Raw genomic sequence first — 229,965 nt, forward strand, 5'->3', positions numbered from 1 at the left:
GGTCGCTAGTCGAGAGAGTAGCGACAACGGAGTTAATCGCTAAACTCTCTTCAAATATTAGATTAGAAATATCAATATTATTAGGCGCCTGTTGCTCAAAGCCGGTTGTAATTCGCGAAAGGAATATATCCTCTGAATCAGTATCATCAGGGCCTCCGCTAGAGGCACTGGTTCGAGCGCTGAGATACATCTGTCCATCAGCGACGAAAAGGCTCTTATTAAAGTCAAGAGGGTCAGAGAGATCAAAGGTTAGCTCACGGCTGATCGAACCATCTTTTTCAATCTCAAATAATGTGGTTTTCTTTGGCGTAGCTGATAATTGTATGCCATTGTCTAAATCGTCATAATCTGCCCCAATTGCATAGGCACTGCCTCCATAGGAGACAATGTCTTCTATTCTTTGATCATCAGAATCTCCCCAGTGCTTGTCCCATAATATGTCTCCAGTCTCTAGATCCCGACTGACAAGTCGATAAGAATAATTGCTTCCCCATTTATCTAATGCTGTCGTTCCAGCCGTTAAAAGTTGATCTTCAAAGATCGTTGAACGCATATCGGCACTCCAATTCCCTACCGTTTGTGTGCTAAACCACTCCTCGTTGCCATCTAAATCGACCTTTACAACATGTGCTCCTCTTCCGGCTGCTTTGCCTTTTCCGTGTGACGACGTTCCAAGATAAAGACTTGAACCATCGCTTTCAACATCAACAAAACTACTTAAAGGTGTGTTGTAATCTTTCTGCCAATTGATCTCGCCAGTTTCCGTTTTCAGAGATTTATAGATTGCTTTGCTACTTCCATCTTGAGTACCACCAACAGCATAAAGCTGATCATCAACAACTTTTAGGTCGTAAATAGCATGGTCTTGAGTGAGCGCCTGAGCCCATTGTATTTCACCATCTGTGTTTAGCTTGTTGATCTTAGAATCACCATTAGTTTCACTCCAAGAAATATAGATATTGCCGTCCACATCAGTGGTTGTAGTTGTATTTAAGCCTGCATTGCTACTAACAGGACGAATCCACTTGGTGGATCCATCGAGATCAGTTTTAAGTACTTGAAGTTCATTTGTTTCTTTTTTAACAAGTGGTATGAATAGATCTTCTTGGCTAGAACTTGCTTCGCGTAAAGAAGAATTAGAAAACTGTTCAGTAAATGATTTTATTTTACTATGTTTAAGATGTTTACTCATCACCCAAGCATCTGCCAAGGTTCGATTGCCATCAATAAAGGATAGGTCTTCAATATCAATGAGCATATCTGTACCGTCTGGGGACTCATTGCGTGTATCTATAATTTCAATAGTGTCGTCTACTAAATAGTATTGATAATCAGATTTCTTACCCGTAAAGCGTGCCTTATCTCGACCCAAACCTCCATTAATTCTATCCCTACCAGCTCCACCATGAAAGACTTCGTTTTCTTCACTGCCCTGAAAATGATCTTCACCTGCAAGGCCGAAGATATGAGTCACTCCAGCTCTGCCTATTAAAAGATCATCGCCTTGTGTTGCATTGAGGTCTTGCGTGATATTAATACTGATTGGGATGTCAGTATTGTGATAAAGATTGGAACTATCTGTCGCCCTAAAACTAATTGAATGAAAGCCAAGATCATCTTCATCAATAGGACGACCACTTAGGTTGCCTTGACTATCCAAATGTAGCCAACTTGGGCCCTGAAGATGTGAATACGAAATTGAATCTCTATTAGGATCGACATAACTATCAGCTATCGAGAAGGAATAATCCTTACCTACAGGAACATTACCAATGATCCATTCTTCAGTTTCATCTAAATTTTCTTCCTGCATCTCTAGCAAGTTAATATCTTTTTCTCCAGGGTTGTCAAACAGTGGAGCGCGTTGCCATTGATTATTCCAACTGGTTATAGGAGCAAGGCTAACGACTCGAAAACCAATTTCATCAGATTCAACATCGGCATTATTGCGATGTCCTTCAAAGTTCCATGTGATACGTGAATCTGAGCTAAAGCCTGGATCTTGATCGCGAAAATCTCCGCCTACCCGATAACCACGATTTTCAGTCCATTCATGAACATTACCAGTTTGGTCATAAGTACCATAATGGCTTGGCAAGGCATAGGAGCCAACCGCTTTTGCTTCTCCATTAATATCGCCAAAATTGGCATCATCAGTGGTGATTGTATTGCTTTGCGTCGCATAAGCGAAATAGCCTGATTCTCCATCCTTGCCGCCATTTGGATCACCTGAATAATAAGCAGCTTTATGCCATTCACTTTGATCAGCAATGGCAACAGCTCCACTGCCCCAGAGATTGACATTGTGCCAACGATCTTGATATGAATTATTACTATTTATATTTCCATAGGTGCCAATATCAATGGACCCAGATGTCATCCAATTACTGAACCTTGCTGCATCTTCCCAGCTAACATTGGTAACTGGGTGGCGCTCCATGTCGGCAACACTTTTATAAACCCAATTCCCTTCTTCTCCCTCTCGAGTAATATTTCTTGAAGCCATATTTTGGCTCCATAATCCGTATTCGTCGTTGTAACGCGCTGCATTATTCAGGAAAGTTGCATACTCGTCATTCGTGACTTCATATTTGCCAATGTAATAACCATAGCTAACACTTCCGACGTCGTTTTTGCCGCCAACTGTTTTTTTACCATTTGGGTTATTGATATCACCTACATATACAGATTCGATTTCTAGTGAATCAAAGCTTTTGTCAACTGTAAATTGCCATGTATCACCTAGAACCACAGTGTCATCAGCAATTGAATTTATATCTTCGCCCTGATTAGTTACCGTATCAATTCGCCAGTAATAGGTTTCGCCAGGAGCAAGTACTGATGGTGTAAATATATTATGAAATTTAAGTTGTGAAGCTTGGAATGCTAATTCAGACGGGTCTGTACCTAAATAAATGTTATTAGCAACAGCCTCTCGTCCTTCCAACCACATCAGATCTGCATCAGCCTTAACGGTTAATGATCCATCTGGAGCGATAGGCATCCGCGCTTGATCCGTTTGATGGCCTGGAATCCAATAGGTTGTATCACCAAATTCATAAGGTCCGATATCAGGAGATTGTCCTAGCGTTCCAGCGCTAACTCCTTCAACAGGATCGGTAAACCCTGGTATTGATTTACCAGCATCAATCAGTACCGAGTCATTGCGAAGCCTGAAATCAAGATTGCCTGGATCACGGAGCTCTTGATGGAGAAGTTTTGGTTCTCCTCCATGACCACGGTCAAACGCTGATGAGTTATTTGTTTTGTCCTCGGGGTTCAGAACAGGAAGCCATGGGATCGAATTAGCAGAATTATTGTGAACAACAGAAAGGTGATTGCCCTTTTGGGGTAATGAGGTGTCTCTGCTTATTATCCGATCATGCTTCGTAATTCCATCGCCGTTATAGCCGTAGAATTTTACAGATGGAATACCCAGATCCACTGTATTATTAAAAGCTAGGTTGTTATGTATTTGGTGTTGATCTCCTTTGAGGTAAAAACCACGTCCATTTTGGAAGCTGACGTTATGGTCAACAATTCGGTCAACTCCCCCAGGGTGTCCATCAAGACGAATGCCATTGCGTGGTATGTCATGAACCCAGTTACGTCGAATGACAAGATTGTCAACTGATTGGTTGGCTGTAATACCACCAGTATCAGATGACCACTTTGTGTCATAAATATGATTAAGTTCTAAGTGGTTGTTGTGACCGGGTCTTCCCAGACCACCCCAGCCCATATCATGCACGCTATTACGAATTGCAGTTACATCGCTCTGGCTCATCACAACAGGGCCACCATTGGAACCCCAAAGCATGATATTTGAATTATGAAAATGATTATTTTCAAGGTGAATGTCTGATGCTGAATTTCTGCCACCATCAAATAAAAGTCCATAACTATATGCGAACTCATTATTCTTAAGGGTTAAATCTGAGGCGTGATTTCTTACACCTTTGAATACATTTCCTCCTGGGAAATGATTCTTTCCAAGCATCAGCCCGTTATGGGATGGATAGAGAAGACTGCTATTTGCGTAAGCAATATGATTAGAGTTGACAATAGAGAATGCTCCTGAGAAAAGGTTTACTCCGTCAAACTTTAGATAATTGCTGTTATTGACTTGAAAAATGTAGTTAGCGCCATAATTACCTTTTCCATGAGTTCTGGCCTCTATAATTGCGTCGTTTGGGTTTTGATCATTTTCTAGCCAGGCAAAGAGGTCTCCCGTATTTCTGTCGTAATACCACTCCCGTGGACTATCAAGAAGATCAATATCACCCTCGATAAAATAATCCCCACCACCTAATTTTCCAGTGCTTGTTATATTGTTAGCCTGAGGATTAGACAAGAACTGGCTTTCCCCTGCATCATGCGACGTGATGACAGCAGCACCTTTGCCTTTGATATAAGCAGTAGCACCTTCAACACTGACACCAAGCTCTTCTAGACCGCCATTATCCTCGTAAGAGCCATCAGCAATCTTTTTGGCTGAAGACCAGGTGTGCCAGAAATCAGCATCTGGCTGGTCATAGTCTTTATTGATATTGGGCCAGCGGGCCCCCGTAAGCATCTTGTCATCGATGAATAGCTGAGAGACATCAAACTGAACATCTTCATTCCATACGTTTGTTTTCCAGATGTTCCCTTCGTGAATTGCCCATGGGCTTTTGATTTGCTTGGCTCCAGAGAGCAGAACATCTTCATTGTTGTAATTCTGGAAAGTAATCCAACCATCTTCTGTGCCATGAACACCATCGAGAGTCAAAGCCTCTCGATAGATCCCGCCTCGAATATTAACAACATCGCCTGCCCCAACTTGATTGATCGCATGTTGGATCGTTTCAAATGGTGCATCAATTGTGCCTAAGTTGGCATCATCTCCATCATTAGAAACGTAATACTCAAAAGAGGTATTAGTAGTGCTTGATGCTGTCTCACCCTCACCCTCAGCCTCAGTATTTGTAGTTGGTGCAGACACCTTTTCTGCTAGCTGAAGGCTGGGAATTGGATTGGCGACGCTATCACTGTTGGCGCTGTCATCACTAATAAGGTTTTCGCCAATACCAAGTTGCTCACCAGCACCAGCTTGGCCTGCATTGATGCTGGCCTGATCGTCTTGTTCGTTGCTGTGATCGAGGCTGCTCATCGCCGCAAGCCTCGCCAGCGGCTTAGAACTTGCCCATGCTCATGCCCATCGCCATGTTCATCCGTTTGGCCTTGGCCATGCTCATCCCCTTGACCTGCTTCCACTCGCGCCAACGCTGGCAGCTTGAACTGCATGCAGGCTGATCGATCAAGGAGCCCGCTCAGCTCCCTGGCCAAAAGATCAGTGTTGGCGTGGGGTAGCACCTTACAAGCGGTTGTTCGGCACAACTTCAACCCTATTTCTAGGGGAAAACGCTTATCTCAGGCAATCAGCTGCCAGAAGACTTATCGCTTCACTGCCGTGATGTCGTTGAGTATGAGTTAGCAGAAGAGCTGGCTCAAAGGCTTGCAATAGCTTGCTTTTTAGCCATTTAGCCTTTTATCGTTTTCCTTTTGGCTTGTGAGTCTTGCTTCTGCTTGGCAGGCTTGTCTTTGGCTTTGAGGCCGTTAACCGCTGAGCGGATCTTGGAAATAGTCGCCAGCAATGTCGTTATCGCTGCTGTCGCTATTGCCATCTGCGCCGATCACACCCACAGCTGTTGGTGATTCGAGTGATTCAACGAAATCATTACCCGCTTCTAGGGCATTTTGATCTTTGAAAGCTTGGTTATCCCAAGCCGCATCGCCTGTTGTTCCCTGACTATCCAATTGATCCCAGCTGATCTGATCAGAACCGGTAAAGCTTGATTCTGTGCTAATGGCTCCTGCGTTTGCAGCTTGATGCAGGCTTTGGCCCCAATCGGCATCCAAGACAGCTAAATCTTCCATCGAAATCTGGCCATCAAAGTTGGCATCAACGCCTCGCGCCACACTGGCATCAACAAAGCCATCATTATTGGCATCCACTGCATCGAGATCCTCACTGGCTTGTTGTTGTCTTGCTGCACCAGCATTGAGATAAGCCAGATCTTTCATCGATACCCGGCCGTCGTAGTTCAAATCGCCTTGATAGGTAATCAGGTTTTTGGAGCCCAATTTATTCTCAAAGACGTCTGAGCCTGTTGCTTGAAGGCTGAGGATGCCTTGGCTGAGATCAACAACATTGCCGGCAGCTCCTGTGATTTCAATATCAGCAACCAGTTGCGCGGTTTCTTGGCCTGCTTCCGCAAATACGCCATCAACAAAACTTCCACTCGCGAGGTTTGTTGATGTTTGACTGTCGTCAGGTGAACTGATATAGAAACCAGAGCTTGTTAAACTTGCATTGTCATTCGTTAGGCCAGTAATTTGTATGTCTTTGGCCTGAATGTTGCCAACATTGGTCCATTCACTTGTTGCTGTAATCGTATCGCCAGTTCGTACCAGATTTGTTTGTTTTGAGTTATAAGAGCCAATATCAAGATCACTACTTAAGATCAAGCCATCACCTTGCTCTTCTAGATTGATTGTTGCCTCATAAAGGGTGACTTTGGTTCCATCAACAGCTAAATCACCACCGAGATCCCGCAAGCTCTTGATCTCGCGATTGCTTAACCCTGAAGCATCGGTGAGATCCTTAGAAAATACTGTTTCATCTTGATTGGCACTCAAGCCAAAGAACAGCGGTGTGCTGAGATCGTCAATGCTGCCATCTGAATTTTTAGTCAGTGTCTCAAGGTTATATTCATCGAAATTCAGATCGATCGACGCCAAAACAGCACCATCGGTGCCGATGCTAGCTCCGGCATCGGCTAGATGGTTTGCATAGAGATCTCCTGCCTCTAGATCTCCAAGACTTGCAGCAGCAATACGGATGGTTCCCACATCATTATCGATGCGGACCGCATTGGCGATGGGTAGTTGCCCGCCAATGGTGATATCTGATGCCTTGATCACATTAAACAGATAAGGATCAAAATTGATCGTGATATCAGCTGCTTCTAGGTTGTATCCAGCGGCCAGGCTCTTGGCTGTGATATCCAATCGATAGGTATCTTCCCAATTAACTGAATCGCCAAGAACTGCTAATTGCTTTCTTGCTGTTGCTTGGTCTGCTTCTTCTCCTTCTTTTAAATGCAGTCTATAACCCAGTTCGATATCACTATCCAGGGTTGCCTCTGGATTCTCAGCCCAGCTTTCTGCAATATTTGGATAAAGTCTTTCTTCTGCTAAGCCATTAACCTGAATTGCGACAGGCATAGGGGTATCGTGATACAAACCTGATGTATCAGCAACTCGAAAAGTTGCATAATTAATCCCAATATCTGAACGCGAAGGCGTACCACTCAGGTTGCCCTGAGCATCTAAAGACAGCCATGCAGGACCTTCTACTTTGCTAAACGCAAGTACTGTGCCTTCTGGATCAACAGCGCTATCTTTGATTGAGAAGGAATAGTCTGCTTCAATAACTGCTTCTCCACCAGACCAAGCATCTGCTTGCCATGATGGTGCATAGTTCGTCTTAGGTCCATTGGTGATTGGAGCGAGGCTAGCAACTCGAAATCCTGTATTGATGTCAGCAATACCAGGCTTATCTTTCTCTCTATTTGGATTTTGCAGATAGGTATCGCTTGTATCATCGAATGATCCACCAAGTTGTAGTTTTTTATTTTCAATCCACTCATTAACGTTGCCAGCCTGGTCGTAGGTACCGTAATAGCTTGGTTGATCGTAGTTGCCAACAGGGGTTACCTCTCCTTTGCTATTGAGGTAATTGGCATCTTCCGTTGTGATGCTATTACTTTGCGTTGGATAAAGCCAATAGCCGTCTCCGTCAGCTCCTGTAGGATCTCCGCTGTAATAAGCCGCTTTATACCACTCGTTGTTGTTTGCTAGTGCAACGCCACCACTACCCCAAGCAGCAAGATCTCGTTGAAAAGAATTACTTTTGATATCATTATAAACTCCTTTTTCGGTATTGCCAGTCGTTAACCAGTTAGCGAAACGACAGGCATCAAAATAACTAACAAAATTAACTGGATGATCTTCTCGCCCAGCAATAGTGCTATAGGCATAGTTGCCACTATCACCTGTACGCGTAATGCCTCCGTGTTCAGCCATTCCCTCGTGGTAGAGGGAGTAGTAATCGCTAACGGCTGCACTATTTAAGAATGAGGCATATTCAGCATTCGTAACCTCATATTTACCAATGTGGTATCCATAAGGAACGTCTCCATTCTTTGTAGAATCTCTTGTATTGCCTGCATCGCCCACATAGACGGACTCAATGACAACGTCACTAATTTCAGAAGGGGTAAAGTTCCATAGATCCCCTTTGATAATCCCGTCATCAGTAACGGTATCGATACGCCAATAATATTGCTGGCCTCCGCTCAGCGTTCCAGGAGTGAAAATATTGTTTTCCTGCCTTTGTTTGAATTCTAAATTCTCAGGGTCTGTTCCAAAATATATATCGTTGGCAATCGCATCAACACCCTCTAGCCACATTAAATCTGCATCCGTTTTAACAGTGCCAGAACTATCAAAAGGAATGGGTGTTTTGGCTTTATCAATTTGATGACCAGGGATCCAATAGTTCAAATCTCCATATTCATAAGCACCAATATCCGGATTTTCGCCTATATACCCATCTGTATAACCATCCAGATGCTTGCCGGCATCAACAAATACAGAACTTTCTCGCGGTCTAAAATCAAAGTTGTAAACGTCTCTAAGTTCATCCTCTAGATGGCCGTCTCGGTCTGATCTTCCAGAATTAGCTGTTTTGTCCTGCTCATTAAGAATCGGTATTTTGATCAGCGTATTGGCAGCATTATTATGAGCAATGGAGTTGGCATTGCCTTTATAAGGTTCATCTCCTCTTCTACCCATAAGTCTATCCTCATATTCCATGCTGTCTTCCGTCTCATATCCGTAAAACTTGTCAAAGGATATATTGATGTCATAGCGATCAGTATCAAAAACAGTATTGCCAATAATCATGTGTTGATCTCCTTTGACACGCAGCCCCCTTCTTGCATTGAAGACCACATTGTCTTGCAAAGTACCGCCTATACCCGCCGGATCGCCATCAAAACGAATGCCATTTTTGCTTGGCAATCCATGCAGCCAGTTGTTTCTAATCACCAGGCCATCTTGTATTGATTGATTGGCTGTTATGCCTCCTGTATCGGCCCTAAAATGGAAGTTATAGACATGATTTAATTCTATTAAATTATCCTTTCCTGGCCTCCCCAGGCCACCAAAACCCATCGAGTTAACAGTATTGCGAATGGCTGTTAGGCCTGTTTGACCACTAACAACTGGGCCACCATTGCCTCCTGGGATATAGATCGTGCTGTTGTGAAAATGATTGTTTTCAATCAGGGTGCCCTGGTTGTTAGGAGTGGTAAGCGACAAGCCATAAGAATTAGCAAATTCAGAATTTTTAAAAACCAGATTGTTCTCACCTGGGGTTACCGTAGTGGCTTTATTTCCTGGCATTCGGATGTCAGATTTAAGCATGAAGCCGTGATAGCTAGAATATAAAAATTTGCAGTTATCAAAGGTGGTTTCATCTGCATCGCTTAAGTGAAAAGTTCCTGAATGAAGAGTGATTCCTTCGAAGTCAACAAAGGAAGTATGCTTCATTTCTAAGATGCGATCTTCATAGCCCCTGTTGGTAAGCTCAGTACCTTTTTCCAGATCTCTAGCCTGAATATTTGAATCATTGGGATCTTTATTCTCTTCTAACCACGCATACAGGCCTCCAGTTTCCTTGTCGTAATACCATTCGCGCGGGCTATCTAATAAGTCTAGATGTGCTGTTAGATAGTAATGGTCTCCATCACGGTAGTCTTCAACATATTTGTTAGCTCCAGCATATGTGTTAGCTGCTATTTCAAAAGTAGACTCACCGGCTGTGTGTTGAATGATTTCTGACCTTTGGTCTGAAAAATGGGGTATAAACATTGCACCTTCTAAACTAAAATCCAAGCCAGATAAGTTATGAAGGTCACCAAGATCTTCAAAATTAAGATCGCCAGGTGTGTGTGATTCCAGATTTAGTTTTGCTTGAGTATTTAAATCCCAATAACTGTCTGGTGTGGGGCTATAGCCATTTGAATCATCTGGCTGGTCCCAATCTTTCGTGATGTTCGGCCAACGCGCAGCCGTGAGCATTTTGTCATCAAGGAACAGTTGCGAGACATGGAAATCAACATTTGTTTTCCAGATATTGCCGTCGTAAATTTCCCAGGGTGTTGTGATTTCTTTGGCGCCAGTGATTAAGACATCCTCGCCTTCGTAACCTTTAAATGTAATTCGATTGTCCGCCGTTCCGTGTATATCTTCTAAGAGTAGTTTCTCGCGATAGATACCGCCTCGGATATGAACAACATCGCCTGCTGCAACTTGATTGATCGCATGTTGGATCGTTGCGAATGGTGCATCGATTGTGCCTAGGTTGGCATCATTTCCATCATTAGCAACGTAATACTCATAGGAGCTATGAGCAGGACTCGCTGATTCATCTGCCTGTGCGCTTGTGCTTAGTGCTGATGCCGCCGCGACTGGGTGAAGGCTGACAACCGGCTCTGGGCTGTCAGCACTCAGGCTGTGTTGGCCGGCATGGGCAGGTTCATCGCTGCCCTCGTTGATCTCTGTTGGACCGCTGCCAGGGTCTGCAATCAGTTTGGCTGGCTCTTGTGTGTTGTCGTTACTGAGAGTGCTCATCGCAGCAGGCCATGCAGCAATGCAGAAGCAGGCTGATGTTGCAAACCATCAGCGTCAGCTTGATGAGCAGGCTGGTTGCAGTTGCCAGCTTGGTGTACTCGTGCTCGCAAGACTGGGTATGGAGCCGCTGCGCTCGTGGCCACTCGGCTGTTGTTCCCGCATGCTGATCTGTTAAGGAGCTGGCATGAGCCCCAGGCTGCAAGATCAGAGTGGTTGGCAGTGCGCACCTTAAAAGGCGTTTATAGGTACAATTTCATTGATATATCTAAGGAAAAGAGTATTGATTAGGCAATCTTTTGCCAGAAGACTTATTCATCGCAATTAAGACTATATGATAATTGTATTAATATGATGAATTAGATATAGGTGGCCGCTGTGGTTTGCTTTGTTCACTTTTCAGTGCTTTTAAAGCTTTCCCTTTTGGCTTTTTAGCCTTGCCTCTGCTTGGCAGCCTTGTTGTTGGCTTTCAGCGCTTATGTCGAGAGGGGATCTTGGAAATAGTCGCCAGCAATGTCGTTATCGCTGCTGTCGCTATTGCCATCAGCGCCGATCACACCCACAGCCGCTGGTGATTCGAGTGATTCAACAAAGTCATTGCCGGCTTCTACGGCATTTTGATCTTTAAAAGCTTGGTTATCCCAGGCTGCATCGCCTGTTGTTCCCTGATTATCGAGTTCATCCCAGGAGATTTGATCAGAACCGGTAAAGCTTGATTGTGTTCCATTGCCGCCATTAATTGGTTGTTGATGCAGGCTTTGGCCCCAATCGGCATCCAAGACAGCTAGATCTGCCATCGAGATCTGGCCATCAAAGTTGGCATCGACTCCTCGCGCCACACTGGCATCAACAAAGCCATCGCTATTGGCATCCACTGCATCTGGATGCTCACTGGCTTGTTGTTGCCTTGCAGCACCAGCATTGAGATAAGCCAGATCTTTCATTGAAACGCGGCCGTCGTAATTGAGATCGCCTTGGAAGGTGATTAGGTTTTTGGAGCCCTTTTGATTTTTAAAGACGTCTGAGCCGGCTGCTTGAAGGCTGAGGATGCCTTGGCTGAGATCAACAACATTGCCTGCAGCTCCAGTGATCTCGATATCGGCAACCAGTTGCGCTGTTTCTTGGCCTGCTTCCGTAAATACGCCATCAACAAAACTGCCACTCTCGAGGTCTGTTGAGGCTTGATAGCTTTCTGTTGAACTGATATAAAAACTGGAGGTATTCAACAAACTTGCATTGTCATTGGCAACTCCCGTAATCGCTATGTCTTTGGCTTTGATATTACCTACATTTGTCCATTCGCTTGTGGCTGTAATCGTATCGCCAGTTCGTACCAGATTTGTTTGTTTTGAGTTATAAGATCCAATATCAAGATCACTACTTAAGATCAAGCCATCGCCTTGTTCTTCTAGATTTATTGTTGCCTCATACAGGGTGACTTTGGTTCCATCAACAGCCAAATCACCACCGAGATCCCGCAGGCTCTTAATATCGCGATTCACAAAACCGCTGTCATCGTTTAAAGCTTTAGAGAAGACTGTTTCATCTTGATTGGCACTCAAACCAAAGAACAGTGGTGTGCTGAGATCGTCAATGCTGCCATCTGAATTTTGATTGAGTTCGGCAAGATTGAGTTCATTGAAATTCAGGTCAATCGACGCCAAAACAGCAACATCTGAGCCGATGCTCGATCCGGCATCGGCTAGATGGTTTCCATAGAGATCTCCTGGATCTAGATCTCCAAGACTTGCTGCTGCAATACGGATGGTTCCCACATCATTATCGATGCGTACGGCATTGGCGATGGGTAGCTGCCCGCCAATGGTGATATCAGATGCTTTGATCTCATTAAAGAGATAGGGATCAAAATTGATCGTGATATCAGCTGTTTCTAAGTTGTATCCAGCGGCCAGGCTCTTGGCTGTGATGTCTAGCTGATAGATATCACTGAGATCAACAGAATCACCAAGAACGGCTAATTGCTTTCTTGCTGTGGCTTGTTCTGCTTCTGTTCCTTCTTTTAAATGCAGGCTATAGCCAAGTTCGAGATCAAGCTCTAGTTCATCAAAATCTGCTCTTGCTTTATTCTCTGCCCAGCTACTTGCTATGTCGGGGTTGGTTCTTGTTTCTACAAGGCTATTGACCACTAAGGGAACAGGCACTTCAGTGTCGTCAAAGGATCCAGAGGAATCAGTTACTCGAAGCATCACCTTATGTTTACCTATATCTTCTGCAGAAGGTGTTGCTGTCACTGAGCCATCAACATCTACAGCAATCCATTCGGGTCCACTAAGTAGGGAAAATGACAGGGGATCATTTTCAGGGTCATAAACAGAGTGGATCAGTGATGTCGAGAAATTTTCGCCAGCTATAGATTCACCAAGTGACCATGTGGTCGCTATCCATGATGGAGCTTGATTTTGATAGTCTGGTTCATTAGAACCAATCGGCAAAAGGCTGACGACACGAAATCCTGTATCAACCTCTGCATTGACACGTTTTAGATCTTGACGACTCTCTTTAGATAGATAGGTAAGATTCTTATCGCTATTTGTTGAGCCTCCACGAACAAAAGTTCTTATCGTAGTATTGTCAGCTGCTTCTTCTAGAAGTTCTCTAACGTTGCCTGTTTGATCATAAGTGCCATAGTAACTTGCATAGTCTTCGTAACTGCCTACATCAGTTAATAGGGAAGGAGCCGATCCAATACCATAGTTAGACTCTTCTAAACTGAGATCATTGCTTTGTGTGGCATAGTTCCAGTAACGATTTTCTCCATCATCTTGTCCGGAAAAATATGCAGCTTTATACCATTCATCTTCATTGGCCAGTGCAACACCGCCATTCGCCCAGGCATTTTCACTACGAGGATTTGCTCTGTCAGTAGCTATCCTGTCGTAAATCCCTTCTTCTGTGTCGCCACTTGTCATCCAATTGCAGAAGCGAAGAGCACTCCAATAATTGACGAAATTAACTGGGTGATTTTCACGATCTTCAATCGTGGCGTATGAATAACTACCATCTTCACCACTGCGAATAATAGCACCATACTCTTCCATTTCGGAACCAAATAATGGATATTTCTTGTTGGGCTCAGTCTTTGCTGCGTTATTGAGGAATTCTATATATTGTGAATTGGTTACTTCATATTGTCCGATATGATAAGGGTAGTCTACTGAACCATAGCCATTGACATCACTCTCGTTCCCCTCATTCTCAATGAGTACTGTTGGAATATAAACAGGCTTTTCTGATGGATGAGGAACTGTAAAGTTCCATAGATCGCCTTCAATTACATCATTATCAGTTACGGTATCAACTCGCCAAAAGTATTCATTACCCATCTCTAGATCAGGGGTGAAAATATTATTTTCCTGATTGCTCACTAACTCCAATGTGTTGGCATCTGTGCCAAAGTAAATATTGCTTGAAACAGCATCTCGACCTTCAAGCCACATTAAATCGGCATCTTTTTTTACTGTGAGGGATCCATTGGGTGCGATAGGCATACTTGCTTGCTTTGCTTGATAACCAGGTATCCAATAATTAAGATCTCCATATTCGTAGGGGCCAATGTCTGGAGCATCTCCTAGATAATTATCTGTATATCCTGGAATATGAGTGCCTTGATCTATGAGTAGTGAATTCTCCTTAGGTCTGAAATCAAAGTTATCAGGATCACGTAACTCATTTTGGACATTTTGGCCAAAATCACTTCTCGATATATTGTTTGTGATGTCGTCAGGATTAATAACAGGAGCAATGCTGTTATTGTTTCCAAGATTATTGTGAACGATTGAATAATGATTGCCTTGGTGCAGATCTTTCCCCTCTCTTCGACCATCCGCTCTATTCTCGTAGAGCTCAAAAACATCTTCAGTAAATTTTATATCAGGATCATCATAACCATAAAATTTATCATGTGAAACATGAATGTCAACATGAGTATTGTCAAGGGCTAAATTATTCAAAACAGTATGTTGGTCACCCTTGAGACGAGTGCCACGTTTTACATTAAACATCACGTTATTATTGACTGTTCCTCTCATGCCAGCAGGGTCACCATCAAAGCGAATACCGTTCCGGCCGGGTAGATCGTGAATCCAATTATTGCGAAGAACCAGGCCAGCCACACTCCCTCTATTGACTTGAATGCCTGCATCATCACCATGGAAATGGTAGTCATATATATGAGCAAGCTCGACAAGACCCTCCTGATCTTTTTTTAAGTTGTTCCCATTACCAAATTTTCCAATTCCACCAAAACCTATCGTATGGGCGGTTAACCTACTGACTACATTCCCTCGTGCTACACCAGCAGTCCATACTGCGCCACCACCAGTAGGCTTATTATGAAAATAACAATTTTCGATTAAATAATCCTGACCATGCTTACCATGATTCAATAATGTGTTGTAGGAATAGGCGAATTCAGAATTACGATAACTTATATTGACGGACATATTTGCGACGTCTCCGACAAAGTTCCCCCTTGAATTATGATTATTTTCGTAATTTGAACCTATGTCATATAAAGCATCCGCTCCCAGCATATGAGTGTTGTGGCCTGAATACAAGAATGAACATTCGTCAAAATCTATATCAGTACTTTTCCAAAGTTCAAATGTACCGGTGTGCAATGTGATTCCATTAAAGTTTAAGAATGAGGAGTCATTTACTCGTAGTAATTGATCTTCATTGCGATAGTCGCTAGTTAAATAGCCCCTAGCATTAATATCTCGATGATTAGGATTACCATTGTCATCCATCCATACATAAAGCTCTCCAGAATTCTTGTCGTAATACCACTCTCTAGCTTGATCTAGCAGATCTATGTCAGAAGTTATATAATAGCTATCCTTGTAGGCCCTGTCTAAATCAACATCACCACCTTCTATTATAAAATTAGATTCACCTGCTTTGTGCTCCGTTATATGGCTGACTGACCCTTTGTAAGTGACAAGTAATCCATCTTCAACGCTGAAGTCTAAAGACGCAAGGCTATGCTTTTCTTCTACGTTTTCGAAACTACCATCATCACCAGGCTTTAGCTCGAGACTTGTATTATTGATGTCCCAATAACTATAAGGTGTTGGGTTCTCACCATCCGAATCATCGAGCTGATCCCAATCCTTCGTGATGTTTGGCCAACGGGCAGCCGTGAGCATCTTGTCATCAAGGAACAGTTGTGTGACATCAAAATCAACTGTTGTTTTCCATATGTTGCCTTCGTGTTGTTCCCATTGAGTTGTTATTTCTTTTGCCCCAGTGATTAAGACATCCTCACCTTGATAACCTTTAAATGTTATGGGATGATCCGCCGTTCCATGTATATCTTCTAAGAGTAATTTCTCGCGATAGATGCCGCCTCTGATATTGACAACATCTCCAGCTCTAACTTTTGTGATTGCATGCTGAATTGTTTTGAAAGGATTATCGAACGTGCCTAGATTGTCATCATCTCCATCATTGGAAACGTAATACTCAAAAGAGGTATTAGTAGTGCTTGATGCTGTCTCAGACTCAGACTCAGACTCAGACTCAGACTCAGTATTTGTAGTTAGTGCAGACACCTTTTCTGCTAGGTCATCGCTGGCAATTGGATTGGCGACGCTATCACTGTTGGTGCTGTCATCGCTAACAAGGTTTTCGCCAACACCAAGTTGGTAATCAACATTCGCTTGTCCAGCATTGATGTTGGCCTGATCGTCTTGTTCGTTGCTGTGATCGAGGCTGCTCATCGCCGCAAGCCTCGCCAGCGGCTTAGAGCTTGCCCATGACTTTGGCCATGCCCTTGCTCATTTCCTTGCCCTTGGCCTTGATCATTCCCTTGGCTTTGGCCTTGCCCTTGCTCATTCCTATGCCCTTGCCCTGCTTCTATCTCACCCACAGCCAGCAGCTTGATCTGCATGCAGGCTGATCGATCAAGGAGCCCGCTCAGCTCCCTGGCCAAAAGATCAGTGTTGGCGGGGGGTCGCACCTTACAAGCGGTTGTTCGGCACAATTTCAACCCTATTTCTAGGGGAAAACGCTTATCTCAGGCAATCAGCTGCCAGAAGACTTATCGCTTCACAGCCGTGATGCTGTTGATCATGACTTAGCAGAAGAGCTGGCTCAAAGGCTTGCGAGAGCTGCTTTTTAGCCTTTAAACCTTTTTCTTTTGGCTTTTTTTATCCTTGCCTCTGCCTGGCAGCCTTGTTGTTGGCTTTGAGGCCGTTAAGCGGTGAGCGGATCCTGGAAATAGTCGCCAGCAATGTCGTTATCGCTGCTGTCGCTATTGCCATCAGCGCCGATCACACCCACAGCCGCTGGTGATTCGAGTGATTCAACAAAGTCATTGCCGGCTTCTACGGCATTTTGATCTTTAAAAGCTTGGTTATCCCAGGCTGCATCGCCTGTTGTTCCCTGATTATCGAGTTCATCCCAGGAGATTTGATCAGAACCGGTAAAGCTTGATTGTGTTCCATTGCCGCCATTAATTGGTTGTTGATGCAGGCTTTGGCCCCAATCGGCATCCAAGACAGCTAAATCAGCCATCGAGATCTGGCCATCAAAGTTGGCATCGACTCCTCGCGCCACACTGGCATCAACAAAGCCATCGCTATTGGCATCCACTGCATCTGGATGCTCACTGGCTTGTTGTTGCCTTGCAGCACCAGCATTGAGATAAGCCAGATCTTTCATTGAAACGCGGCCGTCGTAATTGAGATCGCCTTGGAAGGTGATTAGGTTTTTGGAGCCCTTTTGATTTTTAAAGACGTCTGAGCCGGCTGCTTGAAGGCTGAGGATGCCTTGGCTGAGATCAACAACATTGCCTGCAGCACCAGTGATCTTGATTGCTGCATGCAACTGGCCAGATTCTTGCGCGGTGGAGTCAAATTCTCCTGTGTCTGGACTAAATCTGCCGCTGTTGAGGCTGTTGCGCGTGAGCTGATCACCGTTCGCGCCGATGCCTTGGTAGGCAAAATAACTCTCGCTTTCTACCAGTTCTGCATTGCTGTTGGTGATGCCTGTGACTTGGATGTTTTGCGCCTCGATATTGCCAACATTGGTCCAGGTGCTTGTCGTTGAGATGGTGGCACCTGAACGAACCAAATTTGTAGAGATGGGGTCATAGCTACCAATCACACGCTCAGTACTAAGAATCAGGCCATCACCTTGCTCTTCTAGGTTGATGGCGGCTTCATACAGGGTGACTTTGGTTCCATCAACAGCTAAATCACCACCAAGATCGCGCAAACTCTTGATTTCACGATTGCTAAAGCCGCTGCCATTATCTAAGGCTTTAGAGAAAACGGTTTCATCTTGATTTGCACTTAAACCAAAGAACAGTGGTGTACTGGGATCAAGGATCTTGCCATTGGAGTTTTGGGTGAGTGTATCGAGGCGGAACTCGTTGAAATCCAGTTCAATCGACGCCAAAACAGCAGCATCCGCACCGATGTTTGCTACGGCATCGGCGAGATGGTTTCCATAGAGATCTCCTGGATCTAGATCTCCAAGACTTGCAGCAGCAATACGGATGCTGCCGACATCATTATCAACGCGTACCGCATTGGCGATGGGTAGTTGGCCGCCAATCGTGATATCCGATGCTTTGATTTCGTTAAAGAGAAAAGGATCAAAGTTGATCGTGATATCTGCTGTTTCTAGGTTGTATCCAGCTGCCAAGCTCTTGGCTGTGATATCAAGGCGATAGGTATCACTCCAATCAACCGAATCACCAAGCACAGCAAGCTGCTTGAGATCAGTTTGCGAGCTAGTGCCATTGGTTGTATGGAGGCTATAGCTAAGTTCAAGGTCGCTATCTGCTGTGGCTTGTGGATTAGGCGTCCATTGATTGGCAATATCAGGACTGGCTCTGGTTAGGGATATTTCAGCTATGCCTTTGGTTTGGACATCTGGATGATCATTCCAGCGACCAGAGTTCAAATAAAACTCAACTGTTTGATCTGCATTGCCATCATTTAGACCATTCGGCTCTCCTGCCTCCCAGTTCCTATAGAGGCTTGTTTCTCCCGACGCCCATTCATGTACATCGTCATTGCTGTTTTCTTTTAAACCAATATGCAATGAATTTGATGGTTCACCTTTAAATGCATTCAGGAGCCATTCATTCTCTGCTTCATCATTAATCGTGACCAGATTGCCGCCAATGCTTTGGGCATAGGCATCTGCTTCTTGCCATGACGGGCCATCAACAACGACATAAGCCGAATCACCACGAAGAACGTAGTTTGTTGACATCGAAGTATCTTTGATTTCCACAGAGGCTGTATTGCCTACTTGCTCGCTGCGTAAATCATCATTGAACAGTTTGATTTCTAAGTTCTCAGGCCCTTCTCTGGTTTGATCATTCCTGAGCGTATGGGAGAAGGAAAACTTGCCATCAGCATCGGTTTGACCTGACCCTGTTAATGCACCTACTTCAAAGTCTCCTTGATTAATACCAGCACCCGAAATAGACCAATGCAACTCAGTGCCAGGTTCAACAAACGCTGTAGTGATATTCGTAGTTAGAACCTCTCCTTCATAAATAGATTGCGATGATGTGGAAAGGTGATAACTAGCCTCCTGAGACGTATCAAAAATCTCTACGAGAGGGCCATCTGCTGCTAGTTGATTAAAGTCTGGATCAGAATAAACTTGCAGCCTTAAGCTTTCGGTTCCTTCTGTTATTTGATCATTCGCAAATTGATGGTTAACAGTAAATTGCCCATCTGCATTAATAACAGCAGTGCCTGTTAGATCACCAGCCGATAAATCGGCTTCTATAATCAGGCTATCGCCATCAGCAGCAAGCTTCCAATAGAGCTCACTGCCTTCTTCAACATTGGTTGTATTAACAACCGTTGTTAAAGTAAGACCTTCATCCAATGAACTTGGTGAACTGGTAATTTCATAGATCGGCTCTTTTGAGGTATCAACAACTTCAATTGAAAGAGGGATCGGTGTGTCGTGATACAAGCCAGTAGAGTCAGTAGCTCTTATGATTAATTGGCTATCCCCTAAATCATCTACATCTGGTGTGCCACGAATACTGCCATCAGATTCTACTGATATCCAATTGGGACCTTCAATCATTGAGAACGTGATTGGATCATTCTCAGGGTCGCTGACTTTGTCAGAGACGGAATAAGAATACACATCACCAACTCCTGCATCTGCAGCTGGTTTCCAGCCAACTATCTGCCATATGGGCTGAAGATTATCGATTGAATTGAGGCCATTACCGATAGGTTCTAAGCTCGAAAGGCGAAAAGTTAAATTCTTCTGATACGCCGTTGTATATTCACGCTCAGAAGAAGCACTTCCACCTCTTAATATACGTTTATTTTCATCATCAAAACTCTTTGTATCAGTCCACTCCCAGCCTGAATTCTCAATCAGTCCATAATGACTATGACTTTTCCCGTTCGGATCATCACTTGTATTGACCTGAGAGGCTAAATGCCAATAGCCGTCTCCATCAGCACCTTCTTCTTCACCACTATAATAGGCAGCTTTATACCACTCATCTAAGCTGGGCACACTTGCACCACCAGATGCCCACACTTCGGAGTCTCTGCTAATTGATTCTGCTGATCCCGTTAGATCATAAACTCCTTGATTAGTATCACCAGTCGTTGCCCAATTCGCAAATCTCACTGCATCCTCAAAACTAATATACGTTACTGAATCATCTTCTCTCCCTGGATGAGCGATAAAGCTAGAGCCGTCTTTTGCAATTGCCATTTTGTTAACCCAGCTCTCTCCACCAATATCATTTAAATAAGTAGCATATTGAGAATTGGTAATTTCACTCTCAGTGATGTAATAGTCATACTCAACATTTCCATGACCATTATTATCTGCTGAATTGCCTCCATCACTCACCTTGACCACTGGTATAATGAGTTCCGGTCTGTTGCCAACAGAGATATTCAATGCTTGCTCGTGGCTCGCTTCCGCCTTGTCAGTGCTTCTTACGCGTAGATTGTATGAATTTTTTGTCTCGTAATCCGGCGAATGATTGATTACGAGCTTGTCGTCTAATATTGCAAAGAATGTATTGTCTTCATTGCCCAACCCAGCTGCCAATTCATATCTATGGGCATCGTTATTGTCGGGGTCAAGAGTCGATAATTGCCCAATGACTGTACCGCCACTGCTGTTTTCCATGACTGATGCATTGGATATATTTAGGCTGATTGGTTTATCATTTTCATCAGATACTGTCAGTCTGATTGGCTGTTCGTAAGACAAGCCTTTGTTGTCTTTTGACTGTATACGAACAAAATACTCATCTTTTGTTTCGTAGTCTGCAGGTTCTTTAATGACAAGCTGGTCATCAACTATGGAGAATGAGTCATTGTCAAGATCACCGTCACCATCGGCTAATTGATAGCTATGGTTGTCCTCGATATTCGCATCTTGTGTTATTAATTTTGCGAAAATTGTATTACTCGCTGTGTTTTCTGGGATTACTGATTTGGACATAGTGATTCCCGTTGGCCTAACATTGTCATCTAGAACTTCCACTGTGATATTCCGCTGGCGCTTTTTATCGCTTGTATTAGTCGCTATGACACTTACGTTATATATGTTGTCTTCATCAGAATCTAATGGACTTTCCCAATCAGGTGCATCAATAAGGCTTAGTTTGCTGGATAGTACTTGAAATAAATTGCCATCCTCTCCGCCAAGAGTCCAAGCAACCTCCTCATCAGAACTCAACGCAACAACTTCTTTACTATCTTCCATGATTTGTATCTGTTGTCCTTCAGATAAGCCATATATTTGCGGTGCATCAGTATGCAAAACTTGAAGGCTAACTGGATATTCTGTTTCAGCAGTTAGTCCACCAGGATCAGATACCTGGATTACAAACTCATTGACACCTGCTTGCTCTTCGCTTGGTGTTCCTGTTGCCTCTCCATTCGCTTGAATCGTCAGCCATGAAGGACCACTCAGCTTTTGAAATGCCAGTAATTCATCTTCTGAATCAATAGCATGAGACTTAATTGAATAACTATATGATTCATTGACGTATCCGTCCTCCATAGACCATTGGTCGGCTAGCCATGCAGGAGCTGCATTCGTTGGCTGAGGATGGCCATTCCCAATTGGTTTGAGACTAGTAACACGAAACGTCATGTTTTTAGTCCATGATGGTTTTTGACTAGAGCTCTGATTAACTGTTCCAGTCTCTAGCAATAATTGCTGATGAAGCTCTCCATTTTCACCGATATTGAAATTTGAGATAGTATCTGTCCATTCGTATGCTGGTTTGTCGATAAAGCCATAGTGACTCTTCTCTTCTGTTGCCTGATCTATTGAATCAGCCTGTTTTGAAGTATTCCAATAGCCACTTCCATCTGCTGCACCCGTATCAGTTCCACTGTAGTAGGCAGATTTGTACCATTCATCATGACTAGCAACAGCAACACCTCCCTTTTGCCACTCTGCTTCATTGCGGGCAATGATTGAATCTGTTGAGTCTTGTCCATCAATCTTGTATACACCCTTTTGAGGATCACCTGAGCTCAACCAATTAGCAAAACGTGCCGCATTCCAAAAACTAACGTAACTTACAGGATCTTCTTCTACACCCTCATCTGCCAGATAATATCCATCGCTTACTAGCGAGATCTGCATCTTAGGATTAAGACTACCTTCTGGTTTATTGGTTGCAGTAAGAAATGCAGCGTACTCTTCATTAGTGATCTCAGTCTCCGAAATATAGAAGCTATAGTCCACCGAACCAAGATCACTCTGATTTAGATCTCCTGAATTCCCTGGATCACCTATATGTAGATCAGGCACGATAATCTGTTCTTGTTGGTCAGGAGTAAGACTCCAGACATCACCTTCAACAATGAGATCATCCTGGGTTACGGTATCAATTCTCCAGTAATATGTTGTGCCAGGATTTAAACTTCCAGGATCGAAAATATTAGTAGTTTGTTCGGCATAAAAAGTTAATTCATCTGGATCCGTACCCAACCAAACTCGGTTCGCTTTTGCCTCACGAGCAGGTAGCCAGATCAAGTCAGCGTCCTGTTTCTCAAGCGTAATAAAGTGTTGACTGACAGTAGTTGCACCATTGAATGGTATCGGTATTCTTGCCTTTTCGGTCTGATGTCCAGGAATCCAATAGCTCTCTGCTCCATATTCGTAGGCCCCAATATCAGGAGCTGTCCCTATAAAATCATCATTAAACAGTGGAATATGTTTACCCTGATCTATAAAATTAGTAGAGCTGGGTTTCGGCCGAAAGTCATAGCTATGCACATCCATTAATTCATTTTCAATCCCACGCCCCCACCGATGTGGACGTTCCCAGTTATTCGTTTTATTCTCAGGGCTGTCACCCTGAGGTATCCTAAGATTATTATTGCCAGCATTATTATGAGCAACAGAATTGAAATTACCCTTCATTGGGCTGTTCTTGTCTCTAATTAGATTTCCATCAGCATCCCATCCATAAAACTTGTCCTCTGAAATGCCTATATCATATCGAGTATTGTGAAAAGCAAGATTATTCAGCAGCGTGTGCTGATCGCCCTTCCAGCGAGAACCTCGACGATTCCGAAACAACACATTGTGATGCGCCGTTCCGTCAATACCGGCAGGATTTCCATCAAATCGAATACCATTCCGTCCTACAGCATCATGAATCCAGTTGTGATGAATCGTGGTACCAACGGTTGTGTTCCCTGGAACCTGGAGAACAGAGTCATCTCCATCAAAATAAAAGCCATAAAAGTGGTTGTAAGAGACTTCTGAACCTTTAGGAACTTGCATCACACCGCCATAGGCTCCTGTATGCACGGTTGATTGGGTCAGCTTGAAATCAGAAGCGTTTCGAGCGGCTATAAAGCCAGAGCCACGGGCAATATTATGGAAATAGCAATTATCAATTGTGATTCCATTAAAGAATTTAAGCCCACCCATGATGAGCATCCCATCATATGAATTAGCAAATTCGCAATTTCGCCAGGTGAGGTTTGCATCTCCAGAGATATTGTATGTATTATTCGTCGATGTTCTTTTGTCTGACCCCAGCATATATCCTGGCTGGCGTATGTATAGAAATCGACTGTCCTCAAATGTAGTATCAGTAGTGTGATCAAGCTTAAATGCCCCTGTGTATGTATTAATCCCCTTAAGCACCAGATGGGAGCTATTACTTATACTCAACAGGTAATCCTCTCGTGAGGCCTCATAATTGCCGTCTTCAAATACTCTGGCTTCTATATTTAGTCCTGCATCATTAGGGTTCTGGCCATCTGGGAGCCATACATAAAGCTTGTTCTCACTCTCGTCGTAGTGCCACTCAGACGGCTGATCTAAAAGCCCAAGATGGTTTGTAATGTAATAAGAAAAGCCGCCTCGCGCCCATTGCTGGTCGCTATTCCAGACAACTTCGCTATTCTCATTTTTCCAGCTTTTGCTTTGAATAGACTTTTCAGCCTCATCTTCCAATTCAAAAGTATTTGATCCGGCTTGATGGGCGCTGATCTCTGCAGCTGTATAATCAAATCGTTGTAGTGATTTCTGAGGCACCAGCATGGCGCCTGTAAGGCTAATATTTAAATCAGTCAGGCTATATTTCTCTTCATTGTTGTGATACACCCCAAACTCATCAGACGTCGAATTTCTAGCCCATGTATTGAAGTAATTACCGTCTGGTAATTTCCCATTATGAGTAGCGTCAAGATAATCCCAGTCGGTGTCGATGTTTGGCCATCGTGCAGCGGTTAGCATTTTCCCATTCAAAAATAGTTGTGTAATATCCACATCAGACGTCGTTGTCCATATATTGCCTTCATGCCTTTCCCAGGCACTTGTTACTTGCTGTGCTCCTGAAAGAACTACCTCTTCATCTTGGTAGTTTTTGATTGTGATTGGATTATCAACTCTACCGTGAATATTGTCTAACTCGACCTTCTGACGGTAGGTTCCACCGCGTACATTGATAACATCACCAGGTTGAGCAATCGTTGCGGCATAACTGATACTGGCAAATGGAGAAGCCTGACTCCCTTCAGCAGCGTCATTACCAGTTGTTGAAACGAAGTAAACAGCCATTGCTTAGGTAAGCTCCTGGCAAAAGGGTTGGATTGGATGACTGGATCTAATGCAACCGCTTTATCGAATTGACCTTGATCCACGAGAGGGGTAGTAGTCTGTCTTGTTTTGTAGCTCCATAAGCGGATTGAGTTGTTTCTTGTTGCAGCTGTCGTTGGTCTCCTCCGTGTCTCCGATGCTTCTCCATTTATTTACCGGACATCATAGACACTTCGGATTCCATTTTCTTCGGGCTCTGTTGTTTGTTCAACTGGTTGTTAAGCCCATTCGTGCAGGTTTTCTGAGGCAGGCTCAGGTTGTGCGTTTCAGCCCTCAAGCGAGTGTGTCCTGCGGTTGTTCTCCGTAGTACTCCTGATAGCGGCGAGCGAAGTGGCTGCGGCTGGTGAAGCCCATAGTTGCAGCCGTGTCGCCAATCCCGCTGAGCCCTTGGCTGGCACGACGAGCTGGGTCCAGAAGCAGTTGCCGGATGCGGTCCATGCGGACCGAGCGTTGTAATTCAAGGGGTGTCTGTTCGAAATGTTCCTTGGATCCTTTGAACAATGACGTTCGGGATTGGAAGAGCTCGGCGCTGAGTGCTTCATCGGTGGCTGTCTTCATTGGGTTCCTGTCGCACCAGTGCAGCAGGTCGATGGCGGCTTCATGGCGTACCTCCCGTTTGGCGATCAGCCTTGTGCGTGCCATGGGCTCCTCAATCAGCACGGAGGGATACTTTCAATTTAGAGAACATCATTAAGCATGACTATCTCTACTCAAAGTCTCTTTTTTGGCTTCAGCGATCAAACGGTTAATCGTGGACTTGCTTGCTAATGGACTAAGAGCTGTTGCGATCTCTATCTTGCTCAGCCCAGCCTCATAGGCTTCAAATGCAATCTTCTTGACTTGATTACGATCAAACTTCAGGAATCCCATGTCAATGGCCTAGCCAATCAAGACTTAAGTCTTCCTGTTTGAAGATAGTTTTAGTATAGGACGAGAAGATGCTGCTCTGTTAGCGGAAGTGCACTGTTAATGACAAAGGGTTTGCTTAAAAGATTGCACGAATAAATCAGTTAATCGCTTCTAAGTAAATAAAGAACTTCTAAATCCTGTATTGATTCGGCGACTTTGCGCCTCAGGAATGTCAAGGCATCACTATCCATGGCTAAAAGCACAACAGGCGGCAGGTGAAGTGGTTCTGGTTACAGATGTAACTAGCAAACAATTTGATCGCTGCCGCAGGGTGCGAGATCAATTTCTAGCTTTAGCGCCAAGGCTCAGCGGTGTAGCAATCGGCTGGCGAACTATCTCAGAAGCAAAAACGGAATTAATCACAGGAGTATCAACAGTGTTGGCGGCCTGGTGAACCACGAACAACGGCCTGCCGCTAGCGATTTTGAGGGCTGGGAGGCCACCTTGATTAATACACTCCAGAAGAACCTAAGGGGAGGGGGGCTCCTCTAATTCCACTTGAGACTGCCTTGGATTTCGCAGTTTTAGCATGGGGTCATAGAAATATTCATTTGATCGCAGTTCGAACTGAATCAATCAGCTTTGCCTACTTAGGTGATTATTGATTGAGAGTTATAGGACCTACCATGACTCGTTACTTATCCGACCCTTGAATAAGCACAATCTTTAGGCGGCTATGAATATTTAAGGTTATTGATTGGGTTGTATGAATAGGAAGGCAAGACCTCGCACTATTGAATAGCTCAAAAGTGCACTGGCTAAGCCAGTAAAATATATTATGGGGACATGAAAAAGATGTTTCTTGCAATAAGCTTTGCTGCTAGTTTGTTCTAACCACTCAACGGATCCTGGAATTCAGTGCCAGCAATGTCGTTATCGCTGCTGTCGCTATTGCCATCAGCGCCCAGACCTGGCGGGACGCCCAGTTCAGCACCACGCCAGAGACGGTTCATTTCACGGGTGAAGTGTTTCGCAAGTTGGTGTGAATGAATCAACAGCAGCGTTTCCTCGTTGGGGTGAGCTGCAGTAGGGCTCCAATGAAATGAGCCTGTGATCACTTTTTTGTTGTTGATCACGGCGAACTTGTGATGGATCTTGTCGCCGCGGGCGCGGCGCGGGGTGCCGATGCCTCGTGGTTGCAGTGGCTTTGAAGGAATCGCTCAGTAATGCTCAGGGCTCTCCCGACTCCATAAGCCAGAACCCAAGCCAGAAGAGCACTGGATCTCGTGCTGAGATTCCCTAGGGCTAAGAAGAGCTACTGGATCAATGGATCTGGCTTGGCTTTCAGGGATGTCAGCCCTAAGCCCGAATCCCATGCAGCGGAGAGGGATGTTGAAGAAACCACCGAGGGTGAGGGACAACAACGGTGCTCTCCAGATACGGGTGAGGCTTGAGGGGCGAGATTGCGCCAGAGAGGTGGAGAGACACCATCGAACTGGCTAACAGCTAGAGGCCGCTTGGCTCAGGCTGAGTTGATGTTTTCCTAGTGGGGCGCTCCCTCCATTTGACTTCATGCCTCTAAGACACCCCCTCTTTCATCGAACGATTCAGGCGCTGTTTTGGGATGCAAAAGAGGCCGGGTTTGTGCACCCCACACTAGAAAATATCGACAGCTTTAGAGAAGAGCTTTTACGAGAGTTGGAGGAAGGGATCAAGCCGATCATTGAAGAGCGTTGCTATAGGGATCCCACAGTCGAAAGATCAGAAGAAGACTCTCAAATTCCTCAGTGTTAAGACCCCTCCTATCGGTATCCCCAGGAATGGCCCACAGAAGCGTGATCACGTACTCCCCGTGTTGGCCAGTGAAGCCCTCTGCCTGAGAGCAGGGCTTTTCTTATTTGCTTTCTGGCCCTGGGGCGGTGATGACTTTTTGTTTTCATCCTTCACCGCTATCCATAAGTTGACGCAACTTCTTTAAAAACGCAGTGACCTGGCTCATGCCATCGATGAGTTCGAACACAGACTGATCCAAGACATGCTTAGCTTTTTATAAGCAGAGCAAACACCTGACATGAAGAAGGGCACCCGCGTTGGATGCCCTCAAGTCCAGGACAGGTTTTCAGGGTTTCTACGTCCTCGGACTCCTGATCTAGGTCTAAGCAAGCAGGACCAAGGCGTCAGCAGGGATAAATGCTTATTTGTATCAGCCAGCTTCTCATTAGTGCGGCGTTTTGGCGGCTTGCTGGAAATGAATGGATAAGCATCCATGCTCATGGTCGCCCCGAAAGCATTCTGTATTGTTCGCAAGTTGAGAGCGCTAACCACAGCTTGCTACATGCACTCCAAACAGTATTTTCACTTTGGATAAGCACACAGCCATACGAGAGGCAGAGTTGCGTCGTATTGAGGCTTCTCTGATTGCAATGCACCAAGCTGAGCAGGCTTTGAAAAAGGAAAAGAGCAGTGCGCTCTGCCAGCCAACTCACTGGAAGTAGTGTCTGGAGCTGAATAGTCTTCAGTACAGCAACGCCAAGCGAACAGCTCGTGACGGCTGTGGAACTGACACGGTCAACTGGCACAGTGACAGCTTGCATCGTTAAGGTTCATTTGTGAGGAGGACTTCTCCTCGGAGTGGAAACAAGGAAACACTTCCAAAGAGAAGTCTTGAGACCCTGCCTTTGGCGGGGTTTCTTTTTGCCTTTTCATCTAGAGCTCTGAGCCCGAAGAACAATGGTGCCAAGCCTTTTTGCAGAGGGAGTAAGAGAACTGTCTGGTTAGCACCAATGACTCCTCAAGCATCCAGATCTAGACCTGAACAAAGCCACTACAACCCCCTTGGGCTCGAGGGGGCCTGGGCGGGATTCCCGGATGAGGTGGCTTAGGGGCCCTTCTTTCTCGGGCCCCGCAAACAATTGGCAACCCATCAAGCGATAGCCCACCTCCTCGCCTGATTGGCTGAATAGCGATAGCAATCTGTTGCTAGATGCATCCCATGCATCGATAGCACTCAAGCGACGCTTGGCGAGGGTTGAGAACGCAACATCTCAAGGAGGGGATCTGGTTTCATTTCACTTCTGTAGTTTCAGCATTCACCTTTGAATAGAGGCCTGACTTTGCATTCGGTATCAAGGGTGCATCGCTATAGCTACTCAGGTGAATCTCAAGCGCGTGCCCTATGGCAGAGTTGAAGATTGGGCTTCAATTTAATAGCAGTCAATAGTAAGCATAAGTGCTGATGATGTAGTTAATATTGCCAAAGAGCATAAGCAAGATTGCAAAATAAACATGCTCTAGTAAGCTCAACCTTCAGGATATGAATCGTAGGCTTAGCTGGATCAAATGCTGGAGGTAGCAGCTACTTAAAGGTAAAGGTTTCAAGATAGGATTTTGCTACAATTAACTATTTCCACCAAGTTTAAAAATAAGGCCTTTTAGGATCCATTGATCAAGCTGTATCAGTGATTCATCCCTCTTGCGAACTCTCAGCCGAAGGGCCGATCACAATCCAAAGCAGCCATAAGGCCCCAATGAACGGAATCAGAGCGATGAAAATCCATTGCCAATGACGGCCGGTATCGCGGATTCGACGAACCTGCATGGCAATTCCAGGAACAATGCTGGCAACAGCAAACAGTGCATAAATCGAGTAAAATCCTCCTTGCAGCTGCCCTAGAACAAGACCGAGCAGAACATTGACGAGAACAATGGTCCAGTAGTCAATGCGCTTGGTTCGTCCCTTGAAGTCAAAACCCTGAGTCCAGAACGTGCTGTAGCGATCGAGAACTGACACGTTTCAATGTCAAAATATCAATCAATTGTAGCCCCTTTACACTCTCCACTCACTGAAACAAGCAAGCACCAAAATCTTCCAGACCAGCAGTGCTTTCTTTTATTAGGCTCTAGGTTTGTTCTATTCATGGAAGTCAAACCCTCAAGTAAGAAAGACGCCTGCATCGAAGCTTGTGATGAATGGAGTTGAAACGTTCTAAGCCTGATCAGATCGTCTGCTTCCTATAATATTGGGATGAACGTATGGCTTCCGTTTCGTTTGCTGACTAGGCGCGTGATTGGATTCAAGAAATAGGCGGATATTGCAAGCAAGTCTAAAAGTTGAAAACCCTAACTGTATGAAAGGGTTTCAAACTAGCGAAAGTCATCGATTGCGACTTAACGCTGTGCCGGTCGATTATGTTTTGGAGCTACCGAGGTTTAAGGATAAAATTGACCAATGGCCCTTGTTGCGAATTTAGGCCATGAGCTCGGTTCTTTTGAAGGTGTCAATCATCACGAACGGTGTGGCGTAATGGAGCCTGGAATTGTCTCTATTTGAGTGGAAGACGACCATGAATAAATGCGTTGCGACAACTCATGCCTGAAAATGCCCCTACTGTTTGATTGACAGCTGTTGGTATCTGAGATAAGGCAATGCATCCGAGTAAAAGAACGACCCATTTTTGATAGGTAGTCAATGAGACAAAGCCTTTGCTTAGCCTTTTTGTTATGTTTGTAGCCATGGTTTAAGTTCTTGTGTTCGAAATAGGTTGTTGACTATCTAATTTTTGATAGTGGCTTAAAAGGCCAAAATTGCTATGTATTGCTTCATTCCCTGTAGAGGGGTGGCTACATCAATTGGTAACCAGCGCAGAAGCATTACAGAAAAAGAGTTTTAGGTATGCATGAATTTTGCTATTGCATAACGTCTGCCATATTCAACGCTAGATCTTGTCTCATTGGCTTCTTCTGTCGTTTTTTGATTATTTTTGTCTAAATGAGAATCCATGAGAATCACTTTTGAGCTTCCTAAAGCACCTTTGTTAGCAAGCCATCTCGGGGTGTAGGGCTTGGCAGCATTTGCAGAGTGAGGTCTTGATCAGGGATCAAGTGAAGTCGCAACTGGTGAAACAAGCCGACCACCATTAAACGTATTTCAAGTTCTGCTAGTGGTTTGCCTAGGCATACTCGCTCTCCCCCCCCAAAAGGCAGCAGGGTTGCTGAACAGCCATCATCTAGGTGGCGCTGGGGACGAAAGGCTTCCAGATCGCCAGCACCATGACGGTTAGAAGCTGCCAGAGCAACCTGTACCACACGGTTTTTTGGCACTTCCACACCGTCGATGACCAAGGCGCATTTCGTGCGGCGAAAAAACCCTCCCACCGCTGGCGTGAGTCGCATCACCTCAGAAACGACAGCGTCTAGTTTGGGTGCGTTGACCTGGTCGTAGGCAGTGGTGGCCTGCTCGGGTGCTGGAGGCCAGTCAAGTCCATCGATTTCCTCTCGCAGCCATGTTTCCACTTGCGGGTTGAGAAGCAGCTCCCGCATCAGACAGCTGAGCGAAGAAGCCGTGGTTTCGTAGCCTGCGAACAGAAGAAGCAGAAGCTGCTCCACCACGTCTTCGTCCGTTAAAGGAAGTCCTGCTTCATCGAGACCTCCAGCAAGCAGATCAAGACCACCCTTGCCATTGGATGCTTTTAAAAGCACTTTCTGAAGCCTCTTCAACAACCGTTCCCGTGCCTTAAGCGCTTTGGCAAAGGAGCTACCTGGAAGAGCTATCGGTATTGAGAAGAGGGCTCTGGTCCAGATCTCGAAATCAACGAACAACTCATCGCGATCAGTACCCTCCAATCCGAGAACCGTCGTGGCGATCACCGAGAAAGCGAAACGACGCATTCTCTCTGCGAGAGGCAGAGCTGTTTTTGCAGCTTGGAGTTCGTCGGCAAGATCTTGAACCATGCTGATGATGCCAGCGCTGTAGCGCTGTAGTGCTGAGGCCGAGAACAGTTGGCCTATCACTCTTCTGCGTGCTCGATGGGAGGCTCCGTTGCGGTTAGCCAGCGAATGGCTGCCCAACAGCTGCCGCACACTCTCTGGCCACCAACCTTCTACTGCGTTGGGTTGAGCGAGCAGATCACGAATCGCTTGCCCGCCCTGAATGAACACCATTGGCTGTCCGAGCAGTGATGTTTCAAAAACATTCCCGTGACGCTCAAAGCGCTTCTGTGCAAAGGCTGGATCGCGAAAAAATGCAAACGCTTCAAGTACCCCACTCAGGGCCGCTGTATTGGGAAGAGGGCGAAGCTTGGCATCATCAGAACTCGCCATGACATTTGCTATCCAACAGCAAAGCTAATGGGGCGATAGAGCAAACCTTGAAGAATTGACGAAACACCCTGAAGGAAATAAGGGGCTTAATACGTTTCTATTGCTAAATCACACGTCCCAATGCAAAAAATAGCAAACCCTTGGCATGAAGAAGGGCACCCGCTTTGGCTGCCCTCAAGTGCAGGACTCATTCTCAGGGTGTCTGCGTCCTCAGACTCCTCATTCAAATGGAACCAGGTTGGATTAGAGGCGCAGGAGGAATAACTGCTTCTTTTCAGTTGCCTCCATTGCAGAAGCGAACTGCCTCAGCATTGCTCCTGCCTGTGGCGATGGTTTCCTCTACGCAGCCGTTGAATACCTTGCTTTCTTGTTTGATGGAGCAGACACCCAGAGCAATTGCAGCAAGAGAGATTGCGGAGACAACGGTGGCGGTGATCTGAATGACGCCATAAGCAAGCATTGAGCTCTTTTTGCTGATGCAGTCCTTTTTGGTCGTGGTCTCTTCAGTCATGGATAAGCAAATGTCTGCAAATAGCCTATGAAGATCAATGGCTTCAATATGGGATACAGAAGGCCGTAATAACCACACTCATGGGCTTTTTGATCAGCATGGAGGCTTAGACGGCACCGCAAGACTCAACTTTTAACAAATCTCCTCACCTCATAGTGTTGATCCATTGCTAGGCATCAACTACTAGTTTTCAACTGTATCTATGCCTCATATTATTTGTTTTTATCGATAGCTAGATTTCTGTTTGGATAGTTGATTTGGTCACCTCTGGCAACCAGTTCCTCAAGGAGGTAGTTTTTACCTGGTGTTGTCTCCAGAGAAGCTGATTAGCCTTAAGACACATATATCAATGGTGTTTTGGCTGGATGTCAGGCTCGATTCAACGCAAGAAGCTCGCTCTAACAGGCCAAGCCTCAAAGACATAAGCAAAGGATTGCAGTGTGGTTATAGGGCTTCTAGCAAAACCTCTGCAACGTTAATAGTCTTTAGAGATTTATACGTTTTCGCTGAAAAGATTTTGGCTTTAGATATACTAATGGAGAATTGGGGCGATGGATCAATTGCCAGAGGTGTCTCCCGGCGTAGTAGAAACAATTATGGCCTTAATGATCAGTGCTTGGATTTTCATATTGCTAATGCCAACCGATCACAATGAGGACGAGTGATTGGGGAGATTGTTTATTGAAGCCAATTTTCAGGTTCTTTAACTTCTTCTTCTTCTTCATCATTGCGGATTGTTCCCTTTTGCCAGGCTTCTTTGTCTTGAATTGAACGGGCTGATGAGGCCTTGGGGTCAAGTAAGGCAGGGCCTTTGGCTTTTGTTTGTTCTTCTTGCTTCCTGTGGCATCCGATTGGGTATGCCTGTATTGATATTAATAGTGAGTTATGTTTGCGATTAAGCTTCTGGCTTGTGATCGAGATGCCTTTCCAGTTAAGTGACTGTCTAATGACATTAACTTGCATTCAGGCTCCCCAGTGATAATGGCATCTGAGATAATAATTATCAGTTTAATACTTGATGATGAAGTGGTTGGCTGGGAGGTATTGAAAGGCTCAGGGATTGAGGATTGTTTTGCAGATTGTGGTGACCAATCTCAGCATTTCAAAACTCTCAAAACCATTTATTATTGGCGCTCAATGCTGACTTCGATAAAGTTTAGTATTAAGCTCTTGGTCGATAGCGGTTCACATTTATTGCAGTTATTTATGTTCAACTCATCCTTCGGGGTTGTCAATTTTTCTTGGAAGTTATCTGGCTTTTCTGCAACACCTGAAGGGCTCGTCGTGAACCCTCCTGTTCCGATTGCGTGGTGTTGAACATAAAGCTTGAATGACAGACACAACATGTGGCTACAGTTTGCTGATGGACCCTACGCCAACCACGAAGTTCATCACCTACTGCGCTGAGCAAGAATTTGGAGAAGATGCTGAAGTTACAAGAGTGAGAGACGAACAAGGCAGAGCACCTTGCAGGGACAACAAGTACCTCATCGTTAGTGCTCAGAAAAACTTCTATGAGTTCAAAGGGCTGGTCAACATCAATGGCATCACATTCGGATTCAAGGCCAAAACATTCAAAGCTCAGCAGCCCGAGTGGTCGTTCACTCCAGAAGCCCTTCTTAAAGAGCGCAAGAGCTCCTCATAGGTTCCCCTAGGCAACAATGGTGGAATGGAACAAGGGGATCCCGAACCTTTAGCCACCGTTGCAAAAGCGAGTCGCCCTGGGGAGATCGTATTGCTTGTAACTGTGCATCTCAATAATGCAGTAAACCCTGAGAATTGCCTCAGTGGCAACTGGAACTTGGGTTAGGGCGAGCAGGGCCAAGGCTAGTCCTGTTCCTGGGGCATGGATGTTTGCGGTAAACCAAGGCTTTTTTGTCACGGAAGAGCTGTGCGGTTAGAGATGCTTAAAGATCAAGCAACTCTGCCTCATAGATTGGCTTTGCGCTTATCCAATTTTTCAATGCTGGGTGATGTGGCGGTGGTAAACCTTCAGCTGCGCTTCCAACACACAAACCTTGGAGGTGCTAGAGAGATGGCCATAAGTGGAATTACCGCTTAATTTTTAGCCTTCAGGCATCGGCGCTTTGGTGAATACGGCGGCATCAAATCAGCTCACGAATGGCGTTCTCTGGCCAGCATTGCTTGGGGATGTTTCGAAGCATCTTGAAGTCTTCGAAGTCAAAACCTGGACCAACACAGCAGCTCACCAAGGTATAGGCACCTTGGCTGCAAGCAGCTTGCCAACATCCTGCGGGGATCATTTGCATTGGCTGTGCTGCATCCAGAGTCAATCTGACGATTTCATTGCTATTTGGATCTAGTCGCCAAAGAGAGAGCGGTGCTCCCTGAAGGTGAATCCAGATTTCATCTGCACCATCAACGCAATGCCAACAACTTTTATCATCCTTGCCTAAGAGAAAAAAGATCCCTGTGATGGCATTGCGTTGATGACCATCACTTCGCTTTACTGTTAGATCACTTCGGATGACTTCCCGGTACCAGCCTCCCTCGGGATGTGGGGATAACTGGAATTGCTCAATGAGCCTCAAGATGCTGCTGTCTTTCAATTGATCCAAGAGATTTTTTGCATGCCCTCAGAGTAGTCAGAGTGTTCTTGGTGAGAGGAGGTGTAGGCATTTTTATTTCTTTGCGTAAGTCATTTGACTTGTCTCAATAAGAAGGTGAGCATTCAACTTGCTTGGGAAGCTGGTATTTTCTCAGTTAGCAGGATCTCAGGTGCTTGTCAGGCCAATTTCGACACTATTACAGCTGGACTCGTAAGTATTTGATTACTGCTACCAAGTCATGCCTGTGCTGATGTTCATACAAAGATTTCTTTCTGCTTATCCTAGACCAGATAGATTGTGCGGTCTGATTAATGTTCTTATATTCTTTTTTGACTAGATTAATTCATGAACTCAATTGTTTTTAGATGTGTCAAATGCTAGATTGATTACCTCGATGAGCATCAGTTTATGTCGTCATGTCTTGACTCAAAGTCCGCTGTTTGCTCAGCTAATACCAAGATTTTTATACTATTAAATCCCCCAACTATCTCACTATTGATAGTTAATCAAAGGCAGGCGGATCGGTAAGGCGGTTCCCGTAAAATATCAATGGTTCAAAATCTACATCTATCGTTTTAGATATGGGCGCAAGAATGGGAATGATGTCTATTCTATGGCCTAATTAGACATGCAGATGCAAGTTATTGTGGGTGCTTGGATACCGAAGGCCATCTTGGCGGCAAGAGTATTCGTTGCTCTCTTCGCATTGGACTAGTTTAGAGATAAGCCTATTATTAATAGACTTAAGCTTATCTTTTGGATTCTCTATATCTCAGTGAAGCTAAGGATAGGTTTTTTAGCACTCCTTCTTTAAGACGATTGATCTTGCTCTAGGCTAAAAAGTTGTTCACTAAAATGAGGGTTTTGGCAGGTGAGATGAATGAAGTCTATGCTCCAGGAATCAGTCTCTTGCTAGAGTTGGCTACCCTATGATTGACTCATAATGATCAGAAGAATTGGCTGAAGGGAACTTGCGCTATCAATAGCGGTAAATAAACATTTTTTGAATTCAGTAATTAATTGAATAAGGAATCCTTCAGCAGATTTTGCATTTGTGCGGGTGATCATGTAGTATTGAATAAGTCGGGAATTTATGATGACTGATCAAAAGCACGATTCAGAGGCGCCATTGGCAAGATTCATTAATTGGATCAAAGGAGTAATGGGAGGCATGGGAAATGCAGTTGTTTCTGAGAAGAGTAAAAATGTACCGCCCAATATTGGCGCGCAACCATTTAAGGATAAGCCAAAGAAAGGGGTTCTATGAATCGATGAGGAGTCATTAACCCACTATTTATATTCAAAGAAATAAACTTCGATTTGTCCGTATTGACTTTTATGGGCCATCATATTTGGGATGGGAGATTTACGCATTTAACGCCTATCCTGAGGAATAACCTTTTAATTTCACTTAGACAAGGAGAATTTAGAATTAGAAGAATCCTGCTTTGCCAAATTTTAGCTAGCAAGAGATGCTTATAAGCTCTTCATCGATTATTGGCAAGGTACTCCTTATCATCCTCGTCGCTCTCTCTTCAGACCCTTTAAACACAGTAGAAGTGCTCTCTGTTGAGGATGGCGACACACTCAATGTTTTTGTAGCTTCTTGAGCAATCAAAGTGCGTCTCGCTTGCATTGAGGCGCCAGAGAAGTCACTGGCGCCTCAATGCATCACCACAACCACTAAAGGCTCTGCTAAAGGTAGGTTCTGATTTGAATTTACTCCCGAAATCAACAGACCTTTATGGAAGAAGCTTTGTACTTCAGTTCAGCATAGTATCTCCTATCAGCCTAACCTTACAATGCTTTTCAGCGCTTTTTAGGCAGTAGGCTTTTGGTGGTCTTTTTACATTTATTAGGCCCTCTTAAGCGGTTTCTCCACTCAGAGACAACCACCAAAGCTATTAAGCCGTAAGAATTGGAGCAGCAAGCCGAGAAAGGGGCAGAGTGCGAGTTGCCAATGCCTTATAAGAATTAAATTATGGCATTCAATTCAACATCCATCAGACAAGCCATATCGAAGCATTTGAGGAGATAGCTAGGTAACAACCCAAAGAGCTAGGGAAGCCCTGCACGCAAGAAGCAACGATCAGTAGCGCAACCAAGTAGAAAATTACTTACCTGGCATGGGAGCGAATGTACGAAATGAATTGTGCCTGAAGCGAATTAAAATCTTTTATTGATACTTTCTGTCAACCTAGATTCGGGATTTATGGATAAATAGGAAATCAGGTGTAGAGCCTATTTGCCCATAGAGATAGCCAAGATCAAGCAATTCTGCGAAAATCTTTTTTGGATGATTGATATCCAGTGTCCCTGCATGGTCTGACCAGACCTCCATTGTGATAACTGGCTGAAATTCAGCTATCGCTGTTAATCCCCCTTTAATCGCTAAGGGCTCATAGCCCTCAATATCTAATTTTATAAAATCCAGCCTTTTAAGGCCAAGACTATCAATCGTAGTAGTTTCAACCTCTATTTTTTTTGCGTTTGGGTCATGCCATTCTGGCAGACCCATAGGATTATTAGCTAGCCCAGATGCCCCTGGATTTTGAGCAGTAGACCAGCCATAATGAGCTATTGAACTTACATTTGAAAGTGCCTTCTGATGAAGAGTGATGTTCTGAAATCCATTTATCTCAGCATTTTTGGAAAGCAACGAAAAACTACTTGGTAGTGGTTCAAATGCATGCACATGCTGTGCAAGAAATGCAAGCTTTAATGTATGGGAGCCAACATGGCATCCCCCTTCAATGACAACACTATCTTTATCAATAAACCTTTCAAATACATTGTGCAAATATTTTTCCCATACAACATTGCTTCTCAGTTTGTCTGAAATTATGCAGCACCCCTCGCTATAAAGATGGAACCTGCAGGGACAACCATTGTGGAAATTATCTACGGTACAGACCTGCGTCACAAGAATAAAAACAGCGAGAAACTTTCATTCAGCGTAGCTTGGGACACGATATCATGTATAAATAATTACAATTATATGCATTTTAAGGTACATTGCTACTGCTGGGGGATAAGCAAACTACCCCTGACTTTTTATTTGTTGAAGCGCAACTTCTGATAGATCTGAATCACCTGTCTGGATTTGGATAAGCGAGGCCTCTGAGTTGTTCAGATCAACAGATTCCCGCTGATGCTAGTTTCGTGTCGACAAAAGCAAGATTGGTCCGACTTTAGGCGGAGCTTATTTGAATGATGCAAGCAAGATGCCCTGGAGACTATTCTTGAATGGCTGTTGTTCTCTTTGGTGTTGTGATGGTGTTCATAAGAATCTCACGCTCACTCTTTAAGAAGAGACTCATGAGATCTTTTTCAAGGCAAGACTAAAGTGAATTGTTTGAATGTTTCTGAGAGAATCCGGTCATGAGATGAATCAATATCTGCATGCTTTGGGGATAGTGCTTTGCTGGCATGTGATGCTTTTGCTAATTAACACTGTTAGATTTTATTGGCGAATTAACAATAGTAAAGATCGCTTCGTTCCTCTTGGTTTTTTAAAAATATTAATCGTTAACTTCTCTGGCCACAAAGTAAGGCTTTGGTCATCCCATTTGCTGCAGATCGTTAATCTCAAAACAATTATGGAGTTAGATGATGCTACTAATCGCCCTATTCAATTATCCAAATCATTGACATTATAATCCTCTTCGGCTTGGTAAGAGACTTTTTAAAGTCAACTGAAGAATAACTGATGATGGTCTTTGCCTTGTTGCTTAATTTGTAGATCGCGCAGTTCTCAATGTGACATTCAAATAAAGTTTTATGCCTGGGATGAAATATAATTGAATTTTTTAGGCATGTCTTATATGCATTAGATCTTATGTCAAGGAAGTCCCACTTAGGTAATCAACTTAGATATCGGCATTGTCAATGCATCTAGATGATTGACTAATTCTTGATCGCAGCCTAAGCCAACTTTGGTAAGATTAAAAATATAGTGAGAGGGCCTAAACACAACTCGAATGTTTTGGCTAGTCTCACTTTTATAGCCTTTGCTTAAGCGTGATCGTAGTTCTTTAGGCAACTTTGAGCAGTTCTGAGGCAACCTTAAGCTCATTTTCAGAGATACCACGTTCTTGAGCTTCCTCGACGACTTGATTGAGTTGATATCCGAAATTCAGGTATTCGAGTTCAGAATGTTGATTGCTCAGTATTGCCATGATCTTATCTTGGTATTCAGCAGCCAGCTCCTCCTTTGTAAACCCAGTCAGATCTGCATAGCTTGCAGGAAGAACAGTTGCTGTAGTGGTGTACATGGTGCGCTATTTATTGATAAAAATCTAGCTGCGTTCCTTATCTTGGGCTGGATACAGTCAGCAGATCTAGACACAAAGGGAGGCCATAACGGTGCTCATCTGAATGATGAGCAGCCTTTGCTCTTTCTCTGCTCCTATTTTGTTGTCATGCCAACGCTGATGTTGTTTTTTTGATAGCTTTCTCTTTTTGTTTAAGTGTATCTAAAGACTTTTCAAGTGTTATTTTAGCTTTTGATGCTGGGTAACCTCTAAAATGAGATTCTCCGGAGAAGCGTCTTGCTGGAAGCTCTGATTGTTATTAATGCTTATTCACTACGTTTAGGCAGTACAAAGAATCAGTAGGCCGAGCTCGAGGGTGTGCTAATTGAGGTTGGCAGTAAGGCTGTTGCACCAGATCAGGCTTTTGCTTTGATTTTGTGCCTTGGAAGTGATGGAAAGGCTGGGATTTAAGAACATTTCAGCTCTTTCAAATATCTTTTCCGATTTGAACACTTTTGTGGATAAACTTTCAAATGGCAGGTGATCTTCTTGTTTTATTATTCATGCATTAATCAAATCACTTTAGCAACAGTTTTTTCCTGAAAATCAAAAAAAAACTTCAAGACGTAATCTTCTTGCTCAATTTATAGTGCGAGTATATATTTATTGTCACCGTTCCCCTCATGTCATATCTAAAATGTATCTAGCTCTTGGCAATAGAGGTATAGGCGAGCATTGCAAAAGCAAAGTTTACATCATCAAATATCGATTTATTTTTTACTTGCATTCTTTAATGAGTATATGAAAGTCTTGCCAGCGACTACACGTTAACAAGTTGATCAGGGCTTCTTCTCATGCTTGATGAACACGATCAGAGTAAAGCAAGTCTAATAATGGTTTTGTTAGTTAACCAAGACTCCCGGTTCGGAAGCCCTCAACTCCAAGATTCTTTTAGCCATCTGTTCGGGCGGCGATCTGAATGGCGTCAGACTAGGCCGGTTTAAAGCATCATTCCAGTAAACACTCCTTTTTGATGGTCTCTATGGGCGTGGCTGCTGGGAAAATGTATTGAGCGGGGTATGGTGCGGCTTAGTATGCCTGAGAAAAGCATTGGCTTTCCCCCCGCTCAGTGTCTGGTTAGGGCTTTTGCTCATAGCGATTGGCGTGAGCGTGGGGATTGAGTTTCAGGTTCGAGTGGATTCAGATTCAGATTCAGATTCAGATTCAGATTCAGATGACTAGATACCATTGCCCTTTCTGCTCAATTCGCTACCAGATTCATCAGCAACGGGCGGATGGGGTTATGGTCTGCGGCCAATGTGGTGACCCCTTAGTCAAGGTCCCATTCATTAGGCCGACTCAGATCGTTGGGTTAGTAGCCGCTGCAGCATTCATTGCACCCTTGCTGTTGATGGTATTTGTGTTCATTCAAGACGAGCAACGTCCTGAGCTCAAGCGTCCTTTATCTACAATGGCAGTTTTTGCTTCGACTGCTTCTGTAGATCTTTGGTCTTACCGAGGTTGAATTCTTTTAAGTATCTCTTTTGTTAGGTGTAGTTTAAGGTGGCAACTATCAACCAGAAGATGTTCTTCTTGTTTTGATGTGCATACGCCAATGACATAGGTTTGCGACTATTCATCTGTCGGACGTGCTAAGTATTGAGTAGAAGCCAACAAGCATTAAGTTTCTTTCTGCCTCTGTTTCTCTGCATTGTCCATTTCTTGGTGAATGGATCACTCCAGGTCAGAATTCAGCCTGAAAGGGATATGGGATGGAGTTGACCAGTTCACAGACCGTCAAAACTGATCAACCAGCTCAGTTCGGTCGGCCTGCGCACTTACCTGCAGGTGAAGTGGAAAAGGGCTAGAGCTCATACTCCTGCTCAAAACGCTCCAGTAGCCCCTTGTAGAGGGCCAGGGTCCCCTCTGTCTCCTCGCAGAAGCCCTTCAAGACATAGCTCTCTGAGAGGTGAGAGGCTGCGGCGTTGATCTGCTCAAAGCCGGATAAATATTCACCTTGTGTCTCTTCATCGGCGATGTCGTAGATCATTGCCATCACCAGCTCCACCTTTCTTTGAGCCGCTGCGATCTCGGCTTCCATGTCCTTGCTGAGTTTGCGGCGCTTCCTCGGCATCTCTTCCTCTAGATCCAGAAAAGAGATTAAGGGAATGGCCGTTTTCAAGAGGAACCTCTTTGCTCAGAGGATGGTTCTCATAGCGCTTGATGCTGATCTAGAGATCAACCAGTGCTTAAAAGCCCAAAAATTCAATTTTGCTCCGGATCAGAGCTGCCTGCAATCAGCATTAAGACTGATTGCCATCAATGGCTGACAAGGCCAAAGTATGTGCATCGAACACGGAGGCGCCTAATTGGACGACACGCCACCTGAGTACGCAGAAGAAGCAAGCTGACTTCTGGCCCCTGCTCCAACAGTCTCAAAAAATCGTGGGCTAATCGTCTGGTGCGACAAAGTCTATTTGTGCGTCAAACCAGTCGATACTCCTCTGCATCGTCCTAGGTGCCCCAAAAGGAGTTTTACAGCCACACACCTTGACAAATGGCCCCAGGTGCCAATCCTCAGAAGCTTCGCTTAATCACTAAAAGACATTAAAAACCGACCCCCCCTTCTATAGTGGGTCGGTTTTTTTATGCATAGAGCAATCTTTTGTCTTATGCCATGACTTTGCAAGTGGCTTAAATGTGAATTGCAAAGGCCGCTACTTTTGTTAACCACTCATTTAAATTGGATTCAAACTCTGAATGTGGATAGATTGCTCTACTAATTTAGTTGTGCGATGAAGTGCTTGCAAAAGCTGATCACTAATGTGGAAGATCAACACCATGATTCATGTCTGCTAGTAACTTGACTTTTGTTCACATGTATTGAGTGAAATATTACAAAGGTTTACTTACATATCCGGACTCTGAGTTGCTCGTTGCTCCTCTCCTTCATAAGTGCGTTGGCAAGTATCTGCAAAATTGCAAAGAGTTTGATTGAAGTTGGAGGTAGTAGAGGGCTACAAGCTGTGGAGTCATACAGCCCAGTTGAGGATTTATGTGAGCGCAAAGCCAGTTAAAAGACCAATCGCTCAGCTCAGCCAGTGCTCTGGTAGCTGCTCAATCGCAAGTGTTGCTGAAGATTCTAGTGCGGCACTTCTGTCTAGGGCGGTTAGATCCATCAATCAGTCCTACTAGTGATACTCCTTGTGTGGATTTGGTATGCGTTCAAACCCTTAGAGTTAGTTGCGCTCCTGTTGATTCACTGCGAATGAATCCAGTCACATTCACTTATCGCTTGATCAACGCATCGGTTGGGCTTGCTCTTCTTGTTCAGATGGTATAGCGCTAAAACAACTCAGCGAGCATTGCTAGGAGGAGGTTAATTGCAACTTGATGACTTGAATCACCACAAGTGATGCGAGGCTCGCCATTGCAAATCTCCCGTGCATGATCTCGACTTGGCTCAATCGGGCGAAAGTCATGATGGAAAACCCTCCTAACGATCAAAGAGAAGAGCCGTCAGTGCAGAAAGACTGCGGCTTATCTCTATTACATAAAGACAGCTCTCTCAATCTGGGTCAATAGGTCAATGCACTGGATAATTCGTTTGATCGATCGTTGATCTAGTGCAGCAATGCATTAAAGGTATCCAACACCAATGTGCTTGAGCTAGATCCTTGCAACCTTGAGTTCATTCGACTCAACCGATTTCTTCTTGGAAGATTGCGCATATCCTGCAATCAAAATTTTGGGTCTGCAGAGGTTGTGGACTCGTGACTCGCTAGTCTCTTGTTAGAGTCTACGAATACCAAAGGTACTTAGCATTCTCAAGAGGTCCACGTAGGTGTCTTTCTTAATGAGTTCCAGTGCATAGAGAGCTTTGAGAAAAGAACAGAGCCGAACCAACTTAGAACTAGAAAATGTGATTAAAATTGGTCAGTCAATTCCGTGGATAAATCTAGAGTTTGTTGAAAGCCAGGCTAAGATATGTCTCCCAGAAATGATATCTTCCTGGCTTTAAATGTTTGTACAAGATGAGTAGGCATTTTAAGTAATCTCTATCAAATTCCTGGCATTGCTAATTCCATTATTCTGAGGAAGGCCCTTTGCCTGAGACTCCGAAAGTATTCATACATGCTCCAATGATTATGCATATAAGTGCTGTTACTGCAATCCCATAAATTATTGGGGTGATAGATCTTCTGGATATGGCGCAATATATCTGGACAAGAGGAATTCAAGCAGATGACAATGCATAACCCCAGCCAGCGTCCTGTTGACGTTTTCTGAAAGCTAGGATTTGCTGGGCTGAGATTGAATGGACAATTTAACCTGCTCAAGAACTATTTAATAGCACAATATCTTTATTGTCTTCTACATATTGAAGCAAGTCAAGAATAGTAGAGCAAGCAGCAGATGCTGAATTGCAGTTACTGTTACTCATAAGCGTGTAACTTGTTTCAACTCTTTGCTCAATTGTTGGCTGATCATTCCTGAACCCTTTGAGCAGCCAATATGTTTCTGCCTGCAAGCATATATGAAGTAAACTATTGCTGAGAAATTGAAATCAACGTTCTTGCATATTTAGTCTACTCTCTCAGTTTTGCAGGATGTTCGCATCAATACATTTTCTCATCCATTAGTTGCTAAAAATCCGCCTTCTTCAGGGTTGATTAGGATCTCAACTTCTGAAGTTAGAATAAAATAAAGTCCTTAATTTGCCTCTCATGCTTTTTATAGTGCGCAGTAAGAAGTAATTTTGTTAGAGTGTTTTTACTTAATTCATCTGTTGCCTGCAAGCTTCATGCAACGTTTTGCGCTTGTAGACTGAATGTTTCATGAAATAGTGAGATAATTTACTTGGCTTGTGTATCCCTTAGCTAATGCACGTGCTTGACCGCGATATTTTGTTGCCCTCTTATGATGTCTTGGTAGTTGGCGCTGGGATTGGTGGACTAACAGCAGCGGCACTTCTGGCTAAGCGTGGTTACAGAGTTTTGGTGGTAGAGCAGCATTATCTCCCTGGTGGATGCGCGAGTATCTTTCGCCGTCAAGGGTTTACATTTGATGTAGGAGCTTCTCTCTTTTTTGGGTTTGGAGAAAAAGGCTATAACCCACATCAATTTGTGATGAATGAGTTGGAGGAAGACATTACTCTTGTGCCGATGGATGAAACCTTCACTATCCATCTAGATCAGCAAACCAAAGTTTCTATGTATACACAACGTGAAAGATTTTGGGCAGAAATGTGTTCTTGTTTTCCACACCAATCAGAACAAATTAAAGCATTACTAAGTGAATTCGAATCTTTTTATCATGAGTCATTGGATAGCTATGGAGGTCAGTTTTTTGCGCCAGCGGAAACGCCACCGCAACATGGTATCAATTTGATGTTTACGCGACCTTTTTATTTAGCAAGGTTGCTTAATTATCTGCTTTCAACTCAAGAGCAACTATTTCGACGCTTCACACGTGATCCGCAGATTCTCAAACTATTTACGCTTTTAAATCAAAATATGACCACTTGTGGATTGGATCAGACACCTGCCATCGCCGGCCCAATGATCCACGTGGAATCTTACACAGGTGGTTGCTATTATGCTCAAGGCTCACCACAGACTCTGGCGAATAAGCTAGAAAAAGCTATTCATAAATATGGTGGAAAAATATTATATCGTAATCGCATTGACAAGATCTTAATTAAGAATGGGAAGGCGATTGGATGTCAGCTTGAAAATGGCATTAAGATTAAATCTCATACAGTAATCTCAAACACAACCGTCTGGAATCTCTATGGCAAGTTGATCGATTCGCAGCATATCTCCCGCAGAAAAAGAAAGTGGGCAAGGAAATTTAGGCCAAGTTATAGTGTATTTGGTGTTTATCTTGGTGTTAAAGCAGAAGCTGTCCCCACGACGATTAAGCCTACACAAATCCTGCCCTTTAATGACAATGGCTCTTCAAGTTATCTGACAGTCTACGTCACGTCGATGTTGGATCCTGAAGCTTCTCCGCCAGGGACACATACACTCTGTATATTTCTACCGGAATCTACTCCAGAGATCACACTGCCAACCGATGGTAAGGATAAATATCATAACCGTACATATCGAGATCAAAAGCAGAAAAAAGCATCCGCAATTATTGATTACTTAGAAAAGAATTATTTCCCAGAACTTAAAAAACATATCTTGGTTCAGGAAATAGCTACCCCACAGACGATTCAGCGCTATACCCTTAAAAGTCATGGCTCTATTGGTGGTCCACAGGTGAATATGAGCCAAAGTTATATGAGTCGGCTGGCCGCTCGCAGTGATTGGCAAGGGCTTTATTGTGTAGGCGATTCCACCAGTCAAGGGATCGGCGTAGTGTCTGTGACTGTGTCCGCAATAAGTGCAGTCAATGCCATTTTAAAGGATCTTCGTCAACCTCAATATCTACCATTAAAGCATTATCCTAAAAAGTATGTGCATTTTGCTAAAGCCTCTCTATCTCAAAAAGAACATTCTGCAGATTTGATTCCTGACCATCAGAAGATAAAAACTGTGGAATTAGATCCCCGATCTTGTTTGTCTCCGCGCTGCGTTCGGGCGGGTCCAGACAGTACTCATCAAGCCCATATCGCTCGTCTTGTCGAAGCCGGCAATTGGCTAGGTGCTGCCCAGTCCTTACGTGCCGTTAATCCATTTTCAGAAACAACCTCTTACCTTTCTCAATCAGACGATTTTTGTGGCTCGTCATGTTCGCAATCGTTATGTCCTGATGCTTCTATTCCCATTAAGTCATTAAATCGCTATGTATGCGAGAAAGTCCCCAACTACATACCAGAGGCAGCTCCGGATAATGGTAAGCGAATTTCTATTGTTGGGGCTGGCCCTGCTGGTCTAACATGTGCACATTATTTGGCGCGTTTGGGCTACCAAATAGACATTTACGAGAAGAAAAGCGAAGCTGGAGGGATGTTGAAATTGATTGCTCTAGCATCAAGGATTCCTCTGTCAGTATTACATCGTGAAATATCAAACCTATTATTACCTTCTATTAGGATTTATTTTGGTCAATCTTTAGGAGAAGACATTACAATTGCTGAGCTTAGGCTTCAATATGATGCACTCTTTTTAGCCTGTGGTCTAGGAGAGAAGCAAATTCAGACTAAAGATGTCGATCACGATTTTAACTTGATTCATGGGTTGAAGTTTTTAGACCAATTTACTCAGGAGCCAACTATTGTTAGAGGGAAGACATTGACAATAGTTGGCGCTACCTACCTTGCTATGGATATCTCAAAGTTGGCAATTCAAAACGGTGCAAGCAAGGTTTACCTTGTAGATGAACAGGCTCAGCTTCAATTGAAATCTCAGGCTAAGCGTTTAAATGAAATGCAAGAACTTGGAATTGAGATTCACTCCAGAATAGATCCTTCAGCTTTCTCTAAACTCTGTAGTTCTTCTCATCAGGTGATCATGGCAGGTTTGGAACAACAGCGTATTGAGGCTCAATTAAGGGAGCATCTAAGTTCAAGCCTTTTGGTGGACGTTGATGCCTTGGTTAACTTAGACACGCTACAGGTTCAGGGTCACGTCAATGTCTTCGCCGGCGGAGATATCATTAGAGGCTCCAGTAGCATTCATGAGTCAATTAGAGACGGTCGCAAGGCAGCAGCAGAAATTAATCATGCCTTCATGATCAAGCAATCTTGATTCCTGGAATAGACATTTCACGCTTTAACTCATAGCATTATTGAAGATGGAGTATATTTTAGAGGTCAATCAACATGAGCCGACGCTTCTTCGTCTTGAATAATTTTTTGCGATCTTTTTAATTATCACCGATATGAGCTTTATTAGTGTATTGATGCTTGAAGGCCAAGACGGCTTTCTCCGTGCTGAACGGGAATTATTTCAGTGGTGCATTCGGATCGAATCAGAGGATGAGTTTGATGTAGAGCTCAAACAGCTAGCAAAAGAAGAGGCTGATCATCGTAGATCTTTTCATATTCCCAATGGTTGAATGAATTTGATACTTACTATTGATAATGATGAGATTCTAAAGAAGATTTATCAAGCGCCGAATGGAGAGTCAGTCTCCGGAAATGCTTAGCTTTTTTCATTTTTTTCTGCTAACCATTGCCCCCATAAGCACTGTCTGCAAAGGATCATCATCCTTGATAGTTGAAGAGATAATCCGACTTGCCTAAAAGCTTGTTAGTGCGTTCCATGGTTATATTAAATTATTCTTCTAAGTGACTTTTGTAGACTAGAGTGACTTTGAAGGAACTTTAGTCAGATTTTTCAGGCACTACCTTGATACGCATTTTAACATAAACTATAGGAAGAATGCTAATGCAAGGTGATGATTGCAATAGACAGAGTATGGCTTTGATATTAGCATGAAAGTGCTGAGCCTTTCGCCATGAGATTCGGCTTTGATTTAGAGATCAGAATAAACACTTTGTTGATGTTCAAGTGTTCACTTACAAAGCCTTGATTTTCTACTCAATCAGCCTTGGCCTCGAACTTTTAATAAGCCCTTGTCAGCTCAATAAAAAGCAGGCAAGGAGTCATTGGAAAGCGATTGAGGCTACACAGCAGTCCACGGCCACTGATGAACCACCTAACTGGTTTATTTTCTCTTGCGCATCCGTTCTGGAATAAGATGAATGTGAGGTAACTGCTCATGATTCATTTCACTCAAATTTCAACAGCCCTGATCGTCCTCCTTGGCATGGTCTTTATGTCAAAGGTGGTCATGACGCTTGTAGTTGACTTCGCTTTGCTTTCAAGCCTGAAGAGCCTGATGCGCTTGATGGTGAGAGGTAGCTATGTGACAGGCCGCACCTTTGGCATCTTCTATTGGCGATACCTGCATGGTCCGCTCCGTCTGTCTCTGATCCAGCTCGTGGCCATTAACGTCACTCTAGTGATCCTTGCCTACGATGCTTGCAGGCATATCTGGCAGCATCTCCTTAAGGTAAGGCCACCATCAGTTGCCCGATTCACTCCAGCTCATTAAATGATGATTGTATTGCCAGAAAGCTAATGCTAGCTAGGTCATCCCTGTTGATTTAGAATTCCAAAAACCTTCATTAAAACCTTGATTTCTCCCTGATAGTTGCTGCAAGTATTTTACCTAAGCTATTTACGAGTAGGCAGAAACCAGCTTCTGGTTTTTCTCATGCTTGAACAAGGGAGATAGCCTCCATGACAAAACCACTGCGAAGATCCGCTCCACAATAAATGCGCTTAGTACAGCTTAGTGATCCTCATCTTGTTGCCTTTAATCAACGATTGGTGCGAGGTCAAAATCCTCTGTTGAATTTTCAGTGTGCATTGCAACATGGAGCCTCTCATTCCCCGGATCTGCTTTTGATTACTGGTGATCTTTGCCATGACGAAACCTGGTGTGGGTATGTTTTATTGCGTCAAGAATTGCAGAATCTTTCTCCATCAATAAAGGTTGCTGTTCTTCCTGGCAACCATGACAACCCTTTGTTCATCAAGGCGGCTCTTGGACGCCATGCCTTTACAGCCCCAGCAGATTTGAATGTGGATGGTGTACGTCTCATTCTTCTTAGTAGCCATGTCTCAGGTCGAACAGCAGGTCAACTTGGTGAATCACAACTGCAATGGCTCGATGCGCGCTTATCAGATTTTCAAGAATCTGGCAGGCCATTAGTGGTGGCGGTGCATCATCCACCTTTGCCGATTGGCTCTTCCTGGTTGGATGCCATTGGTCTAGTGGATGGTGAGGCGTTGATCAAGCTACTCACTCCTGTAGACGAGTTATGCGCTGTGGTATGTGGTCATATCCATCAGCACTGGCAAGGGGGATTGCCTGGGCGTAAAGATGTGTTGGTGCTTGGCTGCCCTTCCACTCTTTGCAGTTTTAAGGCTGTACAACCATGCCTTCTGGGTCGAGAAGATGAACCTGGTGGGCGTTTGATTGAGTTGGATGAAAGGGGCAACTTTTTTGAAAAGCTCCTACGATGGTCATATCCCGATCTTGACCAGGTTGATGTGGGTCGATAACCAGAGCAGAATCGATGCCCTTATGTTGTGAGTCCTAATATATCTTTCTAAGACATCAACTAATTCTTCACTCACAATACAGTTATTACTACAGAGATTAAGGCTGTTATCTATTGATAAATGCGCGAATTCAATCGATCCTGCTTTGGCAGCGTGTAGACATAATTATAGATCGATTGATACAAGAGAAGATGTTGTCCACTCATCTATTAATGCTGCCCTCTATCAATGAATAATTGCTGTCTGAGGTGGTCTTTGGTTTGCGATAGTAATGCAGAATCTTAGAGGCAAAATCTCTTCATGAACATGGAAGATGTAGGTCAAGCTAGTATTGCCTCTCAGGCTTGACCAACCTCATTATTAGCTCTCTATTTGATACATGTCTTGCCTAGTCACCACTTATTCTTGATGAATAGAAGGTAAGCTATCATTTTGTCTTAAGTCTTTTCCAGTTAGCACGCTTGAGGGCTACTTGTTTTGATTATTGATTGTTCCAATCATCCATCTATTTGCCGGCCGGAATAACCCGTTCTGAGATTCCAGAGCAATCAAGGCTGGTATATGTATCTACGCCAGTTTTTGAATTCTTGCCTGTAGCTCTTGCGCAGAGAGCTTTCTGTTCTTGCCTGTCAAGCAAGGCGTTAGTGAAGTCAGCCCCATCAATTAAAGCACCGGCGAATTCACTCTTCCTTAGATTCGCGTTGCGTAGGATGCTTTCTGAAAGGTCGGCATTGTCAAAACGAGTGGCGTAAGCCAATACATCCTCTAAGTTTGTACCGTGGAGATTGGCATTCTTCAGAGTCGTTATACTGAATGTTGATCCACGTAGATCAGCCTCGCTTAAATCATAGCCGGCAAGATCATACTTTACAAATTCCGCTGTTAAGGGTTTGCCATCCTCAACTGTGTCGAGAAATGGATACTTTTTGCTGAGAGCATCTAGGTTCTTCCTAGTCTCTAACATCGATGGATCAGCTCCACCCTGATCGTTTTCCAACATGCTTGGATAAGTGGCATCAGCAGCCAACGGCAGGATCAGGTAAAGACAAGCGGCAATTGGGATGAGTATCCCCAGTAGTAGAGATCGCAGAACTGAAGACTGAATCTTCTGCATTGGCTTGCATCGTAGAACTATCTGTCGTCTATTAATATCTCATTGGAGTTAAATAATGGCTGTATTCAAGTTGCCAGCCTAACGTAATATTTCTACGGTTTAAGGTGACTCTTGCTACTTATCGCGGCTGGTCTAGTTACTGCTTGTTGTGTGATTTGATAAGTGTTTTTTTATTGCCATTTCTTTCTCCCCTTGAAGCTAAAATGTTTTTCTGGCCAGTGAATGGCCATTGGTTCTTTTTTATGCATTGCAAGAAAATATGATTACTTTATTTTCATGAAAAGTCATTTTATTGGAAAGTTAATTCTCCAAGGCTCTCTCGGATCGCATTTGATTGCTTTAGGTAATTCCAGAATCATGATTATTTTATTCTCAAGTTCCATCTTTAATAGTTGGCAGTAATGCTCCTTGCGGTTGTCAATTCATTATTCTGAAGATATGACTTCTCTGGGTTGGAGGCATTTGCGATATTATTCAATCTCGGCCTTTCCTTAGGCGTTAGTCTACGTCTTTATGTCGATGGCCTTGTGAATTGTTGCGTGAGTTCTTCCTTGGCAACGATAAACCTCTAATCCATTGCATTTCATTTTCTGCCCCATGGAGGTATAGAAATTAGCAGCTTTCGTCAAAATATTGGTAGCAAATGTCGATTGGTCTGTCATTGCTATTCACGCAGCTTCTGTTGATTCTGATGATGAGGTGATGTTGATGATTGCCGCTAATCCAATACATATAACAGTGAGAAAGCCGCAAAGTTCTGTCCAGCCAAGTAGTCCCCATCGAGTTACTGCTAGAGGGGCTACAACGGTGATCACCCCACCAGAGAGAATTGGTTGCAGGATCAATTGTTTGATCGAAAACACAGGTAAGGCTTTTGTCAGGTTGCGGGGATCGGCCAGTCGTAGCAGCAAAAGGCCACTCGCAGCTACTCCAGTGGCCTGTCCGAACTCGGTGATCGAGCGCTCGAACCATTCCTCGCGCAGTGTGAACCTGGCCACAAAGAGCATGATCAATAGATTCCAGGCCAGCCCTGTCACAGACAACACAGTTAGCGGAAGCCAGTCGTGTTGCAGCAGCGGCAGATTCAGGCTTGCCATTGCGGTGGTGATCAGCAGGTCGGTGGCCAGGATGCCGATTTCACGTTGCAATAACTGTGATACCCATTGAGTTTTGCCTGAGACTTCCAGGGCGAGTCGGATCAGTAGTGAACCCCCTAGTGCAAGAGGAAAGACTGGGAAGACGTGAATGACTTGCCGGTAGAACTCCCCCAGCCAAGGGCCCAATAATCGCAGGCCTTCGAGCATCAACACGCCGCAAGCCACAGCGGCTCCAGCAAGGCCAAGATTGACGGCCAGCAGGCGAAGTTGTTGGCCAAAACTCGTTTCTTCTTCAACAGCTCCTGTGTCTCCGATTTCTGTGGGGCTATGGGGGGCAACCCATCCACGCCAACGGCCGAAAATCACCAGGACACTGCCCAGAAGGGTTGATGTGAGCAGGCCCACTGTTGCCATTGCCAGGCCAAGATCTTGGCCACCAGCGAAGCCGAGTTCGCGAAAGCTTTCACCCATAACGGCCGCTGCCCCATGGCCGCCCTCAAAACCCACTTCAATCAGGCAGCCCATGAGCGGATCAACCCCCAACAGGGGAATCAACACCAGTAGGACCGCTAGTCCCCCCACGAGGTATTGACCAAAACCGAGCATCATTCCCAGCATGGCCTGGGATGCCACAGGCTCCCATAAGCCTTGACCTTTCGGGAGGGGGCGCCCGAGCATCAAGGTGGCGAAGACCAGGGTAAGCAACGCTGTTGGGACTTCAGTCCAGATGTCCGTTACGCTCAGTGGCAGCAGGGGTAGGGGGCCATAGGGCCCCAGCAGCAGGCCTGCTGTGCCGGCCAACAGGGCAATAGGCAGGCCTAGTCGCTCCAGTCGCAGGGCAGGCTCGAGCCTTCGCCCCAAGCTCAGCAACAAAGCCAGCACAGTCAGCAGAATTAGGGCCAGCCACAAATTGGTTGGCTGGGTGGCATGGAGCAGGCTTTGCAAGCCGTTAACCATGGGAGCCGTCTAGTGGCTTTAGATCAAAGCAGCGGTTCAGATGGTGTTTTGTGTTCCGGAGAACTTCGATATGTATTGCGCCATCGTGAAAGCCATGACTGTCGTATGCCAAGGGTTTTAATTTCAGCGCTCCTTTTTGGCTTGCATGGCTGGAACTGAGAGCTTGTGCCTGCTCAGGCTTGAGTGTTGTGTCGCTTTTGTATGAGTGGATTGGCGGCGAGTGCTTCATTGCGGGGAGCCATTGGTGTTGCTGTACTTGTTTCTGCTGGGCTAGTTCTTGATGCTGAATCCCCGCTGTTGGCTGAGGCGTTTGCAGTGAGTGGCTTGTCTTCTTTTAACCAACCAGGGTCAGGTAGAGCACTATGCAGGGCGCCCTGCAGTAGATGTCCGATGGCCATGCTCCTGTCTATAGCGTAAACATCGCAATAGTCATCGAGGCAACCCAAGACCTCCTCCTGAAGTGAGATCTCAATTCGCGTAGCTGTGTGACGATCGTTGGGTGGAGTGCTCATCAGTTGTCATCTCGGTGTGTTTATGCCGATTTTCATCGACCAAGCTGGGGAAATGAGTAAGGGGAGGGTATCGCGAAGCGCTTGAGGGTCTATCGACTTGCAAGCTCCCAATCCAGTGATGGGGTATCGCATTGCCCAAAGAAAAGGCATTTCTTTTAAGACAGATCACCTGTTGAACTCAGTAGGGTTGGGGTGGCTTTTGGGATTGTTGTCAGAACGGCGCATCCTGATCTGAAGCTGATGAGCTGTTCAGAGCAGCTTTGACACCCTGCTGGAGACCTTTGCCCCTTGGAAACAATCGAAGCCGATGTGGTGATCGTGGGTGGTGGCCCAGCTGGTTGCAGCTGCGCGCTTTACACATCGCGTGCCGATTTGAAGACAGTCATCCTTGATAAGAATCCTGATGTAGGCGCCTTGGCTATCACTCATCAGATCGCTAATTATCCGGGCGTTTCCAGTGAGATGAGTGGTGAAGCGCTGCTGGCTTTGATGCGTGAGCAGGCCGTTTCTTTCGGCAGCGATTATCGCCGTGCCCAGGTTTTTGGTGTGGACGTAAATGGTGAGTGGAAAACGGTGTATACCCCTGAAGGGACTTTTAAGGCAAGGGCGCTGGTTGTAGCGACTGGCGCTTTGGGGCGCCCAGCATCATTTAAGGGAGAGGCAGAGTACCTTGGCCGTGGCGTGAGCTATTGCGCTACCTGTGATGGTGCTTTCTATAAAGGACGTGAGGTAGCTGTTGTTGGGGCAAACAAAGAGGCTGTTGAGGAAGGACAGGTGCTGACCAAGTTCGCCTCGAGAGTGCATTGGCTTACCACGAGTGACCCCAAGGAAGATGACGCGCACGCGCAAGCGTTGATGACTCAGCCCAATGTTCAACACTGGAGTCGCACAAGATTGATGTTGATCGAGGGAGATGATGCTGGCGTGACTGGCATCAAGTTGAAAAATCGGACTCAGGAGACAGAGCAGGACTTGGCCGTTGAAGGTGTGTTTGTTTACATGAGTGGCTCTAAGCCAATCACTGATTTCTTAGGTGATCAGGTGGCTTTTAAAGAGGATGGTGGCGTTGTGGTCGATGACTTCATGGCCACAACAGTGGACGGGGTATGGGCTATTGGTGATATTCGGAACACCCCGTTTAAGCAGGCAGTAGTGGCCGCATCAGACGGTTGTATTGCAGCAATGGCGATCGATCGCTTCCTGAATAGCCGCAAGGGGATTCGTGTTGATTGGGTGCATTAGTGAGAACGCACCTTTGAGCAGGCCTTGCCTTGCGGATCTTTTCTGCATGGCTGATGATTTGTTCGATCAGGAAATTGACTTTAGAGCTTGAAGAATGAGTTTTTGTGTAGAGTAAGATGAATTAGCAGTCATCTTTAAGGCGATTAATTTAATTGATTTGCATGCTAGCTAAATATTAAATTAGAACCCTGGCAATTCTGGTAATATCAATCCTGGCTTTAATATTTTCTTTTCAAGGCCACATTGCATTGCATACGCAAGGCATCTCTTTTGTGAGTATTCCTCGGCACTTGATAGCAACGTCTTGGTGTTCTTTTTGGGTGCCATGTGCGGAGCGCAGATCGATATAATGAAGCCAAGATCTAACGCTCCCTGCCATATAGATTTTCGTGGGAGTTGCTAGTGGGAGAACTTCTCTTGCGCATTCTTTCGCGACACCAGCTGCAAGCATCTCTTGGTATAGGTCGCGACTTTGTTCAAACAATAAGTTCGCTTTTGAACTCAGTTTTGATACTGTCTCTTGATCAAGATCGTCGATGCTACTTTGCCTGTTTTTTATGTCTTGCCTGCGTAGTGAAGGCGGCTTAGCAAAGGCCATTGTTGAGACATCAGCATAGCGCTGACTAAATTCTTGAAAAGAGAAGCTTCGATGTCTGAGGATTTGCGCTGCTATTGCTCGGGTCGTTCCTATTTCCATCACTATATGGGCCATCTCGAAGGGACTCCAGTGACGATGTTTAATCAGATAGCGGATAAGCCGTTCGCTATCAGGATTGTCTTGATTTTGAGGATTTGAGACTCTCGCACAGTAAGCAATGATTTCTTCTGCCTTGGGCGTTACGGAGATTAAGGATACGCTGTTCATGAATCTGATGATTGGGAGATTGAATAGTTTGGGTTTGTGATTGGCTGTTTTTGGGGATGATGTTGATTGTTGAGCCTTATCTTTCGACTGAGAGCGAAATGGTTGTGCATCCAGCAGGATCATTCTTTGCACGACTTCGGTATTCGTGAGAATGCTTGAGGCGGCTTGACTGGATTGATCCCTGAGTCTTGAACTGCACTGCCATACAAAGATTTAGCAAATTTATTGGGTTGATGAGACCTGATCGAGGAAGTGTTAACAGCTTGCTGAGTTTACCTTATTCTTTCCATTTGAATTTTGTTAGCAGTTGCAGAGAACTTTGCTGTAAAATAAATTCCTTGAAACGGAGCCAAGGCCAGTTGATATCTCAGCCGATAAGTGTTCGTCAGTGAAGCAAGTGATGAACTTAATGAGTCTTCTCGTGAATGATTTAAAAGTGTTGTTGTATTTGCCTTGAGTTGATGTTTTGCATTTATAGTTTCGGCTCTGTTAAGACCTCTTCAAGGGCTTCTCTTTTGCCCATTAAACTTTTGCTGGCAACAATAAATGGCTGAATTGTTTGGGCAAGTGTGACTTGATGGTGTAGCCATTGAATCGCTTATCTCTTGGTTGGTAGATTTAAGCAAGTGACTGAAAAATAGTTCATCTGCGGTAGTGTTGCCTCTTCTTTAGGAAAAGGCGATTGCTTTAGTGATGTTGGCTTGCTCTTTTGTGGAGTTCTCGTTGTTGCATCGCTACGGATGTCTAGGCTTATGCAGGTGATTGTTTGCAGATAATTCTCTGGAATCAAAGTGAAGTTGTCTCATGATTTGTGATTGACTTCCAATATTAAGCTTAAGCTTGATTGGTGCTCATTTAATTGAGATTTTTTCAGGCTATTCCTTTGTTCGTTGGTGTCAAGAATATGTTCATTATTTAGGGCTGGTAGGCATCTTGGCCCAGATTGCTAACTCCTCGATCGATTGCACCCCTTCACGTCGCTGGCCGTCTTCAAGAATCCAGGTGGGATAGGCCTGAATCTCGGCTTTTACGCAGGCTGCTGATTGTTCAGGCAGCTGTTTCGGTTTGCCACATTCCACATAGTTCAGCATCGTGCTCGCCTGCTGGCCGAACAGGTTTTTTTGGAAGAAACAAGCTGGACAGCTCCAGGAGCCGTAGAACACGGCTCCGATGGTGTTGAGATGACGGACCAAGGTCAGTTGTTCGCTGGTTGATGTTTTGAGAGGTTCTCCTAGGGTGTCAGCGCCATCGCCTGCTCGGGTTTTGGCAGTTTGCAGTGAGAGACTCAGCCCCATTGCTGTGAGTAGGGACAGCCCTAACTTCAGGCCATGGTTGCCTTTGAGGATTTGTGGCCGAACCATGGAAGCTGAAGAGTGGGGTTTGGCAAACTTAAGCACTATCAAATCGTTCGGGCTTCCCTCCATGGAGCAAGGCGCAGGGTTACGGCGAAACTGGGAAACTGAACAGATGTAGGGCCTCGGGCCAAATCAACGCCATGGCCGGCAGCGGCTACCGGGATTATTTCAAGGTTCTCGGAGTTGAGCGCAACGCCGATAGCGATGACATCAAGCGAGCATTCCGCAAGCTGGCGCGCCAGTACCACCCTGATGTGAATCCAGGTGATTCTACTGCTGAGGCGAAGTTCAAGGAGGTGAGTGAGGCATATGAGGTGCTTTCCGATCCGGATAAACGCAGTAAATATGAGCAGTTTGGCCGCTATTGGAATCAGGCCAGTGGCATGGGTGGCGGAGGTCCTGCCGGTGCTGGTTTTGAAGTTGACTTTGGTCGTTATGGCAATTTTGACGATTTCATTAATGACCTTTTGGGCCGTTTTGGTGGGCCTCAAGCTGCTGCTGGTTTTGGCGCTGGTTTCCCTGGTGGCGCAGGCTTCCCTAGAGGGAGCTCTCGTGCTCCGGTGAATCTTGATGCCGAAGCCACCTTGAAGGTGAGTTTTGCTGAAGCGTTTCGCGGTACCGAACGCACCCTTTCTGTTAATGAAGAACGAGTGCAGGTGCGCATTCCGCAGGGCATTAAACCTGGTTCGCGCTTACGCCTCAAGGGGAAGGGCAATCTTCAACCTGGTACTGGCCGGCGGGGTGATCTTTTCCTCAATATTGATGTACAAACCCATCCCTTATGGCGGTTGGATGGTGATCAGCTGAGGGCCGATTTGCCCGTTGCTCTCGATGAGTTGGCACTAGGGGGTACGGCGACTGTGATGACTCCTGATGGGGAAGCTCAGGTGACCATTCCTGCAGGAACCTCGCCAGGCCGCAGTCTGCGGCTTAAAGGCAAAGGTTGGCCTTCGCCTGGGGGGCGTGGTGATTTGCTCTTGACCCTCAACCTCAAGTTACCGTCTGAATGGTCTGCCGATGAGCTGGAGTTGTTGAAACGGTTGCAGCAGTCTCGCAGTACTGACCCCCGTCAGGCGTGGCTTCAGATGGCTCCACTCTGAGGCGAGACTTACGCTCACGAGATTGTTATGCGGTTTTGATGGATCTCACTTATCGCCCTCGTCGGCTGCGTCGTACCCCTGCCCTGCGTTCCATGGTGCGGGAGCACAGCCTCACTGCTGCTGACTTTATCTATCCCTTGTTTGTCCATGAGGGAGCTGGTGTTGAGCCGATCGGTGCCATGCCAGGAACCAATCGCTGGAGCCTCGATCGCTTAATGGCAGAAGTTCAACGGGCCTGGGGGCTGGGCATTCGTTGTGTGGTGCTTTTCCCGAAAGTTGCTGAGGGCCTCAAAACTGAAGATGGGGCGGAATGTTTCAATGAGCATGGGTTGATTCCGCGGGCCATCACGCAGCTCAAGCATGAGCTGCCGGACATGACAGTGATGACCGATGTGGCTTTGGATCCCTATTCCTGTGATGGTCATGACGGCATCGTGAGCGCCGAGGGTGTGGTGCTTAACGACGAGACGATTGAACAACTCTGTCGACAGGCGGTGGTTCAGGCTCGTGCTGGTGCTGACCTGATTGGACCCAGCGACATGATGGATGGCCGCGTCGGCGCCATCCGTGAAGCTCTTGACGACGAGGGTTTTGAGCATGTGGGGATCATCAGCTATACAGCGAAATACTCTTCGGCGTACTACGGCCCGTTTCGCGAGGCGCTTGATTCAGCCCCGCGCGTGGCTGGTGGCAAGCCAATCCCTAAAGACAAGAGTACTTATCAAATGGATCCAGCCAATGCTCGTGAGGCCATTACTGAGGCTCAACTCGATGAGCAGGAAGGTGCAGACATTCTCATGGTGAAGCCTGGCCTGGCCTATCTCGACATCATTCATCGTTTAAGCGAAGAATCGGAGTTACCCATCGCTGCTTACAACGTGAGTGGCGAGTATTCGATGGTGAAGGCTGCTGCGGAAAGGGGTTGGCTTGATGAGCGGGCGGTGGTTCTAGAAACCTTGTTGAGTTTCAAGCGAGCTGGTGCCGATTTGATCCTCACCTACCACGCTTGTGATGCAGCCGCTTGGCTACGGCAGGGATGATTGGCTGCTTTCAAGTTCAGTGGGGCGCGACAGCGTTGAAATGAGCGCTGTAGTCATGAGCTCTGAGGTCTCGACTGCTTCGCTTGCCTTTCAGGACACACTCAAGCAGCTTGAATGGCCACGCTTATGTGAACACCTCGCTGGATTTGCCAGCACCTTGCAGGGCCGGCGTCATTGCCAGACTTTGTCGCTGCCTGCCGATTTGTCTGCTAGCCGTTTGCGCTTGGCAGAAACTCTTGAGATCGGTGCTTTGGATGGTCTGATTGATGGAGGCCTCAGCTTTCAGGGTGTCCATGACCTTGGCCATATCCTGGCTCGCTGTACAAAAGGTGGTGTGGCTTCTGGGGAAGAGCTTTTAGCTGTTGCCGACACCCTTGCAGCCGCGCGCCGCTTGCGCCGCCAGATTAATGATCCAGAGCTTCGTCCCACGATCTCGGCACTGTTGCTGGATGTCGCAACGATGCCCGAGCTGGAACGGCGACTCAAATTTGCATTGGAAGAGGGTGGTCGGGTGGCTGATCGCGTCAGCTCCAAGCTCGCTGGCTTGCGACGACAGTGGCAAGGTTTGCGTCAGGAACGTCGCGATTGCCTACAGGAGGTGATCAGGCGTCATGCGGCCATGCTGCAGGACACTGTGATCGCAGATCGCCATGGCCGGCCAGTGCTAGCGGTGAAAGCCGCCGCAGTGTCTCAACTCCCCGGCCTGGTCCACGACAGCTCAGCATCTGGCAGCACAGTCTTTGTTGAGCCTCAGGTTGTGATCACCCTGAGTAATCGTCTTGCTGAATTGGATGGTCGTATCCGAGAGCAGCAGCAGCTCGTCTTGGCGGAGTTGAGTGCGGCGGTGGCTGAGGCCGGCGTATCGATCGGGCGCCTGGCAGAGGTTCTGCTTCAACTCGACTTGGCTCTGGCTCGTGGCCGTTATGGTCAATGGCTTGGTGGGGTCCCCCCTACGTTGCATGCCGAGGCTGCAGCTCCTTTTATCCTTCAGGAGCTGCGACATCCCTTGCTCGTTTGGCAGCATCGCCGTGACCATGGGGAAGCTGTGGTGCCGATCAGCGTTGAGGTCTCCTCCACCCTGAAAGTGGTCGCGATTACAGGACCCAACACCGGTGGAAAGACTGTCACGCTTAAGAGTGTTGGCCTGGCCTTGCTGATGGCTCGGGCGGGTCTCTTGTTGCCTTGCACAGGGAGTCCATCAATGCCTTGGTGTGCTCAGGTGCTTGCTGATATCGGTGATGAACAGTCACTACAACAGAATCTCTCCACTTTTAGTGGCCATGTGAAGCGCATTGGCTGCATTCTTGAAGCCTTGAACGAGGGGCCTGGTCCAGCTTTGGTGCTTCTTGATGAGGTCGGGGCGGGTACTGATCCCAGTGAAGGGACGGCCCTGGCCACAGCCCTGCTGCGCACGCTTGCCGACCGGGCTCGCCTGACCATCGCGACAACTCATTTCGGCAAACTCAAGGCCCTCAAATATGGCGATTCTCGCTTTGAAAACGCTTCTGTGGCCTTTGATGGCGAGACGATGTTGCCCACCTATCGACTGCAATGGGGAATCCCTGGTCGCAGTAATGCCCTCAGTATCGCGATGCGGCTTGGCCTAGACGGCGCAGTGATTGCTCAGGCCCAAGAGCTGCTGGGACCTTGTGGTGATGGAGAGGTGAATGAGGTGATCCGTGGTCTTGAAGAGCAACGCAGCCTTCAACAGGCAGCTGCTGAAGATGCCGCGGCTCTGCTGGCACGCACGGAATTGCTGCATGAGGAACTTCTCAGTCGCTGGCAGAAGCAGCGCAAGCAGTCTGCAGCTTTACAGGAACAAGGCCGCCAGAAGCTGGAGAGCTCCATTCGAGAGGGGCAGAAGGAAGTCCGTCAGTTGATTCGCCGGTTGCGCGAGGGTCGTGCCGATGGTGAGTCCGCACGACGTGCAGGTCAGCGTTTGCGTCGCATTCAGGCTGACCATCGGATTCAGCCTCAACGCAAACAGCACATGGGCTGGCGTCCTGAGGTGGGAGAGCGCATTCGGCTGTTGGCCCTTCGCAAGGCGGCAGAAGTGATTGCTATCTCTGAAGATGGCAAACAACTCACGGTGCGTTGTGGAGTCATGCGCAGCACTGTGGAGCTGTCAGGGGTGGAAAGCCTTGATGGCCTGAAGCCAAGTCCTCCAGAGTTGGTGGTGAAGGTGAAGGTCCGTTCAGGGCTGGGCCGTGGCGCGGAGGTACGCACCACCCGCAACACCGTGGATGTTCGCGGACTGCGGGTGCATGAAGCCGAGGTTGCCGTTGAGGAGCACTTGCGCAGTAGCACTGGTCCGATATGGGTCATTCATGGCATCGGCAGCGGCAAACTCAAGCGAGGGCTACGCCAGTGGCTTGAGACCGTTCCTTATGTGGAACGCGTCAACGATGCCGATCAGGGTGATGGTGGAGCCGGTTGCAGTGTGATTTGGCTGCATTAGCCCAGAATGGGCAAGTGGAGTTTGCGGTCGTTTGGGTCTTGTTCAGTGTTGTCTTGAGCTGTCATTGCGATGGCTTCCCCGTCGGCACCAAACAGTCGCCAGCCTCGAGGATCTGGCTCTAGATGCAGGTTGCTTCCAGCGCTGAGCGAGAGCTCGGGCGAGGCTCTCACTTGAACGAGATGGTTCCCGTCAACAAGTTTGCAGGTGATCAGTTGTTCATTTCCTAAGACTTCCAGATGACTCACGATTGCCGCGAGATTGCGATTGGTGGAAGGAGCGACGCGCAAATGCTCCGGTCGAAGACCAGCGCTGAGCGGTTGCCCCTCTTCCAGATGCAGCAGCGCTTCGGCCATTGGTCCTTCAACCGCTAGGCGACGATCACCTAGTAGGAGCGTATTGGCTGGGCCAACAAATACTGGCAGTACGTTCATGGGCGGACTGCCGATGAACTGCGCAACAAAAAGGTTTGATGGCCATTGATAGAGCTCGATTGGCGTGCCTAATTGCTGTAGTTGCCCTTGATTCAGTACCGCAATCCGATGACCCATCGTCATCGCCTCGACTTGGTCGTGGGTGACGTAGATGGTGGTGGTGCCAAGTTGACGCTGGAGGTCAACGATTTGAGTGCGCGTGCTGTTGCGCAGTTTTGCGTCCAAGTTGCTGAGTGGTTCGTCCATCAGGAATACAGACGGCTCTCTCGCCATTGCCCGGCCGAGAGCAACACGTTGTTTTTGACCGCCAGAGAGTTCTTTGGGTTGGCGATTGAGCAGTTGCTGAAGCTCCAGGGCTTCAGCAACTTCCCTTGTCCGGCGCTCGATTCGCTGCTCTCGGATAGATGAAACCTGCAGAAGTGGAGGAAAGTTGCGGGTCTTGCGATGGAGTTGGTCTTGCAGGAGTTGGCCTAGAGATCGCTGCTGGCTGCGCCGTAGGCCGAAGACCAGGTTGTCTCGCACACTTAAATGGGGATAAAGCGCGTAGCTCTGGAACACCATCGCCACGTCCCTTTGGGCAGGTCGTAGCTGCGAGACAGGTTGTTTGCCTACGTAGATCTCGCCGCTTGTAGGGGCTTCGAGGCCCGCGAGCAGCCTTAGTAGTGTGCTTTTGCCACAGCCGGAGGGGCCAACAAGCACAAGGAATTCACCATCGTTGATTTGTAGATTCAGTTGACGAATGACCTCAACAGAGGGTTCATTCCGCCTGCCTGGGTAGCTCTTGTTGAGAGCCTTGAAGCGAACGCCGGCCACTCACAGTTCCCCGATCAAGCTGATCCTAGGGTTGGAGCTTGGCCAAGCTGGGCGCCTGCAGTGCAGTTCATAGATCAGGCACGTATCACCGTTAGAGCCGGGCGCGGTGGCGATGGGATCATGGCTTTTAGGCGGGAGAAGTATGTGCCGGCTGGCGGTCCCTCTGGTGGGGATGGCGGTAATGGCGGCAACGTCGTTCTGGAAGCGGATGGCAACCTTCAGACCCTGCTGGATTTTAAGTACAAGAGACTTTTCCCAGCGCCTGATGGTCGGCGGGGTGGTCCGAATCGCTGTACCGGCGCTTCAGGTAAAGACTTGATCATCAAGGTGCCATGTGGCACTGAAGTGCGTCATCTCTCCACGGGCATCCTTCTGGGTGACCTCACTCGATCTGAAGATCTACTTGTGGTGGCTTTTGGAGGGCGTGGAGGGCTTGGTAATGCCCATTACCTCAGTAATCGAAACCGTGCTCCTGAGAAATTCACGGAAGGGCGCGATGGGGAGGAATGGTTCCTTCAATTGGAACTCAAGTTATTAGCAGAGGTGGGGATCATTGGTTTGCCGAATGCAGGCAAGAGCACTTTGATTTCTGTGCTTTCGGCAGCCCGGCCCAAGATTGCTGATTATCCCTTCACCACATTGGTGCCTAATCTCGGTGTGGTGCGTCGACCCAGCGGAGATGGCACAGTTTTCGCTGATATCCCTGGTCTGATTGCCGGTGCAGCACAAGGAGCAGGCCTAGGGCATGATTTCCTTCGCCACATCGAACGCACCAGGCTGTTGATTCATGTGTTGGATGGTGGCGCAGAAGATCCAGTTGAAGACTTGCTGGTGGTTGAAAAGGAGCTGGTTGCTTATGGCCATGACTTGGTTGAAAGGCCACGGCTGCTGGTGCTCAATAAACAGGAGTTATTGGATGAACAGCATCAAGATCAGCTGGTTGATGCCCTTCAGGCAGCGAGTGGTCGAAGCTTGATTTTGATTTCTGCGGCCATGGGTCTAGGCCTTGAGGGGCTGTTGGCGAAGGTATGGAAGGAACTTGGCGTCTGAGGTTTTCAGGTCTGCCAGACCATATCCAGACTTGTGTGTTCGCGGGTCATTGGTCATAACTGGAGTGAAACCATTGATGTCATGACCTTTTACAGCTGCTTTGATCAGCAGGGCAAGGAGATTGCCCGTTGCCAGACCCATCAGGAGATTGAGGCTCTGCGGCGGATGGGACGTCCCATTGCTGAAGTTCGAGAAATGAGGAATGAGGAAGCGGTTGTCTGCTCACTCACCAGTAGTCCGTCTGACTTCAATGAGGATGTTTGAACTGGATCAAGATGTTGATCCTCGCTCAGTTCGTTAACAAAAAAGCGGGCTTATGCCCGCTTTAGATCATTCTGAGCCCAGTTTTCTTTTGGGGATCAACTCAGTCGTCGTAGACGCGACACTCGGGCTCATCTGGATTGGCATCGCAGAACAATTCCAGGGCATTGGGGTCGTGTTTATCTTCTGGATGGTGATCCTTGTATTCCTCAAGGGAATGGATTTCGTCGGTGAGATGGCGCACCTTGGCGTCGTTGCCTTGGGCTTTGGCGTCTTGGATCTCAGATTGATCCTTCTGAATGTGCTCGTCGATGGTTTTCATAGGGTCTTGGCCTGCGCCGGCCTCTATCACTGCCACAACATAAGCACTTTGATCGGTTGCGCCATGGGGGGAGGCCAGACTTGGTTTCCGTTACAACACCATTGCCAAGGCTTTTCACCATTGGCTCCTAGCTGATTAGGCAGATTGAGGCTGATGGCATGGTACGGATCAGAGACCGGCAGGATCGCCATTTCATCGATCAGCTGGAAAGGATGTTCTGGATGAACGGGCCAGAAACGTTTTGCGAGCTTTCTGCAAAGAGGCAAAAGCGCAGTGGCCTCAGCTTCGCGGATGTATTGGAGTGGAAGCAATGCGTTTCTTCTGGCTTTCTCAGTCAACGCTTTGGGTCCATTTGAAGCTTGCGAGGCTTCCAATCAAAACCATGTGGATTGGTCGCAAGATCTATATCTGAGACAGATTGGGGAACTGATGGCCCAGCATTGTTCTGTAGATGATTGCCGCCCAACTGCCATGAATTTGGCAGAGGTTGAAGGATACGGGTCAAACTTGTTTTCTGGATCAGTGCCTTAGAGATGCCTCCCTCTGATCAATAGACGGCAACCAGTTGTCAATGTTGTGATACTCCGACTAAATCAGTCTTGTTCGCAAGGACATAAGATGATGCAGAATTGCGCTAGAATCATCGACGTTGGCGCCGTCTTATGCAGTCAGTTCGCTGAGTTCGAGCCAGCGCTCTTCAGCTCTGTGCAATGTTTCGACTAGCTCGGCTAATTGTTGACTAAGCAGAGTTAAATCTTCGTCGCCACCGGACAAAGCAGCCTCAAGGTTAGAACGCTTGGCTTCAAGCAGTGGGATGTCAATGTTTAGCGCTTCTAGTTCACGTGATTCCTTGAAGCTTCTACGTCTTGGCTTGCTGTTTTCTGTGGCTTGGGATGAAGGGCTTTCTGCCGCTTGAGAGAATCTTGTGGATATTCTAGATGGGCCAGAATCCTTTAAAAATCTGCTTGATTTGAGCTCATTTGCTTCGTTTAGCTCTCGCTCTTGTCGTCGTTGCTGTTCAAGAAAGGCGCTGTAATTGCCCTCAAAACGTTTCAATTTTCCATTCTCAAAGTTGAAAAGACGATCAACTGTGCGATCGAGGAAATAGCGGTCATGAGAGACCACGACAACGCAGCCGCGGAAATCCTCAAGGAAATCTTCCAGCACGCTTAGTGTCTGGACATCTAGGTCGTTGGTGGGTTCATCAAGTAGCAGCACATTCGGTGCTTGGATCAGCATCCGGCAGAGTGTGAGTCGGCGTCGTTCTCCCCCAGAGAGCTTCCTCAGCGGGCTGTGTTGCTGAGCCGGTGGAAATAGGAAGCGTTCCAGGAGTTGAGAGGCCGTGATTTGCTCTTTTCCCAGAATGATTTGAGAGGCAGCTTCTTCGACAAAATCGATCACTTTGCGATCTAGGCCCTTGCCTTTGGTGATGTCCTCGGTGTGCTGGTCGAGATATCCCAGGTGCACTGTTTCACCTAATCGCAGTGTTCCACCGTTGGGTTGGCGTCTGCCGGCGATTAAATCAAGCAATGTGGATTTGCCACTGCCATTGGGGCCGATGATGCCAACGCGGTCTTCTGGACTAAAGCTGTAGGTGAAGTTGTCTAGAAGCAGAGGACTGTCGGGCTTGCCATTGGCCGTGACTTGCAGGGCTTCCGCCTCAATCACTAGCTTGCCGATGCGCCTGCTTACGTTCGCCATCTTCAAGGAACCCCGCAGTTGCGGCAACGGTTCTGCGCGCATCTCCTCAATTCGCTGCAGGCGTGCCTTCTGCTTGGTACTGCGTGCTTTGGGACCCTGTCGCAACCAGGCCAGCTCTCGTCTTAAAACCCCTTTAAATTTCTGAGCAGTGGAGGCTTCTGAAGCTTCAAGTTCGGCCTTTTGTTGTAGAAAAGTGCTGTAGTTGCCGGCATAGGTATGGGCTTTGCCTCGGTCTACTTCCACCATGCGGCGTGTCACCCGATCGAGCACGTAGCGATCGTGGGTGACAAGCACCAAAGCGCCTGGAAAGCGATCGAGCCAACTTTGTAGCCACTCCACTGCTGCCGCATCGAGATGGTTGGTGGGCTCATCGAGCAGCAAAACGTCGGGTCTGGCGACCAAGGCGGAGGCAAGAGCGACACGCTTGCGATACCCACCAGAGAGTTCTTCAACCGGCCGCTCTAGATCGGTGATACCAAGACGTTGAAGGACCTCTTGACATTGCTGTTCCAAGCTCCAGGCTTGGGCGTCATCCATCCGCTGGCTGACTTGTCCTAACTCAGCCAAAAGCGTTGCATCGTTGGGGTTGCGGGCCATCGAATTGCTGAGCTCGTTGAAACGCAGCAGCAGCTCTCTCTTTTCACCGCACCCGGCCAAGACTTCTTGCAGCACCGTATGGCCAGGGTTTACAGCGCTCTCCTGTCCCACGAGCTCTACCCGTAATCGCGCTGAGCACCTCCTTTCACCCTCTCCTAGGGGTTCCTCTCCGGCGAGCACCTTCAGTAGCGTCGATTTCCCGGCTCCATTCGGTCCGATCAGCCCTAGACGCTCTCCTTCGTTGATGTGCAGGGTGAGGTCGGCAAACAGGGTGTTGATGCCGAAGTCTTTCGAGGCCTCTATCAGGCTGATCAGGCTCACAGAGCTTCGTTAGCTTGCGGATTGCTCAGGTAAGCAAACACACTCTTGTCACCGACGTCAGCAGCGGCGTCCATGCCGAACTTTCGCAGGGCTAACACCAGCAGCAGTAGAGCGGCAGAGCCCAGTAATCCCATCACGATTGAGCCACTCATTAACCCGCTGAGATGACCCAATAGGGCTATTGGGATGAGCAGGGTGAGACCAATTGCCTCTGGTCGGCCGAAGCAGAAGAATTCTTTGAATCCAACCCCAGTGAGTGCTGCAAATAAAGGGCCGATCGCCCAGATCCAAGCAGGCTCTGCGGTCACCGTTGAGAGCATCGTGTCAGTACCGACACTCCATGCCATCACGACGGCACCTAGGCAGCCCAAGGCCCATAACAACTTCAGTGTCTGGTGTAGCGGGCGGAGGTAGATGTGAATCCAATTAAGAGCTAAGCCCAGACCGATTGACATCGGTAGTAGCCATAGCCATGCCCATGTTGGCCCAATCATCAGCCACTGTCCCAGCCCTGCTGTGAAGGCCACACCGCAGAGCAGTAAAGCAAGGCGGTAGCGCTGCACTTCCAATTCGTCAGTTCTGGTGATCCTGTAGCGGCCATAAACACCCTCAAACTCCTTTTCTGCCATAGCGGCGATGTCTGAATTCAAGGATTGTGTGTTGTTGGTCATCGCTGATCAGGGGCTGATGCATTTACCAGTTTGGCCAGATCAGGACCGGCCGGAACAATATTGCTCGGATGTAGGGGAAAGAGTGCGCCGAAATAGTCCTCACGCCAGGCCTGTGAATCACAGGTTTTGGCTACACCTGGGAGGGCCAGAAGCTTTTGGCGCCAATGCCAGAGATGAGGGAACGCCCAAAGGGGCTTTTGACTGCAGCCAAACAGTGGTGCATAGACCATCTCCCAGCGGATCAAGGTCGGGAACAGCCTCACGTCAGCCAGGGTGAGTTGGTCTCCACAAAGCCATGGACCCTTATTGGAGAGGCTGCGGTCCACTTGCGTAAGGGTGTCGAATAGCTCGTTACAGGCCTTGTCGTAAGCCGCTTGGTTGCGTGCAAAACCACATCGATAGACTCCATCGTTGACAGCGGGCTGAAGAAGCTTTTGCCAGCCATTGATCTCACCTTGAAGATGGGAGGGGGCTAGGTCGGGAGCATCTTTAGCCGCCGGCCAAAGGTTCAAAACTTCCACGAGTTGGGCACTTTCGTTACCGAGTAGCTGCGGTGATTGGGATGTCATCGTGCCTGGATCGACCAGGGCAGGAACAGTGGCGCGATGGCTGGGTGGGGAGCCACAGCGTTGGTAAAGGGCAAGTAGAGAATTGCAGCCCAACCAGGCTGGATCTAATTGCCAACGGCCGGCCTTGTGGTCGGCGCGTGCCAGGTGCAGGGTGAGGCTGCTCTGAAGGTTGCGCAGTTGAAGCACCAGCCAGGTGCGATGTGCCCAAGGGCAGCTGCGCCCAATGATCAGGCGTGGGTATTGGTCTGCTGATCTGTTGCTCAGCTCTTGCTCTGCGGGCAATGTTGCTTGCTGATGCTGGCTGGGGGGGCGCCGATAATTCCCCTTGGCATCTGCTGGAGCAAGACCGTTCATTAATTGAATCCATTGCCAGTGCCAGCCCATGCGTGCTGCGGCAACGATTGCGGGGGGGATCGACATGGTTGTTCCCTTTGCAGCCATTTTCGGTCAGGCTGAGGATTGCGATCGAATCTTGATGTCTGGCCTTCAGGTGCTTCTGGTGGCGGGTACTCATGGCAATGAAATCAACGCTCCCTGGCTTCTCGATCAATGGTCTAAGACCCCTGAGTTGATCAACACCCATGGTGTTGGTGTGGTGCCGGTGATCGGTAATCCAGATGCTCTTGCGTTGGGCCGGCGTTATTTGGATTGCGATCTCAACCGCAGCTTTCGGCTCGACTTGCTCAGATCTCCCAGCATCTTGGATCGAGAGGTTGTTCGCGCCAAGCAGCTGCTTAGTTTTTTTGGCCCAGAGGGATCAACCCCTTGCCAGATCGTTATTGATTTGCACAGCACCACTTCAGCAATGGGAAGCACTCTTGTGGTTTATGGCCGACGGCCGGTTGACCTGGCTTTAGCAGCATTGATTCAGGCTCGCTTGGGTTTGCCTATCTATCTGCATGATGGGGATGATGACCAGCAGGGGTTTATGGTGGAGCGCTGGCCCTGTGGCTTAGTGATTGAAATCGGTCCTGTTCCCCAGGGCCTGTTAAAGGCCTGCATTATTGAACAGACACGACTTGCTGTTCAGGCCTGTCTCGAGGCTCTGAGCAGCGTTGCATCTGGATCGCCGACCTACCCAGATCAGTTTGTGGCGCACTCTCATCTTGGGAGTCTGGACCTGCCCCGTGATGCCTTGGGTCAGCCTGCTGCATGTGTGCATCCATCTCTTCAGGGCCGTGATTGGCAGCCTCTGCATATGGGCGCCCCCTTGTTTCTCTGGCCAGATGGAGAGGTGTTCAGATTTGAAGGTCGAGATTCTCCTATCCCCGTTTTTATCAACGAGGCGGCCTACGTTGAAAAGCAGATCGCCATGAGCCTGACCTGTCGAGAGGTCTGCCCCCTGCCTGAGCAATGGCAAGGGGCCCTACAGCAGTTAGTCGACTGTTAACGAGGGGGGCCGTTGTAGATGATCTGATTGACAGACTTTCCGTCGGGGGCAATTTGAATGACGGTTTCTGTGGTCGGTTCATTGCCATCTTCCGACCAGCCTGGGGCCCCACCTAAGAAGCTATAGGTGTAGCCATTGATGGTGTTTCTGATCAGGCAATCGTTACCGCCATTGCTCGTGGCAAACATGCAAGGCGCCGGTTGGTAAGCCGAAAGACCGCCGTTTTCTTTGACCGCTGTGCCACGGGCCAGGTTGAGGGCGCGGATCTGGGAGGAAGGAAGCTGGTCTTGGGCGTGGGTCGGTGTCGCTAGATCTGCGAAGCAGGCAGTTCCACTAAGGGCTATGACGAGTGAGATTGTGCGAAGAGACATCGCTTTGCCGAAGGCTCAACCCATCTAATAGCAAGAACGCGTTGCTTGATCTGCTCAAAACCGAAGGTTTTTATGGTTGGCGAGGGTGACGCAATGGGCCGTTGTAGGGGACGGAGAGGATGCGATCACCATCACGAGAGATGATCACCTCGGTTTCAAGGGTTGGCTCTGCTGGGATGAGCTGTTGCCAACCTGGAGCCCCCCCTCGGAATTGAAATCGGAATCCTTCATTGGTGGTTGAGGTAAGACATTCTTCGGCTCCGGTGACATACATGCACTGATCGGCTCGATAGGCATCCAGGCCGCCATTGTGCAATTCGGCGCGCATTCGCGCCAGGTTTGCGGCTCTTGGTTGGGCTAGAGGCAGGTTGTTCTGTGCATGGGATAGGCCAGATGACCCGACGACTATCACGGCAGTTGCAAGAGGGGCAGCAGCCCTTAAGCGGGAGGGAAACATCTCATCATCTTTATGTTGTTTCCTAAACCCATCAAAGGTTTATCAGTGTTGGTTTAGAGGTGTGATCGCTTGTGCCTGAAATCAGCCACATGCCCATTGAATCCGCGTCGATTGTTCTTTCGTGCAAAGGAGGTCGCTGTCACTGCCGTCGGCCCAGTAAACCCTTAGGCGGCCATCAGTTGATTCCATGCGAAAGGTGAGTGACTTGACCGGCCCGGCGGGGGTCTTGCTGTTGGTGTCGGTAGCGGAGGGGGTCTTTTGCCCTAGTCGATGCTCGAGCTGATCGAGCCTGAGTTCAAGACGATTGATCGCTTCAGCTTGGCTTTTCGTCCATGAGGGCTGATTTTTTCGACATCCTGTGATGGCCATTAGTCCAGCCACCATCATGAGGGTCGAAAAAAGAGCAGGCGCAATTCTCGGCATGCAATTAGGAGTTGTAAACCACTACTAGTGGGTTCAGCTTGCCTGCGCCAGGCTTTGGCTCCAGTTGTTGAGCTCAGCTTGAGCCTCAAGCCTGTTGCGTCGAGGATGCAGCATGGAGAGTTGGTGCAATCCCTTTAAGGCGACGCCTTGCCTGTTTGCCAGCGGATCAGAGCCAAGAGCTGCTGCAGGGATCCATGGCCAAAAAACTTAAGTTTTCCTGGGGTTTTCTTGTGGATGCCAAGGACTACATCTTTTCCAACGCAATCCATTTACAGATTGCGCAATGTTCCTTTACAATTGGCTCTTGCAGGTTTTGCCTGCGTTTTTAGCTGTCCCTTCGGGGGCTCTTTTTCTTAATTAACTCAATGACCACCACCATTCGCAGTGGTCGCCTCAGTGGCTGGGAGTCCTTCTGCAATTGGGTCACCTCCACCAATAACCGCATTTATGTGGGTTGGTTCGGTGTCCTGATGGTTCCCACGCTGTTGGCAGCTGCCATCTGCTTCACCATTGCCTTTATTGCGGCACCGCCGGTTGATATCGACGGTATCCGTGAGCCTGTTGCTGGCTCTTTCCTTTACGGCAATAACATCATTTCTGGTGCTGTTGTTCCTTCCAGCAACGCCATCGGCCTGCACTTTTATCCCATTTGGGAAGCTGCTTCTGTTGATGAGTGGCTTTACAACGGCGGTCCTTACCAGCTTGTTGTGTTCCACTTCCTGATCGGCATTTGTTGCTGGTTGGGTCGCCAATGGGAACTCTCCTACCGCTTGGGCATGCGCCCTTGGATCTGTGTGGCCTACAGCGCACCGCTGTCGGCAGCCTTTGCTGTTTTCCTGATCTATCCCGTTGGTCAGGGTTCCTTCTCGGATGGCATGCCTTTAGGCATTTCTGGAACCTTCAACTTCATGTTGGTGTTCCAGGCAGAGCACAACATCCTCATGCATCCCTTCCACATGATTGGTGTGGCAGGCATGTTTGGCGGCAGTTTGTTCTCCGCCATGCACGGTTCACTGGTGACCTCATCGTTGATTCGTGAAACCACCGAAACCGAGTCTCAGAACTACGGCTATAAGTTCGGCCAAGAGGAAGAGACCTACAACATCGTGGCTGCCCACGGTTATTTCGGTCGTCTGATCTTCCAGTACGCCAGCTTCAATAACAGCCGCAGCCTGCACTTCTTCCTGGCCGCCTGGCCGGTGATCTGCATCTGGATCACCTCACTGGGTATTAGCACCATGGCCTTCAACTTGAACGGCTTTAACTTCAACCAGTCGGTTCTCGATGCCCAAGGCAGAGTTGTACCAACCTGGGCTGATGTGCTCAACCGCAGCAACCTCGGTATGGAAGTGATGCACGAGCGTAATGCTCATAACTTCCCTCTCGACCTGGCAGCTGCTGAGTCCACACCTGTGGCTCTGATTGCTCCTGCGATTGGCTGATCTGATCATCACCAATACAAGGTTTGGCAGCAGCTGAACCTCACAACCCCCTCTAAGGAGGGGGTTTTTTTATGATTGTTCTGGTGTATTACTCAGATCATTGAACTCAGGGAGCTCCTGAACGAATCAAAACAACAATGTTCCAATCAGGTTTAAAGCCAAAGCCAAAGTCAAAGTCTTAGGTCTTCAGGGAGTCTTGGCTTCAGCTGGTTGAGTTGTCGCTTCATGAGTTCTTTGTTGCATATTTTTTTGCTCCTGATCTATGCCTATTGCTTGTGTTTGAAACTGTTCTTCTTTGTCTTTAATGGTATTTGTGGTGAGTTCTGGAGTGGGATCTTTGATCAGTTTTCCTTCTTTCCCTGTGATCAGATTGGGTTCCTCTGGAGGACCTTCTACAACAACAACGCGTTGAACAATGAGTTGGTAATCCAGCTCTTGGCGTTTGTTGATTTCTTTCTGTACAGCTGAGACCTGCTTGAGACTGGGCTGTGCAGGGTTGGTGACTAATACCACAAGAAGAATCTCTGGTGGGTTCTTTTCCCAGGTGATCTCAAGGCTTGCCACTTTTGCCTTCGCCTCCTTGCCACCGAAGGTCAGGGTCTCTCGCTTCAGAAAGGTCTCAATCGTGCGTTGAATTTGGTCGCGCGTCTGCTCCCTATCCTTTTCGCCAACAAGGCTCACAAACTGTTTGGTTAGGGGGATCAGCAGTAGTGCTGTTAAGCCAAACGTCACTAAAAATTTGGCGGCGCTGAGGTTGCTTTCTCGTAGTCGCTGAAGAAATGAGGGCTCTTTCCAGGCCATCATCACAAGCCCACCGCTAAGAATGCCGAGCAGGTTGGTAGCGAATAGCAATCCGGCCCCAAAGGCATCGGCCCAGTTTTGATAAGAAATTAATAGACCCATCACACAGACCGGTGGAACGAGAGCCACGGCAATGGCTGTGCCTGCGAGGGAACTCACGGCGTCTCTGCGCAACTTTGCGTATATGGCCATTGCACCTGCGACTAAGGCGATGCCTAGATCGAGCAGGTTTGGACTCGTGCGGTCCCAAACTTCCGAACCCAATTTGGGGAGGTTCGCGACTTCTCCCAGCAAGGCGGAGAGCAAGATGGTAATGAACACTCCTACGAAGAGGCTTAGGAGGGCATCCATCAACAGTCTTATGTCGCCAATTAACACGGCGAAGGCACTTGCTCGTAGGGGCTCGATCCATGGGGCGACAACCATCGCTCCAATCACCACCGCAGCACTGTTGGCCTGCAGGCCCAAGGTGGCAATCATGCTGGCGCCGATCGTCAGGACGACAAACACTTCATCGAGTTGGGCGTCCTTTTTGTAACTGTCGTGTATTCGCTTCAAGCGAGTAGATTCCATGCCTCTAATGACCTCGCCTAGGTGAACTTCTAGTTTGTTGGACTATTATCCCAGATATTTAGAGCTATAATTGGTGGAGATCTTGTAACACTTAGGTAGAATGCTGGATTGGATTAACTTCTATGGCAAGGATTAATTATTGCCTTTGAATTGACAGCTATAACAAATCAAGCTTAACAAAGTTTGCTCAGTACTCTCCTTTGAGGATATTCATCCTGTCGAAATTATTGAGTAGTATGATGTTCGATAAAGAATGGTGCCTTTTTTAGTGATGCTTGGAAATTTCTTGTGCCTATGGCAGGCCTAGGTTTGCGAGAATAAGATGATGTAAATGGCTGCTTTTTAATAGTATTAAAGATGAGTACAGGCTATTAGCCTTGTTAGGCTAATTTCGGAAGATTTATGACTGAATGCAAGAGATTGCTATTGGGGCAGTTGAATTCTCTTTGCTGCTGCTCGCTGGGCTTGTTTAGGCATGCAAAGGCCATTACTGGGAGGTAGGTCTGCTTAATGAGCAGCAAAAGCAATGTATTTCAAGAGATCAGCCCTGCCTGCTTTCGCCGGCAGGGCTGATCTCTTGATATGTGATCAATCTCACAATCAGGTTTGATTCAGAACAATGCTTAGTCGGCAGATATGGAAGAGGTTGTTTGCAGCGATTAGAGTCACGCCATGCAAAAGATGAAGCAATCTACTGAGCTTGGTAAAGGAATGATTTCCGTTGTTGTAGCGACCATCATTGGTGCTTCAACAGCGATCTTGTTGGATTCAGTGATTACACAAACTGGAACTGCTTTAATGGTTTTGAGACAGGATCATTTCAGCAAAGTTTTGCTCGAGAGCTAGGCTGAATAGCTCTGCTAATCAGTTCAGAAATCTGGTTTTAATTTAATTTACTTTCTTTGATCAGCAATGATTTTTTTGGAAGGTCTGTTGATTCTTCATAGAGACTTTTGTTGATCTGCTTTGATTTATGGTGCATTTTAGATCGATAGCCAGGGCCGAGCGGAAATCGTCTGGGGCTGTTTTTGGTTTCTTTTGGCAAAAGTGTTTGCTGAACCTCTTTACATGATTCGAGATTTCTTCTCGTATTTCATCTTGTAGGCCATTGTTAAGTGCAACAACATATGAGGCTTACCCTTTTACGTAGTTTTTCAGTGATCAGCTTGCTAAGGGTTAGACGACACAAATCTTGGATGATTCTTTTGGAATAGTATTATACTTGCTTGAAGATTTTCTAAACTAGACGAAGGATTTGAAGGCATTCTGTCTAGTAGATCAGCGATGATTTGGCTAATTGTGGCTCGGATACGTTAAAAGCTGGCGGCTGCTTGAGGATCAATCAGGCCTAAATATGCCTTTTTTAGTATCTTGCTCGTGGTTGGCTTTTGGCTATAGGGATCGCATATACCTTTTTGGGTTTTAAAAGGCATGTTGCTCCAAGGTCTCTGAGAAAGATTGCAAAAGTGATGCCGGTGACGGGAATTGAACCTGCGACCTACTGATTACGAATCAGTTGCTCTACCCCTGAGCTACACCGGCAGTGAGCGGAACTTAACATTCAAGCATTGCGCTTTTGAACTGTTGGGCGATTCTTCTGGTCCTGGCTCAAAGTTGGATCCTGAGCTAAGAGAACGACTGATCCAAGAGTCACTCAGCCCTTGGCGGGGTTTTCGGCGGGTGTTCTGGTTCGCTTTCTTCGCTTCCGCCTGTATCGGTCTGTTGACGATGGGCTTGCGTGCCTCCTCCGGAAGCATTGTTCCCATCTCCGATGTCTCCATTCAGATCGGAGCGCTTCTCCTTACTGGTGGGTTGCTTTGGATTGATCGCCGTCGCGGGACTTGAAGGTGCTGTTAGGAGTTCCGGCATGGTGAGCAGACTCAACCCCAGGCAAAGTCGTTCATGCTGAAGTTGTTCTTCGTTTAGAGAGGGGGCCTGGGCAAGTTCCTGGTCGGAGCGCGTCAGAAGCCAGAGGCTCTGGGTGAGCTGTTGCCACTGCCAAAGAACGAGAGCAAGTAGGGGGGCTGCCGTAAGCAGTGTGACCAATCGAGAGCTGCCTTGTAATGGCGAGAGGTCCATCACCAAAATGGAAGATTGATCGATCCACCAGAACATCGCGAGTAGGGCTGTTGATCCAACCAAGAGGCTCAAGCGAGGGATCAAGCTCTGCTGAAGACCACTGAGCTGACGCTGGGCCTGTGAGCGTTGACTCAGTGGGCGCCGCAGTAGCAGTAGTGAGCCCCAGTCGGCAGGGCGTTTCCAGAGGACGAGGGTTGGTGTTAACACCGCTACAGCCCAGGTGAGTAGACGTTCGAAGACTGGAACAGGCCCCAGATCTGCCCCGGCTAAAACCAGTCTCAGTAAAAGAAACTCTATCGGGATCGCCCCAATAGCGATGAGCTGAAGCCAGAGCAGTGGTTCGCGTTGGGCAATCACAACAAGTTGTAGGTGGGGCGAAACCTCATGAGCTACTCAGCGTGCGTCGCTTGGTCACTAGTTTGTGAGCTTCAATGATGTCGCGTTCTTCCCAGTTAGCAAAGCGATCACAGCCGATGCCGCACTCGAAGCCTGTGGCCACCTCCTTGACGTCGTCTTTGTTGCGGCGCAGGGAGTCGAGATCGCCTTCGAATACCACCTGTTTGGCACGCCGTACGCGCACTCTGCAGTTGCGCTGCAGCTTGCCTGCGGTGATATAACAGCCCGCCACGGCGCTCTTGCCGATGGTAAAGACGGCACGCACTTCTGCTTCTCCAAGCGATTCTTCCACCAGTTCTGGCTCTAGTAGACCTTCCATAGCCATCTGGATGTCTTCCAAAAGCTTGTAGATCACGTCGTAATCACGAACGTCTACACCCGTGGCATCCGCGGCCCGCTTGGCTCCAGAGGCCATGGATGTGTTAAAGCCAACAATCACAGCCCCGGATGCAGCCGCAAGATCCACATCAGTTTCGGTGATTTCACCCGGCGCGGAGAGCAACACGCGAACCTGTACCTCATCCTTCGGCAATTGTTCCAAGGATCCCAAGATGGCTTCCACACTGCCTTGAACGTCGGCTTTGAGAATCAGGTTGAGTTCCTTGAGTTCGCCATCGCTTGCTTGGCCAGACATGGCTGCGAGGGACACCCTCCTTGAGGCCATCTGTTGGGCCAGCCTGGTGGCACGGGCATCGGAGGCGCGTTCTCCCACAACGGCTCTTGCTGACTTCTCATCTGGGTAGACCTCAAATTCATCTCCGGCTGTTGGCACTTCGCTGAAGCCGAGGGCCTCTACGGCACCAGACGGACCAGCTTGTTTGAGTCGGGCTCCGCTGTCGTCGACCATGGCTCGTACCTTGCCAAGCACTGGGCCGGCGGCGAGTACATCTCCGGTTTTGAGGGTGCCGTTCTGGATCAGCAATGTGGCAACAGGCCCTTTGGCCTTGTCGAGGTGAGCCTCGATAACGGTGCCTTTGGCCAGACGGTCAGGGTTGGCCTGTAAATCCTCAACTTCGGTGACCAGCAGAATCATCTCGAGAAGTTTGTCGATGTTCTCGCCCTTGATGGCACTTACTGGAACCATCACTACATCACCTCCCCACTCTTCGGAGAGCAGGTTCTGATCAGAAAGTTCCTGCTTGACCCGTTCTGGAGAGGCTCCCTCCTTGTCCGTTTTGTTGATCGCCACAATGATCGGAACCTTTGCAGCGCGTGCGTGGCTGATGGCCTCCAGGGTTTGAGGGCGTACACCATCGTCAGCAGCAACCACTAGTACGGCTATGTCCGTGACCTTCGTGCCGCGGGCGCGCATGGCAGTGAAAGCCTGGTGGCCTGGTGTGTCAAGGAATGTGATCTTGCGGGGCTGACCGCCATGATCGATCTCCACCTGATAGGCGCCGATGTGCTGGGTGATGCCTCCGGCTTCAACCGCGGCAACCCTGGCTTTGCGGATTGCATCCAGCAGGCTGGTTTTGCCGTGATCGACATGACCCATCACGGTCACCACAGGTGGACGGCGGATCAGGTGGGCTAGATCAGTCTCCTCAATCATCTCCGTTGTCTTTTTGGCTGCCTCCTCGATGTCGTCCTGGAGGACAGGCACCCCGAACTCCTCGGCCACTGCTTCGATCGTGGGAAGATCTAGTGACTGGGTGACTGTGGCGGTAATCCCTTTGAAGAAAAGGGATTTGATGATCTCAGAGCTTTCAATGCTGAGCATGTCTGCCAGCTCCTGCACTGTGAGGTTGGCCTCCGGAACAATCAGCATTTCTGGCCTGACTTGCTTCGCTTCGCGGGCTGCACGCAGCTCCATTGCCCGTCGGCGTTGCCTTTGTCGGGTGGTCTCTTTTTTGCGCTTGCGTAAGGCCGCCACGGGTTTGGAGGCGGGCTTTTTCTGCGATTTTGGTTTGGCGGGCCGGGCCAGGCTTGCCGTCAGAACGACGGCCTGTTGTTCTCCTGCGTAGCCGCTGGTTTCTGCGGTTAGGGCATCATCATTTTCCCCAATGATGTGCACCTTCTGGCGCTGTTTCTGGGGAGACTTGTTGCGTAGGGCTTCCAGCTTGGCGCTGTCGTCCCACTCCGGTCTGCCGGGCCTTCTTGGGGCTCCGGCAGCAGGGGCTTGAGCGGGGCGGTGACCAGGCCTTTTGGGTGCTGTGGGTGGTGTGGCAGTGCGTTCCACTGGTGGAGTGGCTCCCTCGGATCCTCCGCGGGTGCCGACGCTGGTTCCGTCCGGTCGTCGTGGCGGTGGTGTGCCAGGTCGACCGGTGGGCTTTTGAAGCTGCATCAGCTCTCCAGGGGCCACCGGTTTGCGCATGCCGGCAGGCATGCCTGGGCGGGTGGGGGCTCCTGGGCGGTTGTTGCTATCCCGTCCTGCGGAGCCAGCGTCGGATCGATCACGCCGAATGGGCTTGCCCACTAATTCGAGGGTGTTGCCGGCAGAACGAGGCTGTCCTGGTCTGGTTTTGCCTTGCCGTATGGGGGCGCCGGGTCGCTGAGGCGTGTTAGCGCGCTGATTTGGTCCGCCGATCGGTCGTGGACTAATTCCGGGTCGTTTTTTGTCAGGGCGTTGTCTCTCTGGCTCTGGTCGGCTCGGAGGGGCTACGACAGGACGCTTTGGTTTAGGGCGTCCCACCAGTTCTGGCTTTGGAGCTTTGCGATCAGATGGGATTGATGGCTTGGCCGGGGGTGCGCTGCGTCCTGGCGCTGCTGGCGATTGTGGCCTAGAGACGATTTTGGGACGAGGGCCTCCTCCACTAACGGTGGTTGCTTTACTCGAAGTAGACGTCTGACCGGCACGGGGGTCTTTGCCCACCGTGCTTGGAGGCACGGGGGAGGAGGGTTTGTTTGCTGATTTTGGTGTAGGAGCGGTAGGTCGGCTGGGGGTTGCTGGACGACTGATAGGAGCGTTGACAGGACGAGCTGCTGTTTTAGGTGGCGAGCTTGTGGGGGTTGGAGTGGGGTTGACGGGGCGAGTCGGTGGAGCAGGATGAGCGACCGATTCCGTTGAGGGTCGTTCAGGGCTTGTTGGTGTGGGGTTTGCAGGCGCGGATGGCTTGACGTGGCTGATCTCTGAGCTGCTTGTCGCTTTTCGCATTGGTGGCGCAACGTCCTTAATGGCAGTGGGCGCTGCTTTTTTCACCGACAGAATTGTCTTTCCAGGTTCCGACTTGTTTGGTGGAGCTGAATTAGCAGCGGAGCCTTGGCGCAACAGGCCACGGATGCGCTTTGCTTCATCGTCACTGATGGAACTGCTATGGCTCTTGGCCGCAATTGAGAGTTTTTCAGCGGCATGGAGCACGTCCTTGTTCTCAAGGCCTAGGTCCTTGGACAGCTCATAAATTCTGATTTTGCCGCTGCTGGTCATTAAAAGCTCCTGTCGGTCCGGGCACGAAGTGCCTCGGGGCTCCAAGCAAGTCGGGGCCATTGTTTATTTTGCCTCAGCGGCGGAATCAAAGGAGTGATTGAGCCGCTTTTGCAGCACCTCCACAACGCTATTAGGCACCTGGCAACGCAGGGCTTTCTGTAGTCGTTTGCGGCGGAGTGCCTCCTCTAGGCAGACCTCGTTTGGACAGAGATAGGCCGATCGACCCATCCCTGCATCGAGGACTACACCCTCCTGATGGTCGCGTATCACTCGCCAAAGCTGCTGGCGATCCAGCAGTTGGCGACAGGTCACGCAGCAACGCAGGACGGGGCGTTGGTTCACCGGGCTCTGTCCTCTTCCTCTACTGATTCTTCATTTGAGAGTTGTTCGCTTGAGGCGTCAGGTTGGCTGCTCAAGTGGTCAGATTGGCCGTCGGATGCATTTTCGTCTTCAGCCATCGTCTGAGCAGGTTCTTCTTGGTCGTAGTCTTCTTCATCTTCCGGTAGGGGGTAAAGCTCTCTTAGGCGCGCATCCTCTTCTGCTCTGGTGGCTTGTTCAGCAGCCAAACGGGCTTCGGCATCGCGTTGGAGAGCCTCTTCTTCCTCTCTCTGAGAAATCAGCTCGGCGACGGTGGTGTCCTCACTAGCCTGGTCATATTCCTGGGAGTTTTTGATGTCGATTTTCCATCCGGTTAGACGAGCAGCTAGGCGTACATTTTGTCCTTCTCGTCCGATGGCCAGGCTTAGTTGATCTGGGGGGACTAGGACGTGGGCATGCTGCCCTTCTGGATCCACCAGTCGCACTATCTCAACGCGAGCAGGGCTAAGGGAATTGGCAATATATTGACCCGGGTCAGGTGACCAGCGGATCACATCGATTTTTTCGCCGCGTAGTTCATTAACCACTTGCTGAATGCGTGAGCCGCGGGCACCGATGCAGGCGCCGACAGGGTCCACTTCACGTTCAATGCTGTCAACTGCCACCTTGGTGCGTGGGCCCACGGAACGAGACGGAGGATTGGCTTCACGGGCTACGGCCACAATGCGCACTGAGCCTTCTTGGATTTCGGGCACCTCGTTCTCAAACAGGTAAACCACTAGTCCAGCGTTGGAGCGGCTAACGAACAATTGAGGCCCTCGTCGGGGCACTTCACTGACTTCCTTCAGAAAGACTTTAAAGGTGGCATTGGCGCGATAATTGTCGTTGGGGAGCTGGTCTCGGCGTGGGAGCTCGGCCTCCACTTCAGGGCGCCCAAGACCAGAACTCACGGCCATGATCACAGAATGACGTTCAAAACGGATCACACGAGCTGTGAGCACGGGATCTTCTAGATCGGCAAATTCCTCTTGAATCATGCGGCGCTGCTGGTCGCGTAGCTGTTGCGCCAGTACCTGCTTGGTTGTGGCGGCAGCCATCCGGCCGAAGTCTTCCTTCTCGGGGGTGACGTCGAGCACCACGGTGTCACCGATCTGGGCGTCTTCAGCGACTTGCATCACTTCTTGCAGAGCAATCTGGTGGTCTTCGCTCTCCACCTCTTCAACGATGATTTTGCTGGCCAGGACCCGATAGCCTTCATCGTCCAGCTCTAGCCCAACATCGAAGTTACTGAAATACTCTTCTTCGAAAGGGTCCTCACTGATACCTAGATAAAGAGTGCGTCGGTAGCGTTCATAGCCTTTGAGGAGGGCCTCACGCAGGGCTGCTTCCACCACTTGGGTAGGGAGTTTCTTCTCCTCGCTGATGTCTTCGATCAGGTTGTTGAGGCCGGGGAGTAGAACGAGAGCCATCGACGATGGAAAGAGTGGAAAGGTGCTGAAGCTGAGCTGATCGTTAAGGTGATTTATCCCGTGGGGTTTGTAAGGCGAACGCAGGTCACAGCCTTACGTGGTATGCGTTGAATGCGTCCCTTGATGTTGATGTGCACATGTTCGTCGGATCGTTTGTGCAAGAGACCGGCTTGATGAAGGTCTGAATCGTCGTCGCGGAAGCTGATCTCCACAGGGAAGCCTCTGAAAGTCAGGAAGTCCTGATCACTGTGGAGCTGATCTCCGATCCCTGGGCTGCTGATTTCCAGAACATACGCTTCAGTAAAAAGTTGGGAAGCCTCCAGGGCTTCAGCCATAGAAGCGCTGAAATGAGCGCAGTCGTCGAGGGAGACATCACTGCCATCCTTGCGACGGATCTGCACCTGGATGGTCATAGGAATCAGATGGGTGAATACCTGTACACAGCAAAGTTTGTAGCCTTTTTCTGCAGCCGTCGCCGAGGCGAGGGTTTCCAGGTCCGGGAGCAGGGGATGAGGCAAAAGCAGGGGGGTAAGGTTGGACTTCTGGCCCGACCGGCTTCAGAAGTGACCTGCCTCCCGAAGGAGGTACCCGCCAGGCATCAAGACAATCTAGGTGATGGACTCTTCATGCTGTGTTCAACTGATGAAGAGAAGGCCATCAAGCCATCGAGGATCTGGAGAATTCGCTAATCAGTGCCGGCCGGTCGTTTGCAGCGATTGGCTGCGCAGAACTAACGCTTCGCAGAAAATTCAAATCTGTGCGGATGCATCTTGCTTATGCCTCTGATGACACCCCTTCCGTTCAATCTTCAGGTACCGATTGCCGGCCTTGTGTTCGGCATTGTCAGTTGGTTGTTGCTAGATACTTTTGGCAGGAGGTTCCGCTCAGGTTCGTTGCGGCGTGGATTGCTGCTCAGTAGCAGGAAAAGCATTTCTTTCAGTTGCGCACTTTAGGAGTGATTTGTTGGCTGTTGGATTTGTTGGATCCGTCATTGATTCAATTCCCGCGTGATGGTGTTAAGGCGTTTGGAATTCTTGTAGTCATTGGTCTTTTATCGACGCTGCTGTCTTGGAAGAAGGAGCTCAGGCAAAACCAAGACAGTTATGCCACTCAGATGCTGCAGGGCTTTGGTGAAAAAGACAGGCTGTTCCTATTCGATGTTGTTCAGAAGACCATCGGTATTGCAGCCATGCTCATTTTATGCCTGGAGGTGATGCATCTGATGGGCATTTCACCGGCTGTACTGGTTACCGCCGGTGGTGTTGGCGCCGTTGCATTGGGTTTCGGGGCCAAGGGTATTGTTTCGAATTCCTTAAGCGGCCTTAGCCTTTACATTAGCCGCCCCTTTATTGTAAGCGACTTCATCGATATTCCTTCTTAAGATCTTTCTGGAAATGTAGAATATATCGGTTGATTTTATGCCAAATTGCGCTCCTCTGATCGCCAACCAGTGTACATACCAAACAACATCTTTACGTGTAAATCGGTTGTTAATATTGCTGATATAGACAACCACAGGATTTGGATTGAATTTGGTGTTAATTATGGCAATCGTAGAAAGATTGAGTCAATAGTGAGTGATCTTCAAAAGGTTTTAGTTAATCATTCAGATGTAGATCAGAGCAAGAAAATGGCCGTGAATTTCACCGGCTATGGCGATTCGAGTCTGAATCTACGCTTGGTCTGTTATTCCTCTAGTGGAAATCTAAGCGATGCTTGGGCTTTGCAGCAGAGGTTGCTTCTCAAGATTGGTGATGTGGTTGAAGTGCATGGTGCAGGCATGCCATTCCCCACCCACACTTTGATTCATTCAGGCTCGAATCAAAAAACGCAAACGATAAATCCTCTGATAGGAACCAATCAAGAATCGGGAGAAGGTGCAACTTGACCCTCCCCGATTTTCTTGTCAATTTCTAATGGCTTAACTGGATTACCAGCAGCCTTGAACAGAAATTCGGTAGCTGAATCCTGTAGCGCCTGGATCCTTTGCTGTACCTACCTTGAAATTCACTTGACTCACTGCTTTACCAGGAATTGCTTGGATAGGACCAAACATTTTCCCGGTACCCATTGGCGGACGCATGGATTCGTTGACAACTTGAAGGTTGCTGCCATCACTGAACTTGAGGAAGGCTTGAATTGGGTAGCTGGCAGAATCTGTTGAATCTGCAGTGAAGAATAGTTTGTAATTGCGATAGGGCTGATTAACAGCAAAGTCTGTATTCCAGTTTGTGCGGCCAAAGGCACTTCCGATCAAACCCTTTGGTCGCTCTACTCTCTTTTTGACGATCTTGTTGCCATCCCCGCCAATAGGCATCAGGAATTCACATTTGGCGATGGCTGACTGAGGGGTAAGCAGTGAGGCCATCACCAGGCCTACGGCTACAAAGCGTGATTGATCCATAGGACAGGACTAGTCACATCCATAATGATGGCGGGATTGGAATTTTGCAGCGCAATTGTAATTCTAGTCAGCTCTGATCAATCAGATAAAGACCCGCAGGCATCTGTGTGTCTTCATTAAAATGTCGATTAGCAGATGATCTAATTCTACTTTGTATGCACAAAAAAGAGTTGGCCTATGGATTATTGTGATAAAAACTGACTGATCTGGATTCATCTATTGTTGCGAACTGCGTACGATTGCAATTGAAATTTGTCCTAGTGATGGGATTGATGCTTTTTAAGTGAGTCAAGCAATCAAGATCCTCCTTTTGCACAGCGAAAGCCCATATGACATGTGGCAGTGTCAACTGTCTGGCCTTGTAGTGCAGAGGGTCGATAGCGTACGCAGTAATTATCTGCGCATAGAAACGATCCGCCTTTGATAATTCTCCGTTCCTGTTGATCTGTCGCCGCAGGGTAAATAGAGTTGGTCCATTCCCACACATTGCCGCAGACATCCATCAGTCCATAGCCGTTAGCAGGAAAGCTGCCAACGGGCGAGGTCCAGAACCAGCCGTCTAGCTCCTCGTTGTGCCAAGGGAAAGAACCTTGCCAGATGTTCGCCATCCAGCGGTTATTGGGAGTGAGTTCATCCCCCCAGGCATATTGGGCATCGACAAGACCTCCGCGGGCGGCAACTTCCCACTCTTCAGCAGAGGGGAGACGCTTGCCAGCCCAATGGGCATAGGCGATGGCGTCGGCGTAGGCGACATGCACGACAGGGTGATCATCAAGGCCATCGATAGTGCTTTCGGGTCCTTGGGGATGACGCCAATCAGCGCCAGCCACGAGCGACCACCAGCTCAAGGGCTTGCTGCGATCAACCGTTGCTGGAGGCGGTTGAAAGACAACTGATTCAGGGATGCGTTCCTCGGGCGCTAGATCGGGATAGAGCGTTGGATCAGGTGGTAGCTCCGAGACTGTGAGATGTTGCGTGGCGCTAACGAAAGCTCGGAACTGAGCATTGGTGACTGGCCCTACGTCGATCTGGAATGAATCAAGCTGCACTTCTCGCGCGGGTGTTTCTTCCGGATAGCAGCGGACTGAACCATCCGGATAGCAGCGATCACAGCCAACTCGATAGAGCCCTGCAGGGATGGTTACCATCTCTACTGGCAAAGATGTGGTCACAATGAAAGTTTGCAGGTGGAAATGTGTCCATCTTTATTGTTGCCTGAAAGCCAAGATGGCTAAGCATGAGCACATTCAGAGTGCTCAACCAATGTCACTGTGGATAGATCTCCAATGTCACTTTGTTGATGGTCCCATTGAAGGCACTGAAGCGCTGATCCCCAATCACTCGTTGAGTAACAGGTGATCCACGATCCATGCCAACATCAGCACCTTCGTCAATCGAAAAACGTGTGCCAACGGTTGCATCAACCCTGCCAGTTGATGTGACTTTGTCATCAACTAGCAGGCGTACATCTGCACCCTTACCAGCACCTCCCCCGTCGTAATCCATCTCAAAGCGAATTTTTCTGTTGCCAGAAGAGATTTTCTTGTTGCTGCGGAAGGTATGAAGATTGCCCAGGTAATTATAGGCATAGGCCGGATAACCTTCTTCTATATAAAGTGACCATCCGCCAAAGCGGCTCCCTTGGGCCATGATCACGCCGTTGGCATCTTGGCTTGAGTCAATGTCGACCTTGGCTGTAATACTGTTGGAAACATTCTTGATATTGAGGATGGCATCCTCAACAAGATCCCAGGAGCCTGGGTAGAGATCAAGTTGTGTCCTCGACGAGCCCATTATCGTTGGCCGGCCTGCAACAGAAGGCACTAAACGTTGCAACAGACGATCATCTAAGGGCAGCACTTGATTGGCGATTGCTTCTTTCAAGAAGAGTCGTTTCATTGCCTCGAGCCGTTCTGGATACTGAGTTGCCAGGTTGTTAGCTAGGCTGAAATCATTGCGCGTGTCGTATAACTCCCACCCATCATCTTTGGCGACGCTATGCATCTTCTTGGGTGCTTCCCAGGGCAGGCCAACGGTGGCTCTTGCCATCCAGCCATCTTGATAGATTCCACGATTACCAACAACTTCGAAATATTGAACCTTGTGTCGCTCAGGTGCATCAGCGTTATCGAAAGAATAAATAAGGCTGGTTCCTTGCATCGGGATTTGTGCAATCCCATTGATCTGTTCAGGCATGGGTAAGCCAGCAGCTTCAAGGATCGTTGGCGCAACATCAATCACATGGGAAAATTGATCGCGTATCTCTCCTTTTGATTTGATGGCCTCAGGCCAATGAATCACAGTGCCATTGCGTGTACCGCCAAAATCCCCGGCAATTTGTTTGGTAAATGCAAATGGAGTATCAAAGGCAATCGCCCAGCCGACTGCCATATGTGGATAGGTGTTTTGATCACCCCAATTGTCATAATGTTCTAACTGAGCCTCAAGTGTTTCAGGGATGCCGTTAAACATGTGCCCCCAGTTCCAGTTGCCGGTTTGGTTCCCTTCTGAACTTGTGCCGTTATCACCACTGATATAAATAACCAGCGTGTTGTCAAGTTCACCAAGCTCATCAATGGCCTGGATCAGTCGCCCAGCTTGATAGTCTGTGTATTCTGTAAAAGCTGCGAACACCTCTGCTTGTCGTGAAAACATGCGTTTTTGCAGATCACTCAGATCATCCCAGTTCGGCACACTTGCTGGTTTTTTTGCCAGTTGTGTGTTTGGGGGTACAACACCTTTTGCGATCTGATTTGCGAGCGTCTCTTCTCTAATAACATCCCAGCCTTTATCAAACTTTCCCTTGTACTTTTTAATCCATTCAGGTCTTACATGGTGTGGTGCATGTGAGCCAGCAGATGCATAATAGATAAAGAAAGGCTTGTCTGGGCGCAGACCCTGTTGTTGGCGCATCCAGGCAATAGCCTGATCTGTCATGTCTTCAAGGAAGTGGTAATTCTCACGATCTGGGTAATCAATGATTGTGACCCCATCGTGAAGTGATGGTTCATACATATTTTCTTCTGCGCCGATGAAGCCATAAAATTTTTCAAATCCTTGCCGTGTTGGCCAGCGGGTTTGTGGGCCCGCAGCAGTGGTCTCACGACCAGGGGTTTCATGCCATTTACCAAAAGCACCTGTGTTGTAGCCATTGAGCCGTAGGATCTCGGCTACAGGTTCGGCATAGTTAGGCACAAATGTGGTATTGCCCGCATATCCAGTCGCAATTTCAGGGATTGAACCCATGTTCATCACATGGTGATTACGGCCTGCTTTAAGAGCAGCTCGTGTAGGTGCACATAGGGCTGAAGTATGAAATCGGTTATAACTCAGGCCATTGTTTGCTAGTTCCTGCAGGGCCGGCATTTGCACCACTCCGCCAAAGGGCGAAGGAGCACCAAAGCCAACATCATCCAACAAGATGACAACAACATTGGGTGCTCCTTTGGGTGCCTCGACGACATGTTGTCGAGGCATTTTGACTTGACTCGGTAAGCGCTCGTCAACCTTCTGAGGATATGGATCTGCGATCGGAAGTCGCCGACGATTAATCTCTTCTGCGTTGGCGGCGGATGTTGCTGTGAAACTTATGATACATGCAAGCCAAAGAAGCATTCTGAATTTCATGTTTGCTTGGAAGTTAGAGATTTTTTATTGGTGATCACCATTTAATAGCGATGTACCTATATTTTTTTGCAAATCCAAGCCGACTTGTTGCTAAATTTCAAGAAAATGCAGGGATTTGATCGAAAGAAGTCGCTTTCAAGTTGTTGAAGAGACAAGGGAATGCGACTTGTTTAATGATCTGATCCATGGCCGATCAGACTGAGCCATGGCAAACGCATCTCCTGAAGATGCATTAAAGTAATATTATAGTTTCTGAACGTATTGACGCACTGATCGTTTTGCCTCTTGTCAGCGATCAAAAAAGAAGCATAATAACCATTTACTCTTCCCTATTTATTAACGGGAGCCTTCTGGAAAGGTGATCAGTGATGGGCCATAGATTGCTGGTCTGATTTATCACTTTTTCTTAACACTCAATAGGAATTTTCTTTTAAGAGAGGGGATAACATTCTCAAAATCTTTTTAACTAATGGTCAGAATTGCTCCAGTAGTCTTACCACTAAGACGATCTGTACTGACTGCAGGAGTTGCCATCAGTGGCATGGTCATGCAACCGTCTTTTGCTGAGCATCATGACATTGGACCTGAGCAGCCATTTGATTTCTCGGCGTTAACCATTCAAGAGGAGATCGCGCAGGTAGATTCTGTGGGCCCTGAATCGAGCTCACAAGCGAACCTAGAGTCTGGAGCAGATCAAGGCAACACGGAAGATTTGGCCAAGCAAGCCCAGAATCCGATTGCGAGCATGATCAGCTTCCCGATTCAGTGGAATGCTACGCCTGGAACTCAATGGGCGCCTTCATTAATTGACCCGTCGGCACGTGATAATCGCACGCAAAATGTTGTCAATGTGCAACCTGTTGTCCCATTCAAGGTCAGCAATGACCTCACCTTGGTTACACGAACGATTGTGCCAATTATCAATCAGCCATGGGCTGACGGAGTCGATTTTACAGCCATAGGAGATATCAACCCGAGCGTTTTCTTTGTGCCAACTCTTAAGGGGAATCTTACGGTTGGTCTTGGGCCAACTTTGATCATGCCATCGGCAACCGATATTCGTATTAGTTCTCAGCGTTGGAGTGCTGGGCCTTCAGCAGTTGTCGTCTATACCAAGGGCCCATGGGTTCTAGGAGGTCTTGCTAATAATGTCTGGTCCTTTTCAGGACGTGGAGGCAAAGATGTGAACAAGCTTTTGATCCAGCCATTTCTTAACTACAACATGCCGAAGGGTTGGTACATCACGAGTTCACCAGTGATCACTAATGATTGGAATGCTGATGACGGTAAGGGTTGGATGGTCCCTATTGGAGCTGGGATAGGTAGGGTCTTTAAAATTGGTGATCAACCTGTTAATGCTTCGCTAAGTGCCTATTGGAATGCTGTAAGGCCGGAAATCTTTGGTGAAAAACTTCAAGGTGACTTTACGATCCGCACTCAGATTCAGTTCCTATTCCCAACGGGTAGCTGAAAAGCATTCTTTTGATTACTCTCCCGACTAATATAAAAACATGACACCTTCACGACGCTTAACAGCACTGATTGCAATTTCTATTTTTTCAATGTTGTCTTCTGAGGCCTTGGCAGAGCAATCTTTGTATGAGCGCAACCCTGAGCAGGGACAGGTCTTAGTTTCGATAGAACCAGATCAGCTTGAAGATGATGAGGTGGTTGAAGAAAATGAGGATGTATTGGAAGAGGACGATTGGAGAGTTTATTTGGACGTTTATGGAATCCTGCCATTATCGACAACTGGAGACATCACCATCAATGGCAATACTGCACCTATAGACTCGAGTCTCGCCGATATTTTGGCTACGGTTACAGGACTTTTACAGGAAGGGCTTCTGTGGAGTATGGGCGACTGGGCTTCATGGCTGGGATGATTTATGGTACTTCGTCTGAGGATCAGAGTGGTACAAATAGTTTTGATGGTGAGAACTTAATCCTCCAATTGATGGCCTGAATCTTAATAGTAAATCGACTGCAAATTTCAATCAGTTAGTAATTGACCTTGCTTTGCGCTATCGCCTTGGTGCCATTGAACAGCCAGTCATGAAAAAAGGAGACTCCACCTTTATAGGTTTTGTTGGTGCACGAATCATTGATGCAGGCATGGACATGGATATGTCTTTAACAGCGGATGTCAAAGTGAATGGCAGGACGTTAACAAAGAAGGAGATACCAGAGTTGGAGAAGAGTGCAAGTGGATCGATTAATCGAGCCTGGGTTCAGCCTTTGCTTGGCATGCAGGTGACTTATGCGATCAGTCCAGAATGGCAGGCTTTTATGAGGCTGGATGCGGGAGGATTTGGTGTTTCTGGCAAGAAGGATCTTTCTGGAACTGCTCAGGCAGGACTTGCTTATACAGTGGGTAATTCAGCGCAATTCACTCTTTCTTGGAAGTACTTTGGCCTTGAGTACGCTGGTTATAATACTGATAATAGCTATAGTAATTATCAGAATGGTGTCAGCCTTGGCTTGAGATGGTTTTTCCTTTAATGGCCTTTAGTTGCTCCTATTCGGCTTTAGATGTCTTGTCTCTATCAGTCGTTTGTATCGATAGCTCTTGATGTATGGAGATTGATATTAGTGGGAAACTAATACGAGTTTTGCTCCTTTATGCATCGCGGTTGTTATGTGTTATCACCTCTTAAGTTTTGCAGTTTTTCTAATCCTTGCGTTTTGAGCAAAGCTAACTTGCCTTAATTGGTGGGAGTGATTTGTATGATCTTCTATTGCTTTTACTGTGGATAGTACGGCAAGGTTTGATGCCAATTTTCTTCTGCCATCGAAGAACGAATGCGTTTTTCTTTAGGTGGTTTTGTGCTGGCGATTGTTTGTGATTTTATTGATATAGCATTGAATTTCTGGAGTGTCTTTGCTGATCATTTCTTGTTGGAGCCGATCTGATCGTTTTTTGGCTTCAAATCATTAGCCACCTCCTAGGCACGCAAAGTATTGATTTCAGCATTCTTCTGGCAGATCGGTTGCGCAGCTTTGCCTTGCTCCTCTGTTTCGGCTTAGCCTCGCGGTCATGATCTCTTTCAGACTGTTGCTGCAACAGGGTTGCATTGTTTTGAAGCGCTTTTGGGGATTGTTTGTGATGTCCGTGCTGTTCCCTCTTGCTGCAGGGGTTCAGCCTGTTTGGGCTTTGTCTGGTTTAGATGGGACGACTAGCCATAACTTCGTTGCTGATGCGGTAAGTCAGGTGGCGCCTGCAGTGGTTCGCATTGATACGGAACGCACTGTGCAACGTCAGCCTTTTGATCCCACCTTGATTGATCCCTTGCTCAGAGATCTCTTGGGCGAGCCAGGAATTGGGCCAGAGCGTGAGCGCGGTCAGGGTTCGGGTGTCGTGATCGATGATCAGGGGTTGGTGCTGACCAATGCCCACGTGGTTGAACGGGTGGATGCGGTCAGCGTCACCCTTGCCGATGGAGATCAACACGATGGTTCGGTTGTCGGGACGGATCCTGTTACTGATCTGGCTCTTGTGAGACTGGATAGGGGCACACGTCCTGAGGCCGCCCCTCTCGGAGATTCTGATGCCCTTGAGGTAGGCGATTGGGCGATCGCTCTTGGTACCCCCTATGGCCTTGAACGCACCGTCACCCTTGGCATTGTTAGCAGCCTGCATCGCAATATCAGCAGCCTTGGCTTCTCTGATAAACGTTTGGATTTGATTCAGACCGATGCGGCGATTAACCCTGGCAATTCCGGTGGTCCACTCGTTAATGGTCGTGGTGAGGTGATCGGTATCAACACACTGGTTCGTTCTGGTCCAGGCGCTGGTTTGGGATTTGCTATCCCGATCAATTTGGCTCGGCATGTTTCTGAGCAGCTTTTGACCAGTGGGGAGGTGGTGCATCCTTATTTGGGTGTCCAATTGGTGCCGCTGACAGCTCGTATTGCCAGGGAGCACAATCGTGATCCGAATTCGCTGGTGGAATTACCCGAACGCTTTGGGGCGCTTGTGCAGAGTGTTTTGCCGGATAGCCCGGCGGAACGCGCTGGTTTGCGGCGTGGTGATCTTGTGATTGCGGCAGCTGAAACATCAGTCTCTGATCCACAAACTCTGCTTAAACAGGTTGATCAGGCTGAGATCGGTGTCCCCTTCTCATTAAGGATCATGCGCAATGGTCAAGAGATGAGCCTTTCGGTTAATCCAGCCGCATTACCTGGCCTTAGTTGAAACCCTTGCCCTTGCTACCGTCGCGCCGATGATTCAGAAACGATGGCGGACCTTCAAACTCAGATGAAGCAAGCGGTGGCGGCAGCCGCTGTGGAGCAGATCAAAGATGGCATGGTTCTTGGTTTGGGTTCAGGCTCGACGGCAGCTCTGATGATCCAGGCTCTTGGTGCCAAGCTGGCCAGTGGTGAGCTTCGGGACATTGTTGGCGTTACCACATCTTTCCAAGGCGAAGTGATGGCTGCGGAGTTGGGGATTCCCTTGCGCAACCTCACGGCCGTGGATCGCATCGACTTGGCGATCGATGGAGCTGATGAAGTTGATCCCTCTTTTCAGTTAATTAAAGGTGGCGGGGCCTGCCATGTGCAGGAGAAGCTTGTCGCCAGTAGAGCGGATCGCTTTGTGGTTGTTGTTGATTCCACAAAGATTGTTGATCGGCTCAACCTTGGTTTTTTACTTCCGGTTGAGGTCTTGCCTGGTGCTTGGCGACAGGTGCAGGGTCGCTTGGCTGAGTTGGGCGGTATTGCTGATTTGCGGATGGCTCAGCGCAAGGCTGGTCCTGTGGTTACCGATCAGGGCAATCTCGTTTTGGATGTAAGCATGGCCGGAGGTATTGGTGACCCTGAGGATTTGGAGTGTCGAATTAACAATCTTCCGGGTGTCTTAGAGAACGGTTTGTTCGTCAATCTCACCGATGAAGTTTTGGTTGGCCAGATTAGTGATGGTGTTGCGGGAGTGCGTCGTCTACAGCGCAGTGAGTAGAGGGGTTATTCGAAGCGGATACGCACGGATTCAGCATGGCTGTGCAAGCCTTCGCTGCTGGCCAATTCCCTTACGGCGTTAGCAGTGGCCTCAAGGGCAGATCGATTGAATTCGATTAGAGAGGTGTGCCTCAGAAATGTTTCCACGCTCAGGGCGCCGCTGAAGCGGGCCGTTCCGCATGTCGGTAGTGTGTGGTTTGGTCCGGCTAGATAGTCGCCTACCGCTTCAGGGGTCCAGGGGCCGATGAAGATAGCGCCGGCATTTTTGATGCGGTCGGCAATGGTGTGCGGGTGCTCGACCAATAACTCCAAGTGCTCAGGTGCGAAGTGATCGCTGAGTTGAACGCATCTTTCCAGGCTTTCACAGATCACTACCAGCCCCCAGTTGCTTAAAGAGGCTCGGCAGATCTGCTCGCGAGGGTGCCCCTTAAGCTGAGCCTCCAAATGGGATGGGAGCTGTTCGGCGAGGCTTGCTTCGGTGGTGAGTAGTACTGCAGCAGCAAGTGGATCGTGTTCTGATTGGGCCAGTAGGTCGGCGGCCACCTGCTCAACACGAGCACTTTGGTCGGCGATTACTAAAACCTCACTTGGGCCGGCGAGCGAATCAATGCCCACTTGCCCGTAGACGGCCTTTTTCGCAAGGGTGACGTAGAGATTGCCGGGTCCGCTGATCACATCGACCTTTGGCACGGTTTCAGTGCCAAAGGCCAGGGCTGCGATGGCCTGGGCACCACCGAGACGCAAGACCTCACGAATGCCTGCTAGGTGTGCTGCGGCTAGAACGGTTCTGTTGATCTGACCATCCCTTCCCGCGGGTGAAGTCATCACCAGCTGCTCCACACCGGCTACTTGGGCTGGGACTGCATTCATTAGCACTGTGCTCGGATAAGCAGCTCGGCCTCCTGGGATGTAGATCCCGGCTTTTTCTACAGGGCGCCAGCGGCGGCCCAATTGTTCGCCGTGGATGCCTTGCACCATCAGGTCATTCGGTCGCTGATGCTGATGGAAATTCTGGATACGGCGATAGGCCAGCTCCAGAGCAGATTGAAGTTTTTGGGGAGTTTTTCGCCAGGCGTCTTCTAACTCTTCTGGAGCTACGGTCAATGGCTCTGGACGAAAACCGTCAAAGCGCTCGGTCAAGGTGATCAGGGCTTGGTCCCCTTGGCTGCGAACGGTGTCGAGGATGTCCTCCACCGTCGCCATGGCTTGCTTTTGAGAATTGCCGGTAGAGCGGTTGGCCAGCCGCTCTAGTTCACGCTTGGCTTGTTGCCGATCCCGAACACAATGAATCAGGGTTGAGGGAGTCTCTGACTCGGCCTGGCCGCTTTGTGTCAAAGTCTGCAACCTGAATATCTGAAATCAAGTTAGGGCTTGCTCTTCTGGCTTGTCTTAAAGCGCTTGTAATGGCATCTCAAAAATTGGTGCTGGGTTAATGTGATGGATTCTTGAATCAGCGCAAGCATCTGTGGCCAATAAGAAGTCTTCCAAGAAGCGTGTTCAGATTGCCGAGCGCAACCGTCTTGAAAACAAGTCGTATAAATCGGCCATGCGCACATTAATGAAGCGTTGCTTCAGCGCTTGTAGTCATTATTCTCAGCAGCCTGGCGATACAGCTAAAGCGCATGTAAAGGCCAGCATTGATTCGGCTTTCAGCAAAATTGATAAGGCGGTGAAACGTGGAGTTCTGCATCGCAACACCGCTGCCCATCAGAAGTCTCGTCTTAGTGCAGCGGTGAAGCAGGCGATTGAACCGGCGCCAAGCACTTAGGGCTGATTAGGCATGGTCCATTTTGAAAGGGCTTGTTCTTTCCCTTGATGAGGAAAGGCCTGCAAAATGGTGCCAATGATGCGTTTTGGGTTCTGGTGTCGTCTCCGATTCTTATCGATAGTCATTGTCACATCGTCTTTCGCAATTTCGATGATGATCTCGATGAGGTAGCTGCACGCTGGCGACAGGCGGGCGTAGCGAGTCTGCTGCATGCGTGCGTGGAACCCGCAGAGATTCCTGCGATTCGTGCTTTGGCGGATCGTTTCCCTGAACTGCGCTATTCAGTGGGGGTTCATCCCCTCGACACACAGCACTGGAATCCTCAGACGCAGTCGCTGTTGCGAGATGCAGCTCTTGAAGATCCAAGGGTGGTGGCTATTGGTGAACTCGGGCTTGATCTTTACCGGGATTCAAACCTTGAACAGCAGTTGGCTGTGCTGAGACCGCAGTTGGACTTGGCCACGGAGTTAGATCTACCCGTGATCATTCATTGTCGTGATGCATTTGATCCCATGACGTTGGAGTTGCGTCAGCGTCAGAAGGAGGGGCGTTGCCCTAGGGGGGTGATGCATTGCTGGGGCGGCACACCAGAGGATATGGAGGTCTGCTTGGATCTTGGTCTTTACATCAGTTTCAGTGGCACAGTCACCTTCCCGAAGGCTGAGGCCATTCACGCCTGCGCGCGCGAAGTTCCGCAGAATCGTTTTCTAGTCGAGACGGATTGTCCGTTTCTGGCTCCAGTGCCTCGTAGGGGTAAGCGCAATGAGCCTGCCTACGTCGAAGCTGTGGCTTCTCGGGTGGCTGAGCTTCGAGGGGAGTCTTTGGCCTTCGTTGCAAGCAGTAGCACGGCTAATGCAAGACGATTGTTCTCTTTGCCCTGATCTCAAGACATTGGACAGGCGTTTGGCGGTCTACAAGTGTAAAATTATTGACTGGTCTGGCCATGATGCAGTTCTTCTGCGTCCCTGCCGCCCGAAGCGCCCATTGTCTTCTGGTGCATTGTTGACGTCAGTCTTTTTGAATCGAGATCTCTGAGCCCATGAGTACGGCAGCAGCTCCTTGGTACAGGGAGCTGCTGCCGCTGCCTTTTGTGCTGCCGACTCGGATCTAGGCCCGTCGATTGTTCAGGTCTTCCAATTTCACTTCTCAACTGCAGGTCTCCGCATGAGCAGCAGCGCGATTCAGGTCGCCAAGACCGCCACCTACCTGCCTGATCTCGTTGAAGTTCAGCGGGCGAGCTTCAAGTGGTTTCTTGATGAGGGCTTGATCGAGGAGTTGGATAGCTTTTCTCCGATCACGGACTACACAGGCAAGCTTGAACTCCATTTTGTTGGCAATGAATACCGATTGAAGCGGCCTCGCCACGATGTTGAAGAGGCCAAGCGCCGTGATGCGACTTTCGCCTCACAGATGTATGTGACCTGTCGCTTAGTGAATAAGGAAACAGGTGAGATTAAGGAGCAGGAGGTGTTTATTGGCGAGCTTCCTCTGATGACTGAGCGAGGTACGTTCATTATTAATGGTGCAGAGAGGGTTATTGTTAATCAGATTGTGCGCAGCCCAGGGGTATATTTTAAGGATGAACAGGATAAGAATGGACGACGAACATACAATGCCAGTGTTATCCCTAACCGTGGTGCCTGGCTAAAGTTCGAAACAGATAAAAACGCCCTTCTGCATGTGCGTGTTGATAAAACACGCAAAATTAATGCCCATGTTTTAATGCGGGCCATGGGGCTATCAGATAACGATGTAATCGATAAGCTTCGTCACCCCGAGTATTACAAGAAGTCTATTGAGGCTGCAAATGAGGAAGGAATTAGTTCAGAGGATCAGGCTTTGCTTGAGCTTTATAAAAAGCTTCGTCCTGGTGAGCCTCCTTCAGTAAGCGGTGGACAACAGCTTCTGCAGACCCGATTTTTTGATCCCAAGCGTTACGACCTTGGCCGAGTTGGCCGTTACAAGATTAATAAAAAGCTGCGTCTAACAATCCCGGATACGGTGCGGACACTCACCCATGAGGATGTGCTCTCAACCCTTGATTATCTGATCAATTTAGAACTCGATGTGGGTGGTGCCAGCCTTGATGACATTGATCACCTGGGCAATCGTCGAGTGCGTTCAGTGGGTGAACTTTTGCAGAACCAGGTCCGGGTTGGTCTCAATCGCCTGGAGAGGATCATCAAAGAACGGATGACGGTGGGAGAGACCGATTCGCTCACACCAGCTCAGTTGGTGAACCCCAAGCCTCTCGTTGCAGCTGTTAAGGAGTTCTTCGGTTCCAGTCAGCTGAGTCAGTTCATGGATCAGACGAATCCATTGGCTGAACTCACCCACAAACGTCGTATCTCAGCTCTGGGGCCAGGGGGCCTCACTAGGGAGCGTGCCGGCTTCGCGGTGCGTGATATTCACCCCTCCCATTATGGCCGTCTCTGCCCAATTGAGACACCGGAAGGCCCGAATGCAGGTTTGATCAATTCACTGGCTACCCATGCTCGGGTGAATCAGTATGGTTTCATTGAGACTCCCTTCTGGAAGGTTGAGAACGGTCGCCTGATCAAGGAGGGAGACCCCATCTATTTATCAGCCGATCTTGAGGATGAGTGTCGTGTGGCTCCTGGTGATGTGGCTACGGATGCCGATGGAAAGATTCTCGCTGAATTAATTCCGGTGCGTTATCGCCAGGACTTCGAAAAAGTTCCACCTGAGCAGGTGGATTATGTGCAGCTCTCGCCGGTGCAGGTGATCTCTGTCGCCACCTCCTTGATTCCTTTCCTCGAGCACGATGACGCCAATAGGGCTCTGATGGGATCAAATATGCAACGGCAGGCCGTACCACTGTTGCGGCCTGAGCGGCCTTTGGTGGGGACGGGCCTCGAAACTCAGGTGGCTCGTGATTCCGGGATGGTGCCCATCTCCCGTGTTAATGGCAAGGTCACATTCGTTGACGCCACTGCGATCATCGTCCGGGATGAGGATGGGGTTGACCACACCCACTACCTGCAGAAGTATCAGCGTTCAAATCAGGACACCTGTCTCAATCAGCGTCCGATTGTCTGCCAGGGTGATCCGGTGATCGTGGGTCAGGTTCTCGCGGATGGTTCTGCTTGTGAAGGCGGTGAAATTGCTTTAGGTCAGAATGTTTTGGTCGCTTATATGCCTTGGGAGGGTTACAACTACGAGGACGCTATTCTTGTCAGCGAACGATTAGTTAAGGACGACCTCTACACCTCGGTGCATATCGAGAAGTATGAGATCGAGGCACGACAGACAAAGCTCGGTCCTGAGGAGATCACCAGGGAGATACCCAATGTTGCCGAGGAAAGTCTTGGCAATCTTGATGAAATGGGCATCATTCGCATCGGTGCTTTTGTCGAGAGCGGCGACATTTTGGTGGGTAAAGTGACGCCTAAAGGTGAGTCAGATCAGCCTCCAGAAGAGAAGCTTTTGCGTGCCATTTTTGGTGAAAAAGCGCGCGATGTGCGTGATAACTCTCTACGCGTTCCCAGCACTGAACGAGGACGAGTTGTGGACGTTCGTATTTACACTCGTGAACAGGGTGATGAGCTTCCCCCTGGCGCCAATATGGTCGTTCGAGTGTATGTGGCTCAGCGTCGCAAGATCCAGGTTGGCGACAAGATGGCCGGTCGCCACGGCAATAAAGGCATTATCAGTCGCATTCTTCCCCGCGAAGACATGCCTTTTCTGCCCGATGGCACTCCAGTTGACATCGTTTTGAATCCTTTGGGCGTTCCCAGCCGGATGAATGTGGGACAGGTGTTTGAGTGCTTAATGGGATGGGCAGCAGCCAATCTCGACTGTCGCGTCAAGGTAGTGCCTTTTGATGAAATGTATGGAGCTGAAAAGTCTCAGCAGACAGTTGAGGCTTATCTCAAGGAAGCTGCCAAACAGCAAGGTAAGCAATGGGTCTACAACCCTGAAAATCCTGGCAAGCTTCAATTGATTGATGGACGATCGGGTGAACCTTTCGACCAGCCGGTGACTGTTGGTTATGCACAGATTCTGAAGCTTGTTCATCTGGTTGACGATAAGATCCATGCTCGCTCAACAGGTCCTTATTCACTGGTAACCCAGCAACCTCTTGGCGGTAAGGCTCAACAAGGTGGCCAACGTTTAGGTGAGATGGAGGTGTGGGCTCTTGAGGCCTATGGCGCCGCTTACACCCTGCAGGAGCTGCTTACTGTTAAATCAGACGATATGCAGGGTCGTAATGAAGCCCTCAATGCAATCGTGAAGGGCAAGCCTATCCCCAGACCGGGAACACCCGAGTCTTTCAAGGTGTTGATGCGTGAGCTTCAGTCCCTCGGGCTCGATATCGCTGTTTATACCGATGAAGGTAAAGAAGTGGATCTGATGCAGGATGTGAACCCTCGCCGTAGTACTCCTAGCCGACCCACTTACGAATCCCTTGGAGTTGCGGATTACGACGAAGATTAACGGCCTTACCTAACTGCTTTTCGTTTCCCAAACTGTTTGCGATTCGTTCATGACTAACAGCAACCTGCGCACAGAGAACCACTTCGACTACGTCAAAATCACACTTGCTTCACCAGATCGGGTGATGGAGTGGGGTCAGCGCACACTCCCTAATGGGCAGGTTGTGGGTGAAGTGACGAAGCCGGAGACGATCAATTACCGCACCCTTAAGCCTGAGATGGACGGGCTCTTTTGCGAGAAGATCTTCGGCCCTTCAAAGGATTGGGAGTGTCATTGCGGGAAATATAAGCGGGTTCGACACCGTGGCATTGTCTGTGAGCGCTGTGGCGTTGAGGTCACTGAAAGTCGGGTCCGGCGTCATCGCATGGGCTTCATCAAGTTGGCCGCTCCTGTCTCCCACGTTTGGTATTTGAAAGGGATACCTAGTTATGTGGCGATCTTGTTAGATATGCCACTACGTGATGTTGAGCAGATTGTTTACTTCAACTGTTATGTAGTGCTCGATCCTGGCGATCATAAGGAACTCAAGTATAAGCAATTACTGACTGAGGATGAGTGGCTAGAGATCGAAGATGAGATCTATGCGGAAGATTCCACGATTGAGAATGAGCCGATGGTTGGCATCGGTGCTGAAGCCCTAAAGCAATTGCTAGAAGATTTAGAGTTAGCTGATGTAGCTGAACAGTTGAGAGAGGATATTTCCTCTAGTAAGGGGCAGAAACGGGCCAAGTTGATTAAGCGTTTGAGAGTGATTGATAACTTTATTGCTACTAATGCAAGGCCTGAGTGGATGGTGCTGGATGCAATTCCAGTTATTCCCCCGGACCTTCGTCCAATGGTCCAGTTGGATGGCGGACGTTTCGCTACATCCGACCTAAATGATCTCTACCGTCGGGTGATTAACCGCAACAACCGTCTTGCGCGGCTTCAGGAAATCTTGGCTCCTGAAATTATCGTTCGAAATGAGAAGCGGATGCTCCAAGAGGCAGTTGATGCTCTGATCGATAATGGTCGTCGTGGTCGAACTGTTGTTGGTGCTAATAATCGCCCGTTGAAGTCACTTAGTGACATCATTGAGGGCAAACAGGGTCGCTTTCGCCAGAACTTGTTAGGTAAGCGGGTCGACTATTCTGGTCGTTCCGTGATCGTGGTGGGCCCCAAGCTGAAGATGCATCAGTGCGGGTTGCCTAAAGAGATGGCAATCGAGCTATTCCAGCCTTTTGTGATCCATCGCCTGATTCGTCAAAACATTGTCAACAACATCAAAGCTGCTAAGAAGTTGATTCAGCGGGCTGATGATGAGGTGATGCAGGTGCTGCAGGAGGTCATTGAGGGACACCCGATCCTGTTAAACCGCGCTCCAACTCTGCACCGTCTGGGTATACAGGCTTTTGAACCGAAGCTGGTTGCTGGCCGTGCCATTCAGTTACACCCGTTGGTTTGCCCTGCCTTTAACGCCGACTTTGATGGCGACCAAATGGCTGTTCATGTGCCTTTGGCCATTGAGGCTCAGACGGAAGCGCGAATGTTGATGTTGGCCAGCAACAACATCCTTTCACCTGCCACTGGCGATCCGATTATCACGCCTTCTCAGGACATGGTGCTTGGCTCCTATTACCTCACGGCGATTAAGCCGGGAGCTTCTGTTCCTGAGTTTGGCGATCAATCCAGAACCTATGCTGGTTTAGAGGACGTCATCCATGCGTTTGAAGATAAAAGACTCCTGCTGCATGACTGGGTTTGGGTTCGCTTCAACGGTGAGGTAGAGGATGAAGATGAAATTGACAAACCTCTCAAGGCTGAATCACTTAGTGATGGCACTCGCATTGAGCAGTGGACTTATCGCCGAGATCGTTTCGACGAAGACGGAGCGTTGATCAGTCGCTACATCCTTACAACAGTGGGCCGCGTGGTGATGAATTACACAATTATCGATGCGGTGGCCGCCGCCTGAGTCACTCCAAAACCAGCTTTCTTCCCTGACCTGATTCGCGTGTAGCCATGACCTCAACCTCCCCGAAATCCCGCAAGCCTTCGACCAAGACCACCAAGTCCAAGGCCAAGTCGAAGTCCAAGTCCAAGGCCGCGAAGGCTGTTGCGGCAAGTGCTTCGCCAGCACTGGCGAGGACCCCACCGCAGTTTCGTAACCGGGTTATCGATAAGAAGGCCCTCAAGCAACTGGTGGCATGGGCTTACAAGACACACGGCACCGCTGTAACCGCTTCCATGGCGGACAATCTCAAGGACCTTGGCTTTCGCTACGCCACTCAGGCTGCCGTGTCGATTTCCGTGGAAGACCTCAAGGTGCCTGAGGCCAAGCAAGACTTGCTTGGCCAGGCGGAGGCTCAGATCACGGCCACCGAGGAGTGTTATCGCCTTGGTGAAATCACAGAGGTTGAGCGTCATACCAAGGTGATTGATACCTGGACAGAAACCAATGAGCGTTTGGTTGATGCGGTCAAGAAGAATTTCAATCAGAACGACCCGCTGAACTCGGTCTGGATGATGGCCAACTCTGGGGCTCGTGGAAACATGTCTCAGGTTCGCCAGCTTGTTGGTATGCGTGGCCTGATGGCCAATCCGCAGGGGGAGATTATTGATCTGCCGATTCGCACCAATTTCCGTGAGGGGCTAACGGTTACTGAGTACGTGATCTCCTCTTACGGCGCACGTAAGGGTCTGGTCGATACAGCGTTGCGAACAGCCGATTCCGGTTATCTCACGCGGCGTCTGGTGGATGTTGCTCAGGATGTGATCGTTCGTGAGGATGATTGCGGCACCACTAGGGGCATCATTGTGAAGGCGGAAGACGGTGGTTTTGGTAGCCGTCTTGTTGGTCGCCTCACTGCAGAGCAAGTCGTCAATGTTGACGGCGAAATTCTTGCTGAACGCAATACAGAAATCGATCCACTGCTTTCTAGGCGTTTCGAAAAGGCAGCCATCACTGAGGTCATGGTGCGCTCACCGCTTACTTGTGAGGCCAATCGTTCCGTATGTAGGAAGTGTTACGGGTGGGCACTGGCTCATAACGAATTAGCCGATCTCGGCGAAGCCGTCGGCATTATTGCTGCTCAGTCCATCGGTGAACCGGGGACGCAGCTCACCATGCGAACTTTCCATACCGGTGGTGTGTCTACCGCTGAGACTGGCGTGGTTCGCTCCACTGTTGCTGGCACAGTTGAGTTTGGTTCAAAGGCTCGTGTGCGTGGTTATCGCACACCCCATGGTCTAGAGGCTCAGCAGTCTGAAGTGGACTTCACTCTCACTGTGAAGCCTTCAGGCAAGGGTCGTGCACAGAGGATCGACATCACCACCGGATCTTTGCTGTTCGTTAGTGATGGTCAGGAGATCGAGGCAGACGTGACTGTTGTTCAGATCGCGGCTGTTGCGGTGAAAAAGAGCGTGGAGAAGGCCACTAAAGACGTAATTTGTGACCTGGCTGGTCAGGTTCGTTATGAGCAGGTTATTCAGCCCAGGGAAGTTAAAGACCGTCAGGGAAACATCACTCTGAAGGCGCAGCGTTTAGGGAGACTTTGGGTGCTTGCTGGGGATGTCTACAACCTTCCCCCCAATGCCGAGCCTGTAGTCCAGGGCAATGTCAAAGTCGAACGTGGTCAGGTGTTGGCGGAGGCCAGCCAGGCCAGCGAGTTTGGAGGTGAGGTGCGTCTGCGCGATTCGATCGGGGATTCTCGCGAGGTGCAGATCGTGACCACCTCTATGACGATGAAGGACTTCAAGCTGCTCGGAGAGTCCACCCATTCAGGGGAACTTTGGCATCTGGAGGCAAAAGACGGTACCCGTTATCGCTTAAACACCATTCCCGGAAGCAAGATTGGCAATGGTGAAGTGGTGGCTGAGTTGGCTGATGACCGCTTCCGCACTCAGACCGGTGGTCTGGTGCGCTTTGCCCCTGGTCTGGCGATCAAGAAGGCTCGCTCAGCCAAGAATGGCTTTGAGGTGAATAAGGGTGGCACCTTGCTTTGGATCCCTCAGGAGACACATGAGATCAACAAGGACATTTCCTTGTTGATGATCGAGGACGGCCAGTGGATTGAGGCCGGGACTGAGGTTGTCAAGGACATCTTCAGCCAGACCGCCGGGATCGTAACGGTGACTCAGAAGAACGACATCCTGCGCGAAATCATCGTTCGCAGTGGCAGCTTCCACCTTTGTACTGAAACCAAGGCCTTAGAGCGTTTCACAGGTGATGGCCAGATCGTGAACCCAGGCGAGTCGATTGCCAAGGGCATCAATTCTGAAGCCATGGTCTTTGTGCAGACCGTGGACACACCTGAGGGGACTGGTCTGTTGCTAAGACCTATGGAGGAATACACCATCCCAAATGAGGCACAACTCCCTGAGTTGACTCATATCAAGCAGCCGAAGGGCCCTTATCTGGGGATTAAGGCCACCCAGCGACTCGCCTTTAAGGATGGAGAGCTGATCAAATCGGTTGAGGGCGTAGAGCTACTCAAAACTCAACTCATTCTTGAGACGTTTGACACCACTCCTCAGATGACTGTGGATGTAGAGGCTGTGCGTGATAAGCGAGCTAAGACCATCGAAAGATTGCGTTTGGTGATTCTCGAGAGCATCCTTGTGCGTCGCGACACAATCTCCGATTCAAGCCATGGCTCCACTCACACCGAGTTGCAGATTGAGGACGGCCAGTCGGTTAAGGCCAGTGATGTGGTTGCGACAACTCAGATCCTTTGTAAGCAAGAGGGGATCGCCCAGTTGCCTGTTGTCCAGGAGGGTGACCCTGTGCGGCGTTTGATTGTTGAGCGTGATGAAGACACCATTACGGTGACGACCAATGGCAGTCCACTCGTGGAGGTAGGCCAGCGATTGGTCGATGGCGACTCGCTAGCAAAAGATGAGCCGTCTAGTTGTTGCGGAGAGGTAGAGGAGGTTGATGGGAAAGCAATCACCTTGCGCCTTGGACGCCCTTACATGGTGTCTCCAGATTCTGTATTGCATGTTCGCGATGGCGATTTGGTGCAGCGGGGTGATGGTTTGGCGTTGTTGGTGTTTGAACGTCAGAAGACAGGAGACATTGTTCAGGGTTTGCCGCGGATTGAGGAGTTGCTCGAAGCTCGTCGCCCAAGGGAATCTGCTGTGCTCTGTAAGAAGCCAGGCACTGTGGAGATCAAGCAAGGAGAAGACGATGAATCAATCACGGTGACTGTGATTGAGGCAGATGATGCTATTGGCGAATACCCGATTCTTCTAGGTCGTAACGTCATGGTCAGCAATGGGCAGCAGGTCCATGCTGGAGAACTGCTCACTGATGGTCCTATTAACCCTCACGAGCTACTCGATTGCTTTTTCGAGGATTTACGTGGGCGCAAGCCGTTGATGGATGCTGCACAAGAGGCGATCGCCAAACTCCAGCACCGTTTGGTCACAGAGGTTCAGAATGTCTACAAGTCACAGGGTGTCTCGATTGACGACAAACACATTGAGGTGATTGTGCGCCAGATGACTAGCAAGGTGCGGATTGAGGATGCTGGTGATACCACTTTGCTGCCAGGGGAGTTGATCGAATTGCGTCAGGTGGAGGACACCAATCAGGCTATGGCGATCACTGGTGGAGCCCCTTCTGAGTTCACACCTGTTCTGCTGGGAATTACGAAGGCGTCTCTGAACACCGACAGCTTCATCTCGGCGGCTTCTTTCCAAGAGACCACACGAGTGCTCACTGAAGCCGCAATCGAGGGTAAGAGCGATTGGCTACGTGGTCTCAAAGAGAACGTGATCATCGGTCGGTTGATTCCCGCCGGTACTGGCTTTAGTGGCTTCCAGGAAGAGTTGCGAGCCGAGGCGGGGCCTCATCCGGACATCCTCGCCGAGGACCCTGCTGGCTATCGCCGAATGCAGAACTTGCGTCCGGATTACACCGTGGAGATGCCTGCAGCTCCTGCGGCCAGTTCGACTGCTGTGTTGGCTGACCCCAGTGACGCTGATTTGGAGGCCACACGCAGTCGTCATGGGATTGATCCAGCGGCTAGCAACTTCGCTGCTTTTGTTCGTCCTACTGGTGAGAATGAACTCGAGGAGGAACAGCTGCCAGATCCATCCGCTCTCGAGGGTCTTCAGCAGGAGGGGCTGCTCACTGAGGAGTGAGCAAACTTCTCCTGAATGTTCGTTTCTGCTTTGAAAACGCTTGATTGAGGCCTTCATCCATGCTTGAGCCCACCATCATTCCGCAACGGCGAAAGCCTCGTTATGGCTTTCACAGCCATAACGAGAAGCTCAATGGACGTATGGCGATGCTTGGCTTTATTGCCTTAATGGTGGTGGAGGCAACACTCGGGCATGGTTTGTTGATCTGGTGAGCTCTACCCATCTGCCTGGCGGCAATCAGGCGTTACTGGGTTGTAGTGCTAATGAACTAGAGAGCTGGGCTGTGGCAGAAGGCCAGCCAGCCTTCCGGGGCCGTCAGTTGCATGACTGGCTCTATACCAAGGGGGCCAGAAGTTTTGAGGCGATCACAGTGTTGCCAAAGTCATGGCGCCTCTCGTTGCAACAGCGAGGCATCACGATTGGGCGGTTGTTGGAGGTGAATCGGGCTGTTGCGGTGGATGACACGATCAAGTTGCTGCTGGCAACGGTTGATGGCGAAACCATTGAGAGTGTAGGCATCCCAACCCAGCAACGTCTCACAGTGTGCCTATCCAGTCAGGTGGGCTGTCCAATGGCTTGTCGCTTCTGCGCTAGCGGGAAGGGAGGGCTGCAACGATCGCTGGCCACACACGAGATTGTTGATCAGGTGTTGAGCTTGCGCGAGGCGATGGATCGCCGTCCTTCCCACGTTGTCTTTATGGGTATGGGTGAGCCTTTGCTCAACATTGAAGCGGTCTTGGCGGCGATTCGTTGCCTGAATATTGATCTAGGTATTGCTCAGCGCCGTATCACTGTGAGCACCGTGGGTGTCCCCCATACGCTGCCCCAGCTGGCAGAGCTGGCGATGAAACGTCTAGGTCGCGCCCAGTTCACCCTGGCTGTGAGTCTGCATGCTCCCAATCAAGAGTTGCGCGAACGTTTGATTCCTACCGCTTGCGCTTATCCCTTCGAGACTCTGCTTCAAGACTGTCGCCATTATTTGGCAGTGACTGGTCGACGGGTGACTTTTGAGTACATCCTGCTTGGAGCACTTAATGATCAGCCTCAGCATGCAGAAGAACTAGCGGATAGGGTTAGGGGCTTCCAGAGTCATGTGAATCTGATTGCCTACAACCCGATCGACGATGAGGGTTTTCAACGTCCTAATCCAGAGACGATTAAGGCCTTTCGGCGTGTATTGGAGCAGCGTGGGGTGGCAGTGAGTTTGCGTGCAAGTCGAGGTCTGGATCAGAATGCCGCCTGTGGCCAGCTCCGCCGCCAGCACGCAGCCATCGGCTGAGATGGACTAGCTGAGCCACACTGCGATCAACCGCCTAGGGATATGGCTGCCATTGATTGGATGATCCTCGTTGGTTATCTCGCCATCACTCTCGTGATTGGGCTTTGGTTGTCTCGTCGCAATCGAAGTGAGGATGATTACTTTGTTGCTGGACGTCGACTCAGTGGTTGGTTGGCTGGGGCTTCGATGGCCGCAACGACATTTTCGATTGATACCCCTCTTTATGTAGCCGGTCTGATTGGCACACGAGGATTGGCCGGTAATTGGGAATGGTGGAGCTTCGGCCTGGCGCATGTCGCCATGGCAGTTGTCTTTGCTCCGCTCTGGCGACGGAGTGGGGTGCTGACCGATGCTGCATTCACCGAGCTGCGTTATGGCGGAGCACCTGCCGCTTGGCTGCGTGGGATTAAAGCATTTTTGCTCGCACTGCCGGTGAATTGCATCGGTATCGGCTATGCCTTCCTGGCCATGCGCAAGGTCGTAGAAGCCCTGGGCATCGTGTCTGGCAGCCCTGTGGAAGTGCTTGGCGGCGCCCCTGACACCGTTGTGCTGTTGGCAGTCGTGGCTGTGATGGTGCTTGTTTACACCGTTGCTGGGGGCCTCTGGGCTGTCGTGATCACCGATTTCGTGCAGTTGCTCTTGGCTCTTTTGGGAGCGGTGGCGGTGGCGTGGGCCGCCGTTCATGCAGCCGGAGGGATGGACGCCATGCTCGATCAATTGAGGGGGTTGGAGCGACCTGAACTGCTGGCGATCGTGCCCTGGCAATGGAATGGTGATGGCTTTGATTGGATTGGTGGCGCCGAGATCAGTGTGGCCACATTCCTGTCTTATCTCACTGTCCAATGGTGGAGTTTTCGTCGCAGTGACGGTGGTGGTGAGTTCATTCAGCGAATGTTGGCCACGCGGGACGAGCGTCAGGCTCAACTGGCTGGCTGGGTGTTTCTGGTGGTCAACTATCTGGTGCGCAGTTGGTTGTGGGTTTTGGTTGCTCTTGCCGCTTTAGTGCTCTTGCCAGCTCAGGCCGACTGGGAACTCAGTTACCCAACCTTGGCTGTGACCTACCTACCACCAGTGGGGCTTGGTCTTGTAGTGGTCTCTCTGGTGGCGGCTTTCATGAGTACGGTCAGTACCGCTGTGAACTGGGGTGCTAGCTATCTCACCCACGATCTTTACCAGCGCTTTATCAGGCCGGATGCTGATCAGAGAGAGCTGTTGCTGGTCGGTCAATTCACCAGTGTTTTGCTGCTAGTTCTCGGGGTGATCACCGCATTAATTAGCGACAGCATCGGCACAGTGTTTCGTCTGGTGATTGCTATTGGTACCGGGCCCGGAGTGGTGCTTGTGCTGCGTTGGTTCTGGTGGCGGGTCAATGCTGCTGCCGAATTGGCGGCGATGGTTTGTGGTTTTGTGGTGGGCCTTTGTACATCCGTTGTGCCCTTGGTGACAATTCCTGATTACGGCACCAGGTTGATGATCACCACAGCGATTACTGCTGTGGCCTGGGTTGTAGTGATGCTGGTGACTCCGCCTGAATCGCCGCAAGTGCTCGAGAGCTTTGTGAACCAGGTGCAGCCACCAGGCCCAGGCTGGAGTCGCTTGCGTCAACGCCTGGATATAACACCGGTGGATTCCCTCGTAAGTTTGTGTTTGCGCTTCATTCTTAGTGTCGGTGTTCTGTTTGGCGGTCTGCTCGGCACTGGCGCGTTTCTGTTACATCAGCAGCTAGGCGGTTGGATCGGTTTGGTGGTCACCGTGGTCTGTGTGCTGCCTTTAACCCGTGGTTGGCTGCGCAGTCGGATAGGCGTCGCATGATCTCCAACAAGGTCTTGGCTTGGGAGGCAGAATGAGGGAAAGACTTCGTAAGCATTGAATTTCATACGTTCCACCGTGTTGCCTGCTCTGATTGTGGCTTTATTTGGGGTGGCTCTGGTGGCAGTGACTGCTCGTATCTGGTTGCCTGGGGACATGCTCGCGCCGGCTCCAATCGGGTGAGATCAGTCGGCCTAATGCCTCTACGATCAAGGTCATGAGTGAAGCTTCTAGACAGCTAGAGGAAGGTCTGGCCAACCTGGCCATTGATCCTGATGTCTTGGCCAAGGAGTTGGCGGCTGAACAGTTCGTTGATCCGCTTGACGAAATCAATCCTGATAGTTCAGACGTGGCACATGTGTGTGACGCAGGTCTTAACTGGCTGAAGCTTGGCCATGAGGAGCGTCTCCAAGGGCTAAGGGTGTTTTGTGAACATCGGGATCCCAGGGCAGTGGCTTTGCTGTTGCCCTTGTTGAAGGAGCCTTGTCCAGTGGAACGGATGAGTGCTGTTTATGCGTTAGGTCGCAATCCTTCCCCGCCAGCTTTAGAGCCCCTTTTGCAGTTGCTACAGGCTGACTGCAATGCCTATGTGCGTAAGGCAACTGCCTGGAGCCTGGGGAATTACGCCGATGCCCGCGTCCTTAAACCACTCATTCATGTTCTCCAAAATGATGTTGCTGCGGTAAGGCTATGGGCCACCGGCTCATTGGCAGAAGCCGGTGGCACCTCTCCTGCCAATGCTGATATCGCTGCAAGTCAACTACTGATGAGTTTGCAGATCGATGGAGAACCTGTTGTGCGAAGCAACTGCATCTGGGCCCTCGGACGTCTTTACGACAGGTTGGTTGAACCTCGTCGGCAGGAGTTGGTGGAGGCTTTTGTTGATTCCCTGCTCAACGATGCAGAGCTCTCGGTACGTGATGAGGCTCGCATCGCACTTGAACAGTTGGAGAACTCTGAGGTGATTCAGCGGCTGCAAACTCTTGTAGATGAAGGACACTTGACCTGAAGGCTCTCTTGATGTGATTGGTTTTACGGATCTTATGAAAATCAACACGTCAGCTATCGGCCCTGACCGATAGCATTCGTGTCCCTTCCGATGAAGTGGATGCCTCAACAGACTGTGCGATTCCGGATCCGTCAAGACGGACGTGTTGAAGAGAGTGTTGAGGGGGTTGTTGGTGAAGCCTGCCGTCTTCTCACCGAGCGGATTGAAGAATCCATTGGTGTCGTGGAACAAAGCACACCTACAGCCGAGGCGTTTCTCCGTCCACAGGATCAATCCCAGTCCATTCCAGCCGAGCTTCTTTGATGTCGCACTTCAGCACCGTTAAGACACACCTGCGCAAACGAGAGCCCCTGTTACAGGCGCTCAAGGATCTTGGTTATGTCCCCCAAGAAGGAGAGCGTTCTGTTCGCGGCTATCGCGGACAAACAGTCACAGCTGAATTGGCTGTGATCATGCCTGAAGGTGGTGATATTGGTTTCCGTTTGAATTCGACTACCGGGGCCTATGAATTGGTGACCGACCTCGACCTCTGGCGGCAATCTGTTCCGGTGGAACGTTTTCTTGCTCAGCTCACCCAGCGCTACGCCCTTAATACGGTTTTGGCATCAACAGCGCAGGAAGGCTTTGAGGTGGCAGAGCAGCGCAATACTGATGACGGCGCTATCGAACTGGTTGTCACTCGCTGGGATTCCTGATATCCAACCTTGACCATTGATTGATCCATCGGCAGCTTTTCAGGTTTCCGCTCAGCTTGATGAGCGGGCGAATGGATCGGAGCCGCTGCTTGGTGGCCAATTGCGCGAGAAGGCTGTCTGGGTTGATGAGGCTGTCTGCATTGGTTGTCGGTACTGCGCTCATGTAGCGACTAACACCTTTGTGATCGAGCCAACAATGGGTCGCTCGCGGGCCATCCGGCAGGACGGGGATAGTACGGAACGCATTCAGGAAGCCATTGCGACCTGCCCGGTGAACTGCATCAAATGGGTGCAGTTTGAGCAGCTAGATGAATTGCGAGCTCAATTAGCAGCTCTGGAATTGCTTCCTCTCGGATTTCAAAGGACTTCTCGTAAGCGGCGTAATCATGGTTCCTAAGAGTTAATGAAGGCGTCTTTGGAGCAGAGCCCTCTGCCTTGCCGCCGCTTTGGCCGCACCGGTTTATCAATGCCTGTGTTGTCTTTAGGGGGGATGCGCTTTCAGCAGAGCTGGACAGATTTGGAGGCGGAGGTCATTACCTCTGAGTCGCAGCAACTGCTGCAGGACATTTTGGAGCGAGCGGTGGCCTGTGGCTTTCATCATGTGGAGACGGCACGCCATTACGGCAGCTCTGAGCGGCAGTTGGGATGGGCGCTGCGTGATGTTTTGGATCCACAGCGGCTGTTGCAGAGCAAAGTTCCTCCTCGTGAGGATCCCAAAGTCTTTGAGGCTGAGTTGGCACTCAGCTTTGAAAGATTGGGATGTGAACGATTGGATCTAGTTGCCATCCATGGCCTCAACCTTTCGGAGCATCTGGAGCAGACCTTGCGACCAGGAGGCTGCATGGATGTGTTGCGTCGTTGGCAGGGTGATGGACGCATCGGCCATGTGGGTTTTTCCACCCATGGCCCCACAGACCTAATCGTGCAGGCGATCGAGACGGATGCCTTTGATTATGTGAACCTGCACTGGTATTTCATTTATCAAGACAATGATCCTGCACTGGATGCAGCTGCTCGTCATGACCTAGGCGTTTTCATCATTAGCCCTACAGATAAGGGTGGCCATCTGCATAGTCCCTCGTCTCAACTTCTGGAACTCTGTGCTCCTCTTCATCCAATTGTTTTCAACGATCTGTTTTGCTTGAAAGACCCAAGGGTTCATACGATCAGCGTTGGCGCAGCGCGACCCAGTGATCTCGATCGGCATCTCGAGGCGGTGGATCTCTTGCAGAGTGCCGCTGAGTTGCTGCCACCAGTTCAGCAGCGACTCGTTGATGCGGCACAGTTGGCTTTAGGTGAGGCTTGGTGGACCAGTTGGCAGAGGGGCTTGCCGCCTTGGCAGGAGGTTCCAGGCGAGATCAATCTTCCAATTTTGCTTTGGCTTCACAATCTTGTAGAGGCTTGGGGAATGGAGGGTTATGCAAAAGCCCGCTACGGCTTACTTGGCAGTGGCAGCCACTGGTTCCCTGGAGCGAATGCCGAAGCACTAGATGTAGATGTGAGTGAGGCGGCTCTCAGGGAGGTGTTGGTGAACAGCCCTTGGTGTGATCAGATCCCAGGCTTGCTGCGTAGGTTGCGCAGCCGTCTTGGTGGTCATCCTCAGCAGCGATTGACCAGTGTTTAAGACCCGAGCGGGTTCTTGGCAGGTACACCGATTGGACGTGGAAATGTTGTTGGGCAGGGGAGCGTTGCGCGCAGGCGTAATTGGTGACGCACCCCGCGATTGTCAGGAAGTTCGCGACGTTCCATCTTGATCAGATCGGCTTTTAGCAATTTGAGAGTTTTGGCGAGAGCATTTGCATCGTTGGGGCTCCAATGGCCACGAAATAGCAGGGCTTCACCGCTTGGCTTGAGAAGGGGGACGAGGTATTCGGCGACAACCGGTGCTGTGCTAACAGCGCGAGCCATCGCGAGATCAAACAAGCCGCGGCAGCAGGGATCCTGCCCGGTGAGTTCTGCCCGTTCGCTACGTACCGTGACGCGTGATGTTAGCCCTAGCTTTGCCGCCATTGCATTGAGGGCAGCTGTCTTGCGGCCTATCGAATCCACCAAGGTGATCCTTGCGCCTGGTAGTGCGATGGCTAGCACCAGACCGGGGAAGCCACCGCCGCTGCCGATATCGATGCATCGACGTGGTTGTTGGGCGTTCTGCAATTCGCTCTGTAGAGGCCAGAGGCTGTCGAACACCTGCATAATCCAGTAGTCACCACCTTCGACCAGGCGGGTGAGGTTGACCCGGGCATTCCATTGGCGCAGGAGGGCTTGTAGGGCGATCATTTGCTCCAGTTGTTCACTGGAGGGATGCCATCCAAGGGCATTCCAGAGCTCCGGGCCTGGGTTGCTAAAGCAGGCCTGATTTGACATGGGCAATCAGAACATAGTTCTCTCTAGGATGGAATTGTTAACGGGGAAAGGAGATGATGTTCTGCGAGTTGCCGATCAACTTCTGGTTTTGACTCTTGCGAAGAGCCATTACGAGCGTCTGGGAGTTGCACGCTCTGCAGATGTTGAAACCATTCATCTAGCCTTCCGCCGTCGCAGTAAGGTTCTGCATCCGGATACGGCTCCGCTTCCTGCTGAACAGGCTGCTAAGCAGTTTCAGTTGTTGTGTGAGGCTTATGAGCTTCTCACCGACCCGGTGCGACGTCAGGAGTATGACGCCAGCCTGATAGCAGAAGGGTTGTTGGCTGCGAGCTCCAGTGTTGGCAGTGATGCGCTGCCTTCAAGGTCTTCTAGTGCTACGAAGGGGGTTGGCGTGCGCCGTCCTCTTTCCGGGGGGGAGTGGTTTTCTCTGCTTCTTCTGGGAATGACTTTAATGTTCAGCTTGCTGATTGGATTTGGAGTGGCTTGGGCTCATGGACGTGAGCTGCAAGTTTGGCCTAGTTGGCTCAATAGTGAACAGACTGCTGGCAGGATTTCAATAACAGGTGCCATCAATGTCGTCGTTGCCTCCCGAACAGACGCCTTTGGATCGCCATTCCCTCGGTTCTCTTGAGAGTTGGCTGCAGCGGCTAGGTGCTGAGCGCAGTTGTGAGGATCCCTGTCGATGGATTTGGCTCATGCCTGAATGGTCAGCTGAGATCGTTTTGGAGCAGGAAGAATTGAGGGTTGCCTGGGAGCAAGGTGGCCAGCGCAGTCAGTGCTGTTTCCCTTATGGTCTGCCCCGCTCCGATGTGGAGGCTGCTCTTTCGGAAGGCCCTTAAGAACGATGGTGTTGCTTCTGTTGAGCGCTTGAACTCAGAGGGCTTCTAAGCCTAAATGGATGGCTGCATAGCATTGCTCAAGCTGAGCGTCATTGAGGCAGAGCGGAGGCAGCAGATAAACGACCTGACCTAGAGGCCGCAGGAAGACACCATTTTTGATGGCTTGTTGTTTGACGATTCGTCCTGCTGGATTGAGGTAGCCATAGGTTCCGTCGATCGCGAGGTCGAAGGCGGCGATGGTGCCGGTCAGTCTTGGTTGCTGCACCTTTGGATGTTCAGCTAGGGCTTCGAGATGAGGTCGATGCCTAGCCTCAAAGTTGTCGTAGCTTTCTGGGTTGGCCTCCAGTAGATCGAGGCTTGCGTTTGCGGCTGCGCAACCTAGGGGATTAGCAGTGAAGCTATGACCGTGCCAGAGGGTGAGAGATGGATCATCTCCTAAGAAGGCCTCAAACACCTCTTCGCGGGCCATGGTGACGCCCATGGGCAAAAATCCCCCGGTGAGTCCTTTCGATAAAGCGATCAAATCGGGAGCAAGCCCTGCACGCTTGAAGGCGAATAGGGCTCCACAGCGTCCGAAACCAGTCAGAACCTCATCAGCAATCAGCAAGGCTCCCGCAGCACGTACGCGTTGCTCGACTCTTTGTAGGAATTCCGCTCGCACCATGGCCATGCCGCCTGCTCCTTGGACTAATGGCTCCAAGATGACTGCTGCTGTTGGGGTTTGAAGGCATCGTTCCAGTTCAGTTAGAGCAATCCGTTCACGTGTTTCAACCTCTTCATCGCCCCACCAAGTAGCGGGCCAGGGCACCCGTGCTACTGGAAACAACATCTCCTCAAAGGGGGCACTGAATAGGTTGCGCTCCCCCACTGCCATCGCCCCGAACGTGTCGCCGTGGTAGGCCCCGTTGAAGGCGATGAGTTGTTGCCGAGGCTCGCCGCGGTTGTGCCAGAACTGACAAGCGACCTTGAGCGCAACCTCCACGGCGGTAGAGCCGTTGTCGGAGAAAAAAAGGCGTTGAAGGCCTGTTATGGCACTGAGGCGCGCTGCCAGTTGTTCTGCCTGGGGATGAATGAAGTCAGCAAAGATCACCTGCTCCAGTTGCTGTGCCTGGGTTGCGATGGCAGCGGCGATGTTGGGATTGGCATGGCCATGAAGGGTGACCCACCAGCTGCTGATTGCATCAATCAGGGGAGGTGCACCATCCAGCATCAACAGCGCTCCATCTGCCGCGATCACACGTTGCGGTGGTGATGCCGATGCGATCTGAGTGAAGGGAGGCCAGAGATGGGGATGCCAGTTGTTGGCGTTTGGGGCGGCTAGTGGATCGAAGCAATCCATGATCCGATGGGATTGTGTTGCCATCTTGGATCGTGATGTTGCGGCCTGAACCGATCACGATCGCTCTTTGCAATCCTTTGGCTGGAAGTATTGCTTGGTGATTGCACCAACATTTGCACTTTGAGGGTTTTGATATGGTTTGCAAGTGCTTTTAATTAAGTGATGAAATCCTTGTTGTCAAAGTGGTGCTTTGAGTTGTCTTAAGCTATTGCAAGGTGTTCCTCAAGCTTCTTTTTAATGATGTCTTGAAAGGCATTTGAGCCGTTCTGCTGTAAATGATTGTGATTCACTTTGTACTTGATCTATTCTGCTGATTTGGTTTTATTGCTTTTGGGACACGTTTGTAGATGTGCTGACTGAGCAAGAAGGAATGCTGAATTCGCTAAGGCTTGTCGTTGTTGTTGCAGAGAGATTTGCGTTTGAATTCAATTCATCCATCCTTTTGACCTGCTTCAGGTTGTTGCATGGATGAGATGGGCGTGATTCATCGGCAGGCCTCGCTTTGTTGTTCCCCCTGTGTAGCGAGGGGGCCGCAGTTGATCCAGCGCACCATGCCGACTTCAATGTCGGTGAATAGCACAAGGATTCCTCCACAGAGAAGAACAGCTCCAACTGAGGCCCATGACTGACGCTTGTTCATTGAACTTGACTCCAGGATTTCAGTAGCCGTTTGAAGGTAAGGCTCAGATCTTGCAGATGCCACTGCTCTGCGAGTGTTGCTGCGGTGAGATTGGGTAAGTGAGGCAACTGAGCGATGACTGGAACACCACCAAATTGTTCCAGAGTTTTTGGATTGTCTGGGTGGGGTGGACCATTGAGAACCAAACCTAAGACCTTCAGATTGCGCAAGCGCAGTGCTTCAAGGCTGAGCAGGGTGTGGTTGAGGGTACCCAGGCCACTGCGTGCAACGAGGATTAGCGGCAGTTGCCAACGTTCGAGTTGATCGAGTTGTAGCCATTGACGGTTGAGTGGCACCATTAGGCCGCCAGCGGTTTCTATCACCACAGGACCAGATACAGCAGGCAATACAAGTTGATCGGGGTTGATGCAGCAGTTCTCTTGTTCTGCGGCCCAGTGGGGTGATACTGCGGCCTGGAGGTTATAGACCTCTGGGTGCCAACGTTCGGCGGGAAGATTAAGGAGTCGACAAACCCTATTGCGGTCTCCACCGTCTTCCTCTAGGCCACTCTGTATTGGCTTCCAGTAGGTGGCAACTAATCCTTGCACTAGCAATGCACTCACCACGGTCTTGCCAACGTTGGTGTCTGTGCCGCAGACGATTAGAGGAGTCTTTGCCTCAGTCATCGCTGGATTAAAAGCAGTTGGATCAGCCATGTGAGTTGTGCATCTCCACTTTTCTGGCAACGTGGCCAGGCTTGTTTGAGATGGCGCCAGTTGCCAACCCCCATGGTTGGGCAAGGGCTGGCCTGGGCACCAATTTGGCGCATTGGTTTCAAGAGCTGAAAGACTTCAGGACTCTGTTGGGTGAACTGGTGTAGCTGTTGATGGCGGATGCTATTGCTGGACAGAACATCAAGCAATGACGCTTGGGAGGGGAATGGCAGAGCTGTGCAGCTCACGCCTGCCGTTGCTGCTGCTTGGTGCCACTGGGGGAAACTTCCTTGTACTGGTAAGGCCAACGCCAGCCAGCCTTCAGCAGTGAGAGCGGCCATCCATTCATTCAGTCGTTCTAAAGGATTAATCAGCCAGTGAAGGGCAAAACTCGAGGCCAGCAAGCTGGGTGATTTGGGCCATGAGGGAACGCCCAGATTGAGATCCCACAGCAATGTTTGGCTGGAGTGGTGATGATGTTTCAGCATCTCGGGACAGCCATCCACGCGGAGGACGGCTTGGTGGGGATTGCAGGCCTCCAGAGCATCTGCCATTAGGCCTGTACCTGAACCGAGGTCTACCCAGAACCCTGCTGGAATCGGTTGCCGAGCACACTGTCTGGCGAGCCTCCAGGCAACGGCACGCTGTAATTGCGCCTGGCTGTTGTAAGTGGTTGCAGCTTGCTCAAAGTTGCTCAACACTTGTTTTGACCAGCGATTGCTCAAGGGGCTGACTCCAGCCACTTGTGCACGCGCTCAATGAGTTCGGGTATCAGCAAGGCATGCCCTGCTTCAGGCAAGATCCAATGGCAAGGGGGGCTTTGTAGATGGTTGAGCAGGGCTTCTTTCAAGGCGATTCGTGCAGCGGGGGCCACGATTGCGTCTTGTGCAGCTTCGACCACCAGCACCCTGGCTTTGGCAGGAAGCCCTGCTGGTAAGCCATCAGTTTTGATGAGTAACTCGAGATCAGCCTGCAGTTGCTTGCGGCCGTTTGCTGAGAGGCCTTTTTGGATAGGCCCCGCTGGCAAGGCACTAGTGGGCATTGGCTGGGCGGCCCTCGCCAGGAAAGTGTGGAGCATGGCGCTTTCAGCTGCTGTGCCGAGGCGTTCTTTCATGCCCTTTAGGCCAGTGCGTAGGGCACGGTTTGCTGGTCCTTTGGGCAAGAAACCACCGAAGCTTGCCAGCAGCACCAGATCGGTGGCCTGCGCAAGCACTTCGCTGGCGAGCAGGTGTGGGCCTAAAGAATGGCCAACCACTACCCGCCTTTGCTCTGCTTGTGGTTCAGGAGCGTTATGCCATTGGGGTTGAAGCGGTGGCAGTGATGCGTAGCCCTGTTCTTGGCTTTGCCACAACCAGCCATGGGCTTGAAAATGGCGGGCCCAGAGCTGCCAGGTGTTGCTATCGCCACACCATCCGTGCATGGCGATTACCTCTTTCATCCAGTTTCAAGGGCGCTCATCAGCCGTTCCAATGTCTCATCGGGTAGCCCCCTGCGCAGCACAAGCCGAAGGCGCGCCGTGCCTTCTGGAACAGTGGGAGGACGGATGGCCACGCTAAGGAGGCCGGCTTCCTCGAGTTGACTTTGGCGATTCAGAGCTTGTTGGTCGGAACCGATCACCACAGAGAGGATGGGTCCATATCCAGGCGGGCGAGCCCATCCTCTAGCTGTCAATTGACCACGCCATTGCTCGGCACGCTCTTGCAGTTGCTTGCCCCATTGAGGGTGAGATTGGATCAGGTTTAGGGCAGTGAGAGCTGCCGCCGCTAAAGGCGGTGCCAGTGCTGTGGTGTAACGAAAGGCGCCACTGGTTTGCAGAAGGTGATCGCCCATGGCGGAATCACCTGCCAGGAAGGCACCACCACTACCGAATGCTTTGCCGAAGGTGCCGCTGATGATTGACACTGGTGCAGAGAGCCCATGGCAAAGACCTCGCCCTTGAGGACCAATCACACCCAGGGCATGGGCTTCATCCACGAGCAGCCTGGCACCATGCACTTCGCAGAGCTCGGCCATTGTTGAGAGTGGTGGACTGGTGCCCTCCATGCTGAATAGGCTTTCGGTGAGTACAAGCGGCGGTTGATGCGGTTGATGATGCCGGCAGAGCTTGAGGCGCCGCTCAAGGTCTGCCAGGTCATTGTGGGCGTAACGCTGCAACCTGGCGCCACTGGCTTTGACACCCATCAATAGAGAATGGTGAGCGAGGCGATCAGCCAGTACTGGGGTATTGCGGTTGGCCAGTGCGATCACTGCTGCCAGGTTTGCTTGGAAGCCACTTGGGAAAAGCAAGACCCGCTCGCGACCTAGCCAGTCGGCGAGGGCTTCTTCCAGCGCAACATGCACTGGCCGGCTACCAGTGACTAGCCTGGATCCACCTGCTCCAACACCTTCTGAATGCAAGGCCGCTCCGGCGGCTTCGATCAGCTCAGGATGTCTACATAGGCCTAGGTAATCGTTGCTGGCCAGATCTAGTAGAGGTTTTGATTTCTTCTGAGGGGACACCACTGGTTTGAACTCAGCTGGCCCTGGCCCTGGCCGCAAGGTGCGCAGCTGGCGGCGACGTGCTGTGGGCTGGCTTTGCATGGGTCCAGTTTGCAAGCCCTGCGCAGTTCAGGATGGCTTCTTTGGCTTGATTTTGCCTTTTTGGCATGCTGGCTGGTGTCAATGCCAACGATTGCCAGAAGTGGATTGCAGGGCTCTTTAGGATTGAAATCATGAGTTCAGTGGCGCACGTCACGACTGCTTCCGACGTCGCCAAGCTTGAACTGGATCCATTCGCGATCTTTTCTTTTCCGCTGGATGAATTCCAGCTTGAGGCTATTGCCGCACTGAATCATGGACATTCTGTGGTTGTTAGTGCTCCTACGGGATCCGGTAAGACATTGGTGGGCGAATATGCCATCCATAGGGCGATTGCCCATGGGCAGAAGGTTTTTTACACCACGCCTCTGAAGGCTCTTTCAAATCAGAAGTTGCGCGATTTCCGTGAACAGTTTGGTTCGCAGAACGTGGGGCTGATGACCGGTGATCTGAGCGTTAATCGTGAGGCTTCGATTGTGGTGATGACCACCGAGATCTTCCGCAACATGCTTTATGCGGAAGCAGACCAGGCTGACGATCCGTTGGCTGACGTGGAAGCGGTGGTGCTCGATGAGTGCCATTACATGAATGATTCTCAACGGGGCACGGTTTGGGAAGAGTCGATCATTCACTGTCCAGCATCTGTGCAATTGGTGGCGCTTTCTGCAACGTTGGCCAATGCTGGACAGCTCACCGACTGGATCGAGCGGGTGCATGGCCCTACACAGTTGGTGTTCAGCGATTATCGGCCTGTACCACTGCAGTTCAGCTTCTGCAGTGCTAAGGGATTGCATCCTTTGCTCAACGATGCGGGCACAGGACTTCATCCCAACAGCAAGGTGTGGCGTGCTCCTAAGGGGCACAAGCGCAAGGGGCGTTCCCCTAAGCCCCCTCAGCCAGAACCACCGCCCATCAGATTTGTAATTGCGCAGATGGCGGAGCGCGAAATGTTGCCGGCGATTTATTTCATCTTCAGCCGTCGTGGCTGTGATAAATCCGTTAAGGATCTTGGCTCTCAGTGTCTGGTCTCACCGACTCAGCAAGAGCAGATTCGCCAGCGTCTTCGAACCTATAGCGAGACCAATCCAGAGGCTGTTCGTGATGGCATCCATGCTGATGCCCTGCTGCGGGGCATTGCTGCTCATCATGCTGGTGTGCTGCCTGCGTGGAAGGAACTGATCGAGGAGTTGTTTCAGCAGGGGCTTGTGAAGGTGGTGTTTGCTACTGAAACGCTTGCGGCAGGGATCAACATGCCGGCACGTAGCACTGTGATTTCAGCGTTGTCGAAGCGCACTGAGCGTGGCCACCGACCACTGATGGGCAGTGAATTTTTACAGATGGCGGGCCGTGCCGGGCGGCGCGGGTTGGATTCTCAGGGTTATGTGGTCACAGTGCAAAGTCGTTTCGAGGGCGTGCGTGAGGCAGGCCAGCTGGCTACCAGCCCAGCAGATCCTCTTGTGAGTCAGTTCACCCCTAGCTACGGCATGGTGCTGAACTTGTTGCAGCGCCATGACCTCAAGAAGGCAAGGGAACTTGTAGAACGCAGTTTTGGTCGCTATTTAGCCAGCCTGGATTTGGTGTACGAGGAGGAATCGCTGGAACAACTGCGGCTACAGCTGGGGCAACTGCAGGGAGTTGCTGGTGATGTTCCCTGGCAAGACTTTGAGGATTATGAAAAGCGACGCAGTCGATTGCGTGAGGAGCGGCGTTTGTTGCGGATTTTGCAGCAACAGGCTGAGGAGACCTTGGCCAATGAGCTCACCCTGGCTTTGCAGTTTGCCAGTGTTGGCACGTTGGTGAGTCTGAAGGCCCCCCAGTTGCGGGGACGTGTCACTCCAGCTGTGATCGTCGACAAGCTTGAGGGCCCAGGTCAGTTTCCGCTTCTGCTTTGCCTAACCGATGAGAACGTTTGGCTACTGCTGCCCTGTCCGGCGGTTGTCAGTCTGCATGCGGAATTGAGCTGCTTGCAAGTGACTGAAATGATTGAGCCGGATCTGCAGCGCTCTGGTGAACTTCGCCATGGGGATCAGCACAGTGGAAGCCTTGCTCTTGCTGTCGCCCATATGGCCAAGCGTCACGACATGACGACTCCCCAGTACGACCTGGCCGGTGAGGTGTTGGCCCAGGCGCAGCGTGTTCGTGGTCTTGAGGAAGAGTTAGAGCAGCAACCGGCTCATCGTTGGGGGGATCGCAAACAGCTCAAGAAACATCGCCGTCGTATGGAGGAGCTTGAGCTTGAGATCTGCGAACGTCAGCAGTTGCTGCACCAGAGGGCCAACCGTCATTGGGAGACCTTTTTGAGTTTGATCGAGATCTTGCAGCACTTTGGTTGTCTTGATGATTTGGAACCCACGGAGATTGGACGCACTGTGGCGGCGATGCGGGGCGACAACGAACTTTGGCTGGGTCTTTCATTGATGAGTGGCCATTTGGATGACTTGCACCCTGCCAATCTGGCGGCGGTGTTCGAGGCGATCAGCACGGAGGTCAATCGTCCTGATCTTTGGAGTGGCTACCCACCACCGGCGAGTGCGGAGGAGGCCCTCCATGATCTAGCAGGTATTCGCCGAGAGCTCTTGCGGGCACAAGAGCGCTGCCAAGTGGTTGTTCCCGCTTGGTGGGAGCCTGAGCTGATGGGTTTGGTCGATGCCTGGGCCCGTGGTACAGCCTGGAGTGATCTGATTGCTAATACGTCACTGGATGAGGGCGATGTCGTGCGGATCCTCCGCCGCACGGTGGACCTGCTCGCACAGGTGCCTTACTGCGAGGCGATCAGTGAGCAGTTGCGTCGTAATGCACGTTTGGCACTGAAAGCGATCAATCGCTTCCCTGTTTGTGAGGCAGAGGATCTGTTAAATGCGGCTGCAGTTGACGAAGAACTCAATCCTGCTACAGAGCGGGTGGCTTGATCAGGCGAGTTCTGGTTGGTTAGTTAGTGGGCCATGACAAATTTCTCCTTGCGCGGTTTCGTATCTTTTACGCAGAGGGAGAGCCCTGTTGATATGAATATCAGCACCACAACGAGACCATAGCCTTGGAGCTCCTGGCCCGGGGATGGGACCAAGCCCTTAGCAACCCCTACTTGAGCAAGGAAGCCAACAGCGGGCTGAATGAAGACTGGCAGCACCATGACAACGAAGTTCACGAAAGCTAGTTTGACCGCACGGTTATGACGTTTTGCCACGTCGGCTGTCATCACGAAAGCCAGCAGCTGGGAACCTGTTGTCAATCCGAGCGCGATCATCAACATCGCGGTCAACCAAAGCGGGGCTGAGTTCGTCAAGGCAATCGCAACGGCGATCACGGACGACAAGATTGCTCCAGTGACAAAAAGAATCTTGCGGCGCTTCAAGCGATCGGACAAGTGCCCAGTTCCAATTCCTCCGGCGGCGAAACCAATGAAGATGAGAGTAGTGAGCAAACTCGATAGCCGTGTCGACAAACCTGAGTGGATGTGCAGGAAGGTCACTCCCCAAAGATCGCCAATCACTGAGATCGGGAGATATAAACCTGCTGCGGCGAGAGAAAGACACCAGATATTCCGGTCGCGCAATATTTCCTTGATCAGACTCGCGAGTGGCTGCGGACTCTTTGGATCAAACCCGTCTTCTCGCATCAACTCCACGAACCAATTGGGGCGCTTGGGTAGGAGTTTCCACAGCATGAGAGCGATGATCAGACCCGCCCCTGTACAAACCAGCAAAGGGACGCGCCAACCCCATGACTTCGTTAGAATCAGAAGTGGGTATTGAGCGAAAGATGCGCCCAGAGTGCCCATCGCTACGGTTAAACCCGGGACCATCCCATGGCGTTTTGGCGGGAACCAGATCATGGCGAGATAGATGACGCCGAGATAAGCAACTGAACTGCCCAATCCCTGCATCAAGCGCCCTAGTCCCAGCACCACCACATTGTTGGTGCTGGCAAAGAGCAGACAACCCAGGGCTACGACAAGTGCCGCTGGAGCAACGACGGCACGGACTCCGAAGCGATCGAGAAGGCGGCCTACAAGAAGCTGTGAAGGAGCGTATGCGAGAAAATACATTCCCATGGCGAGACCAAACTCTCCTTGGCTCGAGCCGGTGACCCGCATCAATTCGGGTTGTAGGACGCCCGGTGCGACTCGTGCGAAGAACTCGTAGAAATAGAAAAGGGAGCAAACTAGAAAGAGCATCCAGGGTCGCCAACCCCGGCGGGCGCGCTGGGCTTGACCATGAAGATTGCTGATTCGTTGCTGTGCGGAACTCTGGCTCTGGATGCTTCTTGATTCGCCAGAATTTGATGTCATCGGGGGGTCACAGCCGAGCAGATGTCATCAATGCCGGATTAACAATGCGATCGAAGTCTTCTTTGCTCACATAGCCGAGTTTTAGTGCTGCTTCACGCAGGCTGAATCCCTTCTCATGGGCGAGGTGGGCAATCTCACTGGCTTTGTCGTAACCGATTTCTGGGGCTAAAGCTGTCACTAGCATCAGCGATTGCTCTAGATCATGCTGGATCTTGATTCGGTTTGGTTCAATCCCTTGCACCATTGCCAGCCGGTAATTGCGGCAGGCGTCATGTAGCAATTCAATGCTGTGAAGCAGGTTGAAGCCAATCAGGGGTTTGTAGACGTTCATTTGGAGATGACCACTCCCACCTGCCATGGTCACGGCTGAATCAAGCCCGATGACCTGTAAACAGACCATGGCCATGGCCTCGCATTGAGAGGGGTTGACTTTCCCAGGCATGATCGAGCTTCCCGGCTCATTCTCAGGTAGATGCAGCTCTGCCAGGCCGGCCCTTGGGCCACAGGCCAGTAGGCGCAGATCATTGGAGATCTTGAAAAGGGCAACCGCCAACATGCGCAACTGAGCCATTGCATTCACTAACCCGTCATGGCTTGCCATCACGGCGAACTTGTTTTTCGCTGAGCTGAATGGCAGGCCTGTGATGCTGGCAAGTTGCGCAGCTGTTTCTTGACCGAAGCGAGCTGGGGCGTTGAGGCCAGTCCCCACGGCGGTGCCTCCAAGCGGCAGGGGGTAGAGCTCTATCAGGCTTGACTGAATACGACTATGGGCTGAGGCAATTTGATCCCGCCACGCAGAGGCCTCCTGACCAAGGGTGAGAGGTACGGCATCCTGTAGATGAGTGCGACCGATTTTGATGATGTCACTCCAGGCATCGCTTTTTCGGGCAAAGGCTGCGATCAATCGCTCCAGTTCAGGCAGCAAGTTTTTGGTGATCCCCTGGACTGCGGCGATATGTATAGCTGTAGGGAAGGCGTCATTGGTGGACTGGGATCGATTGACATGATCGTTTGGATGCACCGGCCTATGGCTACCTAGGGGTTCGTCGTTTGCCTGAGACGCCAGGTTGCTAATCACCTCGTTGACATTCATGTTTGTGTGGGTACCGCTACCGGTTTGCCACACCCTCAGTGGAAACTGATCGTCGTGAAGACCGGATGCAACAGCAGAGGCGGCCTTGATAATTTGATCGCGCTGGACTTCATCGAGCACACCCAGGCGACAGTTCACGCTGGCGGCAGCTTGTTTGATCAATGCCAAGGCATGGATCAGTTCGACTGGCATGCGGTCTGTGCTGATGGCGAAGTTAAGGAGCGATCGCTGGGTTTGTGCACCCCAGAGAACCCCAGCGGGCACCTCAACAGTGCCCATGCTGTCGTGTTCGATACGCATCAGGTCAGCCATCAAGTTGTCGGCAAGGGGTAGAAGCAGATCACATTGACCTTCACTGGTTTTGTGGGGTTTGAGAGCGCGTTAGAACCCATTCAATGATGGTAAAAAGTCTGGCGAGACTTAAATGACTCAAATCATTCCAATCGGTTTAGACGTCCAGAACATCGGATTCAGAGTCCGAGCCGTTGCCAGATCACGTCCAGGTTGGCTTGGTGTAGCTCTGTGCTGAAGCATTCGGCTAGCGCCTTGGCATTGAGAAGGGTCGATACTTCAGGATCGGCCTCAAGATTGGCGCGGAAGTTACCCCCTTCGGTATTCCACGCAGCATGGGCGTTGCGCTGGACAACACTGTAGGCATCTTCTCTGCTCATGCCGTTCTCAACAAGCGCCAATAGCACCCGCTGACTGAACACCACTCCGCCATAGATATTCATGTTGCGACGCATGTTTGCTGGGTAGATACCAAGGCCCTGCACGACTTGGGTCATCTCTCGCAACATGAAGTGGAGTGTGACGGAGCAATCCGGCAGCATCATTCGCTCAGTGGAGCTGTGACTGATATCACGCTCATGCCAGAGGGCCACGTTTTCGAGTGCTGCGACGACATAGCTGCGTAGGACCCTTGCAAGACCACTAATCCGCTCAGCCCGAATCGGGTTGCGTTTATGTGGCATCGCCGAACTTCCCTTTTGTCCTTTAGCAAAGCTCTCCTCCACTTCCAGTACATCGGTTCGCTGCAAGTTGCGGATCTCTGTCGCGAATCGATCTAGAGACGCCCCCACTAATGCCAGGGTCTGTACATAGTCCGCATGACGATCGCGAGAGATGACCTGGGTACTAGCGGTGTCTGGGATGAGGCAAAGGCGCTCGCATGTGAGCTGCTCAACCTTTGGATCGGTATTGGCGTAGGTGCCCATGGCGCCACTGATTTGGCCTACAGCCACATCCCTCTCTAGCCTTTCCAGTCGCTCGGCATTGCGCATTGTTTCTGCTAGCCAACCGGCCAGTTTGAAACCGAAGGTGATGGGTTCGCCATGGATGGCATGGGAGCGGCCGATCATGACTGTGCCCTTGTGCTCCACTGCCAAGCTGCGGATCGCCTCTTGAAGGCTGCCCAGTTCTTGTTGTAGCAATGCCACAGAGTTTTTTAACTGCAGGGCCAGACCCGTATCCAGCACATCGCTGCTGGTCATGCCGACGTGGATGTAGCGGCCGGCATCCCCTACGTGTTCATTAACGTTGGTCAGGAAGGCGATGACGTCGTGGCGAACCTCTGCCTCAATCTCCAAGATGCGCTGTGGTTCGAAGGTTGCGCGTTCACGAATCTGCTGCATTTCAGCCGCTGGGATCTTCCCCAGTTGACAGTTGGCCTCACAAGCGGCGATCTCTACATCTAGCCAGCTTTGATACTTGGCCCTGTCGGTCCAAATCTCGCCCATTTCGGGCAGTGTGTAGCGCTCGATCAAGGGCTCACAGATGGGCGGTTGATTCTTGAACTTAAGTCTTTGGATTCAGGCTGACTTGAGTCGGCGGTGTTCAACTTCCCAATGAACATGTTTCCCCCAGGCCTGTTGCCGTACCCAGCAACGGCCACCTTTGCATTGGATCAATTGGAATGGCGGTAGATCGTTGGGTTGATTTTCAAGGGTCACAAAGCTGCCCGGCGGAAGTAGCTCCAGCACTGTGGCGAGTTGCTTTTGAGGAACAACATGGTGATTGCTGCGGCTTTGGTACCGATGGAGAGCTATGGGTTGTGGAGGTTGGCCTTGAGACACGTCCTTGCGGGCGAGTTGCGGTGATCTTCTCGGAAGCTTTCGCTTTTTGCGGTAGTTAAGAGGTTTTTGTTTCGTTTTCAAGTCTGCTTTTATGACGAAATGTCCCACAAACAGCGTCTTGATCTGCAGCTGCTGATGAAGGGCTTGGCGAGTTCTCGCCATCAGGCTCAGCAGCTGATCCGCGCCGGCAAGGTGCGAGATGGTAATGGCCAGCTGCTTGATAAGCCTGGTCATGAGGTGTCGCAGGAGCTTGAGCTTCAGGTGGAGCAGCCACCGAGATTCGTGTCTCGTGGCGGGGAAAAGTTGCTGGGTGCTCTGCGGGAGTTTCCTCTCAATGTTGAGGGACGAGTGTGCCTGGATGGCGGCATCTCGACAGGAGGTTTCACCGATTGCCTGTTGCAGCATGGTGCCGCTCGGGTTTATGGAATCGATGTGGGCTATGGCCAGACGGCCTGGGATTTGCGCAACGACCCTCGTGTGGTGCTCAGAGAGCGCACCAACCTGCGCACCCTCAGCCCTGATCAGCTCTACGGGGCTGAGGAGCCTTTGCCGAGCCTTGCTGTTGCTGATCTTGCCTTCATCTCCTTGCGGCTTGTGCTGCCAGCCATCAAGAAACTACTTAAGCCAGACCACTCGGAGGCAGTGCTGCTGGTGAAGCCCCAGTTTGAGGTTGGACGTGAGCGGGTGGGTAAAGGTGGAGTGGTCAGGGATGCCTTGGCCCATGTGGATGCCTTGAAGAGCGTGATCGATACATCAAGGTCTTTGGGTTGGTGGCCCAAGGGACTTATCGCCTCTCCGATCACTGGGCCGGCGGGTAATCATGAATACCTGCTCTGGCTGGGTGACGAGACCCTCGTAGATCTTCCAGTTCTTGAGAGACTTGTGGCTCAGACGTTGGCCTAGAGGGCCTTGCTGTCACGCTCGCCGGTACGGATACGTACTACGGAATCCACTGGAGAGATGAAAATCTTGCCGTCACCGATTTCGCCTGTTTTGGCAGCTTCTGCAATTGCGTTCACGACAGCTTCCACCTTGTCGTCGTCGACGACCACTTCGACCTTTAACTTCTGCAGGAATTCAACGGTGAATTCCGAGCCCCGATAGCGCTCAACTTGGCCTTTCTGGCGTCCGAAGCCTCTCACTTCACTCACAGTCATGCCGATGATCTCGGCATTGACTAATGCAAGCTTGACGTCCTCAAGCTTGAAGGGACGGACAATCGCCTCGACTTTCTTCATGACGGCTTGATGTTGCTCGTTCAGAGATAAAGGAAGTGTGTCAGAAACGGCCTGGAACTGATAGGGCAGATAGATGTCCGAGGCTCATTCCTGCGTTCTTTGCATCCTGGGAAAGGGCTTCCGCGTCCAATTGAGGAAGTCTGACTTGGCTTGAAGCAAGCGCTTCCCAGTGGGCATCTTCAAAATGGGTCTGTAGCCAGAGCATTCCGTGGATGCTGGCAGGGCGGATCTGGATACTGTCACCAGTACCGATTAACCAGATGTCCATGAACTGGGCCCGTGAGTGAACCCATTAGGGCTTTTTCAACGGGCCTGGGTTGTTGCTGTTGTTACCGATTTAGCTGTTGCAGCTTGTTGCGGCGTCATTTTGGCGGTGATGGTAGACCTGGCCGCGATAATTGAGTTCCACCTCGGTATCAGCAGGTCGTGCGTCATGCTTGAGGGGAGCCTCATAGCGCTGTCCGCGGTAGACATGCTTCACGGCGCTGTTACTGGGCTGCTCGTGGTCAGCAGTCTTGTAGGTGACGCCGCGATAGGTGCGTTCTTGAGTGGTCATGGGATGAGCCTCGAAGGGATGGGGTTTCTTGCCTTGATGGCAGAGGTGCCGCTTCGTGGAAAGGAGCGTTGCTTCGCCTTGCGGAGGGCTACTTCCGGCTGATGGATCAACGACGATGCGATGACCTAGCTCAACGTTTTGTCCTTCAATTCCTTTTTACAGCGATCACGCTGTTCATGGTGAACGTTTTCGACTTTGTTATCTGAAGAGTTTCTTAAGTTGGGGCTTTGATGAGCGTTGCTGCGGTTTGCGTTGACTCCAAAGCAGATTCTTTCTCCTCTAAGGCCGAGCTAGGAGGCGAGATCTAGGGTCCGTTTTAGGCATCGTTCCATCCCCGTGAGCAGTACTCAAGCGCAGGCATCTAAAACCCTCTATGGCGAACGGGTGATTGCTGAGGGTGAGCTGATCTGCTTTGACAATCCGAGGCCTGAGCGGCCCTATGAGATCTCAATTGAGTTGCCTGAGTTCACCTGTCAATGTCCGTTCTCTGGGTATCCCGACTTTGCTGTGCTACGTCTGCTTTATCAGCCAGGCCCGAGAGTGATTGAGCTCAAAGCGATCAAGCTCTATGTGAATAGCTATCGGAATTGCACGATTTCACATGAGGAGGCCGCAAACAAGATCCTTGATGATTTGGTTGTCGCCTGTAATCCGGTCTGGATGCAATTAGAAGCAGATTTCAATCCGCGCGGCAATGTGCATACGGTGGTGCGGGTTAGCCATGGCAGTCGTCAGCCCTGCTAGTCACTTAAGCAATAGAGATGGCTGGTTTTATGCCCAGTCAGATTGATAGCGTAATTTTGCTAAAGAGTCTTATGGCTTGATGATGGCGAGCAAGTCACTTACACCTCGTCAAAATGATGCTGGCAGTATAATTAATACTGATCCAAGTGTTTCAGGCGAAAATGCTTATTTCATTGAACATTGCTATGTAAGTCATGCCACAATAGAAGACTCAGGCGGTAGAATAACTGCTCTCAAGCATTGGCAATCTCTTTTTGATCAATGACGGAGTAATTAATAGCGACTACAATGCAGGGCTTCATAATATTTGCATCTTGAATCACTATGGTGATGGCAAGAAAGGTAATAATGGATTGACAGAAAATAAGATTGGTGCGGAGGCGCTTTTGAATGCAAGAGTGTGATTTGAAAATCATCAACTAAGAGGAATGCTCCTTTAAGGCATGCTTAAAGAAAGTGTGAAGTTTTCATTTAAATGGTTTTGGAATAACCATTTAAATGAAAACTGTTTACACTAATCTAGGTTTATTGGCTTTCCTTGTGCTGGTTGATCTAAGGTCAGAGAATTAAAAAAATAATGGGAATATTGTCAATATAGATTCTTATTGCTGTGGTATTGCTGCTGCAAGCAGGCTGGGCAGCTCATTAGCGAAGCCGGTCAGATTGCGGTTGCAGAGACCGCCAACGTGTAGGCATTCATTCTCAGGGTCGCCTACCGCCCAGAGTTGGCGTGTGGCAATCATGCTCAGTCCCCCACCCACCAGGGTGATCAAGAAACCGATGTAGACCAGAGGCACGCCCGGATCGCGCTTGAGAAGCAGGCCGCTGGCGGGTAGAACATCGACGACGCGGATTGGTATTCCCTTCACTTCTGCGGTTGGACCTGCTGGTCGCAGGCTGGCCAATCGCTCACCGGTGGCATCGAACACTTGTACTGGCCCTGCTTCGCTGGTGAGGCTTAGAAGGACTGGCTCGCTGCCATCAGGATTGGTCGGTAGTACGAGCCCCCAGACCTGTTCACCCAGCTCTGGGAAAGTGCGCAGAGGCAGCTGCAGCTGAGGGCTGCGGCCAAGTTGCAGTGTGATGGCAGCTAGAGACCAGTCTGCTTGATAGACAGTTAAGCCATGGAAGCGCAGTGGATGGTTGACACTGACTTCGTGCAGCTTGGCAGTGTCTTGACCAGGCTCAAGCAGCTCTAGTTGTGAGCGGAACTGTTCAGGTCGACCCGCTGGGTCTCTTTCAATTCCAAAGTTTGTCAGGGTGAGTTTGAGATGGCTGTTCCCATCACGGTTTAACAAGTCGAGGGAACGCCCCGGGGCGAGGAATTGCTCCAAACGATTTCCACCCAAGGAACCCCAGACGGCCCCTAGCATCAGCAGCACTAGGCCCAGATGCACAAGCATTGGCCCTGCTCGGCCGATAATCCCGCGCCGCGCGGCAAGCCTGCCAGGCTGTTGTTGGACTTGCCATCCCTGTTGATGGAGATGGGCTGCCAGTTTGTCGATACTTTCGTTTTGGGGTGGGCTTGAGATTGTTTCGGCGATGGCCAGTTTGCTTAATTGACGCGGCTCCTGGTAGTCGATCCATTGCAGAGCTGCTTGCAGAGCAGGCCATTGTCTTCGCCAGCTGCAGAGGATCAGTGCAAGCCCAAGCCAGGCCAACAGCGCTAAAAACCAGCTGCTGGTGTAAACGTGATCCAACTGCAGGCGCAGAATCATCGAACCGTTGACAAAGCCCAGCCAGGGTTTGTCGCTATAGCCTTCCAGGTAGCTCTCTCGGAGTTCTCCTTGGGGTATCGCAGTACCTAGGGCACTTGCGAGTGCGATAACGAGTAGCAAACCTATGGCTATTCGTAGGTCGGAGATCCAGGCAAGAAGGCGTTTAAAGGTGGCCATAGGTTCAGCTCCAGCGGGCCAACAGAGTGAGAACGCCCGTCGTGAGTAGAACGGCTCCGCTCATGGGGGGGATCCAGCGGCCTAATGGTCGCAGTGCCAGTAATTTCGGCAGGATGGCAGCTGCGCTTCCTGCTAGTAGCAGTGGTAGGACCTGCCCAATGCCAAAGCAGGTGAGTAGCACGATTCCTACCAAAGGTTGACCACTCTGGGCGATCCATCCCAGTAGTACAGCCAGCACAGGTGTCGTACAGGGGGAGGCGGCTAGGCCGAAGGCCAACCCGGCGGCCACTGGGGCAAGTGGAGCTGGAACGCGTTGCCGCCAAAGATCTGGATCTGGTCCTGCAGGCAGGGGCAGTTTTAGGAGGCCTAGCAGATTCAGTCCCATGACTACTGCCAGCAGTGCTACCAAGGTGGGCACCACTCCAGGCACCTGGCCGTAAATCCGTCCGATCAGACCACTAAGACTGCCAAGCAGTACCAGGGAACCCACAATGCCGCCACAGAATGCGATGCTGCGGCGCCAGGGGGCCTGATTGCTATCAAAACCTGCCAGATAGGCCAGGGTGACGGGTAGTAGGGAAAGGGAGCAGGGGCCTAGGCTGGTTAGAAAGCCGGCAGCAAAAACGAGGGCCAGGGTGAGCGGACCTTGATTGCTTAGCCCGTGGCTGAGCATTTGCTCACCGTTGCGGGCTAGATCTGAGAGAACCAGGTCCAGAGCAGGGATGGGTAGAGCCGGTTCAGCCGGATCAAATTACGGTATTTACCCTATCGACTGACGTCGCTGTCGAGGGGATCTGCCACCAAGGAGCCCTGTTGATTCAAGGGAACAACGGATCAAAAGACCGGCAATCATGACGCTTGAGAGCAGTGAATTGCCTCCATAACTCACCATTGGCAAGGGCAAGCCGGTTGTGGGCATCACGCCTGAGGCCACGGCCACATTGATCACGGCTTGACCCACCAGGATCGTTGTGCAGCCGATAGCAACCAATCGCGACTGGTTGGTTCTGCAACTCAGAGCTACCCTTAGGCCGAGGAAAGCAACCAACATCAGGAAGAGCAACATCATCACCGAGCCCACGAAACCAAATTCCTCGGCAAAAACGGCATAGATGAAATCAGTGCTTTGTATGGGCAGGTATTGCAGTTTTTGGGTGGAGAGGCCGAAGCCCTCGCCAAACCACCCCCCGGAGCCGATGGCAAGCAGGCTTTGTACGAGCTGATAACCACTCCCTTGTGGGTCTTGCCATGGGTCGAGGAAGGAGATCACGCGTATGCGCTGATACTCATTGATCAGAATGCTGGTTGTGCCAAGCAGGCCGCCTGCCATGGCGGTTGCCAGCAAAGTGCGCAACCTCAGACCAGCGGCCAGTGCCATCAGCCATAACAACATGCCCGTCAGTGCGGCAGTGCTGAGGTTGGGCTGTTTGAGAATCAGTAGAAGTAGGGCCCCGAAGATGCCAAGCCAGAGCAATTTCTCATCTGATCTGATGCGCTGCCAGTGGGCAAACAGGTTGGCGGCTTGCAGCACCACAAAGGGTTTGACTAGTTCTGATGGCTGGATCTGGAGAGGGCCGATCACTAACCAGCGACTGGCCCCATTGACGGTGCTACCGATGACTAGGGTCGCTGCGACGAGGAAGCAACTGAGCCAGAGGGCTGGTCCTGCAAGTTTTAGCCAACGGCGCAGACTGGTAGAGACAGCCAGGCCAAGCAGGCTCCAGCTGGCAGCCATCCATATCAGTTGTCGTTTGAGGTAATAAGCACCTTCTCCCATTTCTCGAGTGGCTACCCACCAGCTAGCCGAGCCAAGCACCATCAGCCCTGCCAGGCTCCAGAAGGCAAAAAGGGTAAGTAGTAAACGGCCTTCAGCGGGCCAGAGTGCCCAGGGGAGGGGGAGACGTTTTTGCCAGAAAGACAACTGATCGCTTCCATCATTACGGCTACGCCGTAATGCCCCTTGCCGTTGTTTTTGACTCCGGCGGGATAGGACGGAGGAGCTGCTCAAGAGGGGAGGTCTTAGTCAAGTTGACCTATTGAGACGTGTTAATAGCACTTTGCCAAGTCTTAATTGACAACAAAAAACTGCTTAAAACATTATTGGACAAGAGAAGTTCAAGGGCATTCAGGAGATGTCATAGGTTCGATTTTTGCTCTTCACAATCTTCTTTCTAGAAACGAGTTTGATTTTGTCGATTCAGCTTTCTTCGCTTTGGGATATTTGCTGTAGGGGATGTCCTGACTCCCCTCGGGGGAGGCCATGAAATGCTCGCTTTGTTGCCAGCTCCCTTTCGATGTCCTCTGCTGCTCAGCCGTGCGATGAGGCCACACCTGTTGTCAGTGCTTTTTATGACCGGTTCCCTTACCCAGGAGATCCTTTGCAGGACGGGCCGCCGCCTGGATACAACTGGCGTTGGTGTGTGGATATGGCCTATGCGGTCTGTACCGGTTCTGTTGTCCGAAAATGTGCTGGTAGTGAGCCTCTAAAAATCCTTGATGCCGGATGCGGTACGGGTGTTAGTACCGATTACCTAGCCCATCTCAATCCCGGCGCGGAGATTCTGGCTGTGGACATTTCCCGCGGCGCGCTGGAGGTGGCTCGAGAGCGTTTACAGCGTTCCGGAGGCAACGATCAGGCGCATGTTCGTATCGAGAACCAAAGCTTGCTCGAGCTTGAAGATGAGGGGCAATTTGACTACATCAATTCCGTTGGTGCGCTGCACCACTTGCGACAGCCAGAAGCTGGACTCAAAGCTCTGGCATCACGTTTAAAGCCAGGGGCTTTGCTGCACCTTTTCCTTTATGCCGAAGCTGGTCGATGGGAAATTCATCGCATTCAGCGGTTTCTTTCGTCCCTGGGATTGGGCACTGATGAGCAGGGCCTGAGATTGGCCCGGCAGCTTTTTGAAATCTTGCCTGAGCACAATCGCCTCAGGCTTAATCATGAACAGCGCTGGGCTATCGACTGCGTAGCAGACGTGAACTTTGCAGATATGTATCTCCATCCCCAGGAGACGAGTTACAACCTTGAACGACTTTTTGCTTTTGTCGCTTCAGCTGATTTGGAGTTTGTGGGTTTTTCTAATCCCAAGGTTTGGGATCCAGTAAGGCTGTTGCAGGGTGAATTGCTAGAGATGGCTTTGGCGTTAACGCAGCGTCAGCAATGGCAACTGATGGAACAGCTAGATCCAGACATCAGTCATTTCGAGTTCTTCCTCTCCAAGGGGCCACAGGCCTCCCTGGGTTGGACAGATGATCAGGAGTTGCTTGCTGCTACGGGAAAGCTTTCTATCTGTCTCTGGGGCTGGCCTGGCCAGTCTTTGCTGGATTTCGAGATGGCTCCTCTAGAGCTAAGTGTTGAGCAAGTTGAGTTGCTTAAGGCAATCGAGGCGGCGCCTGATACAGCTCTCGGATGTTTGCCGCTTGGCTGGGATTCGAAGCGGATCAGCTCTTTGGCCAGGGATTTGCAACGGCGGCAGGTGCTCTTGCTTTCGCCTGGAAATGTTGCATCTACATGATAGATTCCGCGGGCCTTTATCCAAGAGCCTCGGCGCCCTTGCTGGCATCCCCGCTGCTCCAGCCTGAAATTGACCCTCCAAAGGAGGGACAGGGTGGACTGGAAACAGCTGTGGAGGCTAGCCCTAACACTGAGCTCTCTATGGATCCTGAGTTGTCAGCTGTGGTTTCTACGGCTTCATCTGACGACTATGCGCAGCTACAGCGGCGCTACATCCTGGCAACGTTGACCGTCTCCGCTTTTGCGGTGGCCGTCACCGCACTTTTCTTCGATCTTCACATCGCTAGCAGTGTGCTAGTCGGTGCTTTGTCTGGAGTTCTCTACCTGCGGCTTTTAGCTCGCAGCGTTGGCAAGCTGGGCAACGGATCGAAGAGTGTGAGCAAGTTTCAGCTTCTCGTTCCCGTTTTGCTTGTACTTGCGGTTTCTCGTTTGCCTCAGCTTGAGCTTCTGCCGGCCCTGCTCGGTTTTCTGCTCTATAAGCCCGCCATGATCCTGCAGGTTTTGCTTGAGTCATGAACTTGAACCAAACCTGGATCAACTGAATTGCCGGTTTGCCGGCTTCTCCTCAAACCGTCGTTTTCTCGACACCGAATTTCCAGCCTGATGGGTTTCTTGCCAATTGCTCTTCCCTTTGCCGAACTGGAGGTGGGTCAACACCTTTACTGGCAGATTGGCAATCTTCAGCTCCATGGCCAGGTGTTCATGACATCCTGGATTGTGATTGGCGCCATTCTTGCCCTTGTTGTTGTGGGCACACGCAAGATGGAGCGTGATCCACACGGTGTTCAAAATCTTCTCGAGTTCCTCTGGGATTACATCCGTGATTTAGCTCGCACCCAGATTGGTGAGAAGGCTTATCGCGATTGGATGCCGTTCATTGGCACCTTGTTCTTGTTCATCTTTGTAAGCAATTGGGGCGGGTCTTTGGTCCCATGGAAATTAATCCACCTCCCCAGTGGGGAGTTGGGTGCTCCTACTGCTGATATCAATACCACCGTGGCACTTGCTCTACTTGTGTCGCTCTCTTACTTCTATGCCGGTTTGAGTCGCAAGGGATTGCGGTACTTCGAGTACTACGTCCATCCAACCCCGATCATGATCCCCTTCAAGATCGTGGAGGATTTCACCAAGCCTTTATCACTCTCCTTTCGTCTGTTTGGAAACATCCTTGCTGATGAATTGGTTGTTGCAGTTTTGGTTTTCCTGGTTCCCCTCTTCCTGCCAGTCCCGGTCATGTTCCTTGGCCTGTTCACCAGTGCCATTCAGGCTCTAATCTTCGCCACCCTCGCCGCCTATTACATCGGTGAAGCGGTAGAAGAGCACCATTGATCAAACTCTGATCTAGCCAGGCCTAACCCCTCGGTCTGGCAAACTCCATGCGCGCAGGTCCGGCTTGTTCGGGCCCATCTCACAATCTCCGAGATGTCCCTGGCGCTGGTATCAACCTCTCGGTCCCCATACGCGCTGTTTTAGCGCCCCACACCTTTAGTTCAACCATGGATTCCATTACCACCGCCGCGTCTGTTGTTGCCGCTGGTCTAGCTGTAGGCCTCGGGGCCATCGGCCCAGGTATCGGTCAGGGCACCGCTGCAGGCGGCGCTGTTGAGGGCATTGCCCGCCAGCCTGAAGCTGAAGGCAAGATTCGCGGCACCCTGCTGCTCTCTTTTGCCTTTATGGAATCTCTCACCATCTATGGCCTTGTGGTCGCCTTGGTGTTGCTGTTCGCCAATCCCTTCGCTGGTTGATCCAGACCGGAGTCGCTAGCTGGCTGCTCTCATCACCTCACGGCCATGGTTGTGAGTTGATCGGAACTCTTCCCAGGGGCATTCATCGCCCTCCAGCCTTCACTCCGTTCTGAGTCCTGCTTCAACTGCTGTCACTCTCGCCTCATGACCAGCTTGCTTCTGTTCGGTGCTGGAGGTCTATTTGACTTCGATGCCACTCTGCCGCTCATGGCGTTGCAGGTGGTGCTCCTCACCTTCATCCTCAATGCTCTCTTCTTCAGACCCGTTGGTCGGGTCGTTGAGGAACGAGAGGTCTATGTCACAACCAGTCGCGCTGAGGCAAAGCAAAAGCTTGCGGAGGCGGAGAAGCTGGAGTTAGAGCTTAAGGAACAGCTCAAGTCAGCCCGTATCGCTGCCCAGCAGTTAATTCAAGAAGCTGAAAAGGATTCTGAACAGCTCTACCGAGAAGCCCTCGCTATTGCAAATGCTGATGCGAATGCAGCTCGGGAGAAGGCTCGTCGTGAGATTGATGCTCAGAGGGATTCGGCCCTGAGTCAACTTAAGGGTGATGCAGAAAAGCTTGGTGATCTCATCGTTAACCGCCTGCTGGCAGCCAAATGATTAGTCCTTTGTTCTTTGCCAGTGAGGGTGGTTTCGGCCTGAACCTCGACTTGTTTGACGCCAACATTGTCAATCTGGCGATTGTTATTTTCGGTCTCTACAAATTCCTTCCTCCTTTTATAGGGGGGATCCTTGAGCGCCGCCGTGTCGCGATTATGGCTGATCTTCAGGATGCTGAAGATCGTCTGCTTAAGGCCACCGAGGCTTTGGCAGCTGCCAAAAAGGATTTGGCAGCTGCCCATCAGAAAGCCGAACAGATCCGCGAGGATTGCAAGCTTCGTGCGGAAGCCATTCGTCTTGACAGTGAAAAACGCACGGTTGAGGAGATGGCACGTGTTAAGCAGGGTGCTACAGCAGATCTCAATGCTGAAGCCAGTCGTGCTAGCGCTCAATTACGTCGAGAAGCTGCCCGTATGGCGATAGAGAATGCACTATCTGCTTTACCTGGGAAACTCAATACCGAGGCTCAATCCAAGTTGGTGAGTCAGTCCATCAAAAACCTTGGGGAAGCCTGATGCCACTGCTTAACACCATCACCACCCCCTATGCCGAGGCCTTTCTTCAAGTGGCTGAAAGCCGCAAGGAAGTCGATCAGGTGGTTGATCAGGCAAAGGCAGTTCTGGCCTTGTGGAACGACTGCCCTGAGTTAAGTGGGGCAATGGCCTCACCCGTTTTGGAAGTGGAGGCTAAGAAGGCTGCCTTGCAAAAGCTGTTTGCTAATCAGGTCACACCTTCTTTCCTCAACCTGCTGAAGCTGCTCGCCGATCGTCAGCGAATCGGCGTTTTGGATGCGGTGCTTGAGCGCTTGATTGAGCTCTATCGCGAGCAACGCAACATCGCTCTCGCCACAGTGACTTCTGCTGCTGAACTCAGTGAGCAGCAACAGGCTGCGCTGCAAAAGAAAGTGCAGGCTGTGGCTAATACCGACAAGTTGGAGATCAACCTCAAAATTGATCCAGATTTAATCGGTGGTTTCGTTGTCAACGTCGGCTCCAAGGTGATCGACGCCAGCGTTGCTGGACAGGTTCGACGTCTTGGCCTGGCACTGGCCAAGGTGAGCTAGCTCCCTACCTTTTTCTCTTTCTCACCCTCTTCCTCAACACCAACGCCTCCCATGGTTTCCATTCGCCCCGACGAGATCAGCGCGATTCTCAAGCAGCAGATCTCCGACTATGACAAGTCGGTTTCCGTCAGCAACGTCGGCACTGTTCTGCAGATTGGTGACGGTATCGCTCGTGTCTATGGCCTTGAGCAGGTCATGGCTGGCGAACTGGTGGAATTTGAGGATGGCACTGAAGGTATCGCCCTCAATTTGGAGGACGACAACGTTGGTGCGGTGTTGATGGGTGAGGGTGTTGGTATTCAGGAAGGCAGTACCGTCAAAGCCACTGGCAAGATTGCCTCAGTGCCCGTCAGCGATGAGATGCTGGGCAGAGTGGTGACTCCTTTGGGTCAACCGATGGATGGCAAAGGCGACATCCCCAGCACTGAGAGTCGCTTGATTGAGTCGATAGCTCCAGGCATCATTAAACGTAAGTCGGTGCATGAGCCGCTGCAGACAGGGATTACATCAATCGATTCGATGATTCCTATCGGTAGGGGTCAGCGTGAGTTGATCATTGGTGACCGTCAGACAGGTAAGACTGCGATCGCAATCGACACGATCATCAACCAGAAGGGAGAAGATGTTGTCTGTGTTTATGTAGCTGTCGGCCAGAAGGCTGCCTCTGTGGCCAACGTAGTTGAGGTGCTTCGCGAGAAGGGCGCTCTCGATTACACCGTGATTGTGGCAGCTAGCGCTTCCGACCCTGCTGCTTTGCAGTACCTGGCTCCTTACACGGGCGCAGCTATTGCTGAGTCGTTCATGTACAAGGGCAAGGCGACTTTGGTCATCTACGACGATCTAACTAAGCAGGCCCAGGCCTATCGTCAGATGTCACTGCTGCTGCGTCGTCCTCCCGGTCGTGAAGCCTATCCAGGAGATGTCTTCTATCTCCACAGCCGCCTTCTTGAGAGGGCAGCAAAGCTTTCTGATGCGATGGGTAGCGGTTCGATGACGGCACTGCCGATCATTGAAACCCAAGCAGGAGACGTGTCGGCTTATATCCCTACCAATGTGATTTCAATCACGGATGGTCAGATTTTCTTGAGTTCAGATCTTTTCAACTCAGGATTGCGTCCTGCCATCAACGTTGGCATTTCAGTGAGCCGGGTTGGTGGTGCTGCGCAAACCAAAGCGATCAAAAAGATTGCCGGCACGTTGAAGCTTGAGTTGGCTCAGTTTGATGAATTGGCTGCTTTCTCTCAGTTCGCCTCTGATTTAGATGAAGCAACTCAGAAGCAGTTGGGGCGTGGTAAGCGACTGCGCGAGCTGCTTAAGCAGCCTCAGTTTGCACCGCTGAATTTGGCTGAGCAGGTTGCGATCGTTTATGCAGGAGTGAAAGGCTTGATTGATGAGGTGCCTGAGGATCAGGTCACTCAGTTTTCACGTGAATTGCGTGATTACCTCAAGACCAACAAGCCCGAGTACATCACCAAAGTTCAGACTGAGAAGGTGCTCAACGAGGATGCTGAGACCATTCTCAAGGCCGCCATCAACGAGGTGAAGTCGTCGATGCTGGCCTCGGCCTGACCCTGAAGGTAAACCCGGAGAACCCTATCCATGGCGAACCTCAAGGACATCCGAGACCGGATCGTTTCCGTTAAGAACACCAGAAAGATTACTGAGGCGATGCGTCTCGTAGCGGCTGCGAAAGTGCGTCGAGCACAGGAACAGGTGTTGCGAAGTCGCCCTTTCGCCGACCGGTTGGCTCGCGTGTTGGAGAACATTCAATCGCGAATGAGTTTTGAGATGGCAGATGCGCCTCTCTTGAAGACCAGCGATCTCAAAACCATTACCCTGCTTGCTGTTACAGGTGATCGTGGCCTTTGCGGAGGCTACAACTCCAACATCATTAAGCGCACTGAGCAGCGCTATGCCGAGTTGAATGGCCAGGGATACAAGGTTGATCTTGTCTTAATTGGTCGCAAGGCAATCACCTATTTCAGCAATCGATCAAGCCAGTACACGATTCGGGCTACCTTCACTGGCCTTGAGCAAGTTCCAACCTCTGACGACGCAGAGTCGATCACCACTGAGGTTTTAGCCGAATTCCTTTCTCAAAGCACAGATCGAATCGAGGTGATTTACACCAAGTTCATTAACCTTGTGAGCTGCAATCCTGTGGTGCAAACCCTCTTGCCGCTTGATCCCCAGGGCATCGCCGAAGCTGATGATGAGATCTTCCGGCTGACGACAAAGGATAGTCGTCTCACAGTTGAGAAAGGTGTTGGGCCTGCTAATGAGCAGCCTCCGCTGCCTTCGGACATCATTTTTGAACAGAGTCCTGAGCAACTGCTCAATGCTTTGTTGCCTCTCTATCTGCAAAATCAGATGCTGCGTGCCCTCCAGGAATCGGCGGCTTCCGAGTTGGCCAGTCGGATGACGGCGATGAACAATGCCAGCGACAACGCCAAGGCCTTAGCTAAGACTCTCACGCTTGACTACAACAAAGCACGTCAGGCAGCAATTACTCAGGAGATTCTGGAAGTTGTAGGTGGGTCTTGTACCTAGTTTTGCGCTTGATTTAACTTCAGTGAGCCGGTCTTTTGAGACCGGCTTTTTGATGGTTTGAGTTTTTGCGATGCAGAACGGGTGAGCGGTGATCTTGGCGGTGTTTTTCGAGAGTGACTTCAACGGTGGCCTGAGTGTTGAGCCTTTCTCCTGAGAGGCTTGAGCAGCATGATGCATTTTGATCTAGATCTCTGTCACAGCTTTTGGCGTAGCTTTGCTGACACCAATGAGATTGATGGCTCGGAGCACAGCTTTTTTTTTGCCAGTTTTGTGGTGGCAGGATGTCTTCAATGAAGCCCAGTTTGGTGAGCATCTGAAGTGAGCTTGAATTTGTGTGTGATGCAGCTTGAGCTGGTCTGGTCTGCGCAGTTGCCTTTGCATCAGTTGCGGCCCTGGTTACGAGAACAGCTCGCTGCACATGGAGAGCCCTTGCGATGGGCGATCACAGCAGTGGAATCCACTGGTGACCACTCTCGCAAGTTGAAGATTGAGGCGGTTGTGGTTAGTTCTGACACGTAAGGGGATGACGTTTTGATCCCTTCTTTTCTTCTCTCTGCAAGCGTATCGATCCCGCCTCCATTGCCTACCTTGCTGGTGGTGCCTACGGGGATTGGCTGTGAGATTGGTGGCTATGCCGGTGATGCTTTGCCTAGTGCTCGGCTGTTAGCAGCAGCTAGCGGTTGCTTGATCACCCATCCGAATGTGATCAATGGAGCGGCGCTTTATTGGAGCGACCCGCGCATTCAATACGTCGAGGGCTACAGCTTGGATCGTTTTGCGGTTGGTGAGCTTGGCTTGCGACCTGTGCGTCAGCAACGGATTGGTCTGTTGTTGGATGCTGGCATCGAACCGGAGTTGCGGCAGAGGCAATGGCAGGTTGCTGAGGGTTGTCGCGCCAGTCTTGGCTTGAATCTCGGGCCAGTGGTCACCACAGACGTTCCCTTGGAGGTGCGCTTACGCGAGGGGAGTAGTGGGGCGAGCTGGGGTGAATTAGGCCAGCCCGATGCGCTGCTGCGGGCTGGCGAGCAGCTTCGCGATGCCGGTGCCAGCGCAATCGCTGTGGTTGCCCGTTTCCCGGAGGATCCTCAAAGCGAGGCTCTGAGGGCCTATCGCCAGGGCAGTGGTGTTGATGCGCTTGCCGGTGCCGAGGCGGTGATTAGCCATTTGTTGGTGCGTGAGCTCGGCTTGCCTTGCGCTCATGCGCCGGCTTTGTCTCCACTGCCATGCGATCCACTTTTGGATCCACGTGCTGCTGGTGAGGAGTTGGGCTATACATTTTTGGCCTGTGTATTGGTGGGATTAAGTCGAGCACCCGATCTGGTGCCACTCACAACTGAAGAGGCATTGCCGGCAGGAGCAGAGCTGTTGCATGCTGAGCAGCTTGGTGCGGTAGTGGCCCCGGAGGGTGCTCTTGGCGGTGAAGCGGTGTTGGCTTGCTTGGAGCGGGGTGTCCCTTTGATCACCGTGACCAACCCGAGCGTGTTGAAGGTGACGCCAGAGGCGCTGGGAATCACATCCGGAGTGCAGAGAGCTCGTAGTTATGCGGAAGCTGCAGGATTGCTACTGGCTCTCAGGGAGGGGATTGCGCAGGACTCCCTGCAGAGGCCTTTGGATCGGTTGAGTGAGATCTCATCCAGTTCTGATACGCCACTGTCGTGATGCTGATTAAAAGCGTTGCGAAGCGGTGTTTTTGAGAGCTGGTTTTGTGGTGAAGGCTGTTTAGCGTAAGCATGCCATTGGGTGCCTTGGTGGTAGCCCTAGGGCCTTGGCGACACCCGGATGACAAACGGAGCCTTGAATTGTGTTGAGCCCGGAAAGAAGTTCGGGACGTTCGGTGACGGCCTCCTCAAGGCCCCGCCCGGCAATGCCAAGGATGTAGGGCAGGGTCACACTCACCAGAGCTTCAGTGGAGGTAAAAGGCACCGCACCTGGCATGTTGCCGACGGCGTAGTGCTGGACGCCGTGGATGGTCACGGTGGGATGGGTATGGGTGGTTTCTTGGCTGGTGGCCACACAACCTCCCTGATCGATCGCTACATCCACGATCACTGAATTGGGCTTCATTTGTTTCACCATCTCTTCATCGACGAGGGTGGGTGCTCGACCTCCGGGCGTCAGGACGGCACCGATCAAAAGGTCTGCAGTGGGGATGAGTCGCTCCAGCAGGCCACGGCTGTTGACAACGCTAATCAGCCTGCCGCGGCGGCTTGTCTCAAGGCTACGCAACCGTTCAGGTGAGCGGTCTAGCAACATCACTTCGGCATCCATGGCGGCGGCCAGCCTGGCTGCATTCCAGCCCACGGTGCCAGCGCCCAACACGACCACCCGGGCCGGTTGCACGCCGGTGCAGCCTCCGATCAGCACGCCGCGTCCGCCATGAGGTCGTTCGAGCAAATGGGCGCCCACTTGTGCGGCTAGACGGCCGGCGATTTCGCTCATTGGTGCCAGTAGCGGCAGGCTGCCGTTTTCTAGTTGCACCGTTTCGTAACCCACACCGGTGGTGCCAGCATTGAGTAGCGCTTCACCCACCTTTGGGTAGGCGGCTAGGTGTAGGTAAGTGAAGAGCACCATGTCTTGCCTGAGTAGACAGAACTCCTCTTCCTGAGGCTCCTTCACCTTCACGACGAGATGGGCTGCCCAGGCCTCCTCGCGGTTGACAAGCTTGGCACCGGCATCAGCGAAGGCCTCATCACCAATGCCCGCTCCAGCCCCGGCGCCAGCCTGAACCCTTACTTCTAGCCCCTTGTTGACCAGTTCTTTCACCCCGTCAGGAGTAAGTGCCACTCTCAGCTCATCGGCTTTAATTTCGGTCGGTACCCCGATGCTGGCTATTGGGGCCGAAAGAATAGAGGAGTCCATGGACGCCAATGACTTGTTTTAGGTTGGCGACATCAGGGCAGCCTGACCAGGTTTTGTGGTGATTATTCGGCGGCGATCGGTAGCCGCCAGCCGCTGCCAAAGGCTTGTGAACTCACCTTCAGCAGGGGTGGGGCCTGTCGCCGTTTGAACTCGGCCCGTCGCAGTAATTGCTGCACCCGCTCGATGAGGGCAGGGTCATGTCCTCTGCTGACAAGTTGCTCCGTACTGAGGCGTTCTTCAATCAGAGCTTTAAGCAGAGGGTCGAGGAGGGCGTAGTCGGGTAGTGAATCGCTATCGCGTTGGTTCGGGCGCAATTCGGCGCTGGGAGGCTTTTGGCGGATTGTCGTACCGATCAGTTCGCCTTTAGTTGGTAGTCCTACCTCTTTGCGGCATGTTTCGGCGGCAGGGCTGTCAAGCCAATCACAGAGCCTAAAGACGTTGGTTTTGTAGACATCTCCAATCACGGCTAGGCCGCCGTTCATATCGCCATAGAGGGTGCAGTAGCCCACTGCTAGTTCGGATTTGTTGCCAGTGGATAGCAGCAGCTGGTCTTGTTGGTTGGCCAATGCCATCAGTAAGGTGCCGCGGATGCGGGATTGGAGGTTCTCTGCAGTAACGCCCTCGGGTGGCTTGCCGAGAGGAGGGATGAGGGCGGCCTCAAAATTCGTCATCAAGGTCGCAATCGACACAGTTTGGGTAGCCATTCTTAGTCGTTTGGCTAGAGCTAGGGCATCATCAATTGAACCAGCTGAACTCCAGGGTGAAGGCATCAGTAGGGATGTCACCTGATCGGCACCTATGGCCGCTGCAGCGATCACGGCCACCAGGGCCGAATCGATACCACCGCTGAGGCCAAGCAGGGCACGTTTAAAGCCACATTTGCCAGCGTAGTCACGCACACCTAGAACCAATGCCCGGAATAATTTCTCCAGTGGTTCGATCGTAGGAATGTCGAGATGGGTGGCTGTAGAGGTTGCATCCCAGATGGCTAGTGCTTCGCGACAACTGGGCAATTGCAGGGCAAGCTCAGCATGTTCATCGACGACGAAACTGGCGCCATCAAAGACCAGCTCGTCGTTGCCGCCCACTTGATTCACATAGATCACCGGAGCGCTCAGTCTCTGCGCAGCCCTAGCGGCCAAGCGCTGGCGCAGAAGTTCTTTGGATTGGCTGAATGGCGAAGCTGAGAGATTAAGTAGTAGGTCGATGTTTTGTGGCAGGAGCGCTGCGATGGGGTCAGGGCCGGCAATGCGCTTGCCCTGCAGTGCTTCTTCCACCCAGAGGTCTTCGCAGATTGTGAGCCCAAGGCGCCAGCGACGCCCATCGCGTTCAAACTCCAACACAGCCGGAGTGCCTGCCGGGCGGAAATAGCGTTTTTCATCGAAGACGTCATAGGTGGGTAGCAGTTGCTTGCGAGCTACCACCTGCCATTGGGAGCTTTTGATCAGGGCTAGAGCATTGAAGAGCTGGGGCAGTTGAGGGTCATGGGCTTGCTCAGCTAGGCCCACGACCACTGCCAGCTCAGGGGCTTCGCGGGCCAGGATGCTCGCCATCTGGTTGAGCACATCGCTTTGTTGAACGAGATGGTTGTGGCTAAGCAACAGATCTCGGGGTGGATATCCCCACAGGGAAAGCTCAGGCGTGAGTACCAGATCTGCACCGAGATCAGCAGCCTCACGGCAGGCAGCCAGAATCTTTTCGCCGTTGCCAGCCAGATCGCCTACAAGTGGATTGAGCTGGGCTAGAGCAAGGCGCATCAGGGACTGGTGGCGAGGCCGTAGAGGTTTTGTTCCAGAACCAATGGCCACAATGCTGCAGGGATCTGGGCCGGCTTGGGTTGACTGCGCACCTCAGAACTTGAGGTGGCGGGGATTTGCATTGGTAGCAGCTCGATACGACCACCCAAGCATTCCAGGGCTTCGAGTTGCTGTAGCTGTAGTGGCCAACCTTGACGAGGAGCAATGGCGAGGCGGGCGAGTTGCAAGACAGCTCGAGCATCTTTCCAGTGGGGGATTTGGCCGGCCAGATCACTGCCAACCACAAACACCAATTCGCTGCTAGGCCAGCGAGTGTTTGCACGTTTCAGAGTCGTGATCGCCCATGGACTGCTGAGTTCTTGCATCAGCTCTAGCTGCGGATTAGCGATCGCCTTCACCAAAGTAGCCAACAGAGCTTTTCGCTTATCCAATGGGGCGCAGTGGCGTTTCATCGGGTTGTCGCTAGCCCAGGTGGCGACCTTTGGGAACATCGCCACCAAGCCTTCCAACAGTGCTTGGTGGCCGCAGGTTGGGGGGTCGGCGCTGGTGCCAAACAGGGCGATGGTGCCCTGATGCTTGCTCATGGAAGCAGGGTCTGAAGTTGGCACGCTTCGTTGGCCGCCAGCTCTGGCCAATCGATCAGCCAGCGCCGGACTTGAGGGTCGTTGGCAGCCAGGCGCCTTAGCAGTGCAGCGGGTTGGGCCTCGCGTCGTTGGCTGCCAAGCAGTAGTTCTCGTGCTGCTAGGCGGCCGGTGCGTCGTGTTGTGTGCACGGCGAGGGCTGCTTGAGCGAGGGCAACTGGGGCTGCTGGCGCCAGGCTTAAACCGCCGGTGAAGGGGACTGCCAGCAGCAGCAACTGACGCACTGCGCTGAGCGCCAGTTGAATGCCCAACTGAGCACCTCCTAGAAGGGCATTGTGGCTTGAGAGTCGGCCGAGTAGTTGCCGGGCTGCAGGGCCGCCGATCTGCAGGCCATAGAGCTGGCAAAGCTTGACGACCAGAGCAGTGTCACAAGCCATACCTCCGGCTAGATCCAGCAGCACTAGAGGATTGGCCGCCACACCGGAAGCTTTGATGGCGGCAAAACGGCCGATTAAGCCTTGGGCTGCAGCCTTGCTTCGCTGCAACCGTCCTCGCTTGAGGACCTGGTAAAAACGATCGGCCTGGCGTAAGGCATTGAGAGCCAAAAGCAACTCACCCTGCTCCATCAGGAGCTGAATCAGGGCTTTGCGCAGCGGCTCCACTTGAGGGGGGCAGATCTTGCTACGCACAAGGCCATCAGCACGAAGCTGGGGCTCACGTGGCGCGGCGGCCACAGCATGGAGTTGTAGTTGGAGAGCTGCAGCGGGTAGGCGGCTGCGAATACTTGCCAAAAGTGCATTGCGCTGCTCTGGCGACCAGCAATCGCAGCGGTTGAGCACAAGCACGATCGGCCTGCCACTTTTGAGCAGGGTCTTGAGGGCAGCTGCTTCGATGGTGGTGAGGTCGCTGTCAAGAACCAGCAGCACCAGATCGGCCTGCAGAGCTACCCTCGCCGCTAGCCGTGCCCTGCCGGCAGCAGCGATCTCATCGATGCCGGGAGTGTCGACCAGCTCTACAGAATCAAGATTATTAATCGGTTGGCACCAATCCACCGCTTGTTGGTGACGGGTGCAGCCATGGGCTACATCGGTGGCAAAGATGTTCTGGCCCAGCAGTGCATTGAGCAGGCTTGATTTGCCGACTCCTACTCGACCAAACACTGCGATGCGCAAGCGACGCTGCTCCAATCGCTTGAGTTGGCGATTGAGTGCGATCAGCTCCCCAGCGAATTGGTTGTATTCGCGGTTACTCAGCGATAGTTGTTTGACCCACTGGCTGAGTAGAAGGTGACAGCGCTCGGGGGTGGAGGGGGGTTGCGTCATCAGCTTGACTTCCTCCACCAGCCGGCCAGTACGGCCAAGACCGCTTCGGCACCGATCACGCCCACGAAACCGCCAAACTCATCAACCACCACTCTCACGCCGCTGTTGTCACGACGGAAGCCAGTGAGTAGTCGATCGGCGCGAATCATTTCAGGTACAAATTCCACCGTTTCACTGAGGTCTGCAGGGGTGAGGTGACCCTGATCCTGCAGAAGGGCGGTGAGCAGCCTTTCGCGGCTGGCCACGCCAAGAACTTTATCGACTTCTTTGCCAAGCACGACCCACCACTCGGCGTTGTGGGTGAGCAGTTCAGGGCGAAGTGTTTCAAGGTTGGCAGCAGCATCGAGGGTGGGAGCTGCTACCCGGGGGATCATCAGGTCGCGGGCTGTGAGGTCGTTGAGTTGGAACACCTTGGCGATCATGGCAGCTTCATCGGCTTCGATCTGCCCTTTTTGCGACCCCAGCCTTGCCAGCAGCCTGATTTCATTCTCATTCGTGCTCAGTTCGTTCTCGGCGGTAATTGCTGGCAATAACCGCTCGAGCAAAACCACCACAGGACGCATCAGCAGGCCCAGCAGGTGCAGCACTGGGGCACTGGAGAGGGAAACCGATAGGGCCAGGCGGCTGCCGAGAGATTTCGGCAGGATCTCGCCCAGCACGATCACGAGCAATGTGAGACCTATCGAAAACAACGGCAAGGCCACATCACTGATGTTGTGCTTCTCAAAGACATAAGCCGCAAAGGCTCCAAGCATCAGGCTGCCGAAAATGTTGAAGCCGTTGTTGGCGATCACCAGTACAGAGAGAGTGCGTCCCAGCCTTTGACGGAGTTGGGCTAAGCGTCTGGAGCCAGCGATTGGTTGGGGCCGTGCGGCCAGCTCATGCACTTGCACAGGATTCACTGTGAGCAGTGCTGCCTCCACACCTGAGCACAAGGCAGAACCGGTGATAACGACAACGACCAATAGCGTTAAGACCAGCAGGTCGTTGCTCATGCCTGGCGGGGGGGAGTAAGGATGTCGTGGTTGATCACGACAAGTCGTAAATGCTTTGGCCACTCCTGATCATGGCCACGCAGTGTCACCGTCTTAGGCATCAGGATTAGTGGTGATCCGCTAATGGCGGACGATGGCATGGAGGGTTCCCCCTGCATGGTGTTCTGCTGCCATCCTGACGTCCAAATGCTGTTGTGTCTCTTGCCGTGACCGATCTGTGTATCTTCCATCAGCGTCGCGCTTGCTTGATGGCGCAATTGGGGGGTGTGGCAGCGGTAATTCCAGCGGCTTCGTTCGTGACGCATCACGCCGATTGCGAGTATCCGTTTCGTCAAAACAGTGACTTCTGGTATCTCACGGGTCTGGATGAGCCTGATGCGGTGGCTTTGCTTTTGCCCTATCGGCCTGAAGGTGAGCGTTTTGTGCTGTTTGTGCAACCCAAAGAGCCAACGACCGAGGTATGGAATGGCTTCCGTTGGGGTGTCGAGGGAGCAGTGGCGCAGTTTGGCGCTGATCGAGCTCATCCAATAGCTGAATTATCTCAGCTGTTGGGCGATTACCTCAAAGGCGCTGAAGCGATTGGCTTCAGGGTGGGAAAGCACCCAAAGGTGGAGCCGCTGGTTCTTGAGGCTTGGGCCAAGCAACTCGATCAGGCCCCACGCAGCGGCGTATCAGCGCTTGGTCTTGTGGCCCCTTGCCCTTTCATCCATCAGTTGAGGTTGCGCAAGGGAGCAGAGGAAATCGAGCGCATGCGTGAGACGGCTCGGATTTCTGCGCAAGCTCATCAGCTGGCTAGGAATACGGCGCGTCCGGGCATGAATGAGCGACAGCTGCAGGCTGTAATCGAGCAGCATTTTCTTGAGCAAGGCGCGCGCGGCCCTGCCTATGGATCGATCGTGGCCGGTGGCGATAACGCCTGCGTGTTGCATTACACCGCTAACAATGCTCCGCTTGTTGATGGCGAGCTGGTGTTGATCGATGCAGGCTGTTCGCTCGTTGATTACTACAACGGAGATATCACTCGTACATTCCCTGTTAACGGACGCTTTAGCGCTGAGCAAAGCGCTCTCTACGAGCTGGTTTTAGCAGCGCAGCAGGCAGCGATCGCTGAGGTAAGACCGGGTGGCACTGCTGATCGCGTGCATGATCTTGCGGTGCGGGTGCTCGTTGAAGGGCTTGTGGAGTTGGGTTTATTGCTTGGCAGTGTTGATGGACTGATTGAGCAAGGGGGCTACCGACACCTTTATATGCATCGCACTGGCCATTGGCTTGGTCTTGATGTTCATGATGTAGGCGCCTATCGCCTTGGTGAGCATCCGGTGGATCTTGAGCCCGGCATGGTGTTAACAGTGGAACCGGGTTTGTATGTCAGTGACCGTTTGCCAGTGCCAGAGGGGCAACCTGCGATTGCTGATCGTTGGAAGGGGATCGGCATTCGTATTGAAGATGATGTGCTGGTGAGTGAGCAGGGGAATGAGGTGCTCACATCGTTAGCGGAGAAAAGTGTTGAAGCCATGCAGCGATAAGCGAATCACTGTTGCTCTGGCGAGATCCATTACTGCAGTTGAAGAGGCCTGACAGCTGCAAGCAAAAATATTCGAGATAATCAATGATCTTTTAAGCGTCTAATCCCAGTGCAGCGTTCCCTTCATCTTCCTCTGTCGCTTGCTGGTGTTGCTGCTCTTGCACTGGCTAGCACTCCCATCCAGCCAGTCGCTGCTCAAGAGGATGGCAATGCAGCAGATCTCGGGGTGATGGAGATCAACCTCAAAGATGCTGTGCAGTTCAACTGGGGTTTTCAAGGAGCACTGCAAGGAGCCGGAACACCCAATCAAGCCGGTATTGGAGCGTTTCTTCCGATTGCCGTTGGTGAGAACAGCGTTTGGTTTATTGATGCTTTAGCCAATGCCAACTTCTCTGATCGAGATAGTGAAAGCAGCATCGTTAATACCGATGTCGCTGGTACAACCATCTCCACCTCAACCCGTTTGGGTTACCGCTGGCTCAATGGTGATCGCAGCTGGATGTATGGAGTGAATGCTGGCTATGACAGCCGGCCAATGAATACAGGTGATGCTGATACCAGCGTCAATGTCTTTGATAAGCGTGATGTCTTCTTCTCTCAAGTTGCTGCAGGTTTAGAAGCAGTCTCTGATATCTGGAACTTCAATGCCTATGCATTGGTTCCAATCGGTGATGTCGAACACAAACTGAACAGCCATTACGACGGTGGTGCTCTTGATACCTACGGCTTAGATGTTGGCTACAGCATCACACCAGATTTCAATGCTTCTGTTGGTTATTACTATCAGCAAGGTGATCTCGATGATGCTGATGGTTCTGGTGTTAAAGGAAGACTCGCCTACAACATCAGCAATGGTTTAACTCTTGGAGCCAATCTTTCTTACGACGAGGCTTTTGATACACGCTTTACAGCAGACATTAAATATCGCTTTGGCTCTAATGGCTATGGATCACCAAGCAAGAAACAACCAGCAGTGATGCCCGCAATTCAAACGTTATCTACAACACCAGCCAATCGGGATGTAAGGGTGCACGACTGCGGTGTGGAAACCTGTGAGTGTCATGACGGAACCTGGAATTGTGTATGCTATGTGTGCTAGGAGGTAGATTGATAAATAAACTGGAACCGACAATACCTACAGAGAAATCCGATTATATGTACACGCTTGTGAAAAAATGAATCCGATGACCATTGTGTGAGTGATGATACCCTCTAAAAGCCCCTGCATTAGCCGGGGCTTGCTGACTCTTCAACCACCTCGCTATTGGCTTGAAACAACCATCGATACCTGGCGCGTTGACTTGCAAAAAGTTGCCTTGATGTCTTCTTTAGCAGGTAAAAATCAGCAATAGTTTTTTGCATTCATGACAAATCTATCGTCAACTTTATCTGCCAGAAAACTACTTATATTGCCCAACTAATCACCACAGCTTGAGAGTCTGATCTCCATCTCTGATGCCATTGGCTTTTCTAAATCTCACCGCTACTTGATGCCAATCCTCTGGGATTTGATTGAGACGAATATCGAACGCAAACGGTAGCTGTTGTTGGCCTGGAGAAACCCTCTTCTTCTTACTTCTAGTTCTTGCACTGCTCACCAGTCGTTTAAGCATGCGGCTGCCCCAATGGCACTTAGGAGCGCCTTTACTCTTATGGCGATAGCGCTGGCAGAAACGCTCATAGCGCTTGGCGCAGCCATCAAGCGTTGCCGATAGCTTTAAAAAGGCAGGACTCCATTCGCTGATGCCATCTGATTGCAACCTGCTGTAGTGGCCATAGTTGCTATAGGGATCAAAGAATCCTTTCCTTACACCTGCTGCTTTGGGATTGGCATGGATATACCTCAAGGTATTCAGCATTCGCCGGTGATCTTTGGGGTGGATCGGCGTTGAGAAATACCTGGCCTCCCAGAAGTGCCCGCAACGTCCGCTCAAGCGGTTGAGTGCCATGGCGGAGTACCAAGCGAACCAATGCATCAACCTCGGCAAATCCTTGGCATTGGTTGGCTTAAGCAGCAAGTGAAGGTGGTTAGCCATCAGGCATAGCCCATAGACCCTCACGGCAAATTTCTGCTGGGCGTTGTTAAGTACCGCCAACAACACATCACGCCTTAACCCTGTAGCAATCAAGAACTGCCGGCTATTGCAACGCAGCGTGATATGGAAACTGCAGCCAGATGGCAGTAAGCGTTTTGCGCGAGCCATGGGCTGGCGGCATCAGCGCGCAAGCATTAGCCATGCTTTCACCCAAATTCCTTAGCAGCACTACGCGAGATCAAGCAGATGGCCGAACCTGGCCAGACGACATCTTCACCAGTTTTTGAGGGTCTCGATCGCATCGGTTGTGCAGCTCAGAATGTGATCGGCGCCGGCCTGCTTCAGTCGATCTTCATAGGCGTTGCGTGCTTCTTGTTGCTCGATCCCATGCAAATGGGGTGGCGCGACTGCCAGGCTCATCCATTGCTGCTCGGGTTGTTGCTGGCGGGCATTGATCACTGTGCGCACATCGGCCACCGTGTCGCCTAGGTAGGCGACTGTTGGAACGCCTTGACCCAATCTCCTACCAGCAAGTTGGCTGGCTAGTTGAAGCAGGCCAGTGGGATCTGGTTTGTCAGGTGCTTCGCCCATGGCGATCAAGGCTGGATGCTTGAGCCCCAAGCGTTGTTCCAATACAAATCGGGCAGAAGGAGGCTCAGCACCGCTAACAAACCCCCAGGCGAAGCCGAGCGAACTCAGCTCCTCAAAGAATCTTTGATTAACTAGCAGTGGCTCATTGCGGATAAAGCCCTGCCAATTGCTGGGGTCGCCATTGGGATCACCGCCAAAATAAAAACGACTAAACACGTCTATGAGCTGCTCGCGGCTCGGTAGGTCTAGGGCTTGGTTACGGCTTTTCTGATCACGTCTGAGGAGCTCCAGGCTGGCGTCCCAGTCGTTATTCCAGATGCCTTCTGTTTTGAGTGCGTCGATCACGGCGACGCTGGGACGCCAGCCGCTGTAATGGTGCACTGTTTCCTGGATGGCGCGGCGGTAGCTGGCTGCTACATCGCGGATCACGCCGTCGATGTCAAACAGCAGCAGGCCTTGCAGGTTCAGTGGATAGAGAGTGTTGAGCGACTGTTAGGTTAGTTGTTTGTTCAGATTCCTTGAGCGCAGAGAGCATGACGGTTTCCGAAGGCGCTGCCGCTGATCAAGAGGTCGCGAGCACGGCCGCTGCAGTGGCTGAGGCACATCCACAGGCCACGACGGACGTCGTTGAGGATCAGGCGCAACCCAAGGAGGAGCCTCAGGAAGGCCGTCCTATGATGCGTGGTGGCAGTGCTGCTCTAGCGACTGCAACGATCGATGCTGATGGTGTGCCTTCTGGATATACCCCAAAGGCCGATGAAGGTCGCTTCTTGCTGAAGATTCTGTGGCTGCCAGACAACGTGGCTCTGGCTGTTGATCAAATCGTTGGCGGTGGTCCCAGCCCTCTTACGGCTTACTTTTTCTGGCCTCGCGAAGATGCATGGGAAACACTTAAAGGTGAGCTAGAAGGCAAGAGCTGGATCACCGATAACGAGCGCGTTGAGGTGCTCAATAAGGCCACGGAAGTGATCAACTACTGGCAGGAAGAGGGCAAGGGTAAGAATCTCGAAGAAGCCAAGCTCAAGTTTCCAGACGTCACCTTTTGCGGTACGGCTTAATCAAGCCAGCCGAACGAATGAATTCTGCAGACCCGCTCCGCCTCTAAGGCGGAGTTTTTTAATGGCAAGACTGAAGCGGAGGTTGCATGGGCTAGCGTGCAGTTCAGGCTCCAGAGCATGCGTCTTGCTCAAACGCAGCAGCAGAATCCAAGGTGGCCTTGACCTCAAACAGCTCCTCAGCCAGCTCAGCACTGATCGTGAAGGTGTCGATTCCTGCTGCCGCCAAATGGCTGAGATCACGACGACTGCGCAAACTAGCCACCAGAAGTTTGCAGCTGCTGCCAACTCCTTCTAGGGCTCGTTGCATCGCTATCAATTCGGTGTAGCCATCAAGGCCTTGATCGTTAATCCGTCCGAGGTAGGGGGCGATATGTTGAGCGCCCAAGGCCGCAGCGATCAAGACCTGGGAGGCTTCAAAACAGGCCGTGAATGTGATGGGGATTTCTGCGGCGATCAGGGTGCTTGCTGCTTGGCTTCCTGCTTGGGTAATCGGCAGTTTGACGTGAACAGTGAGAGCTGGAGTCGTCAATTGGGCCAAGGCAGCGCCGCATTCTGCTAGCTCGATGGCATGCTTTCCCCATGCTTGAAGATGTAGCTCTAAACAACCCAGTCGTTCGGCAGCAGCAGCCAAGCTCTTGAGATGATCAAGTTGGCAGGGTTGTTGGGCTCGTCTCAGCAGTGTTGGGTTGGTTGTGATGCCACCAAAAAGACCTGTAGGAAGCCATGCTTCCCATTTGCTTGGGTCTGCGCTGTCGAGTAAGAGCTGTAGCGTCAACTCAATGCCCTCAGCAGCTGCCTATTGATTGGCTTATTTAGTGGCTTGAACTCGTGCTCGGGCGCGATTGAAGTTCTGTTGTGCCTTTATTTTTTCGGTTGAGGCTTCCTGGCCTTCCATTTGGCTCACTTTGGCCTTGGCCTGCTCTAGCTCTGCTTCAGCCGTTGTTGTATCAATGCTCTTGCCGAGTTCGGCACCATTCACCAACACGGTGACATCGTCTGCTTCAACTTCGGCGAATCCACCCATCAGGGCAATGGAGTTCCAGGCCCCATTGGTTCGAACCCTCATCACACCGATATCCAGGGCCGTGACAAGCGATATGTGGCCTGGCAGGATGCCAATCAGGCCTGTGGTACTAGGAAGAATCACCTCTTCAGCAGTGCCGTCGAACACACTCTGGTCAGGTGCCAGAACGCGGAGGGTGAGAGACATGGTTCGGAGGCTTGGGTTTGAAGTGGAGAAATTGAATGGGGATGAAAGTGATTAGCGGGGAGATGTCTCACTCCCCGTTGGGCTTTAACCCTTTGCTTCTGAAGCCATCTTCTCGGCCTTAGCTTTGACCTCGTCGATGTTGCCAACAAGGTAAAAGGCTTGCTCAGGTAGATGGTCTAGTTCACCGGACATGATCATATTGAAGCCGGCGATGGTTTCTTCCAGCTTGACGTACTTGCCGGACATGCCGGTGAAAATCTCGGCGACAAAGAAGGGCTGGGAGAGGAACTTCTCAATCTTGCGGGCACGATCTACTGTGCGGCGATCATCTTCTGAGAGTTCGTCGAGACCAAGGATGGCAATGATGTCTTGCAGTTCCTTGTAGCGCTGCAGTGTGGCTTGCACGCTTCGTGCTGTGCGGTAATGCTCATCGCCAACAACTGATGGCTGAAGCATGGTGCTGGTGGAATCCAAAGGATCCACAGCTGGGTAAATGCCCTTGGCGGCCAATGCACGAGCCAGCACAGTTGTGGCGTCTAAGTGGGCAAATGTTGTGGCTGGTGCGGGGTCGGTGAGGTCATCTGCGGGAACGTAGACGGCCTGAATCGAGGTAATCGATCCCTCTAGGGTTGAGGTGATGCGCTCTTGAAGTGCACCAACGTCGGTGCCAAGGGTGGGCTGGTAGCCCACGGCGGAAGGCATGCGACCCAATAAAGCAGAGACTTCTGATCCGGCCTGCACAAAACGGAAGATGTTGTCGATGAACAGCAGCACGTCTTGCTTGTTCACGTCGCGGAAGTGCTCAGCCATGGTGAGAGCTGAAAGACCAACGCGCATCCGGGCGCCAGGGGGCTCATTCATCTGCCCGAAGCAAAGAGCGACCTTCGACTTCGATAGGTCGTCGGAGTTGATCACTCCGGATTCTTTGAATTCCTCGTAGAGGTCGTTGCCTTCACGAGTGCGCTCGCCCACACCACCAAAGACAGACACACCACCGTGTTCTTTGGCGATGTTATTGATCAGCTCCTGAATCAGCACGGTCTTGCCCACACCGGCACCACCGAAGAGGCCAACCTTGCCGCCTTGACGGTAAGGAGCCAGGAGATCAATCACCTTGATGCCAGTTTCAAAAACTGTTGGTTTGGTCTCTAGCTCAGTGAGTTTTGGTGATGGTCTGTGAATCGGGGCAGTTGCATCGGTTGTAACAGGACCCTGCTCATCAACTGGTTCGCCGAGCACGTTGAAGATCCTGCCCAGAGTGGCTTCACCAACGGGCACGGAAATTGCAGCGCCGGTGTCGAGGGCTTCCATGCCACGAACCAGACCATCCGTGCTGCTCATGGAGACCGCACGCACTCGATGGTCGCCGAGGAGTTGCTGCACTTCGGCAGTGATGGCAACATCCTGACCGGATGGGTTCTTGCCCTCAATGCGAAGGGCATTGAGGATCTTGGGCAGCTTGCCGGCAGGGAATTCCACATCCAGAACCGGGCCAATCACCTGACGAATGACGCCCTTGGTGCCGGCGGTGGCGGTAGCTGCAGCGGCCATAAGAAAATAGAGTTTTGCAAGGGGTTGCGTGTCTAACGCATTCCCTTTCAGAGCGGCGCAACATTACCACTGCATGGCGAGATCTTCTCAGGGTTCGGTGACCCGCACAGGTATCGACTAGTCGGCACAGCATCAACACACATAGGGTTGGCACTCAATGGCCACGAGTGCTACTCCAGGTCGTTATGTGGTGCTTCGGCGCCCTGTTCTTGCTCTTTCAATACACCCATGGCAGCTGTTTCTCTCAGCGTCTCCACCGTTAAGCCTCTCGGAGATCGCGTTTTTGTGAAAGTCTCTGAATCAGAGGAGAAAACTGCGGGCGGCATCCTTTTGCCTGATACCGCCAAGGAAAAGCCCCAGGTGGGCGAGGTGGTTCAAGTTGGCCCTGGAAAGCGCAATGACGATGGTTCCCGCCAGGCTCCCGAAGTGGGAGTTGGTGACAAGGTTCTTTACAGCAAGTACGCAGGTACAGACATCAAGCTCAGCACAGATGAGTACGTGCTGTTGTCCGAGAAGGACATCCTTGCTGTCGTCAACTGAGCTTTGCGGCTGACTCTGACTTTCAGCAGACATCGGCTTTCAACTGACCAAATCCATCATTTTTAAAGGACAACGCCTCCCATGGCTAAGCGCATTATTTACAACGAGCAAGCTCGACGTGCCCTTGAGCGCGGCATTGACATCCTGGCCGAATCCGTGGCCGTCACATTGGGCCCCAAAGGCCGCAATGTGGTGCTTGAGAAAAAGTTTGGTGCACCCCAAATCATCAACGATGGCGTCACCATCGCTAAAGAGATTGAGCTTGAAGATCACATTGAGAACACTGGTGTTGCTCTGATCCGTCAGGCAGCTTCGAAGACCAATGACGCTGCAGGTGATGGCACGACCACAGCCACTGTTTTGGCCCATGCCATGGTGAAGGCCGGCTTGCGCAATGTGGCGGCTGGTGCCAATGCAATCTCCTTGAAAAAGGGGATCGACAAGGCTTCCGACTTCCTCGTGAGCAAGATTGAGGAGCTCGCCAAGCCGATCAGTGACAGCAACGCCATCGCTCAGTGTGGAACCATTGCTGCCGGCAACGACGAGGAAGTGGGTCAGATGATTGCTGACGCCATGGACAAAGTCGGCAAGGAAGGTGTGATCTCTCTTGAAGAGGGCAAGTCGATGACCACTGAACTGGAGGTCACCGAGGGGATGCGTTTCGATAAGGGCTACATCTCCCCTTACTTCGCCACTGACACTGAGCGGATGGAGGCTGTGCTGGATGAGCCCTACATTCTCCTCACTGACAAGAAGATTGGCTTGGTACAGGATCTGGTGCCTGTGCTCGAACAGATTGCCCGCACTGGCAAGCCCCTGCTGATCATTGCTGAGGACATTGAGAAGGAAGCTCTCGCAACCTTGGTGGTCAATCGTCTTCGTGGTGTGCTGAATGTGGCTGCCGTGAAGGCGCCTGGGTTTGGTGATCGCCGTAAGGCCATGCTCGAAGACATGGCAGTGCTGACCAATGGTCAGTTGATCACCGAAGACGCCGGTCTTAAATTGGACAATGCCAAGCTGGAAATGCTTGGTACAGCTCGCCGTGTGACCATCAATAAGGACACCACAACGATCGTTGCCGAAGGCAATGAGACGGCGGTGAAAGGGCGTTGCGAGCAGATCAAAAAGCAGATGGACGAGACTGACTCGACCTACGACAAGGAGAAGCTGCAGGAACGACTTGCCAAGCTGGCCGGTGGCGTTGCTGTTGTGAAGGTTGGTGCTGCCACCGAAACCGAGATGAAGGACAAGAAGCTCCGTCTTGAAGATGCCATCAACGCCACCAAGGCAGCAGTTGAGGAAGGCATCGTCCCAGGTGGCGGCACCACACTGACTCACCTCGCTTCTGATCTGCAGAAGTGGGCTAATAGCAACCTCAGCGGTGAGGAGCTGATCGGTTCCAACATTGTGGAGGCTTCCCTGGCTGCTCCCTTGATGCGCATTGCTGAGAATGCAGGCGCCAATGGTGCTGTCGTGGCCGAGAACGTCAAGAGCAGGCCTATCAGTGACGGCTATAACGCTGCTACTGGGGATTACATCGACATGCTTGCTGCAGGCATTGTTGACCCTGCCAAAGTCACCCGTTCTGGTTTGCAGAATGCGGCCTCGATTGCTGGCATGGTGCTGACCACTGAGTGCATCGTTGCTGATTTGCCCGAGAAGAAGGAGGCAGCTCCTGCAGGCGGTGGCGGCATGGGTGGTGACTTCGACTACTGATCAAAGCCGGGACTCTTCGGAGTCCCACAAGTCACATGTCATCAAGAACAGATCAAAAGCACCCTTCTGGGTGCTTTTTTTTCGATATGAAGGACGATCACTGGTAGCAGCGATGAGCGAGTTGTGCTGATCAATAGGCATGATCATTGCAGCCTTAATGCTTGCATTGCAAGATCAATTTGAAGCTAAATTTACTCTAGAAATGTTCATGATATCGCTTTCCTTAATGCATAGACAGCGGCACCAGTGCGTTCGTAAATGTGCGCTTTTGGGCGCTTCATTTCGATGCCATATGGATTAGTGAAGATCGCAAATAGTATGCGTGCAAATCTAAATAAATTCTTCTTTGTTGACGTTTTGCTTGCGTCTTCCTGTTTGACCAGTAACAGTATCTCTTCGGTAATAATTTTGTGGTCGCCAAATGCTTTCAGCATCTTTTCTTTCTCTGAACTGTTGATCGTATCGAGGATGATCCTTAGGCCTCTGATTGAGTCTCGGTCACCTCTTGTAATCTCCCTGGTAATACTTTGATAGAGATTCTCCCATTTGTATGGCTCTTCTTTAAATAGATATGCAGCCCGATTGCTTGAGCTTGCCTTTGACAATCTCGCCTTTTCATCTTCTTCATTTTGTTGTGATTTCCAGTAATCATATAAAGGAGAAGCCTTCTCTATGATTGTTGCAAGTTCTTTTCCTTTGGGAGGCATTTGGTTTTCAGGGTAAATGATTTTTTATGGAGCACTGATTTTTGGCAAGAATGCCACTGAATGGGTTGGCAGCCTCTCGCTGAGCTGCAGACTGGCTAATTATTTGACGCTTTGATGGTCAATACCTGTTTCTTTCTCATAGGCAATGACTAGGTCGACCAATTCTTTCTTGAGTAATCCTTTTAGCTTATCATTTGACTCCTTGGCGGGAACTATTTGCTTTTCATCCGTTTGTGTGTCTTTCGTTACCCCAGCATTAAGCAGAGAGACAAGCCTTTTCAATGAGTCAAAAATAATAAAAGTAATCCTGATAAGAAGTAAGATGATTGTATCGGTTGTGATCTTTTCTTCTGGCGCCTTTGATGTTTTCTCCTCTGGTGCCTTTGCCATTTTGGGTTTCCGATAAATGTCTTGTCGATAAGAAATCAGGAGAGCAAGTCGCCATTGCCAACGCTTTGATTATAGCTTGAATCCCATTTGTGGCATAGTCTTTAGCCTCTTGATTTTAGCAAAGGAGCTTTGACTTGCTTTTGGGTGCCAGAAGCTTTGATGCTTGATTTTTCATCCCTTCGCTTTGTTGTTGTATTCATTGTAAGCCGCAGAAGCGTATTGTAATTCTTCGTCTATGCATCAGAGATCCTCTCTTTATTGTTTTTGCCGCTTATCGTATACAACATAGCTTGATGTTTTATTTCAGCCATCTGTGCTTGCTTGATCATCACTAAAATTGCTTTGTTGGCTCAGTGATGAGATTCTTGTTGTGCTCAAGATCACCTTTGCATTGCTACTGCTGCTTTAGGCCAGAGCATGTTGTTGATCGATGACAATTGCCTATTTTAAATAATAACTTAAGGCAGGCAATCTTTTGAATAAGCTATGTCTATGCTAAATCGCGGTGAGTTTGGATAGGCCTGCTTCCCTTCCTGTTGCCATCCTCAACTTTCTTTTTTGCTTTGAGGTGTATTCCACTAGCTGCCTTACTTCTGAGTTATGCAGGAGGGGTTAAGTTGTAGTTTGGCATGCAAAAACATGGTGATGAGTTCGATCTCGATTGGCGAGGTTAATCACATGTTTGTTCAACCCTTTTGGCAATGATCTTGCTTGCCTACGGAGGAATCAAAGCTCAGCTCAAGTGAGCCAGCCAGCGCTAAGGATCACTGCAAGAGTGAGGAAGATGGCTAGGCATGTCCAGGTGATCCTGTCCAAGGTTGCCTCGGCGCTGCTGGTGCTTGTGAAACTGGAGCTGCCGCTAGCGGATATCCCTCCCATGCCACCACCCTTGGGGCTATGCAACAGGACCAACAACATCAAGAGAACGCCAGAAGCGACCCAGACCCAGGAGAGAAAAGAGGTAATCATGGCCTCAGTCTAGGGATGTGTTGATCATGCTCTGACTTCGGCTCGCGATCGTTCGCCTCAAACGGGTTGAGGGAGTCGTGCAGAGGGCGTTGGTGAATCAATGGCTTGAATCAACGATAAGCCTGACATGGCATCGGGCTTAGGTAAATCCAGCAGTTGCAGCAGCGTAGGTGCGATGTCAGCCAGGCCACCACCTTCACGCAGCTGGATGTCATTGCCGTAGCCAGCCAGCTTGCGTTTCTCTCCTTCTACCAAGATCACAGGTACGGGATTCGTGGTGTGAGCCGTCCAAGCCTGACCATCTGAACCTTGCATCAGTTCGGCATTGCCATGGTCTGCCGTGATCAACAGAGTGCCGCCCATTCGTCCGGTCGAATCCAGCAATCGGCCGATGCAGCGGTCCACGGTGCTGATGGCTTCCTGAGCGGCTCCCATCACACCGGTGTGCCCAACCATATCTGGATTGGCGTAGTTGATGACGACCAGTGAATACACACCACTCTCAATCGCGTTCACACAACTCTCGGTCAGTGTGTCAGCAGCCATCGCTGGAGCCAGGTCGTAGGTAGCCACGCGGGGGGATGGCACAAGATGACGCTCCTCGCCTGCTAGTGGCTGTTCGATGCCACCATTCATGAAATATGTGACGTGGGGATACTTCTCTGTTTCTGCGGTGCGGTATTGGCGTAGGCCGTGTTCAGAGACCACCTGACCGAGCAGATCATCGAGTGATTCGGCGGGGAACGCTACTCCTACAGGGAGATCGTGTTCGTACTGGGTGAAGGTAACGACATCGAGGCTGGGCTGATTGGCTCGAGGGAAACCATCGAAGTCTGGAAGAGTGAGGGCTTGCACCAATTGCCTGGCGCGGTCAGGACGGAAGTTGAACATCACGAGGCCATCCCCGTCTTTGAAGTAGTTATTGCTAAGACGTGTGGGTTCTAGGAATTCGTCGGTGGTTCCGTTGGCATAACTTGCGCTAAGAACGTCTTCGGCAGTGACTCTGCTGATCGATTGATTTGGGTCGGTGAGTACCTCATAGGCCCTGATCGTGCGCTCCCAGCGGTGGTCACGGTCCATGGCCCAATAGCGGCCGCAGAGGCTGGCTAACTCACCTACTCCACTGGCGTTGATGGTGTCTTCGATTTGGTGTAGGTATTTGCTTGCACTTTGAATCGGGGTGTCTCGTCCATCGGTGATGAGATGCACTGCCACTTTGTTGAGGCCAGCGGCGGCAGCCCAGTGCAAAAGACCGCAGAGATGGTTGATATGGCTATGAACACCACCATCGGAGCAGAGTCCCAACAGGTGAAGCGTGCTGTCAGACTTGCGCAACCGTTCGGCTAGGGCAATCAGGGCAGGAGTTTGCCCCAGCCTTCCGGCTTGTACGGTTTCACTGATGCGAACGAGTTCCTGACGGATCACCCGGCCAGCACCGATGGTGAGATGACCGACCTCAGAGTTGCCCATCTGGTTGTCTGGCAGCCCGACAGCGGCACCACTGGCTTCGATCAGGGTGTGGGGGTAGGAATGCCATAGGGCATCCATGATTGGAGTCTCAGCACTACGGATGGAGTTGTGCTCAACTTCCTCACGATGTCCCCAGCCATCAAGGATCGCCAGCACTACAGGTGCAACTCGGTTGAAATGCCTTGATTTTCCGGAACTGCTGCTGGGCATGTTCACACGCGGCTATTGCTTATTAAGGACTTCTCCAGATTGAAGTTACTTCCTCCTTTGGTCTTGGTCTGCATTTGTGCTGACTTCCGTCAGCTTTTACGCATTGATTGTTGTTGGAGGCAAGAGAAGATCGGCATAAACTCACGTCTTAATCGTCACGACCATGATCGACAAAGGTAGTGATGAACGGGTTGAGATCCTCTCTGACCAGGAGCTCGGTCGCACCCTTTCGCGCCTTGCTTCTCAAGTACTCGAGTCTGTTGCTGATAGCCGGGAGCTTTTGTTTCTGGGAATTCCTACGCGAGGCGTGCATCTGTCTCGTGTCTTGGCCAAAGAGTTGGAACCCATTGCTGGCCATAGTATTGATCAGGGAAGTTTGGACCCCACCTTTCATCGTGATGATCTGGGTCGAGTCGGTACTCGGATGGTGCAACCCACCGATCTCCCCAACAGCGTTGAGGGGCGAGAGGTTGTGTTGGTGGATGATGTGATTTTTACCGGACGCACAGTGCGCGCTGCTCTTGAAGCTCTTCAGGCCTGGGGCCGGCCTCAGCGGGTGATGTTGTTGGTGATGGTGGATCGCGGGCATCGGGAAGTGCCGATTCAACCAGATTTCTGTGGTCGCAAAGTTCCGACTCGTCGCACGGAAAGCATCGAATTGCGCCTCTCTGATGTGGATGGAGAAGAGGGGGTTTACTTGCGCCAGTTGCCTTGATGAGGACAACACGCTGAGCTGGTGAACTTTGTGTTCATGCATCGGCGTTGTTCGTCTTGATGACAGAGGTCAGTTCAGCCCATGGTCGTCTTGCCTTTGGATTGCGTTGAGGTTGGTGTGGATGAATCAGTTACTGCACGGTGCCAAGCTTTTGCTTGCCTAGCCGCTCACCACTGCGTAGATCTAGCCCCTCCATCTGCAGCTGGGCATCGTCATCGATGGAGAATTGCAACCTCAGGCAGTCTTGCCCCGGCTGACCGGGTGGTTGTAGTGCAAGCGAAGCTGTAGGGCAGGTTCCTGGCCAGGGATGCAGTTTGCGCTCTGCTGGCTTTGATTGCAGGGTTGGCATTCCATCGATGTAGATGACCTCATGGCTCTCGTTGATGTCTGGCTCAGCAAGCACCACCTCTAGCTCCAGTTGATCGATCCGGCTGGCGGCCAGCACAAGCTCAAGGGGGGCGGTTGTTGGCCAGGGCTGACCAGCGAGGAACAGCGGATGCCAATGATGTTGTCCACCTCGCTGATCCCAGCAGCGCAGAGAGACTCCGCGGTGCAGTACATCCTGAACTTTGACCCCCGGTGTGAGTTGCAGGGCTCCAACAGCAACGGCCTCTATGGGGGGAGGCGTGAGGAGTGGGACTGGTTGCGTTTGCTGCTGCAACCAACTGCGAACGAGGGGGATTTGTGCGCCGCCGCCGACGGCTACGACCCCCTGAAGATCTTTGAGTTCGCAACCATTGCCACGCCCCCTTGCCAGGGTTTCATTGAGCAGGCTGGCCAGGCTGTTAAGCAAGCCTCTGGCGATGAGCAGCTCTTCCAGCTCCCTGCGGCAGAGACGTAGAGGCAGGACTTCATTGCCTTCTGAATCGGCGGCAATCTCCAGCTGGGTGGCCTCAGCGCGAAGATCCACCTGGCTAAGGCGGCATTTGAGCCTCTCTGCAGCATTGAGGAGTGTTTCTGAGAGCGGAACGTCGGGATAAAGATGATTGGCAATCCAATGATCGAGGTCCCGTCCACCCAGCTTCAGTCCAGCCTTGCCAAGCACGCGTGCGCAGCGCAGGGCTTGTTTGCTGCTGTCCTCAAGATCTTGGCCAGCAAATCGAAGTAATTGGGCGATTGGAGCCGCCCGTCCTTCTCCACCTTCGAGGGCCACGAGGGATAGATCAATGGTGCTGCCACCGATGTCCATCACCAACAGCTTGGAGCCTGGGGGTAGGCCGGCACCCATGGCAGCAGCGGTGGGTTCATCAACCAGGGCGATCTCTTCAACCGGCAGTGTTGTGCAGACCTGATTCAGCCAGGTTCTATAGGCGCGATAGCTCTCCACTGGCGCAGTGAGCACAAGACGTCGCACCTCGATATGGGGAGGGAGTCGGCGCCAGATCTGCTGCAGCAAGATTTCTCCGGCCTGTTCTGGCGAGAGGCAAGAACCATCGCTTTTGTTTGGATGAGGTGCACCGATCCAGCGCTTGAAGTCTCTGCTCAAGCTTGTGTGACCCTGCCCCACCAGGCCTGCTTCGTCCACTTGCTGCCCCACTAGAGGGTTGGGGTCATTGCCTTGGCCGGCCCAGATCAAACTGGGGACTTCTCCTGGGCGACGGCTGATTGGTGGTAGATCGAGGAGTTGAGGGCTGGCAGCACGTTCAGCCTGGAAGGCCACAACCGTGGTGGTGTTCCCAAGGTCAATGGCAAGGGTGCCAACTTGTTGGAAAACCTGAAGCTTTTCTTCGCCCTCTGGGGGCATGTCCATGGCCATGGCCAGGTTGTAGTCATTACTAGGCTAAGAGACAATGGCGATGGATCGGTTGCAGCGCCTGGTGCTCTCTTTTTATCGAGAGGACCCTTGCATTGAGGCAGAGCTCGAACCGCTGCTCGATTGCCGCATGACCCGCAGTTGGGGGAGCATCCGGATTGAGTGTGTGGATGCAGAGCACTTGGAGGAAGTCAGCGCCTTGCTGAGCCATCTGAGGCTTCCCTTGGCGGCCTTGGGACTTGGCCGGCAGATTGTTTTGCGGGTGCCCGGTTCTTTACAACGGAGCTATCCCATGCATGTGCCCTTTCACAGTGATCTATTGGCCTAATGCTGAGCAGCGCTCGCCTACAGTGACCTTGAGAGATAAGAAGTTTCTGTGATCACATCGGGAGTGGAACCCAAAGACCTTGCCAAGCGTGGGGAGAGTCTCATCCGTCAGTCGAGCAACCGCTACCTCACTACGGTTCGAATTGCGTTTCGGGCGAAGCAGCGCCGTTTCGATGATTTTGATGGCCTTTTGGAGGAATCGAGTGTGAAGCCGGTTCAGCGAGCCATCGTTGAACTAAGCGACGAGCAGGACCAACCGGATCTGCTGCCTGGCTGAGGCGATGATTCAACAGGAGGGCCCTGGCTGGCGACTTGCCAGGGACCCTGCTAGGACAGCCTTCCCAGTGTTGATTGGAGGGGAAGGCTGGGCTATCGAGCTCACTCAAGATGAGTGGCAGTGTTTGCAGTCTCTGGTTGTTGAACTCACTGATCAACATCAGCAGCTTGTTGATCAGCTGCTGGCAGAGGAATCTGTCTGCCTGGAGATGGAACGTCAGCCGTGGTGGGCTTGTCTGGATGGTGATCGTCACAGCTGGAGCTTGCAGGTGATTTTGCAGGGCGATGGCGAGAAGGCCCGTGGCGCTGAAGGATGTTGGTCGGTACCTGCTGCGCAAGAGATGGCCACTGCGATGAGAACCACCTGGGACTTTGATCAATGATTAGAGAGGCTGATCGATAGCGGGATCATTGATCTTTCCCCGAGCTTGCACAGGGTAATTCACAGTTTTTCCACAACTTGCAGGTTTGAATCGCCCTATCGGCTCAGCTATGTGGAAAAAGGTCTGCTTAGATGCTTGCCCCCTTGACGTGGATCGTTCTTGCTTCCAATCGGCACTGCATGCTGACAGCCTTGCTGAGGAAGGCTGTCAGGGCGTTGTTCTCGCCATGAGATTGATTGAGATGAGGTCTTTGGGTAGGCCTTGACGGGAATGGTTCAGGTGTGGAGAACTGGTGTCGTGTTCTGGAGCCAAGATGCACTTGAGGGATGTCCAAGAGATCGCAGAAGAAACTGTGAGACAACCGATGGTGCAAGCTCAGAAGGTGCAATCCCAGGAGGTTGTGCAGGATGGTGTGGTCAGCTTCCAGGCCGAACTGCCTCTGCCTCTGCAAGAGGCCATGGCAGGCTTTATCGAGACATGTCCCAATTGGGATCAGTATCGGTTGATCAAAGCAGCTTTGGCTGGCTTCCTTGTGCAGAACGGGGTGGATTCAAGAGAGATCACCCGTCTTTACGTGGCCAACATGTTTCGCAGCGATTCACTGATGCAGGGATTTTGAATGCTGCTGCTGGCTTATTCTTTAGTGGCAGCAGGGTGCGCCTTACTTGGCTGAAGACTCTTTAGCTGGCTTGTGGTTCGAGCCTCAGACATGTTCTTGGCATCTGGTCTGACGACAAGAGCAGCTTTTCAGTGATTGGTTTTGAGGAAGGCTTAGTGGAGTGGTCCAAGCCATTGCAGCAGATCATTGGCAGTGCTTTTGGGAATCGGCAAGATTGAGAGGCGATTGCCCTTGCGAAGCACTGGTAGTTGCTCAGCGCTGTATTTGTCCCGCAGACTTTCTAGACTTAGGAGTTCGCTAAAGCGTCCGAGATAATGCAGTCGAACGCAATCCCAGCGCGGCTTGTCTGGTGATGACTTCGGGTCGTAGTACTTGGCTTTTGGATCAAATTGTGTGGGGTCCACCAGGCCGGTTTCAATGACCTCCATGAGCCCTACGATTCCAGGAGGCTTGCAGTTTGAGTGATAAAAGAATGCCTTGTCTCCTATGAGCATCGAACGCATAAAATTGCGTGCTTGGTAGTTGCGAATCCCATCCCAGAGGGTGCTGCCTTCTTTTTGGAGGTGGTCGATGCCGTAGGCATCGGGCTCGCTTTTCATCAACCAGTAGTTAGGGTCTTGTTTTGCCATGGGATCTCAAAAGAAAGTGGTGGTTTGGATAAAGTTTTGCTAGCCCCCTTCCTCGGGGTCTTATTCGTTATGAACCTTTCTAGCTAATCGAGCTATAGAGGCATTCCTTTGAAAAGGTAATTAACTTGATGCCAATCCCTATTGAAAATCTGTGTCTTTGGATCTGATTGCTTGCTATCGCAACACTGGTTTCGAGGCTGTTGCTGATGGGGTGATGTCATTCTTTGATCGGCGCCTTGATCTTCAACATAGTGGAGTCGCATTCGGCAATAACTCATCTTCATCCCAGGCAGAACCAGCCAAAGTGTCAACCGATATCAGCCTTGTTGCAATTGATCGCTCAGATCCAGAGGCATTTGCTCTTGCAGATGTGATTGTTCGAGGTGTTACTGCTGCTCTCGATCAATATGTTAAGGATCGTCCGTTATTTAGAGAGTGCTCTCCAGAACAGTCTCTGTTTGTTATTCCGATTTTTAATATCCAACGTTATGGTCCTGGGGAAGGTTTCAAACGCTGGCATTGTGATTGGACTATCAGCGATGAGGCAACAGAGCCTGTTCATAGAATGCTTGCTTGGATCCTTTATTGCAATGATCTTGATTCGGCTGGTACTGAGTTTTATTGGCAGCAACATCATGAAACTGCAGAGCGAGGAAAGCTAGTTATTTTCCCTGCAGGCCCATCTCATATTCATCGTGGCCGAGTGAATCATAAAAGCACTAAAACGATTGCTACAGGATGGATTAATGCAGGCAGTAGAGACTCTTATCTTTCACGTTTGGCAGCCTCTTGAAACTTTGGTTCAAAAGCAAATTCTCAGCCCAAGACTCATAAATTTTTTTACACTGAGTTCGTTAAATGTTGATTCTGCGACTCTTTAGTGAATTGTTGCCTTTGCTGGCACTCGGCTATTTGATTGGTCGCTTTAAAGCAGAACTTGCATCTCAAATAGCGTCACCTCTTATCAACTTTGGTATACCAGTAAGCCTGATGGGTCTTCTGCTCAAGAGTGGGATGGATTGGCGCCTTTTTGAGGCCCTTGCGATGTCATTTCTTGCGATTGGATTGCTGATAGTTGTTATTAGAACTTTCCCAAAAATCAGAACTATTATTGGTAATCGAAGTTTGCTTTTGGGTAGTGTCTTTGGGAATTCAGGCCATTTAGGGATTCCTGTTTCATTGGCTCTTCTGCCAAGTCAAGCACTCAGTTTTAGTATTGGTTATGACCTTGCCTCCACGTTACTTGTATGGAGTTTAGGACCCATACTTTTCGCAAACTCCTCATCCGAATTGAAGGGCAGAGCTGCTTGGACTAATCTTTTAGGTGTTCTGACTAGTAGTCCTGCGACGAAGGGATTGGTTGGGGCGTTTTTTGTTCAGTTGACTCCATGGAATGATCAAATCACCTCTGCTCTTTGGGCCCCATCCAGAATTGTGATTGTTCTAGCTCTAATGATTGTTGGGATCCGTTTGGGCTCTTTTGGGTCTGTTAATAATCCAGGAATTAGAAACTTGTTCTCAATACTTGGGCCTAGCTTGCTGGTAAAGTTGATGTTTCTTCCTGCCTTAATGTTGACTCTTGCAAAGGCTTTTGGCTTGTCAACTTTGATGTCTAATGCCCTTGTCTTGCAGGCGGCTACACCCACAGCTATATCTGTTTTGTTGTTAGCGGAAGCAAGTGGTAAAGAGCAACACGTTGCGGCTTCTTTAGTGGCTTGGAGTACTTTGATTTCATTGGCGACAATCCCTATTTGCTATTTACTTCTTCAATCGATTAATTAATTCAAGAATTGAAGTTATTCTCAAAAAATCATAGAGGCGACTTCTTGTTAATGAATTGCCTGAGTTGGTTAACGATTTTTAATTCCCTAAGTATCTTTGCTCTCTTTCAAAAGGAAGTTTTCACTGCTTACTCGTTGATGGTCTGTCTTATGTTGGCCATGGTTGAGATTTGAGGAATTGATGTTTGCGCTGCTGCTAAGGTGTATTTTGAAAACATTTCTCGATGAGTTTTAGTGAATGCTAATTGTAGTAGCAGTGATAAGATCTAGGCCTACAGCTTATCAGCAATGAGTTTATATCAACGATGTTAAGTTGTCTCAGCAATTGCAGTGCTTGATTAGAGCGGGAATGAGGTATACCCATCTGGGCTTTTACTTGTTAAGTTCTTCGCGCTTGCAAGTTCTAAGCGCACTATGATGAGCGCGAGCAGTCTGCAAATCTTACCGATGGATTTTTCTGGTCCGGGTGCAATTGATCAAGCGATTGAGGCAGGGATAGATCTTGATGGCAGCCCAATTCCTGTGGAGATGCTCAAACTCTACAAGGAAGTCATGGATCAAGAAGGTGCTAGAAAGAGGAGTGGAGTCAAGAAGTCTATGCGTAATCGAATCGTCCGTTCAGGAGTCAAGCATTTCGATCAAGAGACCCTCAATCAACGTCTTATCGCTGCTGGATGGGAAGGATTGAAGTCAAAGGAGATTGCATTTTTCTTTGGCTGATTGAGACTGCATAAGTGCGATATATTTGATAAACGATTTGTCGGTCGTTAACCTTTTGATGGCTACCTCTATGCCGAGAGTTGTTGTCAAATAGATACTTATATTCGTCAATAGATTTTGATTTGACTATTCCTCTATGCCTTGGTGTGATTAAATTGATTAGCATGAGGGTGATTGTTCTTTGTCTAGCCGCGAAGTCAAGCATGAAAGCAGATTGACAAGTCTTCCTGCTTCACAGGAGCTTTTAAAGCTTGAAGCCTCGGCGAGAAAGAAAGGCAGCGGGATTGAGATTAATTCACTCAATGGACTTTGGAAGTTTGTATCTGTTTGGAAGCAAGGTAAAGAGAAAAAAGACTTCTTCTCTTCTTTGATGCTTCGATTTTTTTCTGCGAGCCTAGATCTCAGGCAAGAGAATGGGAGTCATGAATGCATGCCTTTGGTGATTGCTAACTCTGTTGGCATTGGCTTGCTCAAGCTTGAATTCACAGGTCGAGGAGAACTCAAGGGATCGCAGCCTCTACTACCTTTCTTTTTTGATCGAATCACAGTTAGTTTTGCTTCAAGGGTTTTATGGAGCCGCTCGCTTGATGTGCCAGAAGAGAAAGAAAGGCCTTTCTTTGCTCTGATCTCAATGGCCTCGAACGGAGAGTGGTTGGCGGCTAGAGGCCGTGGGGGCGGCCTTGCTCTTTGGCTCAAGGGCTAAATCAATCAAGCAGCCCATTAAGGTTTAATATTGCACTGGCTATTAGTAATCGATAAACCAGTAGGATTGTCCTTGCAAGTAGAGCACCAGTCGCATCATTATCGAACAAAGGAATGAGTATGAAGTTGAGGCTAGTGATCAGTTGGCCGTAGATTAGGCCGTTAAATGTGGTGCAATTAGGTTGCGGAAATGTTCGCCGCGGGCTTCGAAATCTTGGTATTGATCAAAACTTGCGCAGGCAGGTGAAAGCAACAGGCAAGCGGCTTGTCGCTCTAGGCCCAGTGGAATGGCCAAAGTCACAGCAGCGTTGAGGTCGCTGCAGCAATGCAACTCACCACTGAAGCCAGACGTTTTGATCAGCTCTTGCAGTTCTGAAGCGCCTGCACCAAACAGGATTACAGCGCAGGCGTTCTGATCCAATTGCTTGAGCCATCCAGAAGCATCGCCCTGTTTGGTTTGCCCACCTGCCAGCACAACGGCAGGAGCAGGGACGGCCTTGAGGCCCACACAGGCGGCGTCATAGTTCGTGGCCTTGCTGTCGTTGTAGACGCTCATTTGCTGGATATGCCCAAGCTGTTCGAGTCTGTGAGGCACGCCTGGGAACGAGCGCAGGCTGGCTTCGATGGCCTTTGCTGGCAAACCCGTTTGCCGGGCTGCGGCTGTCACCAGCAGCAGGTTTTGAAGATTGTGTTGTCCAGGCATGGCCAAAGCCGAAGCGGCAAAAAGCGTTCCTTGCGGTTCCCTAACCAGCCCGTCCGCATCAATCCACAAGTCGGCGCGATGATTTGCAGTACCAGGCCCTTCGCTGCTCACCCACAGCCCCTTGTCCCAGCTGGATCTTTGGCTGCGCAGATCTGGATCATCGCCATTGAAGATGCGGATCTCTGAGCGCTCCAGTAGGCCACGTTTGATCGTTCGGTAAGCATCAAGGGTGCCGTGGCGTTCGAGGTGGTCGGGGGTGAGGTTGGTCCAAATGCCAATGTGTGGGGCAATATCAGGGGCGGCTTCGATCTGGTAACTGCTGAGCTCCATGACCAGCCAGTCGGGGCGCTGTGCGTTTGGTTGCCGCCATTTGAGTGCGATTTCAGCCGCGGCATGGCCAACATTGCCGCCCATTGGTGCTCTGAGGCCATTGCTTTCAAGCACATGATTGAGCAGGTGGGTCACTGTTGTTTTGCCATTCGTGCCGGTAATGGCGATCCATGGCAGATGGCTCAGGCTTCGCCAGGCCACTGCCATCTCTCCATCGATGTCGATGCCGCGTTGACGCAGTGCAATCAGTGTTGGGTGGTCCCAGGCGATGCCAGGGCTGATGACCACGGCATCAAGTTGATCCAGCCAAGGGATGAAGCTGGTCAGCTCTAGAGGTTTGCCTAGCTCGACAGCAATTCCCTGCAGACGTAGATCAGTTGCCAAGCTTTGGAGATGGGGCTCGATGCTGCGCTCAAGCACTGTGACTTGATGTCCCTCTGCTTGCAGAAGTCGTGCCGCACCTATGCCGGAGCGTCCAAGCCCCACGACCACAGTGCGTGCCATCGATGAGTCCTGTGCTTGTAAGGGGAGTGGGCGATACTGGAATCGAACCAGTGACTCCTACCGTGTCAAGGTAGTGCTCTACCTCTGAGCTAATCGCCCGCGGGGCCCTTCGATAAGAGTGAGTGGTGACCGGTGGCTTTTCAAGAAGCGAAGCTAGCAGCCTGGCGATACGAATCTTCAGTGCCGCAGCATTTCCACCCGCCAGCGCTGACGCTTGGTCATTTCCAGCGCCAGCACCTTGAGCGTGCCTCGACCCTGAAGTTGCAGGCGATCGCCCACTACAAGTTCTCGACTTGTTTGTCGGACTGGTTCCCAGTTCAAACGCAGGTGACCTTGCTTGATTTGATTGACCACCTTGGCCCGCGACAGACCAAAGCCGGCCGAGGCGATTGCATCGATCCTGCAAGAGGCCTCAACACTGTTCAATCGGCGGGTCAGGCGGTGAGCTGGTGGCTGCAGTTGAGCCAATGCCACGGCTTCACAGGTGATCTCTACCTCTCGCACCTTGCTGCTGCGGCCGTCGAGATTGACGGCTAACTCAGGAGTGCAAAGTGCTTGTGCACCGCGATCACCGCGAATCCACAGATCTCCAAGTTGTTCTGGTTGAGCGTCGATCGCCTCTAGGGCTTGGCGGAGATCTGTGGGGCTGGGGGAATCAAATAAAAAGTTGCCATGCAGCAGCAGACCTTGAATCGGGGCTGCTTGTGAGGGAGTGGGGTGATGGTGATCCTCGCTGCGCCAGCAAAACAGCCGCTGGCGTTCAGCACCAGGGTGACCACCGTCAGCGTGCCAGTGCAGATCAGTGAGGGTGGAAAACCGATGCAGGGCTTGCTCCCGCAAGGGAGCAGAAACAAACGCACTCCAGCTGGGCTGCCAGGTCCGTAACACAGTTTCTGCCTGGACCAGCAGGGCTTCCATGCCTTGTGGATCCAGGCAACCTTTGAGCAGCTCTTGCCGCGGCAAGATCACAGTTCGCTGAGGCTCGTTAATGCGAGGGGATTTGCGTCTCGTAGCACTTTCCAGGGCAAATCGATGCCCATTGGGGTCTCTAGCAGCAGCAGCCACTGGCCTTGGTCATGGCGATTGCGCAGGATGCGAACGTCTTCAGCGTTTGGAATTTTGACGCTGATTGCGGCTGCATAACTACCCATCCAACCTGAGACGAGGCCCAGCAGTCCTCCGATGATTGATGCACCCAGGTTGCCGTAACTGGCAAAGGTATCCATGTCTGTACTGAGCGTGATGAAGATGCCGAAGATGAAGCCAAACGGCAGCAACCAGACGGCCATCAGTTTTTGACGACGGCTACGGGTCAGCTTGGGGCTCAGCCTCTCGATTGAATCAATGTCCATCGATTGGAGTGGGTTGCCATTTCCCTTGGGCTCTGAGGCCGTTCTCTCAGGTTGTGTTTCTGAGTTGGTTGCCGGCTGAATCAGCTCACAACGGGTTAGCGGGGTCTCTGCTGCCTTGAGTTGTTCATTCAATTGATCTGCGTGGTCTCTTTCGGCGAGAACAAGAACGCAAATAGCCATACAACACACCTCAATCGTTTGAATTCTGAACCCTGTTTTGTGATCTGCAGGGCTTGGAGCATGTAGATCTCTACAGTGCCCTGCTGCAGTCTTGCGACGGTTGATGACGAAAGTTCTGGTTTCAGACCCTATCGACCAAGCGGGAATTGACATCCTCGCTCAGGTTGCACAGGTGGATCAGCGTGTGGGCCTGTCAGAGGATGACCTCAAGGCGATGATCGGCGACTACGACGCTCTGATGATTCGTTCTGGCACGCAGGTCACGGCGGATGTGATCAAAGCCGGCGCACGTTTGCGCATCATTGGTCGGGCGGGTGTTGGCGTCGATAATGTTGATGTGCCGACGGCCACCCAACAGGGTGTTCTGGTGGTGAATTCGCCGGAAGGCAACACTATTGCTGCTGCCGAACAAGCGTTGGCTTTAATGCTTTCGCTCTCTCGGCATGTGCCTCAGGCTCACGCCAGCACGATGGCTGGGGGTTGGGATCGCAAGAAATATGTAGGGAACGAGCTCTATAAGAAAGTTCTTGGCGTGGTTGGGCTCGGCAAGATCGGCTCCCATGTGGCCCGGGTCTGCAATGCCATGGGTATGGAGGTCATCGCTTACGACCCCTTCATCTCTGCGGACCGTGCTCAACAGATGCAGGTGCGACTCTCAAGCTTGGAGAATCTTTTTGAGCAGGCCGACTACATCACCTTGCATCTCCCTCGTACTCCCGATACCGAGAATTTGGTCAATGCGGAATTGCTGGGCAAGATGAAGTCCACAGCAAGGCTCGTGAACTGTGCTCGCGGTGGCATCATCGATGAGTCGGCTCTGGCTGATGCCTTGACGGCTGGAGTGATTGGCGGGGCTGCCTTGGATGTTTATGCCCAGGAGCCATTGGCTACCGATTCGCCGCTGCGCTCTGTGCAGGATCGCTTGATCCTTACGCCCCACCTTGGAGCTTCGACGACGGAGGCGCAGGAGAACGTGGCTGTGGATGTGGCGGAACAGATCCGAGACGTCCTGCTTGGCCTTCCTGCCCGTAGTGCCGTGAACATCCCTGGCCTCAGTGCAGAGATCATGGAGCGGCTCAAGCCTCATTTGCAATTAGCCGAGACCCTGGGGCTGTTGGTGAGCCAGCTCTCCGGAGGACAGTTGCAGGAGCTTGAAGTTCGTCTTCAGGGGGAGTTCGCTCAGCATCCCTCTCAGCCTCTGGTGATTGCTGCTCTCAAGGGCGTGCTGACCAGTGCCCTTGGCGATCGGATCAATTACGTGAATGCGTCCTTAGAAGCCAAGGGCCGTGGCATTCGTGTCTTGGAGGTCAAGGACGAGACAAGTAAGGATTTTGCCGGGGGGTCCTTGCAACTGACGACTCGTGGTGACCAGGGCGGTCACAGCGTGACGGGTGCGGTGTTTGCCAATGGCGATCTGCGCATCACCACCATTGATGAATTCCCGGTCAATGTGTCGCCTAGTCGACACATGCTGTTGACCAGGCACCGCGATATGCCTGGGATCATCGGTCAGTTGGGCTCCGTGCTTGGTGAACACAACGTCAACATTGCATCGATGCAGGTGGGGCGTCGCATTGTGCGCGGTGATGCGGTGATGGTGCTGAGCATTGATGATCCAATTCCGCCCAGCTTGCTGGTCACCATCCATGCGATCAATGGCATTAAGGAAGCCCATCCGGTCACCCTCTGATCAGGGCTGATGAGATGAATTCTGCTTCTGCTCTTCGCTGGTGGCGTCTTTCTCTGCCCATTGCAGTTGAGCTGGAAGAGTCGCTCATCTGGAAGCTGACAGATCTGGGTCTCTGCCGACTTGCTGTTCAACATGCGCCTGAGAACTCTGAGCGCACTCTTTTGGCATGGTTGCCATCGTCTGAGTGGTCCGAGTCGGACAGAGATCAGCTGATGGACAACCTGCGTCCTCTGGCAGAACCGTTTGGCCTGAAATTAGCCAACCCCACTTGGTGCGAGGTGGCCGATGAAGACTGGAGTTTGAACTGGAAGCAAGATTGGCAACCCGATCCGGTGGGGCAGCGTTTGTTGATCTTGCCGGCTTGGTTGGATCTGCCGCGGGAGTATGCCGATCGGTTTGTTGTGCGACTAGACCCTGGCAGTGCTTTTGGCACTGGCAGCCACCCAAGCACTCGCCTTTGCCTGGAGGCGCTGGAAAGGAACCCACCGCTGGGCTTGAGGGTTGCAGATCTCGGCTGTGGCAGTGGGGTGTTGGGTTTCGCCGCACTTGCGTTTGGAGCTAGACAGGTGCTGGCCGCTGATACGGATTGCCAGGCTGTCTGCGCCTCTAGAGCTAATACAGAGTTCAATCAGCTCGATTTAGATCGTTTAAGGGTTGTGCATGGTTCTGTGGAGGCTTTGTCAGCGCAGCTAGAGGGACAGACCGTCGACCTGCTGCTCTGCAACATCCTGGCGCCTGTGATTGAGGTTTTGGCTCCAAGCTTTGATCAGTTGTTGAGTGCTAATGGTCGAGGTTTGCTCAGTGGTTTGTTGGTGAAGCAAGCGCCAAGGCTTCAGATGGTTTTGGAGGCGCTGGGATGGCGGGTGAATTGCCTGACTGAGCAGGGCTGCTGGGGGCTTTTAGATGTGTCTAAGCGGTAATTCAGCGCAAATTTTTATATAAGCCAGAGTTATCGGTACTCGTTTTTTGATTGGCCTTAGCCGGGCAGATTGCACGATCAGACTGAATTTTTGCCGGGAGGGTGTTAGAAGGAGCGGTCCAGGGGCGTTTTACTTCTGGATTTCTATGCGTTTCCATCCATTCCATGGCTTCCTACAAAGTCACCTTGATCAGCGAGAGCGAGGGCCTGAACAAGACCATTGAGGTTCCCGATGATCAGTACATCCTTGATGCTGCTGAAGAGCAGGGCATCGACCTGCCCTATTCCTGTCGTGCTGGGGCCTGCTCCACATGTGCAGGCAAGCTCACAGGTGGTTCTGTGGACCAGTCTGATCAGAGCTTCCTCGATGACGATCAGCTTGAAGCTGGTTTCGTGTTGACCTGCGTTGCTTATCCAACCTCTGATTGCACCATCAAGACCCATGCTGAGGAAGAGCTCTATTGAGCTCAGGGCAGTTGTTTCTGTTCCCGATCAGTGCTTGCGAATCTGGATCCCATCAGCCACCCTCAGCGGGTGGCTTTTTGCTTCAAGGTGGTGCTGATGACTCTGTTTTAGATGTGACGTCTGTTGCCCCTGCCAGAGCGGATGTCGATGTTGTGTTGGCGCACGGCAGTATTCACACCAGTCCTGGTGGGCAATACAGTTTTCGTGTGATCGGTTCTTGTTGCCGGCTGTTTGATCGCGAGGAACTGCCGTGGCCTTGCTGTCGCCTTGCCTGGCGGAGCAAGGAGCCCAGTTGGCGACGTGTGGGCCGGCGCTTTGTTGCTGATGTAGCGGCTCGTCGTTGTCCGTCTTATGTCGTCGAGCTATTGCAGCCTGGTTCAAAGCCCACAGTCACAGTGCTGACGTTGTTTTCTCAGCGTTTGACGCCGGGTTTGCAGGAGTGGTGGTATAGCCGTGGGCAGCTCTCCAAGGACCCAGCAAATCTGCTGCCAGCTTCGATGCTGCTTGCAAGCGAAGAGGCCCCATAGTGTTGCTCGGCTCAGGGGTGATTGGCTACTTGCTTGGCATTTTGATCAACGGCCAACTTGTTATGAGTGCGATTCACTTGGACAGCTGATCGAAGTTATTGATAGAGCATTTGCCAGCTTTGGATTGCATCAAACAGAAGCCAAAGCAGCTTTTTTTGAACGAGGCTTTGCGTATAGAAGCAGCAAATGATTTGCTGAGAAGGAGCGTATTGATAAAATTATCAACCTGGAAATTGCTATTGATTGTGCTGAGCAGGCTATGTAAAAGCCTTGTTGAGGCATGATTGGGTCATCAGTGAAAACAGGCTTCGATTCTCACCTCAAAGTTACAGCTTGGGTCTTGAGAAGCTTGTCTGATCGCCACAAGAAGAAATGAGATCACTGTCCTCATGATTTGGTTTGGCTGGGAATGGGATGACATTTGTTTGTCTCCATCTCTCAGCTCAAGCGGTTGTAAGTAAAGTCAGAAATGCGGAAGTTCGTTCATCCATTCATGCCAAATCAGTTGGCGGCTGGAGGCATTGCTGCGCCATGCTTTGCCTTGCGATTGATGATTCATTTTTGTTTTGCCTGGCCATAGATGCCAAAGACTTTTGTTGATAACTGCAGGCCATGCTTCTGCTAGAAGTGATGCTGGCCAGCTGATTAGTAGCTTCAATGAGAGGTTAAAGAGAGCCCTTTTTGAATGGCTCATCTTTACTTTCAGTTTTGCAATCCAAATGCTTAAGCAAGGTGTTCTTGAGCAAGCTTTTGAGAAGGCTTGATCGCTGTAAGGCTTGTCTTTTGCGGCAATCCTTGAGCTATGAGCAGCAGATCTTTGTGTAGAGCGCAGGCGAAGCCTCTCAGAGGAGATTGTTCTGAAGATCGGCGCCTTATTCAGGCCAAGCCTTCAAGCCAATCATTCCTCCCAGCGCGCGAGCGACAGGGCAGGCGGAATCAGTCTTGAGGCAGACCCTCGCCTGCAACCTGCTCATTTGATCTAGGGCGATTTGCTAGTTCCCCTGGGAGGTTGAGAGTGTGTAGCTGACAAGCCTTGTCTCGCAGAAGAGATGTCTCTCAATCAGCTTGTTCAATCAGTGATTAAGACAGGAACAAACACTGAAGTTTTAGATCGCTATTGCAGACAACACTCTTTCAAACGAGATGATGGCCAGATTTGTCAGGCAAAAAAAAGGACCTCAGCTTTCGCTGAGATCCACTGATTGTTTTTTGCTTCTTGAGTGATCAGAAGTAGATCTTGCCACCACCCCATTGGTCGCCCTGTACTTTCTCAGCCGTGAGGATGTAACCGGCGATTAGGCGCAGGTCTTCATCGTTGAGCGTACGCATCTGAACGTAGACATCGCTGCTGCTGATGCCTGGGTGGGTGTCGGCAATGCTGTATTCCCCGTCATATGACATGGGATTTTTCAGGAATTCGACCAGGCCGTCCACGTTGTCACGAGGAGGTGATGCCAGTGAGAGAGCCTCAAGGTCCAGACCAACGTTTTGATTGGTCTTGGTGACGCCTTGGTTATGGCAGGTGGCGCAGTTGCTTTTGAAGAGCTTGCTAGCGCTCTTGATTTCTGACTCGCTGAAGGTCACCTGCTGTCCGCCTGAGCCTGCGGGAACGGTGAGGGTCTCGGCATCCCATTGGGCAGCCATGGCCGGAGAGCTAATGCTCAAGCCAATTATTACGGGCAAAACGATCAATAGTTTGATCAGGGACCGTCCCAGGGATGCAAAGAGAGAGGCCATGGAATACGCCAGTTACTGACAGAAGCGACAACACCTTGTATCACGGGGCGGGAGCTCTAAGGGCCGTAATCAAGAACTGTTGCAGCTCGGAGCGACTTCAAAACTGAGGAAATCCTTGGCGAGGATGGTGTTCGAAAAGATCGCTTGAGCTTCTCGTAGCAGGTCATTTGGGGTAACCGGATTGCCTGGCGCATAGCGGGGACTGAGGTGGGTCAATACGAGTTTCCCGACGCCGGCTTCGGCAGCTGTTTGGGCCGCCATGGTGCTGGTGGAGTGCTGCTTCTGATAAGCCATTTCTGCTTCGCTATGGGCGAAGGTTGCTTCGTGGATCAGCAGGTCCGCGCCTGCGGCTAGCGAGACAGCAGCTTCTGAAAACACCGTATCGGTGCAGAACACGATGCTGGCGCCTGGGCGTTCTGGTCCACAGAAGTCCCGGCCATCCACCACGCGGCCATCATCGAGGCTGACCTGTTCACCACGCTTTAAGGCGGCATAGACGGGGCCTGGCGGGATGCCGAGGCTTTGGGCTCGTTCAAGGTTGAAATGGCCTGGCTTGGGTTTTTGTTCCACGCGATAGGCGTAGGCCGGCACTCGATGGGTGAGCGGGGTGCAGCGCACCAGGATGTCTTTGTCTTCAAACACAATCAGGTTCTGCTCTGCTGCGTCTCGCACGCGATGAACCTTGAGGGGGTATCCGATCCTGGTGGAGCTATTGCGCAGCACGCCTTGCAGATAGCTTTCCAGTGGATCGGGGCCGTAGAGATCCACTCCGTTGCTGTTGCCGGATAGGCCGAGGCTGGCCAACAGACCCGGCAGGCCAAACACATGGTCGCCATGCATGTGGCTAACGAACACTCGTCTGAGTTGAGACAGACGCAGATCGCTGCGCAGGAACTGATGCTGAGTGCCTTCTCCGCAATCAAACAGCCACAACTCAGCACGTTGGGGCAGCCGCAGAGCCACGGCAGAAACATTGCGGGCTCGTGTCGGTACGCCCGAGCTGGTGCCGAGAAAGGTGACCTGCAAGGCCTTGCACACCCCAAAGACCATGCTGCCATGGCTTGGGGCCTGGCCTGGTTGTTGTGATCGGGGCACACTGAATGTCCTTGTTGAACATGTTGATTGGCTTTGCCAGCGCCGCTATGGGCTATGGGATTGGTCGGCGGGGTCACACTCACGGCCGTAAGCCCTGCTGCCGAGGTGATTGCTGTGCAGGAGCCAGTGATGCGGGTGCTGGTGCTGGAAGCATCAGCTCTGCGTCTGCGGGCTGATGCTGAGCAGCCTTTGCTTGTGGCAGGCCTGGGTTCGAGGGAGCAGAGGCTGAGGGCGCTTTCTGTTCGCAAGCAGCGCGGTCAGCTGCGGCTGACCCTTGAGGGGCGGTCGCGGCGATCGCTATCGCTTGCTTTGCAGCGTGAGCTCAGGGTTCGCAGTGCAGACCCACGCGGGATATGGCTGGGCAAGCGTCGCTATCGCGGTGAGTTGAGGGTTCGATCAGTTGGTGCAGGCTTGCAGGTGGTGAACCACCTGCGCGTTGAGGACTATCTGGCCAGTGTGGTGGGCAGTGAGATGCCGGAATCCTGGCCTCTGGCTGCACTGCAGGCCCAGGCGGTGGCCGCTCGCACCTATGCCCTCGCTCAACACGGCAAAGCAGGTGGTTTTGATCTCAAGGCCACCGTTGCCAGTCAGGTGTATCGCGGTGTGGAATCTGAAACCGCCAACACTCTGAAGGCGGTGGAAAGCACCCATTCGCTGGTTTTAGTGCATGGCGGCAAGTTGATCGATGCTGTTTTCCACAGCAGCTCTGGAGGGGCAACAGAAGCCAGCGGGGCGGTATGGAGCAAGCAGCTGCCTTATCTGGTCAGCGTGCCGGACCACGATCAACACAGCCCTGTGCATCAGTGGGACGTGTGGTTTGAGCCGCATCAGTTGCGAAGAGCGTTCCGCGAAACCGGTGGTGTGAGCAGCATTGCTGTGTTGGGCACCACGGGCACGGGCAGAATTCGCCAGGCTCGTGTGCAGGGTCCTCGTGGTGATTTGCTGCTGAGCGGCAAGCAGCTGCGCCAGCGTTTGGGTTTGAAGAGCACCTTGGTGCGCTTTGAAATGCTTGCTTCGAAGTCTGCAAAGCCTGGCGCAGGCGTTGGCCTTAAGCGCTTTGAGCACAGCTTTGGAGATAGAAAATCTTCTGGCGCTGGAACGGTTTTGATGGGGTCTTGGCGTGATCGAACAACAGCCAGCGTTGATGCCAATGCCAGTTTCATGGGCCTGACCCCGCCGCCGCCTGTGCCGCCTCTGCCGCTTCACTCAACACGCCGTTCGCGCCATCAGCCGCTGATGTTGCTGGCTATGGGGCAAGGTTTTGGCCATGGCGTCGGCATGAGTCAGTGGGGTGCCCATGGCCTGGCGCAACGGGGTGCAGATTTCCGCCAAATCCTCAATCACTACTACCGAGGCGCAAAGATTGTTCCCTATCGGCAGCTACAGAATTCCTCTTTGGCCTTCCTGTGGCGCTCTCCCCAGCCTGGAAGAGTTGAGAGCATGGGAGACGCCTAATTGAACCTCTTGCGGTCTTCTGTCGCCTCTGAGCAAGGGTTCGCGAGCACGATCACGCTGCGAGAGAACCTGCCAAGCCTTGTGGAAGCGGTTGTTGATGCCCTAGAGGGGCATCTAAGGCAGCGGCTGGGGGAGCAGAGGCCGAAACCGCTTGGCTTGGCCACTGGCCGCACGATGGTGCCGATCTATGCCGCACTGGTGGCCCGTGTGCAGCGTTGGCCCGCTGATGAGCTGGAGCATCTGCGGCGCAGTTGGTGCAGCTTCAATCTCGATGAGTATGTGGGCTTGGGGTTAGCTGATAGGCGCAGCTTTGCGGCCTATATGACGCGTCATTTAGGCAAGCCGTTGCAATTGAGCCCGCAGCAGTTGCATCTTCCCGATGGCGAGGCGATCAATCCAGAGCAGCAGGCTGGCAGTTATGCCGCTCAGTTGCAGAGTTTTGGTGGTGTTGGGTTGCAGTTGTTGGGCTTAGGCAGCAATGGCCATGTGGGCTTCAATGAGCCGCCTTGTGGCCCAGAGGCGTCTTGCCGGGTGGTGTCGTTATCGCAGTCCACCCGGAAACAGAATGTTGCTGCTTTTGGTGGTAATCCCAGTCAGGTGCCATCTCAAGCACTCACGCTTGGATTAAAAGAAATTCTCGCGGCAGATGAAATTCATTTGATCGTGACGGGTTCAGCCAAAGCAGAAATTCTCAAGGCCTTGCTTAATTCGCCATGCACGGATCAGTTGCCGGCCAGTTGGTTGCGCAATCATGCTCGGGTTGCACTTTGGGCAGATCAAGCAGCTCTTAATCGAGAGAAAGTCCCTGAAGCGAATTTCAGTTAAAAGTTGATTTGAGTTGTTCGTCTTTCTTGCTTGCAAGCAAGAAAATCACTAGTGAAAATAGACAATTAAGAGTATCATGGTAAGGCGCTATTTGACATAGTATTTACCTTGTTGAAGACGTTTGCTTAGGAGAAGAGACGTTAGATCTTAAATGTCTACATTGGCGTTGTACATGGCCAATGAACTATTGCGATAATATTGTCAGATTAAGATCGGCTACACCTTCACTGATAAAACGGTGTCAGTTGAATCGAATCAAGAAAGCCAGAACGGCTTGCTTGTCGAAGCTGGAGTTGATTACACGGTCAACAATTTCGGAACCACTTCATTCAAGTTGTATGGGCGTGGAGTCCTTGAGTTCTGGGATGCAATCGCGGCACCGATTGGCGTACCTCCGGTGGTGTCACCTTCCAGTTCTAAGCATCACGCTTAAGCGTTCAACTGAAACCACTGGGGTCGTGATCACGGCCTCAGCGGTTTTTTAGTCGTCCTATCCCTTGGCTTTCTTTTACAGACTTCGTGGCGTTGCTGATGCCTCAGTCATCTCGCCATTCTGCCTTGCTAGCTCTCCAGGTTTGAGCTGATGTGATGCACATCGTCGAGTTCATCTAGTGCATCCAGTAATTGCAGGCATTGGTCTTCGCTTTTTTGATCTGCTTGGCTGATCGTGGTGAGTGGTCTCCAGCAGTGTTGCCATCCCTCAACAATCCAGCCTTGATCTTTGAGCCCAGCCTGCAGGCCTTCTAGAGCTTGAAACGGGCCATACACCACAGCGCCATCGTCGATCAATTGATAGCCATCAGCTTCAAGCTCTAAAAGGTTTTCCAGCAGTGCATCTTCTGAAACTTTGCCCCCGCCTTGCGCAGACTGCGCACTCAAATACACTTCGCTGCGTTGCTCAAACAAGTAGGCCACGCAGCCGCTTTCGCCGAGCTTGCCGCCGTGTTTATTGAAGGTTAGGCGTAGGTCTGCGGCCGTGCGATTGCGGTTGTCGGTTAATGCTTCGATCAGAACCGCGACGCCACCAGGGCCATAGCCTTCATAGCGGATGGCTTCCAATTGGCATGCGCCGTTTTGGTCGTGGCCTGAACCTTTTGCAATCGCGCGCTCAATATTGGCCGCAGGCATTCTTGCGGCTTTGGCTTTGTTGATTGCGGTACGCAGTTGAAAATTACCGTTTGGGTCTCCGCCGGATCTCGCTGCCAAAGTGATCTCGCGTGCTAGGCGGGTGAACACAGCACCTCGCTTGGCATCCACCACCGCTTTGCTGCGTTTGATTTGAGACCATTTGCTATGGCCGGCCATGGCGGAGGCTGATGAGGTCGTTGCTTGACCATCAACGCTAGGGGCGTTCGCGTTGAACGACAGTGTTGCGATCATCCCCGTGCGTTGAACACAACTTTGGGCTTAAGTGTTGTGTTGTCTTCCCAGTAGGCCATGCCGGAAACTTCGCCTCTGCAGTCGAGTACCACGAGCATGGGCTTGTTTGCGCTTGGCTCAGTTTGGTTTGGATCAGATTCTTGCTGATCAGAGGCCAGAGGTTTGGGTGCTGGTTGGCATTGATCTGGATGGGCGGTAATGCGTCGCCCGCAGCTCCAGCTCTCCTGTTCTTCTTCGTTGAGTTGTAGTCTTGGCAGGTGTGCAAGGGCCGTGAGTGGCGGTAACACAGCAGGCGGAGTCGTTAGGGCTGGATTGTCTCGATCGGGTAGTGGTACGGCTTGTTGCTCGTGAAACCCCAGTGCCTGGGTTCGCTTTAACCACCCCAGACAAGCGCCGCAGCCAATTAATTCGCCTAGATCTCGTGCGAGAGAGCGAATGTATGTGCCTGATGAGCAATGCACGTTGAAGTCGATTTGGCCCAGTTGTTGGTTCCAGCTGAGTAGCTGCAAGCGATCAATCGTGATCGTTCGCGCTGGAATTTCCATCGTTTCTCCCCTGCGGGCACGTGCATGGGCGCGTTCCCCTTGCACATGCACGGCTGAAACTTGCGGTGGCCGTTGCTGAATCCTGCCGCGAAACGGCTCGAGATAGGTCTCGATCTCTGCTGTGTTCAATTCAGGCCAGGCTTGCTTGGAGATCAGATCCCCTTGTTGATCGTCGCTACTGGTGCGTTGGCCCAGTTGGATGCTGCCGCGATAGCTCTTGGCGCCGGGTAGATAGGGCAGCAGCCTGGTGGCATGCCCTAGGGCGATGGGCAAAACTCCTGTTACGCCAGGATCAAGCGTGCCGCCGTGGCCCACGCGCTTGATGCCAAACACGCGCCGCATTCGGCTCACACAGTCGTGGGAGGTGAGGCCAGCAGGCTTGTCGATCACCACAAAGCCGAAGGGCACCGTCACCTGATAAGCAGCGTTCAGTTTGTGACTGCTGCTGCCCGCATTGTCTGGAAAGGCTGAGATTGTTCAGCTGGAGGCAACCACACTGATGCGCTTGCGGTTGCGCAGGCTGCGGCGAATGCTTTCGAAGATCACCACACCATCGGTTAGAGCGAAGAGGGTGTCATCTTTGCCCTGGCCAACGTTGACCCCTGGCAACACTGAGGTGCCGCGTTGGCGAATCAGGATCGACCCTGCTGTAACGGTTTCGCCGCCATAGGCCTTCACGCCAAGACGCTTGGAATTTGAATCGCGGCCGTTGCGTGTGGAGCCTGTGCCTTTCTTATGAGCCATGGTGATTTAAGCGGTATTGAGAGCAGTGTATGGAGGGGGTGGTTAGCTGAGTGCTTTGCCGTCTATTGAAATGGATTGAACCATCACTCGCGTGAGTTCTTGGCGGTGTCCATTTTTGCGTCTTGTCTTCTTCTTGGGGCGCATTTTGTAGACGATGATCTTGGGGCCACGGCGGTGGTCCATCACCTTCAGTTCCACGCTGGCGCCCTTCACGTAAGGCTGGCCAACTGTGGCGTCATTCTTGCCATCCTTGATCAGCAGTACCTTCTCAAGCGTGACGGTGTCATCAACAGCCGCTTGCAGACGGTCTAGGTCGTAGTAACGGTTGGGTTGTAACCAAAACTGCTGGCCAGAGGCCTCAACGATGGCGTATGAATCACTTTGGTCTTTAGCTTCAGCTTTGGCTGCAGTGGCTTTTGGCTTTGCAGCGGGTTTCTCGGCCATGGGTGCTTTAAGACGCGTTCAGGCTCGGAATCTGCAGAGCTGGGCTGATAAGCGCCGCACCACTTTGACCGATTTGGCCTGACTCGCAATCGAGAGTCAAACAAAGATCTTCCCGCGTTTAGGCGCCTTTAGTCAAGATTGAACGCTGATCCCTGAGCGTCAAAACCTCGGAGCGAAGTCGACTTTGATCATTGCTTCTCTTGCGGCGCAACACACCAGCATTCTTTGATGTTTGCTGTGATTGGTGTTTTGCCAGCCCTGCTCTGCCTGAGGATGTTGTGCTCGCAGGCCTAGAGAGTCTCTGATCAGCTTGTTGCAGCCTCAGTTGTCTTGAGGAGAGGTTTTCGTTGATGCAGAGATCGATGCATGAGTGATTTTCGAGATTCTTGCGCTGTTCCCCTGGCCCTAGATCGCGAGTTGATCGGCATTGTTTGCTGCTTGATCGATCACCTAGGTTGTGGAGATCCATATGGATCTCATTGACGCTTTCTGGCAACAGTTCAGACTTGAGTTGCATGAGAGAGAGTCATCGCCGGGCGTTCTGTTCGCATTGCTCGATCTGTCAAAACACCTTTGGGTGATGCTTCAACACTCGCTTTCCGCAGAAGTACCCCTTTCGTTGATATCAATCAGTTCCGATTTAGAAGATGCTTCTGAGATGCAATTATGAGCCCAAGAAAAACCTACATCCTCAAGTTGTACGTAGCAGGGAATACCCCTAATTCGATGCGGGCGCTTAAAACTCTGCGCGACATTCTCGAGAACGAGTTCCGTGGCGTGTATGCGCTCAAGGTGATCGATGTGCTCAAGAATCCTCAGCTTGCAGAGGAAGACAAAATTCTGGCGACACCAACCTTGGCCAAGATCCTGCCGCCACCGGTGCGCAGGATCATTGGTGACCTCTCAGATCGCGAACGGGTTTTGATTGGTCTTGACCTCCTCTATGACGAGATCTATGACGAGATTCCTGAGGAGATGCTCGGCTCAGCGGAGTTCGATACGTTGGCAGACGATGACATTGCGTCGCCAGATTCTTAAGGCTCGCGGTGCAGCGCTTTGTTCTAGGGCTGATTCTCTCTAGCGTTTGAGTAGAACGTCCTAGCTATGCAGTCTTTTAGTGCCGGTGGCTCCTCCCAGATGCAGGTGCAGAAGCTGCCTACTGGGATCGAAGGTTTTGATGACATCTGTCATGGCGGCTTGCCGACGGGGCGTAGCACGCTGATCAGTGGCACGTCGGGTACAGGCAAGACAGTTTTTTCACTTCATTTTTTACACAACGGCATTACCCAGTTCGATGAGCCTGGAATCTTCGTGACCTTTGAAGAGTCTCCATCAGATATTTTGCGAAATTCCGTCAGCTTTGGTTGGAATCTTCAAGAGATGGTGGAGCAGGATAAATTATTCATACTCGATGCTTCACCGGATCCTGATGGTCAGGATGTTGCAGGCAGCTTTGACCTTTCAGGGTTAATTGAAAGGATTAATTATGCCATTGTTAAATATAAAGCGAAACGGGTGGCAATCGATTCAATGACAGCCGTTTTCCAACAGTACGACGCAATTTCTGTGGTGCGTAGGGAAATCTTTCGCTTGATTGCACGTCTTAAGGTGATTGGCGTTACCACCGTAATGACCACAGAACGGATTGATGAATATGGCCCAATTGCACGCTATGGGGTAGAGGAGTTTGTCTCCGACAACGTCGTCATCCTACGCAATGTTCTTGAGACTGAGAAGCGTCGACGTACCGTTGAGATTCTCAAGTTACGTGGCACAACTCACATGAAGGGTGAGTTCCCATTCACCATGGGCAGCCAAGGCGTCAGCGTCTTTCCTTTAGGCGCAATGCGGCTTACGCAGCGTTCCTCCAACGTGCGGATTAGTTCTGGTGTTCCTCATCTTGATGAGATGTGTGGTGGAGGTTTCTTCAAGGATTCGATCATTCTTGTTACTGGTGCAACGGGCACTGGTAAAACCCTTTTGGTGTCGAAGTTTATTGAGGATGCTTTCCGAAATAAGGAACGCGCAGTTTTGTTTGCCTATGAGGAGTCGCGAGCCCAACTTCTGCGTAATGCCACCAGTTGGGGGATTGATTTTGAAGAGATGGAAAGTGAAGGCCTGTTGAAGATTATTTGTGCTTATCCAGAGTCGACTGGTCTGGAAGATCATCTGGAGATTATTAAAACTGAGATTGGACAATTCAAGCCATCGAGGATGGCGATTGATTCACTTTCGGCCCTTGCACGTGGCGTGAGCCTCAACGCCTTTAGACAGTTTGTGATTGGAGTAACAGGCTATGCAAAGCAGGAGGAAATAGCGGGATTCTTTACCAATACCGCTGAAGAGTTTATGGGAAGTCATTCGATTACCGACTCCCATATCTCCACAATCACAGATACTATTCTGCTGCTTCAGTATGTGGAGATCCGCGGCGAGATGGCCAGAGCTGTGAATGTATTCAAGATGCGTGGCTCATGGCACGACAAGAGAATTCGTGAGTATGTTATTACTGATAATGGCCCACAGATTAAAGACTCATTCTCTAACTTCGAACGGATCTTCAGTGGTGCTCCTCATCGTATTGCTGACGACGAACGCGCTTAATGTCCCTTCGATGTAAGGGCCTTAAAGCCACTATTTGATTCATTTTATTGGCTGAATTAGAGTTCTAAACCTTGTTCTTGTTGCCGAGTTGTTCGTACTGATTGCACGATAAGCTCGTCGGCATCTGTTTGCTCAAGAGGTAGATCAAACCAAAAGGTTGTGCCCAGCTCAACCTCACTGGCCATTCGTATTTGGCCGCCATGCTTTTCGATGATGCCGCGTACGATTGATAGTCCAAGACCTGTGCCGGCTTCTGTATGCACGGCATTTTCCACACGATAGAAGCGGTCAAAAATATGTTGTTGGTCATCCTGATTGATGCCATGGCCTGTGTCCGCAACTTCTACGCGCAGCTTGGGGAGTGGTGAGAAAAATTCGCAATGTGGTGCTGATTTGCTGCTCTCGATTGGAGACATTTTGCAGCTATCAGGCCATGTGTAGGCTCGCACCATCAGGCTTCCACCAGCACGACTAAACTTGAGCCCATTGCCAACTAAATTGTCGAGCACTTGGAGTAATAGATCCCAATTTCCCAGGATTGTTGGTAGCTCATCATCTGTATTGAGCTCAATATGAATCTGCTTGTCATCTGCATTAAGCCGATAGTTGCGCAGGGTTTGCTCGATGGCAGGGCGAAGATCCATGGGCTCGAACTGCACGGTCCGTCCGGATTCCAAGCGCGAAAGGTCGAGCACATCATTAACGAGTCGAGCCAGCCTATCGGTTTCGGAATTAGCAATACCTAAAAATTCTTTCTTTTCTTCTTCGCTGAGTTGATCACCGAGATCATGCAGTGTTTCTACATAGCTTTTGATATTGAACAGTGGTGTTCTAAGTTCATGTGAAACGTTGCTAATGAAGCGGCTTTGGGCTGCATTGAGCTCTACTTCTCTGGTGAGGTCCTGCACTGTGATTGCGATGCCTTTAAGGGTTTCACCGCTTTGATCGCGCACTGACTGCAACACGATGCGAAGTGTGCGTGATGGTTCTTCAAGACTGCAACGCAGATCGTTACTTTCACCGATATTGCGCAGCAGAGATTGAAGGGGATCATGCAGTTCGTTTGCGATGATCTCTGGCAACTCATTGAGCAGTTCCTGGCCCTCAAGATTTCGACCCTCCCAGCGAAATAGCCGCCGTGCTGTTGGGTTGGCCAGCACGATTTGTCCAACTTCATCGAGCAGTAAAGCGCCATCGGCCATCGTGGCAATCAGCGATTGTTGCTTCACTTGGGCGGCAGTGAGCTCTTCAATATTGGCGGCGTCATAGGCCTCCAGTTGGGACGCCATGGCGTTGAAGCCATTCAGGAGTTCTCCCAGTTCTCCTCCCATCGGTAGAGCGATTCGAGCTTCGAAATTGCCGGCAGCAATGGCCCTTACGCCGCGCAGAAGCTCCTTCACAGGCTGGGTGATCGTTAGAGCATTGAAAACGGCGCCGAGAATTACAAGCACCCAGATGGAGATGAAGACGGCAATCGTCACCTGTCGCGTGAGAGCCGCGCTGGCAAGAGCTGTGTCGTTGGGGTTGACCCCCAGAGCCAGTGTTCCCAGGTAATCGCCTTTCCACACCAGTGGAACGAAGACATCGGTGAGTTGACCTTGAGGGGTGAGGTGCTGGCGAATCAGTGCGTTTTCTGGTCGTGATGGCAGCTCTGCTGGCAGTTCCAAGCGATGGTTGAGTTGCAGATCGTTATCACCGCTGACAGGGGAAGCGCTAATGGGGATTCCCAGATAGATCAAGCCATCTGGGTCGGCGAAGAAGATGTAACGAAGGCTGCGCGAGCGCCAGAATTGTTCGGCAACAGTTGCCAGTTCCCTGTCACGTCCTTGGGCGACAAGTTCAGTGACGTTTCCGGAAAGGAGGAGTCCTAGATCTCTGGCGTAACGCGTGTCATTCATCCCTGCATCCCTTTGGATGCCGTTGAGGACGAAGAAGGTGACGCCTGTCATCAGCAGGCTTACCACCAGTGTGGCGATTGCCAACAGCTTGGTCTGCAGGCTGAATTCTGCCCACCAGAGATAGATGCGTTCCCCCCAGCCGGGTGGCTCTGGTGGGGGTTGGCCATCTCCTGGGGGAGCCCACTCTGCGATGGCTTGCGAAGTACTGCTGGCCATCAACCCATTCAGCGTCTCTTCACCCTAGGACTGGCGCACTTGGTGACCGATGTCCCGGCGGTAAGTGATCCCTTCGAAATACACCTGATCAAGACCTTGGTATGCGTTTGAGAAGGCCTGATCAAAATCGTTTGCTTGAGCCACAACCGCCAACACTCTGCCGCCATTGGTCAGTTGATCTCCCTCTTCAGTGCAGCGGGTGCCAGCATGGAAAAGCTGTAGGGATGGGCCTGGCTGCAGCTGAATGTTGAGGCGGTCACCCTTGCGGGGTGCATTGGGGTAGCCCGCTGCTGCTGCCACGACACATGCACTGCAGCGGTCCTCGATCAATAGCTCTGGTGCTTGATCGAGGCAACCAAGTGCACAAGCCTGCAGAACTTTTGCCAGCTCTGGACCCATCAGTGGCATGAGGGTCTGGCATTCGGGATCGCCGAAGCGACAGTTGAATTCAATCACCTGCAGCCCAGAGGGGGTGAGCATCAATCCGGCATAGATGACACCTCGATAGTCGATGCCTCGCTGCTTCAGGGTCGCAAGGGTTGGCTCAAGGACAACCCTGCGCACAAGGTCGAGTCCTGCTGCATCGAGCAGGGGAGCCGGGGCATAAGCCCCCATGCCCCCGGTGTTAGGGCCCCTGTCGCCGTCTTCTAGACGTTTGTGATCTTGAGCAGGGGGCAGCAATAACAATTGCTCGCCATCGCAGAGTGCGAAGACGGATACTTCTGGCCCCTCTAGTCGCTCTTCAAGCACCAATTGGCAACCGGCAGCTCCGAATCGGCCGCTGAAGACCTCCTGGATCGCTTCAGCTGTTGCTTCGATGCTGTCGGCTACGCAGACCCCTTTGCCTGCTGCTAAACCATCGGCCTTAACAACCAAGGGTTGTTGCACTTGATTCAGCACGCTCAGAGCGTCTGCTGCTGTGCTCACTGTCCAGTGTTTTGCTGTTGGCACGCCGGCTTGAGCCATAAGGGTTTTGGACCAGGCTTTGCTGGCTTCCAGCTGGGCACCCTCGGCCCCTGGCCCAAATACAGCTAGCCCGGCCTTGCGTAGTTCGTCAGCCACGCCAGCGGCCAGTGGAGCTTCCGGCCCTATTACCACTAGATCGATCTGAAGCGATTGGCAGGCATCAATCAGGCCATTGACGTCGGTTTCTGCGATCGCCAGGCACCCACAGCCCTGCTGCTCTTTTGTGCCCCCATTCCCTGGTGTGACCCAGACGTCTTCTATGCCGGAACAGCGTCGTAGTGCCCATGCAAGGGCGTTTTCACGCCCACCACTACCAACCACAAGCAGCCGCTCTAAAGGGGGGAGATGATGGGGACGGGTGCTGGACATGGCCATAGGAACAAGCAGGGACGGGGAAGACCCCTAGGTTTGAGCAGGTCGGATCTCGTCAGAGGAATCCGTTGCCCTCTTCCATCTTTGTTGAACGACTCAACTCCATGGGGATTCATTCGCTGCCGCTGACTGTGCTGCTGTTGGCTGCCGTTAATCAGGCTGCGCCTCTTAATTCTGCGCCTGGCCCCCGTGCTCCCGCTAGGGAGCCCATGGCTGAACTGGTCTATCGGCAAGTGTTGCTTGATGGGGCGATACCAGAGCTCAAAACAGCTTGTGCTGACGCAGCCCTGTTTGGCTTCAACTTGCGTCTGCAGGAACTTCGTAATCGCCTGATTGACATTGCTCCTGCACCTCAACCCTTTGAGGTTGTGATTGCCAATGCTGAAGCATTGATGGTCTGCAAGGCTCCAGCTAGCACGCAGACGGTGCTCAGTCGTATCAGCCCAGCGCCAGGCAGTCAGCGTCGCGCTTGGTTGCTGCTCTCCTGGCAGGCTGCCAACGCATCTTTGGATCATGCTCAGGCGGCCCTTGCTCTGCGACGCCTGGCAAATGGTGATCTCACGTCATTGAATTTTGAGCAGCTCACCGTTGGCTATGGAGATGATGGCCTGCCGCTGACCCGAGCTGCTCTTGATCTCTTGGTGGAACATGAGCTTTCCCTGGATCGTTCGGCTGAGGCGGTCATGGTGCTGTTGGCTGGCCGTGAGCGTGGCGCATTGGGGGCCCGCCGTCTTGCTCTGGCCGCTGAGTTGCTTCAAGGTCTAGGCAACGATCAGCACTCAACACTGTTGGAATCAGCCCTTGACCAGGCGGCGGCAGATCAAGCTTGGGGGCTGGCAGAAGACTTGCTGCGATTGCAATTGAAGTTCGATTTAGCAGCGGGTGGTGACGGCTTAAGGCCCCGACAACGTCTAGAGCGTCTCGCTAATCGCCTCGATGACCGCTACACCCTGTGGGAGTTGGTTCGGGGGGATCTAGATCAGCAGGATTCTGCAACTCTGCTAGAGCAAGAGCTGCGCTCGCCGCGTCAGCCTGGCGGCCATGCTGCTGTTGAAGCGCATCAAAGTGCGCCTCCTGTTTCAGTTCCATCAGAATTCAAATGACGCCAGATCATGGCCCTCTGCTCTATGAGGGCAAGGCCAAAAGGGTCTTCGCTGCGGATCAGCCCGATCGTGTGTTGGTGGAGTTCAAGAATGACGCCACGGCGTTTAATGCACTCAAACGGGCTGAACTCGAGGGCAAGGGGCGACTGAACTGTCAGATCTCGGCACGACTGTTCGAGATGCTTGAGCGCGAGGGTGTGCCCACTCACTACCTCGGCCTGGCCGCCGAAACCTGGATGCTTGTTCAGCATGTTGATGTGATTCCCCTAGAGGTTGTGATTCGCAACGTGGCGACTGGATCGCTTTGTCAACAAACGCCGATTGCGGCTGGTACTGAGCTTTCGCCCGCTTTGTTGGACCTCTACTACAAGGACGACAATTTGGGAGATCCCTTGCTGAGCGAATCAAGGCTGCAGCTGCTTGGATTGATCAGTTCGCAGCAGCGTTTAGAGATCGAACAGTTGGCCCGTCGGGTGAATCAGCTGTTGCTGTCATTTTTTGAGAGCTTGGATCTGTTGTTGGTGGACTTCAAGCTCGAACTTGGACTCAACAGTGCAGGCACTCTGCTTGTGGCGGATGAAATCAGTCCTGATACCTGCAGGCTTTGGGACCATCGAAATAGCGACCCCCAGGCCCGCATCCTGGATAAGGATCGCTTCCGCCAGGACCTTGGTGGAGTGATTGAAGCCTACGGGGAGATCTTCAAACGGGTCCAAGGGGTATGAGCTAATCCCTTCAACTGCAGGTAATGTCAGCGCACATTTGGCGGCTTTGTAGCCGGATTCTTATCACCTATGGCCAGCTTCCTATCTAGCGGACCCTCGGATGCCTTGCGGCGAGGTGCATTTGGCCTGGTTCTGACCTTGCCGCTTCTTGCTGCTCCTGCGCGTGCTCAGACACCCGAGCAGGACACTCAGCCCCCAGCTACGGAGATCTTGGTTGCCGATGATGTGCAGGTGGAGGCCACTCCTGAAGGCGTCGTCGAGGAAAGCCTTGAGGTCGAGCAGATTCAGGTCACCCCTGCTGAGCAGCAAGAGCTGCCTCTCAACGCATCTGAACAGTTGCCTGAGGAGCCTCGTGTCTTGATCACCGAGGTGATCATCGAAGGGATTGCAGGCCATCCGGAGCAAGAGCGTGTAGAACTCGCCGCTTATGACGCCATGGTTGTGCGTCCCGGTAGTCGTGTGACTCGAGATGAGCTCAAACGTGATCTCGATGCGATTTACGCCACGGGCTGGTTTTCTGATGTGCGCATTGAGCCGAGTGACGGCCCTTTAGGGGTTCAGCTCGTGGTGCAGGTGCAGCCCAATCCATTGCTCACCAAAGTGGAACTTGATCCACCTGATGTTGAGCTTTCTGAATCTGTGATTGAGGAAACATTCAGCCCCGACTACGGCAGGACTCTCAATCTCAATGAACTGCAGGCTCGTATGAAGGAGTTGCAGCAGTGGTACGCAAACGAGGGCTATTCCCTGGCTCGGGTCACCGGCCCTACGCGCGTTTCTCCAGATGGAGTGGTGCAGCTCAAGGTGATCCAGGGCACGGTGGCAGGGGTTGAGGTGCAGTTCCTCAATAAGGAAGGTGATTCCACCGATGAGAAGGGTGAGCCGATTAATGGCAAGACCAAGCCCTGGGTGATTACACGAGAGATATCAATCAAGCCTGGCGAAGCATTTAATCGAAATCAGCTTGAGTCTGATATTAAGCGTCTCTATGGCACATCTCTTTTCAGTGATGTCAAAGTCACCTTGAAACCGGTTGCTGGTGAACCTGGCAATGTGACAATCATTCTTGGCATTGTTGAGCAGTCCACCGGTTCGTTGTCAGGTGGTCTGGGTTATAGCCAGAGTCAGGGTGTTTTTGGCCAGATACAACTTCAGGACAGCAATCTTCTTGGTCGTGCCTGGAATATGGCATTGAACATTACTTATGGTCAGTATGGAGGCTTGGGAAGCATCTCATTTACAGATCCATGGATTAAGGGTGATGCTCACCGCACGTCATTCCGTACCTCTTTATTCCTCAGTCGTGAGGTTCCGCAAGTTTTTCAGAGCCAGAATAATGGCAATATTCGTACCCTTAAAGATTACTATGATGGTGGTTCTAGTTACGTATATGATATAGATAACAGCAATAATCCTGCGGGAAGGAAATTTGATTCGGTTTCTGATGCAGAGAATGCAGACTCAAATACTAGTTGGTTTGACTATGAAGGGAATTCTGTTGCTTTGCAAAGAATTGGTGGAAACATAATTTTTGCAAGACCTCTAAATGGTGGCGATCCATATAAGAAAGCACCATGGAATGTCTTGGCTGGCTTAAATATTCAGAAGGTCAGGCCGATTAATTTCTCTGGTGATAGCCGTCCATACGGGGTTAGCTCTGACGATAGAGAGAGTAATGGTGCGCCTAATGACGACGTGATTTGTATCGCATTTGACTGTGCAGATGAAAACAATCTTCTTGGTGTAAGAGTTGCGGCTACTTATAATAATTTGAATGATCCTCGTAATCCAACTTCTGGTAACTTTTTTAGTTTCGGTACGGAGCAATTTGTATCTGTTGGGGAGCATTCACCGACCTTTAACCGTCTTCGGACTAGCTATACACATTTCATTCCAGTTAATTGGTTGAAACTTGCCAAGGGCTGCCGTCCTAAGCCAGGGGAGCCGGAAAATTGTCCTCAGGCCCTTGCTTTTCAGGTTAAGGCAGGCACAGTTTTAGGCGATCTGCCTCCTTATGAAGCCTTCTGTCTTGGTGGATCTAATTCCGTAAGAGGTTGGAGTGATTGTGATTTATCTGTGGGACGAAGCTTTGTTGAAGCGACGATTGAATATCGATTCCCGATTTGGAATATCGTTTCTGGTGAGGTTTTCGTTGATGGCGGTACTGATTTAGGTTCCCAAGAGAATGTTCCTGGTAAGCCAGGCAAACTTCTCGACAAGCCTGGTTCTGGATTCTCGATCGGTTCTGGTCTGATTGTTACCACTCCAGTAGGGCCATTGCGCCTTGAGGTGGCAACCCAAGATTTCACCGATGAGTGGCGCTTTAATCTCGGGGTTGGCTGGAAGTTCTAGTGGCTTTTTGGCCCACCAGTTATGACCGTGCTTGGACCCTAGGCGGAGCTGTCTCAAGACGAGGCATTGGGCTTCATGGTGGGGAGGTCGCCGAAGTGCGCTTACAGCCTTCGGCGCAAGTTGGCTTCCATGTCTCCTGGCTGGACAACAGCGACCCACCAGTCACTTTGGGGCCACATCAGGTTCGCGATAGTCAGCTTTGCACCACTTTGGAACTGGGCGACCGCCATTTAGGCACGGTCGAACATCTACTTGCGGCCTTGGCTGGCTGTGGCTTGACCCATGTGGAGATCCAGGTTGGTGGTGAGGAAATACCGCTTCTTGATGGTTCAGCTCTGGGCTGGGTGGAGGCGATAGCCGAGGTGGGCCTTACTCCTGCTGCAACCCCGCGTGCCGATCCGCTCGTGCTTGAGCGTGCTTTGGTGTGTCATCGCGGTAGCAGTGTGATCACAGCGACACCTGCCGAGCGCTTCAATGTTGTTGGTGTGATTGATTTCCCACAAGCTGCTATTGGTCATCAGATGCTGGCGATTGAGCTCACTCCAGAGGGGTTTACTGAACAGATTGCTCCGGCGAGAACATTTGGGTTTCGCGAACAGGTGGATCAGCTCTTGGCGGCGGGCCTTATCCAGGGGGGTGCCCTAGACAATGCCTTGGTTTGTGATGGTGATCACTGGTTGAACCCGCCACTGCGATTTGCTGATGAACCAGTGCGCCATAAGCTCTTGGACTTGATCGGAGATCTTGCACTTGTGGGATTCCCTCAGGCTCAGGTTCTCGTCTATCGGGGCTCCCATGGACTCCATAACGATCTGGCGAATGCTCTCCTTGCCGTCTGTCCTGTGACTGTCTCTTGACCGATCCCTCTCCTAATACTGCTGTGTTAACAAGTGAGCAGATCATGGGGCTGCTGCCTCATCGATATCCGTTTGCACTGGTTGATCGTGTTGTGCTCCATGAACCTGGCCAGCGGGCTGTTGCGATCAAAAATGTGACCCTCAATGAACCTCAGTTCCAGGGTCATTTTCCTGGTCGTCCTTTGATGCCTGGGGTCTTGATTGTTGAGGCGATGGCCCAGGTGGGTGGTTTGATCGTGGCCCAGATGCCAGATCTGCCCAAGGGGTTATTCGTATTTGCAGGGATCGATGCAGTTCGTTTTCGCCGTCCGGTGGTGCCAGGAGATCAGCTCATAATTAGCTGTGAGCTGCTTAGCTTGAAGCGGCAGCGCTTTGGCAAGGTCAGAGGGGAAGCCAGGGTGGAGGGCCAGCTGGTTTGCTCTGGTGAGTTGATGTTTTCCTTGGTGGACTGAGGATCATGAGCGAGGTGAGCAAACTCTCAGCGATCACTGCCGAAAAAAAGGCTCAGGTTCACCCTGCGGCTGTGGTGGATCCTCGTGCTGAGCTCGCTTCCGGTGTCGTTGTTGGGCCGGGAGCAGTGATTGGACCTGACGTGAAGATTGGTCCTGATACCTGGATTGGTCCCCATGTGGTGCTCGATGGCCGTTTGACCCTTGGCGCCAAGAACCGGGTCTTCCCCGGTGCCTGCCTTGGTCTTGAGCCACAGGACCTCAAGTATCGCGGCGCACCCACAGAAGTGGTGATTGGCGATGCCAACACAATTAGGGAATCCGTCACCATCAACCGGGCCACAGAGGAAGGTGAACAGACCAAGATCGGTGACCACAACTTGTTGATGGCCTATTGCCACCTTGGTCACAACTGTGAGCTGGGCAATGGGATTGTGATGTCGAATGGAATTCAAGTGGCTGGTCATGTCGTGGTCGAAGACCGGGCCGTGATCGGCGGCTGCTTAGGAATTCACCAATTCGTTCACATTGGCAGTCTTGCCATGGTTGGAGGTATGACAAGGGTTGATCGCGATGTCCCCCCGTACTGCCTCGCCGAAGGGCATCCAGGTCGATTGAGGGGGCTTAATCGTGTTGGCCTGCGACGCAGTGGTCTGCAGACTCAAGAGGGAGGAGAGCTTGGCCAGTTGCAGGAGATTTGGAATCTGCTGTTTCGATCTGACTATGTCTTTGTTGAGGGGTTGCGGCTTGCTCGACAAGAGCAGTTGATGCCAGCGGCTGCACACCTCTGTGCCTTTCTGGAGGCCTCGATTGAGAAGGGACGTCGCGGTCCTATGCCTGCGATGTCTTTGAGTCGCTGATGGTGCGCCTGCTGATCAGCACTGGCGAGGTCTCTGGTGATTTGCAGGGAAGTCTCTTGATTCAAGCTCTCCAAAGGGAGGTTGAACGGCGATCCTTACCGCTTGAGTTGATGGCCCTTGGAGGTCCCCGCATGCAGGCTTCTGGTGCAGAACTGCTTGCTGATACGGCTCCGATGGGTGCGATTGGACTTTGGGAGGCCCTGCCTCTGGTGCTCCCCACTTTGCGACTTCAGTCTCGGGTGGATCACGTGCTCAAGCAGCGACCACCCGATGCCGTGGTGCTGATCGATTACATGGGCGCCAACGTGCGCTTGGGGCACAAGTTACGGCGCTGGTTTCCCAGGGTGCCCATCATTTACTACATCGCTCCTCAGGAATGGGCTTGGCGTTTTGGCGATGGCGGCACCACTCAGCTGCTGAGTTTCACCGACAGAATTTTGGCGATCTTTCCCGTTGAAGCTGAGTTCTATTCCCAGCGGGGGGCCAAGGTGACTTGGGTCGGTCATCCATTACTCGATACGGTGAGTGTGTTGCCTGATCGTCAGCAGGCGCGTGAGCGGCTTGGCTTGAAGCCTGGCCAAAGATTGTTGTTGCTTTTACCGGCTTCCCGGCAACAGGAACTTCGTTACTTGATGCCCACTCTCGCCAAGGCAGCAGCTTTGCTTCAGCAGCGTGACCCATCCCTTGAGGTGATTGTTCCTGCAGGATTAGCAAGTTTTGAGACGTCTTTGCAGGAGGCTCTTGAGGCGGCGGCAGTTCGAGGGCGAGTGCTTTCGGCTCAGCAGGCCGATGAACTCAAACCAATGCTTTATGCGGCGGCGGATCTTGCCCTCGGCAAATCAGGCACCGTCAATATGGAGCTGGCCTTGCGTGGTGTTCCCCAGGTGGTGGGCTACAAGGTGAGTCGGATCACAGCATTTGTGGCTCGACACTTTTTGCGCTTTCGGGTGGACCATATCTCGCCGGTGAATCTGTTGCTGAAGGAACGGCTTGTGCCGGAATTACTACAGGATGAGTTGACTGCAGAAGCACTTGTGCTGGCAGCTATCCCTTTATTGGAGGATCCTGCCCAGCGCAATGAGATGCTCGAGGGCTATCGGCGATTGCAGCAGACGCTTGGCGTTCCAGGTGTTACCGATAGGGCAGCCAAGGAAATCCTTGATTTAACCAAGACATGAAGACAACGTTTCGACCTTTGAGGAGATGGTGGATTGCCATCTTTCTCTGTGTTGCCTTACTTGGCTTGCCGCTTCAAGTTTTGGCGTCAGTCGAGGAAGCCGTTTTTGCCGGGGGCTGCTTCTGGTGTCTTGAGCATGATCTGGAGGGATTGACCGGTGTGATTTCTGCTGAGAGTGGTTACACAGGTGGTGATTTGCCTCGCCCCACCTATCGCCAGGTGAGCTCTAAGACCACAGGTCATCAAGAGGCCGTACAGGTGCGATTTGATGCCTCTCAAATCAGCTATGCAGAGCTATTACGCAGCTATTGGCGCAATGTTGACCCTCTTGATGGTGATGGCCAATTTTGTGATCAAGGTGACTCCTATCGACCTGTGATCTTTACCCGAGATGACCAGCAGGCCAGCGAGGCTCGTGAGAGTGCTGATGCTGCGGCTTTGGAACTGGCCCAGCCCATGAGCAATCTGAGAGTTGAGATCAAACCTTCAAGCGAATTCTGGCTGGCTGAGGATTACCACCAGAATTACGCGGAGCTCAATAGCATCAAATACAACTTCTATCGATACAGCTGTGGCCGCGACCGCCGGCTAGATCAGCTATGGGGAGACAGAGCACGAACCGGCTTGCCATGGCAGCGCCCAGATCAAGCAAATCTAAGGAAAAAATAAAATCAGGATGACCTTTGGGATCGTGCAGTTCGCAGTGAAGATGCGGGTTTCCACCCATCCCTTCTGCTGAAAAAGCTGCTTAACATCTACTGGAGATTTAAGTAGGAGATGTATGTATCTGCTGACCGTTAAGGATGGACTAGTGACTCGGCATGTTGGCCCGTATCCGTCTCCGAAGCAGGCTTCCGATGACTTGGAAAGGGTTTTGGCATCTTTTTCTGAACGAGCACGTTGGCAGATTCATGCGTTGGAATCCCCCAAGACCCTTTCGCTTTCAGAGCGGATTCATGCCAGGAATGGGGCGATGAATGCTGCAGCCTCTTGAGTTAGACGGTCTTTCCTTCTCCCTCCGGCTTTGATGCCCAAAGCTTCTTTGATCAGATCGCTATCGAATACCAGGTCAAGGACTGTCGTCATTCAAGCCAGCTCAATATCCCGAATCAAAATTAAGGGCCCCGATTCTGATCAAGCAAGCGAAAACTCTTTGCTGATCAATTTTCTGGATAGGTTGCTAGCTCTAGGTATGAGCATTGCCAACCCTGCGCGACCTTGAGCGATCAACGTTGTACTCGTGTTGTGATTCCTTCTTTGGCTCGTTTTTCGCTGAGTTGAATGCAAAGCCTCTTGACTCAAGACTGACTACAAATCCAATTCACCAAAGTGCGAACCCCGTAGCCGGTGGCACCAGATGGATTGAGGCCTTGGCCCTTTTCAGACCAGACCGTTCCGGCGATGTCGATGTGGGCCCATGGGATGGAGGCCTCAACAAACTCTTTGAGGAAAAGGGCCGCGGTAATTGATCCTCCAGGACGAGGTCCTGTGTTCTTGAGGTCAGCGAGGTTGGATTTGAGACCCTCTCGATAGGAGCTTGGCAATGGCATGCGCCACAGGCCTTCGCCGGCTGCCTCGGCGGCAGCGGTTAGGCCCGCAGCCAGGGGATCATTAGCTGTCCAAAGGCCAGCGATCTCTTCGCCAAGTGCGATAACGCAAGCCCCTGTAAGGGTTGCTAAATCCACGATTGCGTCTGGTTCGAGTCCGCAGGTGTATACCAGTGCATCGGCAAGGGTCAGACGGCCTTCGGCATCGGTGTTGTTGATCTCGATGGTGGTGCCGTTAGAGGCCCGCACGATGTCTCCTGGATGGACAGCGGATCCATTCACCATGTTTTCGCAGGCGGCCACGATCACATGCACTTCCACTCCCTTGGGTCGCAGTTCTGCAATCGCTCGGGCGGCTCCAAGTACAGCTGCGCTGCCTCCCATGTCGAACTTCATCAGATCGATCTGGGCAGCTCCAACTTTGAGGTTGTATCCACCGGAATCGAAGGTCAGTCCCTTGCCTACAAGGGCCAGTCGTCGTTGAACTGGTCCTTGAGGGCGATAGGTGAGGTGAATGAATTTTGGCTCCAGATCAGAACCTTGAGAGACTGCTAGGTAGGCACCCATTTCCCGTTCGGCGCATTCAGATCGCTCCAGCACAGTGCACTCGAGGCCGTGTTCGTGGGCAAGTTGAATCGCTGTTTGGGCGAGGGCCGCAGGGGTAAGACTGTTGGCAGGAGCCGCAACCAGCTGCCTTGCTAGCTCAACTCCCGCACAGGTGGGGTGAACGGCTTGAAGATCTTTGCTGGCTGAGTCGGGCAGACCAATGAGCTCCAGTTTTGTTGGCGTAGAGCGGGGCTCAGGAGCACTGCGAAAGCGGAGGTCTTTATAGAGGGAAAGGCGAACGGCTTCTGCGACGGCCCTTGCGGCAGATGCCGCATCCAAGGGCTCCCAGGGGAGCATCATCCCCAGGGTTCCACTGCATCCGAGGCTTGCTTTCGCTCCCAGGGCAGCCGCCTTGCGAAGGTCGTCAAGCCTCATGTTCTGGGGTTCTCCGAGCCCTACGAGCACCAGCAGGTTTGGCTTGTTTTGGAGCAGTTGAACGGTGGCGATTTCTCCGGATTTGCCTTTGAACATCTGCTTCTCAAGGCTCTGCATCAGAGAGCCTTTGCAGAGTGTTTCCAGCTCGTTTAAACGTTCCTTCATCTTTCCCTCAAGCATGCCCACCATGAGCACATCGCCAGTCCAGCTCTGCAAGGTTGCTGGAAAAAGGCAAATTTCCATGGGATGTTGATGAGGTGGCGCGATGTTAGCCGTGCCGTTTAGCTGCATTCAGCTGTGAACGGGGTGCTCCAGCGAGCTCTTGTTTCTTTGTTGAACGGTGGCAGCCAGTGCTGGATCAGTTGTTGCTCGAGCTTTCGACGGGCTTTGGTGCTCTCGGGAACATCGCTCCAAAAACGGATGCTGAGCTGGCTTGTTAGTCCTGCCTTGGCCAGGGCTTCGGCATAGGCCGCCAGGTAGGCCTTGCAATCATGCTCACCCTTCCAGCGGCGATCTGCAGCAATCGTTTCGCCCACATAAAGCAATAAAGGAGTGTTGAGGTCTGCTGGGCGGTCCATCACCAGATAAACGGCTGGGCCATGGTGAGGGCTGTTAGGCCAGCGCCAGAAGCTCAGGGGGAGAGGGGTGAGCTGCAGGGGCTTCAATTGGTCGATGACTGTTTCTTGATCGCTACCAAACAGCGAGCTCTGCCGAGCGATATCTGGCTCTCCTTGGAATAGATCGGCTTGATGGCCTTGAATGCGCCTCTGCCAGCTTTGTAAAAGGTCGCGGCTAAGAATGAGCTCCTGGCGGGGGGCGAGCCCTGCGGATGGAACTTGGTTTGGGAATAGGTGGCCCTGACCACGCGCGGTTTGCATTGATTGATCACCTTTGCGGAAGCTTTGGAGCTGCGCTTGTTGGCTCAAAGTGCAAGATGCCAATCACCCTTTGGGGATCGCTCATTGAGGGGACGTTACCGAGTCAGTGAAGGCAGCGTTATTGCCAACGTGGCAGTCTTTGAGGTAACTCCACCAGCCCATCACGAAAAGCCACCACCACAGCATGGGTGCGATCTCGTGCTGGTAATTTTTGCAGCAGGCTGTGCACATGGCTCTTGACCGTATCGATCGAGAGATAGAGCTCATCGGCAATGTTTTGATTGCTCATCCCTTTACAGATTCCTCGAAGCACATCTCCCTCGCGCAAGCTGAGGTTGTCGATTTGGCTGCTGGTCTTGCCATTGCCGAGACGACCGTGACGTAAAACTCCTGCAACCACACTGTCTAAGTAGGTGCCATCGCTTTCGATTGCGCTTAGAGCTGCTAGCAGGGTGCCACTGCCGACGAGCTCATGGGCACAGAGGCCATCGCAATGGGCTTCTATTGCATCCAGCAGGGTGCGTAATACAGGTCGTTGAATCAGCATCAGGGCCTTGAGATCAGGCTTGAGCTGTTTTGCTTTACGGACCAGGCTTGGGCCATTCCCGCTCTCCAGTAGATCGGTGCAGATCAGGAGATCTGCATTAGAGCTTTTCAGGCAACTGAGGGTCTCGTCCTCACTGGTTGCAGCCCCCACTAGGGGACCCAGGCAATCAAACCAGCCCACCCAACTTGTGATTAAGACGCGATCGGCTGTGGCGACAACAGTGCGACTGCGACGTAGCAGGGGATGGCTTTGTTGACTTGTTTTCTGGAGAGAAGAGATTCGGGGAGTGATGTCCACTGGTTGCAACCAGGTAACAGGAGCGGTTAGAGCCTCATTGTGGAGATTACGTTGATCCGCACTGTTTCTGACGACGAGAATTTTGCACAATTCCAACCAACAAGCCCAGGGCGTTCATGGCCTTCTTTGAATCGGAGATTGTTCAGGAGGAGGCCAAGCGGCTGTTCACCGACTATCAACAGCTGATGCAACTCGGTTCTGAATATGGAAAGTTTGATCGGGAGGGTAAAAAAAAGTTCATCGACACCATGGAGGAGTTGATGCAGCGCTATCGCGTGTTTATGAAGCGTTTTGAGCTCTCCGAGGATTTTCAAGCAAAGATGACTGTTGAACAGCTGCGCACTCAGTTGGGCCAGTTCGGGATTACGCCTGAACAGATGTTTGAGCAGATGAATCAAACCTTGACCCGGATGAAGAAAGAGCTTGAGCAGGACTCTGGCTGAAAGTGATGACTGGCTGACTTGCTACCCGTACGATCCGCTCAGCTAGAGATCCTCTAACCATGCCGGAGACGCCGATCACCATGCCGGCCTGGTTGGAGCGGGGCATGGTTGACTTGTTCCCTTCAGGCCAATGGGGGGATGCTGATCAGCAACTTGCGACTCGTCTTGAAGAGGCTCGAGAACAAAACCGACCCCTAAGGGTCAAGCTTGGTATTGATCCCACTGGTCGTGATATCCATCTGGGACACAGCATCCTGTTTCGCAAACTCAGAGCTTTTCAGGATGCGGGCCATACAGCAGTGTTGATTATTGGCGATTTCACTGCACGAATCGGTGACCCAACCGGCAAGAGCATCACCAGAGTGCAGCTCACCTCTGAGCAGATTGAGGCCAATGCGACAACCTATCTTGCCCAGCTGGGTAAGGGGCAGTCAGAGGAAAGAGCGCTGCTCGATTTCACAACCCCTGGGCGCCTGGAAGTGCGACGTAATACTGAGTGGTTGGCTGACTTGGATTTGCCCGAGGTGATTGGTTTGTTGGGCACTGCCACGGTTGGGCAAATGCTGGCTAAAGAAGACTTTGGCAATCGGTATGGCTCAGGTGTTCCGATAGCTCTGCATGAGTTTCTGTATCCCCTCTTGCAGGGTTACGACTCGGTAGCGGTGCAGGCAGATGTTGAACTTGGGGGGACTGATCAGAAATTCAATGTCGCCATGGGGCGGGATCTTCAGCGTCATTTCGATCAGCGCCCTCAGTTTGGGCTCCTACTCCCAATCTTGGCTGGCCTGGATGGGGTGCAGAAGATGAGCAAGAGTCTCTCTAACACTGTGGGACTGAATGAGGATCCCCTTTCCATGTATTCCAAGTTGGAGAAGGTTCCTGATGCCCTTGTCAGCAGTTACGTGGTTTTGCTTACCGATCTCGACCCTGAAGCTTTACCTGTCAATCCGCGTGAACGGCAGAAGGCCATGGCTCTTGCGGTCACGGCCAGCCGTCATGGCATCGCGGCGGCTGAAGCAGCCCAGAATGATGCAGCCAGATTGGTTTCCGGCTCTCAAGATGACGCTGCATCTGTGCCAGAAGCGTTGCTTTCGGATGTGAATTTTCCGGCCAAGGCCTTTTATCTGCTAAGTGCGATTGGACTTTGTGCGAGCAGTAGCGAGGCTCGGCGTCAAATCAAGGGTGGTGCGGTACGCCTGGATGGCGAAAAAATTACCGATCCCAATTTGGAATTCACTGACTCGAGCCTGCTGATGGGCAAGGTGCTGCAAGTGGGCAAGAAAACCTTTCGTCGTTTGACGCGTTGAGTGAAGGACCAACCCCTGCTGTGATGACCTCGCCATTGACTCCTGCTGATCAACTGATCATTGCTCTTGATGGCATGGAGCGGGCTGAGGCCCTTGCATTCAGCTCAAAGTTGCCAGAGGTCAGTTGGGTCAAGGTGGGCCTGGAACTGTTTGTTAGTGCGGGGCCAGAGGTTTTGGCTGATCTACGGGAGCAAGGGTTGCGGATTTTTCTTGATCTCAAGTTTCACGATATCCCTGCCACCATGGCAGGAGCTTGTCGCCGAGCAGCGAGCTTTGGCGCTGAGTTGATCACGGTGCATGCCTGTGCTGGCCGTGCTGCCCTTGCTGAAGCTCAGAGGGCTGCTTGCGAGGGGGCTGCGGAGGTTGGCTTGTCAGCACCCCGGCTGTTGGCCGTCACTGTGCTCACCAGTTGGGATCAGAAGCGTCTAGCGAATGAGCTGTGCATTCCTCAGTCTATTCAGGCCAGGGTGGAGTGGTTGGCTGAGTTGGCTGCGGAGTCAGGGTTGGGCGGCTGCGTGTGTTCTCCCTGGGAAGTCAGCGGCTTACGCCGACTTCATCCCTCGCCATTTGAGTTGGTGACTCCTGGTATTCGCCCCTCGGGGGCTGAATTGGCGGATCAGGTCAGGGTCATGAGTCCTGCAGCGGCGCTGAATGCAGGAGCTTCACGTTTGGTGATTGGCCGGCCGATTACCCGTGCTGTTGATCCGGCAGAGGCATTTGCACGCTGCTGCTTTGAGATTGAACAGCGTCAGCTGGACTGACCGAGGCGAGGTTCGGTGCCCGCCAGTAAGCGTTGCAGATTGGAGCGGTGTCGCCACACCACCATTGCCATGGCGGCAAAGGCCACCGCCAGGTAAGCCGGCGGTGAGTTGCCTTGAAAGCGCAAGATCATCAGCAACGGCAAGCTGAGGGCGGCGATGATGCTCGATAACGACACGATCCTGCTGAAGCTCAGCACAGTGAGGAAGATGCCGAAACAGGCCAGCCCTACAGGCCAGGAGATGCCTAGCAGCATCCCAAGACCTGTTGCGACAGCTTTGCCACCTTTCCATCCCAGCCACACAGGCCAGATGTGACCTGCCAAGGCTGCTAGACCTGCCGCAACTTGCCAGCCATCATCCAGCTCAAGTGCCCTAGCAACAAGTACGGCGGTTGTGCCTTTGCCAACATCGATAAGGAAAACGGCTAGGGCAGGACCTTTACCCACCTGGCGCAACACATTGGTGGCCCCGGTTGATCCCGAACCCTTCTCACGCAGGTCGATTCCTGCCAGCCATTGGGCTGCAAGATATCCGCTGGGTAGTGAACCGAGCAGATATCCCATGATTAGGGAGAGAAGATTCCTAAATAGAGAGTTGAACATCATCAGAGCAGTTCTTCGTCTTCGAACCGTTCTTGCGGCCCAGCTGCAAAGGCTAGCCATAGCGGGAACTGAAGCACGGGGATCTCTACGCTGCGTTGGGCTGCATCAATCAGGATGAGGGGAACTTCCCCTCGTTCCTCAAGTCGGTCGGCGCGTTCTACAAGAGCTTCGCCGCGTTCAAAAAGAACAATGCCGCTGCTAGGGCCGAAGTCTTCTCGAGCGAGGCCTAGAGCATCTTGAAGGCCACGTCGCCATTCGCCAAGCCGCTCTGGTTCGCCGGCAAGCACCAGGCTTTGGAATCGGTCGCCATAGAGTTCACCGAGGATGGCAATCAGGGCTGCAGCTACAAGGATGTTGCGTGTTCGGCTGTTTCTGCTTGGCTGTGCTCCTCGCCCACCCTGATTGAAAAACCAGTCTTCTAGGAGTTCTTTGTCCCTGGGATCAAGGCTGCGTCGCAATTTCCAAGGATCGGCGTAGAAGTCTGGTTGACTTAGAAATTGCTCCAGACATTCACGGATCAGGCTTTCGTCTGGTTTAAAGGTGTCAGCAACAGCTAGGGCGTTGTCCTGAGCGCCGGCTTCGGGCGTTGACTTGGGTTGGTCTAGGGGAGAAGGTTGGACCACAACAGGCTGCACAACCAGTTCAAGTTGCTCCACTGATTGGGCTAGGTCTTGCAGAGCGCCTGTGAGGTAGTCCTGGAAGCCTTTGACCCGCCTGGCAATAGCATCGGACTGGCCAGCGAAGGAACTGCTGAGCTCCTTTTCCAGTTGGGATTTGCGGTTGGAGAGGTCTTTGATTTCTGCTTCGAGTTGATCGCGATGTTGCTGCAGCTCCGTCAAGGCCACTTGCAGGAGTGGAGCAAGATCTGGTTTGTCTTGAGGAGCAGCTAGGAGATCGGATTGAGAGTCTGCTGAGTTCTGCGAGGGCTGTTCAGGCGCAAGCTGTTGAGGAGAAGGCTGTTCAGGCGATAGCTGTTCAGGAGAAGTCTGCCCAGGGGGAGGCTGTTTGCGGAGGGGGAGGTCGGCTTCAGGCATGAACCAGGCAGGCAGTGGTGGTCTTGCTCTCAGGAGAGATGTTGGGTCTGTTTGGGGAGTTAATGAGAGAGGGCCGATCTGAACCCATCACTGATTTGGGGGCGATAAGGGGGTAAGCAGGATTTGTCAATAGCTGTGCGTTTGCTTGTGGGCCTTGATGACATCAGCTGAAAAGAATCTGGGTGAGCAACACATCCATCAAAGACACTGTGACCAGGGTCATCACAACAGCGCCAGTGGTGCTGGTGCCAACTTCTTTTGGACCACCACGCGTTGTGAGGCCCCACCCGCAAGCCAGAACAGCTATCTGAAGGCCGAAAACCAATGATTTGATCAGCATGAATGGCAAATCATCCGCAGTCAGCCAGGTGCGCACGGAATTCCAGAAGACCTCTGGTGGAATTTGATAAAGATTGGTGCTGCTGACCTGGCCGCTCCAGAGGGCTATACCGAAGAACAGCATGCATTGCACCGGTGCCATGACCACCATGGCGATCACTCTTGGAACCACCAAGTACTCAACCGGTTCAGTTTGCAACATGGTGATGGCATCGATCTGTTCAGTGACCTTCATGGTCCCCAGCTGAGCTGCATAGGCCGTGGCTACCTTGCCAGTGAGCAGCGTGGCGGTGAGCAGAGGGGCGATTTCCCTTGCCATCCCAATGGCGAGAATCCCTCCTACCGTGGATCCAGCACCTTGTCTGCTCAGTTCTGCGGCGACCTGGATGTTGAAGACCGTTCCTGCGGCTAAGCCTGTGATCAGCACAATCAGGAAGCTGCCTGGACCGGCCTCCATCAGCTGATCAAACAGGTCGACCTTGTTGATACGACCTCGGGCGGTGGCTGCCACTGCCTGGCCTCCGATGATGAGGCTGCTGCCCAGTCGCTTCAGCCAGCGAGGAGTCGTCATGACATGGCTGCCTGGTTGTGAGAGTTCCTTTCGGGCCAGCCTCGCATCACCACAAGACCCAACGCCACAAGTACTGCGGGAATGAATCCCATGCACATGCGAATGGTGATCAGAGCGGATTCGGGTTGATCCGAGTAGCTCAGTGCTCCGCCTGCTTCTACCACTGAGCGATAGCCAGACAGTGAAAGCAGAATGCCGAGTAGTTGGATGCTCACACCAATACCGATTTTCTGAACTAGCACCATCCAGGCGGTGTAGAGGCCTGCTGGCTTGTCAGGGTCAGCATCAATTGCATCTGGTAGCAGACACCAAGGGATGAGATAAGCATTTGCGGCTCCAAACCCCACGATGCCAATGGTGGCTAACAAAGCCATCAATCTCAGACCATCAGTGCCGGCTGTAGGCCAGAGGTTGGCGAGGGATGCATCAGCGGAGAGAGGGGGGAGCAGCATCGAAACAACACAAGCAGCTATCCATAGACACCCACCCCAGCACAGGGCCCTGATTCGCCCATGGCGATTGGCATACATGCTCCAGACCTGAAGGCCGATCAGGGCGCAGAGCTGGAAGGGCAGCAACATCCAGGTGGCCAGTTCTGCGGGTACGCGCATCAACTGAACCAGGTAAATCAGAGCAACAGGCTGCATCAACTGCAAAGCGCACCAGAGCAATAGGTAAAGCCCCAGAACTTTGAGGAAGCGTCTGTTGCTGATGATCCTCACAAGCTGTCGACGTAGGGGCTCGTGATGGCAACGGGGGCGCCTGGCGGTTTTTGTGAAAGGGGCCAGCCCCCAGCAGCAGGCGAGGGTGGCTAAAGCTGCGATTGTGCCGGTGATGCGGCCCATGGCCAAGTAACCGTTGGCACCGTTGACCAGCAGTAAAGGCGTCACAATTAAGCCACTTGCACCGGCGATGATTGATCCGGTGAATCTGGCGGCGTTGAGACGGTTGCGCACAGATGTGTCTTCTGTGAGCTCTGTGGAGAGGGCGGAGTAAGGCAGATTGACGCTGGTGTAGGCGGTCATCAGCAGAATCGCCATCACGATGTAATACATCGTTTTCTGGGCAACGTCTCCGGGAGGAACCCACCACATGGCAGCCAGGCTGATGCCGAGGGGGAGTGCTGCGCCAAGCATCCAGGGAATCCTTGGGCCCCAACGAGTTTGGGTGTGATCGCTCAGCCAGCCGATCATTGGGTCATTGATCCCATCCCAGAGCTTGATCACCATCAGCAGTGAGCCGGCAACAATGGCAGGCAGCCCGGCGGTCCCGGTAAAAAAAACGAAGAGGTAGAAGCCGAGCAGAGTTGCTGCCAGCCCGGTGCCTGCATCGCCAAGGCCATAGGAGATCATCAGCCGGCGGCGTGATCCCTCTTGAAGCGCTGTGGATTTCGTCAAGCTGCAAAAAGGGGGATGCGCAAGGTCATAATGCAGGGGCGCTGAAACGCAGATCCATTTCGTCTATCGCGATGGTTCTGCTGTGCTAGTGCGGGCGTTGTGTAGTGGTAAGACCTCAGCCTTCCAAGCTGATGACGCGGGTTCGATTCCCGCCGCCCGCTTTTTTGATTTTGCCTTTTAGAGCTTGAGTTTTGAGGCGTATTCCTCTGCCAGCAAGATCAACATGCTGCGGTTCTGCAGATCAATGTCCTCTGAAGTCCATGCATTAGGTCTTGCGGGTAGATCATCAGGGCTAGGACGTGCTGTGTCCAGGATGCGGTGCCAGGCAGAAGTCGGTTCAGGCAGATCAAAGTGCATGGCTTTGCTGTAGGCGTTGAAGCCCATCCACATCACCGCACCGCTGAAGCCTCGATTCAGGCTGTAGCAGATGGTATGGGACCAGCTGCCCCAATCGGGCTTGTCGATCTCAACACCATGCCATTGCAGCCAGAGATCGTCTGGACTCTGCTGAAGACGTACGGGCATCTCCTCAGGGGGGTGATTGATGGGAGAGAAGAGTTCCGAAAGTTGGTGGCGAATCATCAGCAGCCTGCTGACGAAGAGGTGCAAATCCATATCGCATTGTTCAGGGTTCCAGAGCATCCAGCCGAGCGGGTTGTCCTGACACCAGCTGTTGTTGTTCCCCCCCTGGCTGCGGCCCACTTCATCTCCCATTAAAAGCATTGGCACTCCTCTTGAAAGCAACAGGGTGGCGATCAGATTGCGCATCTGGCGATGGCGGAGGGCCTGCACGGCATGGTCACTGCAGGGGCCTTCAATGCCGTTGTTCCAGCTGTTGTTGTGATTTTCACCGTCGCGGTTGCTCTCTCCATTGGCGAGATTGTGTTTGCGGTTGAAACTCACCAGGTCATTGAGGGTGAAGCCATCGTGTGCAGTGATGAAGTTCAGGGAACGTCCCAGCGGAGCTGGTTCACCTTTGTAGAGATCAGCATTTCCGCTTAGGCGTTGTCCCATCCTCCAGGCGCTGTCTTCGTCTCCTTTCCAGAAGGCACGTAGGTCATCTCGGTAATGGCCATTCCATGTTCCGATTCGTTGTGCTGGGAAATCGCTGAGTCGATAGAGGCCACCGCAATCCCATGGTTCGCTCAACAGTTTTAAATCGCTGAGCTCTGGATCAGCTTCAATCTCTTCAAATAGGGGAGGGTGTTCGAGCGGCTTTAGGCCTTCGCCTCGGCTCAGGGCAATCCCTAGATCGAAGCGGAAGCCATCGACTCCTAGTTCGATGGCCCAGCAACGCATCGACTCGAGAATCAGCTGCCTCACGATTGGACGATTGGCGGCGATGCTGTTGCCGCAACCACTTACATCCAGGTATTCGCCACTGTCGTTTTGGTGGTAATAGAGAGCATCGCTGAAGCCTCGCCAGCTGAGTGTGGGGCCATCAAGGCTGCCTTCTGTGGTGTGGTTGTAGACCACGTCAAGGATGACTTCAATACCCTCGTCATGACAGGCCGCAACCAGCTCGCGGACTTGTTGGCGAGCCTGCAATGGATCGTCACCATGAACATATTTGGGATGGGGAGTGAACCAGTTCAGAGGGCTGTAGCCCCAGTAGTTGTCCCGCCCCGTTGGCGCATCAGAGGGATCGAAAGCAAAAATAGGTAGCAGCTCTATGGCGGTGATACCCAGTTTTCGCAGATAGGGAAGTTTGTCAATGAGTCCCAGGAAGGTGCCTTGGCGCTGAGGTGTTACCTCTGACTTCGTGCCGCTGCTGAACCCTCCTACATGCAGTTCGTAGATCACGCTGCGGTTCCATGGGGTCCTGGGGCGTGGATGGGATGCGAAGTCAAAATGTTCTCGTTCGCACACCACTCCCTTTAGGCAGGCTTGGATATTGGGCGACGATCCTTTGGCCTGTTCTCTTTGATAGATGTCCCAGCCACTGATGGCTCTTGTGCAGGGATCAAGCAGCACCTTGGAGGGGTGAAAGCTATTGCTGTCAGGGTTGTGGGGGCCGAAGATCCGATAGCCATAACAGCAGCCAGTTTGCAATCCTTCCACCTCAACATGCCAGTAGTCGCCGGATCGATGGCAAGGCTGGAGCTCGAGGATGTGTTCTGGCTGCGTGGCATTTGCATCGGCAAACAGCAGCAGCTCCACGCGCTTTGCAGTTGGGGCGGCCACAGAGAAATTGACGCCTCGTGTTGTGATCGTGCTGCCCAGGGGCCAAGGAGTGCCGAGATGCATCTTGCTTACAGCTGTGTCTGCGGCGAGGCAGAAAGCATTGGGCACAAGCGAAGAAGTTCAGCCCGTTTCACAATGTCATGACGTTGTCCCAAGCATTGGAGTCGGGCAATCCTCCAGAGCAGCTGAGCGGGCCCCTCTGGGTTTTCCCACCCAATGGAGACTGTGACGGGGGTACAGCATGGTGGCTGGGATGTGACCCCGAACCCGTCTTAATCGACTGTCCGCCTTTAACGACAACCACTCTTGAGGCTCTAAAACAGCTCGCCTCGGGTCGCACGGCCCGGATCTTGCTGACCAGTCGAGAGGGGCATGGCAGGGTGCGTGCGTTTCAGGATGCACTCGGATGGCCTGTCTTGGTGCAGGAGCAGGAGGCTTATCTCCTGCCCGGGCTGACTTCGCTGGACAGCTTTGTTGATCAACACACCACCGCTGCGGGGCTGCGGTTGCTTTGGACGCCTGGGCCAACACCAGGGAGCTGCGTGGTTTTTGCTCCTGATCCTTGGAACGTACTTTTCTGTGGACGTTTGTTGATTCCTGTCGCGTTTGTTCAATTGGCTCCATTGGCGCATCGGCGGACTTTTCATTGGCCTCGCCAGCTCAGAAGCTTGCAAAAATTGCGCCAATGGATTCCTTCAGATTCAAGGCCTGCACTGGCTTCTGGTGCTCCCCTTGGGCCCCTCCGAGGAGAGAAATTGGCCCCATGGGATGCCTGGACATTGCAGGCAAATCAGTGAATCAAATTGTTCAATTTTCGTATAAAGCGTTGCGCCACGGTCCCTTTCGGTTGCCGGCAGCGGCTTGAGTCCATACGATTAGCGCGAATCGGGATAGCAGGGACGGATTTCGTCTTCTGCTCTGTCACTGAACAGTTTCCGTACCATCACCCCTTTCCTATGAACAAAGCTGACCTGGTCAACCTCGTCGCAGCCCGTACTGAGCTAACGAAAACAGATGTCTCCTTGGTGGTGGATGCTGCCATCGATACCATCATCGATTCCGTAGTGGAGGGGAAGAAGGTCTCCATCCTTGGCTTCGGATCCTTTGAGCCTCGTGATCGTTCCGCTCGTCAGGGTCTGAACCCCAAGACAGGGCAGAAGATCAAAATCCCTGCCAAGCGTGTGCCTGCTTTTACCGCAGGAAAGATGTTCAAAGATCGCGTTCAGGGCTGATTGTTTAGCCCTTGTTTGCAGACGGGCGGTCGTCACGGCCGCCTTTTATTTGTGGGCCTACTGAGTCAGGGCTCCTTCCATTGATTCAATGGCCACGTCCTCTGAACTGCCTGATCATCTGTATGAGCAGATGGAAGCGGGGCAGCGCCTTAGGAATCAGGGCTATCGGGGCAGGTTTGCCCCGTCTCCGACGGGACCATTACACCTGGGCAATCTGTGCACTGCTCTGGTGTCTTGGTTGCAAGCGCGCTTGGCTAATGGGGCTTGGCTGTTACGGGTGGATGACCTGGATCAACCTCGCAATCGTGTGGGAGCGGTTGAGAGCCTCCAGCAGGATTTGCACTGGCTAGGCCTTGATTGGGATGGCCCCGTGGTGTTTCAGAGCCGCCGCCGTGGGCTTTACAACTCTTTCCTCTCGGCTCTGCGGCGTCAGGGGAAGTTATATGCCTGTCGATGTAGCCGGCGAATGTTGGCTGATATCTCAGCACCAGCTGGGCGGCATTTGGTTTACCCAGGCACGTGTCGAGATCTGGAGCTGTTTTGGGGGTGGCATGAGGGCAGGCTGCCCAGTTGGCGTTTAAGGGTGAGCAAAGAGTTCTCCCATACCAGTGGGGACGTGATTTTGCGGCGCGCTGATGGTTTTATCGCTTATCACTTGGCGACGGTTGTTGATGAACTGACTCTCGGGATTAGCGAGGTGGTACGCGGTGAAGATTTGCTTGACGCCATGAATGCACAGCTCGCTTTGATCAATGCGATTTCAGAGCGGGCTGTGATCTATCGCCACGTGCCGTTGTTGTGTGATGACCAAGGCCGAAAGTTGGCCAAGCGAGAGGGACATGCTGGTTTGGACAGCCTGCGTTCCGAGGGACTAGGGCCTTCTCATGTAGTGGGCTGGCTTGCTGCTAGCCAGAGCCTTGTCCCTTTTGGCGCTGAACTCACGGTAGGGGAGTTATTGAGTGAGTTGAAGAAGAAGGAGGGGGGGTTGAAAAGCGTGCTGACACCTTAAAGGCGCAACGGCTCCAATTCTTAACGAAGCCTTCGGGATCGCAAGCGCAAAAATGTATGAAAATAAATAGCCACTTAATGCACACAATCAATGTCGATCTGCCCTAACTGCGGAGGTAGTGGCATTCAACGCATCAGTCACTTGAGGTTTCGTACCTGCTTGGACTGTCTTGGCCAGGGGAGCGTCATAGAAGAGCTGAACACTGGTTACGCGCTGAAGTCTCCAGCTGGAGATCTTCAAGCAGAACAGACGATCAAGACTCCTATGGCTGCTTCTGTGGTGAGCTGATTGAGATTAGTTAAGCTTTTGCAAGCGATTAAGATTATGCAGCTCCCTTAAGAAAGGGGAAGGTTGATCAATACATCAATGTTGTGCATTAAGACAAGTATGAGTTGAGAGCTTCGGTCAATTGAGCTTTAGTTCCTTGATGCTATTGACAACGCTCAGTGGCGCGATCAAGCGCTTGAAACGCTTTCCCCAGTGGTATCTCTATGCACGCCAAGGGTGTTTCTAATTGTCACTAGGTTGGCCGGATTTTCAAAACGCTTGTGAGCAACTGCAAGAAAGAACTAGAAGCAAGAAGAAGAGTGCCTCGCCAGGTGAGTCGCGATGGCATTGGATTCTCGATCTTCGCTCAATCAGAGGGCGCTGGTTGGTGTGATGTGGTTGCAGGGCAATCATCTGGCATCAGTTGATGAGAAGGCATTGACCATCGGCTTGGGGCTGCCAACGTGAAGTGACATTCAGTTGGAATCAATGAGCCCCACCTCTCGCATAAAGGGCGTTTCCTTTATGTCTTTGGTGGCTTTAAGCCTGGGATTGCAGGGAGCGCAGGCACAAGGCATGCTGCCCGGATGCCGACTTGAGAATGGCAGTCTTCAGTGCGTTCCTGGGCTCACTGCTTCCCCTCAGGAACAGATTCATGTTTTAGAAGGCCGCATTTCAGAGGATCAAAAGCCTGAAGAGCAGGTCGAGCAAAACATCGAAGGTTTAAGTCGTTTTGTTTTGGAAGGAGATGCTTTTTAAGGGCAACTGCTGAAGGCGGACCTGATGCTGGATGGTGACGCCATTGAATCGGTTCACATTCACTGGTATCGCCGCAAAGGTAACGGACATTGGCAGCTTGTAGCGATCGCTTCTGAAACCACCTATCAGCTTGGAAGCGACGATCTAGGACGTTCTCTGATGGCCGTCTTGACTGTTTCTACAAGTGATGGAAATGTGAAGCGAACTAATAGCAACGTGATTGGCCCGATTACTGCTAGATGATTCAGCTGATCAGGAGATTTCATTTTCTGCTTGTGGGCGGCTACCTATCAATGACTTGAATAGACTTTCAATTCTAGGTCGAGATCCATCAGCGCACTGATAATGAAGTTACTGCTTTTTGTGAGTCAACGACTAAAGCTTTTTGGCTAATATTTATTATTCCAATGGTTCAGCTTTTATTTGTCCTCAAGATGAACAGCTATAGTGTGATATGCCACCAGCATTAAAGAATGCCTTAGGTTTTAGGCGATAGTATTTATCTTCTATTTCTTTTGATTGCTCATCATATGGATGACTTAGCACTTCTTGTAGCTCTTTCACTAAGGAATAGTCGCCTTCTTCGGCCTGCTGATAGGCAGGGGCAATTAACCACTCTCGCCAAGTATATTTTGGATTGGTCAGTTTCATGATTTTTGATGTCTCTGTTGAATTGCCATTGTTGATGACGCGCTCGCGCCAGCTTTGTAGCCAAGATTGCCATTGCTCATCGATTTGTTGTGAAGTTTGGAAGTAGAAGCTCTTTTTTAATGCTGATAAATCATTTGGTATATGAGATAGCTCGCGAAAGAAGATCGTGTAATCCACTTTTGAATTGATCATTAACTGCGATAATTCCTCAAATAGATTGGAGTTGTATTCTTTCAAGCCAAGCTTGGCTGCCCACATTTTTTGGATTTGTTTATCCATGGCTTGTGCAAAGCCATCACGCGCTTGGTCAAACTCTTTTAGGGCTTTAGCATCTTCTTCAAGTAGCGGCCTTAAAGCTTTCCAAAACATATGATAATTTGCTTCCGCCGCGATTGGCTGATTGAAGTATGAAAAGTGTTCGCCGCCGCCAGTCCAAGGCTGAAATGCTGGATCAAAGATTTCACAAAATCCAAATGGTCCATAGTCGAGGGTGAAGCCACCTGCGGCGCAATTGTCACTGTTGAAATTGCCTTGGCAGTAGCCAATGCGGAGCCAATTTGCTGCCAATAAATTAAGGCGATCACGAAAGAGCCGCGCCAACTCCACCAATTGAACTGTAAAAGAAAGGTTTTGATTAATGTCATTTTTGTATTCTCGTTCAATTAAATGCGACACAATCATGCGCAACTCTTCTAATGCTCTTGGATGACTATTGCTGCGAGCGCGACGCGCAAATAATTCTAGTTGACCAACTCGCAAAAAGGATGGTGCGACGCGAGTTGAAATTGCTACAGGATTATCCACCAAAATATCAGGGTCGGTGGATTGGGTGTGTTGAGAATACCAAGGCCGGGTGATTGTCTCAGATTTAGAAACATAGAGTGTTAACGAACGCGATGTTGGAACACCTAAAGCCTGCATATATTCTTGCGCTAGAAATTCACGCACACTTGAACGTAGTACTGCGCGTCCGTCGGCACCACGGCAGTAAGGCGTTGGACCACCACCTTTTAATTGCATTTCCCAGCGTTTGCCATTAATGATTCCTTCAAATACAGATATCGCTCGGCCATCGCCATATCCATTACCAGTGCCAAATGGACATTGTTGGTTGTATTCTCTGCCATAAATCGATAGTGCATAACCAGTTGCCCAGCCAACCTGTCGCATAGGCTCACGCGTAGCAGAGAGGTCACCTGAAAATAACTTGCAAAATCTTTCATTAAATGCCAGCTCGTTGTTTAAGCCAAGCTCATTAAAAAATGTGGTGCTATGAGTTACATATTCTGGGTTTTTAAGCGGCGTGGGTGTTACAGGTACGAAATGACCAGAACAAACTTGTCGGGCGAGGTGATCATCACCATCTACCTTGGAATCAGGGTCAGTATTTAAACTATCCATCAGAGAATAATCCGCCAGCTTCTCAAACTCATCGACTGTTGTTACCCAGCGAGAAGCAGATGGTTCAGATGGATGCGACATTCTTGTTAAAAGTGACTTAGGAGGCCCGCCAACGGTCCTTTATGTGTTTTGAACACCAGCGCATAAGCAAAAACGTTGAGTCTAAGGAACTTCTCTAGGGTGTTTTCTTGAAATTCGTTTTGCTGCAGTGGGCTGCTAAGCCTGATTTAGGCATCAACCCACCTTAGTATTCAACGATTACTCTCCTAATGGCTTTAAGCCCTTTGCTTTTTTGGTGGGTAGAGGTGTGCTGTCTTCACATACAGGATGCGGGAACACGTTGCACCAAATAACACTATTGAGCCTGCAAGAAGAACGTTCCAAAAGAAAGGAGGGATGTCAAAAAGAAGGTAGTGGAGAATCATCCAGCTCACCCATGCTTAAACAGCACTTCTAGATATAGCAATGCAATGCCATCCTGGCTGCTGAAGCCAGCCCTTACCTGCTCGATTCGTTATCTGGGCTACTGGTTTGGTGTGGGATGCCTGAAGGAGAAGCCTTTTGATTTGAATGCCACCGTATACAGAGAGAAGACCTGTCTCCCGTTACTGCTGAGGTCTACACCCTATGGGTAAACAAGAGAGAAGAGCACGCTTCAAAGCGATGGCGAGCTCTGAGAGGAAAGCTCTGATCAGGAAAAAAATGAAAGCAGCAGGGCTAGTAGAAGGCAGTGGGGTACCTGGGACAACCTTGTCTTCATACGATCAAGAGCAAGTAAGGGAACTGATCCGAATTACCAGCTGTTTCCCTGAGATGCGCACCGATTAGGGAGATGCACTCCACCGTTAACAAGGGGCCAGCCTGTTGGTTCACGACCGTTAACAGGATTTTGGTTCTTTTGTCTGACCAAAATTGACACTGTGACCCCTTTCCGTCTCCGTTGAATCGTCACTAGGCTGCTCCTGACGCAATCACCAAGACATGCTTCGCTCGTTGACAACCGCTGCAGCGGCAGCAGTTCTGATGTGCACCCCTGCGATGGCATGCAGCAATCAGTCTGAGCAATTGGTTTCACAGTCTCAAGAGAGTGACGTTTACTTCCGGCGTAAGAGCAACCAGCCGCTGGTGAATGAACAGACCAGCATTGATGCAGAGAACTGCACTGCCAACGCAGATGGAGGTTTCACCTGTGACACCAAGGTGGTTAACCCCGTAAGCCCAGATAACAAATACAGGAACTAAGTGGACAAAAAGCCCTTTTGGGAACCAAGGATGATCTGGCGAGCGGTTGTGATCGATGTTGTGCTGTGCGTGCTCATGCTCACCCTCTCGGTCATGTCTGATGAACAGTTCTGGCGTGTGTTCTATGCATCCGGTTCCCTGCTAGCGATCATTGATGCGATATGGGCATCGCGTGTACTTGATGCTGTAGAGGAAGAGCAAGACTAAATACACAGCTGACGCCACTTCCTCGTCTAAGGCTCATTGCTAGGCATGTCAAAACCATGAAAAAGACGCCCTCATCGAGCAGCGCCCATACCGACAAACTTGTGTGAGGAGTGTCGTGTCTCGATGCTACTCCTCTATTGGGCTCTTAATTAACGAAAAGTGAGTGTATGAAGAGTGTTCGTTTTTCTGTCATCATATTTTGATTAAAAAATCTTCTATAGTTCAATCTAAGGCTGATGAGTTTAAGAACCGACGAAATTGAATAAAGTTGATGCGTCAGGCTGAAAACAGATAGAATCAGTTAATGTTGCTCAGTTTTCTTAAGTCTTTCGTCAATATTGGATTGATGTTCCAAGCGCCATGAGCGTTTCTGCCATAAATATCGCCATAAGAGTAAAGGCGCTCCCAAATGCTACTGGGGTAGTCGCATGCTCAAAAAGCTGGTGAGCAGTGCAAGAACTACAAGGAAGAAGAAGGTTTCTCCTGGCCAACAGCAATTGCCATGGGCTTGGGATGTTCGCCTCAATCAAATCCCTGACAAGTGGCATCAAGTTGTGGTGAGATTTAGAAGAGCAAATGGCATCCGCGAATAAGGGTAGAAATAAGGGAGAAGAATATTCAGGCTTTTCGCTGGTGTGCCTTGCAGTTTCGGGTTGATGCACTGAGTGTCAGGGAGCGTCAGTATTCAGGCTGTGTTGATGGCAATGGTGCCAGCTCTTGGAGGTTAATTTGCGGCTTTATGCGGGTGATTGAAGAAACAAAAAGCCCCAGCGATTGCGGGGCTTATGAAGGGTATCCTCATTCTTACCTTCCCCATTTAAGGGTCACCAACGTTCAGTCTTGCTTGGAGGAAATGAGGCCACTCCACAGGACCAAATCGTGCAATCATCGTGCACCCTCACATCTCGATTGACTGGTGTTGTAGATAACGCTTGAATTGCAGGCATCGCTGCTGGTTCACTCTTGCTTGGTGCTCCATAACCATTGCTGCCAAAGCGATATTTAATGTCTGCCGTAAAGTGAGTATCAAAGGCTTCATCGTAAGAAAGATTGGTGCCAAGCGTTAAACCATTGCTGATGCTGTATGCGAGTCTTCCTTTAACACCAGAACCATCAGCATTATCGAGATCTCCTTGCTGATAGTAATAACCAACAGAGGCATTGAGATCAGGTGCGATGCTGTAGCCAATATCTAAGCAGTAGGTATCAAGAGCACCACCGTCGTAATGGCTGTTCAGCCTGTGTTAGTCATCACCAATGGGAACCAGTGCATAGGCATTGAAGTTCCAAGTGTCTGAGACTGCTTCTAAGCCTGCAGCAACCTGAGAGAAGAAGACCTCACGCGTATCAAAGATATGCACGTTGGTATCAGCATCACCTGTATTCATCGGCCGGCTCTCATAGCCAGCATTGATGCCATACATCCAAGAGCGGTCACCATTCAGCCAGCGATAACCCAAACGGGTTGATGTGCTGATCGAGGTACCAGCAACCTCTGTATTGATGATGCTGCTTTAGCCATCAAAATCAGAGAAGTTGGCATTGGCTAAAGCATCAATAAACCAAACGCTGTTCTCACCAACAGCAATCGGAAGAAAGGCTCCAATGCCGGCTTGATTGGGTGTGCCTGCTCCTTGAAGTGCTCCTTGAAAACCCCAGTTGAACTGCACAGCGTCTTTGAGGTTGATCTCCATCACGCCAAGATCTGCTGCACTGCCTTCGTCTTCAGAAGCTGCTGGCTGTATAGGAGAACTAGCTAAGGCAAGAGCAGCAGCACCAGCAAGCGACAGAGGAAGACGAACCGAACGCTGCATGGGGATTGAACGCTTAAAAGTTCAGCCAAAATCGCTTTAAAAACTGAGGTGTAGAGCAGAGCTTGAGGCAGTCTTTTGGTTGGCACTGCTGGCCCTCATTTCTACGCTGCAGACAGCGCCTTTGCATCAGGCTGTGCTTTGGTCACATCAACTGAAGAAAAAGGCACTTTCTTGATGAGCGGCATGCAAATTACTTTTGAGCATTTGCGATAGACCCATTAATTTGAGTTGAAATAAGCACCCTTCTTGCAAAGGAATCATGTTGCTTTCAGGGCAGGAGTCGCAGAGATGCTGCCTCTTGCTGCAGCTTGTGCTCTGTGGTTCTCTTCCACTCCTAGGGATGATTCCTGTAAGAGCGGCTGAGCTTCCAGGCCTAAGGCCGCTAGCACTCGCATGCTTTGAATCTGGTCAGCTAAACGCATGCCAAGCCGCGTTGCTGCGGGCGGAAGCCCTGCAGAGACGTGCAGGCGCTCAGAGCAACTATCCCTGTCAGACCTTGCTGCTTGGCTTGCAAGCCGATGTGATCATGAGTCAGCTTCGGGCTGGCCGTGGTGATGATGCTGTGATCATGCTGGAAGAGGTCAGCAATAGTTGTCGAGGTTTGTGATCTAAGAGAGCAGAACTAGTGATCTCTTGAATTGCTTTTAAACGTCTTTAGTGTTGCCCTGGTAACCCTGATCGGCAGTTCAAGCATTGATTTGATCTTCATGCGCTCCTTGATCCTCCCAGGGCAGATGCAGCACGAGCCTTGCGAACTGATTCTTGGAGATGGGCTTGTCACCTCTGGCCGCAGAAATATTGGAGTTCCTTTTCTTGTAGCTAAGCTTAGAAGACTTGATTCTTCATTTCGTTGCAGATCGGAAGCAGTTCATTCCCAGCTTTTGGAGTAATCACATCTTTTGCTGCTGCTTGACTAATGTCTAAGTTTGTGGATTTTAATCGACCTGTATCGAGCTATGCAATGGTTCACAACATCTAATTTAGTTTGCCAGTGGCTCTAAAGAACCTTTCCTGCCTGTCTATTGACTTTCAGTATTGAGCCTCTTGCTCGCGATTAGCTCTATGAAAAACTATGATTTTGTTGATTAATGACTTGAAGTATCCCTGCAAACTCCAAGGTATTTGCATACGGGGGTCGCTGATAATTATTGGCCCCTTAATGTTGTGACCTTTCAAGTCTGGTGAGCTGATGCTATAATGGTTTTTAAGGGTTAAAACTCTTTTCCTGCCTCCTTCCATCGTCGACACTTGTTAATGATGGAAGCTGTGATCTACTTGTTGATCCATGTTCAGAAATCTGCTCCTTGCGTTGCCTGTTGAGCAAGACATTTTGATTCAAATTGTTTTGGCGTTTATTGGCCTATTTGTTTGGCTGTGGGCCGTTGGCAGAGGAGGGAGTTGGGCTTTTGGTGCATTTGTAGTAGCGCTTTGGTTCTTGACAGCTATTGGGCTGATTAGCTGGAATTTTTCGGAATAGCAAGCAGCTCAATCCCCTCTTATGGATAGAGGTTTGCGGAGAAAACACTTGTTTTTCAATCCGCTTGAACAAGCCACAGCTGTTGTATTTCCATGCAAGTGCTGAGTGTGTCGCCGTTTAAGCCTTGTGATCCTTCGCTGCTTGCTAATCGCGCCAACCATGCTTTGCCTTGCTTGAGTCGAGCTGTTCTGTTCCCTTGTGGTTTCTTGGCGCTTTGCGGGGCTGGGCTCATCAATGAGGCTTGTACTTCAATTCATGTTTGCAACAGCGAAAGCATGAAAAGGCGCTAGTCTTAATAGACGCTTGCTTTTGCGATCAATGAATTCTGCACTCTCAAGAAGTTCAGGCCTCAACTGGGCTCAGAAGACATTGGCCACTCTGTTTGCGTCGACTCTCTTCATTTATGGCTTGGATCGCACAGTACCAGGCGTTCACAACTTCTTGATGGGTGCCTTCTCCTGCCACGGTGGCTGAGTCTCTAGTTTGAATAGTCAATTTGTATTCAAAGACCCGGATTTTTGATCCGGGTCTTTTTTTGTGCGGGCAAAAAAATCAAAATGGGCTATCAAAATTGCGTTGACGTTCAAGGAACAGCAGATGATCCTCTTAGAAAATAGTTTGCTATTAACACCATAATCCTGATGTGGATTTTGCTCTTCAGAGCAAGGAAATTTGCATGAGATGAATCATTTCTATCCCTGTGAAGAGGCTCAGTCTCAGCTTCAGCCAGTTTTCGCAGCGTTAAAGCTCAGATCAAAATAACCCCTTCGTTTTCAAGACACGCTCCAGAGATTCCTGCTTTGCTTCGCTGTAGTCGAGACAGCTTTCAGAAGCCTCTGGCCTGAAAGAACGATTGATTGCCAACATCACCTTCTTTTGTCTTTGTCATGGCCTCAATCTCGTCAGTTTGAGATTCTCTTGAGCTTGCTGACGGGGCTCATCAGCTAGATGGTGAAACCAGAGATTGCTTGGAGGTAAGGGCGTAGCGTTTGCCGGGTTCTGGGTCAATGAACTTGACCTGAGCAGGCATCATTTCGGCAACGTCTTTTGCTGATCCCTCCATCTGCATAAAGCTGCTCAGCAGCCCCTCGAAGCGCACATTCCCTCCAGCAGTGCTAGCAAGGACGGTGCTTGGCTCAAATCTTTTGAGCAATTCAGGCAGGACTTGACGGCCTTTCACAAAAGCCCCTGCAAGAGGTAGACCAAGATCAACCACCGGGGTGATCACCGCATCAACGGATTGTGATTCGATTTTGCTGTCGAGAAAACCATGAGGTTCAAGGTAGATCTTGCCGTCAGCATGGCTGATGAGATAACCGTTTTCCATCGAGGGCACCATGGCTCCAGCGGTCGCGCGGATGGTGAGTCCAGCGATGTTGGTGCTCTCTCCAGGATGCAATGGCGTTACTTGTGTAAACCCCAAGCGCCCAACTAGTTTTGCGGCCGAGGGGGAGCCAACGATCTTGAGATCCCTGGGAAGAAGTTGCAGTGTTTCTGGGTGGGCATGATCTGGTAAACCCTGGCTTAAAAGCAGCAGATCAAGGTTGTCAGGCACAGCCCAGTCGCAGGGCAGTCGGCCATTCAGCAACCAGGGGCCTGGTGGGAAGGAGAGTTGGCCGGTGAGCCAGGGATCCACTAATACCCTGCAGGCACCAAACTCCAGCAACCAACCGTTGGCACCAAAATAGGTCGCTGCCAGGTTCATGATCTGCTCAGGCTCTGAGATCTGACCCTATCGGGGATCTGGTATCGATTGCTGGATGCACCCGTCTTGCAGGTAGGAATTCTTTTAACTGGCAGCTGCCATCTCCTTTTAAAGAGATCATGCTCTGCATGGCGATCATGTCCAAGTCGCATGCTGTTGAGTCGTGATCTGTCGTTGATAGAGCTAGGCATGCGAGCTCTGCCTTAGAACAATCAAATTTTGGTGCAGGTCTCTTTCTCAATGAACTTTCATCCATTGATAACGCCTGTCCTCACAAGTAAAGACGACGATCCCAACTTAATCGATTGGCGAGACATCTGCTTTGGAAGTCGAATATTTAGGCGACTCATCAAGAGCCTTTTAAGGTGGCTGGAAAATAAAAAAAGTATTAATAAGTCAGTAGAGATTGGCTTGGAATTGTGATGATTGTTTGATTTATTGCTCTTGTTCAATTCATCTATTCTCCCTAGAATACCGCAGATCTAGCTTCATTCTCTTGGTTATTTAGAGATATCTTTTGATCTGTAAATCTTGTGAAATGATGATATAAAATGCATGCTAAATTCGAAGTCAAGCATTTATAGGCTTTTGCTTTGATGTAGAGATGGTGAACGAAAATCTGGGTAGATCTATTGCTATCACATCAAACTGATCAGATTGTCCGATCGTGAATTCCGTCAGGAATGGCGCCTGTTGTAATTTTTAGCGGAGCCCAGCTTCATTTTTTCTAAATGTGGTAAGGTTCGGCGTCTTCAAGTAAAGGCTGCTAAAAAATTATGCCTCCAGTTCTTGGCAGTTTCGGCTCCCCTGTCATCGTCCTTACCGGGACTCTCGGTTGGCAGTTCTATTTGGTATGTGTCTTCGTGATCGTTGGCCTTATCCTCACTGGTTATATCTTGCCCTCTTCCGGCGTGTATGGCTCTCTGAGAGGTTGGGGCACAGGGACTCCATGGCTAGTCGGCATTGTGCTACTGGCTAGCGTTGTGACGGTGGTAGAGGTGGCTCGCGGTCTGGTTGGCCCCTCCTTGGCTGTTGGCCTATTTATGCTCATCCTTGGATTGCTTGTCCTAGACCAGTTGGGTCGGCAACTCTCTAGGTCTGGTGGTTGATTGCTCGCCAATTTTCTTCTTGGTGCTCGCATGAGCAGTTAGATCTAAATTGATAGGCACTTTTCATTGGTACTGATTGGATCAACCAATCTCTCAGAAGTATCATCACTGGATTTAATTAGCGTTGATATCACTAAAAAGCCCAGCTTTTAAAGCTGGGCTTTTTTTATTGTTTTTCCCGTATAGCTTTGTCGACTTTTTGTTTTCGTGATCCACCGCTTTTGGCAGGTTCTTGCATCTTCATTTGAGAGGCAGTGGGCTGGCTGAATACCAGTGGTGAGTTTGATCACAGGGCTGATTGCTCAGCATGCTTCTAGTGCTTTCACTGTCTTCAGGTTGATGACAGTGGCATCTGGGGCTTCAATAGCAGGTGCGCTATCAGCATTAGATCAAACGAACCTTTAGGGATCACCAAGCGCATTCACAGTCTTGGCCGTTCTGATTAAGCAGGGTGGTATTGATGTGGTCACACAAAGCAGTTGTTCTTCTTGCCATCGTCGCTGCTGCGATGGGTCAGCGTGATGGACGAGCACATTGAGACCTTTCATGAGCTTGCTGCCTTGCCTGATGGCTAGCTTTTTAAAGAGGTCAATATTGCCCCCAAGCCGAAAGCTGTCGAGTTCTTAGTGTCCGCACCAGAGTGCACAGGTTGCAGTCACAACAGCGATGACCAGCCCGCCCCATTTGATGACCTTCTGAGGAGCATTGAATGTGGTGCCCACCAGGATTGCGGAAAGGTTGATCACCATGAGTTGATCAGCTGAAGGCGAGATGCCGAAAGGCCCTGCAGTGGCGAGCAAGTTCATCATGAGTGTTGACAGTAAAAAGACATTAGAGCAAATATCCTCTGGGATACAGTTCAGTTGTGTTTATTTTCCTGGGTTGAGTTAGCAAGGCTGCTCCCAATCAGATGGCGACCTAGATAATCAATATTCCGTAGACATGAAACTTTTCATGGTAGTAGTGAAACAATTTAAACCCATTTGCTATAGGAATACAGGTGACACCTTGCGCAGGGGGGATGCTTCCTAAGTATCCATTTTTGGCAGGGATATCAAACTCTATTGCCAGTGATGGGATACTCGCGTTAGCAAGATCCTCAAGAGGGATGCAGACTCCTGGCCTTGCCGGTGAGGGCTTCCTTCCCCAATCATTAGGAAGTTGTTGAGCGTCATGATCACCCGACCAAGTCGATTCGTGATAGTAGACAGGAGACTCACGATGGCGAATATATTTTACAATGTTCATTGAATTGCTCAAAAATCGAATGATCATCCTCTAGCAGTATTGGCTGAGCAGTCGTCAAGAGCAGCGATTTGTTTTTAGGAGAACCTCATCTTCGATAGGTCTGTATGCCGGCGTATTTGGCTTTAAGTGCTAACCAATTCATGCATAGGGGAAATCTGCTCAATCAAGTGTGCCAAGTTGTTCAGCTTCTGGATACCAGGGGTGTTCAGAATTATTCTGAGTGATGAGTGTTAATGACCTCGATAAAAAAACTGTGGTGGCATTCCAGTAGAGCTTTCATTGGTGCACCTATATGATCTTTTGTCTTGGCTAGGTGATTGGCCTGTTGAGATGCTTTTTCTCGCATTCGTTATGCACTGGTTAGGAGCAACTCTTAGCTTTTAGCTCATCACGTTGGTGTTAATCAGGATGGTGTAAAGATTGGGGGGGGGCTGGTTGATTTTGAGGGATTGTTTTAAGTTTTTAAGCACCCAGGAAGCTGACGCCAACCTGTCGTCGTCGTGGGCCGTCTAACTCCACCAGGATGACGTCTTGATATCGACCTAGCACGAGTTGGGCATCCTGGACAGAAACCGTGAGGTGATTCCCGAGCAGCAACGCCTGTAAGTGTGCATGGGCATTTCGCGGTTCATCCTCAGGGATATTGGGGCGAAGATGAAGGTCGTTGTGTTTCCAGGTCAGATCCGCTGGGGCCAATTGATTGAGCCAATGCTTGATGTCTTCAAGTAGGCGTTCTTCCCATTCATTCACTATCAGGGCTGTGGTGGTGTGCAGACCGGCCAGCACTAGAGCACCCTCCCTGTAACCCTGTTGCTCGATAAGTTGCTGCAGGGGTTCGCTGATGCGATGAAAGGCCAATGGCCCTTCGGTCATCACCGTGATAAGACCCTTATTCCGCTCAAGAGTGTTGATCTCATTAGTAGGCATGGGGCCAAACCTCGTCAGTGATGAAATTAGCTGCATTGCTATTTTGTCGCTGAATATTGGTTCATATGCAAGTCAGTCTTTGCGACCACCTCTAGCTTCTGAACTATGAACACAGCTTTGAGGACTCATCAATTAGCCATCATTCAGCACCCAAGCCGATTGAATCGAATGGCATAGTCATTGCTCCATTAAAGATGAGCGCTTTTGATTCCTGAATTTTATTGAAGGCTGCTTGTCGTTAATGGATATGTGCGTGATCGTCTAAGTGCGTCAAAAGGAGGTTCATGGCCGCTCTAGTTGTTTTTGTGCTTATTCTTCTTTCTTTTGGGGGCATTGTTTTAGGAGTTGGGGCTTTGATCCTGCTGCTCAATAAAGGTGAAAAGGCTGAGGAGATAAAAGCCCTCCTTGAGGGCATGTGGATTGACCTTAAAGACCTTTTCGTTAGATTTGTAAGATTATATAATCTTCTTGTGGCATTTGTCAAAGAGCTAATTCAGCGTGAACCAGAGGGAATTGATGAAGTTGCAAAAGCTGAAGATGTGACTTCTGTCGCATTAGCCAGCGAAGCCGATGATGCGGTCATGCATGAATGTGTCGCTGAAGAGAAAAGCAATGATGATCGATCTTAGTACTGGATAGGCAAGTCAATGGGTTTAAGAATAGATCGTTATTCGGATATAGATTGCAATCCATGCTCATGCTCGTCCAGTTATTCCTTAATCAAATCAGCAGCAATTTCATGTTGATCTCTGCGGAAATGCCTTGGCTTTTTATTGGTGTACCTTTGTGATTTCGTGCAGCAACTGCTGCTCTTGAACTCACTCGCCGGAATATTTTTACTTGACTTATTATTCTTGGATTGACGGTTAATATTCCTGGCGAGCGTAAGTGGATGAATAATCTTGTTTGCTAGGTAATTTTAAGTGCTGCGAACAGAATAAAGGAACATGCGCTCAAGGCTTTTGCTAACTCAAAAGAAAAATCCCTCTAGCAATCATCCGCTGAAGTGCAGAATATCTTCAAATTGCACCGCTGCGGGGCTCACTAGTGCCAAGCTGAGATAGAAGATGTTATCCGCTCAATGATGCATGGCTTTTCACTAAAGTAAAAATTAAGCGCGCTCATTGCAAAAAAGCTGGGGTGCGGTTGTAGAACTCAACTCCTCAACTCGTTTCCTCTGACTGACGCCCATTGATGGATTCAAACCATCGATCGACTACTTAGAAGGCATATGTCTCAGCTGCTGTAATCAGATTTCTGGACTGGGTTTATGGGCGCCCGCTCCTACTCCGTTTGCAGGATTGTTTGTATTTGTGACGCGTCAGGGGGGGTGTTTGCAAACGCAGGGACCCACTGCTGATCAGGCAGTCGGTCCCTCGCCCAGGATTCGACCAGCAGATCGCGCTGCAGGTGGTGGTGCCCGGTTACTTGGTGAACTCAGGGCCGCTGGAGCCCATGGCAACTAGCAGTGATCCCAGCGTCATCCGAACCCTGGGCTGCGAAAGAAAGGCCTGCCTGATGGGGTGGGGGTGGCGCTAGCCAGAAAATAGCCAGAACTAATAAATCGCAATCGCTGAGATCTCAACGCCCCCTGATGGATTCGAACCATCGACCGACTGCTTAGAAGGCAGTTGCTCTATCCAGCTGAGCTAAGGGAGCACTAGATCATTTTGACAGTCATTGTTGCGTTGGCCGCTTATGGTTAGGCGCTGCGAACTTGCATTCGATGGCGGCCAGCCGGCTCAGCGACAGCCAGAAATCTGAGCTTGTGGAGCGCTACAGGGCAGGTGATGCCACTGCAAGCCTTGCCAAGGCTTACGGCTGCAGTCCTAATACTGTCACTCGCACCGTTAAAACGCTGCTTTCAGAGAAGGACTACGTCGCGGTGAAGGCTTCTCGTGCCCAGCGTGGTGCCATCTCTAAGCCTCTCTCTATTGTTGGAGAAGCAACCGTTAATGATCCATCAGAGTCGAGCTCATCGACGCTGAATTCGTTTGATGAGGTGAATCTTGAAGAGGGGAAGGTGGATGGGCTCGCGTTGGACGACGAAGCTGTAGGTGTTCTTGCTCTCGATGATGCGGATGACTTTGGTGATGATCCGGAAGAGGACTCGAGCGAAGAAGGAGATCTCGAGGCGGACATGGGCGATCTGCCTGAGTCCGAGGTGTTTCGCGAGCTGGTTCCTTTAGTCGCAGATTCTGTTGCTTTCAGTGATCGTCCAACGGTGAAATGTGAGCCTCTCTTGCCTGGCTTGTTACCTAGCAGCGTTTATATGCTTGTCGACAAGACAGTTGAACTTGATGCACGCCCTCTGAAGGAGTTCTCTGAGTTGGGTTTGCTAGCCGATGATGATAAAGACAGACGGGCTCTTTGTTTGTTTGCGAATCCTCGTTCTGCCAAACGTCAGTGTGGACGTAGTCAAAGGGTGATCAAGGTACCTGATACAAGCGTTTTTGAGCTCACCATCTCCTATCTGTTGGCTCGCGGAATCACTCGTTTGGTGCTGGAGGGTTCACTTATTGCCCTTGATTCTCAAGCCCCATCGGTCTGAACGGTTCTTGATTCGTCGCTTCAGCAGTCAGAGTCGTTCAGGCTCTTGGCTTGGGCAGCAGCAGAGCGGCTGTACTGCCGCCACTAATGACACCTGCGATGATTGAAATCCCTACCAGAAAACCTGTGGGGAGCTCTGCGCTTTTGGCATCACCCAGCCTGAGACTGTGGCGATCATTGAGATTTTGGGCTCCCAAGCAGAGCACGACCAGGAGCAATCCGCCGCTGACAAGACTGGTTGTTAGCAGCCGCAGCCGCAGCAGCATGATGTGTTTTCGATGGTTCCCCTTAGTTTGCCCTTTCTAGGAGTTCACTCGCTCTCGTTTTCTACCATTTGGTGTACAAGGGCATAGAGAGCCCTTCTGGATTGTCCTGATTGTTGAGCGAGTTGTCGAGCGGCATCGCTTGCACTTGCTCCACTGGCCATCAATGCTGTCAATTCCGCTCGCCAATGCGCGTCACTTTGCTGATCTGGTCCTGAAATTGGAGCACCTCCTAGAACAAGAGTGCATTCCCCTAGAGGCTTGTTTTCAAGAAAATGCTGTAGGGCTGCTGCGATCGTTGGCCCTACTTGTTGTTCATGGCGTTTGGTGAGTTCCCTGGCCACCTGTAAGGGCCGCTCATCCCCGCAAAGTTGCGCCAATTCTTTCAGCAGTTGCACCAGACGGTGTGGCGCTTCGTAAAGAATGGTTGTTCGGGTCTCGCTGGCGACCGCTGCCAGCTGCTGCCGTCGTTCCTTGCCTCTGGAGGCTAGAAAACCTTCAAAACAAAAGCGGCCACATGGAAGTCCGCTGCTCACTAAGGCTGTTGTTGCTGCACAGGGGCCGGGAATACAGATCACCTGGTGCCCAGCGGCCCTAGCGGCTGCGACGAGTTGTTCGCCGGGATCGCTGATTCCCGGCAGCCCAGCATCACTGATTAAAGCCAGGCTTTGCCCTTCGTTGAGCAGTTGAAGTAGTTGGGGGAGGCGAGCTTTGGTGTTGTGTTGGTGGAAGCTGAAACGTTGATTCTGCGCGCCCAGGCCGTTGAGTAGATGGCCGCTATGGCGTGTGTCTTCACAGGCGATGGCAGAGACATTCGTGAGCACAGAGCGTGCTCTGGGGGAGAGATCTCCGAGGTGACCAATGGGCGTCCCAACCACATAGAGCACCCCTGGTGCTGGTTCCTCTCGCTGGCTCAAAATGAGGCTTGCACGTGTCTATTCATGATGCCGAACGCACCTCTTCTCCCTGTTGGTGTGGATCTGGAGGTTTTGTTGCAGCACTTGAGGCGATTGAGCTGGGGTGCTGCAGACATCCTGCTGGCCTATGCCAGGGGAGAACAGCCACCGCATGGATTTTCTAAGGCTCTGAGTGTTGACGATGGTGGTGAGGGGCCTGTTTCTGCCGCTGACCTTGCGGTGAACCGTTGGCTTCTGGATGGCTTAGAAGCGAATTTCCCCTTGGCAGATTGGACTCTATTGAGTGAGGAGACGGCCAAGGAGCAACTCACTGCAGGCGAACCCTTAGCGGCGGAATGGTTGTGGATCCTGGATCCCTTGGATGGCACAAAGGACTTCTTGCAGGGCACAGGTGAATACGCCGTGCATCTCGCTTTGGTGCGTGGTCAACGCCCAGTGCTTGGCGTGGTACTCCTGCCAGAAGCCGAGGAGCTTTGGTTCGGTGTGATTGGTTCTGGGGCTTGGTGCGAAGACCGGCAGGGACAACGTTCGCCGGTGCGTTTTAGTCAGCGCCAGGCTGTTGGTGAGTTGATGCTGGTAGCGAGTCGCAACCACCGCGACAACAGGCTTGAACAACTGCTAGAGAGTCTTGCTCTTGGTGGTAGCAAGGCTGTGGGCAGTGTGGGTTGCAAGGTGACCACGATTTTGCGCGGAGAAACAGATTTGTATATCTCTCTTTCAGGTCGTAGTGCTCCAAAAGATTGGGATATGGCGGCTCCAGAGGCGGTGCTGATGGCGGCAGGGGGATGTTTAACTCATGCTGATGGACGCCAGCTTGCTTACAACAGCGGTGATGTACGTCAGGCTGGATGTTTGATCGCCAGCCATGGCATCGCCCACGCCCAGCTTTGTGAAGCAGCGGCGCGGGCGATGCAAGAGATTGATCCCGGCTTTCAGGTTTGAATTGACCTGTAGCCCCTCAGTTGAGAGGTGCTACAGGAGTTGGAGCTGGCTCTGAGTGAGTCTCTTCGCCGTTCTGAGGCACGCCTCTGAGTGTGAGGTTGATACGGCCACGATTGTCAATCTCTCGGATCCGTACTGTCACCTCATCACCTACTTTTACGACGTCGTCGACCTTCTCCACGCGAGCCTCTGACAGCTGGGAGATGTGGATCATGCCCTCTTTGCCGGGCAGGATCTCTACGAAAGCCCCGATCGGAATGATCCTTGTGATGGTTCCGGTGAACACCTCCCCCTCGTTTACTTTGCGGGTGAGTCCTTCGATGATGCGTTGGGCTGCCTCTGCAGCAGCCCCGTCATGAGAAGCAATCGTGACGATGCCACCGTCTTCAATGTCGATCTTGGTGTTCGTGCGTTCTGTGATGCCCTTGATTGTGCGACCTCCAGGGCCAATCACTGTGCCGATCAGTTCTGGATCGATTCTGAAGCTCAGCAGGCGCGGGGCATGGGGAGAGAGGGTAGTTCTGGGAGCGTCGATGGCTTCCAGCATCTTCTCGAGGATGTGGATCCTGGCAGGGCGGGCCTGATTGACAGCTTCTGCAATGGTTTTGACCGGAAGGCCGGTGATCTTCATGTCCATCTGCAGAGCCGTGATGCCATCTTTTGTTCCAGCCACCTTGAAGTCCATATCACCGAGGAAGTCCTCGATTCCCTGGATGTCAGTGAGGATGCGAATCTCAGCATCTTCCTTGATCAAGCCCATGGCGGCTCCGCTGACTGGAGCCTTCAGTGGAACACCTGCATCCATGAGGGCCAGGGTGCTGCCGCAG

At 51.0% G+C, this 229,965-nt stretch carries 215 protein-coding genes, 4 tRNA genes, 3 pseudogenes and 1 riboswitch (2 of these 223 running past the window's edge); of the genes and pseudogenes, 112 read left to right on the forward strand and 110 right to left on the reverse strand.

Annotated elements, in window-relative coordinates:
* From SIB41_RS00470 to SIB41_RS00480, 3 genes are all read right to left on the reverse strand, one after another.
* Positions 1-5,152 carry the 5' portion of an SUMF1/EgtB/PvdO family nonheme iron enzyme gene (locus SIB41_RS00470; RefSeq protein ID WP_413359573.1) on the reverse strand. 1,850 nt of this gene lie to the left of the window's left edge, so the window shows 5,152 of its 7,002 coding nt (coding positions 1-5,152); it begins with the start codon at positions 5,150-5,152; its stop codon lies beyond the left edge, outside the window.
* Positions 5,149-5,355 (reverse strand): hypothetical protein, encoded by a 207-nt coding sequence (locus SIB41_RS00475; protein WP_413359575.1) that lies wholly within the window; start codon positions 5,353-5,355, stop codon positions 5,149-5,151. Before SIB41_RS00475 ends, SIB41_RS00470 begins: the two co-directional genes overlap by 4 nt.
* Positions 5,356-5,598: 243 nt before the next feature.
* The gene (locus tag SIB41_RS00480) at positions 5,599-10,743 is read right to left on the reverse strand and encodes an SUMF1/EgtB/PvdO family nonheme iron enzyme (RefSeq protein ID WP_413359577.1); all 5,145 of its coding nucleotides are present in this window, start codon (positions 10,741-10,743) and stop codon (positions 5,599-5,601) included.
* Here SIB41_RS00480 and SIB41_RS00485 point away from each other — a divergent pair.
* On the forward strand, positions 10,721-10,918 hold the full coding sequence (locus SIB41_RS00485) for a hypothetical protein (RefSeq protein WP_413359580.1): 198 nt from the start codon (positions 10,721-10,723) through the stop codon (positions 10,916-10,918). The genes SIB41_RS00480 and SIB41_RS00485 overlap by 23 nt on opposite strands.
* Positions 10,919-11,216: 298 nt before the next feature.
* Here the strand turns inward: SIB41_RS00485 and SIB41_RS00490 are convergent, their stop codons facing one another.
* The 4 genes from SIB41_RS00490 to SIB41_RS00505 all read right to left on the reverse strand — a co-directional run bounded on the left by SIB41_RS00490 (position 11,217) and on the right by SIB41_RS00505 (position 25,512).
* Positions 11,217-16,481 carry an SUMF1/EgtB/PvdO family nonheme iron enzyme gene (locus SIB41_RS00490; protein WP_413359583.1) on the reverse strand — a complete coding sequence of 1,755 codons (5,265 nt, stop codon included), beginning with the start codon at positions 16,479-16,481 and terminating at the stop codon, positions 11,217-11,219.
* Positions 16,478-16,720, reverse strand: a complete 243-nt coding sequence (locus tag SIB41_RS00495) for a hypothetical protein (RefSeq protein ID WP_413359585.1) — start codon at positions 16,718-16,720, stop codon at positions 16,478-16,480. The genes SIB41_RS00490 and SIB41_RS00495 overlap by 4 nt, the downstream gene beginning before the upstream one ends.
* A gap of 236 nt (positions 16,721-16,956) precedes the next feature.
* Entirely contained in the window at positions 16,957-24,813 is a 7,857-nt protein-coding gene (locus SIB41_RS00500) for an SUMF1/EgtB/PvdO family nonheme iron enzyme (protein WP_413359588.1), read from the reverse strand.
* A 312-nt stretch (positions 24,814-25,125) separates the two neighbouring features.
* Positions 25,126-25,512 carry a helix-turn-helix domain-containing protein gene (locus tag SIB41_RS00505; protein ID WP_413359590.1) on the reverse strand — a complete coding sequence of 129 codons (387 nt, stop codon included), beginning with the start codon at positions 25,510-25,512 and terminating at the stop codon, positions 25,126-25,128.
* A 418-nt stretch (positions 25,513-25,930) separates the two neighbouring features.
* On the opposite strand from SIB41_RS00505, the gene SIB41_RS00510 reads away from it, so the two are divergent.
* Positions 25,931-26,155 (forward strand): hypothetical protein, encoded by a 225-nt coding sequence (locus SIB41_RS00510; RefSeq protein ID WP_413359592.1) that lies wholly within the window; start codon positions 25,931-25,933, stop codon positions 26,153-26,155.
* Between the two features lie 436 nt (positions 26,156-26,591).
* Here SIB41_RS00510 and SIB41_RS00515 read toward each other — a convergent pair.
* A pseudogene (locus tag SIB41_RS00515) lies at positions 26,592-26,894 on the reverse strand (phospholipase D-like domain-containing protein); the annotation flags it as partial.
* Positions 26,895-26,921: 27 nt separating this feature from the next.
* On the reverse strand, positions 26,922-27,125 hold the full coding sequence (locus SIB41_RS00520) for a hypothetical protein (protein WP_413359595.1): 204 nt from the start codon (positions 27,123-27,125) through the stop codon (positions 26,922-26,924).
* Positions 27,126-27,273: 148 nt separating this feature from the next.
* Here SIB41_RS00520 and SIB41_RS00525 point away from each other — a divergent pair, with 148 nt between their 5' ends.
* Positions 27,274-27,495, forward strand: coding sequence for a hypothetical protein (locus SIB41_RS00525; RefSeq protein WP_063398172.1), 222 nt, complete (start codon positions 27,274-27,276; stop codon positions 27,493-27,495).
* Between the two features lie 1,669 nt (positions 27,496-29,164).
* Here SIB41_RS00525 and SIB41_RS00530 read toward each other — a convergent pair.
* From SIB41_RS00530 to SIB41_RS00545, 4 genes are all read right to left on the reverse strand, one after another.
* Positions 29,165-29,491: a DUF805 domain-containing protein gene (locus SIB41_RS00530; protein ID WP_413359597.1), complete on the reverse strand. Its 327-nt coding sequence runs from the start codon at positions 29,489-29,491 to the stop codon at positions 29,165-29,167.
* 1,010 nt (positions 29,492-30,501) lie between these two features.
* Complete coding sequence (locus SIB41_RS00535) at positions 30,502-31,800, reverse strand: cytochrome P450 (RefSeq protein WP_413359599.1); 1,299 nt, start codon at positions 31,798-31,800, stop codon at positions 30,502-30,504.
* Between the two features lie 274 nt (positions 31,801-32,074).
* Positions 32,075-32,311, reverse strand: a complete 237-nt coding sequence (locus SIB41_RS00540) for a hypothetical protein (protein ID WP_041384596.1) — start codon at positions 32,309-32,311, stop codon at positions 32,075-32,077.
* Positions 32,312-32,989: 678 nt separating this feature from the next.
* Positions 32,990-33,274 carry a hypothetical protein gene (locus SIB41_RS00545; RefSeq protein WP_413359602.1) on the reverse strand — a complete coding sequence of 95 codons (285 nt, stop codon included), beginning with the start codon at positions 33,272-33,274 and terminating at the stop codon, positions 32,990-32,992.
* An 18-nt stretch (positions 33,275-33,292) separates the two neighbouring features.
* Between SIB41_RS00545 and SIB41_RS00550 the strand changes: the two genes are divergently transcribed.
* From SIB41_RS00550 to SIB41_RS00560, 3 genes are all read left to right on the forward strand, one after another.
* Positions 33,293-33,628 carry a hypothetical protein gene (locus SIB41_RS00550; RefSeq protein WP_413359604.1) on the forward strand — a complete coding sequence of 112 codons (336 nt, stop codon included), beginning with the start codon at positions 33,293-33,295 and terminating at the stop codon, positions 33,626-33,628.
* Positions 33,629-33,641: 13 nt separating this feature from the next.
* Positions 33,642-33,956: a hypothetical protein gene (locus tag SIB41_RS00555; RefSeq protein WP_413359606.1), complete on the forward strand. Its 315-nt coding sequence runs from the start codon at positions 33,642-33,644 to the stop codon at positions 33,954-33,956.
* A gap of 258 nt (positions 33,957-34,214) precedes the next feature.
* Positions 34,215-34,373: a hypothetical protein gene (locus SIB41_RS00560; RefSeq protein ID WP_413359609.1), complete on the forward strand. Its 159-nt coding sequence runs from the start codon at positions 34,215-34,217 to the stop codon at positions 34,371-34,373.
* Between the two features lie 43 nt (positions 34,374-34,416).
* Here SIB41_RS00560 and SIB41_RS00565 read toward each other — a convergent pair whose 3' ends face one another.
* The 3 genes from SIB41_RS00565 to SIB41_RS00575 form a co-directional block, all read right to left on the reverse strand.
* Entirely contained in the window at positions 34,417-34,890 is a 474-nt protein-coding gene (locus tag SIB41_RS00565; RefSeq protein WP_413359611.1) for a cupin domain-containing protein, read from the reverse strand.
* A gap of 2,188 nt (positions 34,891-37,078) precedes the next feature.
* Entirely contained in the window at positions 37,079-37,804 is a 726-nt protein-coding gene (locus SIB41_RS00570; RefSeq protein ID WP_413359614.1) for an FkbM family methyltransferase, read from the reverse strand.
* 1,111 nt (positions 37,805-38,915) lie between these two features.
* Positions 38,916-39,155, reverse strand: coding sequence for a hypothetical protein (locus SIB41_RS00575; protein WP_413359616.1), 240 nt, complete (start codon positions 39,153-39,155; stop codon positions 38,916-38,918).
* A 1,213-nt stretch (positions 39,156-40,368) separates the two neighbouring features.
* Here SIB41_RS00575 and SIB41_RS00580 point away from each other — a divergent pair.
* On the forward strand, positions 40,369-40,659 hold the full coding sequence (locus SIB41_RS00580; RefSeq protein ID WP_413359618.1) for a hypothetical protein: 291 nt from the start codon (positions 40,369-40,371) through the stop codon (positions 40,657-40,659).
* 339 nt (positions 40,660-40,998) lie between these two features.
* Here the strand turns inward: SIB41_RS00580 and SIB41_RS00585 are convergent, their stop codons facing one another.
* Together SIB41_RS00585 and SIB41_RS00590 are read right to left on the reverse strand one after the other, a co-directional pair.
* Positions 40,999-41,268 (reverse strand): hypothetical protein, encoded by a 270-nt coding sequence (locus tag SIB41_RS00585; protein ID WP_011130926.1) that lies wholly within the window; start codon positions 41,266-41,268, stop codon positions 40,999-41,001.
* A gap of 1,234 nt (positions 41,269-42,502) precedes the next feature.
* A complete protein-coding gene (locus SIB41_RS00590; protein ID WP_413359621.1) occupies positions 42,503-42,616 on the reverse strand; it encodes a chlorophyll a/b-binding protein in 114 nt (37 codons plus the stop codon).
* A gap of 1,407 nt (positions 42,617-44,023) precedes the next feature.
* Here SIB41_RS00590 and SIB41_RS00595 point away from each other — a divergent pair.
* The 3 genes from SIB41_RS00595 to SIB41_RS00605 all read left to right on the forward strand — a co-directional run bounded on the left by SIB41_RS00595 (position 44,024) and on the right by SIB41_RS00605 (position 49,162).
* The gene (locus SIB41_RS00595; RefSeq protein WP_413359624.1) at positions 44,024-46,834 is read left to right on the forward strand and encodes an FAD-dependent oxidoreductase; all 2,811 of its coding nucleotides are present in this window, start codon (positions 44,024-44,026) and stop codon (positions 46,832-46,834) included.
* Positions 46,835-47,882: 1,048 nt separating this feature from the next.
* A complete protein-coding gene (locus SIB41_RS00600; RefSeq protein ID WP_413359626.1) occupies positions 47,883-48,146 on the forward strand; it encodes a transthyretin in 264 nt (87 codons plus the stop codon).
* 224 nt (positions 48,147-48,370) lie between these two features.
* Positions 48,371-49,162 (forward strand): metallophosphoesterase family protein, encoded by a 792-nt coding sequence (locus tag SIB41_RS00605; protein WP_413359628.1) that lies wholly within the window; start codon positions 48,371-48,373, stop codon positions 49,160-49,162.
* A gap of 505 nt (positions 49,163-49,667) precedes the next feature.
* On the opposite strand, the gene SIB41_RS00610 is transcribed toward SIB41_RS00605, so the two are convergent.
* The 3 genes from SIB41_RS00610 to SIB41_RS00620 form a co-directional block, all read right to left on the reverse strand.
* On the reverse strand, positions 49,668-50,276 hold the full coding sequence (locus tag SIB41_RS00610) for a pentapeptide repeat-containing protein (RefSeq protein WP_413359631.1): 609 nt from the start codon (positions 50,274-50,276) through the stop codon (positions 49,668-49,670).
* A 668-nt stretch (positions 50,277-50,944) separates the two neighbouring features.
* A complete protein-coding gene (locus SIB41_RS00615) occupies positions 50,945-52,330 on the reverse strand; it encodes a sodium/glutamate symporter (protein WP_413359634.1) in 1,386 nt (461 codons plus the stop codon).
* Positions 52,331-52,503: 173 nt separating this feature from the next.
* A complete protein-coding gene (locus SIB41_RS00620) occupies positions 52,504-52,842 on the reverse strand; it encodes a CopG family transcriptional regulator (RefSeq protein ID WP_413359637.1) in 339 nt (112 codons plus the stop codon).
* 288 nt (positions 52,843-53,130) lie between these two features.
* Between SIB41_RS00620 and SIB41_RS00625 the strand changes: the two genes are divergently transcribed.
* Positions 53,131-54,084: an NAD(P)/FAD-dependent oxidoreductase gene (locus tag SIB41_RS00625; RefSeq protein ID WP_011130918.1), complete on the forward strand. Its 954-nt coding sequence runs from the start codon at positions 53,131-53,133 to the stop codon at positions 54,082-54,084.
* Between the two features lie 232 nt (positions 54,085-54,316).
* On the opposite strand, the gene thyX is transcribed toward SIB41_RS00625, so the two are convergent.
* Positions 54,317-54,949 (reverse strand): FAD-dependent thymidylate synthase, encoded by a 633-nt coding sequence (gene thyX, locus SIB41_RS00630; protein WP_413361288.1) that lies wholly within the window; start codon positions 54,947-54,949, stop codon positions 54,317-54,319.
* 911 nt (positions 54,950-55,860) lie between these two features.
* Positions 55,861-56,310 carry a hypothetical protein gene (locus tag SIB41_RS00635; protein ID WP_413359640.1) on the reverse strand — a complete coding sequence of 150 codons (450 nt, stop codon included), beginning with the start codon at positions 56,308-56,310 and terminating at the stop codon, positions 55,861-55,863.
* Positions 56,311-56,444: 134 nt separating this feature from the next.
* Between SIB41_RS00635 and SIB41_RS00640 the strand changes: the two genes are divergently transcribed.
* From SIB41_RS00640 to SIB41_RS00650, 3 genes are read left to right on the forward strand one after another with little or no spacing between them, the layout of a single operon-like run.
* Positions 56,445-57,404: a DnaJ C-terminal domain-containing protein gene (locus SIB41_RS00640; protein WP_413359643.1), complete on the forward strand. Its 960-nt coding sequence runs from the start codon at positions 56,445-56,447 to the stop codon at positions 57,402-57,404.
* Between the two features lie 38 nt (positions 57,405-57,442).
* Positions 57,443-58,444 (forward strand): porphobilinogen synthase, encoded by a 1,002-nt coding sequence (gene hemB / locus SIB41_RS00645; RefSeq protein ID WP_063419495.1) that lies wholly within the window; start codon positions 57,443-57,445, stop codon positions 58,442-58,444.
* A 40-nt stretch (positions 58,445-58,484) separates the two neighbouring features.
* Positions 58,485-60,902, forward strand: coding sequence for an endonuclease MutS2 (locus SIB41_RS00650; protein ID WP_413361290.1), 2,418 nt, complete (start codon positions 58,485-58,487; stop codon positions 60,900-60,902).
* On the opposite strand, the gene SIB41_RS00655 is transcribed toward SIB41_RS00650, so the two are convergent.
* On the reverse strand, positions 60,899-62,146 hold the full coding sequence (locus SIB41_RS00655; protein WP_413359647.1) for an ABC transporter ATP-binding protein: 1,248 nt from the start codon (positions 62,144-62,146) through the stop codon (positions 60,899-60,901). The genes SIB41_RS00650 and SIB41_RS00655 overlap by 4 nt on opposite strands.
* Before the next feature lie 60 nt (positions 62,147-62,206).
* Between SIB41_RS00655 and cgtA the strand changes: the two genes are divergently transcribed.
* Positions 62,207-63,196, forward strand: a complete 990-nt coding sequence (gene cgtA, locus SIB41_RS00660; protein ID WP_413359649.1) for an Obg family GTPase CgtA — start codon at positions 62,207-62,209, stop codon at positions 63,194-63,196.
* Positions 63,197-63,277: 81 nt separating this feature from the next.
* On the forward strand, positions 63,278-63,460 hold the full coding sequence (locus SIB41_RS00665; protein WP_011130910.1) for a hypothetical protein: 183 nt from the start codon (positions 63,278-63,280) through the stop codon (positions 63,458-63,460).
* Positions 63,461-63,560: 100 nt separating this feature from the next.
* Here SIB41_RS00665 and SIB41_RS00670 read toward each other — a convergent pair whose 3' ends face one another.
* The 5 genes from SIB41_RS00670 to SIB41_RS00690 all read right to left on the reverse strand — a co-directional run bounded on the left by SIB41_RS00670 (position 63,561) and on the right by SIB41_RS00690 (position 68,058).
* Positions 63,561-63,779: a CP12 domain-containing protein gene (locus SIB41_RS00670; RefSeq protein ID WP_011130909.1), complete on the reverse strand. Its 219-nt coding sequence runs from the start codon at positions 63,777-63,779 to the stop codon at positions 63,561-63,563.
* A gap of 26 nt (positions 63,780-63,805) precedes the next feature.
* On the reverse strand, positions 63,806-64,090 hold the full coding sequence (locus tag SIB41_RS00675; protein ID WP_413359652.1) for a hypothetical protein: 285 nt from the start codon (positions 64,088-64,090) through the stop codon (positions 63,806-63,808).
* A 349-nt stretch (positions 64,091-64,439) separates the two neighbouring features.
* Positions 64,440-66,398, reverse strand: coding sequence for an ABC-F family ATP-binding cassette domain-containing protein (locus SIB41_RS00680; RefSeq protein ID WP_413359655.1), 1,959 nt, complete (start codon positions 66,396-66,398; stop codon positions 64,440-64,442).
* Positions 66,395-67,069 carry a DUF2301 domain-containing membrane protein gene (locus tag SIB41_RS00685; RefSeq protein ID WP_413359658.1) on the reverse strand — a complete coding sequence of 225 codons (675 nt, stop codon included), beginning with the start codon at positions 67,067-67,069 and terminating at the stop codon, positions 66,395-66,397. Before SIB41_RS00685 ends, SIB41_RS00680 begins: the two co-directional genes overlap by 4 nt.
* Positions 67,066-68,058 (reverse strand): glutathione S-transferase C-terminal domain-containing protein, encoded by a 993-nt coding sequence (locus tag SIB41_RS00690; RefSeq protein ID WP_413359660.1) that lies wholly within the window; start codon positions 68,056-68,058, stop codon positions 67,066-67,068. Before SIB41_RS00690 ends, SIB41_RS00685 begins: the two co-directional genes overlap by 4 nt.
* 55 nt (positions 68,059-68,113) lie before the next feature.
* Here SIB41_RS00690 and SIB41_RS00695 point away from each other — a divergent pair, with 55 nt between their 5' ends.
* Complete coding sequence (locus SIB41_RS00695) at positions 68,114-69,028, forward strand: aspartoacylase (RefSeq protein WP_413361292.1); 915 nt, start codon at positions 68,114-68,116, stop codon at positions 69,026-69,028.
* On the opposite strand, the gene SIB41_RS00700 is transcribed toward SIB41_RS00695, so the two are convergent.
* From SIB41_RS00700 to SIB41_RS00710, 3 genes are all read right to left on the reverse strand, one after another.
* Positions 69,025-69,399 carry a hypothetical protein gene (locus SIB41_RS00700; protein WP_413359662.1) on the reverse strand — a complete coding sequence of 125 codons (375 nt, stop codon included), beginning with the start codon at positions 69,397-69,399 and terminating at the stop codon, positions 69,025-69,027. The two genes, SIB41_RS00695 and SIB41_RS00700, sit on opposite strands and share 4 nt — an antisense overlap.
* 70 nt (positions 69,400-69,469) lie before the next feature.
* Positions 69,470-69,856, reverse strand: a complete 387-nt coding sequence (locus SIB41_RS00705) for a hypothetical protein (RefSeq protein WP_413359664.1) — start codon at positions 69,854-69,856, stop codon at positions 69,470-69,472.
* Positions 69,857-69,937: 81 nt separating this feature from the next.
* On the reverse strand, positions 69,938-70,279 hold the full coding sequence (locus SIB41_RS00710; protein ID WP_063434808.1) for a hypothetical protein: 342 nt from the start codon (positions 70,277-70,279) through the stop codon (positions 69,938-69,940).
* Positions 70,280-70,644: 365 nt separating this feature from the next.
* Between SIB41_RS00710 and psbA the strand changes: the two genes are divergently transcribed.
* Positions 70,645-71,721: a photosystem II q(b) protein gene (psbA, locus tag SIB41_RS00715; protein WP_011129798.1), complete on the forward strand. Its 1,077-nt coding sequence runs from the start codon at positions 70,645-70,647 to the stop codon at positions 71,719-71,721.
* Between the two features lie 186 nt (positions 71,722-71,907).
* On the opposite strand, the gene SIB41_RS00720 is transcribed toward psbA, so the two are convergent.
* Positions 71,908-73,095 (reverse strand): DUF389 domain-containing protein, encoded by a 1,188-nt coding sequence (locus tag SIB41_RS00720; RefSeq protein WP_413359666.1) that lies wholly within the window; start codon positions 73,093-73,095, stop codon positions 71,908-71,910.
* Between the two features lie 1,470 nt (positions 73,096-74,565).
* Positions 74,566-74,637 (reverse strand) — tRNA-Thr (locus SIB41_RS00725).
* Positions 74,638-74,775: 138 nt separating this feature from the next.
* Between SIB41_RS00725 and SIB41_RS00730 the strand changes: the two genes are divergently transcribed.
* Positions 74,776-74,940 (forward strand): photosystem II assembly family protein, encoded by a 165-nt coding sequence (locus tag SIB41_RS00730; RefSeq protein WP_370520980.1) that lies wholly within the window; start codon positions 74,776-74,778, stop codon positions 74,938-74,940.
* A gap of 33 nt (positions 74,941-74,973) precedes the next feature.
* Here the strand turns inward: SIB41_RS00730 and SIB41_RS00735 are convergent.
* The 5 genes and pseudogenes from SIB41_RS00735 to rimP all read right to left on the reverse strand — a co-directional run.
* Positions 74,974-75,531: pseudogene (locus tag SIB41_RS00735) on the reverse strand (low-complexity tail membrane protein); the annotation flags it as partial.
* 25 nt (positions 75,532-75,556) lie between these two features.
* Positions 75,557-78,934: a translation initiation factor IF-2 gene (infB, locus tag SIB41_RS00740; protein ID WP_063434994.1), complete on the reverse strand. Its 3,378-nt coding sequence runs from the start codon at positions 78,932-78,934 to the stop codon at positions 75,557-75,559.
* A gap of 63 nt (positions 78,935-78,997) precedes the next feature.
* Positions 78,998-79,276 (reverse strand): YlxR family protein, encoded by a 279-nt coding sequence (locus tag SIB41_RS00745; protein ID WP_413359668.1) that lies wholly within the window; start codon positions 79,274-79,276, stop codon positions 78,998-79,000.
* On the reverse strand, positions 79,273-80,721 hold the full coding sequence (nusA, locus tag SIB41_RS00750; RefSeq protein WP_413359670.1) for a transcription termination factor NusA: 1,449 nt from the start codon (positions 80,719-80,721) through the stop codon (positions 79,273-79,275). The genes SIB41_RS00745 and nusA overlap by 4 nt, the downstream gene beginning before the upstream one ends.
* A 53-nt stretch (positions 80,722-80,774) precedes the next feature.
* Entirely contained in the window at positions 80,775-81,239 is a 465-nt protein-coding gene (rimP, locus tag SIB41_RS00755) for a ribosome maturation factor RimP (RefSeq protein WP_063419580.1), read from the reverse strand.
* Between the two features lie 452 nt (positions 81,240-81,691).
* Between rimP and SIB41_RS00760 the strand changes: the two genes are divergently transcribed.
* Together SIB41_RS00760 and SIB41_RS00765 are read left to right on the forward strand one after the other, a co-directional pair.
* Complete coding sequence (locus tag SIB41_RS00760; protein WP_413359673.1) at positions 81,692-82,102, forward strand: hypothetical protein; 411 nt, start codon at positions 81,692-81,694, stop codon at positions 82,100-82,102.
* 192 nt (positions 82,103-82,294) lie between these two features.
* Positions 82,295-82,609, forward strand: a complete 315-nt coding sequence (locus tag SIB41_RS00765) for a hypothetical protein (protein WP_413359676.1) — start codon at positions 82,295-82,297, stop codon at positions 82,607-82,609.
* A 42-nt stretch (positions 82,610-82,651) separates the two neighbouring features.
* Here the strand turns inward: SIB41_RS00765 and SIB41_RS00770 are convergent, their stop codons facing one another.
* The 3 genes from SIB41_RS00770 to SIB41_RS00780 form a co-directional block, all read right to left on the reverse strand.
* A complete protein-coding gene (locus SIB41_RS00770) occupies positions 82,652-83,125 on the reverse strand; it encodes a hypothetical protein (RefSeq protein ID WP_413359678.1) in 474 nt (157 codons plus the stop codon).
* A gap of 296 nt (positions 83,126-83,421) precedes the next feature.
* A complete protein-coding gene (locus SIB41_RS00775; protein ID WP_413359680.1) occupies positions 83,422-84,297 on the reverse strand; it encodes a formylglycine-generating enzyme family protein in 876 nt (291 codons plus the stop codon).
* A 94-nt stretch (positions 84,298-84,391) separates the two neighbouring features.
* Positions 84,392-86,602, reverse strand: coding sequence for an arylsulfatase (locus SIB41_RS00780; protein ID WP_413359682.1), 2,211 nt, complete (start codon positions 86,600-86,602; stop codon positions 84,392-84,394).
* A 619-nt stretch (positions 86,603-87,221) separates the two neighbouring features.
* Between SIB41_RS00780 and SIB41_RS00785 the strand changes: the two genes are divergently transcribed.
* The 5 genes from SIB41_RS00785 to rpiA all read left to right on the forward strand — a co-directional run bounded on the left by SIB41_RS00785 (position 87,222) and on the right by rpiA (position 91,706).
* Positions 87,222-88,223, forward strand: a complete 1,002-nt coding sequence (locus tag SIB41_RS00785; RefSeq protein ID WP_413359684.1) for a neuromedin U — start codon at positions 87,222-87,224, stop codon at positions 88,221-88,223.
* 109 nt (positions 88,224-88,332) lie between these two features.
* The gene (locus SIB41_RS00790; protein WP_413359686.1) at positions 88,333-88,638 is read left to right on the forward strand and encodes a hypothetical protein; all 306 of its coding nucleotides are present in this window, start codon (positions 88,333-88,335) and stop codon (positions 88,636-88,638) included.
* Between the two features lie 169 nt (positions 88,639-88,807).
* Positions 88,808-89,254 (forward strand): hypothetical protein, encoded by a 447-nt coding sequence (locus tag SIB41_RS00795; RefSeq protein WP_413359689.1) that lies wholly within the window; start codon positions 88,808-88,810, stop codon positions 89,252-89,254.
* A 535-nt stretch (positions 89,255-89,789) separates the two neighbouring features.
* Positions 89,790-90,947 carry a trypsin-like peptidase domain-containing protein gene (locus SIB41_RS00800; RefSeq protein ID WP_413359691.1) on the forward strand — a complete coding sequence of 386 codons (1,158 nt, stop codon included), beginning with the start codon at positions 89,790-89,792 and terminating at the stop codon, positions 90,945-90,947.
* Positions 90,948-90,989: 42 nt separating this feature from the next.
* Positions 90,990-91,706 carry a ribose-5-phosphate isomerase RpiA gene (gene rpiA, locus SIB41_RS00805; protein WP_413359693.1) on the forward strand — a complete coding sequence of 239 codons (717 nt, stop codon included), beginning with the start codon at positions 90,990-90,992 and terminating at the stop codon, positions 91,704-91,706.
* Between the two features lie 5 nt (positions 91,707-91,711).
* Here rpiA and hisD read toward each other — a convergent pair whose 3' ends face one another.
* Positions 91,712-93,040, reverse strand: a complete 1,329-nt coding sequence (hisD, locus tag SIB41_RS00810; protein WP_413359695.1) for a histidinol dehydrogenase — start codon at positions 93,038-93,040, stop codon at positions 91,712-91,714.
* 130 nt (positions 93,041-93,170) lie between these two features.
* Here hisD and rpsT point away from each other — a divergent pair, with 130 nt between their 5' ends.
* The 14 genes from rpsT (at position 93,171) to SIB41_RS00880 (ending at position 110,473) form a co-directional block, all read left to right on the forward strand.
* Positions 93,171-93,473 carry a 30S ribosomal protein S20 gene (gene rpsT, locus SIB41_RS00815; RefSeq protein ID WP_413359697.1) on the forward strand — a complete coding sequence of 101 codons (303 nt, stop codon included), beginning with the start codon at positions 93,171-93,173 and terminating at the stop codon, positions 93,471-93,473.
* 47 nt (positions 93,474-93,520) lie between these two features.
* Entirely contained in the window at positions 93,521-94,354 is an 834-nt protein-coding gene (locus SIB41_RS00820; RefSeq protein ID WP_063419570.1) for a TatD family hydrolase, read from the forward strand.
* A 283-nt stretch (positions 94,355-94,637) separates the two neighbouring features.
* Positions 94,638-97,931 (forward strand): DNA-directed RNA polymerase subunit beta, encoded by a 3,294-nt coding sequence (rpoB, locus tag SIB41_RS00825; RefSeq protein ID WP_413359699.1) that lies wholly within the window; start codon positions 94,638-94,640, stop codon positions 97,929-97,931.
* Positions 97,932-97,980: 49 nt separating this feature from the next.
* Positions 97,981-99,885 carry a DNA-directed RNA polymerase subunit gamma gene (locus SIB41_RS00830; protein WP_063419569.1) on the forward strand — a complete coding sequence of 635 codons (1,905 nt, stop codon included), beginning with the start codon at positions 97,981-97,983 and terminating at the stop codon, positions 99,883-99,885.
* Between the two features lie 47 nt (positions 99,886-99,932).
* Complete coding sequence (locus SIB41_RS00835; RefSeq protein WP_413359702.1) at positions 99,933-104,057, forward strand: DNA-directed RNA polymerase subunit beta'; 4,125 nt, start codon at positions 99,933-99,935, stop codon at positions 104,055-104,057.
* A 59-nt stretch (positions 104,058-104,116) separates the two neighbouring features.
* Entirely contained in the window at positions 104,117-104,269 is a 153-nt protein-coding gene (locus SIB41_RS00840; protein WP_011130872.1) for a high light inducible protein, read from the forward strand.
* Positions 104,266-105,336, forward strand: a complete 1,071-nt coding sequence (rlmN, locus tag SIB41_RS00845; RefSeq protein ID WP_413359704.1) for a 23S rRNA (adenine(2503)-C(2))-methyltransferase RlmN — start codon at positions 104,266-104,268, stop codon at positions 105,334-105,336. The genes SIB41_RS00840 and rlmN overlap by 4 nt, the downstream gene beginning before the upstream one ends.
* Before the next feature lie 42 nt (positions 105,337-105,378).
* Positions 105,379-107,148 carry a sodium:solute symporter family protein gene (locus tag SIB41_RS00850; RefSeq protein WP_413359707.1) on the forward strand — a complete coding sequence of 590 codons (1,770 nt, stop codon included), beginning with the start codon at positions 105,379-105,381 and terminating at the stop codon, positions 107,146-107,148.
* A 54-nt stretch (positions 107,149-107,202) separates the two neighbouring features.
* Complete coding sequence (locus tag SIB41_RS00855; protein WP_255359815.1) at positions 107,203-107,328, forward strand: hypothetical protein; 126 nt, start codon at positions 107,203-107,205, stop codon at positions 107,326-107,328.
* Positions 107,329-107,362: 34 nt separating this feature from the next.
* A complete protein-coding gene (locus SIB41_RS00860; protein ID WP_413359709.1) occupies positions 107,363-108,154 on the forward strand; it encodes a HEAT repeat domain-containing protein in 792 nt (263 codons plus the stop codon).
* A gap of 99 nt (positions 108,155-108,253) precedes the next feature.
* Positions 108,254-108,457 (forward strand): DUF2997 domain-containing protein, encoded by a 204-nt coding sequence (locus SIB41_RS00865; protein WP_041375041.1) that lies wholly within the window; start codon positions 108,254-108,256, stop codon positions 108,455-108,457.
* Entirely contained in the window at positions 108,457-108,849 is a 393-nt protein-coding gene (locus SIB41_RS00870; protein ID WP_011130867.1) for a DUF1257 domain-containing protein, read from the forward strand. Before SIB41_RS00865 ends, SIB41_RS00870 begins: the two co-directional genes overlap by 1 nt.
* 16 nt (positions 108,850-108,865) lie before the next feature.
* Complete coding sequence (locus SIB41_RS00875) at positions 108,866-109,246, forward strand: ferredoxin (RefSeq protein ID WP_011130866.1); 381 nt, start codon at positions 108,866-108,868, stop codon at positions 109,244-109,246.
* A 6-nt stretch (positions 109,247-109,252) separates the two neighbouring features.
* Positions 109,253-110,473, forward strand: coding sequence for an aldo/keto reductase (locus tag SIB41_RS00880; RefSeq protein WP_413359711.1), 1,221 nt, complete (start codon positions 109,253-109,255; stop codon positions 110,471-110,473).
* Here the strand turns inward: SIB41_RS00880 and rsmG are convergent.
* Positions 110,470-111,213, reverse strand: coding sequence for a 16S rRNA (guanine(527)-N(7))-methyltransferase RsmG (gene rsmG, locus SIB41_RS00885; RefSeq protein ID WP_413359713.1), 744 nt, complete (start codon positions 111,211-111,213; stop codon positions 110,470-110,472). The two genes, SIB41_RS00880 and rsmG, sit on opposite strands and share 4 nt — an antisense overlap.
* On the opposite strand from rsmG, the gene SIB41_RS00890 reads away from it, so the two are divergent.
* Positions 111,212-111,844 (forward strand): J domain-containing protein, encoded by a 633-nt coding sequence (locus tag SIB41_RS00890; RefSeq protein ID WP_413359716.1) that lies wholly within the window; start codon positions 111,212-111,214, stop codon positions 111,842-111,844. The two genes, rsmG and SIB41_RS00890, sit on opposite strands and share 2 nt — an antisense overlap.
* Entirely contained in the window at positions 111,786-112,052 is a 267-nt protein-coding gene (locus SIB41_RS00895; protein ID WP_063419561.1) for a DUF3143 domain-containing protein, read from the forward strand. Before SIB41_RS00890 ends, SIB41_RS00895 begins: the two co-directional genes overlap by 59 nt.
* A 34-nt stretch (positions 112,053-112,086) precedes the next feature.
* Here the strand turns inward: SIB41_RS00895 and bioA are convergent, their stop codons facing one another.
* From bioA to SIB41_RS00925, 6 genes are all read right to left on the reverse strand, one after another.
* Positions 112,087-113,415, reverse strand: a complete 1,329-nt coding sequence (bioA, locus tag SIB41_RS00900; protein ID WP_413359719.1) for an adenosylmethionine--8-amino-7-oxononanoate transaminase — start codon at positions 113,413-113,415, stop codon at positions 112,087-112,089.
* A 460-nt stretch (positions 113,416-113,875) separates the two neighbouring features.
* Positions 113,876-114,031, reverse strand: coding sequence for a hypothetical protein (locus tag SIB41_RS00905; protein ID WP_169190010.1), 156 nt, complete (start codon positions 114,029-114,031; stop codon positions 113,876-113,878).
* Positions 114,028-114,726 carry a dethiobiotin synthase gene (bioD, locus tag SIB41_RS00910; RefSeq protein WP_413359721.1) on the reverse strand — a complete coding sequence of 233 codons (699 nt, stop codon included), beginning with the start codon at positions 114,724-114,726 and terminating at the stop codon, positions 114,028-114,030. Before bioD ends, SIB41_RS00905 begins: the two co-directional genes overlap by 4 nt.
* Entirely contained in the window at positions 114,693-115,448 is a 756-nt protein-coding gene (locus tag SIB41_RS00915; protein ID WP_413359724.1) for a methyltransferase domain-containing protein, read from the reverse strand. The genes bioD and SIB41_RS00915 overlap by 34 nt, the downstream gene beginning before the upstream one ends.
* Positions 115,445-116,161 (reverse strand): alpha/beta hydrolase, encoded by a 717-nt coding sequence (locus SIB41_RS00920; protein ID WP_413359726.1) that lies wholly within the window; start codon positions 116,159-116,161, stop codon positions 115,445-115,447. The genes SIB41_RS00915 and SIB41_RS00920 overlap by 4 nt, the downstream gene beginning before the upstream one ends.
* Positions 116,158-117,303 carry an aminotransferase class I/II-fold pyridoxal phosphate-dependent enzyme gene (locus tag SIB41_RS00925; protein ID WP_413359729.1) on the reverse strand — a complete coding sequence of 382 codons (1,146 nt, stop codon included), beginning with the start codon at positions 117,301-117,303 and terminating at the stop codon, positions 116,158-116,160. The genes SIB41_RS00920 and SIB41_RS00925 overlap by 4 nt, the downstream gene beginning before the upstream one ends.
* Positions 117,304-117,434: 131 nt before the next feature.
* Between SIB41_RS00925 and SIB41_RS00930 the strand changes: the two genes are divergently transcribed.
* Complete coding sequence (locus tag SIB41_RS00930; protein ID WP_413359731.1) at positions 117,435-120,209, forward strand: DEAD/DEAH box helicase; 2,775 nt, start codon at positions 117,435-117,437, stop codon at positions 120,207-120,209.
* A gap of 23 nt (positions 120,210-120,232) precedes the next feature.
* Here SIB41_RS00930 and SIB41_RS00935 read toward each other — a convergent pair whose 3' ends face one another.
* From SIB41_RS00935 to SIB41_RS00950, 4 genes are all read right to left on the reverse strand, one after another.
* Entirely contained in the window at positions 120,233-121,588 is a 1,356-nt protein-coding gene (locus SIB41_RS00935; protein WP_413359734.1) for an MFS transporter, read from the reverse strand.
* 7 nt (positions 121,589-121,595) lie between these two features.
* Positions 121,596-122,993, reverse strand: a complete 1,398-nt coding sequence (fumC, locus tag SIB41_RS00940) for a class II fumarate hydratase (RefSeq protein WP_063419555.1) — start codon at positions 122,991-122,993, stop codon at positions 121,596-121,598.
* Between the two features lie 158 nt (positions 122,994-123,151).
* Positions 123,152-124,447 carry an adenylosuccinate lyase gene (purB, locus tag SIB41_RS00945; protein ID WP_063415905.1) on the reverse strand — a complete coding sequence of 432 codons (1,296 nt, stop codon included), beginning with the start codon at positions 124,445-124,447 and terminating at the stop codon, positions 123,152-123,154.
* A 45-nt stretch (positions 124,448-124,492) separates the two neighbouring features.
* On the reverse strand, positions 124,493-124,837 hold the full coding sequence (locus SIB41_RS00950; protein ID WP_413359736.1) for a hypothetical protein: 345 nt from the start codon (positions 124,835-124,837) through the stop codon (positions 124,493-124,495).
* Between the two features lie 18 nt (positions 124,838-124,855).
* On the opposite strand from SIB41_RS00950, the gene SIB41_RS00955 reads away from it, so the two are divergent.
* A complete protein-coding gene (locus SIB41_RS00955) occupies positions 124,856-125,659 on the forward strand; it encodes a TlyA family RNA methyltransferase (protein WP_063403566.1) in 804 nt (267 codons plus the stop codon).
* Here SIB41_RS00955 and SIB41_RS00960 read toward each other — a convergent pair.
* The 3 genes from SIB41_RS00960 to SIB41_RS00970 form a co-directional block, all read right to left on the reverse strand.
* The gene (locus SIB41_RS00960) at positions 125,656-125,994 is read right to left on the reverse strand and encodes a P-II family nitrogen regulator (protein ID WP_011130849.1); all 339 of its coding nucleotides are present in this window, start codon (positions 125,992-125,994) and stop codon (positions 125,656-125,658) included. The two genes, SIB41_RS00955 and SIB41_RS00960, sit on opposite strands and share 4 nt — an antisense overlap.
* Positions 125,995-126,034: 40 nt before the next feature.
* Complete coding sequence (locus SIB41_RS00965) at positions 126,035-126,262, reverse strand: hypothetical protein (protein ID WP_413359739.1); 228 nt, start codon at positions 126,260-126,262, stop codon at positions 126,035-126,037.
* 69 nt (positions 126,263-126,331) lie between these two features.
* Positions 126,332-126,550, reverse strand: coding sequence for a DUF4278 domain-containing protein (locus SIB41_RS00970; RefSeq protein WP_074160138.1), 219 nt, complete (start codon positions 126,548-126,550; stop codon positions 126,332-126,334).
* 62 nt (positions 126,551-126,612) lie between these two features.
* A riboswitch (Glutamine riboswitch) is annotated at positions 126,613-126,688 on the reverse strand.
* A 198-nt stretch (positions 126,689-126,886) separates the two neighbouring features.
* Between SIB41_RS00970 and queF the strand changes: the two genes are divergently transcribed.
* Both queF and SIB41_RS00980 read left to right on the forward strand, forming a co-directional pair.
* Positions 126,887-127,294, forward strand: coding sequence for a preQ(1) synthase (queF, locus tag SIB41_RS00975; RefSeq protein WP_063419553.1), 408 nt, complete (start codon positions 126,887-126,889; stop codon positions 127,292-127,294).
* Positions 127,295-127,373: 79 nt separating this feature from the next.
* On the forward strand, positions 127,374-127,559 hold the full coding sequence (locus SIB41_RS00980) for a hypothetical protein (protein WP_413359741.1): 186 nt from the start codon (positions 127,374-127,376) through the stop codon (positions 127,557-127,559).
* A gap of 337 nt (positions 127,560-127,896) precedes the next feature.
* On the opposite strand, the gene SIB41_RS00985 is transcribed toward SIB41_RS00980, so the two are convergent.
* From SIB41_RS00985 to SIB41_RS00995, 3 genes are all read right to left on the reverse strand, one after another.
* Complete coding sequence (locus tag SIB41_RS00985; protein WP_413359744.1) at positions 127,897-129,189, reverse strand: cytochrome c biogenesis protein ResB; 1,293 nt, start codon at positions 129,187-129,189, stop codon at positions 127,897-127,899.
* A gap of 4 nt (positions 129,190-129,193) precedes the next feature.
* Positions 129,194-129,862 (reverse strand): cytochrome c biogenesis CcdA family protein, encoded by a 669-nt coding sequence (locus SIB41_RS00990; RefSeq protein ID WP_196757488.1) that lies wholly within the window; start codon positions 129,860-129,862, stop codon positions 129,194-129,196.
* A gap of 87 nt (positions 129,863-129,949) precedes the next feature.
* Positions 129,950-131,197, reverse strand: coding sequence for an FtsW/RodA/SpoVE family cell cycle protein (locus tag SIB41_RS00995; protein ID WP_413359747.1), 1,248 nt, complete (start codon positions 131,195-131,197; stop codon positions 129,950-129,952).
* 286 nt (positions 131,198-131,483) lie between these two features.
* Between SIB41_RS00995 and SIB41_RS01000 the strand changes: the two genes are divergently transcribed.
* From SIB41_RS01000 to SIB41_RS01040, 9 genes are all read left to right on the forward strand, one after another.
* Complete coding sequence (locus SIB41_RS01000) at positions 131,484-132,707, forward strand: class I SAM-dependent methyltransferase (RefSeq protein ID WP_413359750.1); 1,224 nt, start codon at positions 131,484-131,486, stop codon at positions 132,705-132,707.
* The gene (locus SIB41_RS01005; RefSeq protein ID WP_011130841.1) at positions 132,704-133,222 is read left to right on the forward strand and encodes a H+-transporting ATP synthase; all 519 of its coding nucleotides are present in this window, start codon (positions 132,704-132,706) and stop codon (positions 133,220-133,222) included. The genes SIB41_RS01000 and SIB41_RS01005 overlap by 4 nt, the downstream gene beginning before the upstream one ends.
* A gap of 87 nt (positions 133,223-133,309) precedes the next feature.
* On the forward strand, positions 133,310-134,035 hold the full coding sequence (atpB, locus tag SIB41_RS01010) for a F0F1 ATP synthase subunit A (RefSeq protein WP_011130840.1): 726 nt from the start codon (positions 133,310-133,312) through the stop codon (positions 134,033-134,035).
* Positions 134,036-134,202: 167 nt separating this feature from the next.
* Entirely contained in the window at positions 134,203-134,451 is a 249-nt protein-coding gene (gene atpE, locus SIB41_RS01015) for an ATP synthase F0 subunit C (RefSeq protein ID WP_011130839.1), read from the forward strand.
* 144 nt (positions 134,452-134,595) lie between these two features.
* Positions 134,596-135,051, forward strand: coding sequence for a F0F1 ATP synthase subunit B' (locus SIB41_RS01020; protein ID WP_011130838.1), 456 nt, complete (start codon positions 134,596-134,598; stop codon positions 135,049-135,051).
* A complete protein-coding gene (locus SIB41_RS01025) occupies positions 135,048-135,566 on the forward strand; it encodes a F0F1 ATP synthase subunit B (RefSeq protein ID WP_413359754.1) in 519 nt (172 codons plus the stop codon). Before SIB41_RS01020 ends, SIB41_RS01025 begins: the two co-directional genes overlap by 4 nt.
* Complete coding sequence (atpH, locus tag SIB41_RS01030) at positions 135,566-136,114, forward strand: ATP synthase F1 subunit delta (RefSeq protein ID WP_011130836.1); 549 nt, start codon at positions 135,566-135,568, stop codon at positions 136,112-136,114. Before SIB41_RS01025 ends, atpH begins: the two co-directional genes overlap by 1 nt.
* A gap of 51 nt (positions 136,115-136,165) precedes the next feature.
* Complete coding sequence (gene atpA / locus SIB41_RS01035; protein ID WP_011130835.1) at positions 136,166-137,683, forward strand: F0F1 ATP synthase subunit alpha; 1,518 nt, start codon at positions 136,166-136,168, stop codon at positions 137,681-137,683.
* 30 nt (positions 137,684-137,713) lie between these two features.
* Positions 137,714-138,664, forward strand: coding sequence for a F0F1 ATP synthase subunit gamma (locus tag SIB41_RS01040; protein ID WP_011130834.1), 951 nt, complete (start codon positions 137,714-137,716; stop codon positions 138,662-138,664).
* Between the two features lie 19 nt (positions 138,665-138,683).
* On the opposite strand, the gene SIB41_RS01045 is transcribed toward SIB41_RS01040, so the two are convergent.
* A complete protein-coding gene (locus SIB41_RS01045; RefSeq protein ID WP_413359756.1) occupies positions 138,684-138,977 on the reverse strand; it encodes a hypothetical protein in 294 nt (97 codons plus the stop codon).
* A gap of 5 nt (positions 138,978-138,982) precedes the next feature.
* Between SIB41_RS01045 and SIB41_RS01050 the strand changes: the two genes are divergently transcribed.
* A complete protein-coding gene (locus tag SIB41_RS01050; protein WP_011130832.1) occupies positions 138,983-139,183 on the forward strand; it encodes a hypothetical protein in 201 nt (66 codons plus the stop codon).
* Positions 139,184-139,195: 12 nt separating this feature from the next.
* Positions 139,196-140,323 (forward strand): DUF3326 domain-containing protein, encoded by a 1,128-nt coding sequence (locus SIB41_RS01055; protein WP_413359759.1) that lies wholly within the window; start codon positions 139,196-139,198, stop codon positions 140,321-140,323.
* 60 nt (positions 140,324-140,383) lie between these two features.
* On the opposite strand, the gene ald is transcribed toward SIB41_RS01055, so the two are convergent.
* The 6 genes from ald to SIB41_RS01085 all read right to left on the reverse strand — a co-directional run bounded on the left by ald (position 140,384) and on the right by SIB41_RS01085 (position 146,408).
* Positions 140,384-141,523, reverse strand: coding sequence for an alanine dehydrogenase (gene ald / locus SIB41_RS01060; RefSeq protein ID WP_011825163.1), 1,140 nt, complete (start codon positions 141,521-141,523; stop codon positions 140,384-140,386).
* Between the two features lie 62 nt (positions 141,524-141,585).
* Positions 141,586-143,280 carry an NAD+ synthase gene (locus SIB41_RS01065; protein WP_413359761.1) on the reverse strand — a complete coding sequence of 565 codons (1,695 nt, stop codon included), beginning with the start codon at positions 143,278-143,280 and terminating at the stop codon, positions 141,586-141,588.
* On the reverse strand, positions 143,280-143,864 hold the full coding sequence (locus SIB41_RS01070) for a nicotinate-nucleotide adenylyltransferase (protein WP_413359763.1): 585 nt from the start codon (positions 143,862-143,864) through the stop codon (positions 143,280-143,282). Before SIB41_RS01070 ends, SIB41_RS01065 begins: the two co-directional genes overlap by 1 nt.
* On the reverse strand, positions 143,861-145,183 hold the full coding sequence (locus SIB41_RS01075) for a DUF697 domain-containing protein (RefSeq protein WP_413359765.1): 1,323 nt from the start codon (positions 145,181-145,183) through the stop codon (positions 143,861-143,863). The genes SIB41_RS01070 and SIB41_RS01075 overlap by 4 nt, the downstream gene beginning before the upstream one ends.
* Entirely contained in the window at positions 145,183-146,178 is a 996-nt protein-coding gene (locus SIB41_RS01080; RefSeq protein WP_413359767.1) for a CNNM domain-containing protein, read from the reverse strand. The genes SIB41_RS01075 and SIB41_RS01080 overlap by 1 nt, the downstream gene beginning before the upstream one ends.
* Positions 146,175-146,408 (reverse strand): hypothetical protein, encoded by a 234-nt coding sequence (locus SIB41_RS01085; protein ID WP_413359770.1) that lies wholly within the window; start codon positions 146,406-146,408, stop codon positions 146,175-146,177. Before SIB41_RS01085 ends, SIB41_RS01080 begins: the two co-directional genes overlap by 4 nt.
* An 18-nt stretch (positions 146,409-146,426) precedes the next feature.
* On the opposite strand from SIB41_RS01085, the gene SIB41_RS01090 reads away from it, so the two are divergent.
* Both SIB41_RS01090 and SIB41_RS01095 read left to right on the forward strand, forming a co-directional pair.
* The gene (locus SIB41_RS01090; protein ID WP_413359773.1) at positions 146,427-147,704 is read left to right on the forward strand and encodes an aminopeptidase P N-terminal domain-containing protein; all 1,278 of its coding nucleotides are present in this window, start codon (positions 146,427-146,429) and stop codon (positions 147,702-147,704) included.
* 108 nt (positions 147,705-147,812) lie between these two features.
* Positions 147,813-148,802, forward strand: a complete 990-nt coding sequence (locus SIB41_RS01095; protein WP_413359776.1) for a carbamoyl-phosphate synthase — start codon at positions 147,813-147,815, stop codon at positions 148,800-148,802.
* Positions 148,803-149,124: 322 nt separating this feature from the next.
* Here SIB41_RS01095 and SIB41_RS01100 read toward each other — a convergent pair whose 3' ends face one another.
* Complete coding sequence (locus SIB41_RS01100; protein ID WP_413359778.1) at positions 149,125-149,907, reverse strand: transposase; 783 nt, start codon at positions 149,905-149,907, stop codon at positions 149,125-149,127.
* Positions 149,908-150,012: 105 nt separating this feature from the next.
* Positions 150,013-150,798 carry a TIGR01548 family HAD-type hydrolase gene (locus tag SIB41_RS01105; protein WP_413361294.1) on the reverse strand — a complete coding sequence of 262 codons (786 nt, stop codon included), beginning with the start codon at positions 150,796-150,798 and terminating at the stop codon, positions 150,013-150,015.
* 65 nt (positions 150,799-150,863) lie between these two features.
* On the opposite strand from SIB41_RS01105, the gene SIB41_RS01110 reads away from it, so the two are divergent.
* Complete coding sequence (locus SIB41_RS01110; protein ID WP_413359780.1) at positions 150,864-151,388, forward strand: 30S ribosomal protein PSRP-3; 525 nt, start codon at positions 150,864-150,866, stop codon at positions 151,386-151,388.
* Positions 151,389-151,491: 103 nt separating this feature from the next.
* Here the strand turns inward: SIB41_RS01110 and SIB41_RS01115 are convergent, their stop codons facing one another.
* From SIB41_RS01115 to atpD, 3 genes are all read right to left on the reverse strand, one after another.
* A complete protein-coding gene (locus SIB41_RS01115; protein ID WP_413359783.1) occupies positions 151,492-152,163 on the reverse strand; it encodes a transaldolase family protein in 672 nt (223 codons plus the stop codon).
* A 33-nt stretch (positions 152,164-152,196) separates the two neighbouring features.
* A complete protein-coding gene (atpC, locus tag SIB41_RS01120) occupies positions 152,197-152,598 on the reverse strand; it encodes an ATP synthase F1 subunit epsilon (RefSeq protein ID WP_413359785.1) in 402 nt (133 codons plus the stop codon).
* A gap of 84 nt (positions 152,599-152,682) precedes the next feature.
* Positions 152,683-154,149, reverse strand: a complete 1,467-nt coding sequence (gene atpD, locus SIB41_RS01125) for a F0F1 ATP synthase subunit beta (RefSeq protein WP_011130819.1) — start codon at positions 154,147-154,149, stop codon at positions 152,683-152,685.
* Between the two features lie 228 nt (positions 154,150-154,377).
* Between atpD and groES the strand changes: the two genes are divergently transcribed.
* On the forward strand, positions 154,378-154,689 hold the full coding sequence (gene groES / locus SIB41_RS01130) for a co-chaperone GroES (RefSeq protein ID WP_011130818.1): 312 nt from the start codon (positions 154,378-154,380) through the stop codon (positions 154,687-154,689).
* A gap of 81 nt (positions 154,690-154,770) precedes the next feature.
* Positions 154,771-156,405 (forward strand): chaperonin GroEL, encoded by a 1,635-nt coding sequence (groL, locus tag SIB41_RS01135; protein WP_011130817.1) that lies wholly within the window; start codon positions 154,771-154,773, stop codon positions 156,403-156,405.
* Positions 156,406-156,611: 206 nt separating this feature from the next.
* On the opposite strand, the gene SIB41_RS01140 is transcribed toward groL, so the two are convergent.
* From SIB41_RS01140 to gpmI, 4 genes are all read right to left on the reverse strand, one after another.
* Positions 156,612-157,112 carry a hypothetical protein gene (locus SIB41_RS01140; RefSeq protein WP_413359788.1) on the reverse strand — a complete coding sequence of 167 codons (501 nt, stop codon included), beginning with the start codon at positions 157,110-157,112 and terminating at the stop codon, positions 156,612-156,614.
* A gap of 99 nt (positions 157,113-157,211) precedes the next feature.
* Entirely contained in the window at positions 157,212-157,502 is a 291-nt protein-coding gene (locus SIB41_RS01145) for a hypothetical protein (RefSeq protein ID WP_041384555.1), read from the reverse strand.
* A 738-nt stretch (positions 157,503-158,240) separates the two neighbouring features.
* Entirely contained in the window at positions 158,241-158,471 is a 231-nt protein-coding gene (secG, locus tag SIB41_RS01150) for a preprotein translocase subunit SecG (protein WP_413359791.1), read from the reverse strand.
* A 57-nt stretch (positions 158,472-158,528) separates the two neighbouring features.
* The gene (gene gpmI / locus SIB41_RS01155; protein WP_413359793.1) at positions 158,529-160,151 is read right to left on the reverse strand and encodes a 2,3-bisphosphoglycerate-independent phosphoglycerate mutase; all 1,623 of its coding nucleotides are present in this window, start codon (positions 160,149-160,151) and stop codon (positions 158,529-158,531) included.
* Positions 160,152-160,314: 163 nt separating this feature from the next.
* Between gpmI and pyrR the strand changes: the two genes are divergently transcribed.
* Positions 160,315-160,866: a bifunctional pyr operon transcriptional regulator/uracil phosphoribosyltransferase PyrR gene (gene pyrR / locus SIB41_RS01160; RefSeq protein WP_413359796.1), complete on the forward strand. Its 552-nt coding sequence runs from the start codon at positions 160,315-160,317 to the stop codon at positions 160,864-160,866.
* A 130-nt stretch (positions 160,867-160,996) separates the two neighbouring features.
* On the opposite strand, the gene SIB41_RS01165 is transcribed toward pyrR, so the two are convergent.
* Positions 160,997-162,622, reverse strand: a complete 1,626-nt coding sequence (locus SIB41_RS01165) for an Hsp70 family protein (RefSeq protein ID WP_413359799.1) — start codon at positions 162,620-162,622, stop codon at positions 160,997-160,999.
* Between the two features lie 40 nt (positions 162,623-162,662).
* Between SIB41_RS01165 and SIB41_RS01170 the strand changes: the two genes are divergently transcribed.
* The 4 genes from SIB41_RS01170 (at position 162,663) to SIB41_RS01185 (ending at position 164,224) form a co-directional block, all read left to right on the forward strand.
* Positions 162,663-162,947 carry a hypothetical protein gene (locus SIB41_RS01170; RefSeq protein WP_063403791.1) on the forward strand — a complete coding sequence of 95 codons (285 nt, stop codon included), beginning with the start codon at positions 162,663-162,665 and terminating at the stop codon, positions 162,945-162,947.
* 48 nt (positions 162,948-162,995) lie between these two features.
* On the forward strand, positions 162,996-163,223 hold the full coding sequence (locus SIB41_RS01175) for a DNA-directed RNA polymerase subunit omega (protein ID WP_011130810.1): 228 nt from the start codon (positions 162,996-162,998) through the stop codon (positions 163,221-163,223).
* Between the two features lie 4 nt (positions 163,224-163,227).
* Entirely contained in the window at positions 163,228-163,605 is a 378-nt protein-coding gene (locus SIB41_RS01180) for a DUF1818 family protein (RefSeq protein WP_413359803.1), read from the forward strand.
* A gap of 364 nt (positions 163,606-163,969) precedes the next feature.
* The gene (locus SIB41_RS01185; protein ID WP_052646236.1) at positions 163,970-164,224 is read left to right on the forward strand and encodes a DUF2811 domain-containing protein; all 255 of its coding nucleotides are present in this window, start codon (positions 163,970-163,972) and stop codon (positions 164,222-164,224) included.
* A 152-nt stretch (positions 164,225-164,376) separates the two neighbouring features.
* On the opposite strand, the gene SIB41_RS01190 is transcribed toward SIB41_RS01185, so the two are convergent.
* On the reverse strand, positions 164,377-164,853 hold the full coding sequence (locus SIB41_RS01190; protein ID WP_413359805.1) for an EVE domain-containing protein: 477 nt from the start codon (positions 164,851-164,853) through the stop codon (positions 164,377-164,379).
* A 157-nt stretch (positions 164,854-165,010) separates the two neighbouring features.
* On the opposite strand from SIB41_RS01190, the gene SIB41_RS01195 reads away from it, so the two are divergent.
* The 4 genes from SIB41_RS01195 (at position 165,011) to SIB41_RS01210 (ending at position 168,057) form a co-directional block, all read left to right on the forward strand.
* Complete coding sequence (locus SIB41_RS01195; RefSeq protein ID WP_413359808.1) at positions 165,011-165,646, forward strand: 2OG-Fe(II) oxygenase; 636 nt, start codon at positions 165,011-165,013, stop codon at positions 165,644-165,646.
* A gap of 95 nt (positions 165,647-165,741) precedes the next feature.
* Positions 165,742-166,635 carry an AEC family transporter gene (locus SIB41_RS01200; RefSeq protein WP_413359811.1) on the forward strand — a complete coding sequence of 298 codons (894 nt, stop codon included), beginning with the start codon at positions 165,742-165,744 and terminating at the stop codon, positions 166,633-166,635.
* A 446-nt stretch (positions 166,636-167,081) separates the two neighbouring features.
* Complete coding sequence (locus tag SIB41_RS01205) at positions 167,082-167,354, forward strand: DUF4090 family protein (RefSeq protein WP_413359813.1); 273 nt, start codon at positions 167,082-167,084, stop codon at positions 167,352-167,354.
* Between the two features lie 430 nt (positions 167,355-167,784).
* A complete protein-coding gene (locus SIB41_RS01210; protein WP_413359815.1) occupies positions 167,785-168,057 on the forward strand; it encodes a hypothetical protein in 273 nt (90 codons plus the stop codon).
* Positions 168,058-168,210: 153 nt separating this feature from the next.
* Here the strand turns inward: SIB41_RS01210 and murD are convergent, their stop codons facing one another.
* From murD to SIB41_RS01230, 4 genes are all read right to left on the reverse strand, one after another.
* Complete coding sequence (gene murD, locus SIB41_RS01215; protein ID WP_413359817.1) at positions 168,211-169,593, reverse strand: UDP-N-acetylmuramoyl-L-alanine--D-glutamate ligase; 1,383 nt, start codon at positions 169,591-169,593, stop codon at positions 168,211-168,213.
* A 27-nt stretch (positions 169,594-169,620) separates the two neighbouring features.
* Positions 169,621-169,692: transfer RNA gene (locus SIB41_RS01220), tRNA-Val, on the reverse strand.
* A 78-nt stretch (positions 169,693-169,770) separates the two neighbouring features.
* Positions 169,771-170,562, reverse strand: coding sequence for a photosystem II S4 domain protein (locus tag SIB41_RS01225; RefSeq protein WP_413361296.1), 792 nt, complete (start codon positions 170,560-170,562; stop codon positions 169,771-169,773).
* Complete coding sequence (locus tag SIB41_RS01230; protein WP_063403597.1) at positions 170,559-171,125, reverse strand: hypothetical protein; 567 nt, start codon at positions 171,123-171,125, stop codon at positions 170,559-170,561. Before SIB41_RS01230 ends, SIB41_RS01225 begins: the two co-directional genes overlap by 4 nt.
* Before the next feature lie 103 nt (positions 171,126-171,228).
* Between SIB41_RS01230 and serA the strand changes: the two genes are divergently transcribed.
* From serA to SIB41_RS01250, 4 genes are all read left to right on the forward strand, one after another.
* Positions 171,229-172,815 carry a phosphoglycerate dehydrogenase gene (gene serA / locus SIB41_RS01235; RefSeq protein ID WP_413359820.1) on the forward strand — a complete coding sequence of 529 codons (1,587 nt, stop codon included), beginning with the start codon at positions 171,229-171,231 and terminating at the stop codon, positions 172,813-172,815.
* A 14-nt stretch (positions 172,816-172,829) separates the two neighbouring features.
* The gene (prmA, locus tag SIB41_RS01240) at positions 172,830-173,735 is read left to right on the forward strand and encodes a 50S ribosomal protein L11 methyltransferase (RefSeq protein WP_413359822.1); all 906 of its coding nucleotides are present in this window, start codon (positions 172,830-172,832) and stop codon (positions 173,733-173,735) included.
* A 164-nt stretch (positions 173,736-173,899) separates the two neighbouring features.
* Positions 173,900-174,199: a ferredoxin gene (locus SIB41_RS01245; RefSeq protein ID WP_011130797.1), complete on the forward strand. Its 300-nt coding sequence runs from the start codon at positions 173,900-173,902 to the stop codon at positions 174,197-174,199.
* Between the two features lie 113 nt (positions 174,200-174,312).
* On the forward strand, positions 174,313-174,726 hold the full coding sequence (locus tag SIB41_RS01250) for a hypothetical protein (protein ID WP_413361298.1): 414 nt from the start codon (positions 174,313-174,315) through the stop codon (positions 174,724-174,726).
* A gap of 1,224 nt (positions 174,727-175,950) precedes the next feature.
* On the opposite strand, the gene psbV is transcribed toward SIB41_RS01250, so the two are convergent.
* Positions 175,951-176,463 (reverse strand): photosystem II cytochrome c-550, encoded by a 513-nt coding sequence (gene psbV, locus SIB41_RS01255; protein ID WP_063419525.1) that lies wholly within the window; start codon positions 176,461-176,463, stop codon positions 175,951-175,953.
* A 69-nt stretch (positions 176,464-176,532) separates the two neighbouring features.
* Positions 176,533-177,489 (reverse strand): ribonuclease Z, encoded by a 957-nt coding sequence (gene rnz, locus SIB41_RS01260; protein ID WP_413361300.1) that lies wholly within the window; start codon positions 177,487-177,489, stop codon positions 176,533-176,535.
* A gap of 123 nt (positions 177,490-177,612) precedes the next feature.
* On the opposite strand from rnz, the gene SIB41_RS01265 reads away from it, so the two are divergent.
* The 3 genes from SIB41_RS01265 to SIB41_RS01275 all read left to right on the forward strand — a co-directional run bounded on the left by SIB41_RS01265 (position 177,613) and on the right by SIB41_RS01275 (position 180,271).
* Positions 177,613-179,013, forward strand: a complete 1,401-nt coding sequence (locus tag SIB41_RS01265; protein ID WP_413361302.1) for a SpoIID/LytB domain-containing protein — start codon at positions 177,613-177,615, stop codon at positions 179,011-179,013.
* Complete coding sequence (locus SIB41_RS01270) at positions 179,014-179,838, forward strand: glucosamine-6-phosphate deaminase (protein WP_063419523.1); 825 nt, start codon at positions 179,014-179,016, stop codon at positions 179,836-179,838. It begins immediately after the preceding gene.
* Between the two features lie 238 nt (positions 179,839-180,076).
* The gene (locus tag SIB41_RS01275) at positions 180,077-180,271 is read left to right on the forward strand and encodes a hypothetical protein (RefSeq protein WP_413359825.1); all 195 of its coding nucleotides are present in this window, start codon (positions 180,077-180,079) and stop codon (positions 180,269-180,271) included.
* Positions 180,272-180,399: 128 nt separating this feature from the next.
* On the opposite strand, the gene SIB41_RS01280 is transcribed toward SIB41_RS01275, so the two are convergent.
* From SIB41_RS01280 to SIB41_RS01300, 5 genes are all read right to left on the reverse strand, one after another.
* A complete protein-coding gene (locus tag SIB41_RS01280; RefSeq protein ID WP_413361303.1) occupies positions 180,400-181,143 on the reverse strand; it encodes a YebC/PmpR family DNA-binding transcriptional regulator in 744 nt (247 codons plus the stop codon).
* Positions 181,144-181,214: 71 nt separating this feature from the next.
* Positions 181,215-182,177: a tRNA pseudouridine(55) synthase TruB gene (gene truB / locus SIB41_RS01285; protein ID WP_413359827.1), complete on the reverse strand. Its 963-nt coding sequence runs from the start codon at positions 182,175-182,177 to the stop codon at positions 181,215-181,217.
* 63 nt (positions 182,178-182,240) lie between these two features.
* The gene (gene rpmA, locus SIB41_RS01290; protein ID WP_413359830.1) at positions 182,241-182,507 is read right to left on the reverse strand and encodes a 50S ribosomal protein L27; all 267 of its coding nucleotides are present in this window, start codon (positions 182,505-182,507) and stop codon (positions 182,241-182,243) included.
* Positions 182,508-182,549: 42 nt separating this feature from the next.
* A complete protein-coding gene (gene rplU / locus SIB41_RS01295; protein ID WP_413359833.1) occupies positions 182,550-182,951 on the reverse strand; it encodes a 50S ribosomal protein L21 in 402 nt (133 codons plus the stop codon).
* 118 nt (positions 182,952-183,069) lie between these two features.
* On the reverse strand, positions 183,070-183,468 hold the full coding sequence (locus SIB41_RS01300) for a hypothetical protein (protein ID WP_413361564.1): 399 nt from the start codon (positions 183,466-183,468) through the stop codon (positions 183,070-183,072).
* Here SIB41_RS01300 and SIB41_RS01305 point away from each other — a divergent pair.
* The 3 genes from SIB41_RS01305 to kaiC all read left to right on the forward strand — a co-directional run bounded on the left by SIB41_RS01305 (position 183,421) and on the right by kaiC (position 185,555).
* Positions 183,421-183,621 (forward strand): hypothetical protein, encoded by a 201-nt coding sequence (locus SIB41_RS01305; RefSeq protein ID WP_413359835.1) that lies wholly within the window; start codon positions 183,421-183,423, stop codon positions 183,619-183,621. The two genes, SIB41_RS01300 and SIB41_RS01305, sit on opposite strands and share 48 nt — an antisense overlap.
* The gene (kaiB, locus tag SIB41_RS01310) at positions 183,618-183,989 is read left to right on the forward strand and encodes a circadian clock protein KaiB (RefSeq protein ID WP_413359837.1); all 372 of its coding nucleotides are present in this window, start codon (positions 183,618-183,620) and stop codon (positions 183,987-183,989) included. Before SIB41_RS01305 ends, kaiB begins: the two co-directional genes overlap by 4 nt.
* A gap of 66 nt (positions 183,990-184,055) precedes the next feature.
* Positions 184,056-185,555 carry a circadian clock protein KaiC gene (gene kaiC, locus SIB41_RS01315; protein ID WP_413359839.1) on the forward strand — a complete coding sequence of 500 codons (1,500 nt, stop codon included), beginning with the start codon at positions 184,056-184,058 and terminating at the stop codon, positions 185,553-185,555.
* Between the two features lie 56 nt (positions 185,556-185,611).
* Here kaiC and SIB41_RS01320 read toward each other — a convergent pair whose 3' ends face one another.
* Positions 185,612-187,669, reverse strand: a complete 2,058-nt coding sequence (locus tag SIB41_RS01320; RefSeq protein ID WP_413359841.1) for an ATP-binding protein — start codon at positions 187,667-187,669, stop codon at positions 185,612-185,614.
* A gap of 24 nt (positions 187,670-187,693) precedes the next feature.
* Positions 187,694-189,010 carry a phosphoribosylamine--glycine ligase gene (gene purD / locus SIB41_RS01325; RefSeq protein ID WP_413359843.1) on the reverse strand — a complete coding sequence of 439 codons (1,317 nt, stop codon included), beginning with the start codon at positions 189,008-189,010 and terminating at the stop codon, positions 187,694-187,696.
* Between the two features lie 101 nt (positions 189,011-189,111).
* On the opposite strand from purD, the gene SIB41_RS01330 reads away from it, so the two are divergent.
* The 9 genes from SIB41_RS01330 (at position 189,112) to SIB41_RS01370 (ending at position 197,524) form a co-directional block, all read left to right on the forward strand.
* Positions 189,112-190,110 (forward strand): hypothetical protein, encoded by a 999-nt coding sequence (locus SIB41_RS01330; RefSeq protein WP_413361305.1) that lies wholly within the window; start codon positions 189,112-189,114, stop codon positions 190,108-190,110.
* Positions 190,107-190,835, forward strand: a complete 729-nt coding sequence (gene purC, locus SIB41_RS01335; protein ID WP_413359846.1) for a phosphoribosylaminoimidazolesuccinocarboxamide synthase — start codon at positions 190,107-190,109, stop codon at positions 190,833-190,835. Before SIB41_RS01330 ends, purC begins: the two co-directional genes overlap by 4 nt.
* Before the next feature lie 69 nt (positions 190,836-190,904).
* The gene (locus SIB41_RS01340; protein ID WP_413359849.1) at positions 190,905-193,187 is read left to right on the forward strand and encodes a BamA/TamA family outer membrane protein; all 2,283 of its coding nucleotides are present in this window, start codon (positions 190,905-190,907) and stop codon (positions 193,185-193,187) included.
* Positions 193,187-194,044 carry a UDP-3-O-acyl-N-acetylglucosamine deacetylase gene (gene lpxC / locus SIB41_RS01345; RefSeq protein ID WP_063396285.1) on the forward strand — a complete coding sequence of 286 codons (858 nt, stop codon included), beginning with the start codon at positions 193,187-193,189 and terminating at the stop codon, positions 194,042-194,044. The genes SIB41_RS01340 and lpxC overlap by 1 nt, the downstream gene beginning before the upstream one ends.
* Positions 194,041-194,496, forward strand: a complete 456-nt coding sequence (fabZ, locus tag SIB41_RS01350; RefSeq protein ID WP_196757485.1) for a 3-hydroxyacyl-ACP dehydratase FabZ — start codon at positions 194,041-194,043, stop codon at positions 194,494-194,496. Before lpxC ends, fabZ begins: the two co-directional genes overlap by 4 nt.
* Positions 194,497-194,501: 5 nt before the next feature.
* On the forward strand, positions 194,502-195,353 hold the full coding sequence (gene lpxA, locus SIB41_RS01355) for an acyl-ACP--UDP-N-acetylglucosamine O-acyltransferase (protein ID WP_413359852.1): 852 nt from the start codon (positions 194,502-194,504) through the stop codon (positions 195,351-195,353).
* Positions 195,353-196,531 (forward strand): lipid-A-disaccharide synthase, encoded by a 1,179-nt coding sequence (gene lpxB, locus SIB41_RS01360; protein WP_413359854.1) that lies wholly within the window; start codon positions 195,353-195,355, stop codon positions 196,529-196,531. The genes lpxA and lpxB overlap by 1 nt, the downstream gene beginning before the upstream one ends.
* Positions 196,528-197,199 carry a peptide-methionine (S)-S-oxide reductase MsrA gene (msrA, locus tag SIB41_RS01365; RefSeq protein ID WP_063419508.1) on the forward strand — a complete coding sequence of 224 codons (672 nt, stop codon included), beginning with the start codon at positions 196,528-196,530 and terminating at the stop codon, positions 197,197-197,199. The genes lpxB and msrA overlap by 4 nt, the downstream gene beginning before the upstream one ends.
* Before the next feature lie 112 nt (positions 197,200-197,311).
* On the forward strand, positions 197,312-197,524 hold the full coding sequence (locus SIB41_RS01370; protein ID WP_074160135.1) for a hypothetical protein: 213 nt from the start codon (positions 197,312-197,314) through the stop codon (positions 197,522-197,524).
* On the opposite strand, the gene SIB41_RS01375 is transcribed toward SIB41_RS01370, so the two are convergent.
* The 4 genes from SIB41_RS01375 to SIB41_RS01390 all read right to left on the reverse strand — a co-directional run bounded on the left by SIB41_RS01375 (position 197,485) and on the right by SIB41_RS01390 (position 200,780).
* On the reverse strand, positions 197,485-197,616 hold the full coding sequence (locus tag SIB41_RS01375) for a hypothetical protein (RefSeq protein WP_413361566.1): 132 nt from the start codon (positions 197,614-197,616) through the stop codon (positions 197,485-197,487). The two genes, SIB41_RS01370 and SIB41_RS01375, sit on opposite strands and share 40 nt — an antisense overlap.
* A 212-nt stretch (positions 197,617-197,828) precedes the next feature.
* Positions 197,829-199,301 (reverse strand): leucyl aminopeptidase, encoded by a 1,473-nt coding sequence (locus SIB41_RS01380; RefSeq protein WP_413361307.1) that lies wholly within the window; start codon positions 199,299-199,301, stop codon positions 197,829-197,831.
* Between the two features lie 38 nt (positions 199,302-199,339).
* A complete protein-coding gene (locus tag SIB41_RS01385; RefSeq protein WP_205909695.1) occupies positions 199,340-199,936 on the reverse strand; it encodes a GIY-YIG nuclease family protein in 597 nt (198 codons plus the stop codon).
* A 118-nt stretch (positions 199,937-200,054) separates the two neighbouring features.
* Positions 200,055-200,780 carry a response regulator transcription factor gene (locus tag SIB41_RS01390; RefSeq protein ID WP_063419589.1) on the reverse strand — a complete coding sequence of 242 codons (726 nt, stop codon included), beginning with the start codon at positions 200,778-200,780 and terminating at the stop codon, positions 200,055-200,057.
* Positions 200,781-200,896: 116 nt separating this feature from the next.
* On the opposite strand from SIB41_RS01390, the gene SIB41_RS01395 reads away from it, so the two are divergent.
* From SIB41_RS01395 to pyrF, 3 genes are read left to right on the forward strand one after another with little or no spacing between them, the layout of a single operon-like run.
* Positions 200,897-201,223, forward strand: coding sequence for a DUF1825 family protein (locus SIB41_RS01395; RefSeq protein WP_413359856.1), 327 nt, complete (start codon positions 200,897-200,899; stop codon positions 201,221-201,223).
* A 59-nt stretch (positions 201,224-201,282) separates the two neighbouring features.
* Complete coding sequence (gene tyrS, locus SIB41_RS01400; protein ID WP_063419507.1) at positions 201,283-202,530, forward strand: tyrosine--tRNA ligase; 1,248 nt, start codon at positions 201,283-201,285, stop codon at positions 202,528-202,530.
* A gap of 23 nt (positions 202,531-202,553) precedes the next feature.
* The gene (gene pyrF / locus SIB41_RS01405; protein ID WP_413359859.1) at positions 202,554-203,291 is read left to right on the forward strand and encodes an orotidine-5'-phosphate decarboxylase; all 738 of its coding nucleotides are present in this window, start codon (positions 202,554-202,556) and stop codon (positions 203,289-203,291) included.
* On the opposite strand, the gene plsY is transcribed toward pyrF, so the two are convergent.
* Both plsY and SIB41_RS01415 read right to left on the reverse strand, forming a co-directional pair.
* Positions 203,279-203,893, reverse strand: a complete 615-nt coding sequence (gene plsY / locus SIB41_RS01410) for a glycerol-3-phosphate 1-O-acyltransferase PlsY (RefSeq protein ID WP_413361309.1) — start codon at positions 203,891-203,893, stop codon at positions 203,279-203,281. The two genes, pyrF and plsY, sit on opposite strands and share 13 nt — an antisense overlap.
* A 2-nt stretch (positions 203,894-203,895) precedes the next feature.
* Positions 203,896-204,738: a DUF3086 domain-containing protein gene (locus tag SIB41_RS01415; RefSeq protein WP_413359861.1), complete on the reverse strand. Its 843-nt coding sequence runs from the start codon at positions 204,736-204,738 to the stop codon at positions 203,896-203,898.
* Positions 204,739-204,746: 8 nt separating this feature from the next.
* Here SIB41_RS01415 and SIB41_RS01420 point away from each other — a divergent pair, with 8 nt between their 5' ends.
* Complete coding sequence (locus tag SIB41_RS01420; protein ID WP_413359863.1) at positions 204,747-204,929, forward strand: hypothetical protein; 183 nt, start codon at positions 204,747-204,749, stop codon at positions 204,927-204,929.
* A 161-nt stretch (positions 204,930-205,090) separates the two neighbouring features.
* Here SIB41_RS01420 and SIB41_RS01425 read toward each other — a convergent pair whose 3' ends face one another.
* Both SIB41_RS01425 and SIB41_RS01430 read right to left on the reverse strand, forming a co-directional pair.
* Positions 205,091-205,837, reverse strand: coding sequence for an MlaE family ABC transporter permease (locus tag SIB41_RS01425; RefSeq protein WP_413359866.1), 747 nt, complete (start codon positions 205,835-205,837; stop codon positions 205,091-205,093).
* Positions 205,834-207,189, reverse strand: coding sequence for an MFS transporter (locus tag SIB41_RS01430; RefSeq protein WP_413361311.1), 1,356 nt, complete (start codon positions 207,187-207,189; stop codon positions 205,834-205,836). The genes SIB41_RS01425 and SIB41_RS01430 overlap by 4 nt, the downstream gene beginning before the upstream one ends.
* 135 nt (positions 207,190-207,324) lie before the next feature.
* On the opposite strand from SIB41_RS01430, the gene SIB41_RS01435 reads away from it, so the two are divergent.
* Positions 207,325-207,395, forward strand: a tRNA-Gly gene (locus tag SIB41_RS01435).
* Positions 207,396-207,411: 16 nt separating this feature from the next.
* Here the strand turns inward: SIB41_RS01435 and SIB41_RS01440 are convergent.
* Positions 207,412-209,481 (reverse strand): glycogen debranching protein, encoded by a 2,070-nt coding sequence (locus tag SIB41_RS01440; RefSeq protein ID WP_413361313.1) that lies wholly within the window; start codon positions 209,479-209,481, stop codon positions 207,412-207,414.
* 77 nt (positions 209,482-209,558) lie between these two features.
* Between SIB41_RS01440 and SIB41_RS01445 the strand changes: the two genes are divergently transcribed.
* From SIB41_RS01445 to SIB41_RS01475, 7 genes are all read left to right on the forward strand, one after another.
* Positions 209,559-210,215, forward strand: coding sequence for an MBL fold metallo-hydrolase (locus tag SIB41_RS01445; RefSeq protein ID WP_063419504.1), 657 nt, complete (start codon positions 209,559-209,561; stop codon positions 210,213-210,215).
* Positions 210,216-210,374: 159 nt separating this feature from the next.
* On the forward strand, positions 210,375-210,650 hold the full coding sequence (locus SIB41_RS01450; protein ID WP_011130763.1) for an HU family DNA-binding protein: 276 nt from the start codon (positions 210,375-210,377) through the stop codon (positions 210,648-210,650).
* An 88-nt stretch (positions 210,651-210,738) separates the two neighbouring features.
* The gene (gene gluQRS / locus SIB41_RS01455) at positions 210,739-211,659 is read left to right on the forward strand and encodes a tRNA glutamyl-Q(34) synthetase GluQRS (RefSeq protein WP_413359869.1); all 921 of its coding nucleotides are present in this window, start codon (positions 210,739-210,741) and stop codon (positions 211,657-211,659) included.
* Positions 211,660-211,749: 90 nt separating this feature from the next.
* Positions 211,750-211,947, forward strand: coding sequence for a hypothetical protein (locus SIB41_RS01460; protein ID WP_063419502.1), 198 nt, complete (start codon positions 211,750-211,752; stop codon positions 211,945-211,947).
* A 321-nt stretch (positions 211,948-212,268) separates the two neighbouring features.
* Positions 212,269-212,394 carry a hypothetical protein gene (locus tag SIB41_RS01465; protein WP_255454348.1) on the forward strand — a complete coding sequence of 42 codons (126 nt, stop codon included), beginning with the start codon at positions 212,269-212,271 and terminating at the stop codon, positions 212,392-212,394.
* A gap of 21 nt (positions 212,395-212,415) precedes the next feature.
* Positions 212,416-212,685, forward strand: coding sequence for a hypothetical protein (locus SIB41_RS01470; RefSeq protein WP_413359872.1), 270 nt, complete (start codon positions 212,416-212,418; stop codon positions 212,683-212,685).
* Between the two features lie 24 nt (positions 212,686-212,709).
* A complete protein-coding gene (locus SIB41_RS01475) occupies positions 212,710-212,928 on the forward strand; it encodes a hypothetical protein (RefSeq protein ID WP_413359874.1) in 219 nt (72 codons plus the stop codon).
* Between the two features lie 186 nt (positions 212,929-213,114).
* On the opposite strand, the gene SIB41_RS01480 is transcribed toward SIB41_RS01475, so the two are convergent.
* Positions 213,115-214,818, reverse strand: coding sequence for a protein adenylyltransferase SelO (locus SIB41_RS01480; protein WP_413359876.1), 1,704 nt, complete (start codon positions 214,816-214,818; stop codon positions 213,115-213,117).
* Positions 214,819-215,718: 900 nt separating this feature from the next.
* Here SIB41_RS01480 and SIB41_RS01485 point away from each other — a divergent pair.
* The 3 genes from SIB41_RS01485 to SIB41_RS01495 all read left to right on the forward strand — a co-directional run bounded on the left by SIB41_RS01485 (position 215,719) and on the right by SIB41_RS01495 (position 216,779).
* Positions 215,719-215,979: a hypothetical protein gene (locus SIB41_RS01485; protein WP_413359879.1), complete on the forward strand. Its 261-nt coding sequence runs from the start codon at positions 215,719-215,721 to the stop codon at positions 215,977-215,979.
* Positions 215,980-216,186, forward strand: coding sequence for a hypothetical protein (locus SIB41_RS01490; RefSeq protein ID WP_041384534.1), 207 nt, complete (start codon positions 215,980-215,982; stop codon positions 216,184-216,186). It abuts the gene before it with no gap.
* A 443-nt stretch (positions 216,187-216,629) separates the two neighbouring features.
* Positions 216,630-216,779, forward strand: a complete 150-nt coding sequence (locus tag SIB41_RS01495) for a hypothetical protein (protein ID WP_413359882.1) — start codon at positions 216,630-216,632, stop codon at positions 216,777-216,779.
* 231 nt (positions 216,780-217,010) lie between these two features.
* Here SIB41_RS01495 and SIB41_RS01500 read toward each other — a convergent pair.
* Positions 217,011-218,000: pseudogene (locus SIB41_RS01500) on the reverse strand (carbamoyl-phosphate synthase).
* Positions 218,001-218,259: 259 nt separating this feature from the next.
* On the opposite strand from SIB41_RS01500, the gene SIB41_RS01505 reads away from it, so the two are divergent.
* A complete protein-coding gene (locus SIB41_RS01505; protein WP_413359885.1) occupies positions 218,260-218,607 on the forward strand; it encodes a hypothetical protein in 348 nt (115 codons plus the stop codon).
* A gap of 925 nt (positions 218,608-219,532) precedes the next feature.
* On the opposite strand, the gene SIB41_RS01510 is transcribed toward SIB41_RS01505, so the two are convergent.
* On the reverse strand, positions 219,533-219,709 hold the full coding sequence (locus tag SIB41_RS01510) for a hypothetical protein (RefSeq protein ID WP_196757484.1): 177 nt from the start codon (positions 219,707-219,709) through the stop codon (positions 219,533-219,535).
* Positions 219,710-219,795: 86 nt separating this feature from the next.
* Here SIB41_RS01510 and SIB41_RS01515 point away from each other — a divergent pair, with 86 nt between their 5' ends.
* Positions 219,796-219,951, forward strand: a complete 156-nt coding sequence (locus SIB41_RS01515; protein WP_196757079.1) for a hypothetical protein — start codon at positions 219,796-219,798, stop codon at positions 219,949-219,951.
* A 466-nt stretch (positions 219,952-220,417) separates the two neighbouring features.
* Here the strand turns inward: SIB41_RS01515 and SIB41_RS01520 are convergent, their stop codons facing one another.
* Entirely contained in the window at positions 220,418-221,182 is a 765-nt protein-coding gene (locus tag SIB41_RS01520) for an MBL fold metallo-hydrolase (protein ID WP_413359887.1), read from the reverse strand.
* 776 nt (positions 221,183-221,958) lie between these two features.
* On the opposite strand from SIB41_RS01520, the gene SIB41_RS01525 reads away from it, so the two are divergent.
* Positions 221,959-222,291, forward strand: coding sequence for a hypothetical protein (locus tag SIB41_RS01525; protein WP_011825262.1), 333 nt, complete (start codon positions 221,959-221,961; stop codon positions 222,289-222,291).
* Positions 222,292-222,914: 623 nt separating this feature from the next.
* On the opposite strand, the gene SIB41_RS01530 is transcribed toward SIB41_RS01525, so the two are convergent.
* The gene (locus SIB41_RS01530) at positions 222,915-223,100 is read right to left on the reverse strand and encodes a hypothetical protein (protein ID WP_236066038.1); all 186 of its coding nucleotides are present in this window, start codon (positions 223,098-223,100) and stop codon (positions 222,915-222,917) included.
* Between the two features lie 901 nt (positions 223,101-224,001).
* The gene (locus tag SIB41_RS01535; protein WP_413359890.1) at positions 224,002-224,466 is read right to left on the reverse strand and encodes a secondary thiamine-phosphate synthase enzyme YjbQ; all 465 of its coding nucleotides are present in this window, start codon (positions 224,464-224,466) and stop codon (positions 224,002-224,004) included.
* 284 nt (positions 224,467-224,750) lie between these two features.
* Between SIB41_RS01535 and SIB41_RS01540 the strand changes: the two genes are divergently transcribed.
* Both SIB41_RS01540 and SIB41_RS01545 read left to right on the forward strand, forming a co-directional pair.
* Positions 224,751-225,095, forward strand: coding sequence for a hypothetical protein (locus SIB41_RS01540; RefSeq protein ID WP_413359892.1), 345 nt, complete (start codon positions 224,751-224,753; stop codon positions 225,093-225,095).
* A gap of 684 nt (positions 225,096-225,779) precedes the next feature.
* Positions 225,780-225,932, forward strand: a complete 153-nt coding sequence (locus SIB41_RS01545; protein WP_413359894.1) for a hypothetical protein — start codon at positions 225,780-225,782, stop codon at positions 225,930-225,932.
* 119 nt (positions 225,933-226,051) lie between these two features.
* Here SIB41_RS01545 and SIB41_RS01550 read toward each other — a convergent pair.
* Positions 226,052-226,125: transfer RNA gene (locus SIB41_RS01550), tRNA-Arg, on the reverse strand.
* 67 nt (positions 226,126-226,192) lie between these two features.
* Here SIB41_RS01550 and SIB41_RS01555 point away from each other — a divergent pair.
* Entirely contained in the window at positions 226,193-227,017 is an 825-nt protein-coding gene (locus SIB41_RS01555) for a helix-turn-helix domain-containing protein (protein ID WP_413359895.1), read from the forward strand.
* A gap of 37 nt (positions 227,018-227,054) precedes the next feature.
* Here the strand turns inward: SIB41_RS01555 and SIB41_RS01560 are convergent, their stop codons facing one another.
* Together SIB41_RS01560 and rsmI are read right to left on the reverse strand one after the other, a co-directional pair.
* Entirely contained in the window at positions 227,055-227,282 is a 228-nt protein-coding gene (locus SIB41_RS01560; protein WP_063419726.1) for a hypothetical protein, read from the reverse strand.
* A 44-nt stretch (positions 227,283-227,326) separates the two neighbouring features.
* Positions 227,327-228,196 (reverse strand): 16S rRNA (cytidine(1402)-2'-O)-methyltransferase, encoded by an 870-nt coding sequence (rsmI, locus tag SIB41_RS01565; RefSeq protein WP_413359897.1) that lies wholly within the window; start codon positions 228,194-228,196, stop codon positions 227,327-227,329.
* 24 nt (positions 228,197-228,220) lie between these two features.
* On the opposite strand from rsmI, the gene SIB41_RS01570 reads away from it, so the two are divergent.
* Positions 228,221-229,138 (forward strand): 3'(2'),5'-bisphosphate nucleotidase CysQ family protein, encoded by a 918-nt coding sequence (locus tag SIB41_RS01570; RefSeq protein WP_413359900.1) that lies wholly within the window; start codon positions 228,221-228,223, stop codon positions 229,136-229,138.
* A 16-nt stretch (positions 229,139-229,154) separates the two neighbouring features.
* On the opposite strand, the gene SIB41_RS01575 is transcribed toward SIB41_RS01570, so the two are convergent.
* Positions 229,155-229,965 carry the end of a polyribonucleotide nucleotidyltransferase gene (locus SIB41_RS01575; protein ID WP_063419728.1) on the reverse strand. The gene runs 1,355 nt beyond the window's last position, so only the last 811 of its 2,166 coding nucleotides appear in the window; the start codon falls outside the window, past its right edge; the stop codon is at positions 229,155-229,157.

The sequence above is a fragment of the Prochlorococcus sp. MIT 1201 genome (assembly GCF_047303415.1).
Lineage (GTDB): Bacteria > Cyanobacteriota > Cyanobacteriia > PCC-6307 > Cyanobiaceae > Prochlorococcus > Prochlorococcus marinus_D.

Excerpts from the sequence above, each read along its gene's own strand:
- SIB41_RS00525 (WP_063398172.1), top strand. The coding sequence starts at position 27,274 with ATGCCTCTAAGACACCCCCTCTTTCATCGAACGATTCAGGCGCTGTTT.
- SIB41_RS00970 (WP_074160138.1), bottom strand. The coding sequence starts at position 126,550 with ATGACCACTCAAGAACGCACCTATCGCGGCGTCACCTACAAGACTGCT.
- SIB41_RS01265 (WP_413361302.1), top strand. The coding sequence starts at position 177,613 with ATGGGATTGGTCGGCGGGGTCACACTCACGGCCGTAAGCCCTGCTGCC.
- SIB41_RS00635 (WP_413359640.1), bottom strand. The coding sequence starts at position 56,310 with ATGGTTCGGCCACAAATCCTCAAAGGCAACCATGGCCTGAAGTTAGGG.
- bioD (WP_413359721.1), bottom strand. The coding sequence starts at position 114,726 with ATGGCTGATCCAACTGCTTTTAATCCAGCGATGACTGAGGCAAAGACT.
- SIB41_RS01540 (WP_413359892.1), top strand. The coding sequence starts at position 224,751 with ATGGCCGCTCTAGTTGTTTTTGTGCTTATTCTTCTTTCTTTTGGGGGC.
- SIB41_RS01075 (WP_413359765.1), bottom strand. The coding sequence starts at position 145,183 with ATGACGCAACCCCCCTCCACCCCCGAGCGCTGTCACCTTCTACTCAGC.
- SIB41_RS00895 (WP_063419561.1), top strand. The coding sequence starts at position 111,786 with ATGTCGTCGTTGCCTCCCGAACAGACGCCTTTGGATCGCCATTCCCTC.
- SIB41_RS00700 (WP_413359662.1), bottom strand. The coding sequence starts at position 69,399 with ATGTCTCTTCGCACAATCTCACTCGTCATAGCCCTTAGTGGAACTGCC.
- lpxB (WP_413359854.1), top strand. The coding sequence starts at position 195,353 with ATGGTGCGCCTGCTGATCAGCACTGGCGAGGTCTCTGGTGATTTGCAG.
- SIB41_RS00785 (WP_413359684.1), top strand. The coding sequence starts at position 87,222 with ATGGTCAGAATTGCTCCAGTAGTCTTACCACTAAGACGATCTGTACTG.
- kaiB (WP_413359837.1), top strand. The coding sequence starts at position 183,618 with ATGAGCCCAAGAAAAACCTACATCCTCAAGTTGTACGTAGCAGGGAAT.
- SIB41_RS01185 (WP_052646236.1), top strand. The coding sequence starts at position 163,970 with ATGGTGCAAGCTCAGAAGGTGCAATCCCAGGAGGTTGTGCAGGATGGT.
- SIB41_RS00605 (WP_413359628.1), top strand. The coding sequence starts at position 48,371 with ATGCGCTTAGTACAGCTTAGTGATCCTCATCTTGTTGCCTTTAATCAA.
- SIB41_RS01065 (WP_413359761.1), bottom strand. The coding sequence starts at position 143,280 with ATGCGCCTTGCTCTAGCCCAGCTCAATCCACTTGTAGGCGATCTGGCT.
- SIB41_RS01340 (WP_413359849.1), top strand. The coding sequence starts at position 190,905 with ATGGCCAGCTTCCTATCTAGCGGACCCTCGGATGCCTTGCGGCGAGGT.
- SIB41_RS00620 (WP_413359637.1), bottom strand. The coding sequence starts at position 52,842 with ATGAGCACTCCACCCAACGATCGTCACACAGCTACGCGAATTGAGATC.
- SIB41_RS00580 (WP_413359618.1), top strand. The coding sequence starts at position 40,369 with ATGACTAGATACCATTGCCCTTTCTGCTCAATTCGCTACCAGATTCAT.
- SIB41_RS01450 (WP_011130763.1), top strand. The coding sequence starts at position 210,375 with ATGAACAAAGCTGACCTGGTCAACCTCGTCGCAGCCCGTACTGAGCTA.
- atpA (WP_011130835.1), top strand. The coding sequence starts at position 136,166 with ATGGTTTCCATTCGCCCCGACGAGATCAGCGCGATTCTCAAGCAGCAG.
- murD (WP_413359817.1), bottom strand. The coding sequence starts at position 169,593 with ATGGCACGCACTGTGGTCGTGGGGCTTGGACGCTCCGGCATAGGTGCG.
- SIB41_RS01560 (WP_063419726.1), bottom strand. The coding sequence starts at position 227,282 with ATGCTGCTGCGGCTGCGGCTGCTAACAACCAGTCTTGTCAGCGGCGGA.
- lpxA (WP_413359852.1), top strand. The coding sequence starts at position 194,502 with ATGAGCGAGGTGAGCAAACTCTCAGCGATCACTGCCGAAAAAAAGGCT.
- rpoB (WP_413359699.1), top strand. The coding sequence starts at position 94,638 with ATGAGCAGCAGCGCGATTCAGGTCGCCAAGACCGCCACCTACCTGCCT.
- SIB41_RS01145 (WP_041384555.1), bottom strand. The coding sequence starts at position 157,502 with ATGGCAAAGGCACCAGAGGAGAAAACATCAAAGGCGCCAGAAGAAAAG.
- SIB41_RS01370 (WP_074160135.1), top strand. The coding sequence starts at position 197,312 with ATGTATCTGCTGACCGTTAAGGATGGACTAGTGACTCGGCATGTTGGC.
- SIB41_RS00685 (WP_413359658.1), bottom strand. The coding sequence starts at position 67,069 with ATGACCAACAACACACAATCCTTGAATTCAGACATCGCCGCTATGGCA.
- SIB41_RS00670 (WP_011130909.1), bottom strand. The coding sequence starts at position 63,779 with ATGAAAACCATCGACGAGCACATTCAGAAGGATCAATCTGAGATCCAA.
- SIB41_RS01005 (WP_011130841.1), top strand. The coding sequence starts at position 132,704 with ATGATAGATTCCGCGGGCCTTTATCCAAGAGCCTCGGCGCCCTTGCTG.
- SIB41_RS01375 (WP_413361566.1), bottom strand. The coding sequence starts at position 197,616 with ATGACGACAGTCCTTGACCTGGTATTCGATAGCGATCTGATCAAAGAA.
- SIB41_RS01245 (WP_011130797.1), top strand. The coding sequence starts at position 173,900 with ATGGCTTCCTACAAAGTCACCTTGATCAGCGAGAGCGAGGGCCTGAAC.
- SIB41_RS00720 (WP_413359666.1), bottom strand. The coding sequence starts at position 73,095 with ATGGAATCTACTCGCTTGAAGCGAATACACGACAGTTACAAAAAGGAC.
- atpC (WP_413359785.1), bottom strand. The coding sequence starts at position 152,598 with ATGTCTCTCACCCTCCGCGTTCTGGCACCTGACCAGAGTGTGTTCGAC.
- SIB41_RS01000 (WP_413359750.1), top strand. The coding sequence starts at position 131,484 with ATGTCCTCTGCTGCTCAGCCGTGCGATGAGGCCACACCTGTTGTCAGT.
- SIB41_RS00800 (WP_413359691.1), top strand. The coding sequence starts at position 89,790 with ATGATCTCTTTCAGACTGTTGCTGCAACAGGGTTGCATTGTTTTGAAG.
- SIB41_RS00555 (WP_413359606.1), top strand. The coding sequence starts at position 33,642 with ATGACAGACACAACATGTGGCTACAGTTTGCTGATGGACCCTACGCCA.
- SIB41_RS00590 (WP_413359621.1), bottom strand. The coding sequence starts at position 42,616 with ATGACTTTCGCCCGATTGAGCCAAGTCGAGATCATGCACGGGAGATTT.
- SIB41_RS00650 (WP_413361290.1), top strand. The coding sequence starts at position 58,485 with ATGAGCGCTGTAGTCATGAGCTCTGAGGTCTCGACTGCTTCGCTTGCC.
- SIB41_RS00865 (WP_041375041.1), top strand. The coding sequence starts at position 108,254 with ATGCCTCAACAGACTGTGCGATTCCGGATCCGTCAAGACGGACGTGTT.
- SIB41_RS00955 (WP_063403566.1), top strand. The coding sequence starts at position 124,856 with ATGTCCCACAAACAGCGTCTTGATCTGCAGCTGCTGATGAAGGGCTTG.
- prmA (WP_413359822.1), top strand. The coding sequence starts at position 172,830 with ATGAATTCTGCTTCTGCTCTTCGCTGGTGGCGTCTTTCTCTGCCCATT.
- SIB41_RS01025 (WP_413359754.1), top strand. The coding sequence starts at position 135,048 with ATGATTAGTCCTTTGTTCTTTGCCAGTGAGGGTGGTTTCGGCCTGAAC.
- SIB41_RS00540 (WP_041384596.1), bottom strand. The coding sequence starts at position 32,311 with ATGACTGAAGAGACCACGACCAAAAAGGACTGCATCAGCAAAAAGAGC.
- SIB41_RS01180 (WP_413359803.1), top strand. The coding sequence starts at position 163,228 with ATGATTCAACAGGAGGGCCCTGGCTGGCGACTTGCCAGGGACCCTGCT.
- SIB41_RS00840 (WP_011130872.1), top strand. The coding sequence starts at position 104,117 with ATGCTTGAGCCCACCATCATTCCGCAACGGCGAAAGCCTCGTTATGGC.
- SIB41_RS01100 (WP_413359778.1), bottom strand. The coding sequence starts at position 149,907 with ATGGCTCGCGCAAAACGCTTACTGCCATCTGGCTGCAGTTTCCATATC.
- kaiC (WP_413359839.1), top strand. The coding sequence starts at position 184,056 with ATGCAGTCTTTTAGTGCCGGTGGCTCCTCCCAGATGCAGGTGCAGAAG.
- SIB41_RS01040 (WP_011130834.1), top strand. The coding sequence starts at position 137,714 with ATGGCGAACCTCAAGGACATCCGAGACCGGATCGTTTCCGTTAAGAAC.
- SIB41_RS00535 (WP_413359599.1), bottom strand. The coding sequence starts at position 31,800 with ATGGCGAGTTCTGATGATGCCAAGCTTCGCCCTCTTCCCAATACAGCG.
- gluQRS (WP_413359869.1), top strand. The coding sequence starts at position 210,739 with ATGGCCACGTCCTCTGAACTGCCTGATCATCTGTATGAGCAGATGGAA.
- rplU (WP_413359833.1), bottom strand. The coding sequence starts at position 182,951 with ATGGCCGAGAAACCCGCTGCAAAGCCAAAAGCCACTGCAGCCAAAGCT.
- SIB41_RS01210 (WP_413359815.1), top strand. The coding sequence starts at position 167,785 with ATGCCTTTGGTGATTGCTAACTCTGTTGGCATTGGCTTGCTCAAGCTT.
- SIB41_RS01570 (WP_413359900.1), top strand. The coding sequence starts at position 228,221 with ATGATGCCGAACGCACCTCTTCTCCCTGTTGGTGTGGATCTGGAGGTT.
- SIB41_RS00990 (WP_196757488.1), bottom strand. The coding sequence starts at position 129,862 with ATGCTCAGCCACGGGCTAAGCAATCAAGGTCCGCTCACCCTGGCCCTC.
- SIB41_RS01425 (WP_413359866.1), bottom strand. The coding sequence starts at position 205,837 with ATGACGACTCCTCGCTGGCTGAAGCGACTGGGCAGCAGCCTCATCATC.
- SIB41_RS00870 (WP_011130867.1), top strand. The coding sequence starts at position 108,457 with ATGTCGCACTTCAGCACCGTTAAGACACACCTGCGCAAACGAGAGCCC.
- SIB41_RS01505 (WP_413359885.1), top strand. The coding sequence starts at position 218,260 with ATGTTGCTTTCAGGGCAGGAGTCGCAGAGATGCTGCCTCTTGCTGCAG.
- SIB41_RS00935 (WP_413359734.1), bottom strand. The coding sequence starts at position 121,588 with ATGACATCAAATTCTGGCGAATCAAGAAGCATCCAGAGCCAGAGTTCC.
- atpE (WP_011130839.1), top strand. The coding sequence starts at position 134,203 with ATGGATTCCATTACCACCGCCGCGTCTGTTGTTGCCGCTGGTCTAGCT.
- SIB41_RS00920 (WP_413359726.1), bottom strand. The coding sequence starts at position 116,161 with ATGAAAGAGGTAATCGCCATGCACGGATGGTGTGGCGATAGCAACACC.
- SIB41_RS01320 (WP_413359841.1), bottom strand. The coding sequence starts at position 187,669 with ATGGCCAGCAGTACTTCGCAAGCCATCGCAGAGTGGGCTCCCCCAGGA.
- SIB41_RS00830 (WP_063419569.1), top strand. The coding sequence starts at position 97,981 with ATGACTAACAGCAACCTGCGCACAGAGAACCACTTCGACTACGTCAAA.
- SIB41_RS00490 (WP_413359583.1), bottom strand. The coding sequence starts at position 16,481 with ATGAGCAGCCTCGATCACAGCAACGAACAAGACGATCAGGCCAACATC.
- secG (WP_413359791.1), bottom strand. The coding sequence starts at position 158,471 with ATGATTACCTCTTTTCTCTCCTGGGTCTGGGTCGCTTCTGGCGTTCTC.
- gpmI (WP_413359793.1), bottom strand. The coding sequence starts at position 160,151 with ATGCCCAGCAGCAGTTCCGGAAAATCAAGGCATTTCAACCGAGTTGCA.
- SIB41_RS01380 (WP_413361307.1), bottom strand. The coding sequence starts at position 199,301 with ATGGAAATTTGCCTTTTTCCAGCAACCTTGCAGAGCTGGACTGGCGAT.
- SIB41_RS00710 (WP_063434808.1), bottom strand. The coding sequence starts at position 70,279 with ATGCCGAGAATTGCGCCTGCTCTTTTTTCGACCCTCATGATGGTGGCT.
- SIB41_RS00860 (WP_413359709.1), top strand. The coding sequence starts at position 107,363 with ATGAGTGAAGCTTCTAGACAGCTAGAGGAAGGTCTGGCCAACCTGGCC.
- SIB41_RS01385 (WP_205909695.1), bottom strand. The coding sequence starts at position 199,936 with ATGCAAACCGCGCGTGGTCAGGGCCACCTATTCCCAAACCAAGTTCCA.
- SIB41_RS01190 (WP_413359805.1), bottom strand. The coding sequence starts at position 164,853 with ATGGCAAAACAAGACCCTAACTACTGGTTGATGAAAAGCGAGCCCGAT.
- SIB41_RS01535 (WP_413359890.1), bottom strand. The coding sequence starts at position 224,466 with ATGCCTACTAATGAGATCAACACTCTTGAGCGGAATAAGGGTCTTATC.
- SIB41_RS01460 (WP_063419502.1), top strand. The coding sequence starts at position 211,750 with ATGTCGATCTGCCCTAACTGCGGAGGTAGTGGCATTCAACGCATCAGT.
- SIB41_RS01230 (WP_063403597.1), bottom strand. The coding sequence starts at position 171,125 with ATGGCTATTTGCGTTCTTGTTCTCGCCGAAAGAGACCACGCAGATCAA.
- pyrF (WP_413359859.1), top strand. The coding sequence starts at position 202,554 with ATGACCTCGCCATTGACTCCTGCTGATCAACTGATCATTGCTCTTGAT.
- SIB41_RS00695 (WP_413361292.1), top strand. The coding sequence starts at position 68,114 with ATGTCTGGCCTTCAGGTGCTTCTGGTGGCGGGTACTCATGGCAATGAA.
- SIB41_RS00780 (WP_413359682.1), bottom strand. The coding sequence starts at position 86,602 with ATGCCTCGACAACATGTCGTCGAGGCACCCAAAGGAGCACCCAATGTT.
- SIB41_RS01440 (WP_413361313.1), bottom strand. The coding sequence starts at position 209,481 with ATGCATCTCGGCACTCCTTGGCCCCTGGGCAGCACGATCACAACACGA.
- purC (WP_413359846.1), top strand. The coding sequence starts at position 190,107 with ATGACGCCAGATCATGGCCCTCTGCTCTATGAGGGCAAGGCCAAAAGG.
- SIB41_RS00795 (WP_413359689.1), top strand. The coding sequence starts at position 88,808 with ATGAAAAAAGGAGACTCCACCTTTATAGGTTTTGTTGGTGCACGAATC.
- SIB41_RS01430 (WP_413361311.1), bottom strand. The coding sequence starts at position 207,189 with ATGATCTCCTATGGCCTTGGCGATGCAGGCACCGGGCTGGCAGCAACT.
- SIB41_RS00690 (WP_413359660.1), bottom strand. The coding sequence starts at position 68,058 with ATGTCGATCCCCCCCGCAATCGTTGCCGCAGCACGCATGGGCTGGCAC.
- SIB41_RS01395 (WP_413359856.1), top strand. The coding sequence starts at position 200,897 with ATGGCCTTCTTTGAATCGGAGATTGTTCAGGAGGAGGCCAAGCGGCTG.
- pyrR (WP_413359796.1), top strand. The coding sequence starts at position 160,315 with ATGATCGACAAAGGTAGTGATGAACGGGTTGAGATCCTCTCTGACCAG.
- SIB41_RS01475 (WP_413359874.1), top strand. The coding sequence starts at position 212,710 with ATGCTGGATGGTGACGCCATTGAATCGGTTCACATTCACTGGTATCGC.
- SIB41_RS01445 (WP_063419504.1), top strand. The coding sequence starts at position 209,559 with ATGACGTTGTCCCAAGCATTGGAGTCGGGCAATCCTCCAGAGCAGCTG.
- SIB41_RS00770 (WP_413359678.1), bottom strand. The coding sequence starts at position 83,125 with ATGGATCAATCACGCTTTGTAGCCGTAGGCCTGGTGATGGCCTCACTG.
- atpH (WP_011130836.1), top strand. The coding sequence starts at position 135,566 with ATGCCACTGCTTAACACCATCACCACCCCCTATGCCGAGGCCTTTCTT.
- SIB41_RS01555 (WP_413359895.1), top strand. The coding sequence starts at position 226,193 with ATGGCGGCCAGCCGGCTCAGCGACAGCCAGAAATCTGAGCTTGTGGAG.
- SIB41_RS00960 (WP_011130849.1), bottom strand. The coding sequence starts at position 125,994 with ATGAAGAAAGTCGAGGCGATTGTCCGTCCCTTCAAGCTTGAGGACGTC.
- SIB41_RS01510 (WP_196757484.1), bottom strand. The coding sequence starts at position 219,709 with ATGAGCCCAGCCCCGCAAAGCGCCAAGAAACCACAAGGGAACAGAACA.
- rsmG (WP_413359713.1), bottom strand. The coding sequence starts at position 111,213 with ATGTCAAATCAGGCCTGCTTTAGCAACCCAGGCCCGGAGCTCTGGAAT.
- SIB41_RS01515 (WP_196757079.1), top strand. The coding sequence starts at position 219,796 with ATGAATTCTGCACTCTCAAGAAGTTCAGGCCTCAACTGGGCTCAGAAG.
- atpB (WP_011130840.1), top strand. The coding sequence starts at position 133,310 with ATGGGTTTCTTGCCAATTGCTCTTCCCTTTGCCGAACTGGAGGTGGGT.
- SIB41_RS01165 (WP_413359799.1), bottom strand. The coding sequence starts at position 162,622 with ATGGCCATGGACATGCCCCCAGAGGGCGAAGAAAAGCTTCAGGTTTTC.
- SIB41_RS01110 (WP_413359780.1), top strand. The coding sequence starts at position 150,864 with ATGACGGTTTCCGAAGGCGCTGCCGCTGATCAAGAGGTCGCGAGCACG.
- SIB41_RS00640 (WP_413359643.1), top strand. The coding sequence starts at position 56,445 with ATGGCCGGCAGCGGCTACCGGGATTATTTCAAGGTTCTCGGAGTTGAG.
- rpmA (WP_413359830.1), bottom strand. The coding sequence starts at position 182,507 with ATGGCTCATAAGAAAGGCACAGGCTCCACACGCAACGGCCGCGATTCA.
- SIB41_RS01090 (WP_413359773.1), top strand. The coding sequence starts at position 146,427 with ATGGCGCAATTGGGGGGTGTGGCAGCGGTAATTCCAGCGGCTTCGTTC.
- SIB41_RS00705 (WP_413359664.1), bottom strand. The coding sequence starts at position 69,856 with ATGTTTCCCTCCCGCTTAAGGGCTGCTGCCCCTCTTGCAACTGCCGTG.
- SIB41_RS01465 (WP_255454348.1), top strand. The coding sequence starts at position 212,269 with ATGGCATTGGATTCTCGATCTTCGCTCAATCAGAGGGCGCTGGTTGGT.
- rpiA (WP_413359693.1), top strand. The coding sequence starts at position 90,990 with ATGGCGGACCTTCAAACTCAGATGAAGCAAGCGGTGGCGGCAGCCGCT.
- SIB41_RS01205 (WP_413359813.1), top strand. The coding sequence starts at position 167,082 with ATGGATTTTTCTGGTCCGGGTGCAATTGATCAAGCGATTGAGGCAGGG.
- SIB41_RS01080 (WP_413359767.1), bottom strand. The coding sequence starts at position 146,178 with ATGAGCAACGACCTGCTGGTCTTAACGCTATTGGTCGTTGTCGTTATC.
- msrA (WP_063419508.1), top strand. The coding sequence starts at position 196,528 with ATGAAGACAACGTTTCGACCTTTGAGGAGATGGTGGATTGCCATCTTT.
- SIB41_RS00980 (WP_413359741.1), top strand. The coding sequence starts at position 127,374 with ATGATGGCGAGCAAGTCACTTACACCTCGTCAAAATGATGCTGGCAGT.
- SIB41_RS01085 (WP_413359770.1), bottom strand. The coding sequence starts at position 146,408 with ATGGAAGATACACAGATCGGTCACGGCAAGAGACACAACAGCATTTGG.
- SIB41_RS00890 (WP_413359716.1), top strand. The coding sequence starts at position 111,212 with ATGGGCAATCAGAACATAGTTCTCTCTAGGATGGAATTGTTAACGGGG.
- SIB41_RS01280 (WP_413361303.1), bottom strand. The coding sequence starts at position 181,143 with ATGGCCGGCCATAGCAAATGGTCTCAAATCAAACGCAGCAAAGCGGTG.
- psbV (WP_063419525.1), bottom strand. The coding sequence starts at position 176,463 with ATGGCCTCTCTCTTTGCATCCCTGGGACGGTCCCTGATCAAACTATTG.
- SIB41_RS01530 (WP_236066038.1), bottom strand. The coding sequence starts at position 223,100 with ATGATGAACTTGCTCGCCACTGCAGGGCCTTTCGGCATCTCGCCTTCA.
- SIB41_RS01070 (WP_413359763.1), bottom strand. The coding sequence starts at position 143,864 with ATGAGCAAGCATCAGGGCACCATCGCCCTGTTTGGCACCAGCGCCGAC.
- SIB41_RS00965 (WP_413359739.1), bottom strand. The coding sequence starts at position 126,262 with ATGGACATCTGGTTAATCGGTACTGGTGACAGTATCCAGATCCGCCCT.
- SIB41_RS00480 (WP_413359577.1), bottom strand. The coding sequence starts at position 10,743 with ATGAGCACTCTCAGTAACGACAACACACAAGAGCCAGCCAAACTGATT.
- plsY (WP_413361309.1), bottom strand. The coding sequence starts at position 203,893 with ATGTTCAACTCTCTATTTAGGAATCTTCTCTCCCTAATCATGGGATAT.
- SIB41_RS01330 (WP_413361305.1), top strand. The coding sequence starts at position 189,112 with ATGGGGATTCATTCGCTGCCGCTGACTGTGCTGCTGTTGGCTGCCGTT.
- SIB41_RS00510 (WP_413359592.1), top strand. The coding sequence starts at position 25,931 with ATGTCAAGGCATCACTATCCATGGCTAAAAGCACAACAGGCGGCAGGT.
- SIB41_RS01170 (WP_063403791.1), top strand. The coding sequence starts at position 162,663 with ATGGATCGGTTGCAGCGCCTGGTGCTCTCTTTTTATCGAGAGGACCCT.
- SIB41_RS01520 (WP_413359887.1), bottom strand. The coding sequence starts at position 221,182 with ATGAACCTGGCAGCGACCTATTTTGGTGCCAACGGTTGGTTGCTGGAG.
- SIB41_RS00500 (WP_413359588.1), bottom strand. The coding sequence starts at position 24,813 with ATGGCTGTTTACTTCGTTTCAACAACTGGTAATGACGCTGCTGAAGGG.
- fumC (WP_063419555.1), bottom strand. The coding sequence starts at position 122,993 with ATGGCTGACCTGATGCGTATCGAACACGACAGCATGGGCACTGTTGAG.
- nusA (WP_413359670.1), bottom strand. The coding sequence starts at position 80,721 with ATGGCTCTCGTTCTACTCCCCGGCCTCAACAACCTGATCGAAGACATC.
- SIB41_RS00550 (WP_413359604.1), top strand. The coding sequence starts at position 33,293 with ATGGCATCTGAGATAATAATTATCAGTTTAATACTTGATGATGAAGTG.
- SIB41_RS00615 (WP_413359634.1), bottom strand. The coding sequence starts at position 52,330 with ATGGTTAACGGCTTGCAAAGCCTGCTCCATGCCACCCAGCCAACCAAT.
- SIB41_RS00930 (WP_413359731.1), top strand. The coding sequence starts at position 117,435 with ATGAGTTCAGTGGCGCACGTCACGACTGCTTCCGACGTCGCCAAGCTT.
- SIB41_RS00850 (WP_413359707.1), top strand. The coding sequence starts at position 105,379 with ATGGCTGCCATTGATTGGATGATCCTCGTTGGTTATCTCGCCATCACT.
- SIB41_RS00585 (WP_011130926.1), bottom strand. The coding sequence starts at position 41,268 with ATGCCGAGGAAGCGCCGCAAACTCAGCAAGGACATGGAAGCCGAGATC.
- SIB41_RS00665 (WP_011130910.1), top strand. The coding sequence starts at position 63,278 with ATGACCTTTTACAGCTGCTTTGATCAGCAGGGCAAGGAGATTGCCCGT.
- SIB41_RS01485 (WP_413359879.1), top strand. The coding sequence starts at position 215,719 with ATGCTTCGCTCGTTGACAACCGCTGCAGCGGCAGCAGTTCTGATGTGC.
- serA (WP_413359820.1), top strand. The coding sequence starts at position 171,229 with ATGACGAAAGTTCTGGTTTCAGACCCTATCGACCAAGCGGGAATTGAC.
- atpD (WP_011130819.1), bottom strand. The coding sequence starts at position 154,149 with ATGGCCGCTGCAGCTACCGCCACCGCCGGCACCAAGGGCGTCATTCGT.
- SIB41_RS01020 (WP_011130838.1), top strand. The coding sequence starts at position 134,596 with ATGACCAGCTTGCTTCTGTTCGGTGCTGGAGGTCTATTTGACTTCGAT.
- bioA (WP_413359719.1), bottom strand. The coding sequence starts at position 113,415 with ATGGCAACACAATCCCATCGGATCATGGATTGCTTCGATCCACTAGCC.
- SIB41_RS00985 (WP_413359744.1), bottom strand. The coding sequence starts at position 129,189 with ATGGCCACCTTTAAACGCCTTCTTGCCTGGATCTCCGACCTACGAATA.
- SIB41_RS01045 (WP_413359756.1), bottom strand. The coding sequence starts at position 138,977 with ATGCTCACCAAACTGGGCTTCATTGAAGACATCCTGCCACCACAAAAC.
- ald (WP_011825163.1), bottom strand. The coding sequence starts at position 141,523 with ATGGACTCCTCTATTCTTTCGGCCCCAATAGCCAGCATCGGGGTACCG.
- SIB41_RS00905 (WP_169190010.1), bottom strand. The coding sequence starts at position 114,031 with ATGAACAAGCGTCAGTCATGGGCCTCAGTTGGAGCTGTTCTTCTCTGT.
- purD (WP_413359843.1), bottom strand. The coding sequence starts at position 189,010 with ATGGCCATGTCCAGCACCCGTCCCCATCATCTCCCCCCTTTAGAGCGG.
- psbA (WP_011129798.1), top strand. The coding sequence starts at position 70,645 with ATGACCACCACCATTCGCAGTGGTCGCCTCAGTGGCTGGGAGTCCTTC.
- SIB41_RS00575 (WP_413359616.1), bottom strand. The coding sequence starts at position 39,155 with ATGTACACCACTACAGCAACTGTTCTTCCTGCAAGCTATGCAGATCTG.
- SIB41_RS01470 (WP_413359872.1), top strand. The coding sequence starts at position 212,416 with ATGAGCCCCACCTCTCGCATAAAGGGCGTTTCCTTTATGTCTTTGGTG.
- SIB41_RS00820 (WP_063419570.1), top strand. The coding sequence starts at position 93,521 with ATGAGGAAAGGCCTGCAAAATGGTGCCAATGATGCGTTTTGGGTTCTG.
- SIB41_RS00545 (WP_413359602.1), bottom strand. The coding sequence starts at position 33,274 with ATGCAAGTTAATGTCATTAGACAGTCACTTAACTGGAAAGGCATCTCG.
- SIB41_RS00835 (WP_413359702.1), top strand. The coding sequence starts at position 99,933 with ATGACCTCAACCTCCCCGAAATCCCGCAAGCCTTCGACCAAGACCACC.
- tyrS (WP_063419507.1), top strand. The coding sequence starts at position 201,283 with ATGCCGGAGACGCCGATCACCATGCCGGCCTGGTTGGAGCGGGGCATG.
- SIB41_RS01480 (WP_413359876.1), bottom strand. The coding sequence starts at position 214,818 with ATGTCGCATCCATCTGAACCATCTGCTTCTCGCTGGGTAACAACAGTC.
- SIB41_RS00600 (WP_413359626.1), top strand. The coding sequence starts at position 47,883 with ATGACGCTTGTAGTTGACTTCGCTTTGCTTTCAAGCCTGAAGAGCCTG.
- SIB41_RS01305 (WP_413359835.1), top strand. The coding sequence starts at position 183,421 with ATGGATCTCATTGACGCTTTCTGGCAACAGTTCAGACTTGAGTTGCAT.
- SIB41_RS00560 (WP_413359609.1), top strand. The coding sequence starts at position 34,215 with ATGCTTAAAGATCAAGCAACTCTGCCTCATAGATTGGCTTTGCGCTTA.
- hemB (WP_063419495.1), top strand. The coding sequence starts at position 57,443 with ATGGATCTCACTTATCGCCCTCGTCGGCTGCGTCGTACCCCTGCCCTG.
- SIB41_RS01140 (WP_413359788.1), bottom strand. The coding sequence starts at position 157,112 with ATGCCTCCCAAAGGAAAAGAACTTGCAACAATCATAGAGAAGGCTTCT.
- SIB41_RS00925 (WP_413359729.1), bottom strand. The coding sequence starts at position 117,303 with ATGCAAAGCCAGCCCACAGCACGTCGCCGCCAGCTGCGCACCTTGCGG.
- groES (WP_011130818.1), top strand. The coding sequence starts at position 154,378 with ATGGCAGCTGTTTCTCTCAGCGTCTCCACCGTTAAGCCTCTCGGAGAT.
- SIB41_RS01300 (WP_413361564.1), bottom strand. The coding sequence starts at position 183,468 with ATGCAACTCAAGTCTGAACTGTTGCCAGAAAGCGTCAATGAGATCCAT.
- SIB41_RS00610 (WP_413359631.1), bottom strand. The coding sequence starts at position 50,276 with ATGCAGAAGATTCAGTCTTCAGTTCTGCGATCTCTACTACTGGGGATA.
- thyX (WP_413361288.1), bottom strand. The coding sequence starts at position 54,949 with ATGAACAGCGTATCCTTAATCTCCGTAACGCCCAAGGCAGAAGAAATC.
- SIB41_RS01525 (WP_011825262.1), top strand. The coding sequence starts at position 221,959 with ATGCCTCCAGTTCTTGGCAGTTTCGGCTCCCCTGTCATCGTCCTTACC.
- infB (WP_063434994.1), bottom strand. The coding sequence starts at position 78,934 with ATGACCAGCAGCGGCAAAATCAGAATTTATGAGCTGTCCAAGGACCTA.
- SIB41_RS00880 (WP_413359711.1), top strand. The coding sequence starts at position 109,253 with ATGAAGGCGTCTTTGGAGCAGAGCCCTCTGCCTTGCCGCCGCTTTGGC.
- groL (WP_011130817.1), top strand. The coding sequence starts at position 154,771 with ATGGCTAAGCGCATTATTTACAACGAGCAAGCTCGACGTGCCCTTGAG.